Origin of the sequence: Acidovorax sp. SUPP1855, from assembly GCF_030158955.1 — a bacterium.
Lineage (GTDB): Bacteria > Pseudomonadota > Gammaproteobacteria > Burkholderiales > Burkholderiaceae_C > Paracidovorax.
This window is the reverse complement of record NZ_BQXI01000001.1, coordinates 57,672-281,210: the sequence shown is the minus strand read 5'-3', so window position 1 is coordinate 281,210 and position 223,539 is coordinate 57,672. Positions and strand designations below refer to the sequence as shown.

General features: G+C 66.7%; 212 protein-coding genes, 1 tRNA gene and 3 pseudogenes (2 of these 216 running past the window's edge). 112 read left to right on the top strand and 104 right to left on the bottom strand.

The window, feature by feature from the left end; all coding sequences use genetic code 11:
- Positions 1–2,061, top strand: the 3' portion of a protein-coding gene (locus tag AVMA1855_RS01315) for a DUF3300 domain-containing protein (RefSeq protein ID WP_284424294.1). 15 nt of this gene lie to the left of the window's left edge; 2,061 of the gene's 2,076 nt are visible here — the last part of the coding sequence; the start codon falls outside the window, past its left edge; its stop codon occupies positions 2,059–2,061.
- A 75-nt stretch (positions 2,062–2,136) separates the two neighbouring features.
- Here the strand turns inward: AVMA1855_RS01315 and AVMA1855_RS01310 are convergent, their stop codons facing one another.
- The 7 genes from AVMA1855_RS01310 to AVMA1855_RS01280 form a co-directional block, all read right to left on the bottom strand.
- On the bottom strand, positions 2,137–2,766 hold the full coding sequence (locus AVMA1855_RS01310; protein ID WP_284424293.1) for a mechanosensitive ion channel family protein: 630 nt from the start codon (positions 2,764–2,766) through the stop codon (positions 2,137–2,139).
- 32 nt (positions 2,767–2,798) lie between these two features.
- Positions 2,799–3,836, bottom strand: coding sequence for a GGDEF domain-containing response regulator (locus AVMA1855_RS01305; RefSeq protein WP_372588250.1), 1,038 nt, complete (start codon positions 3,834–3,836; stop codon positions 2,799–2,801).
- Positions 3,837–3,900: 64 nt separating this feature from the next.
- The gene (gene lysS / locus AVMA1855_RS01300) at positions 3,901–5,439 is read right to left on the bottom strand and encodes a lysine--tRNA ligase (protein ID WP_284424292.1); all 1,539 of its coding nucleotides are present in this window, start codon (positions 5,437–5,439) and stop codon (positions 3,901–3,903) included.
- Between the two features lie 75 nt (positions 5,440–5,514).
- The gene (locus AVMA1855_RS01295) at positions 5,515–6,306 is read right to left on the bottom strand and encodes a glycosyltransferase family 2 protein (protein WP_284424291.1); all 792 of its coding nucleotides are present in this window, start codon (positions 6,304–6,306) and stop codon (positions 5,515–5,517) included.
- Entirely contained in the window at positions 6,303–7,160 is an 858-nt protein-coding gene (locus AVMA1855_RS01290; RefSeq protein WP_284424290.1) for an O-fucosyltransferase family protein, read from the bottom strand. Before AVMA1855_RS01290 ends, AVMA1855_RS01295 begins: the two co-directional genes overlap by 4 nt.
- The gene (locus AVMA1855_RS01285) at positions 7,157–7,957 is read right to left on the bottom strand and encodes a DUF268 domain-containing protein (RefSeq protein ID WP_284424289.1); all 801 of its coding nucleotides are present in this window, start codon (positions 7,955–7,957) and stop codon (positions 7,157–7,159) included. Before AVMA1855_RS01285 ends, AVMA1855_RS01290 begins: the two co-directional genes overlap by 4 nt.
- Positions 7,947–9,224, bottom strand: a complete 1,278-nt coding sequence (locus tag AVMA1855_RS01280; RefSeq protein WP_284424288.1) for a lipopolysaccharide biosynthesis protein — start codon at positions 9,222–9,224, stop codon at positions 7,947–7,949. Before AVMA1855_RS01280 ends, AVMA1855_RS01285 begins: the two co-directional genes overlap by 11 nt.
- A 47-nt stretch (positions 9,225–9,271) precedes the next feature.
- Here AVMA1855_RS01280 and gmd point away from each other — a divergent pair, with 47 nt between their 5' ends.
- Entirely contained in the window at positions 9,272–10,357 is a 1,086-nt protein-coding gene (gmd, locus tag AVMA1855_RS01275) for a GDP-mannose 4,6-dehydratase (RefSeq protein ID WP_284424287.1), read from the top strand.
- Between the two features lie 23 nt (positions 10,358–10,380).
- On the top strand, positions 10,381–11,322 hold the full coding sequence (locus AVMA1855_RS01270; protein ID WP_284424286.1) for a GDP-L-fucose synthase family protein: 942 nt from the start codon (positions 10,381–10,383) through the stop codon (positions 11,320–11,322).
- A 76-nt stretch (positions 11,323–11,398) separates the two neighbouring features.
- On the opposite strand, the gene AVMA1855_RS01265 is transcribed toward AVMA1855_RS01270, so the two are convergent.
- From AVMA1855_RS01265 to AVMA1855_RS01255, 3 genes are read right to left on the bottom strand one after another with little or no spacing between them, the layout of a single operon-like run.
- Positions 11,399–12,724: a sugar transferase gene (locus tag AVMA1855_RS01265; RefSeq protein WP_284424285.1), complete on the bottom strand. Its 1,326-nt coding sequence runs from the start codon at positions 12,722–12,724 to the stop codon at positions 11,399–11,401.
- Between the two features lie 7 nt (positions 12,725–12,731).
- A complete protein-coding gene (locus AVMA1855_RS01260) occupies positions 12,732–13,850 on the bottom strand; it encodes a glycosyltransferase family 4 protein (RefSeq protein WP_284424284.1) in 1,119 nt (372 codons plus the stop codon).
- Between the two features lie 40 nt (positions 13,851–13,890).
- Positions 13,891–14,559 carry an LON peptidase substrate-binding domain-containing protein gene (locus AVMA1855_RS01255; RefSeq protein ID WP_284424283.1) on the bottom strand — a complete coding sequence of 223 codons (669 nt, stop codon included), beginning with the start codon at positions 14,557–14,559 and terminating at the stop codon, positions 13,891–13,893.
- Between the two features lie 81 nt (positions 14,560–14,640).
- On the opposite strand from AVMA1855_RS01255, the gene AVMA1855_RS01250 reads away from it, so the two are divergent.
- Positions 14,641–15,189 carry a YggT family protein gene (locus AVMA1855_RS01250; RefSeq protein ID WP_284411299.1) on the top strand — a complete coding sequence of 183 codons (549 nt, stop codon included), beginning with the start codon at positions 14,641–14,643 and terminating at the stop codon, positions 15,187–15,189.
- Positions 15,190–15,293: 104 nt separating this feature from the next.
- On the opposite strand, the gene accD is transcribed toward AVMA1855_RS01250, so the two are convergent.
- The 7 genes from accD to asd all read right to left on the bottom strand — a co-directional run bounded on the left by accD (position 15,294) and on the right by asd (position 24,044).
- Positions 15,294–16,166, bottom strand: coding sequence for an acetyl-CoA carboxylase, carboxyltransferase subunit beta (gene accD / locus AVMA1855_RS01245; RefSeq protein ID WP_272567902.1), 873 nt, complete (start codon positions 16,164–16,166; stop codon positions 15,294–15,296).
- A 63-nt stretch (positions 16,167–16,229) separates the two neighbouring features.
- Positions 16,230–17,051, bottom strand: a complete 822-nt coding sequence (gene trpA / locus AVMA1855_RS01240) for a tryptophan synthase subunit alpha (RefSeq protein ID WP_284424282.1) — start codon at positions 17,049–17,051, stop codon at positions 16,230–16,232.
- Complete coding sequence (trpB, locus tag AVMA1855_RS01235) at positions 17,048–18,316, bottom strand: tryptophan synthase subunit beta (protein ID WP_284424281.1); 1,269 nt, start codon at positions 18,314–18,316, stop codon at positions 17,048–17,050. Before trpB ends, trpA begins: the two co-directional genes overlap by 4 nt.
- The gene (locus AVMA1855_RS01230; protein WP_284424280.1) at positions 18,316–19,065 is read right to left on the bottom strand and encodes a phosphoribosylanthranilate isomerase; all 750 of its coding nucleotides are present in this window, start codon (positions 19,063–19,065) and stop codon (positions 18,316–18,318) included. Before AVMA1855_RS01230 ends, trpB begins: the two co-directional genes overlap by 1 nt.
- Entirely contained in the window at positions 19,062–19,901 is an 840-nt protein-coding gene (truA, locus tag AVMA1855_RS01225) for a tRNA pseudouridine(38-40) synthase TruA (RefSeq protein WP_284424279.1), read from the bottom strand. The genes AVMA1855_RS01230 and truA overlap by 4 nt, the downstream gene beginning before the upstream one ends.
- A gap of 49 nt (positions 19,902–19,950) precedes the next feature.
- A complete protein-coding gene (locus AVMA1855_RS01220) occupies positions 19,951–22,650 on the bottom strand; it encodes a motility hub landmark protein FimV (protein WP_284424278.1) in 2,700 nt (899 codons plus the stop codon).
- A gap of 263 nt (positions 22,651–22,913) precedes the next feature.
- Positions 22,914–24,044 (bottom strand): aspartate-semialdehyde dehydrogenase, encoded by a 1,131-nt coding sequence (gene asd / locus AVMA1855_RS01215; RefSeq protein WP_284395903.1) that lies wholly within the window; start codon positions 24,042–24,044, stop codon positions 22,914–22,916.
- A 313-nt stretch (positions 24,045–24,357) separates the two neighbouring features.
- Here asd and AVMA1855_RS01210 point away from each other — a divergent pair, with 313 nt between their 5' ends.
- Positions 24,358–25,155: a hypothetical protein gene (locus AVMA1855_RS01210; RefSeq protein ID WP_284424277.1), complete on the top strand. Its 798-nt coding sequence runs from the start codon at positions 24,358–24,360 to the stop codon at positions 25,153–25,155.
- Between the two features lie 101 nt (positions 25,156–25,256).
- On the opposite strand, the gene leuB is transcribed toward AVMA1855_RS01210, so the two are convergent.
- From leuB to grpE, 9 genes are all read right to left on the bottom strand, one after another.
- Positions 25,257–26,327 carry a 3-isopropylmalate dehydrogenase gene (leuB, locus tag AVMA1855_RS01205; protein WP_284424276.1) on the bottom strand — a complete coding sequence of 357 codons (1,071 nt, stop codon included), beginning with the start codon at positions 26,325–26,327 and terminating at the stop codon, positions 25,257–25,259.
- 91 nt (positions 26,328–26,418) lie between these two features.
- A complete protein-coding gene (gene leuD / locus AVMA1855_RS01200) occupies positions 26,419–27,084 on the bottom strand; it encodes a 3-isopropylmalate dehydratase small subunit (RefSeq protein ID WP_284407026.1) in 666 nt (221 codons plus the stop codon).
- 38 nt (positions 27,085–27,122) lie between these two features.
- Positions 27,123–27,530, bottom strand: coding sequence for a hypothetical protein (locus tag AVMA1855_RS01195; protein ID WP_284424275.1), 408 nt, complete (start codon positions 27,528–27,530; stop codon positions 27,123–27,125).
- 41 nt (positions 27,531–27,571) lie between these two features.
- Positions 27,572–27,670, bottom strand: a complete 99-nt coding sequence (locus AVMA1855_RS01190) for an entericidin A/B family lipoprotein (protein ID WP_372588273.1) — start codon at positions 27,668–27,670, stop codon at positions 27,572–27,574.
- Positions 27,671–27,737: 67 nt separating this feature from the next.
- Complete coding sequence (leuC, locus tag AVMA1855_RS01185) at positions 27,738–29,159, bottom strand: 3-isopropylmalate dehydratase large subunit (RefSeq protein ID WP_272567918.1); 1,422 nt, start codon at positions 29,157–29,159, stop codon at positions 27,738–27,740.
- A gap of 39 nt (positions 29,160–29,198) precedes the next feature.
- A complete protein-coding gene (locus tag AVMA1855_RS01180; RefSeq protein WP_284424274.1) occupies positions 29,199–30,134 on the bottom strand; it encodes a LysR family transcriptional regulator in 936 nt (311 codons plus the stop codon).
- 150 nt (positions 30,135–30,284) lie between these two features.
- Positions 30,285–31,430 (bottom strand): molecular chaperone DnaJ, encoded by a 1,146-nt coding sequence (gene dnaJ / locus AVMA1855_RS01175; RefSeq protein WP_272567922.1) that lies wholly within the window; start codon positions 31,428–31,430, stop codon positions 30,285–30,287.
- A gap of 88 nt (positions 31,431–31,518) precedes the next feature.
- Positions 31,519–33,474, bottom strand: coding sequence for a molecular chaperone DnaK (dnaK, locus tag AVMA1855_RS01170; protein ID WP_284407022.1), 1,956 nt, complete (start codon positions 33,472–33,474; stop codon positions 31,519–31,521).
- 104 nt (positions 33,475–33,578) lie between these two features.
- Positions 33,579–34,139, bottom strand: a complete 561-nt coding sequence (grpE, locus tag AVMA1855_RS01165) for a nucleotide exchange factor GrpE (RefSeq protein WP_272567926.1) — start codon at positions 34,137–34,139, stop codon at positions 33,579–33,581.
- Between the two features lie 218 nt (positions 34,140–34,357).
- Between grpE and rpsF the strand changes: the two genes are divergently transcribed.
- The 5 genes from rpsF to dnaB all read left to right on the top strand — a co-directional run bounded on the left by rpsF (position 34,358) and on the right by dnaB (position 37,405).
- Positions 34,358–34,735 carry a 30S ribosomal protein S6 gene (gene rpsF / locus AVMA1855_RS01160; RefSeq protein ID WP_272551597.1) on the top strand — a complete coding sequence of 126 codons (378 nt, stop codon included), beginning with the start codon at positions 34,358–34,360 and terminating at the stop codon, positions 34,733–34,735.
- A gap of 16 nt (positions 34,736–34,751) precedes the next feature.
- Positions 34,752–35,042, top strand: a complete 291-nt coding sequence (gene priB, locus AVMA1855_RS01155) for a primosomal replication protein N (protein ID WP_272551598.1) — start codon at positions 34,752–34,754, stop codon at positions 35,040–35,042.
- A gap of 18 nt (positions 35,043–35,060) precedes the next feature.
- Positions 35,061–35,342, top strand: coding sequence for a 30S ribosomal protein S18 (gene rpsR, locus AVMA1855_RS01150; protein WP_011794373.1), 282 nt, complete (start codon positions 35,061–35,063; stop codon positions 35,340–35,342).
- 12 nt (positions 35,343–35,354) lie between these two features.
- The gene (rplI, locus tag AVMA1855_RS01145; protein ID WP_272551600.1) at positions 35,355–35,807 is read left to right on the top strand and encodes a 50S ribosomal protein L9; all 453 of its coding nucleotides are present in this window, start codon (positions 35,355–35,357) and stop codon (positions 35,805–35,807) included.
- Between the two features lie 185 nt (positions 35,808–35,992).
- Positions 35,993–37,405 carry a replicative DNA helicase gene (gene dnaB, locus AVMA1855_RS01140; protein WP_284395760.1) on the top strand — a complete coding sequence of 471 codons (1,413 nt, stop codon included), beginning with the start codon at positions 35,993–35,995 and terminating at the stop codon, positions 37,403–37,405.
- A 94-nt stretch (positions 37,406–37,499) separates the two neighbouring features.
- Here dnaB and AVMA1855_RS01135 read toward each other — a convergent pair whose 3' ends face one another.
- The 4 genes from AVMA1855_RS01135 to AVMA1855_RS01120 form a co-directional block, all read right to left on the bottom strand.
- Complete coding sequence (locus AVMA1855_RS01135; RefSeq protein WP_284424273.1) at positions 37,500–37,868, bottom strand: hypothetical protein; 369 nt, start codon at positions 37,866–37,868, stop codon at positions 37,500–37,502.
- Between the two features lie 16 nt (positions 37,869–37,884).
- Positions 37,885–39,699 carry a PhoH family protein gene (locus AVMA1855_RS01130; protein WP_284424272.1) on the bottom strand — a complete coding sequence of 605 codons (1,815 nt, stop codon included), beginning with the start codon at positions 39,697–39,699 and terminating at the stop codon, positions 37,885–37,887.
- 154 nt (positions 39,700–39,853) lie between these two features.
- Positions 39,854–40,339 (bottom strand): peroxiredoxin, encoded by a 486-nt coding sequence (locus AVMA1855_RS01125; protein ID WP_272551605.1) that lies wholly within the window; start codon positions 40,337–40,339, stop codon positions 39,854–39,856.
- A 163-nt stretch (positions 40,340–40,502) separates the two neighbouring features.
- Entirely contained in the window at positions 40,503–40,874 is a 372-nt protein-coding gene (locus AVMA1855_RS01120; protein ID WP_284424271.1) for an Mth938-like domain-containing protein, read from the bottom strand.
- A 169-nt stretch (positions 40,875–41,043) separates the two neighbouring features.
- Here AVMA1855_RS01120 and AVMA1855_RS01115 point away from each other — a divergent pair, with 169 nt between their 5' ends.
- From AVMA1855_RS01115 to AVMA1855_RS01085, 7 genes are all read left to right on the top strand, one after another.
- A complete protein-coding gene (locus AVMA1855_RS01115; RefSeq protein WP_284424270.1) occupies positions 41,044–42,273 on the top strand; it encodes a pyridoxal phosphate-dependent aminotransferase in 1,230 nt (409 codons plus the stop codon).
- Positions 42,274–42,349: 76 nt separating this feature from the next.
- Complete coding sequence (locus tag AVMA1855_RS01110) at positions 42,350–43,711, top strand: homoserine dehydrogenase (RefSeq protein WP_272567932.1); 1,362 nt, start codon at positions 42,350–42,352, stop codon at positions 43,709–43,711.
- Positions 43,711–45,138, top strand: coding sequence for a threonine synthase (thrC, locus tag AVMA1855_RS01105; protein ID WP_284424269.1), 1,428 nt, complete (start codon positions 43,711–43,713; stop codon positions 45,136–45,138). The genes AVMA1855_RS01110 and thrC overlap by 1 nt, the downstream gene beginning before the upstream one ends.
- Before the next feature lie 96 nt (positions 45,139–45,234).
- Positions 45,235–45,792 (top strand): molybdopterin-guanine dinucleotide biosynthesis protein B, encoded by a 558-nt coding sequence (gene mobB, locus AVMA1855_RS01100; protein WP_284424268.1) that lies wholly within the window; start codon positions 45,235–45,237, stop codon positions 45,790–45,792.
- A complete protein-coding gene (locus tag AVMA1855_RS01095) occupies positions 45,793–47,025 on the top strand; it encodes a molybdopterin molybdotransferase MoeA (protein ID WP_284424267.1) in 1,233 nt (410 codons plus the stop codon).
- Positions 47,022–47,279, top strand: coding sequence for a molybdopterin converting factor subunit 1 (gene moaD, locus AVMA1855_RS01090; RefSeq protein ID WP_272551613.1), 258 nt, complete (start codon positions 47,022–47,024; stop codon positions 47,277–47,279). Before AVMA1855_RS01095 ends, moaD begins: the two co-directional genes overlap by 4 nt.
- 37 nt (positions 47,280–47,316) lie before the next feature.
- Positions 47,317–47,754, top strand: a complete 438-nt coding sequence (locus tag AVMA1855_RS01085) for a nuclear transport factor 2 family protein (RefSeq protein WP_284424266.1) — start codon at positions 47,317–47,319, stop codon at positions 47,752–47,754.
- A gap of 34 nt (positions 47,755–47,788) precedes the next feature.
- Here AVMA1855_RS01085 and AVMA1855_RS01080 read toward each other — a convergent pair whose 3' ends face one another.
- The 3 genes from AVMA1855_RS01080 to AVMA1855_RS01070 all read right to left on the bottom strand — a co-directional run bounded on the left by AVMA1855_RS01080 (position 47,789) and on the right by AVMA1855_RS01070 (position 49,677).
- Positions 47,789–48,745 carry a dihydrodipicolinate synthase family protein gene (locus AVMA1855_RS01080; protein ID WP_284424265.1) on the bottom strand — a complete coding sequence of 319 codons (957 nt, stop codon included), beginning with the start codon at positions 48,743–48,745 and terminating at the stop codon, positions 47,789–47,791.
- 314 nt (positions 48,746–49,059) lie between these two features.
- Positions 49,060–49,410 (bottom strand): hypothetical protein, encoded by a 351-nt coding sequence (locus AVMA1855_RS01075; RefSeq protein ID WP_284424264.1) that lies wholly within the window; start codon positions 49,408–49,410, stop codon positions 49,060–49,062.
- Positions 49,411–49,422: 12 nt separating this feature from the next.
- Complete coding sequence (locus AVMA1855_RS01070; RefSeq protein WP_272567945.1) at positions 49,423–49,677, bottom strand: hypothetical protein; 255 nt, start codon at positions 49,675–49,677, stop codon at positions 49,423–49,425.
- Positions 49,678–49,854: 177 nt separating this feature from the next.
- Here AVMA1855_RS01070 and AVMA1855_RS01065 point away from each other — a divergent pair, with 177 nt between their 5' ends.
- The 7 genes from AVMA1855_RS01065 to AVMA1855_RS01035 all read left to right on the top strand — a co-directional run bounded on the left by AVMA1855_RS01065 (position 49,855) and on the right by AVMA1855_RS01035 (position 57,309).
- Positions 49,855–50,094 carry a hypothetical protein gene (locus AVMA1855_RS01065; RefSeq protein ID WP_272567946.1) on the top strand — a complete coding sequence of 80 codons (240 nt, stop codon included), beginning with the start codon at positions 49,855–49,857 and terminating at the stop codon, positions 50,092–50,094.
- A 34-nt stretch (positions 50,095–50,128) separates the two neighbouring features.
- Positions 50,129–50,650, top strand: coding sequence for a molybdopterin synthase catalytic subunit MoaE (gene moaE / locus AVMA1855_RS01060; protein ID WP_284424263.1), 522 nt, complete (start codon positions 50,129–50,131; stop codon positions 50,648–50,650).
- A gap of 175 nt (positions 50,651–50,825) precedes the next feature.
- Positions 50,826–53,435, top strand: coding sequence for an ATP-dependent chaperone ClpB (clpB, locus tag AVMA1855_RS01055; RefSeq protein ID WP_284424262.1), 2,610 nt, complete (start codon positions 50,826–50,828; stop codon positions 53,433–53,435).
- 28 nt (positions 53,436–53,463) lie between these two features.
- The gene (locus AVMA1855_RS01050; protein WP_284424261.1) at positions 53,464–53,808 is read left to right on the top strand and encodes a hypothetical protein; all 345 of its coding nucleotides are present in this window, start codon (positions 53,464–53,466) and stop codon (positions 53,806–53,808) included.
- 211 nt (positions 53,809–54,019) lie between these two features.
- Complete coding sequence (locus AVMA1855_RS01045; RefSeq protein ID WP_284424260.1) at positions 54,020–55,456, top strand: coniferyl aldehyde dehydrogenase; 1,437 nt, start codon at positions 54,020–54,022, stop codon at positions 55,454–55,456.
- A gap of 119 nt (positions 55,457–55,575) precedes the next feature.
- On the top strand, positions 55,576–56,097 hold the full coding sequence (locus tag AVMA1855_RS01040; protein ID WP_092744242.1) for a GNAT family N-acetyltransferase: 522 nt from the start codon (positions 55,576–55,578) through the stop codon (positions 56,095–56,097).
- 39 nt (positions 56,098–56,136) lie between these two features.
- The gene (locus AVMA1855_RS01035) at positions 56,137–57,309 is read left to right on the top strand and encodes a methyltransferase (protein ID WP_284424259.1); all 1,173 of its coding nucleotides are present in this window, start codon (positions 56,137–56,139) and stop codon (positions 57,307–57,309) included.
- A 31-nt stretch (positions 57,310–57,340) separates the two neighbouring features.
- Here AVMA1855_RS01035 and AVMA1855_RS01030 read toward each other — a convergent pair whose 3' ends face one another.
- On the bottom strand, positions 57,341–57,826 hold the full coding sequence (locus AVMA1855_RS01030) for a hypothetical protein (RefSeq protein WP_284424258.1): 486 nt from the start codon (positions 57,824–57,826) through the stop codon (positions 57,341–57,343).
- 194 nt (positions 57,827–58,020) lie between these two features.
- Here AVMA1855_RS01030 and AVMA1855_RS01025 point away from each other — a divergent pair, with 194 nt between their 5' ends.
- Positions 58,021–59,460 carry a YdgA family protein gene (locus tag AVMA1855_RS01025; protein ID WP_284424257.1) on the top strand — a complete coding sequence of 480 codons (1,440 nt, stop codon included), beginning with the start codon at positions 58,021–58,023 and terminating at the stop codon, positions 59,458–59,460.
- Between the two features lie 196 nt (positions 59,461–59,656).
- Positions 59,657–60,622, top strand: a complete 966-nt coding sequence (locus tag AVMA1855_RS01020; RefSeq protein ID WP_284395702.1) for a tRNA dihydrouridine synthase — start codon at positions 59,657–59,659, stop codon at positions 60,620–60,622.
- Between the two features lie 114 nt (positions 60,623–60,736).
- Here the strand turns inward: AVMA1855_RS01020 and AVMA1855_RS01015 are convergent, their stop codons facing one another.
- The 7 genes from AVMA1855_RS01015 to pilV all read right to left on the bottom strand — a co-directional run bounded on the left by AVMA1855_RS01015 (position 60,737) and on the right by pilV (position 70,472).
- Positions 60,737–62,407, bottom strand: coding sequence for a phospholipase D family protein (locus tag AVMA1855_RS01015; protein ID WP_284424256.1), 1,671 nt, complete (start codon positions 62,405–62,407; stop codon positions 60,737–60,739).
- Between the two features lie 194 nt (positions 62,408–62,601).
- Positions 62,602–63,180, bottom strand: a complete 579-nt coding sequence (locus AVMA1855_RS01010; protein ID WP_284424255.1) for a GspH/FimT family pseudopilin — start codon at positions 63,178–63,180, stop codon at positions 62,602–62,604.
- Positions 63,177–63,686: a type IV pilin protein gene (locus AVMA1855_RS01005; RefSeq protein ID WP_284424254.1), complete on the bottom strand. Its 510-nt coding sequence runs from the start codon at positions 63,684–63,686 to the stop codon at positions 63,177–63,179. Before AVMA1855_RS01005 ends, AVMA1855_RS01010 begins: the two co-directional genes overlap by 4 nt.
- Positions 63,687–63,694: 8 nt before the next feature.
- The gene (locus AVMA1855_RS01000; protein ID WP_284424253.1) at positions 63,695–68,116 is read right to left on the bottom strand and encodes a pilus assembly protein; all 4,422 of its coding nucleotides are present in this window, start codon (positions 68,114–68,116) and stop codon (positions 63,695–63,697) included.
- A gap of 10 nt (positions 68,117–68,126) precedes the next feature.
- Positions 68,127–68,765, bottom strand: coding sequence for a pilus assembly PilX family protein (locus AVMA1855_RS00995; protein WP_284424252.1), 639 nt, complete (start codon positions 68,763–68,765; stop codon positions 68,127–68,129).
- Position 68,766: 1 nt separating this feature from the next.
- Positions 68,767–69,798 (bottom strand): PilW family protein, encoded by a 1,032-nt coding sequence (locus tag AVMA1855_RS00990; RefSeq protein ID WP_284424251.1) that lies wholly within the window; start codon positions 69,796–69,798, stop codon positions 68,767–68,769.
- On the bottom strand, positions 69,795–70,472 hold the full coding sequence (gene pilV, locus AVMA1855_RS00985; RefSeq protein ID WP_284424250.1) for a type IV pilus modification protein PilV: 678 nt from the start codon (positions 70,470–70,472) through the stop codon (positions 69,795–69,797). Before pilV ends, AVMA1855_RS00990 begins: the two co-directional genes overlap by 4 nt.
- Positions 70,473–70,610: 138 nt before the next feature.
- Between pilV and ribD the strand changes: the two genes are divergently transcribed.
- Positions 70,611–71,723: a bifunctional diaminohydroxyphosphoribosylaminopyrimidine deaminase/5-amino-6-(5-phosphoribosylamino)uracil reductase RibD gene (ribD, locus tag AVMA1855_RS00980; RefSeq protein ID WP_284424249.1), complete on the top strand. Its 1,113-nt coding sequence runs from the start codon at positions 70,611–70,613 to the stop codon at positions 71,721–71,723.
- 31 nt (positions 71,724–71,754) lie between these two features.
- Here ribD and AVMA1855_RS00975 read toward each other — a convergent pair whose 3' ends face one another.
- Complete coding sequence (locus AVMA1855_RS00975; RefSeq protein ID WP_284424248.1) at positions 71,755–72,030, bottom strand: hypothetical protein; 276 nt, start codon at positions 72,028–72,030, stop codon at positions 71,755–71,757.
- A gap of 97 nt (positions 72,031–72,127) precedes the next feature.
- On the opposite strand from AVMA1855_RS00975, the gene AVMA1855_RS00970 reads away from it, so the two are divergent.
- The 23 genes from AVMA1855_RS00970 to AVMA1855_RS00860 all read left to right on the top strand — a co-directional run bounded on the left by AVMA1855_RS00970 (position 72,128) and on the right by AVMA1855_RS00860 (position 94,036).
- Positions 72,128–73,288: a pyridoxal phosphate-dependent aminotransferase gene (locus AVMA1855_RS00970; RefSeq protein ID WP_284424247.1), complete on the top strand. Its 1,161-nt coding sequence runs from the start codon at positions 72,128–72,130 to the stop codon at positions 73,286–73,288.
- Between the two features lie 121 nt (positions 73,289–73,409).
- On the top strand, positions 73,410–73,676 hold the full coding sequence (gene rpsO / locus AVMA1855_RS00965; RefSeq protein WP_007849123.1) for a 30S ribosomal protein S15: 267 nt from the start codon (positions 73,410–73,412) through the stop codon (positions 73,674–73,676).
- A 206-nt stretch (positions 73,677–73,882) separates the two neighbouring features.
- Complete coding sequence (gene pnp, locus AVMA1855_RS00960; protein WP_284424246.1) at positions 73,883–76,126, top strand: polyribonucleotide nucleotidyltransferase; 2,244 nt, start codon at positions 73,883–73,885, stop codon at positions 76,124–76,126.
- Between the two features lie 91 nt (positions 76,127–76,217).
- On the top strand, positions 76,218–77,210 hold the full coding sequence (locus AVMA1855_RS00955) for an NAD(P)H-quinone oxidoreductase (protein WP_284424245.1): 993 nt from the start codon (positions 76,218–76,220) through the stop codon (positions 77,208–77,210).
- Positions 77,207–77,950, top strand: a complete 744-nt coding sequence (tpiA, locus tag AVMA1855_RS00950) for a triose-phosphate isomerase (protein ID WP_284424244.1) — start codon at positions 77,207–77,209, stop codon at positions 77,948–77,950. Before AVMA1855_RS00955 ends, tpiA begins: the two co-directional genes overlap by 4 nt.
- 41 nt (positions 77,951–77,991) lie before the next feature.
- Positions 77,992–78,366 carry a preprotein translocase subunit SecG gene (gene secG / locus AVMA1855_RS00945; protein ID WP_272567979.1) on the top strand — a complete coding sequence of 125 codons (375 nt, stop codon included), beginning with the start codon at positions 77,992–77,994 and terminating at the stop codon, positions 78,364–78,366.
- Positions 78,367–78,487: 121 nt separating this feature from the next.
- Positions 78,488–78,572: transfer RNA gene (locus AVMA1855_RS00940), tRNA-Leu, on the top strand.
- 72 nt (positions 78,573–78,644) lie between these two features.
- Entirely contained in the window at positions 78,645–79,004 is a 360-nt protein-coding gene (locus AVMA1855_RS00935) for an NADH-quinone oxidoreductase subunit A (protein ID WP_092744429.1), read from the top strand.
- A gap of 24 nt (positions 79,005–79,028) precedes the next feature.
- Positions 79,029–79,508 carry a NuoB/complex I 20 kDa subunit family protein gene (locus tag AVMA1855_RS00930; RefSeq protein ID WP_007849129.1) on the top strand — a complete coding sequence of 160 codons (480 nt, stop codon included), beginning with the start codon at positions 79,029–79,031 and terminating at the stop codon, positions 79,506–79,508.
- A gap of 10 nt (positions 79,509–79,518) precedes the next feature.
- Positions 79,519–80,127 (top strand): NADH-quinone oxidoreductase subunit C, encoded by a 609-nt coding sequence (locus AVMA1855_RS00925; RefSeq protein WP_284424243.1) that lies wholly within the window; start codon positions 79,519–79,521, stop codon positions 80,125–80,127.
- Between the two features lie 27 nt (positions 80,128–80,154).
- Positions 80,155–81,408: an NADH-quinone oxidoreductase subunit D gene (locus AVMA1855_RS00920; protein ID WP_272567984.1), complete on the top strand. Its 1,254-nt coding sequence runs from the start codon at positions 80,155–80,157 to the stop codon at positions 81,406–81,408.
- Positions 81,405–81,962, top strand: a complete 558-nt coding sequence (gene nuoE, locus AVMA1855_RS00915) for an NADH-quinone oxidoreductase subunit NuoE (RefSeq protein ID WP_284424242.1) — start codon at positions 81,405–81,407, stop codon at positions 81,960–81,962. The genes AVMA1855_RS00920 and nuoE overlap by 4 nt, the downstream gene beginning before the upstream one ends.
- Positions 81,959–83,317 (top strand): NADH-quinone oxidoreductase subunit NuoF, encoded by a 1,359-nt coding sequence (nuoF, locus tag AVMA1855_RS00910; protein WP_284411380.1) that lies wholly within the window; start codon positions 81,959–81,961, stop codon positions 83,315–83,317. Before nuoE ends, nuoF begins: the two co-directional genes overlap by 4 nt.
- Before the next feature lie 15 nt (positions 83,318–83,332).
- Positions 83,333–85,471 carry an NADH-quinone oxidoreductase subunit NuoG gene (nuoG, locus tag AVMA1855_RS00905; protein ID WP_284424241.1) on the top strand — a complete coding sequence of 713 codons (2,139 nt, stop codon included), beginning with the start codon at positions 83,333–83,335 and terminating at the stop codon, positions 85,469–85,471.
- Complete coding sequence (gene nuoH, locus AVMA1855_RS00900; protein ID WP_272567990.1) at positions 85,468–86,544, top strand: NADH-quinone oxidoreductase subunit NuoH; 1,077 nt, start codon at positions 85,468–85,470, stop codon at positions 86,542–86,544. The genes nuoG and nuoH overlap by 4 nt, the downstream gene beginning before the upstream one ends.
- A gap of 12 nt (positions 86,545–86,556) precedes the next feature.
- Positions 86,557–87,069: an NADH-quinone oxidoreductase subunit NuoI gene (nuoI, locus tag AVMA1855_RS00895; protein ID WP_284424240.1), complete on the top strand. Its 513-nt coding sequence runs from the start codon at positions 86,557–86,559 to the stop codon at positions 87,067–87,069.
- Positions 87,070–87,103: 34 nt separating this feature from the next.
- Entirely contained in the window at positions 87,104–87,772 is a 669-nt protein-coding gene (locus AVMA1855_RS00890; RefSeq protein ID WP_284424239.1) for an NADH-quinone oxidoreductase subunit J, read from the top strand.
- Positions 87,769–88,077 (top strand): NADH-quinone oxidoreductase subunit NuoK, encoded by a 309-nt coding sequence (gene nuoK / locus AVMA1855_RS00885; RefSeq protein WP_005793248.1) that lies wholly within the window; start codon positions 87,769–87,771, stop codon positions 88,075–88,077. Before AVMA1855_RS00890 ends, nuoK begins: the two co-directional genes overlap by 4 nt.
- Before the next feature lie 29 nt (positions 88,078–88,106).
- Positions 88,107–90,140, top strand: a complete 2,034-nt coding sequence (nuoL, locus tag AVMA1855_RS00880; protein WP_284411385.1) for an NADH-quinone oxidoreductase subunit L — start codon at positions 88,107–88,109, stop codon at positions 90,138–90,140.
- 13 nt (positions 90,141–90,153) lie between these two features.
- A complete protein-coding gene (locus tag AVMA1855_RS00875) occupies positions 90,154–91,629 on the top strand; it encodes an NADH-quinone oxidoreductase subunit M (protein ID WP_272567995.1) in 1,476 nt (491 codons plus the stop codon).
- A 24-nt stretch (positions 91,630–91,653) separates the two neighbouring features.
- A complete protein-coding gene (gene nuoN, locus AVMA1855_RS00870; protein ID WP_284424238.1) occupies positions 91,654–93,147 on the top strand; it encodes an NADH-quinone oxidoreductase subunit NuoN in 1,494 nt (497 codons plus the stop codon).
- A 40-nt stretch (positions 93,148–93,187) separates the two neighbouring features.
- Entirely contained in the window at positions 93,188–93,496 is a 309-nt protein-coding gene (locus AVMA1855_RS00865; RefSeq protein ID WP_272567997.1) for a DUF2818 family protein, read from the top strand.
- 54 nt (positions 93,497–93,550) lie between these two features.
- On the top strand, positions 93,551–94,036 hold the full coding sequence (locus tag AVMA1855_RS00860; RefSeq protein WP_284424237.1) for a DUF1178 family protein: 486 nt from the start codon (positions 93,551–93,553) through the stop codon (positions 94,034–94,036).
- A gap of 61 nt (positions 94,037–94,097) precedes the next feature.
- Here the strand turns inward: AVMA1855_RS00860 and AVMA1855_RS00855 are convergent.
- Positions 94,098–95,892, bottom strand: a pseudogene (locus AVMA1855_RS00855) (ABC transporter transmembrane domain-containing protein).
- Between the two features lie 356 nt (positions 95,893–96,248).
- On the opposite strand from AVMA1855_RS00855, the gene AVMA1855_RS00850 reads away from it, so the two are divergent.
- The 6 genes from AVMA1855_RS00850 to AVMA1855_RS00825 all read left to right on the top strand — a co-directional run bounded on the left by AVMA1855_RS00850 (position 96,249) and on the right by AVMA1855_RS00825 (position 102,225).
- Positions 96,249–97,022 carry an ABC transporter ATP-binding protein gene (locus tag AVMA1855_RS00850; RefSeq protein ID WP_272551665.1) on the top strand — a complete coding sequence of 258 codons (774 nt, stop codon included), beginning with the start codon at positions 96,249–96,251 and terminating at the stop codon, positions 97,020–97,022.
- Positions 97,019–97,729 (top strand): ABC transporter ATP-binding protein, encoded by a 711-nt coding sequence (locus AVMA1855_RS00845; RefSeq protein ID WP_272567999.1) that lies wholly within the window; start codon positions 97,019–97,021, stop codon positions 97,727–97,729. Before AVMA1855_RS00850 ends, AVMA1855_RS00845 begins: the two co-directional genes overlap by 4 nt.
- Before the next feature lie 84 nt (positions 97,730–97,813).
- Positions 97,814–99,013 carry an ABC transporter substrate-binding protein gene (locus tag AVMA1855_RS00840; protein WP_272568000.1) on the top strand — a complete coding sequence of 400 codons (1,200 nt, stop codon included), beginning with the start codon at positions 97,814–97,816 and terminating at the stop codon, positions 99,011–99,013.
- 50 nt (positions 99,014–99,063) lie between these two features.
- Entirely contained in the window at positions 99,064–100,263 is a 1,200-nt protein-coding gene (locus tag AVMA1855_RS00835; RefSeq protein ID WP_284424236.1) for an ABC transporter substrate-binding protein, read from the top strand.
- A 69-nt stretch (positions 100,264–100,332) separates the two neighbouring features.
- On the top strand, positions 100,333–101,217 hold the full coding sequence (locus AVMA1855_RS00830) for a branched-chain amino acid ABC transporter permease (RefSeq protein ID WP_272568004.1): 885 nt from the start codon (positions 100,333–100,335) through the stop codon (positions 101,215–101,217).
- Positions 101,218–101,232: 15 nt separating this feature from the next.
- The gene (locus AVMA1855_RS00825) at positions 101,233–102,225 is read left to right on the top strand and encodes a branched-chain amino acid ABC transporter permease (RefSeq protein WP_272568006.1); all 993 of its coding nucleotides are present in this window, start codon (positions 101,233–101,235) and stop codon (positions 102,223–102,225) included.
- A gap of 69 nt (positions 102,226–102,294) precedes the next feature.
- Here AVMA1855_RS00825 and AVMA1855_RS00820 read toward each other — a convergent pair whose 3' ends face one another.
- The 10 genes from AVMA1855_RS00820 to AVMA1855_RS00775 form a co-directional block, all read right to left on the bottom strand.
- Positions 102,295–103,422 carry a lipocalin-like domain-containing protein gene (locus tag AVMA1855_RS00820; protein WP_284424336.1) on the bottom strand — a complete coding sequence of 376 codons (1,128 nt, stop codon included), beginning with the start codon at positions 103,420–103,422 and terminating at the stop codon, positions 102,295–102,297.
- A gap of 237 nt (positions 103,423–103,659) precedes the next feature.
- Positions 103,660–104,736: a tetratricopeptide repeat-containing glycosyltransferase gene (locus AVMA1855_RS00815; protein ID WP_284424235.1), complete on the bottom strand. Its 1,077-nt coding sequence runs from the start codon at positions 104,734–104,736 to the stop codon at positions 103,660–103,662.
- Between the two features lie 56 nt (positions 104,737–104,792).
- Positions 104,793–106,004 carry a collagen-like protein gene (locus AVMA1855_RS00810; protein WP_284424234.1) on the bottom strand — a complete coding sequence of 404 codons (1,212 nt, stop codon included), beginning with the start codon at positions 106,002–106,004 and terminating at the stop codon, positions 104,793–104,795.
- 73 nt (positions 106,005–106,077) lie between these two features.
- Positions 106,078–106,302 (bottom strand): IPTL-CTERM sorting domain-containing protein, encoded by a 225-nt coding sequence (locus AVMA1855_RS00805; RefSeq protein WP_284424233.1) that lies wholly within the window; start codon positions 106,300–106,302, stop codon positions 106,078–106,080.
- 3 nt (positions 106,303–106,305) lie between these two features.
- Positions 106,306–106,785, bottom strand: coding sequence for a hypothetical protein (locus AVMA1855_RS00800; RefSeq protein WP_284424232.1), 480 nt, complete (start codon positions 106,783–106,785; stop codon positions 106,306–106,308).
- Between the two features lie 233 nt (positions 106,786–107,018).
- Positions 107,019–109,646 carry an ABC transporter permease gene (locus AVMA1855_RS00795; protein WP_284424231.1) on the bottom strand — a complete coding sequence of 876 codons (2,628 nt, stop codon included), beginning with the start codon at positions 109,644–109,646 and terminating at the stop codon, positions 107,019–107,021.
- Positions 109,647–109,667: 21 nt separating this feature from the next.
- Positions 109,668–110,393: an ABC transporter ATP-binding protein gene (locus AVMA1855_RS00790; RefSeq protein WP_284424230.1), complete on the bottom strand. Its 726-nt coding sequence runs from the start codon at positions 110,391–110,393 to the stop codon at positions 109,668–109,670.
- On the bottom strand, positions 110,390–111,382 hold the full coding sequence (gene miaA / locus AVMA1855_RS00785) for a tRNA (adenosine(37)-N6)-dimethylallyltransferase MiaA (protein ID WP_284424229.1): 993 nt from the start codon (positions 111,380–111,382) through the stop codon (positions 110,390–110,392). Before miaA ends, AVMA1855_RS00790 begins: the two co-directional genes overlap by 4 nt.
- A complete protein-coding gene (locus AVMA1855_RS00780) occupies positions 111,369–112,613 on the bottom strand; it encodes a multidrug effflux MFS transporter (protein WP_284424228.1) in 1,245 nt (414 codons plus the stop codon). Before AVMA1855_RS00780 ends, miaA begins: the two co-directional genes overlap by 14 nt.
- Before the next feature lie 73 nt (positions 112,614–112,686).
- The gene (locus tag AVMA1855_RS00775; RefSeq protein ID WP_284424227.1) at positions 112,687–113,520 is read right to left on the bottom strand and encodes an alpha/beta hydrolase; all 834 of its coding nucleotides are present in this window, start codon (positions 113,518–113,520) and stop codon (positions 112,687–112,689) included.
- Positions 113,521–113,965: 445 nt separating this feature from the next.
- Between AVMA1855_RS00775 and AVMA1855_RS00770 the strand changes: the two genes are divergently transcribed.
- Positions 113,966–115,132, top strand: a complete 1,167-nt coding sequence (locus AVMA1855_RS00770; protein WP_284424226.1) for a glycerophosphodiester phosphodiesterase — start codon at positions 113,966–113,968, stop codon at positions 115,130–115,132.
- Positions 115,133–115,192: 60 nt separating this feature from the next.
- Here the strand turns inward: AVMA1855_RS00770 and AVMA1855_RS00765 are convergent, their stop codons facing one another.
- Positions 115,193–115,882, bottom strand: coding sequence for a PA4824 family protein (locus AVMA1855_RS00765; RefSeq protein ID WP_284424225.1), 690 nt, complete (start codon positions 115,880–115,882; stop codon positions 115,193–115,195).
- A gap of 34 nt (positions 115,883–115,916) precedes the next feature.
- The gene (mutL, locus tag AVMA1855_RS00760; RefSeq protein ID WP_284424224.1) at positions 115,917–117,911 is read right to left on the bottom strand and encodes a DNA mismatch repair endonuclease MutL; all 1,995 of its coding nucleotides are present in this window, start codon (positions 117,909–117,911) and stop codon (positions 115,917–115,919) included.
- Positions 117,912–117,993: 82 nt separating this feature from the next.
- Here mutL and AVMA1855_RS00755 point away from each other — a divergent pair, with 82 nt between their 5' ends.
- Positions 117,994–118,638, top strand: a complete 645-nt coding sequence (locus AVMA1855_RS00755) for a DedA family protein (RefSeq protein WP_284424223.1) — start codon at positions 117,994–117,996, stop codon at positions 118,636–118,638.
- A gap of 51 nt (positions 118,639–118,689) precedes the next feature.
- Here the strand turns inward: AVMA1855_RS00755 and AVMA1855_RS00750 are convergent, their stop codons facing one another.
- The 5 genes from AVMA1855_RS00750 to tsaE all read right to left on the bottom strand — a co-directional run bounded on the left by AVMA1855_RS00750 (position 118,690) and on the right by tsaE (position 122,639).
- Positions 118,690–119,667, bottom strand: coding sequence for an alpha/beta fold hydrolase (locus AVMA1855_RS00750; protein ID WP_284424222.1), 978 nt, complete (start codon positions 119,665–119,667; stop codon positions 118,690–118,692).
- Between the two features lie 224 nt (positions 119,668–119,891).
- The gene (locus AVMA1855_RS00745; RefSeq protein WP_272551696.1) at positions 119,892–120,119 is read right to left on the bottom strand and encodes a YMGG-like glycine zipper-containing protein; all 228 of its coding nucleotides are present in this window, start codon (positions 120,117–120,119) and stop codon (positions 119,892–119,894) included.
- Positions 120,120–120,297: 178 nt separating this feature from the next.
- Positions 120,298–120,630: a cupin domain-containing protein gene (locus tag AVMA1855_RS00740; protein ID WP_284406007.1), complete on the bottom strand. Its 333-nt coding sequence runs from the start codon at positions 120,628–120,630 to the stop codon at positions 120,298–120,300.
- A 48-nt stretch (positions 120,631–120,678) separates the two neighbouring features.
- Entirely contained in the window at positions 120,679–122,127 is a 1,449-nt protein-coding gene (locus AVMA1855_RS00735) for an N-acetylmuramoyl-L-alanine amidase (protein WP_284411426.1), read from the bottom strand.
- A complete protein-coding gene (tsaE, locus tag AVMA1855_RS00730; protein ID WP_284424221.1) occupies positions 122,124–122,639 on the bottom strand; it encodes a tRNA (adenosine(37)-N6)-threonylcarbamoyltransferase complex ATPase subunit type 1 TsaE in 516 nt (171 codons plus the stop codon). Before tsaE ends, AVMA1855_RS00735 begins: the two co-directional genes overlap by 4 nt.
- A 12-nt stretch (positions 122,640–122,651) precedes the next feature.
- Between tsaE and queG the strand changes: the two genes are divergently transcribed.
- The 3 genes from queG to AVMA1855_RS00715 are packed head-to-tail and all read left to right on the top strand — an operon-like array spanning position 122,652 to position 124,948.
- Positions 122,652–123,737 (top strand): tRNA epoxyqueuosine(34) reductase QueG, encoded by a 1,086-nt coding sequence (queG, locus tag AVMA1855_RS00725; protein ID WP_284424220.1) that lies wholly within the window; start codon positions 122,652–122,654, stop codon positions 123,735–123,737.
- Positions 123,738–123,777: 40 nt separating this feature from the next.
- Entirely contained in the window at positions 123,778–124,194 is a 417-nt protein-coding gene (locus tag AVMA1855_RS00720) for a CidA/LrgA family protein (protein ID WP_349817081.1), read from the top strand.
- A gap of 10 nt (positions 124,195–124,204) precedes the next feature.
- On the top strand, positions 124,205–124,948 hold the full coding sequence (locus AVMA1855_RS00715) for an LrgB family protein (RefSeq protein ID WP_284424219.1): 744 nt from the start codon (positions 124,205–124,207) through the stop codon (positions 124,946–124,948).
- A 25-nt stretch (positions 124,949–124,973) separates the two neighbouring features.
- On the opposite strand, the gene AVMA1855_RS00710 is transcribed toward AVMA1855_RS00715, so the two are convergent.
- A complete protein-coding gene (locus AVMA1855_RS00710; protein WP_284424334.1) occupies positions 124,974–125,891 on the bottom strand; it encodes an AEC family transporter in 918 nt (305 codons plus the stop codon).
- Between the two features lie 49 nt (positions 125,892–125,940).
- The gene (locus tag AVMA1855_RS00705; protein ID WP_284411438.1) at positions 125,941–126,861 is read right to left on the bottom strand and encodes a LysR family transcriptional regulator; all 921 of its coding nucleotides are present in this window, start codon (positions 126,859–126,861) and stop codon (positions 125,941–125,943) included.
- A gap of 188 nt (positions 126,862–127,049) precedes the next feature.
- Between AVMA1855_RS00705 and pyrB the strand changes: the two genes are divergently transcribed.
- The 5 genes and pseudogenes from pyrB to AVMA1855_RS00680 all read left to right on the top strand — a co-directional run bounded on the left by pyrB (position 127,050) and on the right by AVMA1855_RS00680 (position 132,073).
- A complete protein-coding gene (gene pyrB, locus AVMA1855_RS00700) occupies positions 127,050–128,087 on the top strand; it encodes an aspartate carbamoyltransferase (protein ID WP_284424218.1) in 1,038 nt (345 codons plus the stop codon).
- A gap of 20 nt (positions 128,088–128,107) precedes the next feature.
- Positions 128,108–128,830 carry a sulfite exporter TauE/SafE family protein gene (locus AVMA1855_RS00695; protein ID WP_284424217.1) on the top strand — a complete coding sequence of 241 codons (723 nt, stop codon included), beginning with the start codon at positions 128,108–128,110 and terminating at the stop codon, positions 128,828–128,830.
- 232 nt (positions 128,831–129,062) lie between these two features.
- Positions 129,063–130,025, top strand: a complete 963-nt coding sequence (locus AVMA1855_RS00690; protein WP_272568039.1) for a tripartite tricarboxylate transporter substrate binding protein BugE — start codon at positions 129,063–129,065, stop codon at positions 130,023–130,025.
- 78 nt (positions 130,026–130,103) lie between these two features.
- Positions 130,104–131,003, top strand: a complete 900-nt coding sequence (gene xerD, locus AVMA1855_RS00685; protein ID WP_284406017.1) for a site-specific tyrosine recombinase XerD — start codon at positions 130,104–130,106, stop codon at positions 131,001–131,003.
- 77 nt (positions 131,004–131,080) lie between these two features.
- Positions 131,081–132,073 (top strand): annotated as a pseudogene (locus tag AVMA1855_RS00680) (Bug family tripartite tricarboxylate transporter substrate binding protein).
- 78 nt (positions 132,074–132,151) lie between these two features.
- On the opposite strand, the gene AVMA1855_RS00675 reads toward AVMA1855_RS00680, so the two are convergent.
- Together AVMA1855_RS00675 and AVMA1855_RS26580 are read right to left on the bottom strand one after the other, a co-directional pair.
- The gene (locus AVMA1855_RS00675) at positions 132,152–133,435 is read right to left on the bottom strand and encodes an EAL and HDOD domain-containing protein (RefSeq protein WP_284395463.1); all 1,284 of its coding nucleotides are present in this window, start codon (positions 133,433–133,435) and stop codon (positions 132,152–132,154) included.
- Between the two features lie 77 nt (positions 133,436–133,512).
- Entirely contained in the window at positions 133,513–134,085 is a 573-nt protein-coding gene (locus tag AVMA1855_RS26580; RefSeq protein WP_502870243.1) for an EAL and HDOD domain-containing protein, read from the bottom strand.
- Between AVMA1855_RS26580 and AVMA1855_RS26695 the strand changes: the two genes are divergently transcribed.
- A complete protein-coding gene (locus AVMA1855_RS26695; RefSeq protein WP_502870242.1) occupies positions 133,999–134,646 on the top strand; it encodes a hypothetical protein in 648 nt (215 codons plus the stop codon). The genes AVMA1855_RS26580 and AVMA1855_RS26695 overlap by 87 nt on opposite strands.
- Positions 134,647–134,883: 237 nt before the next feature.
- Here the strand turns inward: AVMA1855_RS26695 and AVMA1855_RS00665 are convergent, their stop codons facing one another.
- The gene (locus tag AVMA1855_RS00665) at positions 134,884–135,687 is read right to left on the bottom strand and encodes a ferritin-like domain-containing protein (RefSeq protein WP_284424215.1); all 804 of its coding nucleotides are present in this window, start codon (positions 135,685–135,687) and stop codon (positions 134,884–134,886) included.
- A 47-nt stretch (positions 135,688–135,734) separates the two neighbouring features.
- Between AVMA1855_RS00665 and AVMA1855_RS00660 the strand changes: the two genes are divergently transcribed.
- The gene (locus tag AVMA1855_RS00660; RefSeq protein ID WP_272568047.1) at positions 135,735–136,259 is read left to right on the top strand and encodes a gamma carbonic anhydrase family protein; all 525 of its coding nucleotides are present in this window, start codon (positions 135,735–135,737) and stop codon (positions 136,257–136,259) included.
- A 28-nt stretch (positions 136,260–136,287) separates the two neighbouring features.
- The gene (gene hslO, locus AVMA1855_RS00655) at positions 136,288–137,277 is read left to right on the top strand and encodes an Hsp33 family molecular chaperone HslO (protein WP_272568048.1); all 990 of its coding nucleotides are present in this window, start codon (positions 136,288–136,290) and stop codon (positions 137,275–137,277) included.
- A 30-nt stretch (positions 137,278–137,307) separates the two neighbouring features.
- On the opposite strand, the gene AVMA1855_RS00650 is transcribed toward hslO, so the two are convergent.
- From AVMA1855_RS00650 to pyrG, 8 genes are all read right to left on the bottom strand, one after another.
- Complete coding sequence (locus AVMA1855_RS00650) at positions 137,308–137,874, bottom strand: hypothetical protein (RefSeq protein WP_284424214.1); 567 nt, start codon at positions 137,872–137,874, stop codon at positions 137,308–137,310.
- A gap of 39 nt (positions 137,875–137,913) precedes the next feature.
- Entirely contained in the window at positions 137,914–138,192 is a 279-nt protein-coding gene (locus AVMA1855_RS00645; RefSeq protein WP_272551727.1) for a septum formation initiator family protein, read from the bottom strand.
- Between the two features lie 96 nt (positions 138,193–138,288).
- Complete coding sequence (eno, locus tag AVMA1855_RS00640; RefSeq protein WP_272568051.1) at positions 138,289–139,575, bottom strand: phosphopyruvate hydratase; 1,287 nt, start codon at positions 139,573–139,575, stop codon at positions 138,289–138,291.
- Between the two features lie 89 nt (positions 139,576–139,664).
- Positions 139,665–140,180, bottom strand: coding sequence for a hypothetical protein (locus AVMA1855_RS00635; protein ID WP_284424213.1), 516 nt, complete (start codon positions 140,178–140,180; stop codon positions 139,665–139,667).
- Complete coding sequence (locus AVMA1855_RS00630; protein ID WP_284424212.1) at positions 140,161–140,964, bottom strand: hypothetical protein; 804 nt, start codon at positions 140,962–140,964, stop codon at positions 140,161–140,163. The genes AVMA1855_RS00635 and AVMA1855_RS00630 overlap by 20 nt, the downstream gene beginning before the upstream one ends.
- 25 nt (positions 140,965–140,989) lie before the next feature.
- Entirely contained in the window at positions 140,990–141,280 is a 291-nt protein-coding gene (locus tag AVMA1855_RS00625) for a DUF1330 domain-containing protein (RefSeq protein WP_272568055.1), read from the bottom strand.
- Between the two features lie 3 nt (positions 141,281–141,283).
- Positions 141,284–142,141 carry a 3-deoxy-8-phosphooctulonate synthase gene (gene kdsA / locus AVMA1855_RS00620; RefSeq protein WP_284424211.1) on the bottom strand — a complete coding sequence of 286 codons (858 nt, stop codon included), beginning with the start codon at positions 142,139–142,141 and terminating at the stop codon, positions 141,284–141,286.
- 45 nt (positions 142,142–142,186) lie between these two features.
- A complete protein-coding gene (pyrG, locus tag AVMA1855_RS00615; RefSeq protein ID WP_272568057.1) occupies positions 142,187–143,857 on the bottom strand; it encodes a CTP synthase in 1,671 nt (556 codons plus the stop codon).
- A gap of 101 nt (positions 143,858–143,958) precedes the next feature.
- On the opposite strand from pyrG, the gene coaBC reads away from it, so the two are divergent.
- The 4 genes from coaBC to AVMA1855_RS00595 all read left to right on the top strand — a co-directional run bounded on the left by coaBC (position 143,959) and on the right by AVMA1855_RS00595 (position 146,854).
- Complete coding sequence (coaBC, locus tag AVMA1855_RS00610) at positions 143,959–145,179, top strand: bifunctional phosphopantothenoylcysteine decarboxylase/phosphopantothenate--cysteine ligase CoaBC (RefSeq protein WP_284424210.1); 1,221 nt, start codon at positions 143,959–143,961, stop codon at positions 145,177–145,179.
- A gap of 24 nt (positions 145,180–145,203) precedes the next feature.
- Complete coding sequence (locus tag AVMA1855_RS00605; protein WP_284424209.1) at positions 145,204–145,710, top strand: hypothetical protein; 507 nt, start codon at positions 145,204–145,206, stop codon at positions 145,708–145,710.
- Positions 145,711–145,719: 9 nt separating this feature from the next.
- The gene (gene dut / locus AVMA1855_RS00600; RefSeq protein ID WP_272568060.1) at positions 145,720–146,166 is read left to right on the top strand and encodes a dUTP diphosphatase; all 447 of its coding nucleotides are present in this window, start codon (positions 145,720–145,722) and stop codon (positions 146,164–146,166) included.
- A 178-nt stretch (positions 146,167–146,344) separates the two neighbouring features.
- Positions 146,345–146,854: an outer membrane lipoprotein gene (locus AVMA1855_RS00595; protein ID WP_272551741.1), complete on the top strand. Its 510-nt coding sequence runs from the start codon at positions 146,345–146,347 to the stop codon at positions 146,852–146,854.
- A 95-nt stretch (positions 146,855–146,949) separates the two neighbouring features.
- On the opposite strand, the gene AVMA1855_RS00590 is transcribed toward AVMA1855_RS00595, so the two are convergent.
- Positions 146,950–147,474, bottom strand: coding sequence for an FKBP-type peptidyl-prolyl cis-trans isomerase (locus AVMA1855_RS00590; RefSeq protein ID WP_272568063.1), 525 nt, complete (start codon positions 147,472–147,474; stop codon positions 146,950–146,952).
- A gap of 52 nt (positions 147,475–147,526) precedes the next feature.
- Between AVMA1855_RS00590 and AVMA1855_RS00585 the strand changes: the two genes are divergently transcribed.
- The 3 genes from AVMA1855_RS00585 to AVMA1855_RS00575 all read left to right on the top strand — a co-directional run bounded on the left by AVMA1855_RS00585 (position 147,527) and on the right by AVMA1855_RS00575 (position 149,715).
- Positions 147,527–148,660 carry a cupin domain-containing protein gene (locus AVMA1855_RS00585; RefSeq protein ID WP_284424208.1) on the top strand — a complete coding sequence of 378 codons (1,134 nt, stop codon included), beginning with the start codon at positions 147,527–147,529 and terminating at the stop codon, positions 148,658–148,660.
- Positions 148,661–148,706: 46 nt separating this feature from the next.
- Positions 148,707–149,228, top strand: a complete 522-nt coding sequence (locus tag AVMA1855_RS00580; protein WP_284424207.1) for a hypothetical protein — start codon at positions 148,707–148,709, stop codon at positions 149,226–149,228.
- A 205-nt stretch (positions 149,229–149,433) separates the two neighbouring features.
- Positions 149,434–149,715, top strand: a complete 282-nt coding sequence (locus tag AVMA1855_RS00575; protein WP_284395434.1) for a hypothetical protein — start codon at positions 149,434–149,436, stop codon at positions 149,713–149,715.
- Positions 149,716–149,890: 175 nt separating this feature from the next.
- On the opposite strand, the gene AVMA1855_RS00570 is transcribed toward AVMA1855_RS00575, so the two are convergent.
- From AVMA1855_RS00570 to AVMA1855_RS00545, 6 genes are all read right to left on the bottom strand, one after another.
- A complete protein-coding gene (locus tag AVMA1855_RS00570) occupies positions 149,891–150,670 on the bottom strand; it encodes an MBL fold metallo-hydrolase (RefSeq protein WP_284406033.1) in 780 nt (259 codons plus the stop codon).
- 17 nt (positions 150,671–150,687) lie between these two features.
- Positions 150,688–151,776 carry an NlpB/DapX family lipoprotein gene (gene bamC, locus AVMA1855_RS00565; protein WP_284424206.1) on the bottom strand — a complete coding sequence of 363 codons (1,089 nt, stop codon included), beginning with the start codon at positions 151,774–151,776 and terminating at the stop codon, positions 150,688–150,690.
- A 57-nt stretch (positions 151,777–151,833) separates the two neighbouring features.
- Positions 151,834–152,727 carry a 4-hydroxy-tetrahydrodipicolinate synthase gene (gene dapA, locus AVMA1855_RS00560; protein ID WP_284424205.1) on the bottom strand — a complete coding sequence of 298 codons (894 nt, stop codon included), beginning with the start codon at positions 152,725–152,727 and terminating at the stop codon, positions 151,834–151,836.
- 35 nt (positions 152,728–152,762) lie between these two features.
- Complete coding sequence (locus AVMA1855_RS00555) at positions 152,763–153,320, bottom strand: class I SAM-dependent methyltransferase (protein ID WP_284424204.1); 558 nt, start codon at positions 153,318–153,320, stop codon at positions 152,763–152,765.
- A 66-nt stretch (positions 153,321–153,386) separates the two neighbouring features.
- Entirely contained in the window at positions 153,387–153,557 is a 171-nt protein-coding gene (locus AVMA1855_RS00550) for a hypothetical protein (protein ID WP_284424339.1), read from the bottom strand.
- Positions 153,558–153,569: 12 nt separating this feature from the next.
- The gene (locus AVMA1855_RS00545; protein ID WP_284424203.1) at positions 153,570–154,790 is read right to left on the bottom strand and encodes an MFS transporter; all 1,221 of its coding nucleotides are present in this window, start codon (positions 154,788–154,790) and stop codon (positions 153,570–153,572) included.
- A 137-nt stretch (positions 154,791–154,927) separates the two neighbouring features.
- Here AVMA1855_RS00545 and AVMA1855_RS00540 point away from each other — a divergent pair, with 137 nt between their 5' ends.
- From AVMA1855_RS00540 to AVMA1855_RS00525, 4 genes are all read left to right on the top strand, one after another.
- The gene (locus AVMA1855_RS00540) at positions 154,928–156,910 is read left to right on the top strand and encodes a DNA topoisomerase IV subunit B (RefSeq protein ID WP_272568075.1); all 1,983 of its coding nucleotides are present in this window, start codon (positions 154,928–154,930) and stop codon (positions 156,908–156,910) included.
- A gap of 69 nt (positions 156,911–156,979) precedes the next feature.
- A complete protein-coding gene (locus AVMA1855_RS00535) occupies positions 156,980–157,762 on the top strand; it encodes a lytic transglycosylase domain-containing protein (protein WP_284406037.1) in 783 nt (260 codons plus the stop codon).
- A gap of 15 nt (positions 157,763–157,777) precedes the next feature.
- Complete coding sequence (gene parC, locus AVMA1855_RS00530; protein WP_284424202.1) at positions 157,778–160,129, top strand: DNA topoisomerase IV subunit A; 2,352 nt, start codon at positions 157,778–157,780, stop codon at positions 160,127–160,129.
- A 135-nt stretch (positions 160,130–160,264) separates the two neighbouring features.
- Positions 160,265–162,145, top strand: coding sequence for a methyl-accepting chemotaxis protein (locus tag AVMA1855_RS00525; RefSeq protein WP_284424201.1), 1,881 nt, complete (start codon positions 160,265–160,267; stop codon positions 162,143–162,145).
- 188 nt (positions 162,146–162,333) lie between these two features.
- On the opposite strand, the gene AVMA1855_RS00520 is transcribed toward AVMA1855_RS00525, so the two are convergent.
- Together AVMA1855_RS00520 and AVMA1855_RS00515 are read right to left on the bottom strand one after the other, a co-directional pair.
- On the bottom strand, positions 162,334–162,792 hold the full coding sequence (locus AVMA1855_RS00520) for a RidA family protein (protein ID WP_272568083.1): 459 nt from the start codon (positions 162,790–162,792) through the stop codon (positions 162,334–162,336).
- A 155-nt stretch (positions 162,793–162,947) separates the two neighbouring features.
- Positions 162,948–164,612: a methyl-accepting chemotaxis protein gene (locus AVMA1855_RS00515; RefSeq protein WP_284424200.1), complete on the bottom strand. Its 1,665-nt coding sequence runs from the start codon at positions 164,610–164,612 to the stop codon at positions 162,948–162,950.
- A gap of 177 nt (positions 164,613–164,789) precedes the next feature.
- Between AVMA1855_RS00515 and AVMA1855_RS00510 the strand changes: the two genes are divergently transcribed.
- From AVMA1855_RS00510 to AVMA1855_RS00500, 4 genes and pseudogenes are all read left to right on the top strand, one after another.
- Positions 164,790–167,351 carry a DNA internalization-related competence protein ComEC/Rec2 gene (locus AVMA1855_RS00510; protein ID WP_284424199.1) on the top strand — a complete coding sequence of 854 codons (2,562 nt, stop codon included), beginning with the start codon at positions 164,790–164,792 and terminating at the stop codon, positions 167,349–167,351.
- Positions 167,352–167,459: 108 nt separating this feature from the next.
- Complete coding sequence (locus AVMA1855_RS00505) at positions 167,460–168,920, top strand: circularly permuted type 2 ATP-grasp protein (protein ID WP_284424198.1); 1,461 nt, start codon at positions 167,460–167,462, stop codon at positions 168,918–168,920.
- A gap of 43 nt (positions 168,921–168,963) precedes the next feature.
- Positions 168,964–169,032, top strand: a pseudogene (locus AVMA1855_RS26690) (alpha-E domain-containing protein); the annotation flags it as partial.
- A gap of 71 nt (positions 169,033–169,103) precedes the next feature.
- Entirely contained in the window at positions 169,104–170,078 is a 975-nt protein-coding gene (locus AVMA1855_RS00500; protein ID WP_272568093.1) for an alpha-E domain-containing protein, read from the top strand.
- A gap of 18 nt (positions 170,079–170,096) precedes the next feature.
- Here AVMA1855_RS00500 and AVMA1855_RS00495 read toward each other — a convergent pair whose 3' ends face one another.
- From AVMA1855_RS00495 to AVMA1855_RS00485, 3 genes are all read right to left on the bottom strand, one after another.
- A complete protein-coding gene (locus AVMA1855_RS00495; protein WP_284411479.1) occupies positions 170,097–170,459 on the bottom strand; it encodes a DUF4148 domain-containing protein in 363 nt (120 codons plus the stop codon).
- 184 nt (positions 170,460–170,643) lie between these two features.
- Entirely contained in the window at positions 170,644–170,982 is a 339-nt protein-coding gene (locus AVMA1855_RS00490; protein ID WP_284406043.1) for a VF530 family protein, read from the bottom strand.
- A 119-nt stretch (positions 170,983–171,101) separates the two neighbouring features.
- Positions 171,102–172,013: a LysR family transcriptional regulator gene (locus AVMA1855_RS00485; RefSeq protein WP_284424197.1), complete on the bottom strand. Its 912-nt coding sequence runs from the start codon at positions 172,011–172,013 to the stop codon at positions 171,102–171,104.
- Positions 172,014–172,180: 167 nt separating this feature from the next.
- On the opposite strand from AVMA1855_RS00485, the gene AVMA1855_RS00480 reads away from it, so the two are divergent.
- The 6 genes from AVMA1855_RS00480 (at position 172,181) to AVMA1855_RS00455 (ending at position 181,633) form a co-directional block, all read left to right on the top strand.
- Complete coding sequence (locus AVMA1855_RS00480) at positions 172,181–173,020, top strand: alpha/beta hydrolase (protein WP_284424196.1); 840 nt, start codon at positions 172,181–172,183, stop codon at positions 173,018–173,020.
- Positions 173,021–173,251: 231 nt separating this feature from the next.
- Positions 173,252–174,499: an efflux RND transporter periplasmic adaptor subunit gene (locus AVMA1855_RS00475; RefSeq protein ID WP_284424195.1), complete on the top strand. Its 1,248-nt coding sequence runs from the start codon at positions 173,252–173,254 to the stop codon at positions 174,497–174,499.
- A gap of 25 nt (positions 174,500–174,524) precedes the next feature.
- The gene (locus tag AVMA1855_RS00470) at positions 174,525–177,764 is read left to right on the top strand and encodes an efflux RND transporter permease subunit (protein WP_284424194.1); all 3,240 of its coding nucleotides are present in this window, start codon (positions 174,525–174,527) and stop codon (positions 177,762–177,764) included.
- 20 nt (positions 177,765–177,784) lie between these two features.
- The gene (locus AVMA1855_RS00465; RefSeq protein ID WP_284424193.1) at positions 177,785–179,269 is read left to right on the top strand and encodes an efflux transporter outer membrane subunit; all 1,485 of its coding nucleotides are present in this window, start codon (positions 177,785–177,787) and stop codon (positions 179,267–179,269) included.
- Between the two features lie 186 nt (positions 179,270–179,455).
- Positions 179,456–180,892, top strand: coding sequence for an NAD-dependent succinate-semialdehyde dehydrogenase (locus tag AVMA1855_RS00460; RefSeq protein ID WP_284395382.1), 1,437 nt, complete (start codon positions 179,456–179,458; stop codon positions 180,890–180,892).
- Positions 180,893–181,006: 114 nt separating this feature from the next.
- A complete protein-coding gene (locus AVMA1855_RS00455) occupies positions 181,007–181,633 on the top strand; it encodes a LysE family translocator (RefSeq protein WP_284424192.1) in 627 nt (208 codons plus the stop codon).
- 66 nt (positions 181,634–181,699) lie between these two features.
- Here AVMA1855_RS00455 and AVMA1855_RS00450 read toward each other — a convergent pair whose 3' ends face one another.
- Positions 181,700–182,605 carry a LysR family transcriptional regulator gene (locus AVMA1855_RS00450; RefSeq protein WP_284424191.1) on the bottom strand — a complete coding sequence of 302 codons (906 nt, stop codon included), beginning with the start codon at positions 182,603–182,605 and terminating at the stop codon, positions 181,700–181,702.
- A 73-nt stretch (positions 182,606–182,678) separates the two neighbouring features.
- On the opposite strand from AVMA1855_RS00450, the gene AVMA1855_RS00445 reads away from it, so the two are divergent.
- Positions 182,679–183,692 (top strand): sodium-dependent bicarbonate transport family permease, encoded by a 1,014-nt coding sequence (locus AVMA1855_RS00445; RefSeq protein WP_284424190.1) that lies wholly within the window; start codon positions 182,679–182,681, stop codon positions 183,690–183,692.
- Between the two features lie 157 nt (positions 183,693–183,849).
- Here the strand turns inward: AVMA1855_RS00445 and AVMA1855_RS00440 are convergent, their stop codons facing one another.
- Complete coding sequence (locus AVMA1855_RS00440; RefSeq protein ID WP_284424189.1) at positions 183,850–183,981, bottom strand: hypothetical protein; 132 nt, start codon at positions 183,979–183,981, stop codon at positions 183,850–183,852.
- Positions 183,982–184,295: 314 nt separating this feature from the next.
- Between AVMA1855_RS00440 and AVMA1855_RS00435 the strand changes: the two genes are divergently transcribed.
- From AVMA1855_RS00435 to AVMA1855_RS00420, 4 genes are all read left to right on the top strand, one after another.
- Positions 184,296–184,817: a GNAT family N-acetyltransferase gene (locus AVMA1855_RS00435; RefSeq protein ID WP_284424188.1), complete on the top strand. Its 522-nt coding sequence runs from the start codon at positions 184,296–184,298 to the stop codon at positions 184,815–184,817.
- 139 nt (positions 184,818–184,956) lie between these two features.
- Positions 184,957–185,889: a hypothetical protein gene (locus tag AVMA1855_RS00430; protein WP_284424187.1), complete on the top strand. Its 933-nt coding sequence runs from the start codon at positions 184,957–184,959 to the stop codon at positions 185,887–185,889.
- A gap of 229 nt (positions 185,890–186,118) precedes the next feature.
- Entirely contained in the window at positions 186,119–187,054 is a 936-nt protein-coding gene (locus AVMA1855_RS00425) for a DUF6402 family protein (protein ID WP_349817079.1), read from the top strand.
- Positions 187,051–187,455, top strand: a complete 405-nt coding sequence (locus AVMA1855_RS00420) for a hypothetical protein (protein ID WP_284406052.1) — start codon at positions 187,051–187,053, stop codon at positions 187,453–187,455. Before AVMA1855_RS00425 ends, AVMA1855_RS00420 begins: the two co-directional genes overlap by 4 nt.
- A 376-nt stretch (positions 187,456–187,831) precedes the next feature.
- On the opposite strand, the gene AVMA1855_RS00415 is transcribed toward AVMA1855_RS00420, so the two are convergent.
- From AVMA1855_RS00415 to bfr, 7 genes are all read right to left on the bottom strand, one after another.
- Positions 187,832–190,036 (bottom strand): TonB-dependent siderophore receptor, encoded by a 2,205-nt coding sequence (locus AVMA1855_RS00415; protein WP_284424186.1) that lies wholly within the window; start codon positions 190,034–190,036, stop codon positions 187,832–187,834.
- A gap of 160 nt (positions 190,037–190,196) precedes the next feature.
- Entirely contained in the window at positions 190,197–190,913 is a 717-nt protein-coding gene (locus AVMA1855_RS00410) for a DUF4198 domain-containing protein (RefSeq protein ID WP_284424185.1), read from the bottom strand.
- A gap of 146 nt (positions 190,914–191,059) precedes the next feature.
- A complete protein-coding gene (locus tag AVMA1855_RS00405) occupies positions 191,060–193,186 on the bottom strand; it encodes a TonB-dependent siderophore receptor (protein WP_284424184.1) in 2,127 nt (708 codons plus the stop codon).
- A 123-nt stretch (positions 193,187–193,309) separates the two neighbouring features.
- A complete protein-coding gene (locus tag AVMA1855_RS00400) occupies positions 193,310–193,636 on the bottom strand; it encodes a DUF3325 domain-containing protein (protein ID WP_284395364.1) in 327 nt (108 codons plus the stop codon).
- A gap of 5 nt (positions 193,637–193,641) precedes the next feature.
- Positions 193,642–195,315, bottom strand: a complete 1,674-nt coding sequence (locus tag AVMA1855_RS00395; RefSeq protein ID WP_284424183.1) for a PepSY-associated TM helix domain-containing protein — start codon at positions 195,313–195,315, stop codon at positions 193,642–193,644.
- Positions 195,312–195,617, bottom strand: coding sequence for a DUF3649 domain-containing protein (locus AVMA1855_RS00390; protein WP_284424182.1), 306 nt, complete (start codon positions 195,615–195,617; stop codon positions 195,312–195,314). The genes AVMA1855_RS00395 and AVMA1855_RS00390 overlap by 4 nt, the downstream gene beginning before the upstream one ends.
- A gap of 388 nt (positions 195,618–196,005) precedes the next feature.
- The gene (gene bfr / locus AVMA1855_RS00385; protein WP_092744334.1) at positions 196,006–196,482 is read right to left on the bottom strand and encodes a bacterioferritin; all 477 of its coding nucleotides are present in this window, start codon (positions 196,480–196,482) and stop codon (positions 196,006–196,008) included.
- A gap of 280 nt (positions 196,483–196,762) precedes the next feature.
- On the opposite strand from bfr, the gene ahpC reads away from it, so the two are divergent.
- From ahpC to AVMA1855_RS00365, 4 genes are all read left to right on the top strand, one after another.
- Positions 196,763–197,338, top strand: coding sequence for an alkyl hydroperoxide reductase subunit C (gene ahpC / locus AVMA1855_RS00380; protein WP_272551795.1), 576 nt, complete (start codon positions 196,763–196,765; stop codon positions 197,336–197,338).
- A gap of 177 nt (positions 197,339–197,515) precedes the next feature.
- Entirely contained in the window at positions 197,516–199,084 is a 1,569-nt protein-coding gene (gene ahpF, locus AVMA1855_RS00375) for an alkyl hydroperoxide reductase subunit F (RefSeq protein ID WP_284424181.1), read from the top strand.
- 304 nt (positions 199,085–199,388) lie between these two features.
- Entirely contained in the window at positions 199,389–199,565 is a 177-nt protein-coding gene (locus tag AVMA1855_RS00370; RefSeq protein ID WP_284395346.1) for a hypothetical protein, read from the top strand.
- A gap of 40 nt (positions 199,566–199,605) precedes the next feature.
- Positions 199,606–201,816 (top strand): phosphocholine-specific phospholipase C, encoded by a 2,211-nt coding sequence (locus AVMA1855_RS00365; RefSeq protein WP_284424180.1) that lies wholly within the window; start codon positions 199,606–199,608, stop codon positions 201,814–201,816.
- 175 nt (positions 201,817–201,991) lie between these two features.
- Here the strand turns inward: AVMA1855_RS00365 and AVMA1855_RS00360 are convergent, their stop codons facing one another.
- Entirely contained in the window at positions 201,992–202,843 is an 852-nt protein-coding gene (locus AVMA1855_RS00360) for a substrate-binding domain-containing protein (protein ID WP_284424179.1), read from the bottom strand.
- Between the two features lie 49 nt (positions 202,844–202,892).
- The gene (locus AVMA1855_RS00355; protein WP_284424178.1) at positions 202,893–203,864 is read right to left on the bottom strand and encodes a Bug family tripartite tricarboxylate transporter substrate binding protein; all 972 of its coding nucleotides are present in this window, start codon (positions 203,862–203,864) and stop codon (positions 202,893–202,895) included.
- Between the two features lie 109 nt (positions 203,865–203,973).
- On the opposite strand from AVMA1855_RS00355, the gene AVMA1855_RS00350 reads away from it, so the two are divergent.
- The gene (locus AVMA1855_RS00350) at positions 203,974–204,873 is read left to right on the top strand and encodes a LysR family transcriptional regulator (protein WP_284424177.1); all 900 of its coding nucleotides are present in this window, start codon (positions 203,974–203,976) and stop codon (positions 204,871–204,873) included.
- 96 nt (positions 204,874–204,969) lie between these two features.
- On the opposite strand, the gene AVMA1855_RS00345 is transcribed toward AVMA1855_RS00350, so the two are convergent.
- Positions 204,970–205,482, bottom strand: a complete 513-nt coding sequence (locus tag AVMA1855_RS00345) for a GAF domain-containing protein (protein WP_284406063.1) — start codon at positions 205,480–205,482, stop codon at positions 204,970–204,972.
- 308 nt (positions 205,483–205,790) lie between these two features.
- On the opposite strand from AVMA1855_RS00345, the gene AVMA1855_RS00340 reads away from it, so the two are divergent.
- Positions 205,791–206,132 (top strand): hypothetical protein, encoded by a 342-nt coding sequence (locus tag AVMA1855_RS00340; protein WP_284424176.1) that lies wholly within the window; start codon positions 205,791–205,793, stop codon positions 206,130–206,132.
- 57 nt (positions 206,133–206,189) lie between these two features.
- Here AVMA1855_RS00340 and AVMA1855_RS00335 read toward each other — a convergent pair whose 3' ends face one another.
- The 3 genes from AVMA1855_RS00335 to ppsR form a co-directional block, all read right to left on the bottom strand.
- Complete coding sequence (locus tag AVMA1855_RS00335; RefSeq protein ID WP_284424175.1) at positions 206,190–206,474, bottom strand: hypothetical protein; 285 nt, start codon at positions 206,472–206,474, stop codon at positions 206,190–206,192.
- A gap of 24 nt (positions 206,475–206,498) precedes the next feature.
- Complete coding sequence (locus AVMA1855_RS00330; protein ID WP_284402542.1) at positions 206,499–207,155, bottom strand: hypothetical protein; 657 nt, start codon at positions 207,153–207,155, stop codon at positions 206,499–206,501.
- A 128-nt stretch (positions 207,156–207,283) separates the two neighbouring features.
- Positions 207,284–208,105, bottom strand: coding sequence for a posphoenolpyruvate synthetase regulatory kinase/phosphorylase PpsR (gene ppsR, locus AVMA1855_RS00325; RefSeq protein ID WP_272568151.1), 822 nt, complete (start codon positions 208,103–208,105; stop codon positions 207,284–207,286).
- Positions 208,106–208,323: 218 nt separating this feature from the next.
- On the opposite strand from ppsR, the gene ppsA reads away from it, so the two are divergent.
- The 4 genes from ppsA (at position 208,324) to AVMA1855_RS00305 (ending at position 213,842) form a co-directional block, all read left to right on the top strand.
- Positions 208,324–210,714: a phosphoenolpyruvate synthase gene (gene ppsA / locus AVMA1855_RS00320; RefSeq protein WP_284424174.1), complete on the top strand. Its 2,391-nt coding sequence runs from the start codon at positions 208,324–208,326 to the stop codon at positions 210,712–210,714.
- Positions 210,715–210,733: 19 nt separating this feature from the next.
- Positions 210,734–211,093 carry a DUF4212 domain-containing protein gene (locus AVMA1855_RS00315; protein WP_284424173.1) on the top strand — a complete coding sequence of 120 codons (360 nt, stop codon included), beginning with the start codon at positions 210,734–210,736 and terminating at the stop codon, positions 211,091–211,093.
- Complete coding sequence (locus tag AVMA1855_RS00310; RefSeq protein WP_284424172.1) at positions 211,086–213,179, top strand: VC_2705 family sodium/solute symporter; 2,094 nt, start codon at positions 211,086–211,088, stop codon at positions 213,177–213,179. Before AVMA1855_RS00315 ends, AVMA1855_RS00310 begins: the two co-directional genes overlap by 8 nt.
- Before the next feature lie 168 nt (positions 213,180–213,347).
- Positions 213,348–213,842 carry a hypothetical protein gene (locus AVMA1855_RS00305; RefSeq protein WP_284424171.1) on the top strand — a complete coding sequence of 165 codons (495 nt, stop codon included), beginning with the start codon at positions 213,348–213,350 and terminating at the stop codon, positions 213,840–213,842.
- A gap of 63 nt (positions 213,843–213,905) precedes the next feature.
- Here the strand turns inward: AVMA1855_RS00305 and AVMA1855_RS00300 are convergent, their stop codons facing one another.
- From AVMA1855_RS00300 to AVMA1855_RS00285, 4 genes are all read right to left on the bottom strand, one after another.
- Positions 213,906–214,985: a TIGR03118 family protein gene (locus AVMA1855_RS00300; RefSeq protein ID WP_284424170.1), complete on the bottom strand. Its 1,080-nt coding sequence runs from the start codon at positions 214,983–214,985 to the stop codon at positions 213,906–213,908.
- 220 nt (positions 214,986–215,205) lie between these two features.
- Positions 215,206–215,565 carry an FKBP-type peptidyl-prolyl cis-trans isomerase gene (locus AVMA1855_RS00295; protein WP_284402534.1) on the bottom strand — a complete coding sequence of 120 codons (360 nt, stop codon included), beginning with the start codon at positions 215,563–215,565 and terminating at the stop codon, positions 215,206–215,208.
- Between the two features lie 145 nt (positions 215,566–215,710).
- Entirely contained in the window at positions 215,711–216,016 is a 306-nt protein-coding gene (locus AVMA1855_RS00290; protein WP_092744314.1) for a winged helix-turn-helix transcriptional regulator, read from the bottom strand.
- 204 nt (positions 216,017–216,220) lie between these two features.
- Positions 216,221–217,129 (bottom strand): LysR family transcriptional regulator, encoded by a 909-nt coding sequence (locus tag AVMA1855_RS00285; RefSeq protein ID WP_284424169.1) that lies wholly within the window; start codon positions 217,127–217,129, stop codon positions 216,221–216,223.
- Between the two features lie 129 nt (positions 217,130–217,258).
- Here AVMA1855_RS00285 and AVMA1855_RS00280 point away from each other — a divergent pair, with 129 nt between their 5' ends.
- The 7 genes from AVMA1855_RS00280 to AVMA1855_RS00250 form a co-directional block, all read left to right on the top strand.
- On the top strand, positions 217,259–218,248 hold the full coding sequence (locus AVMA1855_RS00280; RefSeq protein WP_502870241.1) for a hydroxymethylglutaryl-CoA lyase: 990 nt from the start codon (positions 217,259–217,261) through the stop codon (positions 218,246–218,248).
- A gap of 22 nt (positions 218,249–218,270) precedes the next feature.
- Positions 218,271–219,500 (top strand): CaiB/BaiF CoA transferase family protein, encoded by a 1,230-nt coding sequence (locus AVMA1855_RS00275; protein WP_284424168.1) that lies wholly within the window; start codon positions 218,271–218,273, stop codon positions 219,498–219,500.
- 89 nt (positions 219,501–219,589) lie between these two features.
- Positions 219,590–220,600, top strand: coding sequence for a tripartite tricarboxylate transporter substrate binding protein (locus AVMA1855_RS00270; RefSeq protein ID WP_284424167.1), 1,011 nt, complete (start codon positions 219,590–219,592; stop codon positions 220,598–220,600).
- A gap of 486 nt (positions 220,601–221,086) precedes the next feature.
- Positions 221,087–221,713: a PepSY-associated TM helix domain-containing protein gene (locus tag AVMA1855_RS00265; protein WP_284424166.1), complete on the top strand. Its 627-nt coding sequence runs from the start codon at positions 221,087–221,089 to the stop codon at positions 221,711–221,713.
- Positions 221,714–221,734: 21 nt separating this feature from the next.
- Positions 221,735–222,259, top strand: coding sequence for a DUF2271 domain-containing protein (locus tag AVMA1855_RS00260; protein WP_284406075.1), 525 nt, complete (start codon positions 221,735–221,737; stop codon positions 222,257–222,259).
- Between the two features lie 47 nt (positions 222,260–222,306).
- Complete coding sequence (locus AVMA1855_RS00255) at positions 222,307–223,119, top strand: DUF4198 domain-containing protein (protein WP_284424165.1); 813 nt, start codon at positions 222,307–222,309, stop codon at positions 223,117–223,119.
- A gap of 14 nt (positions 223,120–223,133) precedes the next feature.
- Positions 223,134–223,539, top strand: partial view of an FAD:protein FMN transferase gene (locus AVMA1855_RS00250; protein WP_502870240.1) — the 5' portion only. 701 nt of this gene lie beyond the right edge of the window; only the first 406 of its 1,107 coding nucleotides appear in the window; the start codon lies at positions 223,134–223,136; its stop codon lies beyond the right edge, outside the window.

The window sequence follows — 223,539 nt, the reverse complement described above, 5'->3', positions numbered from 1 at the left end:
GACCCCCGTGCTTTCCAAACCCACGCCGCCTTGCCGCTCCAACCGGCGGCGACCGCACCCAGATCCCTCCGCACTGCAGGCCTGCGGCGCGCATCGCGCGGCATGGCGCTGTCGCTCATCGCCGTTTGCGCCCTGACCGCCTGCAATCGCCAGAACTCTTCTCCGCGGGTGCCGCCGCCCGCACCATCCGCCGCTGCAGCGCCCGCGGCTGCACCGGCTCCGGAGGCCACACCCGTCGCCGTCCGCTACACGCCGCCCAGCGCGGATGCGCTCTACCAGATGGTTGCTCCCATCGCGCTGTATCCGGACAAGCTGGTGGCGCAGGTGCTGGCCGGTGCGACCTACCCCGACCAGGTCACGGCCGCGGAAACCTGGCTGGGGCAAAACCCGTCGCTGAAGGCTGCCGCGCTGACGGATGCGGTGGACCAGCAACCGTGGGACCCGAGCATCAAGTCGCTGACCGCCTTCCCGAACGTGCTGGAGCAGATGGCCTCCAACCTGCCCTGGACGGTGGCGCTGGGCAAGGCCTACTACAACGACCCGACGGACGTGATGAACGCCATCCAGGTCATGCGCTCGCGCGCCAGCAAGGCGGGCACGCTCAAAAGCTCGCCGCACCTGCGCGTGGCCACCGTCACGGCCGCGCCGCCGAGCCCACCACCACCGGCGGACCTGCAGCAACCCGTGGCCGTCTATAGCGGGCCCACGGTGGTGGTGCCGCCGCCCACCTACATCTCCATCGAACCGGCCGACGTCCAGGCGGTGTACGTGCCGCGCTATGACCCGCAGGTGGTCTACGGCACGCCGGTGCCGCTGTACTCGAGCTATCGCTGGGCCGCGCCCGCACCCGTCTATTCGTCGGGGGTGGCGGTGGGGCCCGACCCCGTGGCCGTGGGCGCGCTGGCCTTCGGCGCCGGCGTGCTGGTGGGCGCGGTCGCATCGCACCACCACCATTGGGGCTGGGATGCCTGGGGCGTCAACTGGGGTCGGCCACCGGAGCGCACGGCCTGGGTCCAGGGCGCGCCCTTGCCACCGCCGCCGGTGGTGCGTCCCGCTGTGGTGTACCGGGGCAATACCTACATCTCGCAGTCCCGCACGGTGGTGGAGAACATCCACAACCGCGTCACCGTGAACAACATCTACGAGCGTGCGCCGGACGGTGGCCGTCCTGCGGCCGTGGCGGCCGCGATGCCGGCAGCGCCGGCCGCTCCGATGCCGGCCATGAATCCGATGGCATCGCGTGTCCCGCCAGACCGCGACCACCATGCCATGGCGCAGGCGGCCATGCTGCCGCACGCTCCGGGCCAGGACCGGCATCTTGTGCCGCCAGGCCAGTCTGCCGTGGTGCCATCGCCGCAGGTTCAGGCCATGGTGCCTCCGCAGCGACCCCAGGGGGCGCGTGAATTCCAGAACGACGGGCGCGCGGAGGAGCGGGTGCATGCCCCGCGGGCAGCGCTGCCCAGCGTTCCTGGCCAACCCCCAATGCAGGCCCATGCTGCTGCAGACCCGCGGGCAGTGCCCGGGGCAGCACAGCCGCACCGCGAGGTGGCGCTGCCGTCCAACAGGCCGGAAGGGATGGCGCCGCACGCGCTGACCGCACCAGGGGCGGTGCCGGGCGCTTCGAGCCGGGAGCCCCGCCGGGAGAATCCGCGCGTACAGATGGGGGCCGGCCCCGGCGCACAGGCACAGGCACAGGCACAGGCACAGGCACAGGCACAGGCACAGGCACAGGCACAGGCACAGGCACAGGCACAGGCACAGGCACAGGCACAGGCACAGGCACAGGCACAGGCACAGGCACAGGCACAGCGGGCCCTGCCGAGGCCCGAGCATGTTCAGCACATGGCGCCGCAAGGGCAGGCCCAGGGCGCGGCGGAACGTGCCCCGCACAACATGCCGCCACCCACCATGCAGCGGCCCATGCCTGCGATGCCGCACGGGCCGGCCGAACCCCGACCCGTCGCCGTGCAGCCGCCCCATGCCTCGCCGGCGCCAGCGCAGCATGGCCATGGGCCGGAAGCGGCCCACCGGCCCGAAGGGCGCCGGCACGGCGAAAGCTGAATGGCCGGCACGTGGTGCCTGCCACGCTGAAAAATCGCTGCGGCCTTGCGTGAGCCGGCAGCAGACCTCGCAGGGTCAGACCGTTTCCAGGCTGGAAGAGGCCTCGGCCGAGGCAGCGTCTTCCGGCGCGGCATCCGCCCTGCGCGGAGGCCCGCCCTTCCAACGCCGCACCACGCGCTGGAAGATCAGGGTATTGGGAATCTGCAGCATTGCGCCGTCCGGCCCCGTGTCGAAGTCTTCCAGGGTGGTGTAGAGCAGGTTGATGTCAATCACGCGCCCCTTGGCACCCGGTTTTTCCGCCGTGTCCAGCACCTCGATGTAGTCGCCCAGGCGGAACGGGCCCACGGTGAAGATGAGCAGCGCGCAGAACAGGTTGGACAGCACGCTCCACGCGGCGAAGAAGGCCACGGCACCCACGGTGGCGAATCCGGTGAAGGCGGTCCACAGCACGGTGGCGGAAACACCCAGGCGCTCCAGCACGAGCAGCAGCGCGCTGCCCATGATGATCCAGCGCAGCAGGCCGTTGATCGGCACCATCATCTCGATGGGCCACTGGTAATGGTGGCCGGCACGCCCTACCAGCCTTCGCAGCGTGCGCTGCAGCACCACGGCGACGATCAGGATCAGGAGGATCTGCAGGCCCGGCACGATGATGTCGAGCCAGTCCCGGATCCAGTCGGGCAGATAAGGTTGCAGGCGCAGCATGAAGGTCCAGTCGTTCGGCAAAAGGTCTCCTGTCAGCCACGCAACTGCTCGACGGTGTCCATCTGCATCTCGAAGCTGAAAAAGCGGGCGCGTCCCTGGGCCTTGGCGGCATACAGCGCCTGGTCCGCGCGCATCAGCATGGCCTCCGCGCTGGTGCCTTCGTCAGGAACGCAGGTGGTGATGCCGCCGGACAGCGTGAGCGTCGGGCCGAGCGGCGAATTGGGGTGGGGCAGGGCGCGCACGGACAGCAGCTTGCCCAGCGCCCGTGCAAAGGTCATCGCGCCGGAGCGGGGCGTGCCGGGCAGGATGAGGGCGAACTCCTCGCCGCCGTAGCGTGCCGCCACATCGCGCGGGCGCGTGCACACGTCGCGCAGCAGGCGGCTCACGTCCTTCAGGCAGGCATCGCCCTGCAAGTGGCCGGCGGAATCGTTGTAGCGCTTGAAGTGGTCCAGGTCGCACAGCATCAGGGTGAGCGGCTCGCCCTCCCGCCGCGCCGCGGCGATCTCGTTGTGCAGGATGCGGTCCAGGCCGCGGCGGTTCACCAGCCCGGTCAGGGCATCCACCTCGACCATCTCATTGAGCCGCTGGTTGGCCAAGTGCAGCTCCTGCGACAGCGACACCAGCCGGCGGCGCATGTCCAGCAGACGCCGCATGGCGCGAAGCTTGGCAACGAGGACGATCGGCTTGACCGGTTTGACCAGGTAGTCGTCGCCGCCCGACTCGATGCCGCGCCATACGTCCAGGTCGCCGTCCAGGCCGGAGAGAAAGATGATGGGCGTCCAGCCCCCGGGTTCGGCCTCGCGCATCTGCTGCGCGACCCAATAGCCGTCGTTGTGGTCAGACAGGCGGATGTCCAGGAGCACCAGGTCCGGCCGGTGCAACTGGAACAGGTCGAGCGCCTTGTCGCCCGACGCAGCCTCCAGCACATCCACCACGCCAGCATTGCGCAGTTCCGCCACCAGCACCGCACGCAGGGAGGCCTGATCCTCCACGACCAGCACGGTGAAGGGCATGGTGTCCTCGATGCGGCCCCCACCGGGGGGCAGTGGGGTGGGATGGGTGGTGGTCATCACGGTCCCTTTCCTGAAGGCAGGTGCAGGCCTTTCGGCCGCAAAGGCCGCAGTCCCCAGCCGATCAATGTTCGCGGCGCAGGGCGGGGAACAGGATCACGTCGCGGATGCTGGGGCTGTCGGTGAGCAACATCATCAACCGATCGATGCCGATACCGCAACCACCCGTGGGAGGCATGCCGTACTCGAGCGCCCGCACGAAGTCGTGGTCGAAGAACATGGCCTCGTCGTCGCCGCCATCCTTGGCCGCGACCTGCGCCTGAAAGCGCGCGGCCTGGTCCTCGGCGTCGTTCAACTCGGAAAAGCCGTTGCCGAACTCGCGACCGGTGATGTAGAGCTCGAAACGCTCGGTCACTTCAGGGCGCGTGTCGTTGGCCCGGGCCAGGGGGCTGATCTCGGTCGGGTGCTCCATGATGAAGGTGGGCTGCCAGAGCTTGTCTTCCACCGTTTCTTCGAAGTACAGCACCTGCAGGCTGGCCAGCGTGCGCTTGGACAGCTGGTTCTTCTCTTCGCTCAGCCCCAGCTTCTTGAGGGCGCTGACGAGCCAAGCGGCATCGTCCACATGGGCGCCGGCTTCGGTGTACTGGAAGATCGCCTCGCGGATGGTCAGCCGCTGGAAAGGCTGGGAAAGGTCCACCTCGCGGCCGCCGTAGGTCAGCTGCAGCGTGCCGGCCGCCTTCATGGCCGCATCGCGCACCAGCTGCTCGGTGAAGTCCATCAGGTCGCGGTAGTTCCAGTAGGCCGCGTAGAACTCCATCATGGTGAACTCGGGGTTGTGGCGCACCGAGATGCCTTCGTTGCGGAAGTTGCGGTTGATCTCGAACACCCGCTCGAAGCCGCCCACCACCAGGCGCTTCAGATACAGCTCGGGCGCGATGCGCAGGTACATCTCCTGCTCCAACGCGTTGTGGTGGGTGACGAACGGCTTGGCATTCGCGCCGCCGGGAATCGGGTGCAGCATGGGCGTTTCCACTTCCAGGAAGCCGTGCTGCACCATGAACTCGCGCAGGCCGCTCACGGCCTTGCTGCGGGCGATGAAACGGCTGCGCGCGGTTTCATCGGTCATCAGGTCCACGTAGCGCTGGCGGTATTTCACCTCCTGGTCGGCCACGCCGTGGAACTTGTCCGGCATGGGCCGCAGGCTCTTGGTGAGCAGGCGCAGCGTGGTGACCTTGATCGACAGCTCGCCGGTCTTGGTCTTCATGAGCGTGCCTTCCGCACCCACGATGTCGCCCAGGTCCCAGTGTTTGAAGGCGGCGTACAGCTCTTCACCCAGCGCATCGCGCGTGACGTACAGCTGCAGGCGACCCCCCGTCGTGCCCAGCGAGCCGTCCTGCACGGTGGCGAAGCTGGCCTTGCCCATCACGCGCTTGAGCATCATCCGGCCAGCGACGCTCACCGTGACAGGGCTCGCCTCGAGTGCATCGGCCGCGCTTTCGGCGTACTGCGCCTGCAGGTCCGCCACATGGTGCGCGGGCTTGAAATCGTTGGGAAACGCCACGCCCTTGCCTGCTGCCTGGGCCTCCCGCAGGGCCTTGAGTTTTTCGCGGCGCTCGGCGATGAGCTGGTTGTGGTCAATGGCAAGGGTGGGATTGTCGGACATAGATTGAAATGATGGCGAAGAGAGGCGTCGCGCGACGAAACCGGCCATTTTAAGAGCCAAGTCAAACCAGCGGCCCTAGCGCAGCCAAGTGCGTAACAGCCTGACGCCGAACTTCAAGCAAGAGACCGGCAGCGCCAGCGCCAGCGCGCCCCGATGCCCGCGTTGGCCGACGGCGCCGAGCGCAGCCAGCTCACCGCGCTGCATGCGCCACAGCTGTGCGCTCAGGCCGGAGCTGCCGAAGGCAGGCTTGTACATGAACGACAGCTGCTGGGAGTGGTGTGCACAGCGCCAGCCGGCCGCGATCAGCTGCAGCCACAGTGCGTAGTCTTCGCTGAGTTGGCCATTGTCGGGAAAGCGCACGCGCGCATCGCGCCGCACCAGCACGGAGGACGTGTGAAACGGATTCGACAGCATGGCAGGGACCAGGCCGACAACGCGGGTAGTCAGCGGTTGGGACGCACTCTCCAGCACGAAGGCCGGTATTTTCTGTGCGATCACCCCGGAGTGGCCCCCGATCAGGTCCAGGCCTTGGTGGTGCATGGCGTGCAGTTGGCGCCCGAGTTTGTCGGGCGACCAGATGTCGTCTGCGTCCAGAAAGGCGATGACCTCGCCGGCAGCCAGGTCCAGGCCGCGGTTGCGCGCGGCTGCAGCGCCTGCGTTGCACGGCTGCTTCACCACACGCAGCACGAAGGCGCCTGCGGTGTCATAGTGCTCCGCCAAGGAGACGGATCCGTCGAGCGAGCCGTCATCCACGCAGATCACCTCGAATGGTGGCAAGGTCTGGTTGCGGATCGAGTCCAGAGCGCGCCGCAAGGTCGCTTCGGCGTTGTAGACGGGGATGACAACGGAGACGCGCGGCAGGCTCATGGTTCCATGGCGAAGTCAGCGTCGAGCCGATGCCACAAGGGCAATGAAGGGTCGGTCGAGGTGAGCGCGAGGCCGCGGAACCACGGCGTGGGCGCGAACACGGTGTGAGCACGGCCCACATAGCCAGCCAGCGCACTGAACGAACTGTTGGCACAGGCCAGCACGTCGGCGTTGATCAAGGCCTGCAATGCCTGGTCGGCTGTTTCCCTGCCGCCGAGGTGGGTGTCGAGGAACAGGCAGCGGTCCGGTGCCACCAACGGCGAAAGCATGGCCCGCGCATGGACATAGTCGTCGGAAATGACGAGCCACTGCAGTTCAGGCCAACTGCGCTCCAGTGCCTGCAGCACGCCGCGGTAATAGCCTGCGCCGAGCGGTCCGATCTGTTCGCGGTTGTAACGCGAGGCAGCGTAATCGCCCCCTCGCACGTGCAGGGCTGCATAGCGTGACAGGCCCGGGGGTGCGGCGCGAAACGTCGGGCGCAGCAGTTCGCGTGCCTGTCGCAGCGCGCGCTCGCTGTGGTGGCGGGGATGCTGGTAGTAGCCGTAGTGATAGCGTGCACGCCAATCGCCGTGGGCAGGGGTTGCATCATTGTGGAGTTGGCCCAGCAACCGGGCTGCACGCACGACCACCCGCTCGACACGCCACAGCCCTTCCGTGCGGCGAGTCGGCAATCGCAGGTCAGTGAACACCTTGGCCAATTCCAGCGCGCCGATGGCCTGGTTGCCTGGTACTTTGCGCAGGAAGCTGGTGTCGAGTGCAACATCGGCTCCCGACTCGGCCAGCGTCAGCGCGTGCAGCCATTCGAAGAACTGATTGCCGAGCCCGCCGCGCAGAAAAACACGTGTGGTCGTCATATGGGATCGCCGGTGTGCGGGGGCATGCGCTCGAAGGTGAAGATGCCGAGGGCGTAGTCCTGCTGCTCAATTCGGTCCAGTTCGGCTTCCCAATGCGGATAGTCGATCACACGCCGTTCGGCACCAACCGCCGCGAACTGGCGCAGCGAAAGGCCTTCCGCTTCGGCCATTCGGACGATGCTGCGTGGCGAGAAAACGCGGTGGGCGTTGAACAGCACGCGTTCGATGCCGACGGGCACCGAAAGGTAGAGCCGACCACCCGGACGCACGATATGGGCCATGTTTCGCAGGCCTGTGGCGCTGCCTGCGGGATCAAGCACATCGCCATAGCGGCCAAGTCCAAAATGCTCCAGGGCATGCAGGCAGGACAGCGAATCGCAATAGTTCGCCAGTTCTGGGGCTGGGTTCATCAGATCGGCCTGCTTGAAGCGGATGCTCGGCAGCTCCGTGGTGATGGCGCGGATATCGAAGACTTCGATCTCACGAAAGCTGGCGATATGCGCCACGAAACCATCGACACGGGACCCGATATCGACATGGCGCTCCGGCCCGTGCCGGTGGATCTGCTGCGCCACGTGCAGATCCTGCAGGAAATACTCGCTTTTGGTCGTACCGCCCTCTTCGTACCAGTCATGGAGGCAGGGCATGAGCTCGAGCCGTCCTTGGTACTGGCGTCGGAAGCGCAAAAGGTCGCGCAGGTAGCGCGGCGTGCCGCGCAGCGAGCGCAGCAGTCGCCGCGGGTCGATGCCGAACTGCTCCGAGAGGATCCAGTAAAACTTCTTCAGCTTAGCGTTCATGGTCGATCTTGAGGAGCCCGGGCAGGCTGGCGATAAAGCCGATGAAATTGATGACGAGCCAACCCGATGTCGCGCCAACCATGCCGAAACGCGACACCATGGGAGGAATGACCAGCAGACACAGCACCCCGGCCAGCAGGTTGACTTGCAGGATGCGCTGGATTTTTCCACGCACCAGCCAGTGGGCGTAGCCCACGTTGTAGAACGCGTTGATGATGGCACCGAACAGCAGCCAGCCGAGCAGCGGGTAGACCACCGAAACGGCATGCCCGTCCTTCAGCCACCACCCCAATAGCCGTTCCCCTCCGACGGCATAGACGGCGATGCCGATGGCTGCGGCCAATGCGATCAGTCCGAAGAGCCGTCCGTACAGATGGCGAAGGGCGGCTGGGTCGTCCTTGAGGCGAAGTGCGCGGGGCAGGACTGCCTGCATCAGCGGGTACACCAACTGCAGCACGCCCGCCGCTGCGGAAGAGGCGATCACATAGTAGCCAAAGTCCGCGATCGGTATCAGGTTGCTGAGCAGCACCTTGTCCAGCTGCATCGTGAGCGCGCCCAGGCCCGAAGCGGCAGCGAGACCGGCGATCGCCGGCCAGGCTTGGCGGACCACGTCACCTTGCCACCGTGCGTCGCCACGATGCGTTCCGGTTGCAGACCAGGCAACGTGGGCACGTAGAGCGGTTTCGAACAGGCCTGCTGCGACGTGCCAGGCCAGATAGGTGGTCAGCGATGGCCAGGTGGTCACGGCGAGAACAGCGCCCCCATGGCGGAGCAGCGTGGCAGCGAACAGGATCTTGTTCAGTGCCACCTGATGTTCCGTGCCGACAAGAAGGCTACGGTAAAGCGATCCCGGGAACATCGTTGCGAAAATGGCGGCCGCTCCGATCACCGCGGCCTGGCCGCTGGCCTTCGCGGCCTCATCCAGATGGAGCCAGTGGCGTGCGATCGGGGCTGCGAGCAGGACCAGCCCGAGGCCGATCAGCAGTGCAAGCGCCCAGTAAATGCGCTCGAAGCCGTACAGCAGTGCGGCTGTGCGCGGCTTGGCCGCCCCTTCGCCGGCGGCACGCAACGAGATCTCGCGCACCAAGGCCTGGCTCATGCCTGCGTCGAGCAGGTTGAGTACGGCCTGCAGCGTCGTGACGAAGCCCACGAAGCCGAATTGCAGGGGGCCCAGCGCAGCGAGATACCAGGGCAGGGCGAGGATGGGCGCAAGCGCGACCGCGCCCGAGCCGACGTAGTTCGCCAGAATGTTGCGCTTAAGGGACATGAAAGAGCGCAGCGCCTATGATTGGGTCGTCTTCCTGACCTCTATACATGCAAAAAGTCGCGCTTATCACCGGCATCACGGGCCAGGACGGGGCCTATCTGGCCGAATTCCTGCTGGGCAAGGGTTACATCGTGCACGGCATAAAACGCCGGGCATCGTTGTTCAATACCGATCGCATCGACCATCTCTATCAAGATCCCCACATTACTGACCGCCATTTGATCCTGCATTATGGTGATCTGGCCGACAGCACGAACCTGATTCGCATCATCCAGCAATCACAGCCCGATGAAATCTACAACCTCGCGGCCATGAGCCACGTGGCTGTCAGCTTCGAGACGCCCGAATACACGGCCAATGTCGACGGTATTGGCACGCTGCGCATCCTGGAAGCGATCCGCATCCTGGGCATGGAGCGCAAGACGCGCTTCTACCAAGCTAGCACTTCCGAACTCTATGGGCTGGTGCAGGAAGTGCCGCAGAAGGAAAGCACGCCGTTCTACCCGCGCAGCCCCTACGCCGTGGCCAAGCTCTATGCCTACTGGATCACGGTCAACTATCGGGAGGCTTACGGCATGTATGCCTGCAACGGCATCCTGTTCAACCACGAAAGCCCCGTGCGAGGCGAGACCTTCGTGACGCGCAAGATCACGCGCGCCATGGCGCGCATCCACCTGGGCCTGCAGGATTGCCTGTACCTTGGCAATCTCGATGCACTGCGCGATTGGGGCCACGCGAAGGACTACGTGGAAATGCAGTGGCTCATGATGCAGCAGGAGGTGGCCGAAGACTTCGTCATCGCGACGGGCGTGCAGCACAGCGTGCGAGACTTTGTTTCGGCGGCGGCGCATGAGCTCGGCATGCAGATCGAATGGTCGGGCCATGGTGTGGACGAGGTTGGCCGGGACGCCCAGGGCCGTGCCATTGTCAAGGTGGACCCGAGATACTTCCGACCCACGGAGGTCGAGTCGTTGCTCGGCGATCCTACCAAGGCGCGCGAGAAGCTCGGCTGGACGCCGCGCATTGGATTTGGCGAACTCGTGGCCGAGATGGTGCGCGAGGATCTGAAAAGCGCCCAGCGCGACGAACTGGTCAAGAAGTACGGTTTTTCTGCCTACGACTACAACGAATGACGGCAACGTTGACGAGGGTGGACATGGACAGGAAAGCCAAGATCTACGTGGCAGGCCACCGTGGCATGGTGGGCTCGGCCCTGGTGCGCAAGTTGTCCGAGCGCGGTTACGAAAACCTGGTGACGCGCACGCATTCCGAGCTGGACCTGCTGGATCAGTCTGCGGTGCATGCCTTCATGGCGCATGAAAAGCCCGACTACGTGTTCCTTGCCGCTGCCAAGGTGGGTGGCATACAGGCCAACAACGTGTCGCGGGCAGACTTCATCTATCAGAACCTCATGATCGAGGCCAACGTGATCCATGCCGCGCATGCCGCCGATGTGCAGCGGATGCTGTTCCTGGGATCGAGTTGCATTTACCCGCGCGACTGCCCACAGCCGATCAAGGAGGAGTACTTGCTGACGGGGCCGCTCGAGCCCACGAACGAACCCTATGCCATTGCCAAGATCGCGGGCATCAAGCTCTGTGAGAGTTTCAACCGTCAGTACGGCCGGCATTACGTGAGCGCGATGCCGACGAACCTCTACGGCCCCAACGACAACTACGACCTCAACACCTCGCATGTGCTGCCTGCTTTGCTGCGCAAGGCCCATGAGGCGAAACGGCGTGGCGATCCTGTGATGAAGCTGTGGGGCTCGGGGCGCCCGCGCCGGGAGTTCATGCATGTGGACGACATGGCAGACGCCTGTGTTTTCCTGATGGAGCAACTCGACATCACGGACGGCCTGTTCAATGTCGGCACGGGAACTGACGTGACGATTGAAGAACTGGCCCGGCGGATCATGGGCGTGATCGGTTTCGAGGGCACGCTGGCTTTCGACCCGAGCAAGCCCGATGGCACGCTGCGCAAATTGCTGGACGTGGGCATGTTGCGGCGCCGTGGCTGGAGCGCGCGCATTCCGCTGGATACCGGGATTGCCCAGACCTATCGGTCTTTCCTCGAAACGCCCGAAGCGCGGGGATGAGCCGCGGGAGGTGCGGTGGATGGGGCAGGCCGGAAGTCTTCGCCGCGTTTTCTGGAACTGCCAGCGCCGAACGAAACTAACGCGAGCCAAATCCCCCCGCCACGATGCGCAGCGTCTTGTACGCAATCAGCAAGTCCAGGGCCACGGAGTAGTGCGCCACGTAATAGAGGTCATAGCTGAGCTTGATGGCGGTCTGCTCCTCGCTGTCGGCGTAACCCTGCTGGACCTGGGCCCAGCCCGTCAGTCCGGGGCGCACGAGGTGGCGGTAGGGATACGCGGGAATCCGGTCGGCGAACACGCGCACGAACTCCGTTTGCTCTGGCCTCGGACCGATCAGGCTCATCTCGCCCTTCAGCACGTTCCATAGCTGGGGCAGTTCGTCCAGACGGGTGCGGCGGATGAACCGGCCCACGGAGGTCACCCGGTCATCGTTGGGCAGGGCAAAGCGCGCTGTGCAGTCGTCGCCGGCATGGCGCATGCTGCGCAGCTTCCAGATGCGGAACGCACGGCCATTGCGGCCGACGCGGATCTGGGAAAAAAGCATGGGCCCTGGCGAATCCAGCTTCACCGCCAGGCCGGCGGCCAGGCACAGCGGCAGCCACACCGGCAGCCCTGCCAGCGTGAGGAGCAGGTCGGTCAGCCGCTTGAAGGTGTCGTAGGCCGGGTTGCCGTCCAGGGTCCACAGGTCCTGGGTCTGCTGGTGGGGCAATATTTTTCGGCCGCTCAGCAGTTCGGCCACGGCCTCCACGCTGTAGAGCCGCACATGCTGCAGACGCAAATCGCTGATCCATCGCTCGCGTGCGGCGCTCGAGGGGGCATGGCGATCCAGCACCACGCCGGCCCATTGGGGGGCGGCGTGGGTTGTGCCGGTTTCCGTGCCGAACTCTTCCAGGGGCGTCCAGGGCAGCAGCGCGATGTGGTGCTGGCTGGCCTGGGCCGTGTCGCCCAGCAGCTCCCGAAGGCGCAGGGGCACGGTATCGTCCAGATAGGCCAGGGACAGCACCTGGTGCCTCCGGTTGCGCCAATGGCCGACCAGGAACCATGCCGACGAGAGCAGGTACACGAGAAGAACGGCGCCGCGGGAATAGGGCTGCTGCAGCAAGGCGAAACCCAGCGGGGCGGCAAGGTAGGGGGCTGCGGTCGCCACGAAGAGAAAGCGGCGTCCCTCGAACTGGGGCAGATAGGCGCCGTTGTAGAGCCAGTGGGCGGTCATGGCATACGGAATGGCGCACCACAGCACCGTCTGCGGAAACTGGTAGGTCACCCAGTCGTACCGCTCCAGGCCGAGCCCCGCCAGATAGCTCACCAGCAGAATCAAGGTGCCACCCAGCGCCCAGCGCAGCACGGCACCCTGTCGGTGCGCCGTGGAGGAGCCGAGTTCGCGGCGTGGAATGCTGTTCATGGAATCGTCAGTGGGTGCGCGAAGTCGCCGCGGCGTAGACCGAGCGCACGGCCAGAGCCATGCGCTGTGCGGTGTAGTGCTGCTCGTAGCGTTGCCGTGCCGCCGCGCCCATGCGGGCGCGCAGTGCTGGCGACTCTATCAGTTGCCGCAACGCCGTGGCCCATGCTGCGGGATCGGGCGCCACCAGGCGCGCATGAGCCGACTCCGGCAGCAATTCGCGAATGCCCGGCAAATCGCTGGCCACGATGGCCATGCCCGCACGCATCGCCTCGATCAGCGAAATGGGCAGGCCTTCGTGATCCGATGCCAGCACGAAGATGGCGTGCTGGGCCAGTTGGGCCGCAACATCATCCACATCGCCGGTGAAACGCACCGCTTGCAGGCCCAATCGATGGGCCAGTGCGCGGTGGGCTGCCAACTCGGGGCCGCCACCGAAAAAGGTGGCGGGGACTTCGTACCCCAGGGCACCACGCAACTGGGCGAGTGCGTGCAGCAGGATGTCCGGGCGCTTGGGCGGGGCCATGCGGGCAACCATCGCGATCGCCGGCGCCGCCTCGGCGGTCGATGCTGCGCTGTTGCCAGGGGCCGCCACATCCTCGACGCCGTTGTGGATGACGGACACCCGGCGCGAAGGCAGCGGCAACACGAGTGCCAGCCGGCGCTCATAGTCCGAGACACAAATCATGCGCCGGGTCAGCGGGGCCAGCAGCCACTCCATGACAAAGGCCACTGTGCGGCGCTTCCAGGGATGTCCCGCCTTGAAGGCGAAGCCGTGCACGGTGTAGATCACGGGGGTACGGGTCAGCGCGCTGGCCAACCGGGCCACGACGCCGGCCATCGCACTGTGGGCATGGAGCAGATCCGGAGATTGTTTGCGCACCAGGCCACGCAGGGCCCAGGCGGCGCGCACCACCTGCACCGGGTTGAGCGCGTTGCCCAGCGCGGGGAGGCGATGCACCGCGAGGTGCGAAGCCTCCAGGGCGTTGGCCAGTGGCGGATGCGGTTCGGCGCCGCCGATGGCCACCTGGACCGCGACGCCCTGGCGGGTGAGTTCCCGGCAGAGGGTGAGCACATGGCTTTGCGCGCCCCCCACCTCGCCCTTGGTGATGATCTGCAGGACCTTCACGGCAGGGGCGCGCTAGGCCGGGCCGCTGCGCCCTTCGTGTTCACGGCGCGATGCCCGTGCGCTCCAGCACGTCTCCCACGAGTTCCAGGCGCAGCAGCGGGCTGTCGAGTTGCATGAGCTGCTGCTTTAGGTCCAGCGGCACGGGGAGAAGTTCGCACCAGCGATTGGCGACCCAGCCGCAATCGTCCAGTTGCTCGGGGGTGGGGTCGGGGAGGCTGGAGGGGTCGTCCGTGCCCCGGTGGCGCAGGCGTGCGAGCACTTGCTCCAGCGCAGCGGCCGTGTTGCGCAGGTCCTCCGGGACGGGGAGGGGCACGTCCGGGGGCATCTGCTCGATGTCGGCCACCCACAGCCCGTGCGGCAGCAGGTGGCGGCGCACGATGCGAAAGCGGGCCGTGCCTTCGGCTCGCAGGACGATGAGGCCGGGGTGCGATGTGTCGATCTCCGCAATGTTCGCCAGCGTCCCGGCATCGTGGAACTGCTCGGGCGCTGCTCCCGCCTGGCGCACTTCCTGGCCGCTCGTCAGCGCGACGACACCGAACGGTGCGCCCGCCTGCTGGCATTTGCGCACCATGTCGAGATAGCGCACCTCGAAGACGCGAAGCGAGAGCATCCCGCCCGGGTACAGCACGGTCCCCAGCGGAAAGAGCGGCAGGGAGGTCAGCGTGAGCGGCGGCAATGGCGGCTCGGAAGGTGGGGGCACGAAGGTCATGGGCAGGCGGGTTGGCCCGCTATCATCCCACGGCGGAACCCTTCGCACCATCGCCCCAGATTCTCCACATCACGAGGTTTCATGCTTTACCAGATCGCTTCTTTCCTGCTGGACGTGGTGGGCGGCCTGCTTGCCGGGGCTTGCCTGCTGCGGCTTTACATGCAGCTGCAGCGCGTGCCTTTTGGCAACCCTATCGGGCAACTGGTTTTCGCGCTGAGCGACTGGCTGGTCCTGCCCCTGCGCAGGATCGTGCCTGCCACGGGGCGCTGGGATTGGGCCAGCCTGGTAGCGGCGATTGTGATCCAGTTGGTGCAGTACCTGTTGCTGTGGCTGCTGCTGGGCGCCGGCCCGGGCCTGGTGCTGCTGCTCTGGCTGGCCGTGTTCGGTCTGGTGCGCGCGGCGATCTACGGGCTGATCGGCCTGCTGATCGTCTATGCCGTGCTCTCGTGGGTGCAGACGCGCTCACCCCTTGCCGACGTGATTGCCCGCTTGTGCGAGCCGTTGCTGCGCCCCGTGCGGCGCGTGGTGCCGCTCCTCGGCGGGGTGGATCTGTCGCCGCTGGTGGTGCTGGTGTTGCTGCAGGTGTGCCTGATCGTGGTGGGCAACGTACAGGGATGGGTGCTGCGGTAGGGGCCGGCAGCGGAATTCGCCCCGCCCATAAAAAATAGCCGCCACCGCTGATCCAGTCAGCAGTGGCGGCTATTGTTTTGGTATCGGCCGAAGCGTGTGAGCGATCAGGCCACCGAGTCTGCCGGCAGGCGCTGCAGCATCGCCAGGCTCTTGGCCACGGTGCCGCGCAGTTCGCGGCGGTCGCAGATGAAGTCCACGGCGCCCTTGGTCTGCAGGAATTCAGCGCGCTGGAAGCCTTCTGGCAGCGTCACGCGCACGGTCGATTCGATCACGCGCGGTCCGGCAAAGCCGATCAGTGCCTTGGGCTCGGCGATCACGATGTCGCCCACGAAGGCAAAGCCGGCCGAGACGCCGCCCATGGTCGGGTCGGTCAGCACGCTGATGTAGGGCAGGCCCTTCTTGGCCAGCCGGGTGAGGGCCGCGTTGGTCTTGGCCATCTGCATCAGCGAGAGCAGGCCTTCCTGCATGCGCGCGCCGCCTGTGGCGGTGAAGCACAGGAAGGGTACCTTCTGCTCGATGGCGGTTTCCACGCCCCGCACGAAGCGCTCGCCCACCACGCTGCCCATGCTGCCGCCCATGAAGTCGAACTCGAAGCACGCCACCACGATGTTGATGCTGCGCACAGAGCCGCCCATCACGATGAGCGCATCGGTTTCCCCGGTGTTTTCCAGGGCTTCCTTCAGGCGGTCGGGGTACTTGCGGCTGTCCTTGAACTTCAGCGCATCGACCGGCAGCACTTCCTGGCCGATTTCATAGCGGCCTTCGGCGTCCAGGAACGCGTTCAGGCGGGGGCGGGCATTGATGCGGTGGTGGTGGCTGCAGTGTGGGCAGACGTTCTGGTTTTGCTCCAGATCGGTCTTGTACAGCACCGTCTCGCAGCTCGGGCACTTGATCCACAGGCCTTCCGGCACCTGGCGGCGCTCGGTCGGATCGGTCTGCTGGATTTTGGAGGGCAGGAGTTTTTCGAGCCAGGACATATCGGTTTCCTCTTCGCTTCAAGTCTCAGCCGGTGCGCCACGGACCGGGCGCGCGGGCTGCAATTATGCGTCCAGCGCCTTGCGCACCCCCCGCAGGAAGTCGATGGTGACGGGCACCACCTTCTCGTGCGGCTGGTCTTCCAGCAACTGGATGATGCGGCTGCCGATGACCACGGCATCGGCCACGCGCCCGATCGCCTGGGCCGTGGCCGCGTCGCGGATGCCGAAGCCCACGCCCACGGGAATGTGCACATGCCGGCGGATGACGGGCAGCATGGCCTCGACGGCGGTCGTATCGAGAGCGCCCGAGCCGGTCACGCCCTTGAGGGACACGTAGTACACGTAGCCGCTGGCCACGCGCGCGACCTGCTGCATGCGCTGTTCCGTGCTGGTGGGCGCCAGCAGGAAGATCAGGTCCATGCCGTGTTCGCGCAGGCTGGCCGCGAACGCTTCGCTTTCCTCGGGCGGGTAGTCGACGATGAGCACGCCGTCCACGCCCGCCTCGGCGGAATCGCGCACGAAGGCGCCTGCGCCATGGATCTGGTCGTAGCGCTCCACCGGGTTGGCGTAGCCCATCAGCACGACGGGCGTCTTGTCGTTGCGCTGGCGGAAATCGCGCACATGGCCCAGGACCTGCACCATGCCCACGCCCAGCGAGAGCGCCTTTTCCCCGGCCTTCTGGATCACCGGGCCGTCGGCCATGGGGTCGGAGAAGGGCACGCCCAGTTCGATCACGTCGGCCCCGGCTTCGACCATGCCATGCATGAGTGCCGGCGTGATGTCGGCGAACGGAAAGCCGGCGGTCACATAGGGAATGAGCGCCTTGCGCCCCTTGGCCTGCAGTTCTGCGAAGGTGTTCGCGATGCGGTTGCGCGGCGAGCTCATGCGGCAGGCCCTCCCTTGACCCCGAGGCCACGCATGGAGGGCCGGTCGTACACATCGGCCCCCGACAGGTCGGCGACCGTGCCGATGTCCTTGTCCCCACGGCCCGACAGGTTCACCAGGATGGACTGGTCGGCTGGCATGGTCTTGGCGAGTTTCATGGCGTAGGCCACGGCATGGCTGGATTCCAGCGCCGGAATGATGCCTTCGGTGCGGCACAGGTAATGGAAGGCGGCCAGCGCCTCGGCATCGGTGATCCCGACGTATTCGGCACGGCCGATTTCCTGCAGCCACGCGTGCTCGGGCCCGACGCCCGGGTAGTCCAGTCCCGCGCTGATGCTGTGCGTTTCGGTGATCTGGCCGTTCTCGTCCTGCAGGATGAACGTGCGGTTGCCGTGCAAGACGCCCGAGCTGCCGCGCTGCAGCGAGGCGGAGTGCTTGCCGCTGTCCAGTCCCTCACCGGCGGCTTCCACGCCGATCAGGCGTGTCTTCTCATAGGGAATGTAGGGGTGGAAGATGCCCATGGCATTGCTGCCGCCGCCCACGCAGGCGATCACCGCGTCGGGCTGCTGGGTGCTGGCCTTCTGCTCGGCCAGCATGGCCGGCATCTGTTCCAGGCACTCGGTGCCGATCACGCTCTGGAAATCGCGCACCATCATGGGATAGGGGTGCGGGCCCGCCACCGTACCGATGATGTAGAAGGTGTCGTCCACATGGGCCACCCAGTCGCGCATGGCTTCGTTCAGCGCGTCCTTGAGCGTCCTGCTGCCCGAATCGACGGGCACGACGGTCGCGCCCAGCAGCTTCATGCGGTACACGTTGGGGCTCTGGCGCTTGACGTCCTCCGAGCCCATGTACACCACACATTCGAGGCCATATCGCGCGCAGATGGTGGCCGTGGCGACGCCGTGCTGGCCTGCGCCCGTCTCGGCGATGATGCGCGGCTTGCCCATGCGCCGGGCGAGCATCGCTTGGCCGATCACGTTGTTGATCTTGTGGGCGCCGGTGTGGTTGAGGTCTTCGCGCTTGAGGTAGATCTGCGCGCCGCCCATCTCGCGGCTCATGCGTGCCGCGTGGTAGACGGGGGAGGGGCGCCCCACGAAGTGCTTCAGCTCCGAATGGAATTCGGCCAGGAACTCCGGATCGTTCTGGTAGCGGGCATAGGCCTCGCGCAGTTCGGTCAGGGCGTGGGTGAGAGTTTCGCTCGCGAAACTACCGCCATAGGGGCCGAAATGGCCGGCGGCGTCGGGTTGCTGGTAGGAAAGCATCAATGAATCTTTGCAAATTGCGCATCGGCCGCCTGCACGGCGGCGATGAAGCGTTGGATCTTGCCGGCGTCCTTGATGCCCCGCAACGGCTTGCCGTCGGGGCCATCGGCTTCCACGCCGGAACTGACGTCAACCGCGAGCGACAGGCCGCGCGGCCGCACCTGCAAGATGCCATCGGTCACGTTTGCAGGCGTGAGTCCACCAGACAAAACGAGGTGAGAGCCGACGCTTGGAGGTAGAAGTGACCAATTGAATGCCTTGCCGCCACCGCCATAACCTTCGACATGGGCGTCGAGCAGGATGGCCTGGGCGCGGGAGTGGGTTGCCGCGAATTGTACGAGGTCGAACCGCGCCGCACCGTCGCCAAGGGGAATGCGTGCCGCTCGCAGGAACGGCCTGGCTCCATCCGCCGTGGCCGCCCAGCAGTCTTGGGGTGATTCATCCCCATGAAATTGGACCGTTGCCGGCGGAATCATTGTGCAGGCTGCTATTACTTCTGTAGCGGTGGCATTCACGAACAACAGCACCGGCGTCACGAACGGAGGCAGCCTGCGGGCCAGGGCCGCGGCGCGTTGCGGCGTGATGCCGCGCGGGCTGGCGGCGTAGAGCACGAACCCCACCGCATCGGCGCCGGCCGCCACGGCCGCATCCACATCGTCCTCGCGGGTGAGGCCACAGATCTTGACGCGGGTGCGGTGGTGGGGAGGGATAGGGGCGGGTGGAGGGCTGGCGGGCTGGGGGCGGCTCATGGAAGCCAATCATACGCAGCGGTGCGCAGGGGCAGGCCCCATGCGGCATCGTAGAGCGGTCCCTGAAAGTACAGTCCGTCGGGCGAAAACGTGGGCGCTGCCGCATCGCGCGAGCGGGCCAGCAACACCTCCTGCATCCAGCCGGCGGGCTGATTTCCCTGCCCGATCGCGACCAGGCAGCCCATGATGTTGCGGATCATGTGGTGCAGGAACGCGTTTCCCTCGAACTCGAATCGCCAGTAGCAGGGCTGCCAGTCGTGCGGCGGTGCGTTGGCCGGCGGGCCGGCATCGCTTTCGGCGGGGCCCCGTCGCGTGATCGTGATGCGCTGCAAGGTCTTGATGGGCGATTTGGCCTGGCAGGCCGATGCCCGGAACGAGGTGAAGTCGTGCTCTCCGAGCAGGTGGGCGGCAGCCTCGCGCATGGCGTTGCCGTCCATTGGATGGAACACCCAGCCCACGCGCGCGCTGTCCACGCTGGGGCGCACGGGCGACTGCAGCAGCACATAGGCGTAGCGGCGGGACGTGGCGCAAAAACGCGCATGGAAGGTCTCCGGCACCGGGTGCGCCCATTGCACGGCGATGTCGGCAGGCAGGAAGGTGTTGGTGCCGCGCACCCAGGAGAACGGCGTGCGGTCGAGCGGCGTATCGAAATGGACCACCTGCATGAGCCCGTGCACACCCGCATCGGTGCGGCCGGCGCAGATGGTGGAGACGGGTTGCGTGGCAAAGCGGCCGAGGGCCGCTTCCAGATGGTCTTGGATGGTTCTGCCGGAAGACTGGCTTTGCCAACCGTTGTAGCCCTGCCCGTTGTAGCTGACGCCGAGCGCCATCCTCATGGATGGCGTCCCGGTGCGGCAGGGAGCGTGGCTGCGCTGGTGCCGTGCATCAGCCCAGTTCGGACAGCAGGCGTTGCGCCCGTGTCTTGAGCGCGCCGGACGATTCGGCGATGACTTCCTCGATCAGGGTGCGTGCGCCTTCGCTGTCGCCGATGGCGTTGAATTCTTCCGCCAGGGCGAGCTTGGTCGCCAGCGGATCGTCGGGCAGGGGCGGAGTCGCTTGCGGCAGATCCTGCACGGCTGGGCTGGCGGATGGGCTGGTATTGCCGGCAGGCGTGTCCAGGTCCAGCGACAGCGCTCCGAGGTCGAATTCGAGCGGCGCCGGGCCCGACGGAGGGGCCTCGGCGGATGACAGCGGTGCCGGAGCGGAATCCATCAGACGCAGGTCGGTCGGGAATTCCAGGTCGGCGGTGTCCGGAGGCGGCGACAGCGGGGCGGCCGCGGTGGCCACCGGCTTGTCCCACGACGGTTCGGGCAGGTCCAGGGCACCCGTGTCCAGTGCGGGAGGCTCCGAAACAGCGGGAGCGGGCGTCGGTGCGGGAGCCCAGGCCGGCGCGGCGGCCATGGCACCGGCAGCGGCGGCCGCAGCGGCGAAGGCACCCGGTGCGGCAGGTGGCGCGGGCGGCGCCTCGGTCAGGGCGTCGTCCGCCAGATCGAGGTCGAGGTCCAGATCGGGCGGCAGGGCCGCACTGGTGGCGCCGGCCATCTGCGGACGGCCGTCCGTGAAGGTGCTGGCAAAGCCGTTGCCGGTGTTGGGGCCGTCGTCGTCCAGGACCACGCCAGGGCGGCCACCGGGTTGGTACAGCGGGTTCTCAGGATCGAGTTCGCGGCCCAGTTCGGACACGCGGGCCCAGTCGGGGCCTTGGCCATCGGTCAGCCGGAAGACGTCCTGCGCCACGGCTTCCAGCGCCTTGCGGTCCTGGCGCTTGGCATAGATCTCGCCGAGCTTGACGTGGACCGAGGTGCGGTCCGGGTTGTGGCGCACGGCCTCCTTAAGGATCTCTTCGGCCTGCAGGTCGCGGCCATAGGCCAGATACACGTCGGCTTCGGCCACGGGATCGACATCGCCGCCGGCATCGAGCTGGCTGGGCGAATAGGCCATCGAAGAACCGGTGCTCAGCTGGCTGCTGGCCGTGTCCACGCGCTGGCCGCCGCTGGCGCCGAAGAACGAATCCGGCTGCAGCTTGCTTTCCATGAACGAGCTGTCCACCGCGTGCTGGTTGCGGCGGTTCTGGACCGTGCGGTAGACGCCGTAGCCCAGCAGCAACGCCAGCAAGGCACCGCCGGCCAGCGGCAGCATGGGGTCGTCGAACAGGTTGGAGAAGAAGCCTGGCTCCTCCGTGTCGGGGGCTGGGGCGGGCACGGCAACGGGCGCTGGCGCCGGTGCGGGCGCAGGGGCTGCCACCACGGGCGGGGTCGGCTCGGCACTCGCCACGCTGGATGCCGGGGTTGCCGCCGTGCTGGCGGGCGTCACGGCAGCAGCGGGGGCCGCAGGGGCGCTGGCCACGCTGGCGGGGGCTTGCGGCGCGGGCGCTGCAGCGGGCGGTACCACGGCGCCTGTGGCCACGGCTGCGCCCGTGGCGGCGCTGGCGGTGGCTGCGGGCGCGCTGCCGGAGCCCGTGGACACCGGCGCGGAGGCGGTTCCGAGCTTGTTCAGGTCGGAGATGTTCTTCGACAGCTCGGCCATGCGCGCCGATGCGGCGCTGGCCTGCTTGTCCTTGGCCACCTGGTCTTCTGCGGCCTTCTGGCCTTGCACGGCGCCCTTGGACAGGGTGAGCTTGTCTGGCGCGGCCGTGGCGGGCTTGCGGTCCTCGACCTGGGTCTGGACCTTGCCGCTGGCCGAACGCTCGGCGGCGGCCACCTCAGCGGAGGGTGCGGCACCGGCCAGGCGGCGGCGGAATTCGTTGAAGTCGCGGCTTTGCGCGGCAATGATCTGGCGTGCCTCGCCGGGGGGAGTGGCCCGTGCCTGCGTTTCATCGGGCAGTTGCAGCACCGCGCCCGATTTCAGGCGGTTCACGTTGCCGCGGATGAAGGCGTCGGGGTTGGAACGCATCATCGCCACGAGCATCTGGTCGAGCGACACGCCAGCGGGACGGTTGGCGGCGGCCAGGCGGCCCGCAGTGTCGCCGGCTTGCACGGTGACCGATCCGGCGGCACCCGCCGGGGCCGGTGCTGCGGCAGGGCGGGGCGTGGGGGCCGGCGCCGGGCGTGGCGTGGCGGTAGCCGCCGTTTGGGACGGAGCGGACTCAGCAGCCCGGGGCGTGCGAGGGGCCGGCGCTGCGGCCGGGGCGGACGGCGCCGTCACCTGGGGCGATGCGGTCACGGTGGCCGGCGCGCGGCGCAGGGCCGGCGGGTCGAACAGCATGGTGTAGCTGCGCACGATCTGGCCGGAGTTCCAGGTGGCATCCAGCACCAGATCGACGAAGGGGTCGTTGATGGGGCGATCGCTGGTGAGTTGCAGCACCATCGAGCCATCGCTGCGGCGCTGCAGTTGCACGCGCAGGCTGTTCAGCGCGGGAGACACTTCCATCCCCTGGGCGCGGAACACCTGGGGGGACGCGGGGGCCGCTCGCAGCGAATCCGCTTCGGCGGCAGTGATCTGGGGCAGCTCGATCTCGGCGCGCAGGGGCTCGCCGAGGGCGGACTGCACGGTGAGGCGGCCCAGGGCGAGAGCATTCGCATCGGTGGCATACAGGCCGGCCGACATGACGGCCGCGGCGGCCAGGATTGAGAGTTTCCAACGATGCATGTGTGCCATCAACAAAAGAGGATTGTGCGGTCTGGCAAGGTGCCAGATTCAGGCAGTTTTGGTTCCGCGCGTAAGCGTGAAAATGTGTAAAAAGCACAATAGCATCAATGTTTTGCACTGACAAGCTGAGCCATGGCGCAACCTTTGGGCGCCTTTCAGAAGGGCAATGTGCACTGCAGCAATGTTGTCAAAGGACAACGAGCAGTAACAAAACGTTGGTGCCTAAAGGCGCTGGCACCGGTTCGGTGTCAGCGCCCGCCGCGTCATTCGGCCAGCAGGATGCGCAACATGCGGCGCAGCGGTTCGGCGGCACCCCACAGCAGTTGGTCGCCGATGGTGAAAGCGCCGATGTATTCCGGTCCCATCGCCATCTGGCGGATGCGGCCCACGGGAATCGTCATGGTGCCGGTGACAGCCACGGGGGTCAGGTCCTTCAAGGTGGCTTCGCGCGTGTTGGGCACGACCTTCACCCACTCGTTGTCGGCAGCGATCATGGCCTCGATGTCGGCCACGGGCACATGCTTCTTCAGTTTGAAGGTCAGGGCCTGGCTGTGGCAGCGCATGGCGCCCACCCGCACGCAAAAACCGTCCACAGGCACCGCGGGCGTGTCGAAGCCTTCGCCCTGGCCCATGATCTTGTTCGTCTCGGCCATGCCCTTCCACTCTTCCTTGGACATGCCGTTGCCCAGGTCCTTGTCGATCCAGGGGATCAGGCTGCCGCCCAGGGGCACGCCGAAGTTGGCGGTTTCCGCGTCCGACAGGCTGCGTTGCTTGGCGATGACCTTGCGGTCGATTTCCAGGATGGCGCTCTTGGGATCGTCCAGGAGCGAGCGCACTTCCGCGTTCAGCGTGCCGTATTGCGTGAGCAGTTCGCGCATGTGCTGGGCACCGCCGCCGCTGGCTGCCTGGTAGGTCTGCGTGCTCATCCACTCGACCAGGCCGGCCTTGTACAGCGCACCCACGCCCATCAGCATGCAGCTCACGGTGCAGTTGCCGCCGATCCAGTTCTTGCCGCCTTTGGCCAGGGCATCCTGAATCACGGGCAGGTTGACCGGGTCCAGCACGATGACCGCGTCTTCCTTCATGCGCAGAGTGGAAGCGGCGTCGATCCAGTGGCCGTTCCAGCCGGCATCGCGCAGCTTGGGAAACACTTCGGTGGTGTAGTCACCGCCCTGGGCGGTCAGGATGATGTCGCAGCGCTTGAGGGCGTTGATGTCGAAGGCGTCCTGGAGCGTGGTTTCGTTCTTGGCCTGCGCCGGGGCCTTGCCGCCCGCGTTCGACGTGGAGAAGAACACGGGCTCGATGAGACCGAAATCGCCTTCGGCCTGCATGCGGTCCATCAATACGGAGCCGACCATGCCGCGCCAGCCGACCAAACCTACCAACTTGCTCATTTCAACGCCCCTATTCAGTTTAAGAAACAGTACCCGACCGGGACTTTTCGCCTGGCTCGTCTGGCCAGGAAGGGCGCACGACGAACCAGGCTGGATCAGCCCTTAATGGTCGTGGTTTTGGTGGTGGTTGCGCGCGCGGCCCCACCGGCCAGGGCGGCGGGGGCAGTGTTCAGCAGGGTGAACGGGCGGGCGGCAAACATAGGCGGCGATTGTAGCGGAAGGCCTTTTGCCGACGGTGCTGTTTTTTTTGAGGGGCGGCGGGAGGTGTTGTTTAACATCCGGCCTTTTTTCCACGCCGAAGGTCCCTCACCGCATGCGCATCGTCGCCACCGCCTTTCTTGCCCTGGCCGCTCTGTTGAGCGGCTGCAATGCGTCTCAGGACAGCCCGGCATCGATCGCGCCGCAGGAGACGCAGAGGGTTCGCGACGCCGTCGATGAGCTGGCCCGCCAGGATTTCCCAGCCGTCGAGGCCCGGCTGGCGCCCCGGCTGCGCACCGCCGATCTGCGGCAGAACCTGGGCCGGATGGCGGCATTGATCCCCCCGGGACCGCCCCAATCCGCCGAGGCGGTGGGCGTTCAGGTTCTGAAGACCGATTCCGCCACCTTCCACCACCTCACGCTCGAGTACGAGTATCCGCAGTCCTGGCTGGTCGTCTCTGCCATGCTGGAGCAGCGCGACGGCGCGGTCGTCTTCAATGCACTGCAGGTGACGCCGGCGTCGCAGTCCCTGGCCGCCACCCACCGCTTTTCGCTGGAAGGCAAATCGACGGGCCACTACCTGTTCCTGGCGCTCGCGATCGGCATTCCGCTCGGGATCGTCTATACGCTGTGGGTCTGCGTTCGCACGCCGATCCCGAAGCGCAAGTGGCTGTGGTGTACCGGGGTTGCGTTGGGCGTGGTGCAGTGCCATCTGGACTGGACCACGGGCGCATGGTCCGCGCAGTGGCTGAGCCTGCAGCTGCTGGGGGCGGGCTTTGCGAAGGCCGGGCCCCAGGCTCCGCTCATCCTCACCATCTCCGCACCGGTGGGGGCGCTGGCCTTCTGGGTGCGTCGCCGGTCCTTCGTTCGCGCGGCATCGGCCGCGCCGCAGGCCGCACCCGACGCGCGCTGATACCAGCGATCGCCAACGCCTGGACCGATAAAAAAGGGTGGCCGGCGGGCCACCCTTTTGGGCAGGAACGGCCCGCTTCAGCGCGTGCCGGGCTGCAGCGGTCAGCCCAGGGCCTTCACCACGGCGTCGCCCATCTGCGCCGTGCCCACCTTCGTGGTGCCTTCGCTCCAGATGTCCGGCGTGCGCAGGCCTTGGGCCAGCACCTTCTGCACGGCCGCTTCGATGCGCTGGGCGGCCGCTTCCTGGTTCAGGCTGAAGCGCAGCATCATCGCGGCGCTCAGGATGGTCGCCAGCGGATTGGCCACGCCCTTGCCGGCGATGTCGGGCGCGCTGCCATGGCTGGGCTCGTACAGGCCCTGGTTCTTGCTGTTGAGGCTGGCCGAGGGCAGCATGCCGATGGAGCCGGTGAGCATGGAAGCCTCGTCCGACAGAATGTCGCCGAACATGTTGCCGGTGACCACCACGTCGAAGGCCTTGGGCGCCTTCAGCAGTTGCATGGCCGCGTTGTCCACGTACATGTGCTGCAGTTCCACGTCGGGGTACTGCTGGCCCACTTCGGTGACCACGTCCTTCCAGAACTGGAAGGTTTCCAGCACGTTGGCCTTGTCCACGCTGGTGACCTTCTTGCTGCGCTTGCGCGCGGCCTGGAACGCCACGTGGGCGATGCGCTCGATCTCCGGCTTGGAGTAGCGCATGGTGTCGAAGGCCTCTTCGGCGCCGGGGAAATGGCCGTCCACGGCCGTGCGCCGGCCGCGCGGCTGGCCGAAGTAGATGTCGCCCGTCAGCTCGCGGATGATGAGGATGTCGAGGCCCGAGATCAGCTCGGGCTTGAGGCTCGAAGCGCCCACCAGTTGCTCGTAGCAGATGGCCGGGCGGAAGTTGGCGAACAGCCCCAGGTGCTTGCGCAGGCCCAGGATGGCCTGCTCGGGGCGCAGGGGGCGGTCGAGCTTGTCGTACTTCCAGTCGCCAACGGCGCCGAACAGCACGGCGTCGGCGTCCTGCGCCAGCTTCAGCGTGGCTTCGGGCAGCGGGTGGCCATGGGCCTCGTAGGCGGCGCCGCCGACCAGGGCGGACTCCATCTCGAACGGAAGGCCCAGCACATCCAGCACCTTGACGGCCTCTGCCACGATTTCCGTGCCGATGCCGTCACCCGGCAAAACTGCGATTTTCATGTAATTGCTTCTCTTTTGATAGCGATATGCCCTAGTGCTTATTGCGCTGCGGGCCGATTGGATGCTTGATGTTTGGCTGCCGGCAGGCAGATCAACCCGCCATGGTGTGGGCCAGCCAGGGCTTGGTGGCCAGGCGCTGGGCCTCGAACACCTTGATCTTGTCGGACTGCCGCAGGGTCAGGCCGATGTCGTCGAACCCGTTGAGCAGGCAGTACTTGCGAAAGGCGTTCACTTCGAACGGAATCTCTTCGCCCACGACCTCGCCGCGGTTCTGGCGCACGATCACCTGGCGCTCCAGATCGATGGTGAGCTGGTAGCCGGGAAAGGCGTGCACCTCATCGAACAGCTGCGCCACGGTGGCCTCGGGCAGCACGATGGGCAGCAGGCCGTTCTTGAAGCAGTTGTTGAAGAAGATGTCCGCGAAGCTCGGCGCGATCACGGCGCGAAAGCCGTATTGGTCCAGCGCCCAGGGCGCGTGCTCTCGGCTCGATCCGCAGCCGAAATTCTTGCGCGCCAGCAGGATGGACGCGCCGGCGTAGCGGGGCTGGTTGAGCACGAAGTCCGGGTTGGGCTTGCGGCTGGCCGGGTCCTGGCCCGGCTCGCCGTGGTCCAGGTAGCGCCATTCGTCGAACAGGTTCACGCCGAAGCCGGTCTTCTTGATCGACTTGAGGAACTGCTTCGGAATGATGGCGTCGGTATCGACGTTCTCGCGGTCCATGGGGGCCACGAGGCCTTGGTGGAGGGTGAATTTCTGCATGGTGTGTGTCCGGAAGAGGGCTCGAAGGCAGTGGTGCGTTACTGCCCGTTGCTCCAGGTGCCGCCCTTGATGGCGGCGGTGGATGTTTCGCAGGCCTTGCGTTTTTCCTGCACGGCTTCGGGCGACAGGTTGTAGTAGTAGGCGTCCAGCGGCTGGCCCATCAGCCCCTTGCACGCGCCACTGGCGGGCCGGGGGCACTGCGCGAGGAAGGTCACCTTGCCTGCCTTGCCCCCGAGTTGGGCCGAGGTCTGCGCCAGGCCGTTGCAGCTCGCCTTGAGCTGCTCGGCCGGAATGCCGGCGGTGAACTCCATGCAGTCCTTCACCGCCACGGTTTTCCCGGCGACGGGCACGTTGCCTTCGATCACGCAGGCACGGTCGGCCGCCAGGGCCATGGCGGAACCGCCCAGGAGCCAGGCGGCGAAGAGGGGCCATACGACGGCTTTCATGCGGCGGTCCTTTCTGAAGGTCTGGGGCGTGGCGCGGCCGGTCATTTGGCGGCCCGTTCGATGGCGCTGCCCGCGCGTTGCACGTCCTGGCCCATGCCCTTGACGGTGTTGCAGCCGGCCAGCAGGCAAGCCAGGGCCAGGGTGAGAAGGGTGGCGGTCTTGTTCACGGCAAGTGTCCTTGGGGTGAATGGAATGCAGCCGTGGCGCTCAGGCGAACTGGCGCACGTCCACGAAGTGGCCGTGCACGGCGGCCGCGGCGGCCATGGCCGGCGAGACCAGGTGGGTGCGTCCGCCCGCGCCCTGGCGGCCTTCGAAGTTGCGGTTGCTGGTGGAGGCGCAGCGCTCGCCGGGCTCCAGACGGTCGGCGTTCATGGCCAGGCACATCGAGCAGCCGGGCTCGCGCCATTCGAAGCCCGCGGCCTTGAAGATCTCGTGCAGGCCTTCGCGCTCGGCCTGCTCCTTCACCAGGCCTGAGCCGGGCACCACCATGGCCAGCTTGATGTTCTTGGCGACCTTCTGGCCCAGCTTCTTGACCACGGCAGCGGCTTCGCGCATGTCTTCGATGCGGCTGTTGGTGCACGAGCCGATGAACACCTTGTCCACGAAGATGTCGTTCAGCGCCTTGCCGGGCTCCAGGTTCATGTAGGTGAGCGCGCGCTCCATGGCGCCGCGCTTGTTGGCGTCCTTTTCCTTGTCGGGATCGGGCACGCGGGCATCCACGCCCAGCACCATCTCGGGCGAGGTGCCCCAGGTGATCTGCGGCACGATGTCCGCGGCGTTCAGCGTGACCACCGTGTCGAAGTGCGCGTCGGCATCCGACTGCAGCGTCTTCCAGTAGGCGACCGCCTGGTCCCATTCCACCCCCGAGGGCGACAGCGGCCGGCCCTTCACGTAGTCGATGGTCTTGTCGTCCACCGCCACCAGGCCGGCGCGCGCGCCCGCCTCGATGGCCATGTTGCAGACCGTCATGCGGCCTTCGATGCTGAGGGCGCGGATCGCCGGGCCGCCGAACTCGATGGTGTAGCCGGTGCCGCCCGCCGTGCCGATCTTGCCGATTATGGCCAGCACGATGTCCTTGGCCGTCACGCCGGGCGCGACCTGGCCGTCCACGCGGATGAGCATGTTCTTGGCCTTCTTGGCCAGCAGGGTCTGCGTGGCCATGACGTGCTCCACCTCGCTGGTGCCGATGCCGTGCGCCAGCGCGCCGAAGGCGCCGTGCGTGCTGGTGTGGCTGTCGCCGCACACCACCGTCATGCCGGGCAGCGTGGCGCCGTTCTCGGGGCCGATCACGTGGACGATGCCCTGGCGCTTGCTCATGAACGGGAAGAACGCCGCCGCGCCGACCTCGGCGATGTTCTTGTCGAGCGTGGTGATCTGCTCCTTGCTGATCGGGTCGGTGATGCCGTCGTAGCCCCGCTCCCAGCCGGTGGTGGGCGTGTTGTGGTCCGCCGTGGCGACGATGGAGCTGACGCGCCAGACCTTGCGGCCGGCCTGGCGCAGGCCCTCGAACGCCTGCGGGCTGGTCACTTCGTGCACCAGGTGGCGGTCGATGTAGAGGATGGCGGTGCCGTCCTCCTCGGTGTGGACGACGTGCTCGTCCCAGATCTTGTCGTACAGGGTGCGTCCCATGGCGGTCTCTTTGGTGGGTTTCAGGTGGGGTGGATGATTTTAGGAAGGCTCGGGCGGGGCAGGTGGCACCAAGTGTTCGACCAGCAGCCGGGCCGTGACTGGCAGGGTGTCGAAGTCGCGGGCCACCAGGCGCAACTCGCGCTGGCCCCAGGGCTCGTCGAGCGCGACGGACTGCAGCCGGCCCACGCCGCGCATCAAAGCGAAGGCCCGGTCTGGCAGCAGGCCCACGCCCAGGCCGTTGTCGATCATGCGGCACATGGCGTCCAGCCCGGTGACCTGGATGCGCTGGCGCAGCGGGCGCCCGGCCTGCGCGGCCGCCTGTTGCATGGCCAGACTGATGCTGCTGTTGGCCTGCAGGCCCACGATGTCGCAGTCGAGGATTGCTTCAAATTTGATAGCAGCATGCCGGGACAATGCATGACCTTGCGGCACGACGAGCACCAGACGATCGCTGCGGTAGGGGCTGCTTTGCAGGCCCTCGGGTTCGGCGGCGGTGCCGGTGTGGAACAGCCCCAGGTCGGCCGCGCCCTCGCGCACGGCCTGCAGCACGTCGGGGCTCAGGTGTTCCTGCAGGTCGATCTTGACCTGGCTGTGCGCGCGGGCGAAGGCCCCCAGGTCCTCGGGCAGGAACTGCACGATGGCCGAGATGTTGGCGTGCATGCGCACATGGCCGCGCACCCCGTCGGCGTATTCGCTCAGTTCGCCCTGCATGCGCTCCAGGCCGAACAGCACGGTGCGGGCGTGGTGCAGCAGGCTTTCACCGGCGGGCGTGAGGGTGACGCCGCGGCTGTGCCGGTAGAGCAGGGCGGTGTCCACCGCGGTTTCCAGATCGGACAGGCGCTTGCTGACGGCGGAGGCGGCGATGAACTCCCGCTCCGCCGCGCGGCCGATGCTTCCCAGCTCGCAGACGGCCACGAAGAGCTGCAGCGAGGTGAGGTCGATTCGGCGCGCAAAACTGCGCTCGGAGCTTTTCATCGTGGTTGGAGAATTCTCTGAATCAGAGAGTTGCCGTATTTTCTCCCATGAAAATGCCGAGAGCCATCGTGGTATGCGATGGCTTTGCTGCCCATTCACGCAAAAAAACGGCGCCCGAAGACGCCGTTGGCGTTCAAGGCCTGGCTGCGATCAGCTGAACAGGTTCTTCAGCCGGTCGGTCCAGCTTTCGCCGCTGGGCGAGTGCTTGGCGCCGCCTTTCTTGAGCGACTCCTCCAGTTCGCGCAGCAGCTTGCGCTGGTGCTCGGTCAGCTTGACCGGTGTTTCCACCGCGATGTGGCAGTACAGGTCGCCGGGGTAGCTGGCCCGCACGCCCTTGATGCCCTTGCCGCGCAGGCGGAACTGCTTGCCGGCCTGGGTGCCTTCGGGAATGTCGATGGCTGCCTTGCCCTGCAGCGTGGGCACTTCGATCTCGCCGCCCAGCGCGGCCGTGATGAAGCTCACCGGCACCTGGCAATGCAGGTCGTCGCCGTCGCGCTCGAAGATGTCGTGCTTCTTCAGGCGGATCTCGATGTACAGGTCCCCCGGCGGGCCGCCGTTGGTGCCCGGCTCGCCGTTGCCGGTGCTGCGGATGCGCATGCCGTCGTCGATGCCGGCGGGGATCTTCACTTCCAGCGTCTTCTGCTTCTTGACCTTGCCCTGGCCGTGGCACGTGGTGCAGGGCTCGGGAATGATCTTGCCCGTGCCGCGGCAGTGCGGGCAGGTCTGCTGCACGCTGAAGAAGCCCTGGCGCATCTGCACCGTGCCGGCACCGGCACAGGTGGTGCAGGTCTTGGCGCTGGTGCCCGGCTTGGCGCCGCTGCCGTGGCAGGTCTCGCACGATTCCCACGAGGGAATGCGGATCTGCGCGTCCTTGCCCTTGGCCGCCTCTTCGAGGGTGACCTCCATCGCGTAGCTCAGGTCGTTGCCGCGATAGACCTGGCGCCCGCCCTGGCCGCGCCCGCGCGCGCCGCCCTGGCCGAACATGTCGCCGAAGATGTCGCCGAAGGCCTCGGCAAAACCACCGAAGCCTTCCGCACCCGCGCCGCCGGGGCCGCGCATGTTCGGGTCCACGCCCGCGTGGCCGTACTGGTCGTAGGCGGCCCGCTTCTGCGGATCGGAGAGCATTTCATAAGCCTCTTTGGCTTCCTTGAACCGCTCTTCGGCAGGCTTGGCCGCGTCACCCTGGTTGCGGTCAGGGTGGTGCTTCATCGCGAGCTTGCGATAAGCCTTCTTGATCTCTTCGTCCGAGGCGTTCTTTGGAACGCCCAGAACTTCGTAAAAGTCTCTCTTGGACATGGTCTTTCCGAGCTCGGTTGGAACAGGAACGCCGCGCTGGCCCCTGTACAGGGCCCGGCGCGGCGGCTAGTCGGGCACGCGAGCGCGCTCAGCCTTTCTTCACTTCCTTTACTTCAGCGTCCACCACGTTGTCGTCGTGCGGTGCTGCGCCGGCGGAGGACGAGGCACCGCCCTGGGGCGCTGCACCTTCCGTGCCACCTGCTGCCGCGGCCTGGGCGGCCTGCGCTTCGGCGTACATCTTCTCGCCCAGCTTCTGGCTGGCGGTCATCAGCGCGGTCGTCTTCTCGTCGATGGCGGCCTTGTCCTCGCCCTTGAGCGCGTCTTCCAGGGCCTTCACGGCCGACTCGATCTGCTCCTTCTCGGCGGCATCGAGCTTGTCGCCGTGCTCGCCCAGGCTCTTGGTCACGCTGTGCACGGCGGCTTCGCCCTGGTTGCGCGCCTGGACCAGTTCCAGCTTCTTCTTGTCGTCGGCCGCGTTCAGTTCGGCGTCCTTCACCATCTTCTGGATCTCTTCCTCGGACAGGCCGGAGTTCGCCTTGATGGTGATCTTGTTTTCCTTGCCCGTGCCCTTGTCCTTGGCGCCCACGTGCAGGATGCCGTTGGCATCGATGTCGAAGCTCACCTCGATCTGCGGCACGCCGCGGCCTGCCGGCGGAATGCCTTCCAGGTTGAACTCGCCCAGCAGCTTGTTGGCGCTGGCCAGTTCACGTTCGCCCTGGAACACCTTGATCGTCACGGCCGGCTGGTTGTCGTCGGCGGTGGAGAAGGTCTGCGCGAACTTCGTCGGGATCGTGGTGTTCTTGCTGATCATCTTGGTCATCACGCCGCCCAGCGTCTCGATGCCCAGCGACAGCGGCGTCACGTCCAGCAGCAGCACGTCCTTGCGGTCGCCCGACAGCACCTGGCCCTGGATGGCGGCGCCCACGGCCACGGCCTCGTCCGGGTTCACGTCCTTGCGCGGATCCTTGCCGAAGAACTCCTTGACCTTGTCCTGCACCTTGGGCATGCGGGTCATGCCTCCGACCAGGATCACGTCATGGATGTCCGACACGCTGATGCCGGCGTCCTTGATGGCCGTGCGGCAGGGGGCGATCGTGCGTTCGATCAGCTCTTCCACCAGCGCTTCGAGCTTGGCGCGCGTGAGCTTGATGTTCAGGTGCTTCGGGCCCGAGGCGTCCGCCGTGATGTAGGGCAGGTTGATGTCGGTCTGCGCGCTGTTGGACAGCTCGATCTTGGCCTTCTCTGCCGCTTCCTTCAGGCGCTGCAGGGCCAGCACGTCCTTGGACAGATCGACGCCCTGGTCTTTCTTGAACTCGGAAATGATGTAGTCGATGATGCGCTGGTCGAAGTCTTCGCCGCCCAGGAACGTGTCGCCGTTGGTGGACAGCACTTCGAACTGCTTTTCGCCGTCGACGTCGGCGATCTCGATGATGGACACGTCGAACGTGCCGCCACCCAGGTCATACACGGCGATCTTGCGGTCGCCCTTTTCCTGCTTGTCCAGGCCGAAGGCCAGGGCCGCGGCCGTGGGCTCGTTGATGATGCGCTTGACGTCCAGGCCTGCGATGCGGCCGGCGTCCTTGGTGGCCTGGCGCTGGGCGTCGTTGAAGTACGCGGGCACCGTGATGACGGCTTCCGTCACCGCCTCGCCCAGGTAGTCCTCGGCGGTCTTCTTCATCTTGCGCAGGATGTCGGCGCTGACCTGCTGGGCCGAGATCTTGTTGCCGCGCACTTCGACCCAGGCGTCGCCGTTGTCGGCCGCCGTGATCTTGTAGGGCATCAGGTCGATGTCCTTTTGCACTTCCTTTTCTGTGAACTTGCGGCCGATCAGGCGCTTGATCGCATACAGCGTGTTCTGCGGGTTGGTGACGGCCTGGCGCTTGGCCGAGGCGCCGACCAGCACTTCGCCGTCTTCCTGGTACGCCACGATGGAGGGCGTGGTGCGCGCGCCTTCCGAGTTCTCAATCACCCGCGTGGTGTTGCCTTCCATGATGGACACGCAGCTGTTGGTGGTGCCCAGGTCGATACCGATGATTTTTCCCATGTTGTTCTCCGAGATTTTGAAAAAGATTTGGATGCCGATAACTTGTGGATAACTTGGCCGGCTTCAAGCCGTCGCCGTCAGTTTTTCTTTAGGTCGGCGGGTGCTTACTTGGGCGCGGACACCGTGACCAGGGCCGGGCGCAGCACGCGCTCGGCGATCACGTAGCCTTTTTGCAACACGGACACCACCGTGTTGGGCTCCTGGTCGGCCGGCACCATGCTGATGGCCTGGTGCTGGTGCGGATCGAACTTGTCGCCCGCATTGGGGTTGATGGCCAGCACCTTGTTGCGCTCCAGGGCGGAGGTGAGCTGGCGCAGCGTGGCGTCCGATCCTTCGCGCAGCTGTTCGATCGTGGCGTCCTTGATGGCCAGGGCCGCGGCCAGGCTGTCTGCCACGGGGAGCATGCTTTCCGCGAAGCTCTCGATGCCGAACTTGCGGGCCTTGGAGATTTCCTCCTCGGCGCGGCGGCGGGCGTTCTCGGCCTCGGCCTTGGCGCGCAGGAATTGGTCGGCGAGATCGGCGCTCTTGGCCTTCAGCTCGGCCAGTTCGCCCTGCAGGCGGCCCAGTTCATCGGAGGCATGTGCCGCCATCGCGGCTTCGACTTCTTCAGGAGAGGGGGAGGCGTCCCCATGAGAGGCGGTGGCTGGATTGTTTTGATCGGACATGTCGATTTCTTCTGAAAGTGAACGGTACGCGCGGCAAATGGGTGCCATGCGGCGGATTTCAAGCGAAAAGGCGACGTTTGCACGCAGATGCGTCGGGCTGGCGTCGGTCTCGGCCGGCGTGAGTGTACAAGCGACCGGCCTTGGGGCTATAATCGCCGGCTTTGCCTTGCCACACCGCTTCTAGACGCAGCGGGTGGTTTCATCCACAAGGAGTTTGCATGCGTCACTACGAAATCATTTTGTTGATCCATCCGGATCAAAGCGAACAAGTTCCAGCCATGCTGGAGCGCTACAAGGGCATGATCGTCGCCGGCGGCGGCAAGGTGCACCGCGTGGAAGACTGGGGCCGCCGTCAACTGGCGTACCTGATCAACAAGCTGGCCAAGGCCCACTACCTGTGCGTGAACATCGAAGCCGACCAGGCCGTGATGGCTGAGCTGGAGCATGCCTTCAAGTTCAACGACGCCGTGCTGCGCCACCTGACGGTTCAAAAGAAGAAGGCCGACACGGGTCCTTCCTCGATGATGAAGACCGTCGAGCGCGAAGAAGCCCGCAAGGCCAGCCAGGCTGAGTTCGCCGCTTCGGGCGAGCGCTGATCCATCGACTGGAGGAGTGGAAAACCACGTTGTCCTCACCGCCTGTATCGCCGAGGCTCAGGCCCTGCGCTACACGCCCGCTGGCCTGCCGGCCCTGGATCTGAAGCTCGAACATGGGTCTCAGCAGCAGGAAGCCGGTGCACAGCGCGAGGTCAAGGCGGTCGTGAAGGCCATTGCCTTCGGCACGCTCGCAGAGCGGCTGGCAAGACAGGCGCTCGGCAGCCTCTGGATCTTCCGGGGGTTTCTGGCGACGTCGCGCAACGGCAAGGGGCTGGTGTTCCACATCCAGGATATTCAACAAGATTAATTTTCAAGAGGTCCGAAAATGGCCACGTTCAAGAAGTTCAACAAAGACAAGCGCCCGAAGCGCAACACCCAGTCGCTGCTGTTCAAGCGCAAGCGCTTTTGCCGCTTCACCGTCGCCGGCGTCGAAGAGATTGACTACAAGGATGTCGACACGCTGCGTGACTTCATCGCCGAAAACGGCAAGATCATCCCCGCACGCCTGACCGGCACGCGCGCCATCTACCAGCGTCAGCTGAACACCGCCATCAAGCGCGCGCGCTTCCTGGCCCTGGTGCCTTACAGCGACCAGCACAAGATCTAAGGAGCAACAGTCATGCAAATCATCCTGCTCGACAAGGTTGTGAACCTCGGCAACCTCGGCGAAATCGTCAAGGTCAAAGACGGCTACGCCCGCAACTTCCTGATTCCTTCGGGCCGCGCACGCCGCGCCACCGAATCCGCCAAGGCCGAGTTCGAAGCCAAGCGCGCCGAACTCGAAAAGGCCGCCGCTGCAAAGCTGGCCGAGTCCCAGGCCCAAGGCGAAAAGCTCGGTGGCACGACCATCAAGCTGACGCAAAAGGCTGGCGTGGACGGCCGCCTGTTCGGTTCCGTGACCAACCACGACATCGCTGAAGAGCTGAACAAGCAAGGCTACAAGGTCGTGAAGTCGCAGATCCGCCTGCCCAACGGCCCGATCAAGGTCGTCGGCGACAACACGGTGAGCGTGGCCCTGCACACCGACGTGGTGGTGGACGTGACCGTGTCGGTCTACGGCGAAACCGCTTAACGAAAAAGCGCTGCCTCTGGCATCGATCGCGAAGCCGCCCTCGGGCGGCTTTCGCGTTTCTGGCCTGCTGTTCCATGCACCGGTCACCCACCGCCTGTGAACAGCTTGTCCACAGACTTGTCATCTCAGTCTTCCCATCTGCCTGACGGTAACCCACCGCGCCCGCCGCGAGAGGACCTTTTGCCATGACCCTCGAGTCCCTTTCCATCGACGAGGATTTCGCTCCGGCGCCGGACCGCGAAGTCGCTCAGCTGCGCGTGCCGCCGCATTCCCTGGAGGCCGAGTCCAGCGTGCTGGGCGGCCTGCTGCTCGACAACATGGCCTGGGACCGGGTGGGCGACCTGCTGGTGGACGGCGATTTCTACCGGCACGAGCACCAGCTCATTTATTCGGCCATCGGCGCCATGGTGAACGCCAGCAAGCCCGCCGACGTGATCACGGTGTACGAGCGGCTGCAGGGGCTGGGCAAGGCGGAGGAGATCGGCGGGCTGGCCTACCTCAACAGCCTGGCGCAGTACGTGCCGAGCGCGAGCAATATTCGGCGCTACGCGGAGATCGTGCGGGAGCGGTCGATCCTGCGCAAGCTGGTCACGGCCAGCGACGAGATCGCCACCAACGCCTTCAACCCCAAGGGCAAGCCGGTCGAGCGCATCCTGGACGAGGCCGAGCAGAAGATCTTCGCCATCGGCGAAGAAGGCTCGCGCATGAAGCAGGGCTTCCAGTCGCTGGACACGCTGGTGGTGGACCTGCTGGACCGCGTCCAGGAAATGGCGGACAACCCCGTGGACGTAACCGGCGTGCCCACGGGTTTCGCCGACCTGGACCGCATGACGTCGGGCTTGCAGGCGGGCGACATGGTGGTGCTGGCGGCGCGGCCGTCCATGGGCAAGACCTCGTTCGCCGTGAACATCGCCGAACACGTGGCGCTCAACGAAGGCCTGCCCGTGGCCATCTTCTCGATGGAAATGGGCGCGGCGCAACTGGCGGTGCGGATCGTGGGCTCCATCGGCCGCGTGAACCAGGGCAACCTGCGCACCGGCAAGCTGACCGACGAAGAATGGCCGCGGCTGACCGAGGCCATCGAGCGCCTGCGCACGGTGTCGCTGCACATCGACGAGACGCCGGGCCTCACACCCAGCGAGCTGCGCGCCAACGCGCGCCGGCTGGCGCGCCAGTGCGGCAAGCTGGGGCTGATCGTGGTCGACTACCTGCAGCTCATGAGCGGCTCGGGTTCGTCCAGCTCGGACAACCGCGCCACCGAACTGGGCGAGATCTCCCGGGGCCTGAAGATGCTGGCCAAGGAACTGCAGTGCCCGGTGATCGCGCTGTCGCAGCTCAACCGCTCGGTGGAGCAGCGCACCGACAAGCGGCCGATGATGTCCGACTTGCGCGAATCCGGCGCCATCGAGCAGGATGCCGACATCATCATGTTCATCTACCGCGACGATTACTACAACAAGGACAGCAAGGAGCCGAACGTGGCCGAGGTCATCATCGGCAAGCAACGGAACGGCCCCACCGGCACGGTGAAGCTGTTCTTCCAGAAGAACCAGACGCGCTTCGAAAACCTCGCCATGGGCTCCGGCGACGACTTCTAGGCGCCTGGGGTCAAAAAGGCCTCCAGCGCATATCCTTCTAGGGCATATTGCTATCAATTAAATAGCAAACGTCCGGAATGCGGTGCGGCCCCGGTCAGTTGCCGCCCAGCGCCCAGGCCAGCAGCCCCACGGTGGCGACGCCGGTCAGTGCCACGGCGATCGTCAGGCGCTGGCTGCGCACCCGCAGCGCATCCACCGCGCGCACGAGCTGGGCGTTCTGCTCGGCGAGCGAACCGATCAGCACGGCCGACGCCTGCTGCTCGGCCTCCAGCGCCTGCACCCGCTGGCGCAGTGCGGCCAGGCCGTCCTCCGTGCCATTGGGCAGGGGCGCGGCGGCGGTGGCTGCCGGCCCTTTCTGCGTCTGGCCCAGCAGCCGCCGGGCGGCCTGCAGGATCTGGGGCGTCGCCTCGATCACGTCGCCCCAGGGAACCAGCTTCAGCGCGGTCATCCATCCCACGGCCATTACCGGGTGCTCCCGCTCACAGCACTTCGCTGGCGAAGTCCGCCAGGCGTGAGCGCTCGCCGCGCGCCAGGGTGATGTGGCCGCTGTGCGGCCAGCCCTTGAAGCGGTCCACCGCGTAGGTCAGGCCGGAGGAGCCTTCGGTCAGGTACGGCGTGTCGATCTGCGCCAGGTTGCCCATGCAGATGATCTTGGTGCCCGGGCCCGCCCGCGTGATGAGCGTTTTCATCTGCTTGGGCGTGAGGTTCTGCGCCTCGTCGATGATCACGTACTTGTTGAGGAACGTGCGCCCGCGCATGAAGTTCATGCTCTTGATCTTGATGCGGCTGCGGATCAGCTCGTTGGTGGCCGCGCGGCCCCATTCGCCGGCGTTACCGCCGTCGCCCTTGGCCAAAAATTCCAGGTTGTCGTCCAGCGCGCCCATCCACGGGCCCATCTTTTCTTCTTCGGTGCCGGGCAGGAAACCGATGTCCTCGCCCACGCTCACCGTGGCGCGGGTCATGATGATCTCGGTGTAGCGGCGCTCGTCCAGCACCTGCGTGAGTCCCGCGGCCAGCGCCATCAGCGTCTTGCCGGTGCCGGCCGTGCCGGTGAGGGTGACGAAGTCCACCTCGGGGTCCATGAGCAGGTTCATGGCGAAGTTCTGCTCGCGGTTGCGGGTGTTCACGCCCCAGATGGCGTTCTTGGCCGAGCCGTAGTCCTTGAGCGTCTGCAGCACCGCCGTGCGGTCGCGGATCTCGGTCACGCGGGCGAACAGGCTGGGCTCGCCGGGGGCCTCGAAGTACACGAACTGGTTGATCATCAACTGCGGCACGATCGGTCCGCCGATGCGGTAGTACGTGTGCACGCCGCTCTGCCAGCTTTCCACGTTCTTGCCGGTCTTGATCCAGAAGTCGGCCGGCAGCGCGAGCAGGCCAGAGTACAGCAGGTCGCCGTCTTCGAGCGTCTTGTCGTTCTGGTAGTCCTCGGCGTTCAGGCCGAGCGCGCGCGCCTTGACGCGCATGTTGATGTCCTTGGACACCAGCACGACTTCGCGCGGGGCATGCAGCTTGCGCAGCGCCTCGACGACGCCCAGGATCTGGTTGTCGGCCTTGCCCTGAGGCAGGCTGGTGGGCAGGCTGTAGTCGAGCGGCGCCGTCTGGAAATACAGGCAGCCGCCGGCCGCGCGCTGGCCGGTGGAGTCGAGCTTGAGCCCGCGCGCGATGTCGGCGCCCTGCGCGGCGGCCAGGGCGTCGAGCGTGCGGCTGGCCTGGCGTCCGTTGCGGGCGACCTCGGTCATGCCTTTCTTGTGGCCGTCGAGCTCTTCGAGCACGATCATCGGCAGGAAGATGTCGTGCTCCTCGAATCGGAAGAGGCTGGTCGGGTCGTGCAGCAGCACGTTGGTGTCCAGCACGAACATCTTCTTGGGGCCGTTGCTGCGCACCTTTCGGCTGCGCGCGCTGGGTGACGCAGCGGGGGCTGGTGCGGGTTCGGGCGCGGCGGTGCGTGCCTGCACAGGTTCAGCCAGGGCGGGCTCACGGGCCTGCACCGGCGCAGGGGCCGGTGCGGCTCGGCGGCGCGACGGCGCGCGCTGCCCGGGTTGCGGCGGTGCCTCGCTGGCCACTGGCGCGGGTGCACGCGCGGCAGTGCTTTCAGCGCGGGGTGCTGCATCGCGGGCGGATGGGGCGGTCGTACGCGCGGGCTTGCGGGTGGAACGGGTGGCGGGAGGGTTGGCGGATTCGAAGGCTTCGACCGGTTCGTCAACGGCGGTCAGGTCCGCACGGGCCGCGGTCTGGTGGTAAGCATCCGGAGAAAGCAGCGCGGCGCGCCGGGTGGGGGCGGGGGGCAGGGGCATGGTGCAATGGCCTCGATGGGATGTTCAGAAAGCAAAAAGCCGCCTGGAGGCCAAGGCGGCTTTTGGGTGAGGGGAGGGCGTTGCGTTTCTCAGCAGCATCGACCCATTATGCATGCTCCCCATGACGGGCCGCGGCAGCCTGCCGCAGCCGGCTTCAGGCAGCTTTCTTGAGGGCCTTGATGGACTTCACGGCCTTGAGCACTTCGTCCACATGGCCCGGCACCTTGAGGCCGCGCCATTCGTGGGCGAGGATGCCGTCGGGCCCGACCAGGAACGTGCTGCGTTCGATGCCCTTGACCTTCTTGCCGTACATGATCTTGTTCTTGACCACGCCGAACATGTGGCACATTTTTTCTTCGGTGTCGGCGATCAGTTCGAACGGGAGTTCGAGCTTTTCCTTGAAGTCGTCGTGCGACTTCATGTTGTCGCGCGACACGCCGAAGACGGCTGCGCCGGCCTTGACGAAGTCTTTGTACTTGTCGCGGAACTGCATGGCTTCGGTGGTGCAGCCAGGGGTGTTGTCCTTGGGATAGAAGTACAGAATCAGAACCTGGCCAAGATGCGAGGTATTGGAGACCTTGATCCCCCCGGTCGCGTTGGCTTCAAATTCAGGTAGGGGTTTGTTGACAACGATCGCCATGGCACTCAATCTCTCAGGATGAAAGTCGTTGAAAAGCCGGGGGAGCGGTGTGTGTTATTGCTCTTGGAGGGCCCCCGACCGCAACCGGAGATTTTACCTTGAAACGGACTCTTTCGCACTCTTTCAGGCCCTGCAGTCTGTAACCAAAGTACACAACTGGCGGTCAAGGCTCCAGCAGCAGGGCGGCGACCACGTTGCGCCCCTCGCCCGCCAGGATGTTGTAGGTGCGGCAGGCCGCCGGGGTGTCCATGGTCTCCAGCCCCATGCGCTTGGCCATCAGCGGCTGCAGCCAGGCGGGCGGCGGAAAGCGGTTGCGCGTGCCGCTGCCGAAAAGGATGAGTTCCGCATCGAGCCCGGCCAGTTGTGCGAAGTGCGCCCGCGTCAGGTCTTCGAAGCGCGTGCAGTCCCACGCCTGGCGCAGCCCGCGCGAGCCGAGGATCACGCTCGTCGTGAGCTTTTCGCCGTCCACGCCGATCCAGCCGGGGCCGTAGGCGCTGATGGTCTGCGTTTCGGAGCGGTCGGGCTGGAATTTCATGCGTTGGGGGCGGGAGCCCGTTCGGGAAAAGGGGGCGCTGCAAGGGGCCAAAGGCCCCGGCGCGCTGCGGGAACTGTGGTCAAATTATAGGTTTCGCCACAGAGGCAATGCCTCCTGGCGGGTCTCTGAGTCCCCCCGTGTCCGGCTCCCGTCCTTTTTTCGCCAGCGCATGAAGACCATCCACAAATCCGCGAAGCTCAATAACGTTCTCTACGATGTCCGGGGCCCGATCGTGGACGCGGCCAAGCAGATGGAGGACGAGGGGCAGAAGATCATCAAGCTGAACATCGGCAACCTCGCGCCGTTCGGCTTTGACGCCCCCGAGGAAATCCAGCAGGACATGATCCGCAACCTGCCCAACTCGGCGGGTTATTCGGACAGCAAGGGCATCTTCGGCGCGCGCAAGGCGGTGATGCACTACAGCCAGCAGCAGGGCGTGGCGGGCGTGACGCTCGACGACATCTACCTGGGCAACGGCGCGAGCGACCTGATCGGCATGGCCACCAACGCGCTGCTCGACGACGGCGACGAACTGCTGGTGCCCGCGCCCGACTACCCCCTGTGGACCGCCGTCGCCAGCCTGTCGGGCGGCAAGCCCGTGCACTACCTGTGCGACGAGGCCAATGGCTGGATGCCTAACCTGGACGACATCCGCGCCAAGATCACGCCGCGGACCAAGGGGCTGGTGGTCATCAACCCCAACAACCCCACGGGCGCGATGTACTCCGACGAGCTGCTCAAGGCCCTGGTGCAGATCGCCCGCGAGCACGGCCTGGTGCTGCTGGCCGACGAGGTGTACGACAAGGTGCTGTACGACGGCGTCACGCACACGGCGCTGGCCAGCCTGTCCACCGACGTGCTCACGCTGACCTTCAACTCGCTCTCCAAGGCCTACCGCTCGTGCGGCTACCGCGCGGGCTGGATGGTGATCTCGGGCAACAAGGAGGTGGCCCGCGATTACATCGAGGGCATCAACATGCTCGCCAACATCAAGCTGGGCTCCAACGTGCCCGGCCAGTGGGCCATCCAGACGGCGCTGGGCGGCTACCAGAGCATCAACGACCTGGTCCGGGAAGGCGGGCGCCTGCGGCGCCAGCGCGACCTGGCCTATGAACTCATCTCGGCGATCCCGGGCGTGAGCTGCGTGAAACCCAAGGCGGCGCTCTACATGTTCCCCCGCCTAGACCCCGCGATGTACCCCATCGCCGACGACCGCCAATTCTTCATGGAGGTGTTGCGCGCCACGCGCGTGATGCTGGTGCAGGGCTCGGGCTTCAATTACCCCGACCAACAGCACTTCCGCATCGTGTTCCTGCCGCACGAGGACGACCTGCGCGTGGCCATCGGCCGCCTGGCGGATTTCCTCGCCCGGTACCGGCAGCAGCATGGCACCGCCTGATTTTTTACTCCTATTTTCATAGCTGTCAGCGCATATTCAACTAGCGCTGCAGTGCAATTTGACTGGTAATTCGATCATGAAACCGATCCAAGTGGGCCTGCTGGGCATTGGCACCGTCGGCAGCGGCGTCTTCAACGTGCTGCAACGCAACCAGGAGGAAATCCGCCGCCGCGCCGGCCGTGGCATCGAGATCGCCATGGTGGCCGACCTCGACGCGGCCCGCGCCAGGACCGTCGTGGGCGACACCGCCCAGGTGGTGAGCGATGCGCGCGCCGTCATCGCCAACCCCGACATCGACATCGTGGTCGAGCTGATCGGCGGCTACGGCATCGCCAAGGCCCTGGTGCTGGAGGCGATTGCCGCCGGCAAGCACGTGGTCACCGCCAACAAGGCGTTGCTGGCCGTGCACGGCACCGAGATCTTCGCGGCCGCATCGGCCAAGGGCGTGATGGTGGCCTTCGAGGCCGCCGTGGCCGGGGGCATCCCGATCATCAAGGCGCTGCGCGAGGGGCTCACCGCCAACCGCATTCAGTGGATCGCCGGCATCATCAACGGCACCACCAACTTCATCCTGTCCGAGATGCGCGACAAGGGCCTGGATTTCGACGTGGTGCTGAAAGAGGCGCAGCGACTGGGCTATGCCGAGGCCGATCCGACCTTCGACATCGAAGGCGTGGACGCCGCGCACAAGGCCACCATCATGTCGGCCATCGCCTTCGGCATCCCGGTGCAGTTCGACAAGGCCTACGTGGAAGGCATCACCAAGCTCGGCGCGGCCGACATCCGCTACGCCGAGCAACTGGGCTACCGCATCAAGCTGCTGGGCATCGCCAAGCGCCGCTCCGGCGCGGGCGCGGCCTCCGGCCAGACCGACGGCGTGGAGCTGCGCGTGCACCCCACGCTGGTGCCCGCCAAGCGCCTGATCGCCAACGTGGAAGGCGCCATGAACGCCGTGGTGGTGCAGGGCGATGCCGTGGGCACCACGCTCTACTACGGCAAGGGCGCCGGCAGCGAGCCCACGGCCAGCGCCGTGATCGCCGACCTGGTGGACATCGCCCGCCTGGCCTCGGCCGACCCCGAGCACCGCGTGCCGCACCTGGCCTTCCAGTCGCACACGCTCGACCAGGCCATGGGCACGCTGCCCGTGCTGCCCATGAGCGAGGTCGTCACCAGCTATTACCTGCGCCTGCGCGTGGCCGACGAGGCCGGCGTGCTGGCCAAGGTCACGGGCCTGCTCGCCACGGCCGGCATCAGCATCGACGCGGTGCTGCAGCGCGAAGCCGACGAGGTGGGCGGCGAGGGTTCCACGCAGACCGACCTCATCATCCTCACGCACGACACGCGCGAGGGCACGATGAACGACGCCATCGCGCAGATGCAGGCGCTGCCCACGGTGCTGGGCCCCATTACGCGCATCCGCAAGGAGGAGCTGAACTGATGCTGTACGTCTCGACCCGCGGCCACGCCGACCGCAAGCATTTCTGCGACATCCTGCTGGAGGGCCTGGCGCCCGATGGCGGCCTGTACCTGCCCGAGCGCTACCCGCAGATCGACGACGCGGCGCTCACCCGCCTGCGCAAGGCGTACCACGAGCAGGGCTACGCGGAACTGGCCTTCCAGATCCTGTCGCTCTACATCGACGACATTCCCGCGGCGGATCTCAAGCGCCTGTGCGAGAAGACGTACACGGCCGAAGTGTTCGGCACCGGCGAGATCGTGCCGCTGCGCCACCTGGAAAACAGCCTGTGGCTCGAAGCCCTGTCCAACGGCCCCACGCTGGCCTTCAAGGACATGGCGATGCAGCTGCTGGGCAACCTGTTCGAATACGAACTGGCGCGCCGCGGCGAGACGATCAACATCCTGGGCGCGACCAGCGGCGACACCGGCAGCGCCGCCGAATACGCCATGAAGGGCAAGCAGGGCGTGCGCGTGTTCATGACCAGCCCGCACGGCCGCATGAGCGCGTTCCAGCAGGCGCAGATGTTCAGCCTGCAGGACGAGAACATCCACAACCTCGCCATCGAGGGCGTGTTCGACGATTGCCAGGACATCGTCAAGGCCGTGAGCAACGACCTGGCCTTCAAGCGCCAGTACAAGATCGGCACGGTCAATTCGATCAACTGGGCGCGCCTGCTGGCGCAGGTGGTGTATTACTTCGCCGGCTACGTGCAGGCCACCGACACCAACGACCAGAAGGTGAGCTTCACCGTGCCGTCGGGCAACTTCGGCAACGTCTGCGCGGGCCACGTGGCGCGCATGATGGGCCTGCCGATCGACCAGCTGGTGGTGGCGACGAACGAGAACGACGTGCTGGACGAGTTCTTCCGCACGGGCGTGTACCGCGTGCGCGGCAGCGCCGACACGCACGAGACCTCCAGCCCGTCCATGGACATCAGCAAGGCGAGCAACTTCGAGCGCTTCGTGTTCGACCTGCTCGGCCGCGACGGCGCCCGCACACAGGCGCTGTTCGGTGAGGCCCTGGCCCGGGACGGCGCGTTCGACCTGAGCGGCGATCCCGCGTTTGCCGAGGCGGCGGGGCGCTACGGCTTCGTGAGCGGCAAGAGCACGCACGCAGACCGCATCGCGACCATCCGCGACACGTTCCAGCGTTTCGGCGTGACGATCGACACCCACACCGCCGACGGCGTGAAGGTGGCGCGCGAGCACATCCGTCCCGGCGTGCCGATGCTGGTACTGGAAACCGCGCTGCCGATCAAGTTCGCCGAGACCATCTTCGAGGCGCTGGGCCAACCGCCCGAGCGGCCGGCCAAGTTCGAGGGCATCGAGGCGCTGCCCAAGCGTGTGCAGGTCATGCCGGCCGACGTGGTGCTGGTCAAGGCCTACATCAGCCGCCACTGCGCCTGAGTTCTTCCAGGCGGGTTTTGTGCCGAATCGGGCCGATGCCCTAGTGCTTATTGTCCCTTTTGCTATTGAATTAATAGCAAATCCCAGGAGGTCGCAATGAAGGTGGTGGGCTTTGCCGGGTTCTCGGGCAGCGGCAAGACCACGCTGATCGAGCGGCTCATTCCGGCGCTGGGCCAGCGCGGGCAGCGCGTGTCGGTGGTCAAGCACGCGCACCACCGGTTCGACGTCGATCACCCCGGCAAGGACACCTGGCGCCACCGCGAGGCCGGGGCGTTCGAGGTGGTGGCGGCTTCGGACCGACGGATGGTGCTGATGCGCGAGTTCGCCCAGCCCACCGAGCCCGACGTGCACGGCCTGCTGGCCGAGCTGGACAACCGGGTGGACTGGGCCCTGGTGGAGGGCTTCAAGGAGGGCGATCTGCCCAAGGTGGAGGTGTGGCGCTCGCCGTCGCCCGATGACACCGAGCGCAGCGTGCGCTATCCGCAGGACCCGTTCGTCGTCGCCGTGGTGACCGATGCCCCCGCCCGCCTGCCCGTGCCCACCGGGCTGCCTGTCTTCGATGGCTGGGCCGGCCCGGTCGATGCCCTGGCCGACTGGCTGATCGCCCAGGGTCCACGCTTTCACTATGTTCCGCCACCGCCTGGAGTCCGCTGAATGCCCGCTGCCGCCCGCCCCCCGATGAAGCCCCTGGACGAGGCGCTGGCCGACCTGCTGGCCCATGCCGTGCCGCTGGCCGGCACCGACACGGTGGACACGTTCGAGGCCGATGGCCGCGTGCTGGCCGTGGCGGCCGCCTCGCCGCTGCAGGTGCCGCCCCATGACAACAGCGCCATGGACGGCTATGCCGTGCGCCGGGCCGACCTGGCCGCTGCCGGGGCGCAGCTGCCCGTGTCGCAGCGCATCGCGGCCGGCAGCGCGGGCCTGCCGCTGGCCGCGGGCACGGCGGCGCGCATCTTCACGGGCGCGCCGGTGCCGCCCGGGGCCGATGCGATCGTGATGCAGGAAGACTGCCAGGCGCTGGAGGGCGACCGCGTGCAGATCGATGCCGTGCCCGCCGCCGACCACTGGATTCGCCGCGCGGGCGAGGACATCGCGCTCGGGGCCGAGGTGCTGGCCGCGGGCACGCGGCTCACGCCGGCCGCGCTGGGGCTGGCCGCGAGCATCGGCCTAGCGCGGCTCACCGTGGCGCGGCGCCCGCGCGTGGCGCTGTTTTCGACCGGCGACGAACTCGTCATGCCCGGCGAGGTGGACCCGGCCCGCATGCCGCCCGGCGCCATCTACAACAGCAACCGGTTCTTCCTTCGGGGGCTGCTGCGCCGCCTGGGCTGCGCGGTGACCGACCTGGGCATCGTGCCGGACCGGCGCGAGGCCACGCTGGAGGCGCTGCGTGGCGCCAGCCTGGAGCACGACCTGATCCTGACCAGCGGCGGCGTGTCGGTGGGCGAGGAAGACCACGTCAAGCCCGCCGTCGAGGCCCTGGGCCGGCTGGACCTGTGGCAGATCGCCATGAAGCCCGGCAAGCCCTTCGCCCATGGCCGCATCGGCGCGGCGCACTTCATGGGGCTGCCGGGCAACCCGGTATCGAGCTTCATGACCTTCGCGCTGCTGGTGCGCCCGTTCCTGCTGCGGCTGCAGGGCGTGCAGGCCGTCGCCCCGCAGAGCGTGGCGGCCACGGCCGACTTCGACTGGCCGCGCGCGGACCGGCGCCGCGAGTTCCTGCGCGTGCGGCGCAATGCGGCGGGCGGGCTGGACCTGTTTCCCCACCAGGGATCGGGCGTGCTCACGTCGGTCGCCTGGGGCGACGGCGTGGTGGACACCCCGGCCGGCCAGACCATCGCGCGGGGCGATACCGTGCGCTTCATTCCCTGGGCGGAGCTGCAGTCATGAGCCGCACCGTCACCGTGCGCTACTTCGCCGCGATCCGCGAGGCCGTGGGGCAGGGCAGCGAACGCCTGGCGACGCAGGCGGCCACGCTGGGCGCGCTGCGCGACGAGCTGATCGCGCGCGGCGGGCCCTGGGCGCACAGCCTGGGCCGCGGCCGCGCGGTGCGCATGGCGCTCGACCAGACGCTGAGCGACGAATCCGCGGCGCTGGCCGATGGGGCGGAAGTGGCGTTCTTTCCACCCGTCACGGGCGGCTGAAGGCCGGCGCGCCCGTGGCCTGACGCGCCCTTTTTCGATGCCTGCTTCCGACGCGCCCCTTTTGCCGTTGCTGCAGGCCCTGGAGGTGGAGTTGCACCGGCCGGCCGCGCGCCAGGACGCCGCCCGGCTGGACGCGCTGCTGCACGACGACTTCCGCGAGTTCGGCCGCTCCGGCACGGTCTACACCAAGGCGGACCTCCTGTCGCAACTGCCTGCCCAGGCGCAGCATGCCGTGGTGGTCGCGGACCGCTTCGAGGTCCGGCGTCTCGGTGAATTCGCCGCGCTGCTCACGTACCGATCGGCGCAGCGGTTGGACGACGGAACCCTGGAGCGGTGGACGCTGCGCACCTCGGTGTGGGAGCGGTCTGCGCGCGGGTGGCAGATGCGCTTCCACCAGGGCACGCCTGCCGCGCCCGGCGGCCCCGGCGAATCCGAACCCCCGACGGCACGGGCCGAAGGGGTGCCGCCGCCTTGATGGCGGCGGCCTGGGGGCCGTCTCTCGCAGGTTCTTAGGCGCCCTGGGGTGCGATGACGGCCGGCTCGCCGCGCGGCAGGGCCGCCAGGGCCTGTTGCAGCCGCTGTACCAGTGCCGGCGAGGCCGACGTCATCGGCGCGCGCAGCTCGTCCGCCATCTCGCCCTGCGCGGCCAGCAGGGCCTTGATGGGGGCGGGGTTGGGCTCGGCGAAGAAACGCTCCACCCACGGAAGAATCCGCTGCCAGAGCCCGCGCGCCTGCACCAGGTCCCCGGCCGCGACGGCATTCAGGCAGGCCACCCATTCGGCCGTCTGCCAGTGCGCGCTCGCGGCGATGGCCCCGGCGCCCCCGAGCGCGACGGTGGTGAATGCCTGGGCGTCCTCGCCCGCCAGCATTTGCAGCGTGCCGTCTGCGATGAGCGCCTGCGTCTTCGCCGGGCTGCCGCCGCAATCCTTCACGGCGCGGAGGTTCGGGTGCGCCGCCAGGCCGCGCAAGGTGGCCAGGTCGAGCGTGGCGCCGGTGCGGTAGGGAATGTCGTAGACGATGAGCGGGACCGCGCTGGCGTCGGCGATCGCCTCGAACCACTGCTGCAGCCCGGCCTGCGACGGCCGGATGGAATGCGGCGCTGACACCAACAGCCCCGCGAGCGGCTGCGGGGCCAGGCTGCGCACCCGCGCCAGCACCTGGCCCATGTGGCAGCCCGACACGCCCATCACCACCGGCAGGCCGCCCGCGTGCGCGAGCACCGTGGCCAGCACGGCGTCCTGCTCCGGCGTGTCCAGCGCCCCGGCTTCGGCGGTGGAGCCGCAGGCCATGAACCCCGCGATGCCCGTGCCGCGCAGCCGCTGCACGAGGGCCTTCAGGGCGGCATGGTCCACGGCGCCTTGGCGAAACGGGGTGACGAGGGGAATCCAGAGGCCGGAGAAATCGCCACGGGCCCGCGGGGTGGCAGGGCGGGTGGTGGCATGGGAAGGGGTGGAATGTGAACGCACGGGAACATCCTTTCAGGCAACGACCGAGGGAGCCGTCCAGGGATGCGTGCGCCGACCGGCAAAGCGGCAGGCGTTCAAAAGAGAAAAAAGGGGAGAGGGTGCCTGCCGCGCGGTTCCGTCGCTCATCCGGACGGAACCGCAGCTCCGGTCAGATGAGCTGGGGTTTTTTGGCTTTGCCTGCGCACGCCGCCACGGACCGGAGGGTCCGCGAAGGCGAGGGGGTGTGCGAAGGCATGGGGGGCAGTATAGCCAGGATGCGCCGGTACAGGCCCTTCGTCGCGCCGCTGCCGGTGCCCTCGCGCTGGGTGGCGGGGCTAGGGCGCAGGGGCGTCGCCCTGCGGAACCTCGTCCGAAGGGGGCGGCAGTTCCGGGCAGCGCCAGTTCAGCAGTTCGGCCAGGCGCAGCGTGATCCAGCGCGCCTCGGACGGCGCCACGCCGGAGCCGGGCGTGGCCAGCCCGGCATGGATGCGCAGCAGGATCTCGGCCTCCGACGGGGCCTGCACGTGGTAGAGCGTCTGCGCCTGCTCCACCAGATGGCTGGCCAGGTCTTCGCACAGTTCGTAGCGCTCGCGCACCACGGCGACCGGCTCGGACAGGCGCTGGCGGGCGTCGCTGTACACCGCCAGGAACGAGGGCGGGACGTGGATCTGGTTCTCGTAGTGCATGGCGGATGCGGCTCAGTCGGGTGTGAACAGGCGCGCGAACCGCTCGGCATCCTCGGCCAGCTCGAACGTGGCGAGCTGGCCCATCTTGCCGTCCGCCAGGCGGTGGGCCGCGAACAGGCTGTAGCGGCCCCGCAGGTCGTAGCTGGGCAGGTCGATCAGCGCGTAGGGGTGGGGCTGGAAGACCTCGTGCTCGAACACCACGCGGTGCTGGTTGCGCGGTGACGGAAAGAGCTTGTAGCGGTCGGTGGTGACGGTCTGGGTGGCCATGCGGAAAGGAGAGCGAAGGGGGAGTGGCAGCGGTGCGAGGCGCAAGAGGCGGGCGCGGCGGCATGCCTGGCAAGCCGGCCACTTTAGCAAAGGCGCTCTTTTCCCGGCCGGCTCCAGCGGCCCGGCGGTTTCCGTGACAATCGCGGTTTGCGAACGCACGCACAAGGACACCGCCGCATGGCACGCAATTCGAGAGACAAAGACGAGTGGGCCGGCAAGGTCTTCGCCCTCATCCAGGGCGGCAACACCCAGGCCGCCATCGCCCAGGTGAAGGTCGCGCCGTCGGTGAACGACGTGGTGCGGCTGCAGGCCATGCTGGCGCGCGTGCCGGCTTCCCCCGCGCGGCGCCAGCTCGACCAGATCATCGAGGAAGAGCGCGGGTTGCTCTCCGCCCCGCGCCTGCACCGCTCGCCATGAGCCGCACCGGCGCCAGATCCCTTTCGCAGCGGCCATGAACCCCGTTCCCGCTCCACGCCCCACCGCCCCGGCCCGCGTGGCCGTCCAGGCGGCCGACTTCGACGTGTCCGCCGAACTGGCGGCCCTGCGCGCGGGCGATGCGCGGGTGGGCGCGGTGTGCTGCTTCGTGGGCACCGTGCGCGACCACAATGCCGGCGACGCCGTCGCATCGATGGAACTGGAGCATTACCCCGGCATGACCGAGAAGTCCATCGAGGCCATGGTGGACGAGGCGCTGCGCCGCTTCGAGCTGTTCGGCGCCCGCGTGGTGCACCGCGTGGGGCTGCTGCAGCCGCAGGACCAGATCGTGCTGGTGGCGGTGACCTCGGCCCACCGGGGCCAGGGCTTTCAGGCCTGCGAGTTCCTGATGGACTACCTCAAGACCCAGGCGCCGTTCTGGAAGAAGGAGGTCACGCCCCAGGGCGCGCGCTGGGTCGATGCCCGGGTGAGCGACGACGCCGCGCTGGCGCGCTGGGGCATCGCGGCCCTTCCCAATGCGGATCAGGGTTTGGGGTAAAAAAGGCCTTCGCCGCATATTCAACTAGGGCGTTTTGCTATCGATAAGTGAGCATTTGGCATTTTTTGAGATGCCTGCCTGAATTTGATCTGGCGCATGGCCTGCTGTGGGGCGCGCGCTTGAAATGTGCCTCCACCTCCCCCAACTGCGTTGCAATTCGGAGGACATTTCAACCATGCGTCTCGACAAATTCACCACCAAGTTCCAGGAAGCCCTGAGCGACGCGCAGTCGCTGGCGCTGGGCAACGACAACGCCTACATCGAACCCGTGCACATGCTGGTCGCCATGCTGCGCCAGGAAGACGGTCCGCGGGCACTGCTGCAGCGCGCCGGCGCCAACGTGCCGGGGCTGCTGTCCGCGGCCGAGGCCGCGGTCAAGCGCCTTCCCCAGGTGCACGGGCAGGACCAGGTGCAGGGCGGCCCCGAGCTGGGCCGCGTGCTGCAGGCGACCGAGAAGGAGGCCATCAAGCGCGGCGACCAGTTCATCGCCAGCGAGCTGTTCCTGCTCGCGCTGGTGGACAGCAAGGGTGACGCCGCCCAGATCGCCAAGGACAACGGCCTGACCCGCAAGAGCCTGGAGGCCGCCATCGACGCCGTGCGCGGCGGCCAGAAGGTGGACAGCGCCGAGGCCGAAGGCCAGCGCGGCGCCCTCGCCAAGTACTGCCTGGACCTGACCGAGCGCGCCCGCATCGGCAAGCTCGACCCCGTGATCGGCCGCGACGACGAGATCCGCCGCGCCATCCAGGTGCTGCAGCGCCGCACCAAGAACAACCCCGTGCTGATCGGCGAGCCCGGCGTGGGCAAGACCGCCATCGTGGAGGGCCTGGCCCAGCGCATCGTGGCCGGCGAGGTGCCGGAATCGCTCAAGGGCAAGCGCGTGCTGTCGCTGGACATGGCGGCCCTGCTGGCCGGCGCCAAGTACCGCGGCGAGTTCGAGGAGCGCCTGAAGAGCGTGCTGAACGAGCTGGCCAAGGACGAGGGCCAGACCATCGTCTTCATCGATGAGCTGCATACCATGGTCGGCGCCGGCAAGGGCGAAGGCGCCATGGATGCGGGCAACATGCTCAAGCCGGCGCTGGCGCGTGGCGAGCTGCACTGCGTGGGCGCGACCACGCTCGACGAATACCGCAAGTACATCGAAAAGGATGCGGCCCTGGAGCGGCGCTTCCAGAAGATCCTCGTGGGCGAGCCCACGGTCGAGGCCACCATCGCCATCCTGCGCGGCCTGCAGGAAAAGTACGAGGTGCACCATGGCGTGGACATCACCGACCCGGCCATCGTGGCCGCGGCCGAGCTGTCGCACCGCTACATCACCGACCGCTTCCTGCCCGACAAGGCCATCGATCTCATTGACGAGGCCGCGTCCAAGATCAAGATCGAGATGGACTCCAAGCCCGAGGTCATGGACAGGCTCGACCGGCGGCTGATCCAGCTGCAGATCGAGCGCGAGGCCGTGCGCCGCGAGAAGGACGAATCCTCGCAAAAGCGCTTCGCGCTGATCGAGGAAGAGATCGCCAGGCTGCAAAAGGAAATCGCCGACTACGACGAGATCTGGCAGTCCGAAAAGGCCCAGGCCCAAGGCAGCGCGCACGTGCGCGAGGCCATCGACAAGCTCAAGTTCCAGATCGAGGAGTTCACCCGCAAGGGCGACTTCAACAAGGTGGCCGAGCTGCAGTACGGCAAGCTGCCCGACCTGGAAAAGCAGCTCAAGGAAGCGCAGGCGAAGGAAGCCGGCAAGGACGGCGCAGGCAGCGCGCCGCGCCTGCTGCGCACCCAGGTGGGCGCCGAGGAGATCGCGGAGGTGGTGAGCCGCGCCACCGGCATCCCCGTGGCCAAGATGATGCAGGGCGAGAAGGACAAGCTCCTTCAGATGGAAGACAAGCTGCACGAGCGCGTGGTGGGCCAGGACGAGGCCATTGCCGCGGTCGCCAATGCCATCCGCCGCTCGCGCTCGGGCCTGTCCGACCCCAACCGGCCCACGGGCTCGTTCCTGTTCCTGGGCCCCACGGGCGTGGGCAAGACCGAGCTGTGCAAGGCGCTGGCGGGCTTTTTGTTCGACAGCGAAGACCACCTGATCCGCATCGACATGAGCGAGTTCATGGAAAAGCACTCGGTGGCCCGCCTGATCGGCGCGCCGCCCGGCTACGTGGGCTATGAAGAAGGCGGCTACCTCACCGAGGCCGTGCGCCGCAAGCCCTACAGCGTGCTGCTGCTGGACGAGGTGGAAAAAGCCCACCCCGACGTGTTCAACGTGCTGCTGCAGGTGCTGGACGATGGCCGCCTGACCGATGGCCAGGGCCGCACCGTGGACTTCAAGAACACGGTGATCGTGATGACGAGCAACATCGGCTCGCACCTCATCCAGGCGATGGTGGGCCAGGACTCGGACGACATCAAGGAAGCGGTGTGGGGGGAACTCAAGAACCATTTCCGACCCGAATTCCTGAACCGCATCGATGAGACGGTGGTGTTCCACGCGCTGGATGCGAAGAACATCGAAGCGATTGCACGCATCCAGTTGCAGTTGCTCGAAGCGCGTTTGGCGAAAATGGACCTGCACCTGCAGGTGTCCGACACGGCCCTGGCCGAGCTGGCCAAGGTGGGATTCGATCCCGTGTTCGGTGCGCGGCCGCTCAAGCGGGCGATCCAGCAGCGGCTGGAGAATCCGCTGTCCAAGCTGCTGCTGGAAGGCCGGTTTGCGCCCAAGAGCGTGATTCCGGTCGATGTGGACCCGGTGCTCGATCCGGGCGTGTTCCGCTTCGGCGAGGCCCTGATACAGGGTTGAGCCGGGCCTTCTCAGGAAAGGACGTGGTTTGAACGATTTTGCAGCCGGGGTGATCCGGTGGATAGTGCGCCTGGCCGTGGTGGCCGTCGGCGTGGTCTTTTTCCTGAGCCTGCTGACCGTGGCCGCTTTGCTGGCGGTGGTCTGGGGCGCCCGTGCTCTTTGGGCGCGAGTGACCGGCCGCCCCGTGACGCCCTGGGCCATGCGCATGGACCCGCGCACCGGCTGGAGCACGGTGTACCGCAGCACGGCGCGCTGGTCCGCTGCCCCGGGCGGCCGCCCGGTGGCGGACGGCCCCGCCGAGCCGGCGGTGCGCTCGCGCGAACTGCCCGGCGCGCGTGAGGTGACCGACGTGCAGGCGCGCGACGTGTCCTGATCCGACGGCGCGGCAGGGCGGCCTTGGTGGCCCGCTCGCCTGCCTTTGTGCTGGGACATCGGTGCCGGGCCGCGCCCCGGGGGCGCACCGCGCCCGGTCCGGCTTGAGGCGGTGGCCACCGGGTATGCGTTTCCTGGTTATTTCCCCGAATGAGGCACTTGGAGACCTGGATTTACAGGCGGTTGCAAGGGCGCTGCCTATGATGCGTGGAATGACCCCTGCCGATATCCGCCACCAGTTCGAAATCCAGCGGCGTGCCAGCCGGGACCATGCCGACGTGCCCCTGCTGGTGCGCCGAGAGCGCCTGCTGCGGGTGCGCAAGATGCTGGACGAACACGGTCCGGTGCTCGCGGCGGCGGTGCAGGCCGATTTCGGCATGCGGTCGCCGCGCCTGACCGAGGTGGCCGATCTGTTCGTGCTGCGTGCGCAGCTGTCGCACACGCTGCGGCACCTGGCCCGCTGGGCCAAGCCCCGCAAGGTCTTCACCCCGATGTTCCTGCAGCCGGCGCATGCCTGGGTGCAGCGGCAGCCGCTTGGCGTGGTGGGCGTTATCGCGCCTTGGAACTATCCCGTGCAGCTGGCGCTGGCGCCGGCCATCGGCGCCCTCGCGGCGGGCAACCGGGTGATGATCAAGCCCAGCGAACTCACGCCCCACACCTCTGCGCAACTGGCCTCGCTGGTCTCGCAGTTCTTTTCGCCCGACGAGTTCTGCGTGGTGCTGGGCGATGCCGCCGTGGCGGCGCTGGTCGCCTCGCTGCCGTTCGACCACCTCGTGTTCACCGGCTCCACGGCCGTGGGGCGCAAAGTGGCCCAGGCCGCCGCCGTGCACCTGACGCCCACCACGCTGGAGCTCGGCGGCAAGTCCCCGTGCATCCTCGATGCGGACTGCGACCTGCAGGACGCCGCGCTCAAGATCGCGCACGGCAAGCTGCTGAACGCGGGCCAGACCTGCATCGCGCCGGACTATGTGCTGCTGCCGCGCGGGCGCGAAGCCGCGTTCGGCGAGGCCTACCGCGCCGCCGTGGCACGGCTCTTTCCGTACTTCGAGGGCAACCCCGACTATGCCTCCGTCATCAACCCCCGGCAGCTGGCGCGCCTGCGCACCATGCTGCAGCAGGCGCAGACGCAAGGCGCTGACGTGCAGGTGCTCGAACCCGTGCCCGGCTCCCCGCCACCGCCCGCGCAAGGCATCGGCGACGGGGTGGGGCGGCAGATGCCGCCGGTGCTGGTCTTCAACGCCAGCCTGAACATGCAGGTGATGCAGGAAGAGATCTTCGGCCCCGTGCTGCCCGTGCTGGGCTACGAGCGGCTGGACGACGCCATCGCGCACATCAACGCCGGGCCGCGGCCGCTCGCGTTGTATTGGTTCGGCCGCAACGAAGCCGTGCGCGACGATGTGCTGCGCCGCACGGTCAGCGGCGGCGTCACGGTGAACGACACGCTCATGCACATCACGCACGACAACCTGCCGTTCGGCGGGGTCGGCGACAGCGGCTGGGGCGCCTACCACGGCGAGGCGGGCTTTCTGCGCTTTTGCCACCAGAAGTCGGTGCTGGTGCAATCGCGCTGGTCCATGGGCTCGGCGCTCTACCCGCCGTATGGCGCGCGTTTCGACCGCGTCATGGGCCTGCTGCGCCGCTGGCTTTAGACGCCACGGGGCCTTCGCACAGGGCCCGGGACAGCCGGGGGCTGGAGTGGAAAAACCATTTGCGGCGACAATGCCGCTCCTTTCGTTTTTTCATCCCCTGTTTTCGTCCCGTTTTTTCCATGTCCAGTATCCAGGTCCGTCCCGCCACGCTTCGCGATGCCAAAGCCATTGCACAGATCCATACCGTCTCCGCAGCCGAGGTATACCGTGGCTTGTTGCCTGACGACCAATTGAAATCCCTGTCTTCGGTCGAGAAGCGCCAAGCCTACTGGCGCGAGGCCATCGAGTATTGCGAGCCCCAGGTCCAGGTGGCCGTGGACGGCGACAAGATCGTCGGCTTCGTCGGCTTCGACCGTTCGCGCGATGAAAAATCCCGTCCCACCACCGGCGAAATCTGGGCCATCTACGCCGCCCCGACCCACTGGAGCCAGGGCGTGGGCGTTGCTCTTTGGGACGCCGCACGCGACGGCCTGCAGGAAGAGGGCTGCACCAACGTCACTGCCTGGGTGCCGCTGCGCAATGAGCGCGCGCTGCGCTTTCATGAACTGGCCGGCTTCAAGCGCGAAATGTCCACGGCCAAGACCGCTGTCGTCGGCGGTGTGAAGATCGAGGAAGTGCGCCTCAAGCGCCCCTTGAACTGATCCGCCGCCTCCCCTGACTTTCCTTTTCGCACACCCTTCATGATCCACTGGACCGAGCACGGCGAGGAGCGCTCAGCGCCCTGGCGCAGCGAGAGCAACGCTGCGGCGCCCCGGCGCGTGGTGCTGGCCGACGACACGCTCGCGGCCGACACCGCCTACCGGCTGGCGTGCGAGGGCACGGGCCTGTTGTGGCGCGGCGATTTCCAGAACGCGCGGCACCTGCTGCAGGCGCTCATGCGCCGCGCGGACAAGAAGCCCAAGGCCAAAGGGGCCAAGGCCGGCCGCAAGGCGCAGGCCGCAAGCCCTGCCGCCGAGAGCACGATCCCTGCCCAGGCCTTCCATCTGCACCGGCAGGCCCAGGCGCAACGTGCGCGCACGCTGGGCATGCTGCTCGTGCCCGTGGAGGGGGACCGCACCATCGCGTTGCGCCGTGCGCCCGATTGGCGAGAGGCATTCGCCGAGGCCTGGGGCCCGGCCGACGGCACCGCCTGCGTGGTGTCGCTGCGCGAAATGCTGGGGCTGGTGGGTGCGCACGAGTGGCGCAAGAAGGGCGTGGAGATTCCTGCCCTGGGCACGCCCCAGGCACCGCGCCGCATCCATCCGCATTACGGCGTGTTCTCGCCAGTGCGCGGGGAGTATGTGGACCTGGTGGCCCAGGCGCCGCTGCCGGCCAAGGAGCTGGCCTTCGACATCGGCACCGGAACTGGCGTGCTCGCGGCGGTGCTGGCCCGGCGCGGCGTGCACCGCGTCGTGGCCACCGACCAGGACCCCCGCGCTTTGGCCTGCGCCCGCGACAACGTCCATCGGCTGGGCCTGTCGGCCCAGGTCGAGGTGGTGCAGGCCGATCTCTTTCCCGCGGGCCAGGCGCCGCTCGTGGTGTGCAACCCGCCCTGGCTGCCGGGGCGTGCCAGCTCGTCCATCGAGCATGCGGTGTATGACGAAGATAGCCGCATGCTGCGCGGCTTTCTGTCGGGCCTCAAGGCGCACCTGACGCCGGCCGGCGAAGGGTGGCTGATCCTGTCCGATCTGGCGGAGCACCTGGGCTTGCGCTCGCGTGACCAACTGCTCGAATGGGTGGCCGGCGCAGGCCTGCGGGTGGTCGACCGGCACGAGGTGCAGCCCCGCCATGCCAAAGCCGCGGACGCTACCGATCCGCTGCATGCCGCGCGCTCGGCCGAGCGCACCTCGCTCTGGCGGCTGGCTGCGCTGTAGGCACTGCGCCAAGCGCCACCCGTTTTCCAGGTCACGCCGGCAGCAACTGCTCCATGCGCTCGCGCACGGCGGCAGCGCGTTCGGGGCCGGCCAGCAAGGTGATTTCGTCCAGCAATGCCTCGCTCACGTCCAGCATGCTGTCGCGGTCGCGCGCACCGCGCAGCGCTTCATGGAAATTACGGGCCAGGTCGGCATTGCGCCGTGCGAACATGCGCTCGCAAATGTCGAACAGGTACATGCGCGCACCGGCCAGCGAACGCAGGGCGTTCGAGGGTGCCGGGGCTTCGTTCGTGGCGGCCGGCGCAGTGGAAGGCGCGGGCGCTGTGCTGGGGCTGGCCAGGTAACCCTGGCGCATCAGTTGCTCGACGATCTGGGCGCCGATGCCGTTGTACATGGCCTGCAGGTCCTTCATCGGCCTGCCATCGGCCAGCAGCAGCAGGGAGCGTTCTCGCAGGCTCAGTGTTCGCACGCCGGGGGACAGTTCCAGGCGGGCCTTGTCGGTTCTCAGGAGCAGCATGGAAAGGGCAAAGATCAGGCGGGAGCCTGATTGCAGCGCATTCCCGTGACGTGGCGATGACGCCAGCAGGGCCGCGCGGCTGCGTGCGGCCAATGCACCACGGTTCGTGCGCCGGATGCAGACCTTGAGGCGAAGGCCGGTGGTATTCTCGCGGGCTTCGCCCAGGGGGGAGAAGCATGCTGACGGAACACCCAATGAACAAGAAAACAATGGCAGGCGCCGCCGTGGCGCTGGTTGTCGTGGCCTATGGTGGCGCGACCTGGTATCTGGGCCAACGGGCCCAGTCGAGCTACGAGGAGGCGCTGGTCGATCTGCGCCAGGCCCTGGGCCCGGAGGCCATCGTTTCCGAAAAATACCACAAGGGCTTCTTTTCATCGCAGGCCAAGCTGGTGCTGCAGTGGACCCCGCCCCGCACGGCCGAGCAGGTGGAGGCCAATGTGCCGCCATCCCCGCCGTTGCGCCTGGCCGTGAACAGCACCGTGCACCATGGCCCGCTGGCGGGCCGCCGCCTGGCGGCCGCCGTGGTGGATTCGCGCTTTGCGCTGGAGGGGCTGGACGCGCAGGCCACCAAGGACCTGGCCAAGGTGACCGCTCCCACCCTGACCACCGTGCACCACCTGACGGGCCGGCACGACCTCCATTTCCAGTTGCCCGCGGGTGAAGTCGGCAACGAGGAGATGACGTTGCGTTGGCAAGCCATGGTCACTGACATGACCCTCAGCGGGGACCGCAAACGCGTCAAAGGCAGCTTCCAGTGGCCCGAATTCGCGATGGTCGGAGTGCCCGGCGGTACCCCGGACGAGGACGACGAAGAGGCCAAGCCGGCGGCCCGCATCACCATGGCCATGAAGGGCATGGACGGCACGTTCGAGAACGAAGTGATCGAAGGCATGTGGCTCTTCGGGCCCGGCACCGGCACGGTGCGGCTCGCGGAGATGGACGCCAGCAGCACCCCGGCCGCAGGCGGTGCGGCGACGTCCCTGTTCTCTCTGAAAGAAGTGGCCGGGTCGTCCACGATCGAAAGCAATGGCGCCACGATCAGCATCGCCACTGCGCTCAACGGCAAGGGCAGCATGGGCCCGCTGAATTTCGAATCGGTAGGCTTTGAAGAAAAGTTCCAGCGCATCGATCTGGAAACGATCAAGCGCTTTCAGCAGGCACTGATCGAGACCTACCGCACACAGGGCCTGGCGAGCGCGGCCTCCCAAACGGAAGAGCGCATTCTGGCTTTGCTGGAAGAGAGCGCTCCCCGCCTGGTGGCAGCCCTTCCGGCTTACTCGATGAAACTCATGGCCACCTACCAAGGCCAGCAGGGACAGATCGAATACGGTGGCGAAGTGCAGCGCGCTCCCTCGGCCGAAGAGGTTGCGCAGACGGGCTGGAAGGCCGCGTTGATCAAGGGCTCGATGCTGAATGCCAGCGCGCGTTTGCCCAAGGCGTGGATTGCGCCCATTGCCGAGGCCGCGGGCAAGAAAGACATGAAGAGCGAAGACATGGACGCCATGATCGGCATGGCCCAGGCCGCCGGGTTCCTGCGGCAGGAGGGCGACAATCTCACCAGCGTGGTGAAAATGGAAGCCGGCCAGGTCAAGCTCAACGGCAAGAGCATCGACCTGCCAAAGGGGACTTTCTAAAATAGCGTGCTTCGGTGGCTTCGGCCATCGGTCTGCTGCTCGCCAGGGCCCTTCGGGCCCTTTTTGTTTTTCCGGGCGCCGGGCCGTTCGTGGGGCTGCAGGCAGTCCTTTTCCTTGTCGTTACCTTCATCGGAAATTCCGGATTCACGGCCATGGGCGCTCTGCGCCGGTGGCGCAAAGGCCCATTCACGCTGTCATGACCTTGTTGCTCGCGCCCATGGAAGGGCTACTCGACTTCGTGCTGCGCGACGTGCTCACCCGCGTGGGTGGGGTGGACCGCTGCGTGTCGGAGTTCATTCGCATCACCGGCACCTTGCTGCCCGACAAGGTGTTTCTTCGCTACCTCCCGGAACTGCGCCATGGCGGCAGGACGCTGGCGGGCGTGCCGGTGCGGGCGCAGTTGCTGGGCTCCGATCCCGTCAGCATGGCCGAGAACGCGGCGCGCCTGGCGGCACTGGGACCCGAGGGGATCGATCTGAACTTCGGCTGCCCGGCCAACGTGGTCAACCGCCATGGGGGCGGTGCGGCGCTGCTCAAGGAGCCGGAGCGCATCGCTGCCGTGGTCGAGGCGGTGCGCCGCGCCGTGCCGCCGCACCTGCCGGTGTCCGCCAAGATGCGGCTGGGCTACCACGATGCCTCCCTGGCCCGCGAATGCGCACAGGCCATGCAGGCCGGCGGCGCGTGCGAATTGGTGGTGCATGCGCGAACCAAAGCCGACGGCTACCGGCCACCGGCCTATTGGGAGCAGATCCCCGCTGTGCGCGATGCCGTCTCCATCCCGGTGGTAGCCAATGGCGAGATCTGGACCGTGGCCGATGCGCAGCGCTGCCGTGAGGTTTCGGGATGCAGCGCCCTGATGCTTGGACGGGGCATGGTGGCCGATCCCGGCCTGGCCCTTGCGATCCGCTCGGCGGACGCTGGTGACGCCGACGCGCCTGCATTGCCTTGGTCGGCGCTGCAGCCGCATCTGTCCGATTTCTGGCGTCTGGTCTGCGAAGACCTGGAGCCCCGGCAGCGCGCGGGCCGGCTCAAGCAATGGCTCAACTTGCTGCGCCGGCGGTTTCCGGAAGGCGAGGTGGCGTACCAACAGGTGCGCACCATGACGGATCAACAAGACATCACGCAATGGCTGCAACGGCAGCCGATGCCCGATCCGGCTTGAAACCGAAATGCCCCGGAGGATAGGGCGGACCTGCCTCGGCTGAGTGCGGACAAGACGGTTCCGTCAGGTCGCACCCGGATAAACGGGCCTGCGAAGCAGGCCGCCTGTTTCGCGCTACAACAGGTGATCCGGTGCCAATGGACCCAGGAGCTTCAGCAGCAAACGCAGTCCCAGACCGGTATCGGGGTCCGTCGTGGCGTCTTCGAGGCCGCTGCCCTGGGGGGCTCGCCAAACCAATCCCTGTTCGGTCTTCTCCAGTCGCCAGGCGCCTTCGCGCATGGCGGTTTCGATCTGCTCTGACGCCATGCGGGAGAGGGCCCGGCTTTGGATCAGCAGGGCAATCTCGGTGTTCTGCAACTGGGAGCGCAGATCCAGGTTCATCGAACCCACCACCAGCAGCCGGCCGTCCAGCACCAGCACCTTGGAATGCAGCATCGAACGGGACTCGCCCGTGGCGGCGGCCCCCGATGAACCGAACGTCGCCTTGAGGCCTGCCTGCTCGCTGCGCAGTTCATACAGCTGCACGCCCATGGCCAGCAATTCATCGCGGTGCCGTGCGTAGCCCACATGGGCAACCGGCGCATCGTTGGAGGCCAGCGAATTGGTGAGCACCCGCACTCGGACTCCCCGTGCCACGGCATCGGCAAACGCCTTCTTCATGTCCTCGCCGGGCACGAAGTAAGGCGAAATGATGAGCAGGTCCTGCCGTGCCTGGGCCAGCAACTGCAGAAGGCCGTCCACCACGGTTTCTCCTTGCGCTGCATGTTCTGCAGAGGCCTGGAGCGCCTGCGTCCGCGGTGTCGTGGAAGAGGGCGCGTTGTTGTCGGAATGGGAACCGGATGCGCTCACCTCGACGGCTGCTCCTGGCTTCATGTCGCCCACGGGAATGCCGCGCTCGCCTTCGGCGGGAATCTTCGCGGGTTGGTCCGCCAGCATGGCGGCCGGCGCCCAGACGAAGGCTGCTGAACCGAGGTCCATGGCTTGTTCGTTCCAGACGCGCTCACGTTGCGCCTGCGTGGGTCCATCGCTGGATGGGCGGGGCTCGCCGTCCGGCGGCTTTGGCCCATCCCGCCGGTCGGAGGCCGCAGTGCGCGTCCCTGAAGGGGGGGCGTTGCTGTTGTCACCATCACCCTGTCGCTGCTGTTCGGACGCTGGCGCCTTCGAGGTCTGTTCGCGCAACCTTGCCAGTTCCTGCTGGGTGATGAGCGACTGCACGGGGTAGGCGCGCTGGTTGTTCCAGTAGCTGTCGAAGCTGCGAGACAGATCCTGGACGATGGGGCCCACGGCGAGCACGTCCAGATCCACGAAATTACCCGAATCGGCATTGCCGAAATAGGCATCGCCCAGATTGCGCCCGCCCGTTACGCCCATCACGTTGTCCGCGATGAACAGCTTGTTGTGCATGCGTTGCTGCACCCGGGAAAAATCGGTGACAGAGCCCCACAAGCGCCCCAGCATCGAACCACGCGGCCCAGCGACTGGGTTGAACATTCGCATCTCTACATTGGGCTGGAACGCCATCCCCATGACCAAGGCATTGCGCCCTGTGCTGTGAAAGTCATCCAGGAGAATGCGCACACGCACCCCCCGCCGCGCTGCCGCCGCAATGCGGCGCAGCAACCGCTCGCTGCTGGCATCCGCATGGATGGCGTAGTACTGCAGGTCCAGTGTTTTCTGTGCGTTCTCTACCAGGGCGAGGCGGCTGCCATAGGCTTCCTGGGGGCCGCTGAGCAGGAGAAAGCCGGAGTCGTGTTTTGCATGGGCGGCTTGGCGACGGTCGTCCATGATCCTGGACAAAGACGTGTTGCTGGAAGGTTGCTCCGCTTGCGAGACAGAGCGTTCAACTCTTTCAGGCAGGCCGACACAACCTGAAATGAAGAGCAAAGTGACGAATGCTGAAATACCGCGATGTTTGTACAAACTGGGATGTCTCACTCATTAATATCTTGTGAATGACTCAGATCGATGGCAATTATTATTTAATTTGAAGCCGTGGCGGTACAGTTCAAGTCGCTGGATGGTTTGCAGGATCGTGCTCTTCCAGTCTTTCCAATAATTATTCTACGCATTTCTTCATTTTGCGTGGCGCTGGATACATCATTTCTTTTGATGGTAAGGGTGAGATTGAGGGGAGGCGACCCATCTTTTTTTCTGGAAAATCCAGAGCTATCAAATGCAAGATAAGGGGCAGTGCCGGAAGAAGTACCATTTCCAGAAACGCTGAAATAGCTCGCCAAGGCATCTTGCTTCATCACGGTCACATCTCCGCTTTCGCTATAGAGTTGGTCGCGATCCTTGTCTACAAATACGATCCACCCACTGCCCCAATCGGCACCGCTGGCGGGAATGACATATGCACTGGCATTTTGCTTCATGGCTTCTGCTTTTGCGGTATTGATGGCCACCAACAGAGAATTGGTCAGTGAAGAAAGCTGAGAATTTCGTTGGAAGGACTGGAAACCTGGCACAGCCACCAAAAGCAATATGGCAGCAATCGCCATCGTTATCACCAGTTCAATCAGCGTAAAACCGGACTGTAGTTTTAGTTTTTCACTCATGGCCAGCACAGTCTAGGGTTGCTTGTGTTGCCCGTGCACCTCTTCGTGCCATTGCTCATCAACTCTAAATTACCCACGACTGGGTCTGATTTCACAGGAGTTGCGATCACTCTGACACACTGAGAAATCGGCAAGGTCCCACTGCCTGTAGCGGGGCACGTATTGGCTGACAGCAGATAAGCCGCAGCAGATAGTCCCCCATCGCCAGAAAAGGTTTTAAAGGGAACCGTTGAAGCCGTGACCCCCCCGCACGCTGTAGATGGCGAGGGTGCGAGGGCAGTGACAGTGCCACTGCTATTGCTGAATGCCAAGTAGCAGTTATTTTGGGTCATGTATCGCTCCTGTTGCTGCAGAAGCTCTGCCAAGGCGGCTCGCCCCTGCGCTCGCCGCCCTTTCAGAATGGAGTCGTTGTAAGCAGGATAAGCAACTGCTGCCAGAATGCCTATCACCGCCACCACAATCATGAGTTCTATCAGAGTGAAACCCCGGTTTGCTTGAGCTTTCATGGCGTGACTCAATTGTTTTTCATGTCTTGGTAGTTATTGATCTGGCGCCAGCTTAGTCGGCCGACGGCCTCCGTGATACTGACGACTTGCGTGCTTGTACTGACACCGGATTGCCCGATGGTCGTGCTCCTCAAGGTGGTTGTTCTCCAGCCCCGACCGGTGCTGTCGAGTGGAGCTGGCGGGGTTTCGGATTCATTCACAAAGAACATGCTCGGTCCCAGCAGACCTACGGTCGATAGGTTGTATTTTCCTGACCCATCGCCAATATTGACCACATAGGCATTGCTAGTTCCAAGCGTGGGGGAACAACTTCCAGTAACTCCAGCGGAGCCAGGAATGATTGTATTGAAAGTTGCAAAAAGATTGCCTTGGTCACCAATCGCGCTGATCAATTTTTCTCCAGTAACCGGCATATCAAAATACCAACCGGAACGTTGTGTCGCATCGGTATCCGACATGGCCCGGCCCCATTTGAATGCACCAACCGTGATGACCCTCGTGCCGGTATTGATGGCGCCTTGTTTCAGCCGCGCCCGCCCACTGATGACACTTGCTGCGGCAGGAGAGTTGTCTGCAGTCGTAGTCCCGTTGTCGTAAACGGCATAGAAGCTGTTGGTTGCGGTCGATGTATTGTCCGCGGTTTCTATATATTTCCCTGTGCCGAAGGTCACATAGAAGGTTTCCAGGCCGGATACCGCCGGTCCCGAGAATATGGCCGGTGCTGCAGTAATGGGTTGGATGGTATTGCTCGAATCTTTGGCAATATACAAGGGGTAGGGTACAGGCGACCCTGCAGTGCCCTTGTTGAATGCCGTCAATTTATTTATATTCCAATCACTGGTAGGCTGGTTTTTCGAAAAATCCAGTTTCCAGAGGTTGCCGTGAAAGTCGCCCATGTAGATTTGCGTGACTTCTCCAGCACTGCCCCAGAGCGGTTGAAAATTGGCAAGTCCGGTTGCTTTCCCTGCACTCAGCGTACTATCAATGGGCAAAGAGATCTTGAAATAGTTGGTTCCCAAGGTCCAGGAGGTCCCAGGCTGCTTGTCCAGTGCCAGCAAAAACAGGGCAGGCTGTCCAGTCGCGCTGAACACCCCATTGACGTCTGGCACATAGTTGTTAGCTCCGCTCGCCACCACTGCAAACCACCGATAGGTGCTGGTGCTGGAGCTTCCACTGGTTTTCAGTTTTAGTATCTGCGGCTTTCCAATCACCTGGCCCATGTCGGCGTCATCGGAACGCTTGAATTCCCACATGACGTTGGAGGCGGCAAAGGTGGAGGGGTCAGACACGTCCAATGCAAAAACCCCGGATCCTCCACCCCCTGTTCCCGAAACCAGAACGGTTTTCCAGTCGGATGCTGTGCCATTGAACGCCACTTGCGCCTCTCCCACGACTGGGGGGGCATCGACATAGCTTTGATGGTTGGTCACATAGCTGGTGTTTGTCAATGCCGAGAGCTTGGGACCCATCCAGCTGGGAATATAGGCAAACAATTCGTCGCCAGTGCCCGCATTGAATGAATGTAGCATGCCGTCATTTGCCCCCGCAAAAACGGCCGGCGTGCGATTGATATAGTTATTACGGAAGGCGACATACCCAGCGCCGGAATAGGCTGCAGTAGGCGCACCTGAGTAAACGACGCTGGAATTGACGATGTCTCCAAGCAATGAGCTGCGCACCCGGAAAGGGTTTCCTTCCTTGGTTCGATCCCCTCTTAAAAAGCTGACACGTGCCGAACCTTGCCCATCTGAAGATGCGGTAGGTTCTGCTTTATTGAGATAGCCTTGTAAGGCGCTTTCAATCGTTGCCCAAGTAAATGACGTCGCCACTGGATTGGCGTTTCCAGCAGTATTGCCTACAAAAATCTTGCGATTAGCAGCAGGTGAAGCCATCACCGACAGGCGATCCGAAGCGCTCCAGTTTCGGGAGCTCAAGTTGAGGCTCGTTCCAGAAGCAGTTAGAGGTTCGGCAACCACATCCCCGCTCCAGTTGCTGGTATCAAACTTGGCAGAGTACACCACGCTTCCCGATGAACTGCTGATGGTTGTGGAAGAGGCCGAACTGCCTGCAATGCTTCTGGCCTCGCTTGCAGCCCTGCTGAAAATATCGTCAAAGGCTGAAAGCACACCACGTGCACTACTTTGAAGATAGTAAGTGCCAGCCTCGCCAGGATCATTTTGCTTTTGCCAAACATTGTTGTCGTTGGTACCGTCTTGGCGTTTGAAAGGATTGCCATAGGTGTTGTACGGCCTGGCTGCAGCGTTGCTGGGATCCGATTCGAAGCCGCCATACTTGGAGGCCATGAAAAACTGATTGGCAAAACGGCGTGTCGAGACGTTATTTTGGTCCCCGTACTCGTTGACGTCGAAAAGGAACGTTTTGACTCGGAGTCCTGGGCGCTGTTTTGCGGGTTTTGCGGTCCAATCGGATCCACGGATGTCGTGTGTGTGAGACCAATATGCCGACCCCATGATCTGGCTGGTTTGGGTGCCACCCGGCACGCTACCGTTGGCTCCATTGGGGTTGCCAGTGGTTCGGTTCACATTTTGACCATCTTGATATGTAGTCGCTTGATTTCGCTCAAAAGCTTGAACCGTGCTACGCCATGCATTGATGTTCGGAATATTGTTTGCCAAATCAGGCGTTGGCAGTCTATTTCCATCATGGGTATTCACATCTCCAATGACGACCACATTGCTTTTCAAGCAAGAATAATTCGATGCATTGCTTCTGTTGTCATATGGGTCGGTCCAGGTTGCGTAAACCGGATAGCCGTCGTACATATCATTTGAAATATTGCTCGTTGCAGCGTCGCTTGGCTGCAAGCCTTGCAGGTATCTGATCGTCTCGTAATGGAGTTCACCGACGGGGTCATATATTTTGTAGCGACCCGGCACAGGTCCGGTTCTGCCAAATTTGTTCAGATAATTAATGACACCGCTGATGTTCGGAGTTTGACTGGTATCATTGTCTGGGTTGGAGAGGAATACTCCATTGTTGGCATTCCATTCTGCATTCGGGTTCCCGCCGCTTGGAGTATTGTCCTGTCCCGTGGTGCTGAAGGTTTTGCTGCCGACATATTTCATCGGTGCACGAAGTACCCCACCATAGCGGCCGTTGTTGTAGCTTGCTGTCTGGTCCATAAGATAACCAAAGGCAGCCAATCGCATCTGGTCACTGTACTTCTGAATAACACCGGTTGGTTTGTAATTGCCGTTAGGATACTGCCTACACAAATTGTATGCAGCACGCACATCCTGCAAAACGCCAGAGGTGGTATTGCAGACTTGGACGCGGGCATAGAAAAAGCCATCGCTGTTCAAGTTTGCATTCACAGGCGGTGTCCACGATCCGCTATAGTTTCTGTAGTAACACTGCTTAGCAGTGCCGCTCTTCGGGTCGCCAAAGATGTCATTGGTACAAGCGACGCCATTCGATGCGGGCGCCACCTTCCAGTAATTCACACCATTCACCTTGACTCCGTACCAAACTTCTTTGGTGCCCGTAAAACTGCATGTGTTGTTTTCAGTAGCGCACTGCGTGGTACCGCTGGGTAGAGCGGCCGATGAGTCGCTAACTGGTCCCACGGATGAGTTGGCTGTTGGTGCTCCCAATTTATATGACGCAGGCCCATTAGAGCAATTACCGGTATTGGAGGTGCCAAAGTAGACCCGATTTAAAGTATTCGCGACCCAGATATCGTTGCCGTTAGCCGCCGAGATCATTGCCGCAGGAACGGCTCCCCAATATGAACCCGCTCCCCCGCCATCTTTTTGCAGTTGTTTGGCAGGAAAATTACTGGTATTCCACATGCAGACCGGATCCCCATTGGGTATAACGGCACGCTGGAGTATGGTGAGTGAAGAGTTTGTAGTAGCCGTATCAATGTATCTGTCGCCGCCCGATAATGCCAAACGGAGCATATCAATGGCTGAACTGCTGGCCCAGTTCAAAAAGTTGCCGCTGAATGCGTTAGTACATTTTCTTGCAGTTGCCGCACCACTGCGATCGAAGCGCTTGTAGTCTGCCGTTGTCAAGCCGCTTGCAGGTGTTTCCGATGGAGAATCATTGTATACATAGCAACTTTCCGCGTCATAATATCCCAAATACTCATTTAAATTAGAATAAGTATTGTCTGTGGTGCCCCCTGATGGGTATTGTGAGCCCACCGTTGGGTATTCAACGGATAAAGCCAGAGCCAAAGTGGGCTTATCCACTGCCGCCGCTGCGTACAAAGGATCTGCGGAAATATTGATTGCGGGTATGGAAGGCGGAGTGCCTGCGCTGAATGCAACGAATGAAATGGTTGCCATAATAGGTACGGCTGCTAATGCAATCCATTTTGCAGAAGACGAGTTTTTAATGATTTCTTTGAATTCTGTAATTATTTTCACTGCCGTTGCAGGTCTGGTGGAAACAGAGTTATTCATATAGGCCTCATCAATTTCTGAAAATAACTTGTGATACGGTCTGGGTGTCCGCATTCGGGCCAAATCCCATTGCAGTTATTCTGTATATATATTTGACGTCTTTTGGGTCTTTGGTGCGGGACATGGAGGGATCTGGGATGGGCTCTATGACATAGCGGGGAGGCTGTGCGGGTTGAATTCCTGCATTGCCTGAGGGAAATGTCCGTCCTGTATAAGTCCCGAATACAGTCGTCGGGGCGTTGTTTGCTGTAATCGTGAAGTCCACGGATAACCAAGCAGGCTTGCCTGTGGCGTTGAGAGCGCACAGACCGATTGTGTTTCCAGATGTTCCGCAGTCCTGCGTAAATTGCGAGATATTTGTGCTGCCCCGTTTGAATATGCTGTTTCTTTTGGTGGAAGAACTGGCTGGCTGTCCCAGAATGTCGAATTCTGCGTCCATCAAGGCAGCTTCGGTGGATTGCCAGGCGATTTGAGTATCCCGATCATTTCGAGTGCCACGCTCCGCCATCATCGATATCTGCACTCCTGATATTCCCAATATGGAGACAATCACCAACAACAGCATCACTACAATTAATGACGCTCCTCGTTCTTTTGAAGATCGAGGTAACACTGTTAATTTCACAGATAAATCTTGGAATTTCAGCATGCTAATTGTCCTGTTGATAGTTGCGCAGGTGTACCGTGAAGGTAACGGTTTGCCGCAATCTTCCATCGGATGACGTGAAAACGGTGCCTGGATCATTGCTTGCGTCTGCCAGGCCGCTGCCTATTGCGCCAGAACTGGAGCCTTTGGCGATACCCAGCGGATAGAGGGTTTGAGAGCTCTTGTCAATAGCCGAGCCGCTAGGGCCTCTGATTACCATGCCGATGCGCAGGCTCCTGACGCGCCTCCAGTTGGAATAGCTGACGGCCGCATTTGACGTGTTGGTGATCTGGTCGGCCCTTAAATAACGCTCAGGCCCATTTTCTGGCGAACTTGCTGCACTGGCCGGCAAAGTGGCATTGTTTGGACCGATGCCATCAACCCCGTAAAGCACTTGAAAGTTTTCCACGCCCCTGATCAAAGGCTCCGCTTCCAGAGAACCGGTTGAACCGATATGGGTGCACATGAGAGACGGTTCACCGTCTTGTCCAACACCAACGTGCAAAATGCTCAATATGCGGTCGTATCTGTCAATGGGTACCGCTGACGGTGCCACACCCATGCAATCAATCATGGTTTGATCAGAAGTGGTCGCTGTTGGCACGAGCTGACTGGTTTGATTTCTCAGCACCAAAATGTCGCTGCCGGCCCCCACCGCAGAACCCCAGTTGGAGCTTTCATCCCACGCGTTGGTTTCGCTGCGTTTTTGATTATTAATCCCGTAAACATTCGGTGGTGGATTTGATTCGATTCCGGCCGTACTGTTGGGTACAGGGGTCGCAGCATCTCTCACGTCCTTGTATCCCGCCTGTACCCCTAAGCGCTGAATAAGATCGACGGCAAATCTACCGTTATCCCGGAGTTGTGAGGCTGCATCGACGCTGCTGAAGCCCTGCCTGGATACCACCAATGCGGCCACCGCCGCCAGTACAATCAGCAGGCTGATGACCATTGCTACCATCAGTTCGATAAGGGTCAAGCCCTTTTGTCGATGTTTGGCAGCTAAATAATTCTGCATGAAATCATTCTTTTTCATATCGAACTGGCGTTGCCACTGGTCACTGGAAAAATAATATAGGGAACGCTTGTTGAACTGCTCGCCTGCTCAAGCAAGTCGCTCCCAGTTTTGCTTCTATCAGTAGAGTTACGGGTCCATCCAATCTTTATGACGGCAATCTCATTTGCATTTGTTCCAGCAGTAGGACATGTCCATCGAGGAATACCGTTGCTGTCGTATGGAGCACTGTCAAAACAGATAACCACACGGGCTCCAGGCAGGGTGTTGTCTACCCTGGCGAGCCAATCCGTCATTTCTGCGTTGGCAATATCAGTTGCGGACGAGCAACCTGTGGCCGCATTGCCCACGCTCAGGCAATACGATGGAGTGGCTGGGACCATGGAGCCGCTAGAGAGAGATACCAGATACGGGTTGTCAGCAGTTGCCGTCTTGACGCCGACTTCTTTGTTGCCCCGCATCATTTCGGCCAGTTCCCTCGCCAACATCGCAGCTTGTGCTTGCAATCGAGCCTCTCTGTTCGACTGCAGTGCAAAAGCCTGCATGCCAACCAAGCCCAGCATGCCGAAAGACAGCACCATGATCGCGACCAGGACTTCAACCAAGGTAAAGCCTAGAGATTGCCTGATGGGTCGTGGACGGAAAGGGGTTTTGGCGGCCAGCCTGGGCGTCGGTAACAGGGCAGGGAATGTCATGTGCGAATGTTACGGAGGTCTCCTCCAGTTCACCCACCCATCCTGTGCCGTTGGCGCCATAAGGCTGACCGTTTGGCGGCAGAATGGGCGGCTGCCCGCCAAACCGTGGCATCCAAGACTGGAGTTTCCTCAAGCCGTATGAACAAGTTAGCAGAGCCAAACTTCATGGGGAGGGCATTGGAGTTGGCGCAGCAAGGCCTCTTTCGTACCTCGCCCAATCCACGCGTCGGCTGCGTGATCGTGGATGCTTCTGGCACGGTGCTAGGCGAAGGATCTACGCAGCCGGCAGGGCAGGCGCACGCGGAAATCACGGCGCTGCGCGATGCCCGTGAGCGTGGCTTGTCGGTAGAAGGGGCCACTGCCTATGTCACTTTGGAGCCCTGTTCGCATCATGGGAGAACCGGCCCATGCTGCGATGCTTTGGCTGACGCGGGATTGAGCAAGGTGTTTGCCTCCATCACCGATCCCAATCCCATGGTGGCGGGGCGGGGGGTGAGCAAATTGCGCGAGCGTGGCGTGGAAGTAGACGTGGGCCTTGAAGCGAAAGCATCCCGCGAGTTAAACCTTGGCTTTTTCAGCCGCATGATCCGCCGACGCCCCTGGGTTCGCATGAAGGCGGCTGCCTCTCTGGATGGCTTGACGGCCTTGCATGGAGGTGAAAGCCAATGGATCACGTCGCCCTTGGCGCGCTCCGATGGCCATGCCTGGCGTGCGCGGGCGTGTGCGGTGTTGACTGGCATCGGCACCGTTCTGGCGGATGATCCACGGCTGGATGTCCGGGAGGTCGAGACTCCTCGCCAACCTGACCTGATTTTGTTGGACAGTCAGTTGAGGGTGCCACTGCACGCGGCCATTTTCAAAGCCGAGCGCCGAGTTTTTATTTACACGGCCATTCAGAACCCTGAAAAAGAAGCGCTGCTGGCCTCACTCGGGGTCACCGTGTTGCATTTGCCCAATGCCGAGGGTCACATCGACCTTGCTGCCCTGATGTTGGATCTGGGTCGCCTGCAAATGAATGAAGTGCATGTAGAAGCGGGCAGCCAGTTGAATGGCGCGTTGCTGCAATCGGGGTTGGTGGACGAGGTGCTGCTTTATCTGGCACCCAAATTGTTGGGCCCTGGATTGGGCATTGCCCAGCGGACTGCACTGTCCAGGCTATCCGATGGAACCGATATGACATTTCAATCGGTCGATATGGTTGGCCCGGACCTGCGCGTGGTCGCGCGGCTGTCCGGCCACGCTGATTTTTAAGATCCGATTTTCGCCTCGGCTTCTTGAAAGCTCATGGCTTGGCATATCCAAGACACGCCCCGGCGTTCGGTCGCCCTTTGCATTCTCTGTACAGCCTGCGATCGCGTTCGGCAGTCGACTCTTCGGAGGCGCTGCGCGGGGTGGACGTTTTCAGCTTGACCGTGTTCTTTCTTTTGTTGCCCTGCGCTGAATTCGAAGCATGGGTTGTTGTCGCTGCATGGGCCTCAAGCGTATTCATGCCGAGTGAGACTCCGGCGCAAAGCAGGAAGGCAAATCCTGCAAGGTGTTTGGCGGTTCGAGTGGGCATGGGTTCCTCCCTGGGATTTTGATTTCAGGATATTGTGGCGCAAGAGCATGGTGGAAGCCGCTACGATGCCCGCTGATCTTTTGCTCTGGAAGTTTCGATGCGCGCTACCGTCATCCACCTTGAAGAATCCAAAATCCGTGAAGTGGCCAACGCGGGAATGGGCCGCAGCGATGTGCTTGCTTTCTGGTTCGGCGAAAGCGATGAGGTCACCCCCGAGCCTGTGCGGCGGGCGGCCATGGAATCTCTTGGGCGGGGAGAAACCTTCTACTCACATAACCTGGGGCTACCCGAGCTGCGCAGTGCGATCGCCTCGTACACGAGTGCATTGCATGGGCCGATCGCTGCAGAGCGGGTGGCCGTGACCTCGGGCGGGGTGAACGGGCTGATGCTGTCCATGCAGGCGTTGCTCGACCCTGGCGACGAGGTGGTGGCGGTGACGCCGGTGTGGCCCAACCTGACGGCGCAGCCACAAATCATGGGCGCGCGGCTGCGATGCATTCCGTTGCGGCCTCAGCCGGGGGGCGCATGGGTGTTGGGCATGGATGCGCTGCTGGCTGCCATCACCCCCTCCACGCGTTTGCTGATCGTGAATGCACCCAACAATCCCACGGGCTGGACGCTCACGCGCGACGAGCAGCGTCAAATCGTTCAGCACTGCCGTACGACGGGCACGTGGATACTGGCCGACGAGGTGTACGAGCGGCTTTATTACGACGATCCATCCAACTCGGTGTGTGCGCCCAGCTTTCTGGATCTGGCAGAGGCTGAGGACCGATTGGTCGTGGTGCAGAGCTTTTCCAAAAGCTTCCTCATGACGGGCTGGCGTCTGGGTTGGCTGGTCATGCCGGCGGAAATGACCCATCACATGGGCAAGCTCATCGAATTCAATACCTCGTGCACCAGTGTCTTCACCCAGCGGGCGGGAATTGCGGCTTTGCAGCATGCGTCAGAAATCACGCCCCGTGTCGTCTCTCATCTTCAGGTGTGCAGGGATGCGTTGGTTCCCTTGCTGCAGGCGCTGCCGGGCATTGAGGTCGCCAGTCCGCGTGGCGGCATGTATGCGTTCTTTCGGCTCACCGGCCAGGGCGACTCTCTGGATTTGGCCAAGCGGTTGGTGCGGGAAGCCGGTTTGGGGTTGGCACCGGGCAACGCGTTCGGTCTGGAGGCGCAAGGATTGTTGCGTTGGTGCTTTGCCTCCCGCGATCCTGAGCGGTTGGTGCAAGGGGTGCAACGGCTCAAAACATGGCTCGGGGTATAATCGCTAGGTTTTGCATGGTGCAAGACGCACGCTTGTGGCCATTCCAGCCGCTTGCGCAAGTAAGACAGGGGCAGGGCAGCCATGCGCTGCAATCACCGGCCCCGCAATTCAAGGAAAACCAATGATCGCATCCTCTATCAAGGCCGAAGTCGTCAAGGCCAACGCCCGTGCTGCCAACGATACCGGTAGCCCGGAAGTTCAAGTGGCCCTTCTGACGGCCCGTATCAACGAACTGACCCCTCACTTCAAGACCCATGCCAAGGATCACCACGGTCGCCGTGGCCTGCTGCGCATGGTGAGCCGCCGCCGCAAGCTGCTGGACTACCTGAAGGCGAAGGACGCTGAGCGTTATACGGCATTGATCGCCAAGCTGGGTCTGCGCAAGTAAGCGCATTCGCATGCCGAAACGCCTGGGTTAGCACGCTAGCTCAGGCGTTTTTTACTTCGGAGCCGCAAAACAGAGCGAAGCTGTGTCATTCCAATGGCCTTGTTCCATCGAGTAAAAGGGCAGGGCCACTGGAATGGCATCGTGTTCTGAATTGCACTCCTTTGCAGGCTGGTTCTGTGTAGCCAGCGATTAAAAATGGAGCAAACATGAGCATTTTCAATAAAGTTACCAAGTCCTTCCAATGGGGCGACAAGACCGTCGTCATGGAAACGGGCGAAATCGCCCGCCAGGCGTCCGGCGCCGTGCTGGTCAACATCGATGACACCGTCGTTCTGGCCACGGTGGTGGGCTCCAAGACCGCCAAGCCCGGGCAGGACTTTTTCCCCTTGACGGTGGATTACATCGAGAAGACGTACGCTGCCGGCAAGATCCCTGGCAGCTTCTTCAAGCGCGAAGCCAAGCCCAGCGAGCATGAAACGCTCACGAGCCGCCTGATCGACCGCCCGATCCGCCCTCTGTTCCCCGAAGGCTTCTTCAACGAAGTGCACGTGGTCATCCATACGGTGTCGCTGAATCCTGAAGTGGATGCGGACATCGCCGCCATGATCGCCGTGAGCGCTGCGCTCTCCATCTCCGGCATCCCGTTCAACGGCCCGATCGGTGCGGCTCGCGTGGGCTACATCAATGGCGAATATGTGCTGAACCCCGGCCAGGCGGCCCGCAAGAATTCCCAGATGGACCTCGTGGTGGCGGGCACCGAAGCTGCCGTGCTGATGGTCGAGTCGGAAGCGCAACAGCTGTCCGAAGAGATCATGCTGGGCGCCGTGGTGTTCGGCCATGAGCAGGGCAACATCGCGATCAACGCAATCCACGAATTGGTGCGCGACGCTGGCAAGGCCGTCTGGGACTGGCAGCCGCCAGCCAAGGACGAGCCCTTCATCGGCAAGGTCAACGCCCTGGCGGAAGAAAAGCTGCGCGCGGCTTATCAGATCCGCAGCAAACAGGCCCGCACGCAGGCCTTGCGCGAAGCCACGGCTTCGGTGCTGTCGGCTTTGAAGGCAGAAGGCGCCGAGTTTGACGCCGTCAAGGTCGAAGGCCTGTTGTTCGACATCGAAGCCAAGATCGTTCGCAGCCAGATCCTGGCGGGCGAGCCCCGCATCGACGGCCGCGATACCCGCACGGTCCGTCCCATCGAAATCCGCAATGGTGTGCTTCCCCGCACCCACGGTTCCGCCCTGTTCACGCGCGGCGAAACCCAGGCACTGGTGGTTTCCACGCTGGGTACCGAGCGGGACGCCCAGCGCATCGATGCGCTGGCCGGCGAGTACGAAGACCGCTTCATGATGCACTACAACATGCCTCCCTTCGCCACGGGTGAAGTGGGTCGCATGGGGTCGACCAAGCGCCGCGAAATCGGCCACGGCCGTCTGGCCAAGCGCGCGCTGGTGGCGGTGCTGCCGACCAAGGAAGAGTTTCCTTACACGATGCGCGTCGTGTCTGAGATCACCGAGTCGAACGGCTCTTCCTCGATGGCTTCGGTGTGCGGCGGCTGCCTGTCGCTGATGGATGCCGGCGTGCCGATGAAGGCGCACGTGGCGGGTATCGCCATGGGTCTGATCAAGGAAGACAATCGTTTTGCCGTGCTGACCGACATCCTGGGCGACGAGGATCATCTGGGCGACATGGACTTCAAGGTGGCCGGCACCACGGGTGGCATCACCGCGCTGCAGATGGACATCAAGATCCAGGGCATCACCAAGGAAATCATGCAGGTCGCACTGGCGCAAGCCAAGGAAGCGCGCCTGCACATCCTGGGCAAGATGCAGGAAGCCATGGGCGAGGCCAAGACCGAGGTCAGCAACTTCGCACCGAAGCTGTTCACGATGAAGATCAACCCCGAGAAGATCCGTGACGTGATCGGCAAGGGCGGTGCGGTGATCCGTGCCCTGACGGAAGAAACCGGCACGCAGATCAACATCGACGAAGACGGCACCATCACGATCGCATCCACCGACAGTGCCAAGGCAGACGAGGCCAAGCGCCGCATCGAGCAGATCACGGCGGAAGTCGAGATCGGCAAGATCTACGAAGGCCCCATCGTCAAGATCCTGGACTTCGGAGCATTGATCAACCTGCTGCCCGGCAAGGACGGCCTGTTGCACATCAGCCAGATCGCTCATGAGCGTGTCGAGAAGGTGACCGACTATCTGACCGAGGGTCAGATCGTCAAGGTCAAGGTGCTGGAGACGGACGAGAAGGGTCGCGTCAAGCTGTCGATGAAGGCTTTGGCCGATCGCCCCATGGGCGACAGCGGCGGCCGTCCTGCACCTGCCGAGCGAGGTGAGCGCTCGGACCGTGGCGAGCGCCGTGAGCGCCGCGACGGTGCCGATCAGCAGCAACAGCAACAGTCCCTGGCTTCCGGCGAGTCGTCGGGTCAGATGGACGCCTGAGCCCCAACGCGATTGAAATGAGCGCTGCCGGCGCGGGCTTTGTCTGCGCCGGCGCGGTATTCATCTCGACTTTTGTAGCAAGGTGATGGCTATGCGTGTGGTGGAAATCGAAAGCCCGGGCGGTCCCGAGGTTCTGCGTCTGGCAGAGCGCCCGGTGCCCGAGCCGACCCAGGGTGAGTTGCTCATTCGGGTCGCTGCCAGTGGCATCAACCGGCCCGACGTTCTGCAGCGCAAGGGGCACTATGCCCCGCCGCCGGGCGCGTCGGATTTGGCGGGGCTCGAGGTGGCAGGGGTGATCGAGCGGGGCGATCAGGCTGCGATGGACAAGGCGGGCCTCAAGGTGGGCGACCGCGTCTGTGCGCTGGTCGCTGGCGGCGGTTACGCCGAGTACTGCGTGGCCCCCGTCGAGCAATGTTTGCCCGTGCCCGACGGGTTCAGCGACGTCGAGGCGGCCTCGCTGCCGGAAACGCTTTTCACGGTGTGGAGCAACGTGTTCGATCGCGGCCGCCTGCAATCCGGTGAAACGCTGTTGGTGCAGGGCGGAAGCAGTGGCATCGGCGTGACGGCCATTCAATTGGGGCGTGCATTCGGCGCCACGGTCATCGTCACGGCCGGCAGCGATGAAAAATGCGCGGCCTGCCTGGAAATCGGTGCCCATCACGCCATCAACTACAAGACCCAGGACTTCGTCGCGGAGGTGCAGCGCATCACCGGTGGCAAGGGCGCGGATGTGGTGCTGGACATGGTGGCAGGCGATTACGTTGCCCGCGAGATCGAGTGTCTGGCGGAGGACGGGCGCCTGGTGATCATTGCCGTTCAGGGAGGCATCAAGGCAGAGTTGAATGCGGGCCTCGTGCTTCGCCGCCGTCTTACCGTCACCGGCTCCACGCTGCGGCCCCGGTCCGTGGCGTTCAAAGGCGCGATTGCCCGTGCCCTGCGCGAGCAGGTGTGGCCGCTGCTGGCATCCCGGAAGGTTCGACCGATCGTGCACAGCACGTTTGCCGCGGCGGAGGCTTCCAAGGCGCATGCGCTGATGGAGTCCAGCCAGCATGCAGGGAAAATTGTTTTGACGTGGACCGCATGAAAAAGAAATTGATTGCCGGCAACTGGAAGATGAATGGCAGCCTGGCTTCCAATCAGGTATTGGTGAACGCGTTGCGCCAAGGCATGGGGCAACCCGGCTGCGACGTGGTGGTGGCAGTGCCTGCGCCTTACCTGGCGCAAGTGCAGGCCCTGGCCGAGGGTTCCGCTGTCGCAGTCGCCGCGCAGGATGTATCGGCGCACGAGTCCGGTGCCTACACTGGCGAGGCCTCTGCCGCCATGCTGCTGGAGTTCGGAGTGCGCTACGTACTGGTGGGGCATTCCGAGCGGCGCCAGTACCACGGAGAAACCGACGAGGTGGTCGCGGCCAAGGCGCAGCGTGCGCTGGTGGCGGGCATCACGCCCATCGTCTGCGTCGGAGAAACGCTGGCAGAGCGCGAAGCGGGGCAGACGCAGGCCGTCGTCAAGCGCCAGTTAGCGGCCGTGGTGCACGCGAACGGGCACTGCATCAGCGAGATCGTGGTGGCCTATGAGCCCGTTTGGGCGATCGGTACGGGCCGCACCGCCACGCCCGAGCAGGCGCAGGAGGTTCATGCGGTGCTGCGCGCCCAATTGGCGGCGGCAAGCCCTCAGGCGGATCGCATCCGTTTGCTGTACGGCGGAAGCATGAACGCGGCAAATGCCGCCCAGTTGCTGGCCCAGCCCGATATTGACGGCGGTCTGGTGGGTGGGGCGTCGCTCAAGGCCCAGGACTTTTTGCAAATCATCGCTTCGGCGCAATAAAGACGCCGGCATACAGCTATCAAATTAGGAGTAAATAGAGAATGAACGCGCTTGTGAATGTGATTTTGGCAGTGCAGATTCTGGCTGCACTGGGCATGATCGGTTTGATCCTGATCCAGCATGGCAAGGGTGCCGACATGGGGGCGGCCTTCGGCAGCGGAAGCTCCGGCAGCCTGTTCGGTGCCAGCGGCAGTGCCAATTTCCTGTCGCGCAGCACCGCGGTGCTGGCGGGGGTGTTTTTCGTGGCGACGCTGGCGCTGGCATATTTTGGCAACGTCCGTCCTGCGGGTGTTGGCAGCGTGCTGGAAGTGCCAGGGGTCGTGGCGCCCGCTCAGCCGGCTTCCGGTGCGGCGTCCGAGGTGCCTGCGGCACCCGTGGTGCCGGCCTCCGGTGCTGGGCAGATTCCCACCAAGTAAGAAGAAAAGCGCAAAATTTGATCCTGCTCCTCGGAGCAGGGTTTTTCCGGAGTAGAATCCCGGATTGTCTGGAAAGCCAAAAACCCAACGGGTTCCTCATGCCATCCAGATGCATAAATCAGCCGTCGTGGTGAAATTGGTAGACACGCTATCTTGAGGGGGTAGTGGCGAAAGCTGTGCGAGTTCGAGTCTCGCCGACGGCACCAAAACAAAAGCCCATCCAACACGCCCATCCTGGGGCGTCTGGGTGCAGCTTCAGCGGTGAGCACATCCTCCAGATGAACCTCGATCAGTACCTCCCCGTTCTTTTGTTCATCTTGGTCGGCATCGGTGTCGGCGTCGTGCCGCTGGTGCTGGGCTATGTCCTCGGCCCCAATCGCCCGGATGCGGCCAAAAACTCCCCCTACGAATGCGGTTTCGAGGCCTTCGAAGACGCGCGCATGAAGTTCGATGTGCGCTACTACCTCGTCGCCATCCTCTTCATTCTTTTTGATCTGGAAATCGCTTTCCTGTTTCCGTGGGCGGTTTCGCTCCACGAAGTGGGGCTGACGGGTTTCATTGCCGTTGTCATCTTCCTGGCCATCCTAGTCGTGGGCTTCGCCTACGAGTGGAAAAAGGGTGCCCTGGATTGGGAATGACCGGTCTTCATAAGGAATGACACGATGATTGAAGGCGTGATGAAGGAAGGCTTCATCACCACCAGTTACGACTCGGTGGTGAATTGGGCCAAGACCGGCTCGCTGTGGCCCATGACCTTTGGTCTGGCCTGCTGCGCGGTGGAGATGATGCACGCCGCGGCGGCGCGTTACGACATCGGCCGTTTCGGTGCCGAGGTGTTCCGCGCCAGTCCGCGCCAGTCCGATCTGATGATCGTGGCCGGAACGCTGTGCAACAAGATGGCGCCGGCCCTGCGCAAGGTGTACGACCAGATGTCCGAGCCGCGCTGGGTGCTGTCCATGGGTTCGTGCGCCAACGGTGGCGGCTACTACCACTACAGCTATTCGGTGGTTCGCGGCTGCGATCGCATCGTTCCGGTGGATGTGTACGTGCCGGGTTGCCCGCCCACGGCCGAGGCGCTGATCTACGGGATCATCCAGCTGCAGCAGAAGATCCGCCGCACCAACACCATCGCTCGCGTCTGAAGGGTTGACGATGACTGCCTTTGCTATTCGACCCGAAGCACTTCGGGACGCGATTGCCGCTGCGCTCGGCGACAAGGTGCGCCAGCTTTCGGTGGCGCTGGATGAGGTGACCCTGGTGGTCTCTGCCGCGGACTATCTGGTGGCCATGCAGTTGCTGCGCGATGCGCCGGGCTGCCGCTTCGAGCAGCTGGTCGACCTGTGCGGCGTGGACTACTCCTCATATGGCGACGTCGGCGTGGAGGGGCCGCGCTACTGCGTGGTCTCGCACCTGCTGTCGGTCAGCATGAACCAGCGCGTGCGGGTGAAGGTGTTCTGCCCGGATGACGATTTTCCGGTCGTGCCGTCGGTCTCGGACCTCTGGAACTCTGCCAACTGGTACGAGCGCGAGGCGTTCGACCTGTACGGCATCGTGTTCGACGGGCACAGCGACCTGCGCCGCATCCTGACCGACTACGGCTTCATCGGCCACCCCTTTCGCAAGGATTTCCCGTTGTCCGGACACGTGGAAATGCGCTACGACGCCGAGCAGCGCCGCGTCGTCTACGAACCGGTCACGATCGAGCCTCGCGAGATCACGCCCCGCATCATCCGCGAAGAAAAGTACGGAGGCCTGCACTGAGGCGATCGCGCCGAAAAGTGATCCACCATGGCTGAAATCAAGAACTATTCCCTGAACTTCGGGCCGCAGCATCCGGCCGCACACGGTGTGCTGCGCCTCGTGCTTGAGCTGGACGGCGAAGTCGTGCAGCGTGCCGACCCGCACATCGGCCTGCTGCATCGCGCCACCGAAAAGCTGGCCGAGCACAAGACCTTCATCCAGTCGCTGCCCTACATGGACCGCCTGGACTACGTCTCGATGATGTGCAACGAGCACGCCTACTGCCTGGCCATCGAGAAGCTGCTGGGCCTGGATGTGCCCGTGCGTGCGCAGTACATCCGCGTGATGTTCTCCGAGATCACGCGCCTGCTGAACCACCTGATGTGGCTGGGTTCGCACGGCAACGACTGCGGTAGCTCCACGATCCTGATCTATACCTTCCGCGAGCGCGAAGACCTGTTCGACATGTACGAAGCGGTCTCCGGCGCGCGCATGCACGCGGCGTACTTCCGTCCGGGTGGTGTGTACCGCGACCTGCCCGATTCGATGCCGCAGTACAAGGTCAACAAGATCCGCAATGCCAAGGCCATCGAGGCGCTGAACCAGAACCGCAGCGGCTCCCTGCTGGACTTCATCGACGACTTCACGCAACGGTTTCCGAAGTGCGTGGATGAATACGAAACACTGCTCACCGACAACCGCATCTGGAAGCAGCGCACGGTCGGCATCGGTGTCGTGACGCCGGAGCGCGCCCTCAATCTGGGCATGACCGGCCCGATGATCCGCGGCTCGGGCATCGCATGGGATCTGCGCAAGACTCAGCCCTATGACGTCTATGACCGCATGGACTTCGACGTGCCGGTGGGCAAGACGGGCGACTGCTACGACCGCTATCTGGTGCGCGTGCAGGAGATGCGCCAATCCAACCGCATCATCAAGCAGTGCGTGGACTGGCTGCGTGCCAACCCCGGCCCGGTGATCACGGACAACCACAAGGTGGCCCCCCCTTCGCGTGAATCCATGAAGTCGAACATGGAGGAGTTGATCCACCATTTCAAGCTCTTCACCGAAGGTTTCCGCGTGCCCGAAGGCGAAGCGTATGCAGCCGTGGAGCACCCCAAGGGCGAGTTCGGCATCTACTTGGTGAGCGATGGCGCCAACAAGCCCTACCGCCTGAAGATCCGCGCGCCCGGCTTTGCCCACCTGGCCACCTTGGACGAAATGGCCCGTGGCCACATGATTGCCGATGCCGTGGCCATCATTGGCACGATGGATATCGTGTTCGGGGAGATTGACCGATGAATACCGAAACGAAGGCGGTGGTGCCCGCCGCGTCCCAGATCACCGACGCGACGCTGGCGCGCTTTGCGCGCGAAGTGGCGAAGTACCCCGCAGAACAGAAGCAGTCGGCCGTCATGGCCTGCCTGGCCATCGTCCAGCAGGAACTGGGCTGGGTCAGCACCGAGAACGAGGCCGTGATCGCGAGCTACCTGGGCATGCCCCAGATCGCCGTGCACGAAGTCACCACGTTCTACAACATGTACAACCAGCAGCCGATGGGCAAGTACAAGCTCAACGTCTGTACCAACCTGCCGTGCCAGCTGCGCGATGGCCAGAAGGCGCTGCACCACTTGGAAAAGAAACTGGGCGTGGCGATGGGCGAGACCACGGCCGATGGCCTGTTCACGCTGCAGCAGTGCGAATGCCTCGGCGCCTGCGCCGATGCGCCCGTGATGCTGGTCAACGACCGCACCATGTGCAGTTTTATGGACAACGACAAGCTCGATCAGCTCGTGGATGGCCTGCGCCAAGCCGAAGGCGTGGCATCCCCGGCCCGGGCGGAAGGGCAAGCATGACGACCGCTGCGCAGAAGATCCTGTCGCAATTCCAGGCGACGGGCGTTCAAACCTGCTTCCACGACCGCCACATCGATCCGCAGATCTATGCAGGTCTGGATGGCACCAACTGGAGCCTCAAGGACTACGAAGCGCGCGGTGGCTATGCCGCCTTGCGCAAGATCCTGGAGCAGGGCGAAGGCGTGGGCCTCACCCAGGATCAGGTCATTGCGACCGTCAAGGAGTCGGGCCTGCGTGGCCGTGGCGGTGCGGGCTTTCCCACCGGCCTCAAGTGGAGCTTCATGCCCCGCTCGTTCCCTGGCCAGAAGTACCTTGTCTGCAATTCCGACGAAGGCGAACCGGGCACCTGCAAGGACCGCGACATCCTGCAGTTCAACCCGCACATCGTCATCGAAGGCATGATCATCGCGGCTTACGCGATGGGTATTTCCGTGGGCTACAACTACATTCACGGCGAAATCTTCCAGACCTACGACCGCTTCGAAGAGGCGCTTGAAGAAGCACGCGCTGCGGGCTACCTGGGCGACAAGATCCTGGGTAGCGCCTTCAGCTTCCAGCTGCATGCCGCCCATGGTTTCGGCGCCTACATCTGCGGCGAGGAAACCGCACTGCTGGAGTCGCTCGAAGGCAAGAAGGGCCAGCCGCGCTTCAAGCCGCCATTCCCTGCGAGCTTCGGCCTCTACGGCAAGCCCACCACGATCAACAACACCGAGACGTTTGCCGCGGTGCCCTGGATCATCCGCAACGGTGGCGCAGCCTACCTGGCCTGCGGCAAACCCAACAACGGCGGCACCAAGATCTTCTCGGTCTCCGGCGACGTCGAAAAGCCCGGTAACTACGAGGTGCCCATGGGCACTCCGTTCGCCAAGCTGCTGGAACTGGCGGGTGGCGTGCGCAAGGGCCGCCAACTCAAGGCCGTGATTCCCGGTGGGTCGTCCGCTCCGGTGCTGCCGGCGTCCGTCATCATGGAATGCACGATGGACTACGACTCCATCGCCAAGGCCGGCTCCATGCTGGGTTCGGGCGCCGTGATCGTGATGGACGATTCGCGCAGCATGGTGGAGAGCCTGTTGCGCCTGTCGTATTTCTATTCGCATGAATCGTGCGGACAGTGCACGCCGTGTCGCGAAGGCACCGGCTGGATGTGGCGCGTGATCGATCGCATCCAGCACGGTGAAGGCCGCGACGGCGATCTGGAGCTGCTCAATTCGGTGGCCGACAACATCCAGGGTCGCACCATTTGCGCCCTGGGCGATGCCGCCGCCATGCCGGTGCGCGCCATGATCAAGCACTTCCGCCCGGAATTCGAAGCGCTGATCCGCAACAAGACCCCTCAGGCGTCTGCCTCTGCCTGATCGCGAGAAAAGCATATGGTTGAAATCGAACTGGACGGGCAGAAGGTAGAAGTCGCCGAGGGCTGCATGGTGATGCATGCGGCCGAGAAGGCGGGCACTTACATTCCCCATTTCTGCTATCACAAGAAGCTTTCCATCGCCGCCAATTGCCGCATGTGCCTGGTGGACGTGGAGAAGGCGCCCAAGCCGATGCCGGCCTGCGCTACGCCCGTGACGCAAGGCATGATCGTGCGCACCAAGAGCGACAAGGCCATCAAGGCCCAGCAGTCGGTCATGGAGTTCCTGCTGATCAATCACCCGCTGGACTGCCCGATCTGCGATCAGGGCGGCGAGTGCCAGCTGCAGGATCTGGCGGTGGGCTACGGCGGCTCTTCTTCGCGTTACGAAGAGGAAAAGCGCGTGGTGTTCCACAAGGACGTGGGCCCCCTGATCTCCATGGAGGAGATGACCCGCTGCATCCATTGCACCCGCTGCGTGCGCTTCGGCCAGGAAGTGGCCGGCGTGATGGAGTTGGGCATGATCCATCGCGGCGAGCACTCCGAGATCACCACGGTGCTGGGCGATACGGTCGATTCCGAGCTGTCGGGCAACATGATCGACATCTGCCCCGTGGGCGCGCTGACCAGCAAGCCTTTCCGCTACAGCGCCCGGACCTGGGAGCTGTCGCGCCGCAAGTCGGTGAGCCCGCACGATTCCACCGGTGCCAATCTCATCGTCCAGGTGAAGAACCACAAGGTGATGCGCGTCGTTCCCTTCGAGAACGAAGACGTCAACGAGTGCTGGATCGCCGACCGTGACCGCTTCTCCTACGAAGCCCTCAACGGAGACGAGCGCCTGACGCGCCCGATGCTCAAGCAGGGCGGCCAGTGGAAGGAAGTCGACTGGCAGACCGCGCTGGAATACGTGGCCAATGGCCTGCAGGGCATCCGCACCGACCATGGTGCCCAGAGCATCGGCGCGCTGGTGAGCCCGCACAGCACGCTGGAAGAGCTGTTCCTGGCTGGCGCGCTCGTGCGCGGCATCGGCAGCGACAACATCGACCACCGCCTGCGCCACGCTGAGTTCACCCAGGCCGATGGCATCCATTGGCTGGGCACGAGCATCGCCTCGCTGTCCTCGCTGCAGTCGGTGCTGGTCGTGGGCTCGAACCTGCGCAAGGACCACCCGCTGTTCGCCCAGCGCATCCGCCAGGCTGCGCGCAAGGGCTGTACCGTCAGCGCCCTCGACGCCGCGGCCTACGACTGGGCCATGCCCGTGGCGCAGTCCATTGTGGCGCCGGCCCAGGACTGGGCTGCCGTCCTGGCCGACGTGGCCGCCGCCGTGGCGCAGGAACGCGGTGTGGCTGCCCCCGTGGCCACCGGCCGTGTGACCGACGCCTCTGCCGGCATGGCCCGTGCATTGGCTTCGGGCGAAGGCCGGGCCATCCTGCTGGGCAACGCCGCTGCGCACCATGCCCAGGCCTCGAGCCTGCTGGCGCTGGCCCAGTGGATCGGTGCCCAGACGGGCGCGGTGGTGGGCTACCTCACCGAAGCCGCCAATACGGTGGGCGCGCAGTTCGTCGGCGCACAGCCGCAGAAGGGTGGCCTGAACGCCGGCCAGATGCTGGCGGGTGGCCTCAAGGCGGCGCTGCTGCTGAACACGGAACCCGTCCACGACTCCGCCGCAGGTACACAGGCAGCGGCTGCGCTGTCAGGTGCCGAGATGGTCGTCACGCTGAGCCCTTTCAAGGCCAACATGGAATTCAGCGATGTGCTGCTGCCCATCGCGCCGTTCACCGAAACCTCGGGCACCTTCGTCAATGCCGAAGGCCGCCTGCAAAGCTTCCATGCCGTGGTCAAGCCGCTGGGCGATGCCCGTCCCGCGTGGAAGGTGCTGCGGGTGCTGGGCAACCTGCTGGGTGTGCAGGGCCTCGACTTCGAGACCTCGCAGGACGTGCTGGCGAAAGCCACGGGTGCGACGGTGGCCGCTCCGCTGGCCCAACTGCCTGCCGACCGCCTGAGCAACAGCACGCGCGCTGCCATCGCCGAGCCCGCCGGTGCGGCTGCCGCTCCGGTCGTGGCCAGCATCTACCAGCTCGACGGGCTGGTTCGCCGTGCGCCGTCGCTGCAGTTGACGGCCGATGCACGCCGCGCCGCTGAAGGAGTTGCCGCATGATCGACGCGCTGTACAACGGCGGCCTGCACCTGTTCGCCCAGTCCTGGTGGACAGCGGCGGTGTGGCCGGTGATCTGGAACCTGATCAAGATCGTGGCCATCGTGGCCCCCCTGATGGGCGCCGTGGCCTACCTCACGCTGTGGGAGCGCAAGCTGCTCGGCTTCATGCAGGTGCGCCATGGTCCCAACCGGGTCGGCCCGTTCGGGCTGCTGCAGCCGCTGGCCGACGGCCTCAAGCTGCTGACCAAGGAAATCATTCAGCCAACGGCGGCCAGTAAGGGTCTGTTCGTGCTCGGCCCCGTCATGGCCATCATGCCTGCGCTGGCGGCCTGGGTGGCGATTCCGTTCGGTCCGGATGTGGCCCTGGCCAACGTGAATGCCGGCCTGCTGCTGGTGATGGCCATCACCTCCATCGAGGTGTACGGCGTGATCATCGCTGGCTGGGCTTCCAACTCCAAGTACGCCTTCCTGGGGGCGCTGCGCGCTTCCGCGCAGATGGTGAGCTATGAAATCGCAATGGGCTTCTGTTTCCTCGTCGTCATCATGGTGTCGGGCAGCATGAACCTGACCGAAGTCGTGATGGGGCAGGGCGCCGGCATGGCCGCCGCGAAGGGTTTTGGATTCCTGTCGTGGAACTGGCTGCCGCTGCTGCCGATCTTCATCGTTTACCTCATCTCGGGCGTGGCCGAAACCAACCGCCACCCTTTCGACGTGGTCGAAGGCGAGGCCGAGATCGTGGCCGGCCACATGGTCGAGTACTCGGGCATGGGCTTCGCCATCTTCTTCCTGGCCGAATACGCCAGCATGTGGCTCGTGTCCATCCTGGCCGTGCTCATGTTCCTGGGCGGCTGGCTGTCGCCGGTGGCGGCGCTGGACTTCATCCCCGGATGGATCTGGCTGGGCCTCAAGACCTTCCTCGTGGTGTCCATGTTCATCTGGATCCGCGCGACCTTCCCGCGCTTTCGCTATGACCAGATCATGCGGCTGGGCTGGAAGATCTTCATTCCGGTCACGCTGGTGTGGCTGCTTATCGTTGGCGCGTGGCTGCACTCGCCATGGAACATCTGGAATTGAGCGGGGACACCGATGACTGCTGTTGCTGCTACTGCATCCTTTTCGATCAAGGATTTTTTCAAGAGCTTCATGCTGGTGGAGCTGGTCAAGGGCATGGCCCTGACGGGTCGCTACGCGTTTCGGCGCAAGGTGACCGTTCAGTTCCCTGAAGAGAAGACGCCCCTGTCGCCCCGGTTCCGCGGCCTGCACGCGCTGCGCCGCTACGACAACGGCGAAGAGCGCTGCATCGCCTGCAAGCTGTGCGAAGCCGTGTGCCCGGCACTGGCGATCACCATCGAGTCCGATGTGCGTGCTGACGGTTCGCGCCGCACCACGCGCTATGACATCGACCTGACCAAGTGCATCTTCTGCGGCTTTTGCGAAGAGAGCTGCCCGGTCGACTCCATCGTCGAGACGCAGATCCTGGAATACCACGGCGAAAAGCGCGGTGACCTGTACTTCACCAAGGACATGCTCCTGGCCGTGGGGGACCTCTACGAGGCCGAGATCGCTGCAGCCAAGGCGGCCGACGCCAAGTACCGCTGAGCGCGGCTCCTGAACCCCTACAAAGACCCGATTCATGGACGCCAAGACTGGTTTCTTCTATCTGTTCTCGGTCGTGCTGCTCTTTGCAGCCTTCCGGGTCATCACCGCGCGCAACCCTGTGCATGCGGTGCTGTATCTCATCCTCGCGTTTTCGCAGGCGGCCGCCATCTGGCTGCTGCTGAAGGCGGAGTTCCTGGCCATCGCCCTGGTGCTGGTGTACCTTGGCGCGGTGATGGTGCTCTTCCTCTTCGTGGTGATGATGCTGGACATCCACATCGACACCATCCGAGAGGGCTTCTGGCGGCACTTTCCTCTGGCGGCCATCATCGGGGCGTTGTTTGCTTTGGAGATGGCGGCTGTGGCGATTGGTGGCTTCCGCGGCATGGACGAGCCCAAGGCAGTAACTACTGTGATCGACGCAGCAGGGCAGGGGCTGCCGTACTCGAACACCAAGGCGCTGGGCAAGCTGCTCTACACCGAGTACCTGTACCCCGTCGAGATCGCAGCGGTCATCCTGCTGGTGGCGATGATCGCGGCCATCGCGCTCACCCTGCGCCAGCGCAAGGACAGCAAGGCAATCAACCCATCGCAGCAGATCCGTGTGCGCGCCAGCGACCGCGTGGAACTGGTGAAAGTCGCCGCGACGCAAAAGCCTGCAGAGGAAGCAGCGGCAACGCCCGCTGCCGAGGAGAAGAAGGCATGACATTGACCCTGGGCCATTTCCTGTCGCTGGGCGCGATGCTGTTCGCGCTCGCCGTCATCGGCATCTTCCTGAACCGCAAGAACCTGATCGTGCTGCTGATGGCGATCGAGTTGATGCTGTTGGCCGTGAACATGAACTTCGTCGCGTTCTCGCACTACCTGGGCGACATGCACGGCCAGGTGTTCGTGTTCTTCATCCTGACGGTCGCCGCGGCAGAGTCGGCCATCGGCCTCGCGATCCTGGTGCTGCTGTTCCGCAACAAATCCAGCATCAACGCGGAAGACCTCAACACCCTCAAGGGTTGAGTCGCCGGTACTAGCCAAGGTCTTCAAGAATGAGCCAAACCCTTTCTGCTTCGACACTGCTGGCGGTGCCCATGGCACCGCTGGTGGGATCCGCCCTGGCGGGTATCTTCGGCACCGCCTTCGGCGGCAACCGGATCGGCCGGCGGCTGAGCCACACGCTGACCATTCTCGGCGTGCTGGCGGCCTTCGTCCTGTCCGCCATGACGCTCAAGAGCGTGGCCATGGACGGCGCGCGCTTCAACGAAACGCTCTACACCTGGATGGTGGTCGGCGGCCTCAAGATGGAGGTCGGCTTCCTCGTGGACAGCCTCACGGCCATGATGATGTGCGTGGTGACCTTCGTGTCGCTGATGGTGCACATCTACACGATCGGCTACATGGAAGAAGACGACGGCTACAACCGTTTCTTCGCCTACATCTCGCTGTTCACCTTCTCGATGCTGATGCTCGTCATGAGCAACAACCTGCTGCAGCTGTTCTTCGGCTGGGAAGCGGTGGGCCTGGTGTCGTACCTGCTGATCGGCTTCTGGTTCAACAAGCCGACCGCCATCTTCGCCAACATGAAGGCGTTCCTGGTGAACCGCGTGGGTGACTTCGGCTTCATCCTGGGCATCGGCCTGATCGCGGCGTACACCAACACGCTGAACTACAGCGAGATCTTCGGCAAGGCGGGCGAGCTGGGCGCACTGTCGTTCCCGGGTACCAGTTGGATGCTGATCACGGTCATCTGCATCTGCCTGTTCATCGGTGCGATGGGCAAGAGCGCGCAGTTTCCGCTGCACGTCTGGCTGCCGGACTCGATGGAAGGCCCGACGCCCATCTCCGCGCTGATCCACGCCGCCACCATGGTGACGGCCGGCATCTTCATGGTGTCGCGGATGTCGCCGCTGTTCGAGCTGTCGGACACCGCGCTCAACTTCATCCTCGTGATCGGTGCGATCACGGCGCTGTTCATGGGCTTTCTGGGCATCATCCAGAACGACATCAAGCGCGTGGTGGCCTATTCCACGCTGTCGCAGCTGGGCTACATGACGGTGGCGCTCGGTGCCTCCGCCTATTCGGTGGCGGTGTTCCACCTGATGACGCACGCGTTCTTCAAGGCGCTGCTGTTCCTCGGAGCGGGCTCGGTCATCATGGGCATGCACCACAACCAGGACATCCGCTGGATGGGCGCCGTGCGCAAGTACATGCCCATCACCTGGATCACGTCGCTGCTGGGTTCGCTGGCACTGATCGGCACGCCGCTGTTCTCGGGCTTCTATTCCAAGGACAGCATCATCGAAGCCGTGCATGCCAGCACGCTGCCGGCCGCGGGCTTCGCCCACTTCGCCGTGCTGGCGGGCGTGTTCGTCACCGCGTTCTATTCGTTTCGCATGTACTTCCTGGTCTTCCACGGCAAGGAACGCTACGACCAGAACCCGGATGCGCACCACGACGACCACCATGCCCATGACGACCACCACGGCCATGGCCACGATGCCAAGCCGCACGAGTCGCCCTGGGTCGTCACCGTGCCGCTGATCCTGCTGGCCATTCCTTCGGTGGTCATCGGCTTCCTGTTCATCCAGCCCATGCTGTTCGGCGACTTCTTCAAGGACGTGATCTTCGTTGACGCCGCCAAGCACCCCGCGATGGCGGAACTGGCGGAAATCTTCCACGGCCCCGTGGGCATGGCGCTGCACGGCCTGCAGACCGCACCGTTCTGGCTGGCCCTGGCGGGCGTGGCGGCGTCCTACTACATGTACATGGTCAACCCGGCCCTGCCGGCCGCGATCAAGCGCATCTTCCATCCGATCTACGTGCTGTTCGAGAACAAGTACTACCTCGACTGGATCAACGAAAACATCATCGCCCGGGGTGCCCGCGCGCTGGGCACCGGCCTGTGGAAGGGCGGCGACCAGGCCGTGATCGACGGCGCGCTGGTCAACGGCTCGTGGAAGCTGGTGGGCCGCGTGGCGGGGGTGGTGCGCTGGTTCCAGACGGGCTACATCTACCACTACGCGCTGGTCATGATCCTGGGCATCTTCGCGCTCATGACGTACTTCGTGTGGCTCAACAAGTAGAGGGAAAACAAAAATGGGTTTGTTGAGTCTTGCCATCTGGGTGCCGATCGCGTTTGGCGCCCTGCTGCTGGCCTTTGGCCGCGATGAGCACGCACGCGCCGTGCGCTGGCTGGCCCTGATCGGGTCGCTGGTGGGTCTGGCCGTCACGCTGCCGCTGTACGGCGGCTTCGAGGCCACGTCCGCCGCAGCGCAGTTCGTCGAGAAAGCGCAGTGGATCGAGCGCTTCAACGTCCACTACCACCTGGGTGTGGACGGCATCTCGTTCTGGTTCGTGCCGCTCACGGCGTTCATCACGGTGATCGTGGTGATCGCGTCGTGGGAGTCAATCACCGAGCGCGTGAACCAGTACATGGGCGCGTTCCTGATCCTCTCGGGCCTGATGATCGGCGTGTTCAGCGCGCTCGACGGCCTGCTGTTCTACGTGTTCTTCGAGGCCACGCTGATCCCGATGTACCTGATCATCGGCATCTGGGGTGGCCCCAACAAGATCTACGCGGCGTTCAAGTTCTTCCTGTACACGCTGCTCGGCTCGCTGCTGATGCTGATCGCGCTGATCTACCTGTACAACCAGTCCGGTGGCAGCTTCGACATCGCCACGTGGCACCAGCTGCCGCTGTCCGCCCGTGCGCAGACCCTGCTGTTCTTCGCCTTCTTCGCCGCGTTCGCGGTGAAGGTGCCGATGTGGCCGGTGCACACCTGGCTGCCCGACGTGCACGTGGAGGCCCCCACCGGCGGCTCCGCCGTGCTGGCCGCCATCATGCTGAAGCTGGGTGCCTATGGTTTCCTGCGCTTTTCCATGCCCATCGCCCCCGACGCCGCGCGCGAATGGGCCTGGCTGATGATCGCGCTGTCGCTGGTGGCCGTGATCTACGTGGGCCTCGTGGCGATGGTGCAAAAGGACATGAAGAAGCTGGTGGCGTATTCGTCGGTGGCGCACATGGGCTTCGTGACGCTGGGCTTCTTCATCTTCAACGACCTCGGCGTGTCGGGCGGGCTGGTGCAAATGATCGCCCACGGCTTCGTGTCGGGCGCCATGTTCCTGTCGATCGGCGTGCTGTACGACCGGGTGCATTCCCGTGAGATCGCGGCCTATGGCGGCGTGGTCAACACCATGCCCAAGTTCGCGGCCTTCGCCCTGCTGTTCGCCATGGCCAACTGCGGCCTGCCGGGCACGGCCGGTTTCGTGGGCGAGTGGATGGTGATCCTGGGCGCCGTCAAGGCCAACTTCTGGATTGGCCTGGCCGCGGCCACGGCGCTGATCTTCGGCGCGGCCTACACGCTGTGGATGTACAAGCGCGTCTACCTCGGCCCCGTGGCCAACGACCACGTGAGGGACCTCAAGGACATCGGCGCCCGCGAGTTCCTGGTGATGGCCGTGCTCGCGATTGCCGTGCTGTACATGGGGCTGTACCCCCGTCCCTTCACCGACGTGATGGATGCTTCGGTGGCGCAGCTGCTCAAGCACGTGGCACTGTCCAAGCTCAACTGACCAGACTGAAACGAGAGACTCGAGATGATTGACAACATCAGCTGGCTGGCGGTGTATCCGGAGATCGTGCTCCTGGTCATGGCCTGCGTGATCGCGCTCGTGGACCTGGGCGTGACCAGCCCACGGCGCACGGGCACCTATGTGCTCACCATGCTCACCTTGACCGTGGTGGCCGTGCTGCAGGCCCTGTATGCCAACACCGGCAACACGTTCTACGGCTTCGGCAACATGGTGGTGAGCGATGCCATGGGCAACTGGCTCAAGTGCTTCGCCACTGTGGCCATGATGGTCACGCTCGTTTATGGCCGCCCCTATGCCGGCGACCGCGACATGCTGCGCGGCGGCGAGTTCTTCACGCTGTCGATGTTCGCGCTGCTGGGCATGTTCATCATGATCTCGGGCAACAACTTCCTGGTGATCTACCTGGGCCTGGAATTGCTCACGCTGTCCAGCTATGCGCTGGTGGCCCTGCGCCGCGACCATGCAACCTCGACCGAGGCCGCGATGAAGTATTTCGTGCTGGGCGCGATGGCGAGTGGCTTCCTGCTGTACGGCCTGTCGATGATCTACGGCGCGACCGGTTCGCTCGACATCGGCCAGGTGTTCAAGGCGGTCAACTCCGGCCAGATTCGCCACCAGGTGCTGGTGTTCGGCCTGGTGTTCGTGGTGGCAGGCCTGGCCTTCAAGCTGGGCGTGGTGCCGTTCCACATGTGGATTCCCGATGTGTACCATGGCGCTCCCACGGCCGTGACGCTGATCATCGGCGGCGCGCCCAAGCTGGCGGCCTTCGCCATCACCATCCGCCTGCTGGTGGACGGGCTGCTGCCGCTGGCCATCGACTGGCAGCAGATGCTCGCGGTGCTGGCCATCGGCTCGTTGCTGGTCGGCAATCTGGCGGCCATCGCCCAGACCAACCTCAAGCGCATGCTGGCGTACTCCACGATCTCGCAGATGGGCTTCGTGCTGCTGGGCCTGCTGTCGGGCGTGGTCAACGGCAACGTGGATGCCAACGCGGTCGAGAACGCCTACAGCTCTTCCATGTTCTACGTGGTGAGCTATGTGCTGACCACGCTGGCGAGCTTCGGCGTGATCCTGCTGCTGGCCCGCGAAGGCTTCGAGAGCGAAGAGATTTCCGACCTGGCGGGCCTGAACCAGCGCAGCCCGCTGTATGCCGGCGTGATGGCGGTGTGCCTGTTCTCGCTGGCCGGTCTGCCGCCGCTGGTGGGCTTCTACGCCAAGCTGTCGGTGCTGCAGGCCCTGGTGGCTTCGGGCCAGACGCTGTACATCGCCCTGGCCGTCTTCGCGGTGGTGATGTCGCTGATCGGCGCTTTCTACTACCTGCGCGTCGTGAAGGTGATGTACTTCGATGCGCCGCTCACCGCCGCGAACGTGTCGGCCCCGCTGGACGTGCGCATGGTGCTCACGCTCAATGGCGCGCTGGTGCTGGTGCTGGGCCTCCTGCCCGGCGGCCTGATGGCGCTGTGCGCCGACGCCGTCGTGCGCGCGCTGGCGACCTGAGCGCTCCCGGGTTTCTCTCTTCAAGACCGTTGCCCCTCCTGTGTCCGCCACCGCGTCCATCTGGCTGGTGATCGTGCTGGCGGCCATCGGGGCCAACCTGCCGTTCTTCAGCCAGCGCTGGCTGCTGGTGGGCCCGAAGGCGGCGCCCACCAAGCCCATGGCGATGCGCCTGGGCGAGATGGCACTGCTGTACTTTCTGGTCGGTGGCGTCGCGCTGCTGCTGGAGCGCCGCGTGGGGCAGATCGCACCCCAGCAGTGGGAGTTCTACGCGATCACCGCCACGCTGTTCATCACGCTGGCGTTTCCCGGGTTCATCTACCGCTACCTGCTGCGGCGCAACAAGGGCTGAGGCCTTGCGCATCGCCGGCTGGCTGCCTTCGTTGCCTGCTCCATTCCCATTGCCATGAAAGTGCTCGATCTCCATTGCGCACAGGGCCATGCCTTCGAGGGCTGGTTCGGGTCCGAGGCCGATTTCCAGAGCCAGCTGGCGCGCGATCTCGTTCAATGCCCCCTGTGCGGCAGCATCGAGATCCGCAAGGGCCTGAGCGCCCCGCGCCTCAACCTGGGCGCAACGCCCAACCCGGCTGCCCCGCGCGCCCCCGAGGACGGTGCTGGCAGCACTGCGGTGGCCCACCCATCCCCTTCCATGCCCCCGGGCGATTCCGCCCTGCAGGCCGCGTGGCTGCGGGTGGCCCGGCACATCGTGGCCCACACCGAGGACGTGGGGCCGCGCTTCGCGCAGGAAGCGCGCCGCATGCACCACGGCGAAACCGAAGAGCGCGGTATCCGCGGCCAGGCCAGCGCCCAGGAAGCGGCCGAACTGCTGGAAGAGGGGATCGCCGTGCTGCCCCTGGTGCTTCCGGACGCGGCCAAAGAAACCTTGCAGTAGCCGCCTGCCGGTGCGTCCGTCGGCATCGCCGACCGGATGGCAGGCCTCGGCCCGCCGGCCTTCACTGCGTGAACTGCAGGGCCGCCAGCCGTGCGTACACGCCGCCCTGCCGGACCAGGTCCGCATGGCGCCCTTCCTCCACGATCTGCCCCTGGTCCATCACTACGATGCGGTCGGCGTTCTGCACCGTAGCCAGCCGGTGCGCGATGACCAGCGTGGTGCGCTGGCCGCTGTGGCGATGCATGGCGGCGTCCAGCGCGGCCTGCACCATGCGCTCGCTTTCCGCATCGAGCGCGCTCGTGGCCTCGTCCAGCAACAGCAGCGGTGGGTTCTTGAGCAAGGCGCGGGCGATGGCGATGCGCTGGCGCTGCCCGCCGGACAGGCGCACGCCGCGCTCGCCCAGGAAGGTGCCGTAGCCTTCGGGCAAGGCCGCGATGAATTCGTGTGCGAAGGCGGCCGCGCGCGGCCTCCTGCACTTCCTGCTCGGTGGCACCGGGGCGGCCGTAGCGGATGTTGTCCAGGGCCGAGGCGGAGAAGATCACAGCGTCCTGCGGCACGATGCCCACGTGGGCGCGCAGGTCGCCGAGCGCCAGGCGGCGGATGTCCACGCCGTTCAGCGCGATGCCGCCGCCTGCGGCATCCACGTCGTAGAAGCGCTGCAGCAACTGGAACACCGTGGTCTTGCCCGCGCCGCTGGCGCCCACCAGCGCGACGGTTTCGCCGGCCGACAGGTGCAGGTCGAAGCCGCGCAGCGCGGGTGACTGCGGTCGCGAGGGGTAGTGGAAAGCCACCCGGTCGAAGTCCACGCGCAGCCCGCCGCCCGTGTCCGGCAGCGCCGCGGGCTGCGCGGGGCTGGCGATGGGCGATCGGCTGGCGAGCAGTTCCATGAGCCGTTCGGTGGCCCCGGCGGCGCGCAGCAGGTCGCCGTACACCTCGCCGAGCACGGCCACGGCGCCCGCAAGGAACATGACGTAGATGACCGTCTGCCCCAGGTGGCCGGCCGACATCTCGCCCGCCAGCACCGCCTGCGTGCCCCGGTACAGGCCCCACAGCAGCAGCGCCGCGTTGGCGATCACGATGAAGGCCACCAGCGCCGCGCGGGCCCGGCTGCGGCGCACGGCGGTCTGGAAGGCGTTCTCGGTGGAGGCTTCGAACCGGCGGGCTTCGCGCGATTCCGCCGTGTAGCTTTGCACGGCGGGCACGGCATTGAGCACCTCGGCCGCGATGGCGCTGGAATCGGCCACCCGGTCCTGGCTGGCCCGGGAAAGGCGGCGCACCCAGCGGCCGATCCACAGCGTGGGCAGCACCACGACCACGATGGCGGCGAACACCACCGACATGATGTACGGGTTGGTCCACACGAGCATCCCCAGCGCCCCCACGCCCATCACCGCGTTGCGCAGGCCCATCGACAGCGACGAGCCCACCACGGTCTGCACCAGCGTGGTGTCCACGGTCAGGCGCGACAGCACTTCGCCGGTCTGCGTGGTTTCGTAGAACTGCGGGCTTTGTTCCAGCACGTGCGCATAGACGGCGTTGCGCAGGTCGGCCGTCACCCGCTCGCCCAGCCAGCTCACGGTGTAGAAACGCGCGGCGGAGAACAGCCCCAGGGCCACGGCCACGGCGAACAGCAGCCCGAAATGCTCGCGCAGCGCCATGGCCTGCTCGCCGCGCGTGGCGCCCACCAGCCCGCCGTCGATGAGTTCGCGCAGTGCCAGGGGAAACGCAAGCGTGGCCAGCGCCGCCAGCACCAGGAAGACCAGCGCGAGCGCAATGCGACCGGCATAGGGCCGGAGGAAGGGCAGCAGGCCGCCGAGCGAGCGCGGGGCGCCGGGGGTGGGGGAGGAGGAGGGCATGGTCGCAGTGTAGGAGTCCGCGCCCGGATCGGCATGCGCCTTGCCATGAAGCCTGCCGCCAAACAGGTTTGCTATTAATTTGATAGCTTTCGGGGCAATTGGATCTAAGGCATGGAGCGGCTTTTATCCAAAGCCATGCCTAGGGCGGAAGGCGTGCGCCGGACCGCGCCCGGGCGTCCCCGAGGGGGCGGTGCCGGCCGGCCGGCCGGGTAGGCGTTTATACATAGGCATTTGTCCCAGTATCTGCGCAGCGGGCGCGCGCCTTAGGATGCGGTGCAACCTAACGCAGGCCAGGGTGCCTCGCTCCCCCGGGCGAAGCGCCCCGCCCAGCACCACCACGGAGCGGCCAAGGCGCAATGAGCGACGTCATTCTCGAAACCCACAGCCTGACCAAAGAGTTCAGAGGCTTTACCGCGGTCAGCGATGTCAATCTCGCGGTCCGCCGGGGCTCCATCCATGCGCTGATCGGTCCCAACGGCGCTGGCAAGACCACCTGCTTCAACCTGCTGACCAAGTTCCTGGAGCCCACCTCCGGCGTGATCCGCTTCAACGGCGAGGACATCACGCGCGAGCGGCCCGCGCTGATCGCGCGGCGCGGCGTGATCCGCTCGTTCCAGATCTCCGCCGTGTTCCCGCACCTCACGCTGCTGGAGAACGTGCGCATCGGCCTGCAGCGCAAGCTGGGCACGGCGTTCCACTTCTGGCGCAGCGAACGCAGCCTGCAGCAGCTCGACGGCCGCGCGATGGAGCTGCTGGCCGAAGTGGGCCTGCAGGACCTGGCCGACGAGACCACCGTGAACCTGCCCTACGGCCGCAAGCGCGCGCTGGAGATCGCCACCACGCTGGCCATGGAGCCCGAGCTGATGCTGCTGGACGAGCCCACGCAGGGCATGGGCCACGAGGACGTGGACCGCGTCACGCAGCTCATCAAGAAGGTCTCGGCCGGCCGCACCATCCTCATGGTGGAACACAACATGAAGGTGATCTCCACGATCGCCGACCGCATCACCGTGCTGCAGCGCGGCGCCGTGCTGGCCGAGGGGCCGTACGAAGAGGTCTCGCGCAACCCGCAGGTGATGGAGGCCTACATGGGCACCACTGATGGCCAGCTGCAAGGGGCCCACGCATGAGCGCGCCGGCCCTCGAAATCAGTGGCCTGCAGGCCTGGTACGGCGAGTCGCACGTGCTGCACGGTGTGGACATCACGGTGCAGCCCGGCGAGGTGGTGACCCTGCTGGGCCGCAACGGCGCGGGCCGCACGTCCACCATGCGTGCCGTGATGGGGCTGACGGGCGCCCGCAAGGGCTCCGTGCGCATCCATGGTCAGGAAACGATCCAGATGCCCACTCACCGCATCGCCCACCTGGGCGTGGGCTATTGCCCGGAAGAGCGCGGCATTTTCGCGAGCCTGTCGTGCGAAGAGAACCTGCTGCTGCCCCCGGTGCTCAAGACCGGCACGCAGGGCATGTCGGTCGACGAGATCTACGCCATGTTCCCCAACCTGGCCGAGCGCCGCCACAGCCAGGGCACGCGCCTGTCGGGCGGCGAGCAGCAGATGCTGGCGGTGGCGCGCATCCTGCGCACCGGTGCCAAGCTGCTGCTGCTCGACGAAATCTCCGAAGGCCTGGCGCCGGTGATCGTGCAGGCCCTGGCCCGCATGATCACCACGCTGCGCCAGAAGGGCTACACCGTGGTGATGGTGGAACAGAACTTCCACTTCGCCGCGCCGCTGGCCGACCGCTTCTACGTGATGGAGCACGGCCGCATCGTGGAGCAGTTCGGCGCCGCCGAGCTGCAGGCCAAGATGCCCGTGCTCAACGAACTGCTGGGCGTCTGACCCGGCGCGGGACGGCTTCGACCACCGCCTTTGCCCAGAGCACCCCGATCCCCCTTTCCATCGAAGACCCAAGGAGACAACGACATGAAAAAGATGAACCTCAAGGCGCTCGCCGTGCTGCTCGGGGCCGCGGGCCTCGCGACGTTCTCCGCGCAGGCGCAGGACAAGGTGAAGATCGGCTTCATCACCGACATGTCGAGCCTGTACGCCGACGTGGAAGGCAAGAACGGCGCGGTGGCGATCCAGATGGCCATCGACGACTTCGGCGGCAAGGTGCTGGGCCAGCCCATCGAGCTGCTGAGCGCGGACCACCAGAACAAGGCCGACATCGCCGCATCGAAGGCGCGCGAGTGGATCGACACGCAGGGCCTGACCATGCTGTTCGGCGGCACCAATTCGGGCACGGGCCTGGCGATGGCGAAGGTGGCGCAGGAGAAGAAGCGCGTGTTCATCGTCAACGGCGCGGGCTCCTCCGCGCTCACCAACGAGCAGTGCAGCCCCTACACCGTGCACTACGCCTACGACACCGTGGCGCTGGCCAAGGGCACGGGCGGCGCGATCGTGGGGCAGGGCGGCAAGGACTGGTTCTTCCTCACGGCCGACTATGCGTTCGGCGCCGCGCTGGAGGCCGATACGGCCAAGGTGGTCAAGGAAAAGGGCGGCAAGGTGGTGGGCAGCGTGAAGCACCCGATCAACGCGTCGGACTTCTCGTCCTTCCTGCTGCAGGCGCAGAACTCCAAGGCGCAGATCCTGGGCCTGGCCAATGCCGGCGGCGACACCATCAACGCCATCAAGGCCGCGCGCGAGTTCGGCATCAACAAGACCATGAAGATGGCGGGCCTGCTGGTCTTCGTGACCGACATCCACAGCCTGGGCCTGAAGAACACCGAAGGCCTGCTGCTCACCACCAGCTGGGACTGGAACCTGGACGACAAGACCCGCGCCTTCGGCCGCAAGTTCTTCGCCAAGACCAAGCGCATGCCGACCGACATCCAGGCCGCCGACTACTCGGCCACCATGAACTACCTGAAGGCCGTGGAAGCCGCCAAGACGCTCGATGCCGACAAGGTGATGGAAAAGCTCAAGTCCACGCCCATCGACGACTTCTACGGCAAGGGCGTGATCCGCCCGGACGGCCGCTTCGCGCACGACATGTACCTGGTGCAGGTGAAGGCCCCCGCCGAATCCAAGGAGCCCTGGGACTACTACAAGGTCGTGAGCAAGCTGCCCGCCGACCAGGTGTGGACCACCAAGGCCGAGAGCAAATGCGCGCTGTGGAAATGAGCTGACGCGCACGATCGAAAAAAACACATCCGAGATCAGGAGACAAAGCCATGAAAAACAGACAACTCACCCGACTGGCCCTGGTGCTGGGCGCCCTGGGCCTGGCCGCATCGGCCGTGCACGCCCAGGACAAGGTCAAGATCGGCTTCATCACCGACATGTCCAGCCTGTACGCCGACGTGGAAGGCAAGAACGGCGCGGTGGCGATCCAGATGGCCATCGACGACTTCGGCGGCAAGGTGCTGGGCATGCCCATCGAACTGATGAGCGCGGACCACCAGAACAAGGCCGACATCGCCGCATCGAAGGCGCGCGAATGGATCGACACGCAGGGCCTGACCCTGGTGTTCGGCGGCACCAACTCGGGCACGGCCCTGGCCATGGCCAAGGTGGCGCAGGAGAAAAAGCGCGTGTTCATCAACAACGGCGCGGCCACCTCGGCACTCACCAACGAGCAGTGCAGCCCCTACACCGTGCACTACGCCTACGACACCGTGGCGCTGGCCAAGGGCACGGGCGCCACCATCGTCGATGGCGGGGGCAAGAGCTGGTTCTTCCTCACGGCGGACTACGCGTTCGGCCACGCGCTGGAGGCCGATGCGAGCACGGTGGTCAAGGCCAAGGGCGGCACGGTGGTGGGCAGCGTCAAGCACCCGCTCAACGCCTCGGACTTCTCGTCCTTCCTGCTGCAGGCGCAGAACTCCAAGGCCCAGGTGCTGGGCCTGGCGAACGCGGGCGGCGACACCATCAACTCCATCAAGGCCGCCAAGGAGTTCGGCATCGGCAAGAGCATGAAGCTCGCCGGCCTGCTGATCTTCTTCAGCGACATCCACAGCCTGGGCCTCAAGACCACCGAGGGCCTGCAGTTCACGACGAGCTGGTATTGGGACCTGAACGACGACACGCGCAAGTTCGCCGACAAGTTCATGGAAAAGACCAAGCGCCGTCCGACGGAGATCCAGGCGGCCGACTACTCGGCCACCATGAACTACCTGAAGGCCGTCGAAGCCGCCAAGAGCACCGATGCCGACAAGGTGATGCAGGCCTGGCGCGGCATGAAGATGAACGACTTCTTCGGCTCCGGCACGCTGCGCCCCGATGGCCGCTACGTGCACGACATGTACCTGATGCAGGTGAAGTCGCCGGCCGAATCCAAGGGCGCATGGGACTACTACAAGCTCGTCAAGAAGCTGCCCGGCGAGGAAGTGTTCGCCACCCAGGCCGAGAGCAAGTGCGCGGCCTGGAAATGACACCCATGACGCGCAGCCCGTTCCGCTGACCCTCTTTTTTCACCGCTTCACCGCCACTCGCGCCCTCCCATGCAAATCTTCGGTGTCTCACTGCCGGGCCTGTTGAGCCAGCTTCTGCTGGGGCTGGTCAACGGGTCGTTCTACGCCATCCTCAGCCTGGGGCTGGCGGTGATCTTCGGCCTGCTCAACGTGATCAACTTCGCGCACGGCGCGCTGTTCATGCTGGGCGCGATGCTCACCTGGATGGGCATGACCTACCTGGGCATCAACTACTGGGTGATGCTGCTGGCCGCGCCAGTGGTGGTGGGCATCCTGGGGGTGCTGATCGAGCGGCTGCTGCTGCGCTGGATCTACAAGCTCGACCACCTCTACGGCCTGCTGCTGACCCTCGGGCTCACGCTGCTGATCGAGGGGGTGTTCCGCTCCATCTACGGCGTCTCGGGGCTGGGGTACGACACGCCGGAACTGCTGGAAGGCGCGACCAACCTCGGCTTCATGATCCTGCCCAACTACCGCGCCTGGGTGGTGGTGGCCTCGCTCGTGGTGTGCGTGGGCACCTGGTACGTGATCGAAAAGACCAAGCTCGGCGCCTACCTGCGCGCCGGCACCGAGAACCCGCGCCTGGTGGAGGCCTTCGGCGTGAACGTGCCGGTGATGATCACGCTCACCTACGCGTTCGGTGCGGCGCTGGCCGCGTTCGCCGGCGTGCTGGCCGCACCGGTCTATCAGGTCACGCCGCTCATGGGGCAGAACCTCATCATCGTGGTGTTCGCCGTGGTGGTGATCGGCGGCATGGGCTCGATCATGGGCTCGATCCTGACCGGGCTGGGCCTGGGCGTGATCGAAGGGTTCACCAAGGTGTTCTATCCCGAGGCCTCTTCCACCGTGGTGTTCGTCATCATGGTGATCGTTCTCCTCATCCGCCCCGCCGGCCTGTTCGGCAAAGAGAGATAAGCAGGGGCCGCACGCATGAACTCCCAAAAACTCGCCCCCATCGGCTACGGCCTGCTGCTCGCCGCCCTGCTGGCGGCGCCCTTCCTGGGCGCCTACCCTGTCTTCGTGATGAAGCTCATGTGCTTCGCGCTTTTCGCCTCGGCATTCAACCTGCTGCTGGGCTACACCGGTTTGCTGTCGTTCGGCCATGCGGCCTTTTTGGGCGGCGCGGCCTACGTGGCCGGCCACGCCATCAAGGTCTGGGGCCTCACGCCCGAGCTGGGCCTGCTGGCCGGCACCGCCGGCGGCGCGCTGCTGGGGCTGCTGTTCGGCTGGCTGGCCATCCGGCGCCAGGGCATCTATTTCTCGATGATCACGCTGGCGCTGGCGCAGATGCTGTTCTTCGCCTGCCTGCAGGCGCCGTTCACGGGCGGGGAGGACGGCCTGCAGGGCGTGCCGCGCGGCAAGCTGTTCGGGCTCATCGACCTGTCCAGCGACCTCACCATGTACTACGTGGCACTGGTGGTGGTGGTGCTGGCCTTCCTGCTGATCGTGCGCACCATCCACTCGCCGTTCGGCCAGGTGCTCAAGAGCATCAAGGAAAACGAGCCGCGCGCCATTTCACTGGGCTACGACACGCACCGCTTCAAGTTGCTGGCCTTCGTGATCTCGGCCGCGCTCGCCGGGCTGGCGGGCTCGCTCAAGACCCTGGTGCTGGGCTTCGCCACGCTGTCCGACGTGCATTGGACGGCCTCGGGCCAGGTCATCTTGATGACGCTGGTGGGTGGCCTGGGCACGCTGTCGGGCCCGCTGGTCGGGTCGGCCGTGGTCGTGCTGCTGGAAAACAAGATCGGCGAGTTCGGGCACCTGGTCGCTTCGATCACGGGCGTGGACTGGTTCAACACCCTGGGCGAGTCGGTCACCATGGTCACCGGCCTCATCTTCGTGGTGTGCGTGCTGGCCTTCCGCCGCGGGATCATGGGCGAGATCATCGCGCGCCTGCCGCGGCGCGCCGGGCGCAAGGCCTGAGCCGAAGGGGGCGTAAAGCGCGCGGGCTGCGCGGCTGACTCCGAGGTGGTGCGCATCGGCCTGTTGCGGCTACAGCCGCAACGGCCGGGCGTAGCCGGTCATCTCCAGGTAGCCGCGCCCCACCGCGCGGCCGGCCCCGTCCCGCAGTTCGCTCAGGCCCTCCCAGTAGATGGCGCCCGTCGAGGCCTGGCTGTCCAGCTCCTGCGCGTCCAGCAGCGCATGCACTTCGAACGATCCGGCCGGCGTGTCCACGCGCCACTGCACCGGGTAGCGTGCCTGGCTGGCGGGGCTGGTCCAGTGGCGCTGCGGGGTGAACGCCACGGCCTGCGGCCCGAACACCTGCGTGGTGCCCCCGGCCGCGCGCAGCGAGCCGCCGGCCCAGAGCGCCGAACCGTCGCCGCGCCGCAGGCGAAACGCCGTGAGCGCGCTGCCGTCCTGCAGGTTCATGCCGATCCAGTCCCAGCCCACGGCATCGGGGTGCACCAGCGCGTCGCTCCATTCGTGGTCCAGCCAGGCGCGGTTGTCGAGGCTGCCCGGTGCCGCGGCCTCCAAGGCCATGCGCCGGCCCGCGAGTTGCAAGTCCCCGGTCACTGACATTTGGGGCTGGCTGTAGTAGTAGCTGGCCTGGGTGGCGTCCGGCCCCTTGCGCGACAGGCCCTGTGCGCCCTGAAGAAGCACGGGCTGCGTGGTGTCGAACTGCAGTTCCAGCGCGAAGTCGGCCGCGCGAACCTGGGCCGCATAGCGGCTCCCCGCACCGCGGAGCGTGCGAGCCAGCGTCCAGTCGCCCAGGCGGATGTCGGTGTCGGCTTCGCTGGCTCCGGCGATGCCGAAGCCGGCGCGCGCGATGCGCTGGTCATGGTGCAGCGCGGCGCCGCCCAGGTCGGTCAGCGCGGCATGCGCGAACACCAGTTGTTTGGCGGCGAAGGCCGACTGCAGCGACTGGGCGGCCTCGACCCGCGAGCGAAAGAACGTCACCTGAAACCCCCACAGCCGCCCCGCCGCGCGCGCCTGGCCGGTGATGTACCACCACTCGGTGCGCAGCGCCGGATGGCTGCCGTGGTCCTGCGGGAACACCAGCGTGCGGGGCGCGAGGGCGTGGGCGGGCAGCCAGGGCGCGCCGCCGGCCAGGGCCGTGGCCGCGAACCAGGCGCGGCGTGTCCAGCCGGCGGGCGGGGCGGGGGGCGCTGGCGGTTTCATGGGGTGCATGGCGGGTGGCCTTGCGCGCGCAGGGTGCGGCGGGCGGTGAGGCGGACGACGAAAGCAGGCAGGCGCATCCAGCCATTGTCACCGCGCGAAAAAAAGCGCTTGGCGCAGACCGATCGGGGCCTGCACAGGGCCGGCCCCATGGCGCAGTGGCTGAGGTCGGCAGACCGTCTCGTGGTGGGTGGCCGGCGGGGTGCGCCGCAATGCCTGTGACCGTCCCTCAGCGGCTCATCACAGCCCGTAGAACGTGCGATTGGCTTGCATGCGCGCGGACTCCGATGCCGGAAAGCGCTGGTCGCGCAGCAGTTGGCGCAAGGCGTCCCGGCCCTGGTCCTGCGCGCCGGGGGCGTAGAAGGAACTGACGGCCAGTTCATCCAGCGCGCGCCAGGCGTACACCGCGCCGTCCACGAACAGGATGTCCGCCGGCCTCGGGATGCGCGCGGCCTGCTGGGCATACAGGTGCGCCAGCGCGAACTCCGACCGCAGGCGGTGGTAGCGCGCCAGTTCGCACAAGGGTTCGGCGCGCTGGGGCCGCTGTGCGTAGGCGGCGAGGTAGGCGTCGCGCACCGCGCTGTCGGGCATCTGCAGGCGCTCGGTCAGTACCGCCACCTGGAACAGCGCGTACCAGGATTCCTCTTCCCAGCCGCCCATGCCAGCGCGGCGGCGGTACCACTCCAGGCTGTCCTGCAGGCGGCCCGCGTCGCGGTAGCTTTGCGCCAGATAGAACACATTGCGGGTGTTGTCCGGGTGCTCGCGCAGGTCCTGCTCCAGCACCGCGATGTCGCGCAGGTAGGTGTCGGGATCGCGCCCGCGCGCGCCGTCATGGGCCACCTCTATGACCGGGCCCGCCAGCGTCTGCCAGGGCCCGTGCGCGGGCGCGGCCAGGTATTCGTGCAGCACGCCTTCCCAGCGCCAGTCCACGCGCGTGGCCACCATGCTGTTGCGCTGGTATTCCCAGCCGTTCATGTCGCACAGGAAGAGGTAGCCGTCCGCGTCGAGCGCAGGCCACCGGTACTGCGCCGGCATGCGCAGCTGCTCATCGGCGTCGATGAACAGCAGGTAGTCGGCGTGCGGCCGGGCCAGTTCCAGTGCCTCGTTGCGGTTGTGCGCGAAGTTCTTCCACGGGCGCTCGTGCAGGGTGCCGGGAAGGTCCTGCATGAAGCGGCGAACGATGTCCTGCGTACCATCCGTGGAGCCCGTGTCCACGATGACCCAATGGTCGATGAACGGCCGCACCGAAGCGAGGCACCGGGTGATCACCGGTGCCTCGTTCTTCACGATCATGTTGAGGCAGATGCGAGGGCGCATGTTGCAGCGCAAGTCAGTGGCTGCGCCGCTGCAGTCCAGCAGACCGGGTCAATGGCTCATTCGCAGTAGACTGTGGCAGACAACACGCCTTCGATAGCGGCCGGGGCCGAGGTCTGAAATCCACCACTATTGGTCGTGCTGACCTGCAATGCTACGGTGTCCGCGCTGCTGTCCAGCACAACGGCCGAGCTGCTGGTGCAGGTTGCGGCCCGAGTCGCCGCGACGGTGCAAGCAAGCGCCGTGGCCGTGCCGCTGCGGAACAGAGTCACTGTCATTGCCAACGGCGTGCCTGACTGATTGGTGTAGTTGCGCACATACAGCGACTTGGTCGTGCAGGTCTTGTACACCGGCGATGAGGCATTGGCGTAGACCGTCGGATTGATTGGGCATCCACTGGCCGGCCCGCCGGTACAGGCAGAAAAGTCATAACCACCTCCCGCGAGTCCGCTCACGCCCATGGGCAGGAAGATCGTCGCGTCCGACGTGGAGGGCAAGGCGGCTGCGGTATTCCACATCAGGCCTCCTCCAGAGCCCGTGGCACCGGTCGCGCCCGTGGCACCAGTGGCGCCCGTGGTTCCAGTCGCGCCGGTGGCACCCGTCGGCCCCGTAACGCCCTGGATGCCCTGAACCCCTTGATTGCCTTGAGTACCCTGAGGCCCGGTCGGCCCCGTCGGCCCCGTCGGCCCCGTCGGCCCCGTCGTGCCGGTGGGGCCCGTCGCACCGGTCACGCCCGTGGCGCCCGTGACACCGGTCGGACCTGTCGCCCCCGTCACGCCCGTGGCGCCGGTCGTGCCCGTGGCCCCGGTCGTCCCTGTCGCGCCGGTGGCTCCCGTCACGCCGGTCGCACCCGTGACGCCAGTGGCACCGGTGACCCCCGTGGCGCCTGTCGCACCCGCGCCGGTGGCACCCGTCACCCCGGTAGCTCCCACCGGGCCCGTCGCGCCGGTGGGGCCGGTGGCCCCCGTGGCTCCGGTGGCGCCCGTCGCGCCGGTGCCCACACCTGGGGCGCATTGCGTCAGCTGGCCCGTGGCGGCGTTGTAGCAAGTCAGGCTGGCGTTGGTGGGCGAGGCGGACAGGCCGGGCACATAGACCTCACCCGTGCCTTGCACGCGCAGGCGTTCCTGGCCGCCCTGGCCTTTGACGACGAACCCTCCGCCGGCAGGGGGCGTGACGGTGATGTCCGCGGCCAGCACACCGGCGGCATGCAGGGCCAGGACGGAACTCAGTGCGGGAACGGCCCAGTAGCGGTGCGGGCGACTCTTGGACATGGTGAAACCCTCTCTTGTCTAGCAGTGTGTTGAATGTCTTTTTTCCAGCGGTTGGATCCGCTGGCGATGCCCGTCAGCTGATCCGGCGAGCATGCGCCTCAATGTCGCGCCGCTTCCAGAACATGGCCATGCCGATCAGCAGCGAAAGCAGCATCAGACCGTACTCGCTGAGGGTGGGAATGGCGGCCAGATTGGGCAATGCACCCAACTGAACGGTGCCGGTCACCGTGGCGAAGTTGCGCACCACGGTGGCGTTGGGGCCCAGGTTGACCACGGCCGTCGTGCCGTTGGACGACACGAGCTACACGTTCTGTCCCGGAGCGCCCTGCACGGTGAGCGTGCCCAGCACGGTGATGTTGGTGCCGGCGGGCAGCACGAAGGTGCGGCCGGTGGTGCTGGACAGCGTCAGATTCTGGAACACGAAGTTGCCGCTGATCTGGCTGGTGTTGCCGGGATCGCAGCCGTCGCGCAGCACCACGGTGTTGTTGCCGGTATTGATGTTGCCGCCGGAGATGAGGTTGCCGCCCACCGAGATCACACCATTGCTGCCCGTGACGTTGGAGCCCGAGCTGAAGGTGGCGTCGGTGTCCACGGTCACCGTGCCGCCATTGAGGTTCAGCGTGCCTTGCATGTCGAGCGCGGAGCAGCCCAGATCCGTCTGGCCTCCCGCGGGAACGTCGAGCGACGAGCCGGGTGGAAAGACCCATTGCGCGGCAGCGGGGCTGCACAGGACCAAAGCGGTCGTCAACCCAACCAGGAGCCGCCCGAATGCTTGTTTCATACCGAATTCCTTGATTTGACCGGACAGGCTCGACGACCGGGTCACTCCTGCCCGGTCAACCATGTCCGTGAGAGTCCGCATTGCGGTTTTCTAATTGACTATCGACACCGAATCATCGCTAAATAAATACTGTCTTGCAAACAAAATTTAACGCCTGTGACGATGGTGCATCACTCGGGAAAACGCCCATGGTGAAGGCAGATCACGCTTTCGTTGATGCAGGTCAGTCCCGCCTACCAGTCTTCCTTCACCGCCAGCACCGCCTGCCGTCCCCCGGCCGCGCGCCCTGCCAGCCAGGCGGTCACCGTGCCGGTGGCCAGCACGGCGGCGCAAAGGGCCAGCAACCGCAGCCAGGGCACCCGCAGGTCCATGGTCCAGTGAAAGCTCTGGGGGTTGACGACGTGCACCAGCACCACCGACACGGCCAGGCCCAGCACCGTGCCCGCCACGGCGCCGATGGCGGTCCACGCGGCGCCTTCCCCGGCCACCACGGCCAGCACCTGCCGGCGCGTCAGGCCCAGGTGCGCGAGCAGCCCGAATTCCTTGCGCCGCGCCAGCACCTGGGCGCTGAAGCTGGCGGCCACGCCGAACAGGCCGATGCCGATCGCCACCGCCTGCAGCCAGTAGGTGACGGCAAAGCTGCGGTCGAAGATGCGCAGCGAGCGCTCGCGGATGCCCGCCGCCGAGGCGAATTCCAGCGCCCCCCCCGTCGGGATCGCCGTGCCGCCCGCTGCCGCTGCGTCCGATGAGGCACTGGCCAGCCGCTCGATCGACTGGCGCAGCGCCACCTCGTCCGCACCCGGTCGTGGCCACAGCGCCAGGTCGTTCGTGAGCGTGTCGCCGGTCAGGCGCACGAAGTCCGCACGGTCCAGCGTCACCGCGCCGAACTGGCGCACATAGTCGCGCCAGACACCTGCTATGAAAAACGGAGCAACCTGCCGGGAACTTTCTTGTGCCAGCGGCCGAAAAGACTGCGAAAGCGCCGGCCAGTCCATGCCGGGCTGCACGCCGTACAGGTCGAGCACTGCCTCGCTCACGTACACGCCGATGCGCCCCGGCGGCACGGGCAGCGGCGTGCCCACCAGCGGCAGCGCCTGGGCCGGGTCGCCGTCCAGCGGACGGGCCAGCAGTGCGATGGCGGGGCGGGCGGGGTCCAGCAAGAGGCTGCTGGTGCGCAGGGCCTGCACGCGCGCCACGCCCGGCAGCCGGGCCACCGCGGTGTCGAAGCCGGGGGGAAAGGCCGCGGCATCGTCCACCCCGGCGGTGGCTCCCGCCGTGCTGGCCAGGCGCAGGTAGAGCGGCGCGGGCAGCACCGCATCCAGCCACTGGCCGACCGATCCGCGAAAGCTGCTCACCATCACCGTGAGCGCCACGGCCAGGCTCAGGCTGGCCACCACGCCGCCCACCGCCACGGCGGCGGTGCCACGCGTGCGGCGCGCGCGCTCCAGCGCCAGCAAGGGCAGCAGGTGCCGCCCGGCCAGGGGGGCCAGCCCGCGCAGCAGCCCGCCCACGATCCACGGCAGCAGGGCAATGCCGCCCACCAGCAAAAGGCCCACCGAGGCATAGGCGGCCAGCGGAATGCCGAAGACGGGCGGCGCGCCGGCCAACAGTGCGCCGCCCGCCATCAGCAGCAACGCCAGCCCACCGCGCTGCGGTCCGCCCAGTGCTGCGCCCAGGCCCTTGAGCGTCTGCGCGGGCGGCAACTGCTGGGCCGCGCGGGCAGGCCACCAGCCGCCCACGAGCGCTGCGGCCAGGCCCAGCAGGCCATACAGCAGCGCGGCCGGCGCGCTCCATTGCAGGGCCGGCTGCACGCCGGCGAAGTAGCCGCCGCCCAGATCGCCGCCGAGCCAGCGCAGCGCCAGGGCCGCCAGCGCGGTGCCCAGCGCGATGCCCGCGGCGCTGCCTGCCGCGCCCAGCGCCGCCGACTCGGCCAGCACCAGGGCCAGTCGCTGTCGGGGCGTGGCGCCCAGCACGGCCAGCAGGGCGAACTGCGGCGCGCGTTGCGCCACGCTCAGGGCCAGCACCGAGAACACGAGGAAGGCCCCGGTGAACAGCGCCACCAGCGCCAGCACGGTCAGGTTGACGCGGTAGGCGCGCGACAGATTGCTGGTGCGCGCGGTGGCATCCCCGGGCTGCAGCACGGCCACGCCGGCTGATGCGCCGGGCAGGGCCTGCAGCGCCTGGCGGAAGGCGTCGGCACTGGCGCCGGGGCGCAGCTGCACGTCGATGCGGCTCAGTTGCCCGCCGCGCTGGAACAGGTCCTGCGCCGCGCCGATGTCCATCACGGCCAGCGGCGCGCCGCCCGCAGCCACCGTGCCCGCCACGCGAACCGTGTGCACCTGCAGGCCCGTGCGCAGCTGCAGTGCCGGCACCACGGCATCGCCGCGCAGCCCGAGTGCCTGCAGGGCCGCGCCGTTCAGAAACACCGTGGCCGGCGCCAGCAGCGCCAGCCGGTCGGCGCCTTCGAAGGCCCTGGGCACCAGGGCGGGGGCCATCGCCGGCAGCAGCAACGCGTCGGCGCCCAGCACGCGCAAGGCCACCGCCGCGGACCCCGCCGTTCCGGGCAGGCTGGCCTGGGCGGACGTTTCCAGCACCGGCCCGGCGCGTGCCACCAGCGGATGCTTGGCGACCGGGCCATACAGCGCGTCGGGCAGGTTGCCCTGCGTGGCGCGCAGTTCCAGGTCGGGCTGGCCGTTGATGCTGCGCACGGCCTGCGCGAACTCGGACAGGGCCGATGCATTGATCACATGCACCGCGAAGGCCAACGCCACGCCCAGCATGACGGCGGCCACGGCGGCTGCGGCGCGCCAGGGGTGGTGGCGCAGTTCCTGCCAGGAGAAGGTGCGCAGCAGGCGGAGCATGGGAATGGGGGGCAGTGCCGGTCAGGTCGTGGGCGGCACAACCGGACCGGGTTGGCCGGCGGAAGGTGCCATGCCGCTGGCGGTGAGGCGCAGCCGCCGGTCCGCCCGGGCCGCGGCGGCGTCCGAATGGGTGACCAGGACCAGCGCCGTGCCGTGTTCGCGCGTCTGGGCCAGCAGCAGGTCCATCACGCGGGCGGCCGTGGCGGGATCGAGGTTGCCCGTGGGCTCGTCGGCCAGCAGCAGGGCGGGGCGGTGCACCAGCGCGCGGGCGATGGCCACGCGCTGCAGTTGTCCGCCGCTCAGTTGCTGGGGCAGGCGATCGCCCAGGCCCTCCAGGCCCACGGCGGCCAGCATGTGTGCCACCCGTGCCGGATCGGCACGGCCCAGCAGCATGAGCGGCAGCGCCACGTTCTGCGCCACGTCCAGGTGCGGCAGCACGTGGAAGGCCTGGAACACGAAGCCCACGTGCGCGCGCCGCCAAAGGGCGCGCTGCGTGTCGTCCAGCGTGGACAGGTCGATGCCGCCGTGCACGATGCGGCCCGTGTCCCAGGTATCGAGGCCCGCGAGGCAGTTGAGCAGCGTGGACTTGCCTACGCCCGATTCGCCCACGATGGCCACGAACTCGCCCGGGTGCACGGCCAGGTCCACCTGCGCGAACACATCGGCCTCGCCGTAGCGCTTGCCCAGCTGTTCGACGCGCAGCACGGCGGTCGCCGGGCCTGCGGTGCCGTGCGGTGCGGCGCTCATGCCGCGGCCTGGTCGGCCAGCCGACGGTGCACGGCCTGCACCAGCCGCTCGGTGGCGCCGGGGGCATCGCAGGGGATGGCGTGGCGTGCCGGCATGCTGCGCAGCCAGGTCACCTGGCGCTTGGCCAGTTGGCGGGTGGCGGCCATGCCGCGTTCGCGCAGGCCTGCCACATCGAGCGTGCCGGTGGCCGCCTCGGCATCCAGCACCTCCCAGGCCTGGCGGTAGCCCACGCAGCGCATGGAGGGCAGGTCGGGGTGCAGGTCGCCGCGCGCCCGAAGCCGGCGCACCTCATCGACGAAGCCCGAGTCCAGCATGGCGTCGAAGCGCTGGGCGATGCGCCCGTGCAGCCAGGCGCGGTCTTCGGGTTCCAGAGAGAAAAGGGCATCCACCGCCGTATTGGCGCTGTCTTCTGCTCCTTTTTTAATCGTATGAAAGCTCGACAGCGGCTGCCCTGCGATGCGCCACACCTCCAGCGCGCGCTGGATGCGCTGGCTGTCCGCCGGTGCCAGGCGCGCGGCGGTGATCGGGTCCACGCGGGCCAGTTCGGCGTGCATGCCGGGCCAGCCGATGGCGGCGGCCTGGGCCTCCAGTTCGGCGCGCACGGCGGGGTCGGCGGGCGGCATGTCGTCGATGCCGTCCAGCAGGGCCTTGAAGTACAGCATGGTGCCGCCCACCAGCAGCGGCAGCGCGCCGCGGGCGCGGATCTGCACGATGAGGCGGGTCGCATCGGCCACGAACTCGGCCGCGCTGTACGCGTGCAACGGGTCGCGGATGTCGATCAGGTGGTGCGGCACCGCGGCCAGTTCGGCGGGCGTCGGCTTGGCCGTGCCGATGTCCATGCCGCGGTACACCAGCGCCGAATCGACGCTCACGATCTCCACCGGGCAATGCGGCGCCAGCGATGCGGCCAGCGCCAGGGCGCCCGCCGTCTTGCCCGAGGCGGTGGGGCCGGCCAGCGCGATGCAGGGCAGCGTTTCAGGCAGGCGCATGGGGCTCTCCGTGTCGTTGCACCAGCGTCCAGGCGGTCAGCGCCAGCGCGGCCGAGCAGGCCCACACGCCGTGCACCAGCGGCCACACGGTGCCGTCCAGCCGCGCGCCGACCCATCGGCCCACGGCAAAGGCCACCAGCATCATCATGAAGCCGTTCAGGGCCGAGGCCACGCCGGCCGCCTGTGGAAACGGGCCCACCGCACCGCTTTGCCCGCAGGGCTGGTGGATGCCATGCGCCACCATGAACACGCACATCGGCAGCAGCAGTGCCAGCGGCGCATGCCAGCCGGCGAAGGCCGCCGCGGCCATCAGCGTGCCGCCGAGCAGGCTGACGGCGCCGGCCACCGCCACGGTGCGCCGCACGCCCAGGCGCGCGAGCAGCTGCCGGCAGAGCACCGTGCCCACCAGGTACGCCAGCGCGGTCGACAGCAGCACGGCGCCGTATTGCGGGCGCGACAGTCCCAGGGCCTCGATGAAGACGAACGACGATGCCGCCAGGAACGTGAACAGCCCGCCGTAGCTGGCCGTGGTCAGCAGCGAATAGGCCCAGAACGTGCGGTGCCGCAGCACCGTGGCCCAGGTGCGTGCCAGCGTGGCCGGTCGCAGGGCGTGTGGGTTGCGCTGCGCCAGCGTCTCGGGCAGGCCCAGGGCGACCACGGCCAGCGTGGCCACACCGTAGGCGGTGAGTGCCGAGAGCGCCGCGCGCCAGCCCAGCCACTCCGTCAGCAGCCCGCCCACCGGTGCGCACAGGCTGGCCGCGACGCCCAGCCCGGTGAGGGCCCGCGACATCGCCCGCGCGCCCAGCGCCGGCGTGTAGAGGTCGCGCACGATGGCGCGGGCGCACATCACCACCGCGCCCATGGCCGCGCCCTGCGCCACGCGCCAGCCGATCAGCCATTGCATCGACGGGGCGAGCACGCTCAGGATGGATGCCAGGGTGTAGATGGAAAGACCTGCCAGCAGCACCGGCCGTCGGCCGAAGCGGTCCGACAGCGGCCCCCAGACGAGCTGCGAGCACCCGAAGGCCAGCAGCAGCGCGCTGAGCGTGAGCTGGGCGGACGCCACGGGCGCGTCCAGGCTGCGCGTGAGGGAGGGCAGCGCAGGCAGGTAGAGATCGGTGGTGACGGGCTGCAGGCTCAGCAGCAGCGCGAGCACGGTGATGGCCAGACCCGGCGCGACGGCGACGGCCGGCGGCTCCTGGCCCGCCGCGGCGAAGGGGGGAACGGACATGCGGGCGAGCCTACCAGATGGGCATCGCCCAACCCGGTGCGCAGGCGGCCTTTGCCTGCGCACGCCGGCCGGATCAGTACACCTGGAACAGGTCCGCCAGGGCTGCGCGGTACTGCGGCTCGCCCACCGTGTTCGTGCTGTGGTGCGTGCCGCCTTCCACCAGCACGAAGCGCTTGGGTTCCTGCGCGGCGTCGTACAGCTTGCGGCCGAGGGTGGGCGGGATCAAGCTGTCGTCGCTGCCGTGCACCACCAGCAGGGGCGAGCCGATGTGGGCCACCTTGCGCGCCGACTCGAAGCGCTGCGTGATGAGGCCCGACACCGGCAGCCAACCCCATTTGAACGTGGCCACGACCTCGGGGATGTTGGTGAAGGTGCCTTCCACGATGGTGCCCTTCTCGTCGTTCACCATCGTCGCCAGGTCGATGGCGATGGCGCCGCCGAGCGAGTGGCCGAAGATGTAGCGCGGCTGGTCGGGTGCGCGCTGCGCGAGCCAGTCCCACGCGGCGCGGGCGTCCTCCAGGGCCGTGGTTTCCGACGGCAGGGCCGCGCTGCTGCGCCCGAAGCCGCGGTAGTCGACTGCCAGCACCGAGAACCCCATGCTCTGCATGCGCCGCATGCGGCCCGCAGATCCCGACACGTTCCAGCGCGCGCCGTGCAGGTATAGCAGCACGGGCGCATCGGCCTTGGCGGCCGGCAGCCACAGGCCGTGCAGCTTCTCGGCCTTGCCGGTGGCTTGCGAGTCGAATGCGATCCAGACGTCTTCCATGTCGTCGGTGGACTGGGCACCGCCCCAGGCGCGGTCGCTGGGCTGGAAGATCCACTCGCGCTGCTTGGCGTCGAGGGTGGCGCAACCTGCCGTGACGGCCATGGCGAGGGCGATGGATGAAAGGAGGGGCCAGCGTTTCATGGGTAGGACTGAGTGCCGCGGTGTCGGGAAAGTTCTATGGCAGTGTTTCAGCGGGTATGCCGGCGTTTTGATTGCCTTGGTTGCTCACTTTTCAATAGCAAATCGGGAAATCCCCGGCTTTTCCGGCTTTTGCAAGAAACGCGCCCGTCGATGCGCTTTGTTACATCCGGATTGTGCTGTAGATATGGCCTGATTTCGGCACTGCTGCCCAGGGCCGTAGCCCGGAAAAGCGCCGATTGACGCTGCAGCGCAGCATCGATAGGCCGTGACGGCCGGACGGGGTGGCCCGTAGGATGCGCACTCCGGGGGCAAAGGAGGGCAACAACGCACAACAACGGTGCGTTCGGCGCCGAGATACCACTGCGGCGACAAAGTTCCCCGAGTCACCGTCCTGTCATGTGACGCCTCCACAGTGGCGCACTTCAACGATCAACGAGGTAGAGCAATGCACCTGTCTGGTTTCAAAGGGGCCGCGCTGGCCCTGGCCGCCGCTGCCGCCCTGGCCGCCTGTGGCGGCAACGACGATGATTTCCCCACGCTGAACGGCGCCAAGCCCCTGGTGATCGGCCACCGCGGTGCCGCCGGCTACCTGCCGGACCACACGCTGGAAGGCTACAAGAAGGGCATCGAACTGGGCGCGGACTTCATCGAACCGGACCTCGTGGCCACCAAGGACGGCGTGCTGATCGCACGGCACGAACCCAACATCACCGGCACCACCGACGTGTCGCAGCGCCCGGAATTCGCCAGCCGCAAGACCAAGAAGATGGTCGATGGCGTTCAGGAAGAAGGCTGGTTCGCCTCCGACTTCACCCTGGCCGAGATCAAGACCCTGCGCGCCATCCAGCCCCTGGCCGAGCGCGACCAGTCGTTCAACGGCAAGTACCAGATCCCGACGCTGGCCGAGGTGCTGGACCTTGCCCGGTCCGAAGGCACGCGCGTGGGCCGCACCGTGGGCGTGTACATCGAAACCAAGCACCCCACCTACCACGCCAACCTGAACCTCAAGCTCGAGGATCGGCTGCTCACCACGCTCTCGCAGTACGGCTACACCACCGCGGCGTCCCCGGTCATCCTGCAGTCGTTCGAAGTGTCCAACCTCAAGTACCTGCGCACCAAGACCCAGGTGCGCCTGGTGCAACTGGTGGACGCCAACGACATCAAGGCCGACGGCAGCATGGACCTGACCGCGCCCTACGACAAGCCCTACGACTTCGCCGTGGCCGGCGACCAGCGCACCTTCGCCAGCCTGCTGACCCCTGCGGGCTTGAAGGAGGTCAAGACCTATGCGGATGGCATCGGCCCCTGGAAGCCGTACCTGATCCCCTCCAAGCTGTTGGATGACAACAAGGACGGCCAGCCCGACGACCTGAACGGCGACGGCAAGATCGACGAGCGCGACCGCGTGATGATGCCCGCGACCTCCGTCGTGTCCGACGCGCATGCGGCCGGCCTCTTCGTGCATCCGTACACCTTCCGCAGCGAGGCGCGCCGCCTGGCTTCCGACTTCAAGGGCGACCCGAAGGCGGAATACCGCATGTTCTACCGCCTGGGCGTGGACGGCGTGTTCGCGGACTTCCCCGACCACGCCAAGGCGGCGCGGGACGACTGATCCCTCGGTCGACGGCCTGCCGGCGGCAGCGCCGCCGGCGGGCCATCGTTTCGGAGTGCGTCAGAAGCTGTGCTTGACGCCGATGCTCAGCAGGGTCCTGCCCTGCCGGCGCCCGAGGACCCCGTCCAGTTGCCAGCCCGGTGTCCATTCCCACAGCGCGCCGGTCTGGAACGTGGGCGGACCGCCGCGCTGGCCGAACGCCTCGATGTGCGCCGTGACCGCACCCCAGGTGGATTCGACCGCGGCACCCCAGGTGGGCAGCCAGCGGTGGTCGGGTGTGTGCAGCGTGCCGGCATTGGCGTGCACGGCCCCCCAGCTGGCGATGCAGGTGCCCAGCAGGTTGAAGGCCCGCGTGCTGCGCGGCTCCCGGTGGGTGTGCCACAGGCCCACGCTGCTGGCCGCGTGGCAGCCTTGCTCGGGCGGCGGCGTCCATTGCCATTTGGCCACCACGCTTTGCACCGTGGCGCGGCCGTCCAGATCGCGCGCCAGCAGGGCGCCCAACTCCAGGCCCGGCAGCGCCGCCGGGGCATAGGCCGGCGCCACGTAGAAGGCGCCGCGGTCGCGGTGCACGCCTTCCCACCACACTTCCACGTGCCCTTCGCCGGGGGCATTCACTCCCGCGTCGTCGACCGTGAGGGGCCGCCCCGCGTGGGCCGGCAGCGTGAGGGCGGCGATGGTCGCCAGGGCTGCCACGCCATAGCCCTGGCACGCGGAGCGAAGGTGATGGGGCTGGTGGCGGCGCAGTGGCATGGGTGGAATCCGTATGGCCTGCGGCGCCGGGGGGTCAGCGTCCGCGCAGGAAGAGGGCGTCCAGCTCGCGCATGGACAGTTGCCGCCAGGTGGGGCGGCCGTGATTGCACTGGTCGGACCGGTCGGTGACTTCCATCTGGCGCAGCAGGGCGTTCATTTCGTCGAGGGTGAGCCGGCGGTTGGCGCGGACGGCGCCGTGGCAGGCCATCGTACCCAGAATTTCATTGCGGGCGCGCTGCACCACGGTGCTGGCGTCGTGTGCTGACAACTCCGCGAGCACGCTGCGTGCCAGTTCCACCGCATTGCACTGGGCCAGCGAGGTGGGTACGGCGCGCACGGCCAGCGTCTTCGGGGAGAAGGGGGCGATCTCCAGCCCCAGCATCGACAGCGTGTCGGCCTGGGCCTCGGCCGTGGCCACTTCCTGCGGCGTGGCGGCGAAGGTCGCCGGGATCAGCAGCGGCTGGCTGGCGATGCGTTCGCTGCCGTCCACCTGCGCCTTGAGCCGCTCGTACACGATGCGTTCGTGCGCAGCATGCATGTCCACGATCACCAGACCGTGGGCGTTCTCCGCCAGGATGTAGACGCCCTGGATCTGCGCCACGGCGCGGCCCAGGGGCCAGGCCGGCGCGTCGTCGTCCGGCGCGGGCGGCGCAGGCGTCACGTCGGCCGCTGAAGAAGGGATGGTTTGCAGGGAGGGGGGCGGAGTCCAGGCAACGGTGCTGGCCGCTGCGGCGCCGGCTGCGCCGGCATGGCCCCATTCGGCGCGCGGCTCCTGCACGCTGGCCGGGAAGGCGCCGTCTTGTGCGCCGGCGCCGGGACCCTTCGGCGATCCCCACAGCGCCTGCAGGTCGGTCACCCGGTGGCCGACCACAGGCTCATCGAACCGGATCGCCGCCTGCGCCTTCCAGCTGGGCGCCATCCCGGGAGCGGGGGCCGGGGCGGCCGCCTCTGGCGCCGTCTCGGTGGCGCCGCTCGCGGCGAGTGCCTGGGCACGGGGCACGGCCAGGGCGTTCTCCACCGCATGGCGCACGGCCTGGTGGACCTCACGGCTGTCTCGAAAGCGCACCTCGATCTTGGTGGGGTGCACGTTCACATCCACCCGCAGCGGGTCGATGGCCACGTACAGCGCATACACGGGCTGCTTCTGCCCGTGCAGCACGTCCTCGTAGGCGGCGCGCGCGGCGTGCGTGAGCACCTTGTCGCGCACGAAGCGGCCGTTCACGTAGCAGAACTGCTGGTCGGCGCGCGAGCGGGCCGCATCCGGCAGGCCGGCGCGGCCGGTCACCGTGATGGCGCCGTGGCGGTGGCGCACGGCGACCGATTCCGCGAGGAAGTCCTCTCCCAGCACGTCGGCCAGCCGCCGGTCGAGTGCCTGCTGCAGCGCGCCATCGGACTCGTCGCCAGCGGCCAGGGTGGCGCGCCACTGCTCGACCAGCTTGCCTTCGTGCCAGATGGCGAAGCCCACATCGGGCCGGGCGAGCGCATGGCGGCGCACGGCCTCGATGCAGTGGGCCAGCTCGGTCGCGTCGGTCTTGAGGAATTTGCGCCGCGCCGGCGTGGCGAAGAACAGTTCCTTCACTTCCACCGTCGTGCCCTGGCTGCGTGCGGCAGGCCGCAGTTCGCCGCTGCGCGCATCCAGCAGGAAAGCGCTGGCCTGCTCCGCGGTGCGCGACAGCAGGGCCATTTCCGACACCGAAGCGATGGCGGCGAGCGCCTCGCCGCGAAAGCCCATGGTGGCCACGGATTCGAGGTCGTGCAGGTTGGTGATCTTGCTGGTGGCGTGCCGCCGCAGGGCGATCGGCAGTTCTTCCTGAGGGATGCCGCTGCCGTCGTCTTCCACCGAAATCAGCCGCACGCCGCCGGCCAGCAGGCGCACGGCGATCTGGGTCGCGCCGGAGTCGAGCGCGTTGTCCACCAGCTCGCGCACGGCGGAGGCGGGCCGTTCGACCACCTCGCCGGCCGCGATCTGGCTGATGAGTTCGTCGGGCAGGTCGCGGATCGGTCGGCGCAGGGTGGGCTCTGTGGTCATTGCCCGGCATTCTAGGCAGTGCGGTTAGAGTACGCGCCGCATTGGCAATCCCGCCATCCCACTTTCCTCAGAAGGTCCGCCCTTGGAAATCATCCAGTTCCTGATCGACTTCATCCTGCACGTGGACAAGCACCTGGCGGCTTTCGTCAGCGCCTACGGCGCGTGGGTGTATGCGTTGCTGTTCCTCATCGTCTTCGTCGAGACGGGGGTGGTGGTGATGCCGTTCCTGCCCGGCGATTCGCTGCTGTTCATCGTCGGTGCGCTGTGCGGTGCGGGGCTCATGAACTTTCCGCTGGCCTGCGCCGTGCTGATCGCGGCGGCCATCCTCGGAGACCAGTGCAACTACACCATCGGGCGCTATTTCGGGCCCAAGGTGTTCCAGTGGCCCGATTCGCGCTGGTTCAACCGGCGCGCGTTCCAGCAGGCGCACGACTTCTACGAACGCTACGGCGGCGTCACTATCGTGCTGGCGCGCTTCATGCCCTTCATCCGCACCTTCGCGCCCTTCGTGGCCGGCGTGGCCGAGATGGGCCGGGCGAAGTTCACGGCGTTCAACGTGGGCGGCGCGCTGCTGTGGGTGCTGGGCATCTGCACGGCGGGCTACTTCTTCGGCAACTTCCCGTGGGTGCAGGCCAATCTGGACAAGATCATCTGGGCGCTGATCCTGGTGCCGGGCCTGATCGCGCTCTACGGCGGCTGGCGCGCCGGCCGCCAGAAAACGGCCTGAGCGGGAGCCGGGGGCACCGCGCCCCCCGTCCCCGGCTGCCCGAATGCGCTGTCAGCGCATCGTGCGGTCCAGCCACTGCAGCAGCTGGCGGGTGACGAACTCCGGGTTGTCCAGGTTCGAGATGTGGCCGGCCTCGGGGATCACCACGGCATCGCAGCCGATCACCTCGGCCATGGCGTGCATCTCGTGCGGCGGGCGGGGAATGTCCTCGTCGCCGCACATGAGCAGCGTGGTCTGGGGGCGGAGCGCCGCCAGCCGGTCCATCGCATCGGCGCGGCCGAAGATGATGCGGCCCAGCGGCACCACCGATTGGCGCAATCGATCGGGCGCCATCGCCGCCAGGCTGCGGCCGAACGCGGCGGGGCGGGGGCTCGAGGGATCGGTGCCGGGCCGAAAAAAGATCGGCACGATGGCATCCACCAGCGGCTGGGTGATCTGCCCGCCGGCCTCGATCGCATCGAGCAGGCCGAAGTAGCGCAGGCGCGTGGCCTCGGGCTCGGCCCCGAGGTAGGTGTCCATCATCACGAGGCTGCGAACCCGCTCCGGCGCCTTCAGCGCCAACTCCGCCCCCCACATGCCGCCGACCGAGAGGCCGACCACGGCACATTCGCGGACATGCAGGGCGTCGAGCAGTTCCAGCATCTGCGCAGCCAGGCCTTTCAGGTCCTGCGTGTCGGCGGGCAGCGGCCCCGAGGCGCCGTGGCCCCAAAGGTCGGGGGCAATGACCCGGAAGTGGCGCGACAACGCCTGGATCTGGGGCGCCCACATCGAAGAATCCCACAGGTAGCTGTGCCCGAGCAGCACGACCGGGCCCCGGCCACGATCCTGGTAGTGCAGGTGGCAGCCTTGCGATGTGGTGAATCGCTTCTTGGCTGCAGCGCTCGCCACATCCGCTGTGCCGTTCGCCAGGGCACTGCCCGACGCGATGGCGGCGGGTATGGCCATCAGTTGCAGCGCGGCACGGCGGCGGCTCAGCGCAGGCTCGGGCGAAAGAAATTCGTTGGCGGGGGCCAGGGACGACGGGCGCATGGAGTGCATTCTGCAGAGTGGAACAAGCCAAGAATGTTAGCCGCACCCACGCGCTTTAAATGTACTAAACCGTATCGGTTAGTGGGGAGACGCTTTTTTATCGCTTTGCATCCGTGCTTTGAGAGGCGCTCCGCCTGGCATCCACGCAAAAACGCCCGCAGGGCACTGGGGCCCTGCAGGCGTTTTGTGATCGGAAGGATGGGAGTTAAACCATCCCCGTGCGATCAGCGGCGGCGTTGATCGCGGTCTTCGCCGAGTTCGTGGCCGACCAGCGCGCCGGCGCCGGCACCGATCACGGTTGCGGTGGTACCACCGACGGCACTGCCCAACACGCCACCGGCCACGGCGCCTACGCCGGTACCGATCTGTGCATTGGTGGGGTTGGAAGAGCAGCCGACGAGGCCGAGTGCGGCTGCGACAGCGGCGGCGGAAACGAGATGGCGGTAGTTCATGACTTGGCTCCTGGTATCTGTGAGGGCATGGGATCCGGACAGGGCGGCGATCCATTCAAACCGCTGCATTTGCCTGTCCCAACCCATGCCTGCACTATCGCCCCGGTGCCCCGCCTGCGGTGTAGGCAGGCGAGGCCGCGTGCTGTAGGAGGTGCCCCACCTGACCGCGGCTTGCGAGTCAGCCCGGGGCCAGGCAGATGGTCACGAGAAGCGAGGCATCGCTCACCGCGCGCAGCGAGTGCGCGGCGCGGGGCTGCAGGTGCACGAAGTCGCCCGGGCGCAGCAGGCGCGCCCCGCCGGCGGTGTGGAACTCCGCCTCGCCCTCCAGGCACTGCACGGTGATCTCGCCGGGCGTGTCGTGCTGGCGCAAATCCTTGCCGGCCGCCAGCACGACGCGGATCACTTCCAGCTGGGCGGCCTTGATGATGGCGGTGGTGGCGGCGCCCGCCAGCCGGTCGCCCAGCGGGCTCAGGCTGACGACTTCTCCGGAACGTGCGTGGTGCAGGGCCATGGGGTTCTCCTCGTGGTTTCAGGTCACGCGCTCAGGCCCGCCGAGCCGTCAGACGGACCGGCTGCGTGCCAGCGGCGGGTTCTTGGCAAAGTATCGCGTGATCCCTCGCATCAGCGCGTCGGCCAACTGCTGCTGGTAGGCGGCGGTGCGCAGCTTGGCCTCTTCTTCGGGGTTGCTGATGAAGGCGGTTTCCACGAGCACGCTGGGAATGTCCGGCGCCTTGAGCACGGCAAAGCCGGCCTGCTCCACGCGCGGCTTGTGCAGTTTGGCCATGCTGCCGATCTCGCCCAGCAGCACGCTGCCGAGCTTCAGGCTGTCGTTGATCTGCGCCGTGGTGCTCATGTCCAGCAGAGCGCTTTGCACGTGCCGGTCCTGCACACGGACATTCAGGCCGCCGATGAGGTCGGACTGGTTTTCCTTGTTGGCCAGCCAGCGCGCGGCCGAGCTGGAGGCGCCGCCCTGGCTCAGTGCGAACACGCTGGCGCCGCGCGCCGCGGGCGTGGTGAAGGCGTCGGCGTGGATGCTCACGAACAGGTCGGCCTGCACACGCCGGGCCTTGTCCACCCGCACGCCCAGCGGCACGAAATAGTCGGCGTCGCGGGTCAGGAAGGCCCGCATCGGATTGCCGCCGACCGTGGTGGCGTTGATGCGGTCGCGCAGCAGGTGCGCCACCTTGAGCACGATGTCCTTCTCGCGCGTGCCGCCGGGGCCGGTGGCGCCGGGGTCTTCGCCGCCATGGCCGGGGTCCAGCGCCACGATGATGAGCCGGTCGGTCGCCTTCGCGATGGCGGGCGCGGCCGGTGGTGGCGACGGCGCGTGCGGCGGGGTGGGGGCTGCAGCGGCCGCTGCCACGGCCGGTGGCGGCGCGGCGGGCGCGGCCGGGGCGGGCAGGCCCACCGGCGGGGGCGGCGCGCCGGGGCGCTGGATCTGCTGGGCGATCAGCTCACCCAGCGGATCGCCCGCGGTGCCGGGCTTGGCGGCGGCGATGTTGGGCAGGGGCGCGGTCGGCGGCGCTTCACGCAGGCGCTCGGCGATGAGGGCCTCCAGCGGGTCTTCGGGCTCGGCCGGGTACAGGTCGAACACCAGCCGGTGCTGGTAGGCTGCGATCGGCGGCAGCGTGAACACCTGGGGCAGGGCGGGCCGCTTGAGGTCCAGCACCAGCCGCACCACGTTGGGCGCGTTCTGGCCCACGCGGATGCCGGCGATGTTGGGGTCGTCCGCCTTCACCTTGGCGACCAGTTCGCGCAGCTCGGGGTTCAGGTCGATGCCTTCGATGTCCACTGCCAAACGGGGCGGCGTGGTCACGAAAAATTGCTTGGCCACCAGTTGGCGGTCGGATTCGATGGTGACGCGGGAGTAGTCCTGCGCCGGCCAGACGCGCACGGCCAGGATGCTGGCACCGCGCGCAATCTGCTGCGTGCCCAGCAGCAGCACCAGCGTGCCGGCCTGGAGCAGCGACCGCCGGCTGGGTGGATGGGGGGGGGGCGCTTCGCTCATGCCTTCGATCCTTGTGCAAGGGTGCGGCCCGATGCGGTGCGGGCCTGCAGGGTGACGTGCCGCTCGCCATCATCCCCTGCTTCAATGTGTATAGCAAGGTCTTCAACGGGGATGAGCGCGGCAGCCTTTTCGGGCCATTCCGCGATCTTGAGTCCCGGCCCCGCGAAGATGTCGCGAAAGCCCGCGTCCTCCCACTCGCGCGGGTCGTTGAAGCGGTAGAAGTCGAAGTGCCAGATGGCCAGCCCCGGTGCCTCGTGCGGCTCCACCACGGCATAGGTCGGGCTCTTGATGCGGCCCTGCACACCGAGCGCACGCAGCAGGTGGCGCACCAGCGTGGTCTTGCCGGCACCCAGGTCGCCGTGCAAGGTGATGAAGGCATTGGCGATCGGCGCTTGGGCGGCCAGCCGGGCGGCGAAGGCGGCGGTGTCTTCCTCGCTCTCCCAGTGCAGCGCGACGGGCGTGTCCGAGGGGGGGCTTTCTACAATCCGGGGGTGATGTTCAGCAGCAGTCAACTCGTTCCTCAAATGCAAGGCTGGGCCCGCGAATTGGGATTCTCCCAAATCGGCGTGGCCGGTGTGGATTTGTCGTCCGCAGAACCGGGGTTGATGCAGTGGCTGGCACAAGGGTTCCATGGCGAGATGCATTACATGCAAACCCACGGCCTGCGCCGCGCCCGGCCCGCCGAACTGGTGCCCGGCACCGTGAGCGTGATCACCGCGCGCATGGACTACCTGCCGCGCGACACGCCAGTCGGGCCCATGCACGGCACGCCGGGCGCCGGTCCCGGCTGGCAGGCCGTTGAGTTCGCCCGGCTGGAGCGCCCCTCCGAAGGCATCGTGTCGGTGTACGCCCGGGGGCGCGACTACCACAAGGTGCTGCGCCAGCGGCTGCAGAAGCTGGCCGACCGCATCGGCGAGGCCGTGGGGCCGGTCGGGCACCGGGTGTTCACCGATTCGGCGCCCGTGCTGGAGGCAGAACTGGCCAGCCGCAGCGGGCAGGGCTGGCGCGGCAAGCACACGCTGGTGCTCAACCGCGAGGCGGGCTCCATGTTCTTTCTGGGTGAGATCTATGTGGACATGCCGCTCGAGCCCAGCGCGCCCGTGACCGCGCATTGCGGCAGTTGCCAAGCGTGCATCGACGTGTGCCCCACGCAGGCCATCGTCGCGCCGCACCGCGTGGACGCCCGGCGTTGCATCTCTTACCTCACCATCGAACATGCGGGGCCGATTCCCGTCGAGCTGCGCCGCCTCATGGGCAACCGCATCTACGGCTGCGACGATTGCCAGCTCATCTGCCCCTGGAACAAGTTCGCGCAGGCCAGCGGGCTGCCCGATTTCGACGCGCGGCCCGGCCTGGGCGGGCAGCAGCTCGCGCACCTGTTTGCCTGGGACGAGCCCACCTTCCTGCGCATGACGGAAGGCGGCCCCATCCGCCGCATCGGCCACGAACGGTGGCTGCGCAACGTGGCCGTGGCGCTGGGCAATGCGCTGCATGCCACCGGCGATGCCGGTATCGAGGCCGCGCTGCGGTCCCGTGCCGCCGACGCCAGCGCCCTGGTGCGGGAGCACGTCGCCTGGGGGTTGGAGCAAAAACAGCCTCCAGCGCAATAAGTACTAGGGCATTGTGCTATCAAATAAATAGCATTCGCCTGTGGCAAAACGCCCGGGTGCGGGCGGGCTGCGGCTGGCCGACAATACCGGCCTGCCCATGATCCAAGCCCTGTGCCTTCTCATCGCCTTCCAGTTGCTCGGAGAGGCCACGGTGCGCCTGACGGGCTGGCCGTTGCCGGGCGCCCTGGTCGGCATGCTCTGGCTGCTGGCCTGGCTGGCCTGGCGGCGGCGCGTGCCCGAGGCGCTGGCCACCACCGCGTCCACCCTGCTGCAGCACATGATGCTGCTGTTCATCCCCACCGTCACCGGCGTGATGGTGCACTTCGGCCGGGTGGCGGACGAGTGGAAGCCCTTCCTCATCGCCTGCATCGTCGGTGCGGCGGTGACGATGGCCGTGACGGCGCTCACCCTGCATTGGCTGCTGGCGCGCAGCCGGCGCGCGGGTCCGCCGGCATGAAGGCGCCTGCATGACGGATCCCGCCACCGGCCTGGCCGCGCTGGGGGCGCTGGAGCGCTCCCCGCTGACCTGGCTCACGCTCACGCTGCTGGCCTACCTCGCGGCGCTGTGGCTGTACCGGCGCAGCGGCCACAACCCGTTCCTGCTGCCTGTGCTCACGGCCGTGGTGGGCATCGTGTGCGTGCTGCTGGCGCTCGGCGTGCCGTATCCGGTGTACTTCGAGGGCGTGCAGCTGATCCATTTCTTCATCGGCCCGGCCACGGTGGCGCTGGCGGTGCCGCTGTACGGGCAACTCGGCCGGATCCGGCAGATCTGGCGGCCGGTGGCGATCGCGCTGCTCGCCGGATCGGTGGCGGCCATCGGGTCGGCCGTGCTCGTGGCGTGGACGCTGGGCGGGTCGATGCAGACGCTGATGTCGCTTGCGCCCAAGTCGGCCACCATTCCCATCGCGACCGCCGTGGCCGAGCGGCTGGGCGGCATCGCATCGCTGGCGGCGGTGGCCGTGGCGGTCACCGGGATTGCCGGCGCGGTGATGGCCGGCCCGCTGCTGCGCGCGCTGCGGCTCGATGGCGACCCGGTGGTGCGCGGCTTCGCCGTGGGACTGACGGCGCATGCCATCGGCACGGCGCGCGAGTTGCAGACCCACGCCACCGCCGGCTCGTTCGCCGCGCTGGCCATGGCGCTCAACGGCATCGCCACGGCGCTGCTCATGCCAGCGATGGCGGCGCTCCTGCACTGGGCCGGCGTGTGGTGAGCGGCCCGTGGGCCGCATGGGTTTGTCAGCGCAGCACGGCGAGCGCGAAGGGCAGGCTGACCACCCCCAGCACGGTGGACAGCGTCACCAGCCCGGCCACGTAGGGCCCGTTGTAGCCCATGCGGGCCGCCAGCACGTAGCAGGTGGACGCGGTGGGCAGGGCGGAGAAGGCCATCAGCACCGTGGTCTGCACCCCGTCCAGCCGCAGCAGCCGCGCCATGCCGAACGCGATCACCGGCTGCACCAGGTGGCGGATCGCCAACACCGATGCCGACAGCAGCTTGCCGCGCGTGAGCAGGCCGAACTGCATGCCCGCGCCGGCCGCCATGAGCCCGAGCGCGAGCGACGCCGCGCTGATGCGGCTCACCGTGGGCTCCATCCACACGGGAATGTGAAAGCCCAGCAGGTTGGCGGCCAGCCCCGATCCGGTGGCCACGATCAATGGATTGCGCAGCAGCTCCTTGAAAAAACCGTGCTGGCCCGCGCGCGCCATGGGCCACACCGCGGCCACGTTGAACAGCGGCACGCACACGCCGATCAGCACGGCGATGAGCAGCAGGCCCTGCGGGCCCGCCAGCCGTTCCGCCAGCGCCAGGCCCATGAAGGAATTGAAGCGGAACGCCACCTGCGCGCTCGCCGCGTGGTCGCGCGGGTCGATGCGGCCACGCAGGCCGGGCAGCCGCGGCAGGCTGTAGGCCAGCGCGATGCCGACCAGGCCCGTCGCCACGCCGGCACCGATCAGCCCCGAGGCCTCGCCGATCTGGATCGGGCTTTTGACGATGGACTGGAACAGCAGGATGGGAAAGAGCAGGTAGTACACCAGGCTTTCCACCGGCTGCCACACGGCGCGGTTGAGGGCCGTGTAGCGGCAGACCAGGTAACCGCACAGGATGAGGGCAAAGTCGGGAAGGAGGAGCTGCGCGTAATTCACGGCCCGCAGGATACCGCGCGCCCCGCCCCGATGGCCGCCGGGGCCGGGCGCGGGTGACGCCTCAGGGACCGGGTCGCGCCGCGGACCTGCCGCCCTCGACGATGGCCTCGATCACCTTTTGCAGCCCCCGGTTCATGGGCTTGTCATGGCGGGTGATGAGGGCCTGGGTGCGGTACAGGGGCGGGTCCAGCGGCCGCAGTTCGAGGTCTTCATGGCGGCGGCTGTGGCCCGACAGCGCCATGCGCGGCAGGATGCCGCAGCCCAGGCCCGCTGCCACCATCGCCTTGATGGCCTCCACGCTGTCGAACTCCATGACGGGCGCGGGCGTGGGCAAGGTGCCGCCGGCGCTCAGCCAGTCGTCCACGATCCCGCGCGTGCTGCTGCCCGTCTCGAACTTCACCAGCGGGTGCTCGTTCATCATCTGCGCGGTGACCGCCCGCGGCCAGTGGCAGGTGCCGCGGCGGCAGATGGCCATGAGTTCGTCCTCCAGGATGGGGACCACGGCAACCGCGCGCGAGACGATGGGCAGCGTCACGATGGCGGCATCGATCGAGTTGTCCTCGATGCGGCGCACGTAATCCTCCGTGTTGCCCGTGCTCACGAGGATGCTCAGCGACGGAAAGCGCTTGCGCAGGTCCTGCAGGATGGGCGGCAGCAGGTACAGGCACGAGGTCAGGCCCGTGCCCAGCCGCACGCGCCCCGTCACCCCGGCCGAGTGGAAGGTGGCGGCGCTCACGGCATTGGCCACGGCGGCCGTTACATGCGGCACATGGGCCAGCAGATCCGCGCCGGCGGAGGTCGGGCCCACGCGGCGGCCCACCCGCTCGATGAGGCGCACCGACAGGCGGCGCTCCAGATTTCTCACCTGCAGGCTCACCGCGGGCTGGGTCACCCCCAGCCGTTGCGCCGCAGCAGAAAAACTCCCCAATTCCAGCACCAGCGCGAAGGTCCGTAATTGATCGAGATCCAAGGTACGTTCCATAGGCTTAGCTTATGTTTTGTATAAGACGGCAAATCTTCACTTATGGATTGAATGCCGTCAATATTCATTCTGTGCAAAAACTCCAGAGACTTGAATAAAAAGCCGGGAGGGGAGGAGCAAGCTGCTATCGGTGCGCATTGGCGCACCGATAGCGCCTTGTATTTTTCGGCTGCAATGATTGATGGCGCATGGCCTCAAAAAACCTGATATCCATCGAAGACCTTTCGCGCAGCGAAATCGAGTCGCTGTTTTCCGATACCGACGACATTCGGCGGTTTCCCGGAGAGTTCGGAAATGCGCTGGCCGGAAAGATCGTCTTCACCCTGTTTTGCCAGCCCAGCACGCGCACGCGGCTGAGTTTCGAATCCGCGGCCTACCGCCTCGGCGCACGCGTGCTGAGCGTTTGCGACATGCACAGCACTCGCCAACCCCTGGGCGAAAGCCTGCTCGATACCACCCGCATGGCGGGCTACTACTCCGACGCGCTGGTCGCGCGGCACGCCGACCATGGTGTGATGGAGCAGATCAAGGCCACCCTCGACGTGCCTTTGATCAATGCCGGCGAAGGGCTCGCGCGGCACCCTACCCAGACCCTGATCGACCTGTACACCGCCCGCGAGCATTTCGACACCCTCGATGGGCTGCGCGTGGGGCTGGTGGGCGGCCTGCGCTACTCGCGTGCGGTGAAGTCGCTGCTGGTGGGCCTCGGGCAGTTTCGCGACGTCGAACTCCATGCCGTCGATGCCGCCAGCGAAGCCGACGACGGCAGCCCTTTGCCGGCCGACCTCGCCGCTGCGGCGCGGCGCCCCATCCATCTGCACGATTCGGTGCAGGCCATGCTGGGCCATGTCGATCTGCTGTACGTCGTGCGCGTGCAGCGCGAGATGTTCAGCGACGCCGCGCTGTACCAGCGCCAGCTGGACAAATGCCGCGTGCACCGCGCGCTGCTGGCCAAGGCGCCACCGTGGCTGGCGGTCATGCATTGCCTGCCCCGCACGGACGAACTCGACACCGACGTGGATCCGACCCCGCAAAACAAATATTTCCTGCAGGCCGCGTACGGCGTGCCGCTGCGCATGGCCGTGCTGCGGCGCTACATGACGCAGCCCCATGGGGGCGGAAGCGGCGGCAGTGGCAGTGGTGGCGCCAGGGGACTGGCGGCGGATGCGCTGTCGCGCCGCGCGATCGACGTGCTCAGCAACGACGAGTTGTCCCTCGCATGGTGATGCTCTGCGCAATGGCCCTGATGGGGCTCGTTGTGGGTGGCGTGGCCGTGACGGTCGGAGGCGGCGTCACCATCGGTGTGCCGTTGCTGCTGCTGATGGGGCATTCCGCCGCCGCGGCCATCGCCACCGTGAAGTTCGCGCTCGTGGGCTCGTTCTTCACCGGTACGCTGGCCCACCGCCGGGCCGTGGCGGCCCCGGTGCGCATTCCCTGGGTGCTTTGGCCCCTGGCAGTGGCGGGGTCCGTGATGGGCTCGCTGATCGTCACCGGGGTCGATGACCGGGTGCTGCGCATCATCGTCGCCGCCATGATGGCCGTGGTGCTGTGGATCACCTACCGGACGGATTTTTCCGCACGCACCGCCACCTCGGCGCCGGCCGCACGTCTGCCGCTGGCCGGCATCGCCACGGTGTTCGCGCTGTGCGTGTATTCGGGCTTTTTCGGCGCGGGCTTCGGCACCTTTCTCATCTTTGCGCTGATGCATTTTTTCGGCCTGTCGTTTTCCGACAGCGCTTCGGTGATGACGCGCCTCAACCTGCTCGTGGTGGGCTCGTCCGTGACGACGTTCATCACCCACGGCGCGGTCGATTTCCAGTGGGGCATTCCGCTCTTCATCGGCTGCGCCCTGGGCGGTGTGATGGGCGCCTGGGTGGCCCGGGTGCTGTCGCCCGAGCGCATGAAAACCGTCTTCCTGGCAGGCACGATGCTGGTCGGCGTCAAGCTGATCTGGGACGCGATGGTGTGATGCCGGACCGTCTTCCATCCGCGGTCCGTCCGGTCCTTCCCCTTCACTTGCAAGGAGCAACGCCACTCCCTCAACGACGGCACTGAACCCTTCTCCTGCCAACGGGAACCGCCCTTGCGCGTGCGGGAAATCCCTCACTGTGGACTGCCATGCGGACCACGATCGGCGTGCGTCAGCGATTAGGATGCACACCATCGTTTTCATCGTGTTCAAGCAGTACAAGGAGACTTCTATGCAGCGCCGAAATTGGCTGGGTCTGGCCGTCCTCGTGGCCACGGGCAGTGCCATGGCCCAGAGCTATCCCACCAAACCGATCCGGCTGGTGGTGCCCTTTGCTCCGGGGGGAACGACCGACATCATCGCCCGCGTGATCTCGGATCCGCTGTCGCGCGCTCTGGGCCAGCCCGTGATCGTGGACAACCGCGCGGGTGGTGGTGGCGTGGTCGGCGCGGCCGAGACGGCCAAGGCGACGCCGGACGGCTATGCGCTGGGCATCGCCACCGTGTCCACCACGGCGGCCAATCCGGCGATCAACCCCAAGACGCCCTACAACCCGCTGACGGACTTCACGCCGATCATCAACATCGCCGCGACGCCCAACATCATCGCGGTGAACCCCAGCTTTCCAGCCAAGGACTACAAGAGCTTCGCCGCCGAGATCAAGAAGGTGCCGGGCAAGTATTCGTACTCGTCGTCCGGCACGGGCGGCATCGGCCATCTGCAGATGGAGCTGTACAAGAGCCTGACCGACACCTTCGTCACGCACATTCCCTACCGCGGCGCGGGCCCGGCCTTGAACGACACGGTGGCCGGCCAGGTGCCGATGATCTTCGACAACCTGCCTTCGGCGCTGGCCTTCATCAAGGATGGCCGCCTTGTGCCCATCGTGGTCGCCGCGCCCCAACGCGTGGCGGCACTGCCCAATGTGCCCACCTTCAAGGAAGTGGGCCTGGAGCCGGTGAACCGCATGGCGTACTACGGCATCCTGGGCCCCAAGAACCTGCCCAAGGACGTGGTGGACAAGATCAACGCCGGCGTGCGCAAGGCGCTGGAAGATCCGGCCGTGCGCAAGCGCATCGAGGACACCGGCTCGATCATCATCGGCAACACGCCCGAGCAGTTCGCCGAGCAGATCAAGGCCGAGTTCGAGGTCTACAAGACCGTGGTGCAAAAGCAGAAGCTGTCGCTCGACTGAGCCAGCGCTCCGCAGCGTTCTCTGACCAGGCCCGCCGGCACCGCCCGCGGGCCTTTTTTATCGTGCTATGGTTTTGCGATGCTGCCCGAAAGCCAGACCTCCATCGACACCTTCATCGACGCGCTGTGGCTGGAGGACGGCCTCTCACGCAACACCCTGGCGGCCTACCGGCGCGACATGACGCTGTATGCCCAGTGGCTGGCGGAGCAGCCGTCCGCGCTGGCCATCGACGGCACGCAGGAACACCACCTGCAGGGCTACTTCGCCGCGCGCCATGCGCAGACCCGGGCCACCTCGGCCAATCGGCGCCTGACCGTGCTGCGCCGCTATTTCCACTGGGCCCTGCGCGAGCGGCGCATCGTGGCCGACCCCACGGTCCGGCTGCAGGCCGCGCGCCAGCCGCTGCGCGTGCCGAAGACACTCTCGCAAGCCCATGTGGAGGCCCTGCTGCGCGCCCCGGACACCGGCCACCCGTTGGGGCTGCGGGACCGCGCCATGCTGGAGCTGATGTACGCCAGCGGGTTGCGCGTGACCGAGCTGGTCACGCTCAAGACCTTCCAGCTGGGCCTGCGCGAAGGCGTGCTGCGGGTGATGGGCAAGGGCGGCAAGGAGCGGCTGGTGCCCTTCGGCGACGAGGCGGCGGCATGGCTGGAGCGCTACCTGGGCGAGGCGCGCGCGGCCATCCTGGGCGGGCAGCAGACCGACGATCTTTTCGTGACGCAGCGCGGCGCGGGCATGACCCGGGCGATGTTCTGGGTCATCGTGAAAAAGCAGGCGCATGCGGCGGGCATCACCGTGCCGCTGTCGCCGCACACGCTGCGCCATGCCTTCGCCACGCACCTGCTCAACCACGGGGCCGACCTGCGCGTGGTGCAACTGCTGCTGGGGCATGCGGACATCTCCACCACCACCATCTACACCCACGTGGCGCGGGAGCGGCTCAAGGCCCTGCACGCGCAGCACCACCCCCGCGGATAGGCCGGCACCGGGAGCCGGTGGAGGCCCCGCGGGGCGCGGACAATCGCGGTTTCCTTTTGCGCACCCGGAGTCTTTGCATGACCGATCTTTCCCGCCGGCAATGGATGCTGGCTGCCAGCTGTTCCTGGCTCTCGACGCTGCCGTTCGCTGCCCACGCCCAGCAGGCAGCCGCCTGGCCGTCCCGCCCCATCCGCATCGTCGTGGCCTATCCCGCCGGCGGGGTGAGCGACGTGGTCGCCCGGGCCCTGGGCGACAAGCTGTCGGCCCAACTGGGCACTTCGGTGGTGGTGGACAACAAGGCAGGAGCGGGCGGCTCCATCGGCATGGATGCCGTGGCCAAGGCAGCGCCGGACGGCTACACGCTGGGCTTTTCGTCCATCAGCCCGCTGGTGCTGAATCCGCACCTGGGCAAATCGCCGTTCGATCCGGCCAAGGACATCGCGCCGGTGGCCAGCGTGATGGTCTCTCCCGTGCTGCTGCTGGGCACGCCCGCCAGCCAGGCCAAGGATTTTCGCCAGTTGCTTGCCACCGCGAAGGCGCAGCCAGGGGCGGTGCGCTGGGCCACCTCGGGGCTGGCGTCGCTCGGGCACATCATGCTGGAGCAGATCATGCAGTCCACCCAGGCGAAGATCACGCATGTGCCTTACAAGGGCGGCGGCCAGTAGCTCAACGATGCGCTCAGCGGGCAGTTCGAAGTGCTGTCCACCAATGCCGGGCCCGCGGTGATGCAGCACATCCAGGCCGGCAAGCTGCGCGCGCTGGCCGTGGGTTCACCCGCCCGGCTCGACACTTTGCCCGACGTGCCCACCCTGGCCGAACTGGGCATTCCGGCCGCCAACGTGAGTTCGCTGTTTGGCGTGTTCGCGCCGGCGCGCACGCCGGCGCCAATCCTGGAGCGTTTGAATGCCGAGATCAATCGCGCCCTGGCCCTGCCGGATTTGCGCGCCCGGCTCGAAGCCACCGACAACGTGCCCCAAGGGGGCAAGGCGGCTGACTTTGTGCGGCAGATTGCTGAGGAGTCGCAGAACAACGCCCGCATCATCCGCGCGGCGGGCATTCAGATGAACTGACCGAAGAGGGGGCGCGGCGCGCCTGGAAAAACGCCATGGCCCTGGCCGCGCCGGGGCGCTGCGCAGCCGGCCGGGCCGTTACTCGCCCAGGCTTTCCGCCCAGGTCAGCGCCTGCAAGTGGGCCCAGTTCACCTGCCGGTTGGACAGGTGCAGCGCATCGGCCGAGCGGGCGAACGCCACCTCGTCGCCGCTTTCGCAGGCCTTGGTGAGTTCGAGGAACGGCGCGAACACTCCGGTGTTGTGCAGCAGCGCATCGATCACGGGCTGGGGCAGGGCAACGGAGTCGAGCGCCTTTTCCAGCGGAACGCCCAGCATGGTGTCCAGCAGCGAGAACACGCCGACCACGAAGGCGTTGTCGCATTCCTCGGGCGGCAGCAGTTCGGCGGCGAGCAGCTCCATGAGGCGGCCGCGCACCACGGCGGTCTGGCCCACGGCGGGCGGAGAGCCGCCGGCACGCGAGGTGGTCATGAGCAGCGCCGCCCAACGGAACAGCTTCTTGAGCCCCAGGATCATGACGGCGTGCCGGAACGAGGTGACCTCGCACGACAGCCCGAAGCCCGACGAGTTGATGAAGCGCAGCAGGTTGAAGGACAGCGTGGGGTCCTTCTTGAGCAGTTCCTCGATCTCCGCCGTGCTGGCCTGCTTTCGCACCAGGTTGATGAGCTGGATGATCGTCGCCTGCGAAGGCCGGATGGTCTGGGCCTTCACCAGCGCGGGCTGGGCGAACCAGTAGCCCTGGAACAGCTTCACGCCCAGCGCGGACATGCGCTCGTGCTGCTCGGCAGTCTCCACCTTTTCGGCCACCAGCGTGGCCTTGGAATTGGCGCGCGCGAACTTCACCAGGGGCTCGGCCAGTTCGGCCCGGAACGCCTGCATGTCCAGCTTGACGAAGGCCGCCAGCGGCAGCCAGCTGGCATAGGTGCGGCGCAGCACGTTCTGGTTGAAGGCGAGGCGAAAGCCCCGCGTGCGCAGGCCTTCGAGCGTGGACACGCGCCCTTCGATCTCTTCGGCCGTGGCGCCGTCGGCCAAAGGCGGCACTTCCAGCACCACCTTTTCGGGGTGGATCAGTTCGAGGTGGCCGCCGGCCAGGCTTTCGTGCGTGCAGTTGATGAACACCGTCTTCTTGCCCACCAGGGCCTCGGTGCCCGCATACGACAGGGCATTGAAGAGCAGGGCGGCATCGCTGGCCGCAGTGTGGGCATCGGAGGCGGTGGAGCGGTCGAACAGCTCGTAGCCGAAAACGGCGCGCTGCTCATCCACGATCGCCTGGCGCGCAATGATCGCCAGGTTGCTCGAGTCCTCGTCTTCCCCTTGCGGGGCGGTGTTCTCGAAAGCCGGTACGTTGTCTGAGTTGCTCGACATGGAGGGTCTGCGTCAGTGAGTGGGATGAATTCGGTGACCTTACCACCAGAGCCGCACGCTGTCGCCCACTCTGGGGCTCATTCCGTCAACTGGTCTGCCCAGGCCAGGGCCTGCAAATGGGCCATGTTGATCTGCTGGCTGGACAGCTGCAGCGAACTGGCGGCCTGGTCGAAGGCGGCGTCGTCGCTGGATTCGCAGGCTTCGGCCAGCCGCAGCAGTTCGCCCAGCGTTCCGGCGCGGTGCAGCAGGGCCTCCGACACGGTGCCGGGCACGTGCAGCAGCCCTACGGCGGATTCCATCGGCATGCTCAGCATGCGGTCCAGCATCGAGAAGATGCCCACCACGAAGGCTTGGTCGGCGTCTTCCTGCGACATGGTCTCCAGGGCCAGCAGCTCCATCAGCCGCCCGCGCACCACGGCCGTGTGGCCGACGGCGGCGGAGATGCCGCCCGCGCGCGAGGCGGTGAGCAGCAGCGCGGCCCAGCGGAACAGCTTCTTGAGTCCCATGAGCATCACGGCCTGCCGGAACGAGGTGATCTCGCGGGAGAGCCCGAAGCCCGACGAATTGATGAGCCGCATCAGGTTGAAGGCCAGGCCCGCGTCCTTCTTCAGCACCTCCTCGATCTCGTCCGTGCTGGCCTGCTGGCGCACGAGGTTGATGAGCTGGATGATGCTGCTTTGCGCCGGGGTGAGCAGCTTGGCCTCCACCAGCGAGGGGCGGGAGAACCAATACCCCTGGAACAGCTGCACGCCCTTGCTGGAGGCCATGTCGTACTGCTTGGCTGTCTCCACCTTCTCGGCGATCAACTCGGCCTTGGAGTGCCGCCCGGCGTATTTGATGAGCACGGCCAATTGGTCGGGCGCCAGCACGGACAGGTCGAGCTTGATGTAGTCGGCCAGCGGCAGCCACGGCGCATAGGCCGATTCCAGCACCGTGTGGTTGAAGGCCAGGTGGAAGCCCCGATCGCGCAGGCCCGACAGGATCGGCAGCCGCGTGCTCACCTCTTCGGCCGCCGCGTGGCCCAGGGGCGGGATCTCCAGGACGACCTTGTCGGGATCGACCAGCTCGAGGTGGCCGCCGGACAGGCTCTCGTGCGTGCAGTTGACGAAGATGAGCTTCTTGCCCACCAGCTCCTCGCTACCGGCGTGCGACAGCGCGGTGAACACCAGGAACACGTCCGTCGCGGCCGTGTGGCCATGGCCGGAGCGTGAGCGGTTGAAGAGTTCATAGCCCACCACGGCCTGCTGCCCGTTCATGATCGCCTGGCGGGCGATCATGGCGCCGGCAGGGCTGCTCTCGGGGGCAATGGACGGAGAATTGCCGGCGACAGGCGTGTGGGGCATGGATGGCGAACTGAAAGCGATCGGTGGAGGGGCCGCGTCCCTTCGGCAAAGGGGCTGCGGGGCTTGGGCGCATTGTAGGAAAGAACGGCTGCCCACGCGGCCGGGTCAGCCATGCTGCAGCCACTCCATTTCGGCGTCGCTGAACCCCGCTGCGCGGCGCGCATCGGCGTTGAAGGGCGGTTTCAGGCGTGGCGCCTCGTAGCGCCGGACCAGCAGGGCGTAGTGCGCCAGCGGGTCCAACCCTTCCTGATCGCACAGGAAGCGATACCAATGGTTACCAATCGCCACATGCCCGACCTCCTCGCGCAGGATGATGTCCAGGATGTCCACGGCCGCCAGCGCGTCGGCGGTGCCCACCTGCCGCAGCTTGCGCTGGATGAGCGGAGTGGCGTCCAGGCCGCGGGCCTCGAGCGTGCGCGGCACCAGGGCCATGCGCGCGACGATGTCGCCCGCGGTCTTCTCGCACATGGTCCACAGGCCCTGGTGGGCGGGAAAATCGCCGTAGTCGTGCCCCATGCTTCGCAGGTGGTCGCGCAGCAATCCGAAGTGCTTGGCCTCTTCGGCCGCCACCCGCAGCCAGTCGAGGTAGAAGTCCGGCGGCATGCCGTCGAAACGCCACACCGCGTCGAGGGCGAGGTTGATGGCGTTGAATTCGATGTGCGCGATGGCGTGCATCAGCACCGCGCGGCCTTCGTGCGTGGCCGGCGAGCGGCGCGCCACCTCCGTGTGGCGCAGCAGGGTGGGCCGCTCCGGGCGGCCGGGCAGGGTGGCGGGGTCGGCGGGGCCCTGCGGGCTGGTCGCGGCCACGCCATGGTCGGCCGCACGCGCGTGCAGGTCCAGGGTGGCGGCGGCTTTGGCCTGGGGGTCTGTCAGGCACAGGGCCTCGAGGGCAAGTTGGCGAAGGTCCATCCCTACAATTCTAGGATTCGGCCCCGCTGACAAAAAAGGAGACCTGGATGGCGCTTTACGAACTCGATGGCATTTCTCCCCGTACCGCGCCGTCGGCGTGGGTGGCGGACAGTGCCGAAGTCATCGGCCACGTCGTGCTGGGCGAGTCGTCCAGCATCTGGTTCGGGGCCGTGCTGCGCGGCGACAACGAGCCGATCACCATCGGCGCCGGCACCAATGTGCAGGATGGCAGCGTGCTGCACTCCGACCCCGGCCAGCCGTTGGTGCTGGGCGAGCGCGTGACGATCGGCCACAAGGTCATGCTGCATGGCTGCACGGTGGGCGACGAGTCGCTCATCGGCATCGGCGCGGTGGTACTCAACGGTGCGAAGATCGGCAGGCATTGCCTCGTCGGCGCCGGCGCGCTGGTGACGGAGGGCAAGGAGTTTCCCGATGGCTCCATGATCATCGGCAGTCCCGCGAAGGCGGTGCGCCAGCTCTCGCCCGAGCAGATCGAGGGCCTGCGCCGGAATGCGCAGACCTACATCGACAACGCCCAGCGCTTTCGCGCCGGGTTGCGCAAGCTGGCTTGAGCGGCGCCAACATTTCAGGAAAACCAGGGTGTCTGAACTCCACAAGTTTCTTTTCGATGGCCTGCCCGTGCGCGGCATGATCGTGCGCCTCACCGACGCCTGGACCGAAATCCTCGCGCGGCGCGCCGGCAACACCACCTCCGGCGCCTACCCGCCGCCCGTGCGCGAGCTATTGGGCGAGATGGCCGCGGCCGGCGTGCTGATGCAGTCCAACATCAAGTTCAACGGGGCGCTGGTGCTGCAGGTCTTTGGCGACGGCCCCGTCAAGCTGGCGGTGGCCGAGGTGCAGTCGGACCTCAGCCTGCGCGCCACGGCCTCGGTGAACGGCGAAGTGCCGGACGGTGCCCGCCTGAGCGACATGGTGAACGTGGGCGGCGGCGGGCGCTGCGCCATCACGCTCGACCCGAAGGACCGCCTGCCGGGCCGGCAGCCCTACCAGGGCGTGGTGCCGCTGCACGGCGACCACCACGAGAAGATCGAAAAGCTCAGCGACGTGCTGCAGCACTACATGCTGCAGTCCGAACAGCTGGACACCACGCTGGTGCTGGCCGCCGACGACCAGGTGGCCGCCGGCCTGCTCATCCAGCGCATGCCGATCAAGGGCGAGGGCAACCTGGCCGGCGAGCTGACCCACCGCGAGAACGAGGACCAGATCGGCCACAACGAGGACTACAACCGCATCGCCACCCTGGCCGCCAGCCTGACGCGCGACGAACTGCTGGGCCTGGACGTGGACACCATCCTGCGCCGCCTGTTCTGGGAAGAAAAACTGCTGCGCTTCGTGCCCCAGCAGGGCGTGGACGGCCCGCGGTTCGCCTGCACCTGCAGCCGCGAGCGCGTCAGCAACATGCTGCGCAGCCTGGGAGTGGAAGAGGCCGAGAGCATCCTCGCCGAGCGCGGCGACATCGAGGTGGCCTGCGAGTTCTGCGGCCAGCAGTACCGCTACGACGCGGTGGATGCGGCGCAGATCTTCACCGAGCCCGGCAAGCAATTGCCGGGGCCGTCCAGCGTTCAGTAACCGCCGGCGGCAAGGCCCGCTGGCCCCGCATCAGCCGCGCAGCGCCGTGAACAGCTTGTGCTCGCACTCGGGGTCGCTGCACTTCTCGCACGACCATGCGCGAAGGCGGGCAGGCCGTACCGGCGCTTCTTGATCAAAAACTGTTGGTGCCGGCGGATCATATGCCTTGGGCGCTACTTTTTTAATAGCATCCAGGACCACCCGCAGCCGCTCGTTCTCGCTGCCGTACAGCACGCGATAAGCCACGCCGGCCTCGGAAAGCGCCCCGCGCAGGCAGGCATCGAACCGCTCCTGCCCGGAGGGCTGCGGTGTCTGGCCCGAGGCTTTCGAAGGCGCCCCTCCATCCAGTCCGCCGAGCAGCGTCGCACGGCACGTCGCCGCGTGGGTCGCCGCCAGCGCTGCCAGCGCCTGCTGCGCCGCATCTTGCAAGGGGCCCACCGGCGCCTGCAGGCAGCGCGACACGGCTGCATGCAGCGCCGGGCAGGGATCGACCAAGGCATGCCCCGGCTGCAGGTGCCGTGCCACCGCGTGCGCCAAAGCCTCCAGCCCGGTGCCGGGGGCGCCCAGCAGGGCGATGCGGACCGGATCGGCGGCCAAGGGACTCGGGGGGAATGAACGCTGCAGGGACCTGTCCGCTCAGCGGTGGGTCACCTGCACGTAGATCTCGTTGGGCTTGACCATGCCCAGTTCGTTGCGCGCCTTCTCCTCGACCATGTCCAGGCCTTCGCGCAGGTCGTGCACTTCGGAGGTGAGGCGTTCGTTGGCCTGGCGCGCCTCGGCATTGGCCTGCTTTTGCGCGGCGATCTTTTCCTTCATTTCCTGCACGTGGTGGACGCTGCCGCGGCCGGACCACAGCTGCGCTTGCACCCCCACGAGGAGGAGGAGCAGCACCAGCGGAACGATGCGGGGACTCATGGCGGGCAGGTCGGACGGTAGGAAAGGGATCGGTTACCGCCCGTGGCACGGCCCTCACAGAAGGAGGGAGGACCGTGCCACGGCGGTGGGTTCAGGTCAGCGCAGGTTGTAGAACGCAGCGCGGCCGGGGTAGTGGGCGATGTCGCCCAGGTCTTCCTCGATGCGCAGCAGCTGGTTGTACTTGGCGATGCGGTCCGAGCGCGACAGCGAGCCCGTCTTGATCTGGCCCGCGTTGGTGCCCACGGCGATGTCGGCGATGGTGCTGTCCTCGGTCTCGCCCGAACGGTGCGAGATCACGGCCGTGTAGCCGGCGCGCTTGGCCATCTCGATGGCGGCGAAGGTTTCGGTCAGCGTGCCGATCTGGTTGATCTTGATGAGGATCGAGTTGGCGATGCGCTTGTCGATGCCTTCCTTCAGGATCTTGGTGTTGGTGACGAACAGGTCGTCACCCACCAGCTGCACCTTCTCGCCCAGGCGTTCGGTCAGGTGCTTCCAGCCGTCCCAGTCGCCTTCGGCCATGCCGTCTTCGATGGAGATGATGGGGTACTTGTCCACCCACGCGGCGAGCATGTCGGTCCATTGCTGGGCCGTCAGGCGGATGCCGCCTTCGCCTTCCAGCACGTAGTGGCCGTCCTTGTAGAACTCGCTGGCCGCGCAGTCCAGGGCCAGGGCGATCTGTTCGCCGGCGGTGTAGCCGGCGGCGTCGATGGCCTGCAGGATGAGCTGGATCGCGGCTTCGTGGTTCTCGACGCTGGGGGCGAAACCGCCCTCGTCGCCCACGGCGGTGCTCATGCCGCGGTCGTTGATGATCTTCTTGAGGGCATGGAATACCTCGGCGCCCCAGCGCACGGCTTCGCGGAAGCTCGGCGCACCCACGGGGACGATCATGAATTCCTGCAGATCCAGGCTGTTGTTGGCATGCGCGCCGCCGTTGATGACGTTCATCATCGGCACGGGCAACTGGATGCCGCCCATGCCGCCCAGGTAGCGGTACAGGGGCAGGCCGGACTCTTCAGCAGCGGCGCGGGCCACGGCCATGGAGACCGCCAGCATGGCGTTCGCGCCCAGGCGGCTCTTGTTGTCGGTGCCGTCCAGGTCGATCAGGGTCTTGTCCAGGAAGGCCTGCTCGGAGGCGTCCAGGCCCAGCACGGCCTCGGAGATCTCGGTGTTGATGTGCTCCACGGCCTTGAGCACGCCCTTGCCCAGGTACCGGCCCTTGTCGCCGTCGCGCAGCTCGATGGCCTCGCGGCTGCCGGTGGAGGCGCCCGAGGGTACGGCCGCGCGGCCCATCACGCCCGATTCCAGCAGCACGTCGCATTCGACGGTGGGGTTGCCGCGACTGTCCAGCACTTCGCGACCTACGATATCAACGATGGCACTCATTCAGGATTCTCCGGTTGATGATTAATTCTGGTTCAAAGCGCTGCCCCAACAGCATTGGAGGCGTGCTTCTCATATGGATGGCGTTATCTTCAAAGCGATGCAACGGAGCTTAGCAGGTAGGCAGCCGTCAGAATGACCGCGGGCAGACCCAATACCAAACCTACAGTGATAACCAAAGCCTGGGGCCAAGCATTCACTCTTTGAATCAATGCAGAAGGGCGAATGGCCAGCAACGGAATTGAAACAATGGTGCAGACTAGAAAAAGCGTGGAAAACAATCCAACGCGCTCTGAAGTGGTCAGCAATGTGAAGTTGGAGACAAAGAATAAAAACAAAAATACCAGCAGCCAGCAAGTCAATTCGATCGCATGGCGGATATTGATTGATTCGGCGGCGGTATTTTTTTTAAAAAAGCGAAAAAGCAAAAAAGAAAGGCTCAGCGCCAGTAGTGGCAGTGCAATCAAAGAAAATGCTGCGGAAAAACCGCTGAGACTCCCAATGGCGATGTAAGCCACCGGAGTCAGCAGAAGACCGAGAATAAGGCAGGCACAAGCAAAAGCCGGTGCCTTATTGTTTTTGAATAACTTATTCGGCAGCGATTTCATATTCTTTGACGGTGGCAGCGCGAGTCACCAACGGGAAATAGCCGAACTGATGCTGAAGCTGCCACCAAGCCGTAATGCCGACTGACGCTGTCGAAGCGATGATCGAATCTGAAGCCGCTCCATATTCCCTGAGATCATCGTCGTCCAGGCCGAAGATGTCGTAGAAAACGAAATTCAGGGTCAGCCAGTATTTCTTGGCATTGCTGTCGTAATGGTAGTGGGTCGCGATGACATAAACGTACTGCACCCCGTTGATCATCAATCCCAGTCCGTTATTGAAATCCCGGGTCGAAAAGACCTTGCTTCCCAAGTTCAAGGCGGGAACGCCCAGGTTGGTCGGCATGTGGAGCTTCTTGATGTCCCACTGCGCGTTCTTCAGCGATTGATGAAGGCGTACTTGGCCGGTGGTCCGGTTGGGTGAGTTGGGTGCGGAAACGACCGCATTGCAGAACGAATTGATATTGGGGTGGTTGCCCACTGCCGTATTGAGTCGCTCGTCATCAAAGTACTCCACAGCGGTCCTGCGGGTGTTCAGGAAATCATCAAACAGACGCCTGGCCATGCCCGTCTTGTCGCCGGCCGCAAAGATACCGAGCAATTTCAGCATCTTGGGGGCCAGTTCGCTGGGACTTTCTCCCACGCTCTGGCCTCTGGGGGCGCGGAAGCGGCAGCCAGAGGTGATGTCCTGGCCATACCGTGGCGGGCTCATCGCCGGAATGTAGGTGTTGTCAGCAAAAGCGTGCTGAGGCGTCAGGTAATTGTCTTTCGCGATAGCGACCACCATGGGTGGATGAAGCGCGACCTTCAATTCACACGCCTTCCACGCACACCATGCGCATGACGGCCGCGCCTTCGCGGGCCGCCTTGGCCTTCTGGTACTCGGGCGTGTCGTAGAACGCGCGGGCCGCCTCGAAGCTCGGGAACTTCAGCAGCACGGTGCGGCCGGGGTTCCAGTCGCCTTCGAGCACCTCGACCTTGCCGCCGCGGATGCAGACCTCGGCGCCATGCACCTGCATGGCGTGGGTGCTCCACTTCTTGTACTCCTCGTACTGCGTCGGGTTGGTGACGGTGACGGATGCGATGACGTAACCACTGCTCATGGCTCAGGCTCCAAAGTTGTTTTCGAGGAATCCGTTGCGCTTGGTGATGGTGTCCAGCGCCACCAGCGTTTCCAGCAGCGCCTTCATGTGCCTGAGCGGCACGGCGTTGGGGCCGTCCGACAGGGCCTTGGCCGGGTCGGGGTGCGTTTCCATGAAGAGGCCCGCCACGCCCACGGCGACGGCGGCGCGGGCCAGCACCGGGACCATCTCGCGCTGGCCGCCGCTGCTCGTGCCCTGGCCACCCGGCAGCTGCACCGAGTGGGTGGCGTCGAACACGACCGGCGCCCCGGTCTCGCGCATGATGGCCAGGCCGCGCATGTCGGACACGAGGTTGTTGTAGCCGAAGCTCGCACCCCGCTCGCAGGCCATGAAGCTGTCCTCGGGCAGGCCGGCTTCCAGCGCGGCGGCGCGGGCCTTGTCGATCACGTTCTTCATGTCGTGCGGCGCGAGGAACTGGCCCTTCTTGATGTTCACCGGCTTGCCCGACTGCGCCACCGCGCGGATGAAATCGGTCTGGCGGCACAGGAAGGCGGGCGTCTGCAGCACATCGACCACCTTGGCGGCCTCGGTGATGTCGTCCTCGGTGTGTACGTCGGTCAGCACGGGCACGTCCAGGTCGCGCCGGATCTTGGCCAGGATCTCCAGGCCCTTCTCGCGGCCGGGGCCGCGAAAGCTGGTGCCCGAAGAGCGGTTGGCCTTGTCGAAACTGCTCTTGAAGATGAACGGAATGCCCAGTGCCGCCGCTGTCTCCTTGAGCTGGCCGGCCACGTCCATCTGCAGTTGCTCGGACTCGATCACGCAGGGGCCCGCGATGAGGAAGAAGCGGTGTTCCAGGCCGACGTCGAAGCCGCAGAGTTTCATGGCAGGGGTTCTTTCTTTTCTCGTCGTTGCTTCGGAAGAAGGCTTTCAGGCCGCCGCGAGGGCTGGCTGCTGGCTCTTTTGGCGCTCCACGGCCGCCTTGATGAAGGCGTTGAAGAGCGGGTGGCCGTTCCACGGCGTCGATTTGAATTCGGGGTGGAACTGCACGCCGATGTACCAGGGGTGCACGCTCTTGGGCAACTCGACGATCTCGGTGAGCTGCTCGCGCTGCGTGAGCGCCGAGATCACCAGGCCCGCCTTGCGCAGCTGGTCGAGGTAGTTCACGTTGGCTTCGTAGCGGTGGCGGTGGCGCTCGGTGACGATGTTGCCGTAGATCTCGTGCGCCAGCGTGCCGGACGCCACGTCCGAGCTCTGCGCGCCCAGGCGCATGGTGCCGCCCAGGTCGGAGTTCTCGTTGCGCGTCTTGATCGTGCCGTCGGCGTCCTTCCACTCGGTGATCAGGGCGATCACGGGGTGGGGCGTGGCAGGCTCGAACTCGGTGCTGTTGGCGTCCTTGAGGCCGGCCACGTGGCGTGCGTATTCGATGGTGGCGACCTGCATGCCCAGGCAGATGCCCAGGTAGGGCACCTGGTGCTCGCGGGCGTAGCGGGCCGTGCTGATCTTGCCTTCCACGCCGCGCGCGCCGAAACCGCCGGGCACCAGGATGGCGTCGTACTTGGCGAGCTTCTCGGCCGCGTCGGCCGCGCCGATGGTCTCGGAATCGATGTGCTCGATCTTCACGCGCACATGGTTCTTCATGCCGGCATGGCGCAGCGCCTCGTTCACCGACTTGTAGCTGTCGGACAGGTCCACGTACTTGCCCACCATGGCGATGGTGACCTCGCCCTGTGGATGCTCGGTCTCGTAGACGAGCTGGTCCCAGCGCTTGAGGGTGGTGGGCGGCGTGTTCAGGCGCAGCTTGTCGCAGATCAGGCCGTCCAGGCCCTGCTCGTGCAGCATGCGCGGCACCTTGTAGATGGTGTCCACGTCCCACATGCTGATCACGCCCCACTCGGGCACGTTGGTGAACAGCGAGATCTTGCCGCGCTCTTCCTCGGGAATGCGGCGGTCGGCGCGGCACAGCAGCGCGTCGGGCTGGATGCCGATCTTGCGCAGTTCCTGCACCGTGTGCTGGGTCGGCTTGGTCTTGAGTTCGCCCGCTGCGGCGATCCACGGCAGGTAGGTCAGGTGCACGAAGGCGGCGTTGTTGGGGCCGAGCTTGAGGCTCAGCTGACGCACCGCTTCGAGGAAGGGCAGAGACTCGATGTCGCCCACCGTACCGCCGATCTCGACGATGGCCACGTCCACCGCGTCGCCCGTGCCCACGCCGGCGCCGCGCTTGATGTATTCCTGGATTTCGTTGGTGACGTGCGGAATGACCTGCACGGTCTTGCCGAGGTAGTCGCCGCGCCGTTCCTTCTCCAGCACGCTCTGGTAGATGCGGCCCGTGGTGAAGTTGTTGGTCTTTTTCATGCGCGTTTCGATGAAACGCTCATAGTGGCCGAGATCGAGGTCGGTTTCGGCGCCGTCGTCGGTGACGAAGACCTCGCCGTGCTGGAACGGGGACATGGTGCCCGGGTCCACGTTGATGTACGGGTCGAGCTTGATGAGGGTGACTTTGAGGCCCCGCGATTCGAGGATCGCGGCAAGGGAGGCTGAGGCGATTCCCTTGCCCAGGGAAGACACCACACCGCCGGTGACGAAGACAAATTTGGTCATGTCTTTTTTGGTGGTGGGAAATCGGGATTATAGAGGGCGGCCATCGGCCGCCCGGCCGGCGCCCGCTCCGACCCCGCGCCCCGTCTGCTAAATTGCGCGCCATGAACGAGCTCGCCGGCAAACACATTCTCCTGGGACTCTCCGGCGGCATCGCCTGCTACAAATCGGCCGAATTCGCCCGACTGCTGATCAAGGCCGGGGCATCCGTGCAGGTCGTGATGACCGAGGCGGCCGCGCAGTTCATGACCCCCGTCACGATGCAGGCGCTGACCGGGCGCGCGGTGTACCACTCGCAGTGGGACGCGCGCGAGCCCAACAACATGCCGCACATCAACCTGGGCCGCGAGGCCGACGTGATCGTCATCGCGCCGTGCAGCGCGGACTTCATCGCGCGTCTGGCGCAGGGGCGCTCCGACGAACTGCTGAGCCTGACCTGCCTGGCCCGGCCCATCGACCGCGTGCCGCTGCTGCTCGCACCCGCCATGAACCGCGAGATGTGGGCGCACCCGGCCACGCAGCGCAACCTGGCGCAGGTCGCGCGCGACGGCGCCGTGGTGCTGGCCGTAGGCAACGGCGACCAGGCCTGTGGCGAGACCGGTGACGGCCGCATGCTGGAGCCGGCCGAACTGCTGGAGGAACTGACGGCGTTCTTCGCGCCCAAGGTACTGGCCGGCCAGCACGTGCTAGTGACGGCGGGCCCCACGTTCGAGGCCATCGACCCGGTGCGCGGCATCACCAACCGCTCCAGCGGCAAGATGGGCTTTTCCATCGCCCGCGCCGCGCGCGAGGCCGGCGCGCAGGTCACGCTGGTGGCGGGGCCGGTGCACCTGCCCACGCCGCGCGGCGTGCGCCGCGTGGACGTGCAATCGGCACAAAACATGCTCGATGCGGTAGTGGAATATGCCTCGGATGCTACTGTTTTTGTAGCAACTGCTGCCGTGGCCGACTGGCGCCCCGCTCAGGCGGCCCGCCACAAGATCAAGAAGGACGGTTCCGGCGAGGTGCCTGCGCTGGCGTTCGTGGAGAACACGGACATCCTGGCCCAGGTGGCGAAATCCGAGCGCGCGCGCGCGGGGCAACTGTTCTGCGTCGGCTTTGCGGCGGAGAGCGAGGACCTGCTGCGCCACGCCAGCGCCAAGCGCGAGCGCAAGGGTGTACCGCTGCTGGTGGGCAACATCGGCCCGGCCACCTTCGGGCAGGACGACAACGCGCTGCTGCTGATCGATGCCCAGGGGCACCGCGAGCTGCCGCGCGCCTCCAAGCGCGAGCTCGCCCGCCAGTTGGTGGCCGAGATCGCCCGGCGCATCGCGGGCGCCGCCTGACATCCCGTCCGAGACACACTCCCCGTGCAGCATCCCTTGCGCCCCGAATGGGACACGCCGCCCGACGGCGATTTCGCGAGCTACGTCGAGCGGCTCAGCCGCATGCAGCACCCGGCCCATTCGCTGGCGCCCGGTGAGGAGCCTGGCCACTACGGTGCCCGCCCGACTGTCGTCGGTACGGCTGCGAAAGGCGCAGCCGTGAAGGCGCCCGTTCGCGATGCGGTGACGCGTCCGGCCTCTCTGGCGATGCCGGGCGCCCAAGGGCTCCGGCTGTTGCGCCTGGCACGGGCGGTGCTGCTCCTGCTGGTGCTGGCGAAAGCGGTGGCGTGGCTGGCTTTCGCCTGGGGTTCGCTGTTCGGCGTCGTCTCGCTCGGCCTGCTGTGGTGGGGCCTGGGCGCGGCAGGGCGCCTGCTGTCCAGCGGCCTCCCATCATCGCCCGGCACCGACCGCGCCGCGGCATTGCAAACCGTGCTGGAGGCGCTGCGCCACGCGGCGCGCCAGCCCCCGAATTCCCGTTTTCCCAAGAAGTGAATTGAACCTGTGAAGATCGACGTCAAGATTCTCGACCCCCGCATGGCAGCGCAACTGCCTTCCTACGCCACGCCGGGCAGCGCCGGCCTCGACCTGCGCGCCTGCCTGGACGAGCCGCTCACGCTGCAGCCCAACGCCTGGCAACTGGTGCCCACCGGGATCGCCATCTATCTGAAAGATCCCGGGTATGCCGCGCTGATCCTTCCGCGCTCGGGCCTGGGGCACAAGCATGGCATCGTGCTGGGCAATCTGGTGGGGCTGATCGACAGCGACTACCAGGGCCAGCTCATGGTCAGTGCCTGGAACCGCAGCGACACGGCGTTCACCCTGGAGCCCATGGAGCGGCTGGCCCAACTGGTCATCGTGCCTGTGGTGCAGGCGCAGTTCAACGTGGTCAGCGACTTTCCCGCCACGCAGCGCGGCGAAGGCGGCTACGGCTCGACGGGCCAGGCCTGATCGGTCTGAAAGGCCCTCCATTTCGGTCGTTTGTAGGCCGGCGCCGACATGGCTGCCGGTATCTGTCTTGCCTGCCGGGCCGCGATTGCCCGTCGGGATCCGGGGTGGGCTGCATGGTGCAATCCGCTTCACGTCAAAGGCTTTGAAGGCCTGCGCATCGCTCTGAAGGAGAACTCTCATGTCCCGTTTCATCCGCTCCGCCACCCTGGCAGGTTCCGTCGCCCTGGTGACCCTGCTCTCGGCTTGCGCCCAGCAACCGCGCTATTCCAACAACTACCCCGCCCAGCCCCAGCCGGGCTATTCCTCCTATCCCGCTGCGCAGAACCAGAACCAGAACGGCACCGAGTTCGGCGTGGTCTCCAACATCGAAACCCTGCACGCGCGCAACCGCGGCACCAGCGGCGCGGGTGCCGTGCTGGGCGCGGTGGCCGGCGGCGTTCTGGGCAATCAGGTGGGCAAGGGCAGCGGCCGTGCCGCAGCCACCGTGCTGGGTGCCGTGGGCGGCGGTGTGGTGGGTAACCAGATCGAAGGCCGCACCGGCAACAACAACGACGGCCAGGCCGAGGGCTACCGCCTGACGATCCAGCTGGATCAGGGCGGCCAGCGCGTCTATGACGTGACCACGCCAGGCGACCTGCGTACCGGCGACCGCGTGCGCCTGTATGGCGGCCAGATCTCGCGCATCTGACCTCCCATGGTCTCGTCGCCTGCCGCGCACGCGCGGCAGGCACCCCATGCAAAACGGGCCCCTCGGGGCCCGTTTTGCATGGGTCGATGAATCGGTCAGTGAAGGGTGGGTGCGTCCGCCGCGGGCGGCTGGATGCGGAAGAAGCCGGTGCCGGCCGAGCCGCGGCCGATCTCTTCCTCGGTGGCCTCGCGCACGCTTTGCACGGTGAGGTGCAGGCGCAGCGCGATGCCGGCCAGCGGGTGGTTGCCGTCGAGCACGATGTGCTCCGGGTAGATCTGGGCCACGGTGTACAGCACGTCGCGCGGGGCCGCCGGGTTGGTGCCCTGCGGCAGCGCGCTGCCTTCGACCGTCATGCCTTCTTCCAGGTCGGCGGGAAAGAGGTTGCGCGGTTCGAGGAACAGCAGCTGGTCCTGATAGTCGCCGAAGGCTTCCTCAGGCTCCAGGTGCAGCGACAGCGACGTGCCCGCGGCATGGCCTTGCAGGGCCTCTTCGATGCGCGCGAGCAGATCGTCGCCGCCGACGAGAAACTCCACCGGCTCATCGAGCACGTCCAGCTCCTCGCCCAGGGTGTCTTTCAGGATCCAGGTCAAAGCGACCACACATTGTTGGTTGATTTCCATAGGAGAATTGTCGCAGTTCGACCCTCGTCCGCGCACGCGGCATCAATTCTCCATGGATGTTCAACAACCTCTGGCGCTGCTGGGCGGGCTCACGCCGGCGCAGTTCATGCGCCGCCACTGGCAGAAAAAGCCCTTGCTGGTTCGCCAGGCCATCGCCGCGTTCGACCCGCCGGTGCAACGTGCCGAATTGTTCGCGCTCGCCGCGCAAGAGGGCGTCGAATCGCGCCTCGTGCAGCACAAGGCCGGCGCGTGGAAGCTGCGCCACGGCCCTTTCGCGCGCCGTTCTCTGCCCCCGCTCACCACGCGCGAGTGGACGCTGCTGGTGCAGGGCGTCGATCTGCATGACGACGCGGTGCATGCGCTGATGGAGCAGTTTTGCTTCGTGCCGCGCGCGCGGCTCGACGACCTGATGATCAGCTATGCCTCCGATGGCGGCGGCGTCGGGCCGCATTTCGACAGCTACGACGTCTTCCTGCTCCAGGCCCAGGGGCGTCGGCGCTGGCGCATCGGCCGGCAGAAGGACCTCACGCTGCGCGAGGGCATTCCGCTCAAGGTGCTGGCGCAGTTCGAGCCCGAGCAGGAGTTCGTGCTCGAGCCCGGGGACATGCTGTACCTGCCGCCGCGCTATGCGCACGATGGCATCGCCGAAGGCGAATGCATGACCTACTCCATCGGGTTCCGCTCCCCCGCACGCAACGGGATCGCGCAGGAGCTGCTGTCGCGCCTGGCCGACGATGCCGCCGATGACGATGCGCCGCCCCAGCTGTATCGCGATCCCTCGCAGCCCGCGGTGGCGCAGCCCGGCGAGATTCCCCCGGCGCTGCAGGCCTTTGCCCGCCAGGCGCTGGAGCGCGCCCTGTCCGAGCCGCTGGCCCTGGAGCGCGCCCTGGGCGAGAGCCTGACCGAGCCCAAGCCCAACGTGTGGTTCGAGCCCGGGGCGGTGGGCGGCCTGCTGGAAGGCGTTCAACTGGACCGCCGCACCCGCATGGTCTATGACGCGCGCCATGTGTTCATCAATGGCGACAGCTACCTGGCCGCAGGCCGCGACGCCACCCTCATGCGCCGGCTGGCCGATGAGCGCGTGCTGCGCCCCCGCGATCTCGCGCGTGCCAGCGACGATGCGCTGGAGCTGCTGTCGTCCTGGTGCGAAACGGGCTGGGCGCACGCCTGGTCGCCGCCCGATTGATGGACCTTTGAACACGCAAAGGCGCAGTCACCGTAAGGAGCCACCGATGTCCGATGCATTCCCCCACCCTTCCGAGTCGGCCGCTGCACTGCCCGCCGGGCGTTTCAATGGCCGGGAAGAATTTCGCCAGTGGGTGCGCGACGGGCTGGCCTGCGCGGCCCGGGAGGGCTGGAACGAGATCGTGCTGAGCGACTTCGACTTTCACGACTGGCCGCTTGGCGAGCGCGAGGTGATCGATTCGCTGCAGTCCTGGGCGCGCCGCGGGCGCCGCCTCACGGTGCTGGCCGGAACGTACGACGAAATGGTGCGGCGCCATGCGCGCTTCGTGCAGTGGCGCGGCGTGTGGGACCATGTGATCGAATGCCGTCGCGCACCCACGGCGGACCGCCTGGAACTGCCCAGCGTGCTCTGGTCCGATGCCTGGGTGCTGCAACGGCTGGACCCCGAGCGCTGTGCCGGCGTGGCCGGCCGCGAGCCCGAGCGCCGCCTGCTGGCGCGCGAGGCCCTCAACGAATGGCTGCTGCGCAAGAGTTCGCCGGGGTTTCCGGCGACCACGCTGGGGCTGTGAATAATGCGCTGCCCATTTTGGCGATTTACCGAAGAGAAACAAAACGTCCCGTCGGTGTTAGTCTGTATTGACGGAATCTCCCTATAATTTGCGGTTGAAGTAAAAAAAGGCGCCCCTGAGCGCCAAGCACCGCCAAAGAGCACGCTGCAAGAGGGCGCCAATGGCGGCAATTCCAATATCCGTCTGTCCAATAGGAAAAACTGAAATGAAGAACTCTCTCGTTCTGGCTGCCCTGGTCGCCTCCGTCGCTCTCGCCGCTTGCGGCAAGAAGGAAGAAGCCGCTGCGCCTGCACCGGCTCCCGCTCCTGTGGAAGCACCCGCACCAGCACCGGCTCCCGCTCCCGTGGTGACGCCTGCTGCTTCCGACGCAGCCCCTGCCATGACCGCTCCCGCATCCGACGCGGCGTCCGCTCCCGCGGGCGACGCTGCCAAGGCCGCTGCCGACGCCGCTGCTGCAGCCGCTGCCGGCGCTTCCACCGCCAAGTAAGCGATCGCTCCAACCGGCTTCGGCACACCGTGCCGGAGTCTGGCAAAAAGCCCCGTACCACCAGGTCGGGGCTTTTTTTATTGGGCGGGCCGTTTTGACTGGTTTCGAAGGGGTACGAAATGCGAGATGCCTTGCGGACCTCAAGGCATTACCAAGTCCGCGGCCTGCCGAAAGATCAGCCGCAGGCGATCCAGTCGGAGCCGGTGACCGGGCTGGCCACGTCCACGCGCGAGGTGTCCCACCCCAAGGCCGAGGCCAGCGCGGCCTGGGCCAGCTCGGGGCGGTTGTTCTGCGCGCTGAGGTGGGCCGCCACCACGCGGCTCAGCCCCGTGTGCTGCATGGCCCGAAGGATGTCGGCGGCCACGGTGTTGGCCAGGTGGCCGTAGAGGCCGCTGATGCGGCGCTTCAGGAACGCCGGGTAGCTGGAGACGGCGAGCAGATCGGGGTCGTGGTTGGATTCCAGCAGCAACGCATGGCAGCCCTGGAGGTGGGCCAGCACATGGTCGGTGGCATGGCCCAGGTCGGTCAGCAGGCCGATGTGCGTCGCGCCGTCGCTGCAGCGCAGCTGCAGCGGCTCGCGGGCGTCGTGGGGCACGGTGAAGGGCAGGGCCTCGAACGCGCCCAGATCGATGGGCACGCCGTCCTGCGCGATGTTCAGCAGCCCATCCAGGCCCGGCGCGCCGATGGCCGTGTAGGTGCCGTGGCTCATCCAGACCGGAATGCGGTGCCTGAGCACCAGTTTCTCCATGCAGCCCACGTGGTCCGAATGCTCGTGGGTGATGAACAGGGCGTCGAGGTCATCGATCGACAGCCCGGCGGCGGCGAGGCGCGATGCCAGTTGCCGTGGCCCCAGTCCGCAGTCGATGAGCAGCCGCCGCACCTGCGTGCCGCAGCGCCCCTCCACCACTGTGGCGTTGCCCGAACTGCCGCTGCCCAGGTTCTTGAAACGCAGCACGCAGTCCTGGGCCCGGATTACTTCAGGTCGTCCGTCAGCACGCGCACGATGCGCTCGGCATTGGCCGAAGTCTCGGGCGCACCGGCAGCATTCAGGACGGACACCGTGCTCTTGTTCTCGACGCTGCGCACCACGACGCGGTACTTGACCGGTGCCGCGGCATCCGACGAGCGGCCCAGCAGCTTGCCGAAGAAGCCGGGGTCCTTCTTTTCGGTGGGCTCGACGTAGCGCACGAAATAGATGCCCTGGGCACGGTCGCGGTCTTCCACGGTGAAGCCGGTGCGGTCGAGCGCCAGGCCCACGCGGCGCCATGCACGGTCGAAGTTCTCGTCCAGTTCCACCACGGGCACATTGCCCTGGCGTGCCATGCGGGCCGTGGGCACCTGCTGTGCGGGCGCGGCCGCGATGGCGCGGGACTGCTCCTGGCTCACGCCCAGCTTGACCATCAGGCGGCGCAGGAATTCGGTTTCCAGCTCAGGATCGACCGGGCGGGGCTGCCAGACGGTGCTTTCCTTCTGGGCGGAGGTGTAGACCTCGACCATGCCGCGGTGGCTGATGAAGATTTCGGTGCTGCCATTGGGGCCGCGCTCCAGGCGGGTGCGGAACTTGTCGCGCTCGCCGGTGGAGTAGACCGAGTCGAACACCTTGCCGATGGTGGAGCGGATGATGTCCTGCGGCAGCTTGGCGCGGTTTTCGGCCCAGTCGGTTTCCATGATGCCGAGGTTGGCCTGGTCCTGCACCAGCACGAAGCCGTTCTCGGTCCAGAAGTCGCGCACCGGATCCCACAGCACGTCGGCGGGGCGGCTCACGACCAGCCAGCGCTGGTTGCCGTCGCGTTCGATGCGCACGTCGCCGATGGTGCGCGTGGCCGCGTTCACGGCGCCCACGGGCTTTTGCGACTGGCCGGCCTCGAAGGCGGCCGCCGACACCACGCCACCCGGCACGGCGTAGCGCGAGTCGCGCGAGATCTGGTTCAGGTCCGGCGGCACCTCGAGCGTCGCGCCCTTGGTGGCGCTCTTGTAGTCGATCTTGTCGTTCTCCAGGACGGAGCAGGCGGACAGGGCCATGGCAAGGCCCAGCAGGCCCAGGCGGTTGATAGCGTTCACGCGGAAATCCTCTTTGGTGTCTGGGGAGAGCGGGGCAGGCAAGGCGGCGGGCCTGAATTACAGCAGGCCGCTGGCGCGAAGGGCGGCTTCCACCACGGCTTCGTTGCCTTGGCTCAGCGGGGTCATGGGCAGGCGCATCGCGCCGCCGCACCGGCCCAGGCGGTGCATTGCCCACTTCACCGGAATCGGGTTGGCTTCGACGAACAGCTGCTTGTGGGTGGGCATGAGCTGGAACTGGATTTCCATGGCGCGGCGCACATCGCCGGCCAGCGCGGCCACGCACAGTTCGTGCATGAGGCGCGGCGCCACGTTGGCGGTCACGCTGATGTTGCCCTGGCCGCCGCACAGCATGAACGCCACGGCCGTCGGATCGTCGCCGGAGTACACGGCGAAGCCCTTGGGCACGTCGCGGATCAGCCACTGCGCGCGTTCGATGTTGCCGGTGGCTTCCTTGATGCCGATGATGCCGGGCACCTGTGCCAGGCGCAGCACGGTGTCGTGCAGCATATCGGCCACGGAGCGGCCGGGCACGTTGTACAGCACGATGGGCAGGTCGCCCACCGCTTCGGCGATGGCCTTGAAGTGCTGGTACTGGCCCTCTTGCGTGGGCTTGTTGTAGTAGGGCACGACCTGCAGTTGCGAGTCGGCGCCGACCTTCTTGGCGAAGCGGGCCAGCTCGATGGCCTCGGCCGTGGAGTTGGCGCCGCAGCCGGCCATGATGGGCACGCGCTTGGCGGCCTGCTCGACGGCCACGCGGATGATTTCGCAGTGTTCTTCGACGTTCACCGTGGGCGACTCGCCGGTGGTGCCCACCACGCCGATGCAGTCGGTGCCTTCGGCGACGTGCCAGTCGATCAGTTGGCGCAGAGTGGGGTAGTCCACGCTGCCGTCCTCGTGCATGGGGGTGACGAGGGCGACGATGCTGCCGGTGAGAGAGCTGGGAGGGGTCATGTCCGCGGTGGAAAACGGGTAAAGGAGCATTCTAACTAGAGCGGCGGTGCGAGCCGGTGGCGTGCCGGTGCGGCCCCCTCTTGCAGCCGGACCGCGGCGATGCGCTGGACGAATCGCTCGGGTGCATCGAGGAAGCCATCTTCATAGGCCACCGTGCACAGACCCGCGCAGGCCTGCAGCAGTTCCCCGGGCCGCAAGAGAAAGTCCGGCCGGGCCGGGCGGCCGACGGTTTCGTTGCCTGCGGCGAAGGTTTCGTACAGCAGCACGCCGCCGGGCGCGACGCTGGCCACCAGCGTGGGCAGGAGCGGCCGCCACAGGTACCGGGTGACGACCACGGCGCCGAAGGTGCGGCCGGCCAACGGCCAGGGCCCGGCTTCGATGTCCGCGCAGAGGATTTCGCCCGGCCCCCGCAAAGGGGCCAGCGCGTCGGGGTCGCGGTCCACGCCGGTCACGGGATGCCCGCGCCCCTGGAGCCAGCGCAGGTGCCGGCCGCTGCCGCAGGCCACGTCCAGCACGCTGGCGCCGGGCGGCACGAGGTGGGCCCAGCGCTGGATCCACTCCGAAGGTGGTTCAAGACCCTGTGGCGTCGGCATTTGCTATAAAAATGATAGCTGCCATGGCAATGAAATCCACGGCATGAGGGCGATTGGGCACCATTTTCAGAAGCAGGCCCACAGCTGGTCGGCCATCATCACCACGAAGTCCGGCTCCGCATACAGGAGGAACACGGCGGCCAGCAGCACCGCGCTGGCGGCGCCCCAGGCCCACGCCCGGCGGACGCGGGCAGGGCCCGGCAGCGGGCGATGCGACGGGTGCGAGGTCGATGGCATGGTCGGCGCCTTTCAGGCAGAGGCCGGTTGCGGCGCTCGGTGGATCGGGCTTTCCTTGACCGGCAGGTTCACCAGCCCGGCCAGCACGCCCAAGCCGATGGCCAGATACCAGACTAGGTCGTAGCTGCCGGTGGTGTCGTACAGGTAGCCCCCCAGCCAGACGCCCAGGAAGCTGCCGATCTGGTGGCTGAAGAACACGAACCCGCCCAGCATGGACAGGTGCTGCACGCCGAAGATCTGCGCCACCGTGGCGTTGGTGGGCGGGATGGTGGACAGCCACAGCACGCCCATCACCGCCGAGAACACGTACACCGACACGGGCGACAGCGGCACCAGCAGGAACACGCTGATCGCCACGGCCCGGGCGAAGTAGATGAAGGCGAGGATGTAGCGCTTGGGATTGCGCTGGCCCAGCGTGCCGGCGATGTAAGTGCCGAACACGTTGAACAGCCCGATCAGCGCCAGCGCGTAGCTGGCCACCTGCGGCGACATGCCGTGGTCCTTGAGGTAGCTGGGCATGTGCACGCCGATGAACACCACCTGGAAGCCGCAGACGAAGTAGCCCGCCGTCAGCATCAGGAAGCTCGGGTAGCGCAGCGCCTCGCCCATGGCCTGGCCCACCGTCTGCGAGCGCGAGGTGGCGGTGCGGCTTCGAAAGCCCGGCTCGCGCAGGCCGAAGGCCAGCGGCACGATCAGCAGCACCATGGCTGAGAGCACCAGCAGCGCCTCCTGCCAACCCAGGCGCACGATGAGCTGGCCCTCCACCGGCACCATCAGGAACTGCCCGAACGAGCCGGCCGCCGCTGCCACGCCCATGGCCCAGGAACGCCTCTCCGGGGCGATCTGCCGGCCCAGCACGCCGTAGATGACCGCATAGGTGGTGCCGGCCTGCGCTGCGCCGATCAGCACGCCCGCGGTCAGGGCGAAGAGCGCCGGCGTGGGCGATAGGGCCATGCCGACCAGGCCCAGGCCGTACAGCACGGCCCCGCCGATCAGCACGCGGAAGGCGCCGAACCGGTCGGCCGCCATGCCCGCGAAGATGCCGAAGCAGCCCCAGGCGAGGTTCTGCACCGCGATGGCCAGCGCGAACGACTGGCGGGTCCAGCCCATGTCCTGGGTGATGGGCTGCAGCCACAGCCCGAAGCCGTGGCGGATGCCCATGGACAGCGTGACGATGGCGGCGCCGCACACCAATACCTGGGCCATGGACAATTTCTGGGGGTCTTGAGGCATCCGGCAAATGTAGCCAAAGCGGCGCATTCGCGTGCACGCCTTCGCGACCCATTCCACCGCGGGCATCGGCGGCGGGTGAAAAGAAGGCTGGGTTTATATCCAGCCCATCCGGACCTGCGGCACTACAATCCGCCCCCATGGCAGCCAAACCCTCCTCCACCCCGCCAAGCGAATACTCCGAAGGCTCGATCCGCGTCCTCAAGGGACTGGAACCCGTCAAGCAGCGTCCGGGCATGTACACCCGCACCGACAACCCGCTGCACATCATCCAGGAAGTGCTGGACAACGCGGCCGACGAGGCGCTCGCCGGCCATGGCAAGAAGATCAAGGTCACGCTGCACGCCGACGGCTCGGTCAGCGTGGAAGACGACGGCCGCGGCATCCCTTTCGGCCTGCACCCCGAAGAGAAGGCGCCGGTGATCGAGCTGGTCTTCACCCGTCTGCACGCGGGCGGCAAGTTCGACAAGGGCTCGGGCGGCGCCTACAGCTTCTCGGGCGGCCTGCACGGCGTGGGCGTCTCGGTGACCAATGCGCTGGCCCTGCGTCTGGAGGCCAGCACCCACCGCGAGGGCAAGGTGGCCCGCCTGGTGTTCGAAGGCGGCGACGTGACCGAGCCGCTCGTGGCACGCCCGCTGGCCGCCGGTGAGCGCAAGCAGGGCACCACGGTGCGCGTGTGGCCCGACGGCAAGTACTTCGAGGCGACCGCGCTGCCCATGGGCGAGCTCACTCACCTGCTGCGCAGCAAGGCGGTGCTGATGCCCGGCGTGTCGGTCTCCCTCGTGAACGAGAAGACGCGCGAGACGCAGACCTGGCAGTACAAGGGCGGCCTGCGCGACTACCTCGGCCAGACGCTGAACGCCGACCCGGTGATCCCGCTGTTCGAAGGCGAAGGCTTTGCCGACCGGCACCACGAGAGCTTCGCCGAAGGCGAGGGCGCCGCCTGGTGCGTGGCCTTCACCGAGGACGGCCACCCGGTGCGCGAGAGCTACGTCAACCTGATCCCCACCAGCGCGGGCGGCACGCACGAAAGCGGCCTGCGCGACGGCCTGTTCAATGCCGTCAAAAGCTTCATCGAACTGCATTCGCTGCTGCCCAAGGGCGTCAAGCTGCTGCCCGAGGACGTTTTCGCCCGCGCCAGCTACGTGCTGTCGGCCAAGGTGCTGGACCCGCAGTTCCAGGGCCAGATCAAGGAGCGGCTGAATTCCCGCGACGCGGTGCGGCTGGTGAGCGGCTTCGTGCGCCCGGCGCTCGAGCTGTGGCTGAACCAGCACGTCGACTATGGCAAGAAGCTGGCCGAGCTGGCCATCAAGGCCGCGCAGACGCGCCAGAAGGCCGGGCAGAAGGTCGAAAAGCGCAAGGGCTCCGGCGTGGCCGTGCTGCCCGGCAAGCTCACCGACTGCGAGAGCCGTGACTTGGCACACAACGAGGTCTTCCTGGTCGAGGGCGACTCGGCCGGCGGCAGCGCCAAGATGGGCCGCGACAAGGAAAGCCAGGCCATCCTGCCGCTGCGCGGCAAGGTGCTCAACACCTGGGAGGTGGACCGCGACCGGCTCTTCGGCAACACCGAGATCCACGACATTTCCGTGGCCATCGGCGTGGACCCGCATGGCCCCAACGACTCGCCCGACCTCTCGGGCCTGCGCTACGGCAAGGTCTGCATCCTGTCCGATGCCGACGTGGACGGCTCGCACATTCAGGTGCTGCTGCTCACCCTGTTCTTCCGCCATTTCCCGAAGCTCATTGAGACCGGCCACATCTACGTGGCGCGCCCGCCGCTGTTTCGCGTGGACGTGCCGGCGCGCGGCAAGAAGCCGGCCTCCAAGATGTATGCGCTGGACGAGGGCGAGCTGGTGGCCATTCTCGACAAATGCGCCAAGGACGGCGTGGCGCGCGAGAAGTGCCAGATCAGCCGCTTCAAGGGCCTGGGCGAGATGAACGCCGAGCAGCTGTGGGAAACCACGCTCAACCCCGACACGCGCCGCCTGCTGCCCGTGCAGCTGGGCGACATGGACTTCGCCGCCACCGAGGGCCTCATCACCAAGCTGATGGGCAAGGGCGAGGCCGCCGCGCGCCGCGAACTGATGGAACTGCACGGCGACGCCGTGGAAGTGGACATCTGAGCCATGGCCTGGCGCGACCGGTTCGGACGTTCGGGCCTTTCTGGCCTCTGGCGCATGGTTTGCGCCGGCATGCTGCTATTGTTTTTGCAGCAAACGGCGCGCGCCGACCTGTGGGCCTATGTGGACGAGCGCGGCGTGACCCACTTCGCGGCCGAGCAGGTGGACGGGCGCTACGGGCTGTTCTTTCGCGGCAACGATTTCGACTCCACCCGCGACGGCCCGGCGGCGGCATCCGCGGGCGCCACCGCGGCCACGCCGTCCGGCGCCCGGCTGCTGGCGTTCTTCGACATCTCCCCCGACTACAAGCGCGTCAAGCACCACCTGCGCGCATCGGCCAGCCAGAACGGCGTGGACTATGAACTGTTGCAGGCATTGATCGCCACCGAATCGGGCTTCGATGCGCGCGCCGTATCGCCCAAGGGCGCGGTGGGGCTGATGCAGCTCATGCCGGCCACGGCGTCCCGCTTCGGCGTGGCGGGCGAGGCGCGCCGCTCGGTGGAGCAAAAGCTCACCGAGCCGGCGATCAACGTGTCGGCCGGCACGCGCTACCTGCGGCACCTGCTGGACCTCTTCGATGGCCGCACCGATCTGGCGCTGGCCGCCTACAACGCGGGCGAGGGCGCCGTGCAGCGCGCCGGCAACCGCATTCCGGCCTACCGCGAAACGCAGAACTACGTGAAAAGCGTGCTGGGCCTGTATGCCCAGCTCAAGCCCCCGGCACCGCTGCTGGCCCACCGGGCCGCGCCGGGCCGGGTGCGGATGGAGCTGGGCGCCGGTTCCGACGACACCCCTTCCCAAAGCGCTGCGGCCGGCCTGCCGGCCCGCACCGTCGGCGCCCCGCGCGCCCCTTGACCTTCGATTTCCCGAATGAGCGACCAAACCCCTCTCGATCTTTCCCCGCCCGAATCGGACGACAGCCTGGGCCTGGCCGGCTATGCCCAGCGCGCCTACCTGGAATACGCCCTGTCCGTGGTCAAGGGCCGCGCGCTGCCCGACGTGTGCGACGGCCTCAAGCCCGTGCAACGCCGCATCCTCTATTCCATGGACCGCATGGGCCTGGGGTATTCGGGCCCGACCCGCAACGTGGCGGCCAAGCCGGTCAAGAGCGCCCGCGTGGTGGGCGACGTGCTGGGCCGCTTCCACCCCCATGGCGACCAGTCGGCCTACGACGCGCTGGTGCGCCTGGCGCAGGACTTCAACCAGCGCTACCCGCTGATCGACGGGCAGGGCAACTTCGGCAGCCGCGATGGCGATGGCGCCGCGGCCATGCGCTACACCGAGGCGCGGCTGTCGCGCATCACCAGCCTGCTGCTCGACGAGATCGACGAGGGCACGGTCGATTTCATGCCCAACTACGACGGCAGCACGCAGGAGCCGCGCCAGCTGCCCGCGCGCCTGCCGTTCGCGCTGCTCAACGGCGCCAGCGGCATCGCGGTGGGCCTGGCGACCGAAATCCCGAGCCACAACCTGCGCGAGATCGCCGATGCCTGCGTGGCGCTCATCAAGGCGCCGCAGCTGTCCGAGGCGGAGCTGATGGCCATCGTGCCCGGGCCGGATTACCCCGGCGGCGGCCAGATCATCAGCACGGCGGGCGACATCGCCGACGCCTACCGCACGGGGCGCGGCAGCCTCAAGGTGCGCGCGCGCTGGAAGATCGAAGACCTCGCGCGCGGCCAGTGGCAGCTCATCGTGACCGAGCTGCCGCCCGGCGTCAGCACGCAGAAGGTGCTGGAGGAGATCGAGGAGATCACCAACCCCAAGGTCAAGGCCGGCAAGAAGGCCCTGTCGCAGGACCAGGTGCAGCTCAAGGGGAGCGTGCTGGCCGTGCTCGATGCCGTGCGCGACGAGTCCAGCAAGGACGCGCCGGTGCGCCTGGTGTTCGAGCCCAAGACCGGCAAGGTGCCGCAGCAGGAGCTGATCACCACCTTGCTGGCGCACACCAGCCTGGAAACCTCCTCGCCCATCAACCTGACCATGGTGGGGCTGGACGGCAAGCCGGTGCAGAAGTCGCTGCGCAAGATGCTGGAGGAATGGATCGCCTTCCGCCAGGGCACCATCGTGCGGCGCTCGCAGCACCGCCTGGGCAAGGTGCTGGACCGCATCCACATCCTCGAGGGGCGGCAGATCGTGCTGCTCAACATCGACGAGGTGATCGCCATCATCCGCGCGAGCGACGAGCCCAAGGCGGCGCTGATCGCGCGCTTCGCGCTGTCGGACCGACAGGCCGAGGACATCCTGGAAATCCGCCTGCGCCAGCTGGCGCGGCTGGAAGCCATCAAGATCGAGCAGGAGCTGAAGGAGCTGCGCGCCGAGCAGGGCAAGCTGGAGGACATCCTGGGCAACCCCGGTTCGCTGCGGCGCCTGATGATCCGGGAGATCGAGGCCGACGCCAAGACCTTCGCCGATGCGCGCCGCACGCTCATCCAGGCCGAGAAGAAGGCCATCGCGGAGGTGCGCGTGGTGGACGAGCCCGTGACCGTGGTCGTCTCGCAAAAGGGCTGGGTGCGCGCGCGCAGCGGCCATGGGCACGAGCCGGGCAGCTTCGCCTTCAAGGCGGGCGACGGCCTGTATGCCACCTTCGAATGCCGCACGGTCGATACGCTGCTGGCCTTAGGCAGCAACGGCCGGGTGTATTCGGTGGCGGTGTCGCTGCTGCCCGGCGCGCGCGGCGACGGCCAGCCGGTCACCACGCTCATCGAGCTGGAGTCGGGCACGCAACTGCTGCATTACTTCGCCGGGCCGGCGGTCGCCACGCTGCTGCTGGCGGGGTCGGGCGGCTACGGCTTCCTCGCCTCGGTCGAGAACATGACGGCGCGCCAGCGGGGCGGCAAGGCGTTCCTCTCGCTGGGCGAGGGCGAGACCGTGTGCCGCCCGTCCCACGCCTGGGGCACCAGTGGCGCGCAACTGCTGGCGCCGGCCACGCACGTGGCCTGCGCATCGGCGGGCGGACGCATCCTGACCTTCGAGATCGGCGAACTCAAGACCATGGCCAACGGCGGCCGGGGCCTGATGCTGATCGACCTGGAGCCGAAGGACACGCTGGCGGGCGCAGTGGCGTACACGCGCAGCATCCGCCTGGAAGGCCTGGGGCGCGGCGGCAAGGAGCGCGAGGAGACGCTGGAGATCCGTTCGCTGAATAACGCCCGCTCGCCGCGCGGGCGCAAGGGCAAGGCCGCCGATCTGGGCTTCAAGCCGTCGGCGGTGTTCCGGGTCGAATAACCTGTTGCGGCGGGCCCCTGGCGCCCGCCTGCCGCCTTGTGCAGCGCACAAGGGTTTTCGCGCTGCACAAGGCGGCTCAACCGTTGGCACCATGGAGCTCTCTTTGGTGGTTGCTGGAGCGAACGGAGATCGGCCATGAAAAATCTGCGCATTTCCCACAAGCTGTGGGGGGCCGTCGTCGCGATCGTGATCGCACTGGCCGCCGTGGTCGGTACCTCGGCCTATCGCTCGGCCGCGACGCAGGCGCGCTCCGCGCAGGTCACGGCCGACATGACCATGCGGGTCGAGGCGGCCCTGCGCTGGGCCGGGCTCACCGAGACCAACGCCGCGCGCACGCAGGCCATCATCGTGAGCAGCGACCCGGCCATGGAGGCGGAGTTCAAGGACCTGATCGCCGCCACCTCCGCGCAGATCACCGAGGTGCAGAAATCGCTGGAGGCCTTGCCGCTCTCGGAGGCCGACAAGGCGCAGATGGCCGCCATCGCCACCGCCCGCAAGACGATGACCGAGCTGCGTGCGCGGGCGCGGCAATTGAAGGCCGATGGCCAGCAGGCCGAAGCGACGGCGCTGGTCAAGCAAAGCTACAGCCCGGCGGTGGCCGCCTACCTGCAGACCCTGCGCGACTTCGTGCAGCTGCAGCAGCGCAACGCCCAGGCCGGGCAGCAGGCCGTGGCGGCCGAGCGGCTGGTGACCGTGCGCGTGGGTGCCCTGGCCGTGGCGCTGCTGGTGGCGTGCATGGTGGCGGGTGCGTATGTGCTGATCCGCAGCATCCAGCAGCCGCTGGCCGAGGCCAACGCGCTGGCCGCGCGCATCGCGGGCGGCGACCTGAGTGCCACCCAGACCTCGGTGCGCGGTGACGAGCTGGGCGATCTGCTGCGTTCGCTGCAGACCATGGGCGACTCGCTGGGCCGCATGGTGCAGCAGGTGCGCCGCAGCACCGACAGCATCGCCATCGCCAGCGCGGAGATCGCTGCGGGCAACCAGGACCTGTCCGCGCGCACCGAGCAGACCTCCAGCAACCTGCAGCAGACCGCCGCGACCATGGAGCAGTTCTCCAGCACCCTGCAGCAAAGCGCCGGCAGCGCCCGCGAGGCCAGCGGCCTGGCCGAGGGCGCCTCGGGCGTGGCGCGGCGCGGCGGCGATGTGGTGGCGCAGGTGGTGGCCACGATGGAGGAGATCCAGCAAAGAAGCCGCAAGATCGAGGACATCATCGGCGTGATCGACGGCATCGCCTTCCAGACCAACATCCTGGCGCTCAACGCCGCGGTGGAGGCGGCGCGTGCGGGCGAGCAGGGCCGGGGCTTCGCCGTCGTGGCGGGCGAGGTGCGCCTGCTGGCCGGGCGCAGCGCCGAGGCCGCGCGCGAGATCAAGGGCCTGATCGGCGCCTCGGTGGAGCGGGTGCATGCGGGCTCGCGCCTGGTGCAGGATGCGGGCGCCACCATGGCGGACATCGTGCAGTCCGTGCAGCGTGTGGCCGACATGATCGGCGAGGTCACGGCCGCGACGTCGCAGCAAAGCGCCGGCATCTCGCAGGTGAACCAGGCCGTGGGCCACCTGGATCAGATGACCCAGCAGAACGCGGCGCTGGTGGAAGAAAGCGCCGCGGCGGCCCAGAGCCTGCGCGAGCAGGCGGATCAGTTGACCCGCACCGTGTCGGTGTTCCGGGTGGATCACGGGGCGGGTTTTGCGACGGGCGCCGCGGCGGCGCAGGCCCCGGTGGCCGCGCCGACAGCGCGCCTGGCACCGCGTCCGGCACCGAGCACGCCACCGCGTCCGGCACCGCGTGCCGTTGCCGCACCGGCGAAGGCGCCGGCCAAGGTGCCGACCCAGGGGCCCAGGCCAACGCCCGCGCCCGCGCTCCAGGTTGCAGGCGCACCGGTCAGCGCAGCGGCCGCAGGAGGCCGCCCCGCGCCTGCCAGCCCGTCCCCATCGAAGGGCAGCGCGCCTGCCCCGAAGCCTGCAGCCGCCGCGCGCGCGACGGCGGGCGGTGGGGACGATGACTGGACGTCGTTCTAGGGAATCATTGACACGCACCGGCTGCGAAGCCCCGATGCATCAGGGGGCTGCCGGCCGTGGGGCCATCGCGAGGGGGGCCGTCGAAAGCAGGGGTGACCCGCAGCGCGAGCGGGTCCCGGTCTCGACGGGGTGGGCGCCCCAGGCCCAGGCCTGCGCCAGCCACCCCTTGCGCGAACGAGGGCGCGCGATCAGCCCAGTTCGGCGATCAATTCGATTTCCACGCAGGCGCCCATGGGGATCTGCGCCACGCCGAAGGCGCTTCGGGCGTGCACGCCCTTGTCGCCGAACACCTGGCCGAACAGTTCGCTCGCGCCGTTGGTCACCAGATGCTGTTCGGTGAACTCGCCCGTCGAATTGACCAGGCTCATCACCTTGACGATGCGCTTGACCCGGTTCAGGTCACCGCCGGTGGCCGCATGCAGCGTGCCCAGCAGGTCGATGGCCACGGCCCGCGCGGCCGCCTTGCCTTCTTCGGTGGTGATGCTGCGGCCGAACTGCGCAGCCCAGGGCTTGCCGTCCTTGCGCGCGATGTGCCCGCTCAGGAACACCAGGTTGCCGGTCTGCACGTAGGGCACGTAGGCCGCGGCGGGGACCGAGACGGGGGGCAGGGTGATGTCGAGTTCTTTCAGCTTGTCGTAAACGCTCATGGTGTTCCTTGGCAACGGGAGGAGTGAGAAGGCAGAAAAAGGCCGCAAGCCCCGGGGGCCTGCGGCGCAGCGCGCAAGTGTTGCACAACCGGCTGGCGGTTCTCTGCGTTCGTCGTTCCTCGCGGCCGCCCTGGAGGGCGGCGGCGTCCGTTCGCTCAGGCCAGGGCGGGGCGGCGAGGCTGGAAGGCCGGGGGCAGGGCGGCCTTGGCGGGGCTGCGCAGGGCCGGCTGGCCGGAGGCGGACAGCATGGCCTGGGCATCGAGCTTGAAGATGGCGACCGCGTCCACCAGCCGGCGCGTCTGCTGCTCCAGGCTCTGCGCGGCGGCGGCGCTTTCTTCCACCAGCGCGGCGTTCTGCTGCGTGGTCTGGTCGATCTGGCTGATGGCCTGGCTGATCTGCCCGACGCCGGCGCTCTGCTCGGCGCTGGCACCGCGGATCTGCGCCACCATTTCGGTCACGCGCTGGATCGCGCCGACCACTTCCTGCATCGTGCGGCCGGCCTCGTCCACCAGTTCGGACCCTTGCGACACCCGCTCCACGCTGGTGCCGATCAGGCCCTTGATCTGCTTGGCGGCGTCGGCCGAACGGCCGGCCAGGCTGCGCACCTCGGAGGCCACCACGGCGAAGCCCCGGCCCTGCTCGCCGGCCCGGGCGGCTTCCACGGCGGCGTTCAAGGCGAGGATGTTGGTCTGGAAGGCGATGCCGTCGATCACGCCGATGATGTCGGAGATCTGCCGCGAACTGTCGTTGATGTCCTTCATGGTCTTGACCACCTGGGTCACCACGCCGCCGCCCTGGGTGGCCACCGTGGTCGCATCCTGGGCCAGTTGATCGGCCTGCTTGGCGTTGTCCGCGTTGTTGCGCACCGTGGTGCTGAACTGTTCCATGGTCGATGCCACCTGCTCCAGCGCGCTGGCCTGCTCTTCGGTGCGCTGGCTCAGGTCGGTGTTGCCGGTGGAGATTTCCATCGAGCCGGTGGCGATGGAGTCGCTGGCGTTGCGCACCTCCGCCACGATGGACACCAAGCTCTGCTGCATGGTGCCCAGCGAGGCCAGCACGCTGCCGGGCAGGGCGTTGGCCAGGCCGGCCATGTCGGACAGGTCGCCCTGCGCCACGCGCTGGGCTGCGGAGCTGAGCTCGGAAGGCTCGGCACCCAGCGAGCGGGTGAGGCTGCGCGTGATCAGCACGCCGGCGATGGCCGCCGCGGCGAAGGCCAGCAGGCAGGCGCCCAGCAGCAGGGACCGCTGCCACCGGAATTCGGCCTCCGCCTCCTTGACCAGGGCGATCGCCCGCTGGTCCGTGGCGAGCGAGTATTCGTTCGTCTTGGCGATCAGCGCCGCCAGCAGGGGGCGGCATTCCGCGTTCATCTTGGTGGTGGCCTGTTCGCGCTGGCCCGACACGGCCAGGTTGATGATGTCCAGGGCCACGGTGCCGTAGGCCTGCTCCACCTTGTCGATCTCGCCCACGAGGCTCCGGACGGCCGGCGGGACCTCGCCGTGGCTGACCATGTCTTTCAGCTTGGCCATGTTGGCCTGCACGTCCTTGTGCGCCTCGATCGCCGCCGCCTTTTCCACCGCCACGTCGGCATCGCTCTTCACCAGCACCAGATTGCGGGCCGCGATGGCCCGGCGATCCACCGCCATGCGGATCTGTTCGGACAGCTTGGCGCGTGCGGCCACGCCATTCACGTAGTCGCTGAAGTTCTCATTGGCCCCATTGAGCCCCCAAACCGCCACGCTGGAGGCCATCAGCACCAGCAAGGCCAGCACCCCGAAAGAAAGCGTCAACTGGGCTTTGACGGTGAGATTTCGCAGCGACATATGGCACTCCTAAACGCGGTATTTGATAAATATGATTCAAATGATAAGCAACATTCTGTAAAAGTAAAGGTGAATCGACCCTAGGTTGGCCATGAAGATGGGCTATGCCAGTAGGCGGAAAGCGCCAGGCTGTCGCTAAAAGGAAACGCTGCCGCCGACCGCCATTAGCATCCGCGCATGCTGCAGCCGTCTCCCGCCCCTGCCGTCCTCGCCACGCCTGCCATGGCGCGCCCCTGGCGCTGGCCCTGGTGGCTGGCCGGGGTGCTCGCGGGTGCGGCGCTGCAGCTGACGCAGGCGGCGTTGTGGCCGCTGGCCGCCTATGCGACGGCGGCGCTGGGCGGGCTGCTGGGGGCCGCCGCGGCGGTGGTGCCGTCGGGCCGCGTGCGGCGGCCGGCCTGGTGTGGCTCGCGCGGGTGGATGCTGGCCTGCGGCCTGGTCTTCATGGGCGGCGCGACCGGGCTGCGGGCGCTGCTGTTCCTGCAGGGTGCCTTGCCGCCGGCGCTGGAAGGCCGCGACATCGCCATCGTGGGCGTGGTGGCCGCCATGCCGCAGACCGGCGACTCCGGCGTGCGCCTGCGCATGGCGGTGGAATCGGCAGTGCTGGACGGCCAGGCGGTCGCGGTGCCGCCGGTGATCGATGTGGCCTGGTACGTGGGCACCTTCGGCGAAGCCGCTGGCGCGGCGGACGTGCGGCGGCTGTCCACCCAGGTGCAGGCCGGCGAGCGCTGGCGCATGACCGTGCGCCTGAAGGCACCCCACGGCCTGCGCAACCCGCACGGTTTCGATGCCGAGCTGGCGTGGTGGGAGCAGGGCGTGCAGGCCACCGGCTACGTGCGCACCGGCGCGCGGGACGAACCGCCCCGGCGGCTGGAGGCGACCTGGCGCTACCCGGTGCAGCGGGCGCGCCAGGCAGTGCGCGATGCCATCCTGGCCCATCTCGCGCCGGTCGATGCCGGCACGGGCCTGGACGATGGCGGCAACGCCGCCCGCACCCGCGCCGCGGGCGTGGTGGCCGCGCTGGTCACCGGCGACCAGCGCGCGATCGACCGGGCCGATTGGGACGTATTCCGGGCCACGGGCGTGGCGCACCTCGTCAGCATCTCGGGCCTGCACATCACGCTGTTCGCCTGGCTGGCCGCAGCGGGGGTCGGCGCGCTGTGGCGCCGCGTGCCGCGCTGGTGCCTGGCCCTGCCGGCGCCGACGGCGGCGCTGGCCGGGGGCGTGCTGCTGGCCTGGGCCTATGCCGTGTTCAGCGGCTGGGGCGTGCCGGCGCAGCGCACGGTGTGCATGCTCGCCACCGTGGCGCTGCTGCGGCTTTCCGGGCGGCGCTGGCCCTGGCCCCAGGTCTGGCTGCTGGCCTGTGCCGTGGTCGTGCTGGCCGATCCCTGGGCGCTGCTGCAGGCGGGTTTCTGGCTGAGCTTCGTCGCGGTGGCAGTGCTTTTTGCTACTGATTCAATAGCAAAAGAGGCAAATGAATCTAGGGCATCGGGCCGGTTGGCATCCATGCTGCGCGAGCAATGGGTGGTCACGCTCGCCCTCACGCCGCTCACGCTGCTGCTGTTCGGGCAGGTGTCCGTCGTCGGCCTGCTGGCCAACCTGGTGGCGATTCCCTGGATCACGCTGGTGGTCACGCCGCTGGCTTTGGCGGGCACCCTGTGGGCGCCGCTGTGGACCGCCGCCGCGTGGTGCGTGCTGCCGTTTGCCGGCCTGCTGCAGTGGCTGGCCGCATTGCCGTGGGCCGCGGTGTCGCTGCCCGCCGCCCCGGTGTGGGCGGGCGTGGCCGGGGTGGCGGGGGGCACGCTGCTGGCCTTGCGCTGGCCCTGGCCGTTGCGGGCCCTGGGCGTGCCGCTGCTGATCCCCGTGCTGTGGTGGCAGCCGCACCGCCCGCCGCCGGGCCAGTTCGACCTGCTGGCCGCCGACGTGGGGCAGGGCCAGGCCGTGCTGGTGCGCACCGCGCGCCACGCCATGCTGTACGACGCGGGGCCCCGCTATGGGCTGGACAGCGATGCGGGCGACCGCGTGCTGGTGCCGCTGCTGCGCAGCATGGGCGAGCGCATCGACCTGCTGATGCTGAGCCACCGCGACACCGACCACACCGGCGGGGCCGCCGCCGTGCTGGCGCAGCAGCCGCAGGCGGGGCTCATGGGTTCGATCGAGAATGAGCACGCCCTGCAGCAACTGCGCCCCGCGGCGCCGTGCCTGGCGGGCCAGCGGTGGGCCTGGGACGGCGTGCTGTTCGAGGTGCTGCACCCGCTGGAGGCGCAGGCATCGCTGCCATCCGACGGGCCCCGGCCTGCCGTGCGGCCCAACACCCTGAGCTGCGTGCTGCGGATCACGGCCGCCCCAGCGCCGCAAGGCACCTCGGGGCAGGGCGCCGCGCCGTCCGCGCTGCTGGTGGGCGACATCGAGCAGGCGCAGGAGGCCGCGCTGGTGGCGCGTGGCGCCATCGCGCCGGTCGATGTGCTGCTGGTGCCGCACCACGGCAGCAAGACGTCTTCCACGCCCGCGCTGCTGGATGCGGCCCGGCCCCGCACCGCGCTGGTGCAGGCCGGCTACCGCAACCGATTCGGCCACCCCGCGCCGGAGGTGGTGGCGCGGTACCGCGAGCGGGGCGCCGTGCTGCTCGATTCGCCGCGCTGCGGCGCCGCCACCTGGGCGTCCGAGGCGCCCGGACAATGGCGGTGCGAACGCGACGCGGGCCGGCGCTACTGGCACCACGCGCCTGCCCCGTTGCCGTGAGGACGGCGCGCCATCACCCCGGCGTGCGAGCGGTAAAACGCGCCCGTGCCCGCCAGTCGCCAAAACCCGGCTCACAACTTGCTATGCTGGTTGCAGGAGGCACCAGTTATGCAGAAGTTCGATGAGATGTACACGATGCTGCCGTCCGACGGCAGCGACGTGCGCCCCCACTACAAGCGCTACGGCCAATGGTTGTCGGGCCAGCCAGACGAGGCCATGCAGGCGCGCCGCGCCGAGGCCGAGATGATCTTTCGCCGGGTAGGCATCACCTTCGCGGTGTACGGCGCCAAGGACGAGGACGGCGCCGGCACCGAGCGGCTCATTCCCTTCGACCTCATCCCCCGCATCATTCCCGCGCACGAATGGGCGCGCATGCAGCAGGGGCTGGTGCAGCGCGTCACGGCGCTCAACCGCTTCATCCACGACGTCTACCACGGCCAGGACATCCTGCACGCCGGCATCATCCCCTCGGACCTGATCCTCAAGAACGCCCAGTACCGGCCCGAGATGGCCGGCGTGGACGTGCCGCGCGACCTGTACGCGCACATCGCCGGCATCGACATCGTGCGCGCCCCGGACGCGAGCGGCAACGGCATCTACTACGTGCTGGAAGACAACCTGCGCGTGCCCTCGGGCGTGTCGTACATGCTGGAAAACCGCAAGATGATGATGCGGCTTTTCCCGGAGCTGTTCCGCACGCACCGCGTGGCGCCGGTCGCCCACTATCCCGACCTGCTGCTGGACACCCTGCGCGCCAGCGCTCCCGCCGCCACGGCGCAGCCGACGGTGGTGGTGCTCACGCCCGGCATGTACAACAGCGCGTACTTCGAGCACGCCTTCCTCGCTCAGCAGATGGGCGTGGAACTGGTCGAGGGCCAGGACCTCGTGGTCAAGGACAACTTCGTGTACATGCGCACCACGCGCGGCCTCAAGCAGGTGGACGTGATCTACCGCCGCGTGGACGACGACTTTCTCGATCCCCAGGTCTTCCGACCCACCTCCACCCTGGGCTGCGCGGGCCTCATGAACGCCTACCGCGCGGGCAACGTGGCGATCTGCAACGCCGTGGGCACGGGCATCGCCGATGACAAGTCGGTGTACCCCTACGTGCCCGACATGATCCGCTTCTACCTGGGCGAGGAGCCCATCCTCGCCAACGTGCCCACCTGGGTGTGCCGCAAGCCCGACGACCTGGCCTACGTGCTGGACCACCTGCACGAACTGGTCGTGAAGGAAGTGCACGGCGCCGGCGGCTACGGCATGCTGATCGGCCCGGCCGCGACGAAAGCCGAGATCGAGGAGTTCCGCGCCGCGGTGCTGGCCAACCCCTCGGGCTACATCGCCCAGCCCACGCTGTCGCTCTCCAGCTGCCCGACCTACGTGGAATCGGGCATCGCTCCGCGCCACATCGATCTGCGCCCCTTCGTGCTGAGCGGCCAGAAGGTGCAGATGGCCGCCGGCGGCCTCACGCGCGTCGCGCTCAAGGAGGGCTCGCTCGTGGTGAATTCATCGCAGGGCGGGGGCACCAAGGACACCTGGGTGCTGGGAGAAGAGGGGAGCGTTGCATGACGCATCAGACCCTTCGTTTCGAAATTTCTGCCGGGGAGACCGCATGCTGAGCCGCACTGCCGATCATCTGTTCTGGATGTCCTGCTACACCGAGCGGGCAGAAAAGGCCGCTGCAGGCGGGCTTTCGTCAACACACCGCGTGCGCGCGCAGCGCGTGCGGGGTTTTCTGCCCGGGGAGGCCGCATGCTGAGCCGCACTGCCGATCACTTGTTCTGGATGTCCCGCTATACCGAGCGGGCGGAAAACACCGCCCGCATGCTCAACGTGAGCTATGAGACCTCGCTGCTCCCGCAGTCGGCCGACGTGGCGCAGGAGAGCTGGCTGGGCCTGCTGTCGATCAGCGAACTGATCCCCGCCTACACCGCGCGGCACGGCGAGGTCACGCGCGAAGGGGTGCTGGAGTTCATGGTGCGCGACGGCAACAACCCGTCGTCCATCCTGTCGTGCCTGCGCGCCGCGCGCGAGAACGCCCGGGCCGTGCGCGGGGCGCTCACCACCGAGGTTTGGGAAACGCAGAACCAGACCTGGCTGGAGCTGCACCGCCAGCTGGAAGGCAGCCTGTTCGAGCGCGATCCGGGCCAGTTCTTCGAATGGGTCAAGTACCGCTCGCACCTGTCGCGCGGGGTGACGCTGGGCACCATGCTGCAAGACGAGGCCTTTCATTTCCTGCGGCTGGGCACGTTCCTCGAACGCTCGGACAACACCGCACGGCTGCTGGACGTGAAGTTCCACGCGGTGCAGAGCGACTTCCACGGATCGGGCACGCGCGACCGCAGCCGGGCCGCGCCGCAGGAATTCGATTTCTACCACTGGAGCGCCATCCTGCGCAGCGTGTCGGCGTTCGAGGTGTACCGCCGCGTGTACCGCGACGTCATCACGCCCGAGCGCGTGGCCGACCTGCTCATCCTGCGCCGCGACATGCCGCGCTCGCTGCACGCCAGCCTGCACGAGGTGGGCGAGAACCTCGCGGTAGTGGCCAACGACCAGTCGTCGGAAACCCAGCGCAAGGCGGGCCGGCTGCTGGCCGACCTGCGCTACGGCCGCATCGACGAGATCCTGTCCACCGGGCTGCATGCGTACCTCACGCAGTTCCTGGACCGGGTGAACGAGCTGGGCGCGGGCATCAGCCGCGACTTCCTGGTGCCCGTGCCGGCCTGAAGCACGGCCCGCCGCGGCTCATGGGGCCGGGCGGGAGGCGGCGCTGCCGGCCACGGCCGTGCCGCCCGCTGCGGCGCATTCGGGCACGGCCCGGTTCACGGGCGGGGTGGGCATGCCATAGGACTGCATCGCCATGGCCTCCAGTTCGCCCGAGGCCCGCGCGCATTGCAGCTCGGCGATCACCTCGGCGCGCGTGCGGCCTGCGGGGGCATCCATCGCAACCACTCGGGGCGCAGTCGCGGCTGCGGTGGCCGCATCCGGCGGCGCGCTGGTCTGTGCCATGGTCAGGGAGCCCGTGAGCAGGGCGCAGGCGGCGAGGGCCGTGCGCGCCAGGGTGTGGGGCGAGGCGGTGGTGTTGCGGCGGTCGAAAACGGTGGGCATGGAAGGCTCCTGGGGCGGGTTGGGGGATCAGGACAGGCGTGTGCCTCTCCGTGCCTCCAATGTGCCCACCGGGGCCTGCGGCCGCGAGCCGATTGCGACGAATGCACGGCCCGAGCGCCTGAGCTGCGCTGGCGCAGCGCGAATGGGCCGTCGGGGATGGGTTGGTTGTCAGGGCCGGCCGCGTTCAGCCCGGCCCACCGCCCTGGCGCTTTTGCTCGCGCAGCATGAACAGGTACAGGCTCTCGACCTTCTCGCGCGCCCAGGGCGTCTTGCGCAGGAACTTCAGGCTGGACGCCACGCTGGGATCGCTTTCGAAGCAGCGCAGGGCCACGCGCTGCGCCAGGCCTTCCCAGCCGTAGTAGTCGTGCAGCGCGACCACGATGGCTTCGAGCGTGATGCCGTGCAGGGGGTTGCGCGGCTGCCTGGCCGGTGGCGCGGGTGGCGTGGCGTTCGGGGTGGAGGGCGCGTTGGTGGCGCTGGGGGCGGGGGTTTCGCCAGGTTCGGGGACTTCGGGTTCGGTCATGCCGGGGAGCATACGGCCCCGCGCGGCCGGTGGGGGGCGGCCTCGCGCGGGTATGCATCGAAAAGGGCCCCAGTGCAATCGATACTAAGGCGTGTAGCTATGAAAAATATAGCAAACGTTCAGGTCTGCAGATACCGCTCGCTGGCGAACAGCTCGGCCGCCCAGTCCACGAAGGCCTGCACCTTGGCGCTCAGGTGCCGGTTGGGCGGGTACACCACGTAGATCGGGATGGGCGGAATGGACCACTCGGGCAGCAGCCGCACGAGGTCGCCGCGCTCCAGTTGCCGGGCCGCCTGGAACAGCGTGATCTGCCCCACGCCGCGCCCCGCGACCAGCGCCGCCGAGTAGGCGTTGGACTCGTTCACCGCCAGTTGCGAGGGCCCGGTGACCTCGATCATCTCGCCGTCGCGCACGAACTCCAGCGGGTAGCGGCGGGTGGACAGCGGCGAGAAATAGATCACGCTCTTGTGGTCGCCCTCCAGATCGAGGGGGTGGGTGGGCGTGCCGTAGCGCTCCAGGTAGGAGGGCGCGGCCACGGTGACAAAGGCCAGGTTGCCGATGCGCCGCGCCACCAGCGACTGGTCGGTCAGCTCGCCGCCGCGGATCACGCAATCGACGTTGTCGCCGATCAAATCCACCGGCCGGTCACTCACGCCCAGGTCGATCTGGATGTCGGGAAACCGCGCATGGAACTCCTCCAGCCGCGGAATGATGAGCAGCCGCGCCACCGAAGTGCCCACGTCCACGCGCAGCCGGCCGCTGGGCGTGGCGCGCGCGTGCGTCATGCTCGCCTCGATGTCGTCGAAATCGGCGAGCAGGCGCACCGTGCGGTCGTAGTAGGCCGCGCCATCGGCCGTGACGGTCACGCGCCGCGTGGTGCGGTTGAGCAGCTTCACGCGCAGCCGCGCCTCGAGCGCCTGCACGTACTTGGTGATGGTTGCCTTGGGCAATTGCAGCGAATCGGCCGCCCGCGTGAACGTGCCTGCCTCCACCACCCTTGCAAAAACCCGCATGGCCTGGATCTGGTCCATGGGCCCTCCTTGTTCTCTCTGGCCCCGAATGGGGCCAAGGAATTCTCACACGGGCCCGTGCCGCCGATTGTTCGGCAATCGGAAACAGAGCTGTGGCATTTGGCTGGTTTATCGTCGGCGGCTGCGTCGCTACATTTCACATCACCCGGTCTTGTCCGGTCACCGCCATGTCCAGCACCTTCACCCCATCGCCATCGCCTTCCACCTGCACCGACACCACCATTGAGGTGGCCAAGGGGCAGGAAGTGTCCGTGCGCATGTACGGCCGCAAGAAGCCCAAGGAAACGCTGCCGCTGGTGGTGCACTTCCATGGCGGCGCCTTCGTGGCGGGCGATCTGGACAACGGCTGCACGGTGGCCCAGCTGCTGGAGCGCGCCGGCGCGCTGGTGGTGTCGGTGGCGTACCCGCTCTCGCCCGACCATCCCTTCCCGCAGCCGGTGGACGCCGGCTACCTGGTGCTCAAGTGGGCGCACAAGCACCGCACCCGCCTGGCCGGTCCCGGCGCCGGAGTGTACGTGGCGGGGGAGGAGGCCGGCGGCAACCTGGCCGCGGGCGTGGCGCTGATGGCGCGCGACCAGTCCCATCCGCCGCTGGCCGGGCAGATCCTGCTGTCGCCCATGCTCGACCCCTGCGGCGCCACGCCTTCGGTGCGAGCCGCCATGGGCGAATCGACCGCCTGCAAGTGGGCCGATGGCTGGCTGCAGTTCCTGCGCTGCACCCGCGATGCCGAACACCCCTATGCCGTGCCGGCGATGGCGCAGCGGCTGGCCGGCCTGCCGCACACGCTGGTGCTGGTGGGCGACGACGATCCCATGCGCGACGAAGCCCTCGCCTACGCCAACCGGCTGCAGGCGGCGGGACTGGAAGTCACGCAGCACGTGTTCGCCAAGGCGAACCAGTGGCCCGATGCCCTGCTGCAGCCCGGTTCGGGCGAATGCCCCTGTGCGCCCGAGGTTCAGGCGCAGTTCAGCCGTTTCTTCGAGGCCACCCGATGTCCTGCACCCTGACCCTCACCACCACCGACCTGCCCGCGCGCTGACCAGCGGGGTGCATTGACCTCAACCCCGGTTGAGGTTTGATACTGCGATCCGCTTCGGCGACCCGCAATACCCGCCTTTCGCCGCCTTTCCGCTGCTTGCTGCGTCCCTTTTGTTTTCTGGCCCCCGTGGGCCGGAAGGGGCAACCCTTGCCCGATCGATTTCGACTTTTGCTTTGAAAAAACCCGGAGGACTTCCACCATGAACCCGCAACACACTTCCCCTTCCCGTCGCCGCTGGTGGGCTGCCGCCGGCGCCGCGGCCGCCATCGCCGCCGCGGGCGGCACGCTCTTCGGGCTGCCCAGCTCGCATGCCGAATCCCCGGCCCCGGAAGCCGCGCTGCCCGCGGTGCCCGTCTCGGTGGCCGCCGTGCTGCAGCAGGAGATCGCGCTGTGGGACGAGTTCTCCGGCCGGCTCGAAGCCGTGCAGCGCGTGGACATCCGCCCGCGCGTGGGCGGCGCCGTGCAGGCCGTGCATTTCCGCGAAGGCTCGCTGGTCAAGCAGGGCGACCTGCTGGTCACCGTGGACCCCGCGCCCTACGCCGCCGAGGTGGACCGCGCCGAGGCCCAGGTGGTCGCCGCGCAGGCCCGCGTGTCCTACACCCGCAGCGAAATGGAGCGCGCGACGCGCCTGTGGGAAGAGCGTGCCATCGCCCAGCGCGAGCACGACGAACGCATGAATGCCCAGCGCGAGGCCGACGCCAACCTGCGCGCCGCGCAGGCCGCACTGCAGACGGCGCGCCTGAACCTGGGCTACACCCAGGTGCGCGCCCCGGTCGCGGGCCGCGTGGGCCGCATCGAGGTCACCGTGGGCAACCTGGTGGCCGCGGGCGCCGGCGCGCCGGTGCTGACCACGCTGGTGTCGGTGAGCCCGATCTACGCGAGCTTCGACACCGACGAGCAGATCGTGGCGAAGGCGCTGGAGGGCCTGCGTTCGGGCAAGAGCGCGCGCACCCTGATCGAGAGCATTCCGGTGCAGATGGGCACGGGCACGGCCGGCGGCACGCCGCACACCGGGCACCTGCAGCTCATCGACAACCAGGTGGATGCCCGCAGCGGAACGGTGCGCGTGCGCGCCGTGTTCGACAACGCCGACGGGGTGCTCATGCCCGGCCAGTTCGCGCGCATCCGCATGGGCCAGGTCAAGAACACCCAGGCCGTGCTCATCAACGAGCGCGCCGTGGGCACGGACCAGAACAAGAAGTACGTGATGGTGGTGGGCGAGGGCAACAAGGCCGAGTACCGCGAGGTGCAGCTGGGCGCGCCGGTGAACGGCCTGCGCGTCGTCACCTCGGGCCTGAAGGCCGGAGAGCGCATCGTCGTCAACGGCCTGCAGCGCGTGCGCCCCGGCGCCCAGGTCTCCCCCCAGGACGTACCCATGACCGCCAAGGCCGGCATGGCCGGCGATGGCGCCGAGGCCCGCGCCGCCGCCAAGCAGCCCGCGGCGTGATCGCGGAGCGCCCCGAAAGAACACCATGAATCTCTCCCGCTTCTTCATCGACCGCCCCATCTTCGCCGGGGTGCTGTCGGTGCTCATCTTCCTGTCCGGGCTGATCGCGCTGCGCGCGCTGCCCATCTCCGAGTACCCCGAGGTGGCGCCGCCCTCCGTGGTGGTGCGCGCCCAGTACCCGGGCGCCAACCCCAAAGTGATCGCCGAGACCGTGGCCACGCCGCTGGAGGAATCCATCAACGGCGTGGAGGGCATGCTCTACATGGGCAGCCAGGCCACGACCGACGGCGTGATGACGCTGACCGTCACCTTCGCGCTGGGCACGGACCCCGACAAGGCGCAGCAGCTGGTGCAAAACCGCGTCTCGCAGGCCGAGCCGCGCCTGCCCGAGGAAGTGCGCCGGCTGGGCGTCACCACGGTCAAGAGCGCACCCGACCTGACCATGGTCGTGCACATGGTCTCGCCCAATGGCCGCTACGGCATCGACTACCTGCGCAACTACGCCGTGCTCAGCGTGAAGGACCGGCTCGCCCGCATCCAGGGCGTGGGCCAGGTGCAGATCTTCGGCGGCGGCGACTATTCGATGCGCGCCTGGCTCGACCCGCAGAAGGTCGCGCAGCGCGGCCTGTCGGCAGCCGACGTGGTGGCCGCCATCCGCGGCCAGAACGTGCAGGCCGCGGCCGGCGTGGTGGGCCAGTCGCCCGGCCTGCCCGGCGTGGACATGCAGCTGTCGATCAATGCGCAGGGCCGCCTGCAGACCGAAGAGGAGTTCGGCGACATCATCGTCAAGACCGGCAGCGACGGCGCAGTGACGCGCCTGCGCGACGTGGCCCGGCTGGAGCTGGGCGCGGCCGACTACTCGCTGCGCTCGCTGCTCAACAACGACCCGGCCGTGGGCATGGGCGTGTTCCAGGCGCCGGGCTCCAACGCGCTCGACATCTCGTCGAACGTGCGCAAGACCATGGCCGAGCTGCAAAAGAACATGCCCGAGGGCGTGGAGTTCCGCATCGCCTACGACCCGACGCAGTTCGTGCGCGCCTCCATCAAATCCGTCATCCAGACCCTGCTGGAAGCCGTGGCGCTGGTGGTGATCGTGGTGATCCTGTTCCTGCAGACCTGGCGCGCCTCCATCATTCCGCTGCTGGCCGTACCGGTGTCGGTGGTGGGCACGTTCGCGGTGCTGCACCTGCTGGGCTTTTCGATCAACGCGCTGTCCCTGTTCGGGCTGGTGCTGGCCATCGGCATCGTGGTGGACGACGCCATCGTGGTGGTGGAGAACGTGGAGCGCAACATCGAGGCGGGCCTGACCCCGCGCGAGGCCACCTACCGCGCCATGCGCGAAGTGTCCGGCCCCATCATCGCCATCGCGCTGGTGCTGGTGGCGGTGTTCGTGCCGCTGGCCTTCATCAGCGGGCTCACGGGGCAGTTCTACCGCCAGTTCGCGGTGACCATCGCGATCTCCACGGTGATCTCGGCGATCAATTCGCTCACGCTGTCGCCCGCCCTGAGCGCGCTCTTGCTCAAGGGCCACCATGAGCCCAAGGATGCGCTGACGCGCGGCATGGACAAGGTGCTGGGCGGGTTCTTTCGCGGGTTCAACCGCGTGTTCCACCGCGGCTCCGAGGCCTACAGCGGCGGCGTCAAGCGCGTCATCGGCCGCAAGGCGCTGATGCTGGTGATCTACGCCGCGCTGGTGGCCGCGACCTGGGGCCTGTTCAAGGTCGTGCCCGGCGGCTTCGTGCCGGCGCAGGACAAGCAGTACCTGGTGGGCTTCGCGCAGCTGCCCGACGGCGCCACGCTGGACCGCACCGAGGACGTGATCCGCCGCATGGGCGAGATCGTCAAGAAGAACCCGAACGTGGAAGACGCCATCGCCTTCCCGGGGCTGTCGATCAACGGCTTCACCAACAGCTCCAATTCGGGCATCGTGTTCGTCACGCTCAAGCCCTTCGCCGAGCGCGGCCGCGCGGACCAGAGCGGCGGTGCCGTCGCGGGCCAGTTGAACCAGGCCTTCGGCAGCATCCAGGATGCGTTCATCGCCATGTTCCCGCCGCCCCCGGTGGCCGGCCTGGGCACGACGGGCGGCTTCAAGCTGCAGATCGAAGACCGCGCCTCGCTGGGCTACGAGGCCATGGACGCCGCCGTGAAGGCCTTCATGGGCAAGGCGTACCAGACGCTGGAACTCGCCGGCCTGTTCACGAGCTGGCAGGTCAACGTGCCGCAGCTGTACGCCAACATCGACCGCACCAAGGCGCGGCAGCTGGGCGTGCCGGTGACGGACATCTTCGAGACGCTGCAGATCTACCTGGGCAGCCTGTACGCCAACGACTTCAACCAGTTCGGCCGCACCTACAGCGTGCGCGTGCAGGCCGATGCGGCCTTCCGGGCGCGTGCCGAGGACGTGGGCCTGCTCAAGGTGCGCTCCACCACCGGCGAGATGGTGCCGCTGTCGGCGCTGATGAAGCTCGAACCCAGCTTCGGCCCCGAGCGCGCCATGCGCTACAACGGCTTCCTGTCGGCCGACGTGAACGGCGGGCCTGCGCCCGGCTTCTCGTCGGGCCAGGCGCAGGCCGCCATCGAGCGCATCGCCGCCGAGACGCTGCCGCAGGGCATCGGCTTCGAATGGACCGAGCTGACCTATCAGGAAATCCTGGCCGGCAATTCCGCCGTGCTGGTGTTCCCCATCGCCATCCTGCTGGTGTTCCTGGTGCTGGCCGCGCAGTACGAAAGCCTCACGCTGCCCATCGCCATCATCCTGATCGTTCCCATGGGCCTGCTGGCTGCGATGACGGGCGTGTGGCTGTCAGGCGGCGACAACAACGTGTTCACGCAGATCGGGCTCATCGTGCTGGTGGGGCTGTCGGCCAAGAACGCCATCCTGATCGTGGAGTTCGCCCGCGAACTGGAGTTTGCCGGCCGCACGCCGGTGCAGGCCGCCATCGAGGCCAGCCGCCTGCGGCTGCGCCCCATCCTGATGACGTCGCTGGCGTTCGTGATGGGCGTGCTGCCGCTGGTGCTGTCCACCGGTGCCGGCGCCGAGATGCGCAGCGCCATGGGCGTGGCGGTGTTCGCCGGAATGATCGGGGTGACGGCCTTCGGCCTTTTCCTCACGCCGGTGTTCTACGTGGCGCTGCGCCGCCTGGCCGGCAACCGGCCGCTGCAGCAGCACGGCAGCCACACCGCGCCCCTGACCGATACCCCCGGGACCGGCGCTGGCGCCGTGGCCCACCCCGTGCTGGCGTCGCCGCGCGGGCATGACGAATGAGCGAGCGAAGGAGTTTTGCGATGACTGCCCCCTTGATGTCGATTTCCCTGCCGTCCTGGTCCCGCCTGGCGCCCCTGGCGGCCGCCCTGGTGCTGGCTGGCTGCATGGGCACCCCGCTCGCCCCGCCGCCCGAGCATGCCGGCGTGGCCGTGCCGGCCACGTTCAGCGAGGCTGACGGCGCGCGGTCGTGGACCACCGCGCCTCCCGCCGAGGCACAGCCGCGCGGCGAGTGGTGGCTGGGCTTTCAGGACCCGGTGCTGAACAGCCTGGTGGAGCGCGCCGGCCGCGGCAACACCACCGTGCAGGAGGCCGCCGCGCGGCTGGCCGAAGCGCGGGCGCTGCTGCGCTCGGCCGATGCCAACCGCGCCCCGCAGGTCGGCGTGTCCACCGGCGTATCGCGGCAGGCGGGCGCCAACACCGCCACGGGCGGCCCGGTGCCGGCCACGCTGGCCACGGCGGGCCTGAACGTGTCGTACGAGCTCGACCTGTTCGGCCGCCTGTCGCAGGCCAGCGATGCCGCGCGGCTCGACGCCCAGGCACGCGATGCGCTGCTGCAGAGCACGCGGCTCATGGTGCAGGCCGACGTGGCGCAGACCTATCTGCAATGGCGCGCGGTGCAGGCCGAGCGCGTGCTGGTGGAGGAAAGCCTGGCCGCGTACCGCGACACGCTGCGCCTCACGCAGCGCCGCTACCAAGCCGGTGATGTGGCCGAGCTGGACCTGGCGCGCGTGCAGACGGAAGTGGCCGCCACCGAATCGGAGGCGCTCGCGCTGGAGCGCCAGCAGGTGCTGCTGAACAACGCCCTGGCCGTGCTGGTGGGTGACGTGGCGAGCGGCTTCGCCGTGGCGCCTGCGGGCACTGCAGGCGCTGCCGGCGAAGCGGTGCTGCCCGTGATCCCGGCCGGCGTGCCCGGCACGGTGCTGGCGCGCCGGCCCGACGTGTCGGCGGCGCAGGCCTCGGTGCTGGCGGCGCAGGCCCGCGTGGGCGTGGCGCAGGCGGCGTGGTTTCCGGCCGTCACGCTCACGGGCAACGGCGGCTACGCCTCGCCCGAGCTGGGCGACCTGTTCAAGTGGTCGGCCCGGTCGTGGGGCATCGGTGCGCTGCTGTCGCTGCCGATCTTCGACGGCGGCCAGCGCGCCGCGCAGGAAGAGGGCGCCCGTGCCCGCCTGGAAGGGGCGCTCGCCGCGCACCGGGGGCAGGTGCTCACCGCGTTCCGCGAGGTCGAGGACCAACTGGGCGCCCTGCGCCTGCTGGCGGGCCAGGCCGAGGCCCAGGGCCGCGCCGTGCAGGCCGCCGCGCGCGCCACGCAGCTGTCGGACTCGCGCTACCGCAACGGCCTGGTGAGCCAGCTCGAACTGCTGGACGCGCGCCGCAGCGAGCTGCGCAACCGCCGCCAGGCGCTGCAGGTGCGCACCGCGCAGTACACGGCGACGGTGGGGTTGATCCGCGCGCTGGGCGGTGGCTGGGGCGACGCGCCCGCGCAGGTGGCGGCAGCGCGGCCTTGATCCGCCGGGTACCCGTGTGTGCACGGCCCGGCCCCGCACGGGCTTTGGGGATGTAACCGCGCGGACTGCACGGCCCGGCGAACGGGCCTATAGTTGCCCGTTGGCGCCGCGCGGCAGGGTCCGCCGCGGCAGGGGCTCGCCCCCTTCTTCCTTCCACCCACCCCCGACAGCAGGAGCATTCGCACAATGAGTTACCCCAGCACCCGCCTTTTCATCGCCGGCCAATGGCAGGACGCCGCCGACGGCAAATCCATCGCCGTGCACAACCCCGCCACCGGCAAGGAGATCGGGCGCGTGGCGCATGCGGGCAAGGCCGACCTGGACCGTGCCCTGGAGGCCGCGCAAAAGGGCTTCGAGGCCTGGCGCGACATTCCCGCGGTGGACCGCGCCAAGACCATGCGCCGCGCCGCCGCCCTGATGCGCGAGCGCGCCGACGCCATCGCCGCGATCATGGTGCAGGAGCAGGGCAAGCCCCTGGCCGAGGCCCGCATGGAAACCATGGCCTCCGCCGACATCATCGAGTGGTTCGCCGACGAATCGCAGCGCGTGTATGGCCGCATCGTGCCGTCCCGCAACCTGGCCGCGCGCCAGATGGTCGTGAAGGACCCCGTGGGCCCCGTGGCGGCGTTCACGCCCTGGAACTTCCCGATCAACCAGGTGGTGCGCAAGCTGGCCGCGGCCCTGTCGGCCGGCTGCTCCATCCTCGTGAAGGCACCCGAAGAAACCCCGGCCAGCCCGGCCGAGCTGATCCGCGCGTTCGCCGATGCCGGCGTGCCCGCAGGCGCCGTGGGCCTGGTCTATGGCGACCCGGCGGAAATCTCCAACTACCTCATCCCGCACCCGATCATCCGCAAGGTGACCTTCACCGGCTCCACGCCCGTGGGCAAGCAACTGGCCGCCCTGGCCGGCAAGCACATGAAGCGCGTGACCATGGAGCTGGGCGGCCACGCCCCGGTGATCGTGGCGGAAGACGCCGATGTCGAGCTGGCCATCAAGGCCGCCGGCGGCGCCAAGTTCCGCAACGCGGGCCAGGTGTGCATCTCGCCCACGCGGTTCCTGGTGCATGAAAGCATTCGCGCCGAGTTCGTGGCTGCGCTGTCGCGCCACGCGCAGGGCCTCAAGGTGGGCAACGGCCTGGCCGACGGCACGCAGATGGGCCCGCTGGCCAACCCGCGCCGCATCACCGCCATGGCCGACCTGATGGCCGACGCGGTGCAACAGGGCGCGCAACTGGCCACCGGCGGCGAACGCATCGGCAGCGAAGGCAACTTCTTCCAGCCCACGGTGCTCAACGACGTGCCGCTGTCGGCCCGCATCTTCAACGAAGAGCCCTTCGGCCCCGTGGCCGCCGTGCGCGGTTTCGAGAAGATCGAGGACGCCATCGCCGAGGCCAACCGCCTGCCGTTCGGCCTGGCGGGCTATGCCTTCACGCGCTCGCTCAAGAACGCGCACCTGCTGGCCCAGCGCCTGGAAGTGGGCATGCTCTGGATCAATCAGGCCGCCGCTCCTGCAGCCGAGCTGCCCTTCGGCGGCCTGAAGGATTCGGGCTACGGCTCCGAAGGTGGCTCCGAGGCCGTGGAAGCCCATCTGAACACGCGCCTCGTGTCGATCATGAACGTGTGATCCCCACCGTGTCGTCGAAAGGCCGCGCTGCACAGCGCGGCCTTTTTTTTGGGGTCGAGGCATGCTGCACTCCAGGCGGGTCGAGAGGGAGCCGCGCGCGAATATCATCGTCCGATGTTCACCTTCGCCCAACTGCTCGCGTTCTTGCTCACCGCCGTGCTCATCACGGCCACCCCCGGTCCCGACAACCTGCTGGTGCTGGGCATGGGAATGTCCAGGGGGCGCTGGCAGGGCATCGTGTTCGGCCTGGGCTGCGCGCTGGGGTGCCTGAGCCACACGCTGCTGGCGGTGGTGGGCGTGAGCGCGCTGATCGCCACGTCGCCCGTCGCCTTCACGGCGTTGCGGTGGCTGGGCGGGGCTTACCTGATCTGGCTGGGCATTCAGGCGCTGCGCAGCCAGGGCGCCGGCCGCGTCGATGCCACGGGCGCACCGGCGCAGTCGCTGCGGAGCCTGTTCTTCAAGGGCATGCTCGCCAATGCGATCAACCCGAAGGTGGTGCTTTTCTTCCTGTCGTTCCTGCCGCAGTTCGTGGTGCCGGCGCAAGGCAACGTCGCCCTGCAACTGGGCCTGCTGGGGCTTTTGTTCACGCTGCAGGCGGCAGTGCTGTTCGGGCTGCTGGGCTATTTTGCGGGGGCCATCGGTGCCTGGCTCCAGCGCAGGCCGCGCGCCGGCCTGTGGCTGGACCGCATGGCCGGTACCGTGTTCGTGGGCCTGGGCGTGAAAATGATCGCGGGCCGCTGAAGGCCGCCGCGTCGCGCGGCTCGCTGTGGATGCCATAGCGATGGCACCGCGCGCCGCCCGGTGGCTTCAGGAGTGCACTTCCCACCCGCGCGCCTGTTGCAGCAGTTGCCGCAGAAAGGTCTCGGCAATGGGCGACAGCCGCTTGCCCTGCGGCCACAGCACGTACCACGACGAGGGCACGGGCATGCGCTCCGCTGCCAGGATGGCCACGCCTTCGCTGGCAGGGTCTGCGGCCAGTGCATGCCGCGACACCAGCCCGAGGCCCATGCGGGCCGCCACGGACTGCTTGATGGCCTCGTTGCTGCCCAGTTCCAGACGCACCCGCGGCGCGAAGCTCAGGGCTTTGAAATGCTCCTCCGTCGCCAGCCGTGTGCCCGAACCCGTCTCGCGCAGGATGAAGGGCTCCTTGAGCAATTGCTCCAGCCGCACGCGCCGGCGCGCGGCCAGCGGATGGTCGTGCGCGGCGATGACCACCAGCGGGTTGCTCAGCAGCACCTGCCGGTCGTGCGGCACGCCGCGCGGCGGGATGGACAGGATGTAGAGATCGTCCTCGTTGGCCAGCAGGCGCTGCACCACGCCATCGCGGTTGAGCACCTGCATTGCCACGTCCACGCCCGGATGCTCTTCGCAGAAGCGGCCCAGCATGCGCGGAATGAAGTACTTGGCGGTGCTGGCCAGCGCGATGCGCAGCCGGCCCTGGCTCACGCCCTTGAGCGCGGCCACGCGCTGCTCCAATGCCTCCCAGTCGGCCGCGATGGCGCGTGCCGTCTGCGCCGCCGCCTCGCCCGCCTGGGTGAGGTGCAGCCGCTGGCCAACACGCTCGTACAGCGGCAGTCCGATGGCGTCCGACAGCTCCTTGAGCTGCATCGATGCCGTGGGCTGGGTCACATGGCAGTGGCGCGCGGCCCCGGTGATGGAGCCGGTTTCGGCCAGGGCCAGCATGATCTGCAATTGGCGGAAAGTGGCATGCATAGAGAAATCCCGATGGGTCGGATCGACAGTATCGATTTTCCTTCATCGCCGTTGCCGCCTAGCATCGCGCCCCATGAAACACCTGCTCGATCCCGCGATTCTGTTCTTCGTGCTCGGCCTGGCGGCCGGGCTGCTGCGCTCCAACCTGGAGATTCCCGCGCCGCTGTCGCGCTTTCTGTCGCTGTACCTGCTCATGGCGCTGGGTCTCAAGGGCGGATTCGCCCTGGCCCAATCCGGCTGGACGGTGCAGGTCTCCGCCGCCCTGGTCAGTGCCCTGGTGCTCGCCGTCGCCGTGCCGGCCATCGCATGGTGCGTGCTGCGCCGCCTGCTGCCGCCCTTCGATGCGGCGGCCGTGGCGGCCACCTACGGCAGCGTCAGTGCCGTGACCTTCGTGACCGCCAGCCACCTGCTGGAGCAGCAAGGCACCCCCGCCGGCGGCTACATGGCCGCGGCCATGGCGCTGATGGAGTCGCCTGCCATCGTGCTGGCGGTGGTGATGGCGCATTGGCTGCGCGCCCCGGCCGCGGTGGCCCCCATTGCCGTGGGATCGCAGGCCGTGATGGCCGGCGGCCCGGGCATCGGGTCGGCGCGGGTGGGCTCGCCACTGGGCCCGGTGCTGCGCGAGGCATTGACCGATGGCGGCGCCGTGCTGCTGCTGGTGGGGCTGTTGACGGGTGCGCAGGGCGAACAGGCCATGCATCCGTTCACCGTGGACCTGTTCAAGGGCCTGCTGGCGTTCTTCCTGTTGGACATGGGCCTGATGACGGCGCGCAGCCTCCCGGGCCTGGCCGGGCTCGGCGCGCAGCGCCTGCCGCTGGCCCTGTTCGCCGTGGTGGGCCCGGTGGCGCACGGGTTGCTGGCCCTGGGGCTGGCCAAGCTGGCGGGCCTGGCGGTGCCCGAGGCCACGCTGCTGGCCGTGCTGGGCGCCAGCGCCTCCTACATCGCCGTGCCCGCCGTGCTGCGCCACGCGATGCCGGAGGCCCGGCCGGCGCTCTACGTGGGCCTGTCGCTGGGCATCACCTTTCCCTTCAACCTCGTGCTGGGCATTCCGCTGTACGGCGCCCTGGCACGGTGGTGGCTGGGGTGAGGCCCCGGTGCGGCGCCGTCGTCAGAACCGGTAGGTACCCGTCATCGTGTACGTGCGGCGTTGGCCGTAGAAACAGTCGCCGCGCGCCAGGCAACGGTGGTGTGCACCACGCGGTGTCTGGCGCATGAGAGACCGGGCTACGTCTTCACGCGCTTGCTCAAGAACGCACCTGCTGTCGCGGCGCCTGCACGGGGCTGTCGGTTCTCCGACGTTCGCTGTGCCGGCACAGGGCCAGGCACGCCGCCAGTTCGGCGTGCTCGGGGCTGGTGTGCACAGCGCGAGCAGCCATGCTGTTTGGGGTACCGCCAGGGACTTCGTCGGCAACATCGGCGCTTGGTTGCTCCGCCGTCCCCAGGTCTGGAAACCCCTCGACTCAACTATGAATGCTTGCAGAACGCGCTGTGTGCCGTGATTTCCTTGGCGCCGGCCATTGCTCTCGCGCGATCAATATGTCCAGCAAAACGGTTTGCAACAAATTGCTTTGGGCGATCAAATCTTAAACCGTTAGAGTTCGACACGCTAATGGCTTTGGCGTTATTTAAAATGCTTATAGGGTGCTGGCGAAAAACACCCAGTGATTAGCATGCCTGGCTCTGCCTGAGCATGGTCTTCGAAGACTTGCTTCGTATTTGTATAAATTATGGGGAGAATAAGATGATCAGCATTTTGTCCAGATGGCGCGTGCAACGTAGGCTGGCTCACGTTCCAAAAATCACCATGGATGTGACCAGAACTTACGACATGACTTTTACGGCTCCCAATCCAGACGTGAAAGCCGTCATCAAGAACCAACAAGGAACGACTGTGGGAGAGGCTTGTTATGCGGTATTACCCTTGAATGATCGTGTTTACGTATATAACGTCGAAATTTTTAGCGCGTATCGGAGGCAGGGGTACGGCACTGCTTTGCTGAATTACCTTGCCCAAAACTACAAAATTCCGATCACCGTGGTGAGAGAACTTTCCAGTTCCTGTGGCTTTTGGAAATTTGCCAGAAGTCTGAGTTGCATTGGTGTTCATTTCACTCCGCAACTTTCTGTGTCGGAGATGGCGCTTGAGTCAGAGCGTTGGGCACACCTTCAGCCACATTCACACCCATTCCACGAAGCAACGCCCCATTCCTGAGCGATGAATCAGCCGCCTTGAAGCGATGCTACTGCCCGCAAAATCGAAGCCTGAAAGCCGTTAATATTGATATGGGCAAATATTTTGATAATGAGAGGGTGAAAAATCGTCGAGATGAAAATGCAAAAAAGGTTTTCTAATGAAAAGTCGTAAGGTCTTCATTGTTGGTGGATTATTAATTGCCGCAGGTGCAGTAACGGTGGCCCACTGGGAAGGCGACGCCCTGCCAGTCAATAGATCTACAAAAATCGCTCCTGTTGCGAACTTAAATCTCCAGCCTTTGAGTGCCAGTGCCTCCGGCGCATTGAGTAGGGATGATAAAAATACTTCCCAGCCTGCCAGTGCCAAGGTGCTTGTCAACGGTTTGAAAATGCCGATACGCCCCGTTTGGCAAGGTGTGGTGGATTATCGTCAAGGTAAAAAGGGTCGGTCAATTCAGGAGGAAGTCATCGCAGGACTCTCTTTTTGTGCTTCTACGGAGCTAAACAGGGAAGCAGCGGTGGCAGAAAAGAGCCGTACAGGTGTAACGGCCCAAACTGCTGTCCTTGACTCTATGGTGAAGGCGCAAAGCGAGATGTGCGCCCGCCTTTCGGATGCTGACTACGAATTGCGCTCGGAGATTCTCGGTAATTGGGCCAGAGACGGTGATTTGGACGCGATGGTGGCTTTCTATACGGCGGGACCTTTAGGCAGATGGGGCGCAACCACTGGGCCCCAGACCCTTGAAAACCCAGTAGTTAAAGAGTGGCAGACACAGGCGGTTTCATGGTTGAACGTGGCTGCGCAGCAAGGGCAGATAGGGGCTTTGCTGCTTCTTTCGGATGTGTACGACAACAAGCCCGTAACTGAACGTCCCGGTGCGGTTTTCAGTGATCTTTACGATCCCGTGCGCTCATATGCTTATGCGCACGCTTGGCATTATTTGGTCGGTCGTGATGAATCGAAACGCCAAGCTCTGCTTAAAAGCGATTTTCTCAATAGAGCTGAATCCGGAATTTCTAAAGAGCAACGGGATCTGGGACGCGTCGAATCACAAAAAATCATCGAATCTTTGGGGGAAATTAAACCATGAAGAAAATCAAAAATAATTTCCTTTAGCATTGCTTCCGTGGTGCCTATTGGGAACCTCTCAAAACCTTTGAATTTGCAGGTTTGAGCGCCGTAACTCTTTGATTTATAAAGGTGTTGAGTGGCTGGCATCGGGGTTTTGGGAGGTTCCCAAAAATCAAGACTGCTAATTATTTGATGAATGGGCCGAGTCACTACAAATTGCCTTGAGCCACGCCGATATGTAGCGGACGGTGGACGCGCTCGAAATGATGGAAAGAAATATTAAAAAGAGAAATTTTATGACCGATATATTGCAAGATGCGCTGGCTGCAATCAGCGGAAATTCTAAAAAGAAAGAACCAACTTACCAAACCAAAGTTTTCCAACTGCGCGACATCCCCAATGTGATGCGTTCACGATTGGGCTGGCCCGTAGCTGCCAGTTTGATGGACCGGTGGTTCAATGGTGCGTCATTTGCGCTTTCTCCAGAAGCCAAACGCAGTGCTGAGGGAAATCGGCTTAGCCAGTTGCCCACGACGCAGCTTGACGAGACGACTGTCACTATGGCGTGGGCGCTGAAATTCGCTCGCGTCCAGACGGCATTGGCTCAACTACAGGCTAAGTGGCCCAGCACTGCGGGATTGACTCTTTTGAAGCGCCGGGTTGTCCGAGAATCTCGTCAGCGAACGCAGCAATGCTGGCGTTTCGGTAACCTGGACCAACCAGCCAAGATTATTGATGATCTCTTTCAAGTCAATTATTTGGGCGTTGGCAAATCGGGTGACCCCATGGATGACTTCTATGGTGCCATGGGAGAGTCCCAGCTCAACATTGCTGTTTCTGGAATTGTCACCCCTCAATCGGGTGGAAAAATCCTCATTGAAATTGATGAGCTAGGTTTTTATTTGCGAGATTCTTACGATTTCAATGATGCTTCGTTGATATCGCAACCTCTTGGCTGCTGGGGTTTCAGTGGCGTTGAATGTGGGCTCTCCACCATATTAACTATCCAAATTGAAGACTCAACCGTTGACGAAAAGCCTTCGGATGTGGAGAGGCGGAAATATTACGTAAACAATGGTGATTTTCAGAAGTGGCGTAGTAAAAACAATAAAGGGGGAGATTTCATGGTGCTGTCTGACGTATACCGCGTGCACCTTCCATTTTCTCAAAAATTCACTTTATGAACACCCCAAAAAAGAACAAACGCCACCTTCACCGGGTTGTCATCACGCTTCTTTGCATGCTTGCTTTCGTCGGTCTATGGTATGCATCCAAACCGAAACTTTCTCATACGTCGCTCAGCCCGCGCCACGTTTATCGGGTGGAATACTATGACGCTTCTTTCATTCAGCGGATTATTCATTACAAAATGAAAATTCCTACATTCGTTCGCTTGTATCGAAACGATCCGGAAGTTCTTCTGGGTGAAAGCAAGGTGGTCGATATGTGGATGAATGGGCAGCTGTACTGGTGGTTTGAGTCGCCGCTGAATGTTGTTCAAATAGGCAATGATGTTGTTTTTGAAAACATCCCACCTGAATGCATGAACTGCGAAAGACTCACACCTTCTCAGGTTATGCCGTAGGCACGTTGTGGCGCATCTATGGGGCCTTGTTGAATAAAAAATTTCTTCCAGATCAGCGTTCTTTACGAAAGATTCTTGCTTCGTGTATGGCACAAGAATCTTTCTCTTTAATCTCTCCAAAGGCCAGTGCTGCATTTTCTCAACCGTCGGGGAACCTCTCAAAATCTCCGGATTTGCAAGTTTGAGCGTCGTAACTCGTTGATTTAAAGGTGCTTGGTGGCTGGGATTGGGGTTTTGAGAGGTTCCTTATTGTGTTGTCGGCTGACTATGGCTGTTGTCTTTGCAGCAACTGCTGGATGATCAAGCGGTGGCTACTATCGGCTGGGCTCCGGCAGGCGAGCAGTGCTGGCTCTGCCTGCCGGGATAACTCTTAGGTTCAGAACCGGTAGGTGCCCGTCATCGTGTAGGTGCGGCGCTGGCCGTAGAAGCAGTCGCCGCGCGCCAGGCACTGCGTGATTTGCACCTTGTCGGCGAGATTGACCACGTTGAAGGCCAAGCGCCAGCTGCCGGCGTCGTAGGCCGCCATAGCATCGGCGATGAGTGCCGACGGCGTGGTGATGGCCGTGGTGCCGGTCCACTGCGAGCCGGTGTAGCGCACGCCCGCACCCACCGTCCAGCCGCCGCGCCCTTCGGCCGCGAAGCGGTGCATGAGCCAGCTCGATGCCGTGTGCTTGGGCACGCTGGCCACGGGCAGGCCCTGGTCGCCGGCATTGCTGCGCGAGATGACGGCGTCGGTGTAGGCGTAACCCACTGTCCAGTCCCAGTTGCGGGCCAGGCTGGCGGTCATCTCGGCCTCGAAGCCCTTGGTTTTCACCTCGCCAAGCTGCAGGCTGTTGAGCGGGTTGGAGGGGTCGTTGGTCTTGCGGTTCTTCTCGCGCAGCTGGTACACGGCGGCATAGGCGCTGATGCCCCGGTCCTGCGGCTGCCACTTCACGCCGGCTTCCCACTGCTCGCCCCGCTGGGGCTTGAACGGGGTGCCGAAGAAGTCCACGCCGCCCAGCGGCTGGAACGATTCGGAGTAGCCCACGTACGGTGCCCAGCCGCCATCGGCCTGGTAGGTGGCGCCGACGCGCTTGGTCCAGGCGGTGTCGTCCACGGCGGCGGCGGGGCGGCCGGCCGTCTCGGTCTTGGCGCTGTCGTGGCGCAGGCCGAGCGTGGCCGTCCAGCGGCCCCAGCGGATCTGGTCCTGGGCGTAAAAGCCCAGCTGGCGCTGGGTGACGTTGGGCTGGCGCACCAGCGCGGAGGCCGAGGGCGCAGTGAAGTTGCCGTACACCGGCGCATAGGCATCGATGCCCGAGATGGTCTGGAACCACGAGGACTGGCTGGTTTCGTTGCGCTGCGCGTCCATGCCGAAGAGCAGCGTGTGCTCGGTGGCGCCGGCCTGCACCTTGCCTTCGATCTGCGTGTCCGCCAGCAGCAGGCGGCTGGAGTTGATCTGCCAGGAGGCGTCGCGCAGCAAGGTGCGGTTGTCCGCATTGAACACCGGGCGCGCCGGCCGGCCGGTGGCGCGGTTGGCGCTGAAGCTGGTGTAGATGCTGCGGTAGTCCACCTCGCTCACCGTGCGGCGCAGGTTCTGGCGCACCGTCCATTGGTCGTTCAGGCGGTGGCTGAACAGATAGCCCCAGGAGTTGTTCTCGGTGTCGAAGGCGTCCCAGCCCGGTTCGCTGATGAAGGTCGAGGTCGGGATCTGGCCGTAGGGGCTGGACAGCCGCGTGCCCTGCCAGGGAAAGAAACCGATCAGCGAGCCGCTTTGGTCTTTCTGGTGCGTGAACTGCAGCGTGAGCGAGGTGGCGGCGTTGGGCTTCCAGGTGAGCGACGGGGCGAGGATGAGGCGGTCGTCGCTCACGTGGTCGACCTGCGAGTCGCTGTCGCGGCCCACGGCCACCAGCCGGTAGAGCCACTCGCCGTCCTGGGTGAGCGGGCCGGTCATGTCGGCGGCGATCTGCTTGCGCGCGTAGTTGCCCAACTGCACCTGCACTTCGCGCAGCGGCTCGGCCTGCGGGCGCTTGCTGGTGAGGTTGAGCACGCCGCCCACGCTGCCCTGGCCGTACAGCACGGACGAAGGGCCGCGCAGGAATTCGACGCGCTCCAGCAGGTAGGGCTCGGCCTTGGTGTTGTTGTAGGTGCCGTAGGTGCGCAGCAGGCCGTCCTGGTACTGCGTCACGCTGCCGCCGCGTGCCGTGAAGTTGTCCACCCGGCTGTCGAAGTAGTTGGAGACCATGCCGGCGGTGTAGGCCGTGGTCTGGCGCAGGGTCAGCGCGCCTTGCGCCTCCATCTGGTCGCGCGTGACCACGCTGATGGCCTGCGGGGTTTCGATGAGCGGCGTATCGGTCTTGGTGGCCGAAAGGGCGCGCTTGGCGACGAAGCCGCTGACGGGCGCGGTGGGGCTTTCCTGGTCCGCGCCGGCCTTGACGGTCACGGGGGCGAGCGTGGTTTCCGCCACGGGCGCGGCGGACTGGGCCTGGACGGCGCTGGCGCCCAGGCCGCACAGCAGCGCGATCGCGGTGTGCAGGGCGGCGGCCAGGGGCAGGGGGCGGCAGGGCGCGCCGTGGGCACGCGGGTGAAGAAGGTGCGAGGTCATGTTGCTACTTTTTCAATAGCACTCCTGGCAATGAATCCGCTGGCAGGAGGGCTGTTCGGTTCAAAAATGCGGCGCGCAGGGCGCCGCCGCCGTCACGGCGCGGTGGCCGTGAAAGGTCTTCGGGGAGGGTGGGCCGGTCAGCGCCGGCCCGGCGCGGCGGTCAGTGCGCGGCCGGGGCGGGCAGCGGGGGCGATTCCATGCCGGCCGCCTGCACGAAGGTGAGCGTCGTGAGGTAGCTGGCCTCGCCGTACTTCTCGCCCGCGTGTTCGCCGGGTTGCTTGTCGCTGTGCTTGACCTCGGCCACGTACTGGCCCTTCCAGGGCAGCTCGAAGTGCACCGTGCCTTCGGCATTCGTGGCGGCCTCGCGGGCCCAGCCCGAGGGCGATACCAGGGTCACCTGGGCCTTGGGCAGCGGCTTGCCGTTGAACACCACGCGCAGCTCGCCCGCCTTGCCGGTGGGCACCACGTCCAGCGGCGCGGTGGCGGCCACGGGCTGCGCCAGGCTGGCCACCCAGCGCGCGGCGGGGCGCCACAGCAGCGGTGGCTGGCCGGCCTTGGTGCGGTCGATCAGCGGATACGGCGCCTCGGCGAACAGCGTGTCGGCCGGCGCCGGCAGGGCGTAGGTGAACGCGGTGGCGGTGCGCTGGCCTTCGATGCGCCGGGCCTCGCCGCCGCGTGGCTGCTGCTCGAGCACCGGCACGCCCTTGAACTTGTCGAGCGCACCGGGCGACTTTTCCAGCAGGCCGTCGGCATATTCGCCGAACTGCACGCGGGCCTGGGCGCCGCTGGCCTCGATCCAGACCTGGTGGGCCTGGACGGCCGTGGCCGCCAGCGCGGACAGCACGGCGGCGGTGATGGGCTTGAGCAAGGTGGACATCGGAAAGCTCCTGTGAAACAGAGGTTGAAAAAACGTTAGCTATCAAATAAATAGCGGTATGCCCTAGAAGAACATGCGCTGGAGGCCGTTTCGATGCAAAAAGGCCATGGCGGCCGGCAGCATCGGGGCCCCGCTCGGCCGTGCGCCTAGTAGCGCGCCTTGAGCGCCACCGTCACGCGGCGCGGCTCGCCGTAGAAGTTCTGGCGGCCCAGGCTGGAGACCTTCTCGTAGTAGGTCTTGTCGAACAGGTTGTCCACGTTCAGGCTCACCGAAAGCTTGTCGTTGATCTGGTAGGCCACCTGGGCGTTGAACAGCGCGTAGTCGCCCGAGGTCAGGCGCACCGTGCCGCTTTGCGCGAAGAACTCGCTGCGGTAGCTCACGCCGCCGCCCACGCTCAGCCCCTGCAGCACCGGGCCCTTGAAGGCATAGCGGGTGGACAGGTTCACGCTGTGGCGCGGCGTGATGGGGCTGAACACCTGGCCCTGCTGCGACACGGGGGCCTGCAGGTACTTGGTGGCGGTGAAGGCGTAGCCGGCGAGCACGTCCCAGCCGGGCGCGACCTGGCCGCTCACCTCGGTCTCGAAGCCCTGCGCGCGCACCTTGCCGCCGGCCAGGGAGGCGGTGGGAACGTCCGGGTCGGCGATGGCGCGGTCCTTGTCCAGGATGCGGAAGAGGGCGAAGTGCGTCTGCAGGCGCTTGTTCAAAAACTCGCCCTTCACGCCCGCCTCGATCTGGGAGCCCGAACGCGGCGTGAGCAGGCGGCCCGCGCGGTCCAGGCTGGACTGCACCACGAAGGTCTCTGCGTAACTCGTGTAGGCCGAGAGGTTTTCGTTCAGCTCGTAGATCGCGGCCACCGAGGGGATGAACTGCCGTCCGGGGTCGGCGGTGGCCGTGGTCTGGCCCGTGCCCAGCGTGCGCGTCTCGGCCTTGGCCCAGGACAGGCGCCCGCCGGCCAGCACCTTCAGGCGCTCGGCCACGCTGACCTGCGCCTGGCCGTACAGCGCGTTCTCGGTGCGCCGGGTGGCGCTCTGAAAGCCGGGCAGCGTGATGCTGGGGTAGGGCAGGTCGTACTGCGGATTGAAGATGTTGGCGGTGCGGGGCGCGCCGAAGGCGGAGTTGCCGTCCAGGCTTTCACTGGTCGTGTGGCTCACGCCCAGCAGCACGCGGTGCGTGCGGCCGGCCAGCGACAGCGGCGAGGCGATGTACAGGTCGTAGTTGCGGTCCTTCAGGTCCTGCTGGAAGTCCACCGACTGCAACTGGTAGTTGCCGTTGGCGGCCACGGCCGAGTTGGCCCGCACCGAGCGGTACAGCGATTCGCGGTGCACGTCGCGCGCCACGAACTTGACCTGCCCGCCATTGGACAGGCGGTGCTCCAGTTCGGCGAAGGTGTCGGTGTTGTCCAGGTCCTGGCGGTTGGCGGCGATGCCCGCGAACGTGGAGCGCGGCACGTCCAGCAGCCGGCCGTCGGCATACGCGGGCAGGCCCTGGTCCACCGTGGCGCGCACCTTCTGGCGCGTGTGGCCGACCGACAGCGTGGTGGACGGGGTGATGTCCAGCTCCAGCGTGCCGTAGCCCAGGGTCTTGTCGTTCTTCAGCGTGGCGACGTGGCTGTCGCGGTCGTCTTTCACCGCCACCACGCGGCCGCGCAGCGTGCCCGCGGCGTTGAGCGCGCCGGTCAGGTCCACGTCGGCGCGGCGCATGTTCCACGAACCCGCGGACACGTTGGCGTTCAGCCCCAGGGCGGACTGCGCACGCTTGCGCACCAGGTTGATGGTGCCGCCGGGTTCGCTCGCGCCCTGCAGCAGGCCGGACGGACCGCGCAGCACCTCGATGCGGTCGTAGATGGCGGTGTCCATCGCGGTGGCGTAGTTGGGGCCCTGCGGGATCGGCACGCCGTCCAGCAGCAGCGCGCCGATGTCGAAGCCGCGTGACTGGATGGTGTTGTAGTTGCCGGCGCCATCCAGGCGCGTCACGTTCACGCCGGTGGTCTGCTTGACGGCGTCTTCCAGCTTGGTGAGGTTCATGTCATCGAGCCGCTGGCGCGTGATCACGCTCACCGACTGCGGCGTCTCGCGCGGCGACTGCACCAGCTTGCCCACGCTGATCTCGCGGGCGATGTACTGGCCCGAGCCCTCGGTGGCCTCGCCCTGCGGGGCATCGGTCACCTTCACCTCGGGCAGGGCCACGGTGGGCGCCGCCGTCTGGGCGTGGGCGGTGGCGGCTGCGGCGAGCCATGCGGCCGCGGTGATGGCGTTCAGGGGAGGCAATCGCATGAAAGGCTTTCCGTCGATGAAAGAAACGACACGGCGTGGAGACATGGCTTCCCGCGCGCCCGGGGGGCTGCGGGTGGCTGGAAAAAATGGAACCGGGCGCGAACCCGGTCGGCGGGCCCTGGGCTAGAGCGCCAGCGCCAGCAGGGCCGCGGCACCGGCCACCAGGCCCAGCACGGGCAGGCGGCGCGGCTGCCAGGTGGCCACGGCCGTGGCGCACACGGCGGCCAGCGACAGGGCCATGGTCCACCACGTCACGCTGAGCGCGGCGGTGCTGTCGCCCGGCCACGCGGCGGCATGCACGAGCGACAGCGCCAGCAGTGCCCAGCCCACGCGGCGCAGCGTGCGCAGCTGGCGCTCGCCGCCTTCGCGGTTCCAGGCGTCCTGGTGGTGGCGGTCCATGCCCAGCGCCAGGCCCGACCAGCCGGCAAAGCAGAGGAAGAATTCGAACATGGCGGTCAGGCTCCTGCGGCAGGGGTGGAGGGGGTGCTCGGGGGCGTGGCGGAGCCGGTCTCGGCGGACCGGCCCCGGGTGGCGACCACTTTCGCGCCGCGCGCGGGGCGCAGCCGCCAGGCCATCCAGCCGAGCAGGGCGCCGGTGGCCAGGAACGACAGGTCCATGCCGGCCCACACCCATTCGCCGGCTGGCAGCGTCACGCCCAGGTGGGTGTGCGTGGTGAAGGCGTTCAGCACCGGCAGCGCGGCGAACACCGCGCCCGCCAGGCCCAGCAGCACGCTCCAGCCCCAGCGGTCCGGCCGCACGATGCCGATCAGCAGGGCCAGGCCCCAGGCGCCGAAGAAGCACGACAGCTCGGCATCGGCGCGGCCTTCCAGGTCCAGCGGCAGCAGCCGGTTGGAGGCCAGGAACACGCCCGTGGCCAGCGGCAGGCCGCCCAGCAGGGCCACGTTGAGGCTGGCCACCAGGCGCTCGCCGCGCCGCAGCGGCGGCGCGGCGGCACCCTTGCGCTGCGCCTGCTGGCGGCGCTTGACGCTCCACAGCACCATGCCGGTGGCGATCATCAGGCTGCCCAGCACGCCGAAGCCGAACAGGCCCCAGCGCATACCCGGCCCGGCGAAGCGCGCCAGGTGCAGGCCGTAGAGCACGCGGTAGGTGCGCAGGGCGGGCGAATCGGGGTCGATCAGCGCGAGCGTCTCGCCGGTGACGGCATCGAAGCGCATGCGGGCGGGGCCGTACTGCAGGCGGTCGCCGTCGTGGCGGGTGACCTCGATCACCGCCCGGTCGCCGTCGCGGCGGGCGCTGAGCCCGCCGATGCGCGCATCGCCCCAGGTGCGGTGCGCGCTGGCCAGCACGGGCGCCAGATCGGTCAGGGGCAGCGCCGGCACGGCCTCGCCCGGCGCGCGGCGCGCGCTGCGCCCCGAGGCCGTGTCGCCCTGCATCTCGGCGAAGTAGGTCTGCGAATCCGTGCCCTTGGGGTCGGGGTAGGCCGCGGCAATGCCCGAGGGCATGTACATCGAGTGGAAGATCATCAGCCCGCTGAAGGTGATCATCAGATAGAACGGCAGCACCAGCACGCCCGAGACGTTGTGCGCGTCCAGCCACGCCCGCTGCCCACCCTTGGTGGGCCGGAAGGTGAAGAAGTCCTTGAAGATGCGCCGGTGCGTGACCACGCCGGTCAGCAGCGCGATGAACATCAGCATCGTCGCCACGCCCACCACCCAGCGGCCCTCCAGCGTCCAGCGGCCTTTTTGCGCGGTGCGCAGCTCGAAGTGGAAGCGGTAGAAGAACTCGCCGCCCATGGTGTCGCGCGTCTCGATGGCCTCGCCGGTCTGCGGGTTCATCAGCAAGGTCTTGAAGCGCCCGCCCTCCTTGCCGCGCCACAGGATGGTCACGCCGGGCTGGCGCTCGTCGGGCAGGCGCATGAACCACTGCGTCACGTCGGGCACCTTGCGGTGCAGCGCCTGCTGCGCGCGCTCGGCCACGTCGGCGCTGGCGGGCGGCAGGGCATGCAGCTCGGGCCGCATCCACAGGTTGAATTCGGTCTTGAAAAAGCTCAGCGTGCCGGTGAAGAAGATGGCGAACAGCAGCCAGCCCAGGATCAGGCCGGACCAGGTGTGCAGCCAGGCCATGGCCTGGCGGAAACCTTCGCGCTCGGGTGCGGTCTTCGGCTTCATGCGCCCCCCAGCCAGCGGGGCGTCATCGCCAGCGCGCCCAGGGCAAGCGCCGGCAGCCCGAGGGCGCCCCAGGCGCCCCAGGCCGTGCGTGCATAGAAGGCCCAGGCCACGGCGCAGGCATAGACCAGCCACGACAGCAGCGTGGCGGTGAGCACCGCCTCCACGCGCGGCATGAACGGCATGAGGCCGAGGGTGAGGGCGGCGGTGACTGCCGCCGCCAGCGCGTAGCCACCCAGCCCCCCCGCCAGGGCGCGGGAGGTGATCGCCAGGCGGTAGCGCCAGTCGACGCGGGCCGCCTTCATGGCCGGGCGGCGCCCACCGGAGCGATGGCAGCCGCGTGGGAATGGGTGACGGAAAAAGGGTGATCGGCCGGGGTGGCGAAACAGGCGCGCGCAGGACAGTGCAGCATCGAAAGGCTCCATGCAGGTTGGGGCGCTGGCTGCAGGCGGGGCACAGGGCCCGGGGCGAACTGGCTGGCTGGCTAGGCCGGTATTCTAGGTTTCATGAGAATCGTTCGCATTCCGTTGTGTGCAATCGCAACAAACAGTGGGAACTTGGGCGCGATGGGCACGCCACCTGATGCGTGCGCGCCACACTTTCAGGGGCGATACCGGGGCGGAAACGAAAAACCGGCCCGAAGGCCGGCTGGAGCACGGGTTACCCGGGGGCGGGTGCCGGGCAGGTGGTGCGTTATTCGATCTCGCCCATCTGCGACTGCAGGTAGTTCTGCAGCCCGACCTTGGCCAGCAGGTCGATCTGCGTTTCGAGGAAGTCGATGTGCTCTTCGGTGTCGTCCAGGATGCCCTGGAGCAGATCGCGCGAGACATAGTCGCGCACCGTTTCGCAGTGGGCGATGCCGTCCTTGATGGTGGCCTGGGCACCGCGCTCGGAGCGCAGGTCGCATTCGAGGATCTCGGGCACGTCCTCGCCGACTTGCAGCTTGGCCAGGTCCTGCAGGTTGGGCAGGCCGTCCAGCATGAAGATGCGGTCCATGAGCTTGTCGGCATGCTTCATCTCGCCGATCGACTCTTCGTATTCCTTCTTCGCCAGCTTGTCGAAGCCCCAGTGCTTGAGCATCCGGTAGTGCAGGAAGTACTGGTTGATGGCCGTCAGTTCGTTCTTGAGCTGTGCCTGCAGATGCGAAATGACCTGTGCGTCGCCTTGCATGGAGATTCTCCTTGTGTGGGTTTGGGGTGCGATTGTCATGACGCGGGCCATGTGGCGCAAGGCAATCCCCCTGCCCGGGCGGTATGGCTGTGTTTGATGCTGAGTTGTGTTCGCGTTGGGCGTCCTCAGATACAGTCGTTCGCTCCTGCCCACGCCACCGAGCCCCTTGCTTTTTATAGCCTGCGGCAATCGACTTGATGAAGTCAATTAATTGGATTGATGGGTTGGGAGCGCCTAAACTTCAGGTTTTCGTGTTCAGCCATCAACCTAGGAAACAGCAATGTCCCTGATCAATACGCAAGTCCAGCCCTTCAAGACCACCGCTTTCGTGAACCGCGACGGCAAGGGCGACTTCATTGAAGTGACCGAAGCCAACCTCAAGGGCAAGTGGTCCGTCCTGATTTTCATGCCGGCGGCCTTCACCTTCAACTGCCCCACCGAAATCGAAGACGCGGCCGACAACTATGCCGAGTTCCAGAAGGCCGGCGCTGAGGTCTACATCGTGACGACCGACACGCACTTCTCGCACAAGGTGTGGCACGAAACTTCCGACGCCGTCGGCAAGGCCAAGTTCCCCCTGGTGGGCGACCCCACGCACCAGCTGACCAACGCGTTCGGCGTGCACATTCCTGAAGAAGGCTTGGCACTGCGTGGCACGTTCGTGATCAACCCCGATGGCGTGATCAAGACCCAGGAAATCCATTCCAACGAAATCGCCCGCGACGTGTCGGAAACCCTGCGCAAGCTGAAGGCGGCCCAGTTCACCGCCGCCAACCCAGGCCAGGTCTGCCCCGCCAAGTGGAAGGAAGGCGCCAAGACGCTGACGCCTTCCCTGGATCTGGTCGGCAAGATCTAAGCCCCTCGGCCTCCCGCAGGAGCGGGGCGCCCCGGGCGCCCCTGGCCGGACAGCAGCATGGCGTGCGCGCCATGCCGTCCGGCTTTTTTTCGCCCGCTCACCCCCGATTTCTCCGCTCCGTGCCCGGCACTGGCCGCACCGCCCAACGACATAACTCGAATCGCAAAGGACACCACCATGCTCGACGACCAACTCAAAACCCAACTTTCGGCTTACCTGGAGCGCGTGACGCAACCGTTCGAGATCGTGGCGTCCCTGGACGGCAGCGAGGTTTCCACCCAGACCCGCGAACTGCTGGAAACCATCCAGGGCCTGCGCAGCGACAAGATCACCCTGCGCACCGACGGCAACGACGCGCGCAAGCCCTCGTTCACCCTGCAGCGCGCCGGCACGCAGACCCACCTGCGCTTCGCCGGCCTGCCGCTGGGCCATGAATTCACCTCGCTGGTGCTGGCCCTGCTGTGGACCGGCGGCCATCCCCCGAAGGTGGAGCAGGACGTGATCGAGCAGATCCAGGCCCTCGATGGCGACTTCGAGTTCGACGTCTACATGAGCCTGACCTGCCACAACTGCCCGGACGTGGTGCAGGCGCTGTCGCTGATGGCCATCCTCAACCCGCGCATCAAGACCACGGTGATCGAAGGCGGCGCCTTCCAGCAGGAAGTGACCGACCGCGAAATCATGGCCGTGCCCATGGTGTTCATGAACGGCCAGGTTTTCGGCTCGGGCCGCATGACCGTGGAAGAGATCGTGGGCAAGCTGGACACCGGCGCGGCGGCGCGCGATGCGGCCAAGCTCTCGGCCAAGGAAGCCTTCGACGTGCTGGTGGTCGGCGGTGGCCCGGCCGGCGCTGCGGCCGCCGTGTATGCCGCCCGCAAGGGCATCCGCACCGGCGTGGCCGCGGAGCGCTTCGGCGGCCAGGTCAACGACACGCTGGACATCGAGAACTACATCTCGATCAGCAAGACGGACGGCCCCAAGTTCGCCGCGGCGCTGGAGCAGCACGTGCACGACTACGAGGTGGACCTGATGAACCTGCAGCGCGCCAAGGCCTTGAAGCCCGCCGCAGCGGAAGGCGGCCTGATCGAGGTCGAGCTGGAAAACGGCGGCACCTTGCGCTCGCGCACCGTCATCCTCTCGACCGGCGCGCGGTGGCGCAACATGAACGTGCCCGGCGAAGACCAGTACCGCACCAAGGGCGTGACCTACTGCCCGCACTGCGACGGACCGCTGTTCAAGGGCAAGCGCGTGGCGGTGATCGGCGGCGGCAACTCCGGCGTGGAGGCGGCCATCGACCTGTCCGGCGTGGTGGCGCACGTCACGCTGCTGGAGTTCGCGGCCGAGCTGAAGGCCGACGCCGTGCTGCAGCGCAAGCTGCGCAGCCTGCCCAACGTGACCGTCATCACCCAGGCGCAGACGACCGAGGTGCTGGGCGACGGCAACCGCGTGACGGGCCTGGCCTACCAGGACCGCGCGAGCGGCGAAGCGAAGCAACTGGCGCTGGAAGGCATCTTCGTGCAGATCGGCCTGTTGCCCAACACCCAGTGGCTGCAGGGCACGGTGGAGCTGTCGAAGTTCGGCGAAATCGTGGTGGACTCGCATGGCCGCACCAACGTGCCGGGCGTGTTCGCCGCGGGCGACGTGACCACGGTGCCGTACAAGCAGATCATCATCGCGGCGGGCGAGGGCGCCAAGGCGGCCCTGGGCGCATTCGACCACCTGATCCGCACCACCGCACCGGCGTGATCGAAGGCGCCCTGGCGCCTGGATGACGGGGCGCCACGCGCTCCGCTCCTTTTTTCTGTCTTTTCAAAGCACAAGGCGGCTTCCGGGGCCGCCTTGTGCTTTTTGTCGTTCTGCCGTGCGCGGGGAGGGGCGCCCCTGCTCCAGGAAGGCCGCTGCCGTCATGGCGCTGACATGGTGCGGGCGGATCATTCGGGTTGCAGATTCCTGCGTTTAAGCACTTTTCTGCAACTGCAAGGCGGTCCCCCCGAAGTTCGGTCTTTGGCCCAGTCCGCCGCTTGATCCACTCGACCCGCGAGACCCTTCCATGACCTTGATCCCTGCAGCCCTTCGATCGCGCCCCCGCTGGGCGCGACCGCTCTTCATGTTTCTGGCCGGTTCGGCGATGGCGTTGGCCCTGGCGGGCTGCGGCGGCAGTGGCGGAGGCGGCACCTCCGCCGATGCCCCCGGCGCCGAAAAGACCCAGCTGCGCTGCGCCCCTTGATCGCGCACGCCTTCCCCGTCGAACCCACGCAGAGCACACCATGACCATCGATTCCCGGAAACGCAAGTTCCTCCAGGCCGCGGCCGGCACCACCGCGTCCGCCGCGGCGCTGAGCCTGTTCCCGCCCAGCATCCGCCGGGCCCTGGCCATTCCGGCCAACCACCGCACCGGCACGATCCAGGACGTGGAGCACGTCGTGATCGTCATGCAGGAAAACCGCTCCTTCGACCACTACTTCGGCACCTTGCCCGGCGTGCGCGGCTTCGGCGACCGGTTCACCATCCCCGTGGCCGGCGGCCGCAGCGTGTGGCAGCAGCTGGACAAGAGCGGCGCGCCCGTGCTGCCCTACCACCTGGACCAGAAGGCCGGCAATGCCCAGCGCGTGAGCGGCACGCCCCACAGCTGGGTCGACGCGCGCAACGCCTGGGACCGCGGCCGCATGCAGGAGTGGGCGCGCTACAAGCAGCCCCAGTCCATGGGCTACTACACGCAGCAGGAGGCCCCGTTCCAGCTCGCCCTGGCCGAAGCCTTCACGGTGTGCGATGCGTACTTCTGCTCGCTGCACGGCGGCACCAATTCCAACCGGCTGTTCCACTGGACCGGCACCAACGGCGCCACGGGCCCCTCCGGCCGGGTGGTGGTGAACAACGCCCTGGACGAGCTCGATTCGGACACCGACATCCGCACCGGCGGCTACGACTGGACCACCTACCCCGAGCGGCTGCAAAAGGCCGGCGTCTCGTGGATGGTCTACCAGAACATGCCCGACAACTTCACCGACAACCCGCTCTTCGGCTTTCCGCAGTACCGCCAGGCCAACCTCGCTTCCGGCAAGCCGGTCTACCACGACCGCGACGTCAACCCCGCCTACGACCCCGCGAGCGACAACGCCGGCAACCCGCTCTACAAGGGCATTGCCAACACCATGCCGGACGGCGGCTTTCTCGGCACCTTCCGCAAGGCGGTGCTCGACGGCTCGCTGCCGCAGGTGTCGTGGGTCGTGCCGCCCGCCACGTACTCCGAACACCCGGGCCCTTCCAGCCCGGTGCAGGGCGGCTGGTACGTGCAGGAGGTGCTCGATGCCCTCACGGCCAATCCCGATGTGTGGAGCAAGACCGTGCTGCTCATCAACTTCGATGAGAACGACGGCTACTTCGACCACCTGCCGCCGCCGTGCGCGCCGTCGCTGGATGCCAGCGGCGGCAAGATCGGCAAGTCCACGCTGAGCGACCGGGACATGGCCTACGAGTACTACACGCACACCCCGGTCCCCGGCACCGGCATGCCGCCGCCCGATGGCGACTGCTACGGCCCCGGGCCGCGCGTGCCGATGTGGGTGATCTCCCCGTGGAGCCGCGGCGGCTGGGTGAATTCGCAGAACTTCGACCACACCTCCGTGCTGCGCTTTCTCGAAGCCCGCTTCGGCGTGCAGGAGCCGCAGATCAGCCCCTACCGCCGCGCGGTGTTCGGCGACCTCACCACGGCCTTCAACTTCGCCACGCCCAACGACGGGCCGCTCGCCACGCTGGCCGGCCGCCGCACGCGGGACGATGCCGACGCCCTGCGCGCCGCGCAAGGGGCGCTGCCGCAGATTGCCGTGCCCACGCCGCAGGCCCTGCCGCAGCAGGCCGTGCAGGCCCGGCCCTCGCGCGCGCTGCCGTACGAGCTGCACACCAGCGCCCGGGCGGAGCCGGCCGCGGGCACGGTGCAACTGCTGTTCTCGAACACCGGCACCAGCGCGGCCGTCTTCCACGTCTACGACCGGCTGCACCTGGACCGCGCCCCGCGCCGCTACGTGGTGGAGGCGGGCAAGCAACTCGACGACCGCTGGAATGCCGGCACGGACGATGCGGGCGCCTACGACCTGTGGGTGCTGGGGCCGAACGGGTTCCACCGCAGCTTCGCGGGCCAGCTCGGCGCGCTGCGCGCCCCCGGCGTGCCCCAGCCCGAAGTGCGGGTGTGCTACGACATCGCCAACGGCAACGTGCACCTGACCTTGATGAACGCGGGCGCTGCGGAAGCCGTGCTGCGCGTGCAGGCCCTGGCCTACCGCCAGGACGGCCCCTGGACCGCCACGGTGGCGCCGGGCCAGGCGCAGGACCTGCAGTGGGACCTGGGCGGCAGCGCCCGCTGGTACGACTTCCAGGTCACGTGCAGCGCGCTGCCGGGGTTCGTTCGCCGCTTTGCTGGGCGGGTGGAGACGGGCCGCGACGGCTTCAGCGATCCCGCCATGGGGCAGGGCGGTCGTTGATCGCTGAGGGGGGGGCTGCGCTGCCCGGGTGGGGGCGCAGCAGCCTCACCGAGGGCGCCGCCGTGGTGGGTTTGCTATATTTTGTATAGCGTAATGCCGTAGTGTTTATTTTGCTGGAGGCCATTTTGGCCTCAGGCCTCTCCAGGGCGATTACCGGTGCGGACCGCCCGCCCGCTCAGCGCGTGGCCGCGGGCTCCATGCCCGTGCTGCGCACGATCGGGGCGGCCGCTGGCGACGCCAGGAAGCGGATCAGATGGCGGGCGGCATCCGCGTTCTGCGCGCCCTCGGCCACGCCGGCCGAGAAGAACACGCGCTGCTGCACGGCGTCCGGCAGGGGCCCGACGAATTCCAGCTCCTTGAACGGCAGCAATTCGCTCACTTGCTGGAAGCCCAGCTCCGCATCGCCCCGTAGCACCACCGCGCCGACGCGTTCGCTGTAGATCCTGGTGGCCTTGGTCTTCATCGCCTCGGCCACGCCCAGGCGCGGGAACAGTTCGTTGACCAGGTAGGTGCCGCTGGCGCTGGCGGAATAGGCGACCGATTTGGCCTGGAGCAGGGTCTGCTTGAGGGCCTCGGGGCTGCTGATGTCCGGCTTGGGCGTGCCTTTGCGCACGCTCATGCCGATCATGGAGCGGGCCAGGTCGACGCGGCTGCCCGCTTGCACCTTGCCCTGCGCCGTCAATTCGTCCAGCCCCGAATCGGCCAGGATCACGATGTCGAACTGCTCGCCCCGCGCCATGCGGCTGGGGATGGAGTCGGGTGCGTTGCCGAGCGATGCGCCGCGCGCCGTGACGACCGTGTGGCCGGTGGCCTGCTCGTACAGCGGCACCAGCTGGTCGTAGGCGGCCGAGAAGCCGCCGGAGGTGACCACGCGGATCTCCGCGGCCTGGGCAGCGGGCGGCGCGGCGCCTCCCAGGGCCAGCCCCAGGCCCAGGGCGGTGCCCAGCAGGGTGCGCAGCACGCGGCGCCGGGCGTTGCTGGGCGTGGCCGTGGTGGGGGACGGTGTGAGCGGGAGGTTGAGCGGCATGTCCTTTGTCTCCTGATTTTTCTGGGGGGAATGCGTCCGGCCTGCCGTCTCAGTCGGCGGTGATCTTGCGTTCGCGGATGATGCGGCCCCACTTGGCATGCTCCGCCGCGATGAATTGGCCGAGTTCTTCGCGGCCCGTGGGGCTGGCGGTCTGCCCGTGCTTGAGCAGGCTGTCGCGCACCTCCGGCGTGTTGAGCACCTTGACGATTTCGGTGTTCCAGCGGTCCAGCAGGGGCTTGGGCGTCTTGGCCGAGGCCACGAAGGCGTACCAGTTGGTGGCGTTGAAGCCCGGGTAGGTCTCCGCCACGGTGGGCACGTTGGGCAGGTAGGCCGGGCGCGTCAGGCCGGTGGTCGCCAGGGGAATGAGCTTGCCCGATTCGATGTGGGGCAGGGCCGAGGGCGGTGCGGCGTAGAACGCGGTGACCCGCCCGCCCAGCACGTCCTGCAGCGCCGGGGCGCCCCCTTTGTAGGGAACGTGCAGCGTGTCGATCTTCGCCACGTCGTTGAGCAGTTCTCCCGCCAGGTGCGCGGCCGAGCCCGGGCCGGTGGAGGCGTAGTCCAGCTTGCCGGGCTCGCGCTTGGCTTTGGCCACGAAATCGCCGAGCGTCTTGATGCCGGTGCTCGCGGGCACCACCAGCACATTCGGGAAGGCCACGCCCATCGAGATGGGCGCCAGGTCCTTGAGCGGGTCGTACGCCACCTTCATGAAATGGGGTGCGATGCTCAGTGGCCCGATGGAGCCGAACAGCAGCATCGACCCGTCCGACGGGCCGTTGGCCACCTGGGCATGGGCCAGGTTGCCCCCGGCCCCCGGCTTGTTGTCCACCACCACGCTCTGGCCGATGTTCTCGCCCAGCTTCTTGGCGATGATGCGGGCGGCGATGTCGGCCGAGCCACCCGCGGCGAAGCCGACCACGAGGGTCACCGGCTTCTTGGGCGGAAAGTCCTGCGCCTGGGCGGTGCTGGCGAGGGGGAAGCTGGCGGCCAGGAAGGCTGCCGCGATGAGGGGGCGTCGTTGCATGGGGTGTGTCTCCGGGAAAGCGCCGCCGGGTCGTTGGCCCGGCGATCAAGGGCGCATCGTAGGAGGGGCACAATGATCCGTAAATTGCAATTTACGAAACGACTGTTGCATGCGAAGCATCAAATTCGACCTCAAGGAACTGCAGGCCTTCGTGGTCACCGCGGACCAGTCCAGCTTCCGCGTGGCGGCCGAGATCCTGTGCCTGTCCGCCCCGGCCTTGAGCCGGCGGGTGGAGCGGCTGGAATCCGCGCTCGGTGCCCGGCTGCTGGAGCGGACCACCCGCACGGTGGAGCTGACCGCCATGGGCCAGGAGTTCCTGCACGAGGCGCGCATGGCATTGACCGGGCTGGACGAGGCGGTCCAGCGCTTCGGCGACCAGGTGCAGTTGCGCCGGGGCCGCGTGACCATCGCCTGCGTGCCGTCCGTGGCCAACCACCTGCTTCCGCGGGCGCTGCAGGCCTTCGCACAGGCGCTGCCCGACGTGCAGGTGCACGTGATCGACGAGAACGCCCAGCAGGTGATGGAGGCCGTGGCCCGCGGCGAGGCGGACTTCGGCCTGAGCTTCACCGGCACCCAGGAGTCGGCGCTGCTGTTCCAGCCGCTGCTGCGCGAACGCTACGTGCTGGCCATGCCGCGCAGCCACGCCTGGGCCCAGCGCCCCGAGGTGCGTTGGGAGGAACTGGCCGGCCAGCGGCTGGTGTCGGTCTCCAGCCGCAGCAGCAACCGCCTGCTGCTGGATCAGGCCATGGCGGAACTGCCGAATCCTCCCGTCGCCTGTTACGAATGCAACCATGTGACCGGCGCGCTGGCCCTGGTCGAGGCCGGGTTGGGGCTGGCGGCCTTGCCGCAGCTGGCGCTGTCACCCGCGCATTCCCAGGTGTGCGGCGTGCCGCTGACCGGGCCCGACCTGTGGCGCACCCTTGGGCTGCTGCAGCGGCGCTCGCGCGAACTCAGCCCGGTGGCCGAGGCCCTGCGGCAGCGCCTGCTGCAGATGCATGCCGCGGTCTGACGCGGCCGATTGCACTCGAAGGGCAGGGCATTTGGCGGCCGGCATGCATCCGCTGCCCCGATGGCCCGGCGGTGCCGCATTCGGCGCCAGGCTTGCTCAAGCCCGCGCCGAACCCGGCGCCAGCCGCGCGGCCAGCAGGTTGGCCGTGTAACGCAGCCGGTCGATGTCCGCATCGGCACGAACGCCGCGGCTGAAGCAGCACAACGTGCCGTACACCGCCCCGCCGGACAGGCGCACCGGCGTGCTCAGATGGGTGCCGATGGGGAACCCCGGGTCCGGCGCCTTGCCGGACGCGATGTAGGGCGCGGCATCTTCCATCCGCTCCGGCAACCGGCCTTCGACCACCCGTTGGCACCAGCTTTCTTCGACCGGGTCGGACCGGCCCACTTCCACCGGCGAGAAATCCGGCGCGCTGTCCACGGCCATGATGGTGCGGTGGTCGGCCGTGAGCTGGGACACGAAGGCGACGTCCATGCCCAGCCGCGTGCGCAGCAGTTTCAGCACCTCCGGAACGGCGGCGGGAAGCTCAGGGTCGGCGGAATCGCTGGTCGCGACCAGCAGCTCGCAAATCTTGACGTCGAGGTCGTCGGGGTTGTAGTCCAAAAGCATGCCTGTCAGTCTAAAGGCAGAGCCTGCGTGCGGCGGAGCACCGGGCCGAATGACATCATCGGCTTGAGAATTATTCTCATATACTGTGCTGCAGCCAGCCAGGCGCCAACCCGTGGGGTGCGGCGCTCCGAGCCAGCGCTTTCGTTTCCCAAATGATCCAGGTCTGCGCCCGTTCGCATGGCGCATCCGCTGTCCGGTCCGTGGATGGTGGATTCCGCGTGCGGTGTCGTTGGCCCTCCGGGCCGCAAGCTGCCCGCGGTGTGGCGATGGCTGGCCTGGTCTGTTGCAATTCCGAAGGAGGCTTGACCATGGCTGCCGATGCACCGTGCCCGGACACTGAAAATCCCACCGACGAGGAATACCGCCTGCCCTGCACCGAGGCGCTGCTGGCCAGCACGATGGCGCTCATGACGGGCCACGCGCACACCGCCGAAGCCCCGTATCGCGATGCCATGGCCCGCAAGATCATTGTGAACCTACAGGCCCTGTCGCAGATGCCGGGGCTGACCTCGCACTTTCGCACCATGCTGCGCAGTCTGCAGACCCACTGGACCCCGGGTCCGGAGCGCCGCGCGGCAGCGCAAGAAAACCGCGACCCCGAGCCCCGACCCCAGGCACTGTGGCACGCGGCGCCGGAGGCGGTGCAGTAGGCCGGCGGTGCTATCGCGCCTTTGGTAGAACTGGTCCTGACCCCGGGCCTCTTCGACTCAGCCGGCCACCTTGATCGCCAGGATCGCCAGGCCAAGCAGAACGAGCACCGCGGGCAGAACGCGGGCCCGTGGCCGCGAGGCCTTCGCCGCGATGGCGATCTGGACCACTGCGACAAGGGCAAAGATCGCACCCGCTGCCACGATGGCATTGCCCGACCCGTTTTCGATGGCGTTGACGGGAATGGACGGGTCCATCCCGTGCATGAAGTCGTATTGATTTTGTGGCAGAAGCGCCATGATCAGCAGGCCCAGGATGGACGCTGCATGCAGGGTGATCCGCAATAACTTATTCATGGTGCAGGTTAATCATTCAATGAGGCTGCTGAATCGTGGCCAGAAATTGACGATGAAGTTTCCATAGCTCGTGTTCTGTTTGATCTGTTCCAGAGACAGTCCCATGCCTCTGTTGTAGCGCGCGCCGATGATGCGGACTTGCTCCATGCTTAGTGGGAATGTGTATTTGTCATGATCTGCCAGTTGCCTCAGATGCTGCGCCACGACGTCGATATTGAAAACATCCCTTTGCAGGCAGTTGGCGAGTCCCCTGGATTGGGTGACTGACATGTCGGAAGCGGGAATGCCCATTGTCTCGCCCGCCGTGCGGATTTGAATGCTGACGGAGCCGAACGATGTTTTATTCGGATGCCGGGTGATCGCCATTTTGTCGATGGCAGGAGGGCCGCTCCAATCAAATGAACGAACTTCGAATGCGACGCGATCAATGAAATTGGGGTCGCCCCCCACCTCGATCCAGCAAACACCAGCCAGCAATGGTGGTGGAAGTCGATATTTGGTGGCGGCTTCAAGGATGTACTGCTTGTTATGACGAACCCACGCGTCCTTGAAGTTCTGGATGTATTGCCGGCCGCCGCCCATACGGTCCGGAATCAGCTTCCACGCAAATAGATCGATCAAACCCCATGTAGGTGAATCGTTCGATGTACGGCACTCAATCTCAGCCATCGTTTCTCCCTTTTTAAATCAATAGACCGATGGCCATGCTGTGCACAGCCATCTTGATCCATCTGCAAATAATAAGGGAGCGCGGTCTGCCCAGGCTCTGACTATTCGTTTGGCTGAGTCATTGCATATCAATACACCAGCCGCTCGGGACGCACTTCCTGCAGGATGGTCGTGGCGATTTCCTCGATGCTTTTGGTGGTCGTGGACAGCCAGCGGATGCCCGCGCGCCGCATCATCGCCTCGGCCTCGGACACCTCGTTGCGGCAGTTGTCCAGTGCCGCGTACCGGGAGTTGGGGCGCCGTTCGTTGCGGATCTGCGAAAGCCGCTCGGGCTGGATCGTCAGCCCGAAGATCTTCTTGCGGTGCGGCTCCAGCGCCGGGGGCAGCTGGCGCCGCTCGAAGTCCTCGGGAATCAGCGGGTAGTTGGCCACTTTAAGCCCGCACTGCATGGCCAGGTACAGACTGGTGGGGGTCTTGCCGCTGCGCGACACGCCCACCAGGATCACGTCGGCGCCGGCCAGGTCGCGGTGGCTCTGGCCGTCGTCGTGGTCCAGGCTGAAGTTGATCGCCTCGATGCGGTCGGTGTATTCCTTGCTCAGGCTCACGTCCGAAAATCGGCCCACGCGGTGGTGCGACTTGGTGCCCAGCTCGGTCTCCAGCGGCCGGATGAAGGTGCCGAACATGTCCAGCAGCATGCCCTTGCACCCTTCCTGGATGACGCGCAGCACGCCCATGTTGACCAAGGTGGTGAAGACGATCGGCTTCTTGCCTTCCACATCCGCCGTGTGGTTGATCTGCCGCACGGCCTGGTGCGCCTTGTCCTCGGTGTCGATGAAGGGCAGGCGCACGTGGCGCGGCTTCATGTCGAACTGGGCCAGGATGGCGTTGCCGAAGGTTTCGGCCGTGATGCCGGTGCCGTCGGAAATGAAGAAAACGGTGCGCGTGTGCATGGGCAGGGGTTCCGAAGAAGGGGGACGATCCGTCAGCCCGCCGCCAGCGCGGCCGCGCAGGGCAAGCCTACAATGGCGCCCATTATCCAAATTCTCACCATGCACCCCGGCGGCCCACAACCACAACACCAAAGCCGAACGCCGTGCATGGGCGCTCGCCCGCGATTGCTCCCCCGGAGCGCAGGCGCAGACCCAGTTTCAACTTCTGGAGCTATCCCATGTCTGCACTCTTCAACGCGACCGCCCTGGTCGTTCCGTTTGAAAACCTGAGAATGACCGACGTCGAGTCGGTGGGCGGCAAAAACGCCTCCCTCGGCGAGATGATCTCCCAGCTGCCCCAGGGCGTTCGCGTTCCCACGGGCTTTGCCACCACCGCCCACGCGTTCCGCCAGTTCCTCGCCCACGACGGCCTGGCCGACAAGATCAGCAAGCGCCTCGCCGCGCTGGACACCGAAGACGTGCGCGCGCTGGCCGCTGCCGGCGCGGAGATCCGTGCCATGGTCGAGGCCCAGCCTTTCCCGACCGACCTGCAGCAGGCAATCGCCGAAGCCTTCGCAAAACTGTCCGAAGGCAACCTCCAGGCGAGCTTCGCCGTGCGTTCGTCCGCCACGGCGGAAGACCTGCCCGACGCCTCGTTCGCGGGCCAGCAGGAAACCTTTCTCAACGTGGTCGGCATCGACGACGTGCTGCACAAGATGAAGGAGGTGTTCGCCTCCCTGTACAACGACCGCGCCATCAGCTACCGCGTGCACAAGGGCTTCGCGCACGACGTGGTCGCCCTGTCGGCCGGCGTGCAGCGCATGGTGCGCTCCGACCTGGGTGCGGCGGGCGTGATGTTCACCATCGACACCGAGTCCGGCTTCGAAGAAGTGGTCTTCATCACCAGCAGCTACGGCCTGGGCGAGACGGTCGTGCAGGGCGCCGTGAATCCCGACGAGTTCTATGTGCACAAGCCCATGCTCCAGGCGGGCAACAAGGCCGTGATCCGCCGCAACCTGGGCTCCAAGCTGGTGCAGATGGTCTTCGCCTCGGCCGAGGAGAAGGCGGCCACCGGCAAGCTGGTCAAGACGGTGGACGTGGCGACCGAGCAGCGCAACCGCTTCTCGCTGTCCGATGCCGACGTGGAGCAACTGGCGCACTACGCCCTGGTGATCGAGCAGCACTACGGCCGCCCGATGGACATCGAATGGGGCAAGGACGGCACCGACGGCCTGCTCTATATCCTGCAGGCGCGCCCCGAGACGGTGAAGAGCCAGTCCAAGGGCCAGGCCGAGCAGCGCTTCAAGCTGAAAGGCACCGGCACCGTGCTGGCCGAAGGCCGTGCCATCGGCCAGAAGATCGGCACCGGCCCCGTGCGCCTGGTGAGCGACATCGCCGAAATGGACAAGGTGCAACCCGGCGACGTGCTGGTCACCGACATGACCGATCCCAACTGGGAGCCCGTGATGAAGCGCGCCAGCGCCATCGTCACCAACCGCGGCGGGCGCACCTGCCACGCGGCCATCATCGCGCGTGAACTGGGCATCCCCGCCGTGGTGGGCTGCGGCGACGCCACCAGCCTGCTCAAGGACGGCACGCTGGTGACGGTGAGCTGCGCCGAGGGCGACACCGGCAAGATCTACGACGGCCTGCTCGAAACCGAAGTGACCGAAGTGCAGCGCGGCGAAATGCCCAAGATCGGCACCAAGATCATGATGAACGTGGGCAACCCGCAACTGGCCTTCGACTTCTGCCAGCTGCCCAACGACGGCGTGGGCCTGGCCCGGCTGGAGTTCATCATCAACAACAACATCGGCGTGCACCCCAAGGCCATCCTGGACTACCCCGCCGTCGATGCCGACCTGAAAAAGGCCGTGGAATCGGTGGCGCGCGGCCATGCCTCGCCCCGTGCGTTCTACGTGGACAAGGTGGCCGAGGGCGTGGCCACCATCGCCGCGGCCTTCTGGCCCAAGCCGGTGATCGTGCGCCTGTCGGACTTCAAGAGCAACGAGTACCGCAAGCTCATCGGCGGCAGCCGCTACGAGCCCGAGGAAGAGAACCCGATGCTGGGCTTTCGTGGCGCGGCGCGCTACATCAGCGCCGATTTCGGCGAGGCGTTCGCGATGGAGTGCGACGCCATCAAGCGCGTGCGCGGCGAGATGGGCCTGACCAACGTGCAGGTGATGGTGCCCTTCGTGCGCACGCTGGGCCAGGCCGACAAGGTCACCCAGTTGCTGGCCAAGCATGGCCTGAAGCGCGGCGAGGCCGATCTCAAGGTCATCATGATGTGCGAGGTGCCCAGCAACGCCGTGCTGGCGGACGAGTTCCTGCAGTACTTCGACGGCTTCTCGATCGGCTCCAACGACCTGACCCAGCTCACGCTGGGCCTAGACCGCGACTCGGGGCTCGAACTGCTCGCGCAGGACTTCGACGAACGCGACCCCGCCGTGCTGGCCCTGCTGTCCCGCGCCATCGCCGCCTGCAAGGCCCAGGGCAAGTACGTGGGCATCTGCGGACAGGGCCCCAGCGACCACCCGGACTTCGCCGAGTGGCTGGACAAGGAAGGCATCTCGTCGATCTCGCTCAACCCCGACAGCGTGATCGCCACCTGGCAGCAACTGGCCCGCTGACGGGCCCGGTCCGGCCACCATGCCCACGCGCCCATCGGTGATCGAGGAGCCCGGGGCCGGACATCCCTTTCCGCCCGACCTGCACGATGCCCGCCACCTCTGGCTGAAGGCGGGCCTGCTGCTGGCCTGGGCCGCGGTGTCCTTCGGAGCCTGCTACTTCGCCCGCGACCTGCAGTTCATGGTGGTGGGCGGCTGGCCGCTGGGGTACTGGATCGCGTCGCAGGGCGCGGTGCTGGTGTTCATCGGCATCGTGGCGATCTACTGCGCGGCGATGAACCATTTCGAACGGCAGGACGCGAACGCGGCGGCCGGTGTGGACACGCCGCCGTCCACCCCCGACGCGCCGGGCCCGGGCGCTCCCGGCAAGCCGCATGTATGACGCGCCGCCGCAAGCCGCCTACGGCCGGCGGCTGCGCCGCATCCTCGCGCTTTATGTGGCCGGGGTGATCGCCTTCCTGGCCGTCATGGCCTGGGCCGAGCAGCGCGGCCTGTCGCGCCACTGGATCGGCCCCATCTTCCTGTTCCTGTCCGTCATGGTCTATGCGGCCATCGGCGTGTACGGGCGCACGACCGATGCCGACGAGTACTACGTCGCCGGGCGCCGCATTCCGCCCGTGTACAACGGTATGGCGGCGGCGGCCGACTGGATGAGCGCGGCCTCGTTCATCAGCCTGTCGGGCGCGCTGTACCTGCAGGGCTTCTCGGGCGTGCCGGGGCAGGCCGGCGGCCTGGCCTATCTGCTGGGCTGGACGGGCGGGTTTTGCCTGGTGGCGCTGCTGATCGCGCCGCACCTGCGGGCCATGAACCTCTACACCATCCCGGAATTCTTTCAGGTGCGTTTCGGCGGGCGCTGGCCGCGCGTGATCGCAGCGCTCGCGGCCGTGCTGTGCTCGTTCACCTACGTGGTGGCGCAAATCTACGGTGTGGGCTTGATCGCCTCGCGGCTCACGGGCGTGCAGTTCGAGATCGGCATCATGCTGGGCCTGGGCGGGGTGCTGCTGTGCTCCTTCCTGGGCGGCATGCGCGCCATCACCTGGACGCAGGTGGCGCAGTACGTGATGCTGCTGCTCGCGTTCCTCATTCCCGTCTCCTGGCTGGCCTACAAGCAACTGGGCAATCCCCTGGCGCCGCTGGTGTACGGCACCCAGATCGGCAAGATCGCCGACATGGAGGCCCGGTTGCTCGCCGACCCCGCGGAGCGGCAGGTGGTGGCGGCCTACCAGGCGCGGGCGCAGGAGCTGCAGGCCCGTCTGAAGGACGTGGGCGCGGCGCTGGAGCGCGAGCGCGAAGCGGCCCGCCAGCGCATCCGCCAGCTGCGCGACCAGAACGCGGACGTCGGCCTCATCGTGGCGGCCAGCCGGGAGCTGGCCACGATGCCGCGCGATGAAGACACGGCCCGCGAGCGCTGGAGCCGCGAAATGCGCGAGAGCGAAGAGCGCGCCCGCCCGCTGGGCGGCCTGCCCGCGCACAGCCAGCCCTACGTGGGCGACCCGGACGGATCGCCCGAAGCGCAGCGGGCGTATGAGGACACCCGGCGCAATTTCCTCGCGCTGATGTTTTGCCTCATGGTGGGCACGGCCGGGCTGCCGCACCTGCTCACGCGCTACTACACCGTGCCCTCGGTGGCGGCTGCGCGCTCTTCGGTGGCCTGGTCGCTGTTCTTCATCGCGCTGCTGTACCTCAGCGCGCCGGCGCTGGCGGTGCTGGTGAAGTTCGAGGTCATGAGCAACCTGGTCGGCAGCCCGTTCGACGCACTGCCCAACTGGATCGGGCAGTGGGCACGGGTGGATGCGGCGCTGCTGTCGGTGGAGGACGTGAACGGCGACGGCATCGTGCAGTTTGGCGAGATCCGCTTCGGCGCCGACCTCATCATGCTGGCCACGCCCGAACTGGGCGGGTTGCCCTATGTGATCTCGGGGCTGGTCGCCGCGGGCGGGTTGGCGGCGGCGCTCTCCACGGCCGATGGCCTGCTGCTTACCATCAGCAATGCGCTGGTGCGCGATCTGTATTTTCACGAGACGGGCCGCAGGGCATCGCCCGAGCAGCGCGTGATCCTGACCAAGTTCACCCTGCTGGCAGTGGCGCTGTCCGCCGCGTTCGTGGCGGCGCTCAAGCGCTCGGAGATCCTGCCCATGGTGTCGGCCTCGTTCTCGCTCGCCGCCTCGGCCTTCGTGCCGGCGATGGTGCTGGGCATCTTCTGGCGCGGCGCCACGCGGCAGGGCGCGGTGGCGGGCATGTTGTGCGGGCTGGGTGTGACCGTGTACTACCTGCTGTCGCATGTGGAGGCCGTGCGCGCCGTGGTGCCTGCCGTGCTGCTGGCGGACAGCCTGTGGTTCGGCATCCAGCCGATCTCGGCCGGCGTGTTCGGCGTGCCCATGGGCCTTGCGACCGCGTGGCTGGTGAGCCTGCTCACGCGGGCGCCGGGGGCCGGGCCGTCGGTCCATTCGCGCCTGCCGGGGATGTGAGCGGCGGGTGTGCGCGCCACGGCGCACGGTGGGGCTCGCGGCGATGCGGGAGGGGATGGAGGTTATGGATAAACCCGGATTCACAAAGCCCCGACCACGTGCGACGCTGCGCCCAACCATCGGACGGGCGCGTGCCCCCGACGCCGCCGAAAACGATCAGGGGGAACCGTGCTACTCGTCAAGACATCTGCAGGCCATCTGGCCCTCAAGGACCGCCACGGCGCGCTGACCTCGCGGCAGCGTTCGGCCTTCATCCTGTTCGATGGCAAGCGCACGTTGGCGCAGGTGCTGGCGGCCACCGCGACCATGGGCATCGGCATGGACGACGTGCTGGCGATGGTCGGGCAGGGCCTGCTGTCGTTGCCGGACGGTAGTGCGCCGGACCTGCAGAACGCGTCGCCCGAGGGCATGCCGTCCCCGGCGGGCGCGCCGGGTGCGGCCCCGGCAACCGGCGAGGCATCCTCGTCGCCCATGGAGCGCTACCAGGCGGCCTATCCGATCGCCACGGAAATCACGTCCAGCCTGGGGCTGCGCGGCTTTCGGCTGAACCTGGCGGTCGAGGGCGCACGCAGTTTCGACGACCTCGCCGCACTGGCGCCGAAGATCCGCGAACTGGTGGGGGATGAAAAATACCGGCGCCTGGAGCGGGCACTGTTCGGCTGACCGGCCCTGCGCAGCGGGCCGGTCCTGCCGCAGCGCCGTGGCGATGCGGCAGGAAGGCGTGGATCAGGGCTGCACATCCACGCGGCCGTAGGCGCCGTTCACGCCCTTGTTCGGCCCCGCCACATAGAACAGCGTGTTCAGCGGCTGCTGGTTCAGGCCGTTGCCGAACGCGATGCCGCGCACGCCGTCCAGCTGCAGGGGCGTTCCGTCCTTTTGCGCCAGGGCGCCGTTCCATTCGCCCGTTGCGGGGTCGAACGCCTGCAGCGTGCCGTCGCCTTCATTGGCGACGATCAGGCGGCTGCTGGCCCCGGCGAAGTTGCCAGGCGCCTGGGCGATGCCCCAGGGCGCGTTGAGCGTGGCGCCGGGCGTGACGATGCGCTGCGCCAGCGTGCCGTCCGTGTTGAAGGCATTCAGCGCGCCCAGGCCGGCGCCGGCCACGGCATTGCGCCGGTTGGCGTCCTGCTGCGCATAGGTCACGTAGATGCGCGTGCCGATGGTCTGGATGCCGTAGGGCGCGTAGTTGGCCGGCAGCTGCGGATCGGCGAAGCTGCCCGCCAGCTGCACCTTCTGGAAGCTGGTGTTGAACACGTCGACCTTGTTGTTGCGGAAGTCGGTGGCGTACAGGAAGTCCGCGCCGTTGCGGGTGGCCACGGCCAGGCCCTTGTAGACCGCGCCGCCGCCGTCCCGGTAGGTCACGATGGCATTGGCCAGATCGGCTGCGGGGCTCCAGCCGGAGAGGCTGCCGTCCTCGCTGGAAAACACGAAGCGGCTGGGGCCGGTCACGCCGTTCTTGGTGACCGGGAAGCTGCTGGTGCCGCTGAAGATGATGCCGGTGGGGTTGGCCGGAGCGCTGCCGGCCGGGGGCACGGTCACCACCAGGGTCTGCGGCACGCCGTTGCCGTCATAGAGCGTGGACTTCTGCGTGGCCGTGGCGGTCACCCAGACGAAGCCGTTCGGATTGAAGGCGATGCCCCAGCCGTTCTTCAGGTTGGCATCGGTCTGCGTGCCTGCAATGCTACCGTCGGACACCACGGCCTTGGCCGTGAAGGAGGTGACCGTCGGCGGGGCGTCGCTCCCGCCGCAGCCGGCCAGCACCAACGCCGTCGCCGGCACCGCACCCCACAAGATTCTGGATATTTTCAAGATTGCTCCGTTGGAAGATCGCAGTCATTTTTCTGCCGTCGTGAGTGCGGGCTGCGTTGCCAAAGGTTGTGGGGGGCGGTGAAAAGAAAATGGAAGCGCGAGCGGGCAGGCAAGGGCGCCCCAGATGGAAAAAGGGCTGTGCCTTCTTGCGAAGGCACAGCCCTTTGGGGGAGGCGGCGCGCACCGGGCGCCGGTCTCGGTGCGGACCGCGCCGCGCCGATCAGCTGCCGACGCCGAGCAACTCGACGTCGAACTTCAGCGTGGCGTTCGGCGGGATCACGCCACCGGCGCCGCGGGCACCGTAGCCCAGGGCGGCGGGAATGATCAGCGTGCGCTGGCCGCCCACCTTCATGCCCTGCACGCCTTCGTCCCAGCCCTTGATCACCATGCCGGCGCCCAGGCCGAACTCGAACGGATCGTTGCGGTCGCGGCTGGAGTCGAACTTGGCGCCCTGCTCGCCGTTGTTGTAGAGCCAGCCGGTGTAGTGCACGCTGACGTGGTTGCCGCGCGTGGCCTCGGCGCCTTCGCCCACGACGGTGTCTTCGTATTGCAGGCCGGAGGGGGTGGTGGTGAATGCCATGGGTGTTCCTTTCGAAGTGCTACTGAAATGATAGCGATATGCCCTAGTGCTTATTGCGCTGGAGCCCTAAAAGACCAAACCCGCGCAGCGCGCGGGTCGGGCAGGGTGGCGGACGCTGGAGGGGCCTCGCGCCGGCTTGGTCGACTTACTTCTTGACCCGCGCTGCGACCCAGCGGGTGGCGAAGGCCTGCACGTCGGACAGCCGCTTGAGCAGGTCCACGCCCGAGGGGGTGACCGTGTAGCCGTCGTTGCCGTGGTCCAGCAGGCCGGCTTCGCGCAGTTCCTTGATGCGGGTGTTCAGCGTGTTGGGCGTGATGCCGCCCACGCTGTCCTGCAGCAGTCGGAAGGTTTGGGGGTGGCCGTCGCGCAGGGCCCAGAGCACGCGCAACGCATAGCGGCATTCGAGCTTTTCGAACAGCTGGTTGATGGCGGCGTTTTCCTTGGAGCTCATGAAAGCTTCTCCTTGCGCGATAGAGAGATAGAAATCCGGCAGCGGGCAAAACCCGGGCGGCCGGAACGCTGTGAATATAGCGTGGAAACCATTTTGCTACAAGTTTAATAGCTCCAGAGCAGCACCCCACTTGCGCTGCGGGGTAAAAATACTCAGGTGTTACAGGATTGTTGCACTCCTGCCACGGCCCCGGTGGACGCTCCCTCAGCGCGCCGCGGCACCCGCCGACACCAGGTGCTCGACCAGCAATTGGGCGGCCGGCGCCAGGCCCGGCGCCGGCCGGAAACACAGCGCGAACCGCCGCCGGGCCCACGGGTCGGCCAGCGGCACGATGCGCACCCCCGTCGCCGCGGCGAACGGCACCGCCACCTCGGCAGGCACCACGCTGATGGCGAGGTTGGCGCGCACCACGCGCAGGGCCGCGTCGAAGTTGGAGACCAGCACGCGGTGGACCAGCGTGCGGCCCTCCACCGCCGCGGCGCGCGCCAGCAGCACGTGCACGGCGCTCAGGGCCGGCATGCTCACGAACTCGTAGCCCAGCACGTCGGCGAACCGCACGCTGTCCTGGCGCGCCACCGGGTGCGAGGGGTGGGCGACGATGGCCAGGTGGTCGTGCCGGTAGCTGCGCGTTTCCAGGCCCTGCAGATCGGCCGCGTCCCAGCAGATGCCGATGGAGGCGCTGCCTTCGCGGATGCCGCGGACCACCTCGGGGCTCACCCGTTCCTCCATGCTCACCTGGATGTCGCGGTGCGCGGGGTTCTGCAGGAAGGCCGCCACGTCGTCCGCCAGCGATTCGGCCATGACGGAGGCCGTGACCAGCATGCGCACGTGCCCGCGGATGCCGGTGGCGAAGGCCGCCATGTCGCGCTCGATGCGGTCCACGCTCGCCAGCATGGTGCGGGCGTGTTCCAGCAAGGTTTCGCCTGCGGCGGTGGGCACCACGCCGTGGCGCTTGCGCACCAGGAGCGGCGTGCCCAGCGTGTCCTCCAGTTGCGCCAGCCGCTTGCTCACCGCCGAGCCGACGATGGATTCCTGCTCCGCCTCGCGGGCGATGTTGCGGTGCTCGCACACCGCCACGAAGAGCTTGAGGGTCTGGAGGTCGGGCAGGCGCATGAAAGGAATGTGAAAAGGGGAAGGGATTCAAGATTTTCCTTTCTGGAATCTTAGGCCTTCCAGAATTGGCATGAATTGATGGAAGGGAATTTCTAGAATGCCTGCACAAGACCCCAGACAGGAGACTCCGTGACCCCCCGCACGCCCGCAGGCCCGCCCGCCCATCCGCTCCCCCCTTCGTCCGCCCAGGCCATCGTGAGAGAGGTGGGCCTGCGCGATGGCCTGCAAAGCATCGCCACCGTGGTGCCCACCGCCCGCAAGATCGCATGGGTCGATGCCGCCTATGCGGCCGGCCAGCGGGAGATTGAGGTCGGCTCGTTCGTGCCGGCGCGCCTGCTGCCGCAACTGGCCGACACCGCCGAGGTGCTCGCGCACGCCAAATCCCTGCCGGGTTTGGTCGCCTCGGTGCTGGTGCCCAACCTGCGCGGGGCGGAGCGGGCCATCGAATGCCAGGCCGACCTGATGGTCGTACCGCTGTCCGCCAGCCACGCGCACAGCCTGGCCAACCTGCGCAAGACGCCGGACGAGGTGGTGGCCGAGGTGGCGCGCATCCGCGCGGCGCGCGATGCGGCGGGCAGCCGCACCCTGATCGAAGGCGGGGTGGGCACGGCCTTCGGCTGCACGCTCCAGGGCGAGGTGGCCGAAAGCGAAGTGCTGCGCCTGATGCAGGCCCTGCTCGACGCCGGGGCCGACCGCGTGAGCCTGGCCGACACCGTGGGCCATGCCGATCCGGCGGGTGTGCAGCGCCTGTTCGAGAAAGCCCGCGGACTTGTCGGCGAGCGGCTGGCCTGCGCGCATTTCCACGACACGCGCGGCATGGGGCTGGCCAACGCCTACGCCGCCTGGCAGACCGGCATCACCCGATTCGACGCCTGCCTGGCCGGCATCGGCGGCTGCCCCCATGCCCCCGGCGCAAGCGGCAACGTCACCACCGAAGACCTCGCCTTCATGCTGGAGCGCATGGGTGTTTCCACCGGCCTGGACGTGGCCGCGTTGCTGGCGCTGCGCGAGCGCGCGGCCGGCTGGCTGGAGGGGGAGACCCTGCACGGCGCGCTCTGGCAGGCCGGACTGCCCCGCACGGCCGCGTCCCTCCCCGCAGCGGTTGCGTCCGCTGCCTGACCGAACCCTTATCGTTGCGCCCATGAACGCTCCCTTGAATCCTTCTTCCGCCCCCACTGCCGAACGCCCGCGCCTGCCCCTGGAGGGCCTGCGCGTGGTGGAGTTCACCCACATGGTCATGGGCCCCACGTGCGGCATGGTGCTGGCCGACCTCGGCGCCGAGGTCATCAAGGTCGAGCCGGTGGACGGCGACCGCACGCGGCATCTGCTGGGCGCGGGCGCCGGGTTCTTTCCCATGTTCAACCGCAACAAGAAGAGCATCGCCCTGGACCTGCGCAAGCCCGAGGGGCTGGAGGTGGCGATCCGCCTGGCCTCGTCGGCCGACGTGGTGGCGCAGAATTTCAAGCCGGGAGTGATGGCCAAGTACGGCCTCGACTACGCCGCGCTGTCCCGCCTGAACGAGCGGCTGGTCTACGTGAACCACACGGGCTTCCTGCCCGGCCCCTACGAGCACCGCACCGCGCTCGACGAGGTCGTGCAGATGATGGGCGGGCTGGCCTACATGACCGGGCGCCCGGGCGATCCGCTGCGCGCGGGCACCAGCGTGAACGACATCATGGGTGGCATGTTCGGCGCCATCGGCGCCATGGCGGCGCTGATGCAGCGCGCCCAGACGGGCCGGGGGCAGGAGGTGGATTCCGCCCTGTTCGAGAACAACGTGTTCCTCGTCGGCCAGCACATGATGCAGTACGCCGTCACCGGCCAGCCCGCCGCGCCCATGCCCGACCGCATCTCGTCGTGGGCGGTGTACGACGTGTTCAGCGTGAAGGACGGTGGGCAGATCTTTCTGGCCGCCGTGAGCGACGCGCAGTGGGTCACCTTCTGCGATGCCATGGGCTATGCCGACCTGAAGGCCGACCCGGGCCTGGCCTTGAACAACGACCGCGTGCGCGCCCGCGCCACACTGCTGCCCGAACTGCGCCGCCGCCTGGCCGAGCACACGGCCGAGGCGCTGTCGGCCATCTTCGAGCAGCACGGCCTGCCGTTCGCGCCCATCCTGCGCCCGGAGCAGTTGTTCGACGATCCGCACCTGAATGCCACGGGCGGCCTGGCCGATGTCACCTTGCCCGACGGCGAGCGCGCCGGCAGCACCGCGCGGGTGACCCTGCTGCCGCTGCGGCTGGACGGCCAGCGCATGGGCGTGCGGCTGGACCCGCCGCAGCTGGGCCAGCACACGCGCGAACTGCTCGCTGGCCTGGGCTACGCGCCGGAGGCGATCGCCGCGCTGCACGGGGCCGCCGCCGTGGCCTGACGAGAACGGGCTCGGCCCCACCACCGGCATGCGAGCGCGGCACAGACCGCGCCGCCGCTTCATTCCCCCAACGATCACGGAGACAAACCATGACATCGCTGCCCACCCCCTGCGCACTGGCGCTGCGCCCCGCCGTTCTCACCCGCCGCCGCGCACTGGCCTGGGGCGCCGCCGCGCTCGCGGCGCCGGGCCTGGCCAACGCGCAGCCGGGCGACAAGCCGCTGCGCGTGATCCTGCCGCTGTCGGCCGGCTCGGGCGCGGACGGCGCCATCCGCGCCATCAGCAACAGCCTGGCCAAGGCCCTGGGCCATCCGGTCGTGATCGAGAACCTGCCCGGCGCGGGCGGCATCACCGGCACGGCGCAGATCGTGCGGGCGCCGCGGGACGGGTCGGTGATCGGCGTCGTCTCGAACAACCATGTGGTGAACCCGGCCGTCTACAAGAACATTCCGTTCGATTCGCTGGCCGACATCACGCCCATCACCGTGCTGGGTGCCACGCCCTTCGTGCTGGTCGCCCATCCGTCGGTGCCGGCCAAGACCGTGCAGGAGCTGATCGCGTATGCCAGGGCCAAACCCGGCGTGCTGAACTACGGCTCGTCCGGCAACGGCACCATCCTGCACCTGGGAGCGGCGATGTTCGTGGACCAGGCGCAGGTGGACATCAAGCACATCCCGTACAGGGGCATGGGGCCGCTGATGAACGACATCCTGGGCGGACAGGTGCAGTTGGGCGTCGTGGCCGTGGCGCCGGCCGCGGCGCACATCAAGGCGGGCGCGCTGCGCGCGCTGGGCGTCACCACCGCCGTGCGCGTGCCCACGCTGCCCAGCGTGCCCACCATCGCCGAGCAGGGCCTGTCGGGCTTCGAGCTGGAAGGGTGGATCGCCCCCATCGGCCCCGCGGGCCTGCCCAAGGCCGAGGTGGCGCGGCTCTACAACGGCTTCAAGGCCGCCATGGAGATGCCCGAGGCGCGCGAGGCCCTGCTGGCCCAGGGCTACGACATCAAGCTCACGCCGCCCGAGCAGGCGGCGGCGTTCTTTCGCAGCGAGGCCGCACGCATGGCGCAGGTGGTGAAAAGCGCGAACGTGAAGATGGACTGAGCGCAGCCGCCACGCACCGGCCTTCGCGCGGGCCGGCGTGGCGCTCAGAAGGGGCCGCGCAGGCCCCGGTTCACGCAGGTGCGGCGCGCTCCAGGCGCTGGAGCACCTTCGCGATGCGAAACGGGCCGTGCCGCCAGATCCATGCCGGTCGGATGCCTTCGGCGCTCGAGCCCGCGCTCGGCGGGCGGCAGAGCCGGTCAACCGCTATCGCGTCATCGCCGCCGTGTGACGGCGAACCTGGCGGAGGGGCGGCGCCCCCGTGGGTGACGGGCGTTTCATGCCGACGCCGAAGCGGGCATCCACCGGTGCCAGGCGCGCGGCACGCGACCCCTGGCTTGCAAATCGCTGCGCCGGCGACCCTCGGGTAAAGATTTTGCAAATGCGATTCATTTTCAATTGGACGCCCTAGAATTGCGGGTTTTCCCGGGCGCCACCCTGTGCGGTGGCTCGCTCCCTGTCCCCCCATCCGGCCCCTTCCGTTCCCGCATGACCCGCCCTCCGGACCCTCGCCGCCGCGCCCGGTGGCTCAAGACCCTGCATGAATGGCACTGGGTGAGTTCCGCCATCTGCCTCGTCGGCATGCTGCTGTTCGCGGTGACCGGGGTCACGCTCAACCGCGCCGGCCAGATCGAGGCCAAGCCCCGGGTCACCAGCCTGCGGGCGACCGTGCCCGCGCTGGTACTCCAGGCTGTGGCGCCCCCCGCCGGGCAGGCCCGCGCGCCCTGGCCGCCGGCCCTGCAGGATTGGGCGCGGGCGCAGTGGTCCGTCGACACGGCAGGGCGCGAGGCCGAGTGGTCTGCCGACGAGGTCTATGTCTCGCTGCCGCGCCCCGGCGGCGACGCCTGGATCCGTGTGGGCCTCGCGGATGGCGAGGCTGAGTACGAGCGCACCGACCGGGGCTGGATCTCCTACTTCAACGACCTGCACAAGGGACGCAACACGGGCGCGGCATGGAGCTGGTTCATTGACGCTTTCGCCGCCGCCTGCCTGGTGTTCTGCATCACGGGTCTGTTCATCCTGAAGATGCACGCCGGCAACCGGCCCTTCACGTGGCCGATGGTCGGCCTGGGCCTGGTGCTGCCGGCCCTGCTGGCGTTCCTGTTTATCCACTGAACCGAAAGAGGAAAAATGCCCATGAAAAAGCATTTGCAGCTGCGCTACACCGTGGCGATGGGGGCCTGCCTGGGCGCGCCCGCCTTCGCGGCCGGGCTCGGCGTGGGGATCGAGATCCCGCGCCTGGACGTGGCCGAATACCACCGCCCGTACGTGGCCGTGTGGGTCGAGCGCGCCGATGCCACCGTGGCCTCCACCCTGGCCGTCTGGTACGACGTGAAGATGAAGGACGCCGAGGGCAGCAAGTGGCTCAAGGACATGCGCCAGTGGTGGCGCCGCACGGGCCGCGACCTGTCGGTGCCGATCGACGGCGTGACCAGTCCCACGCGCCCCGCCGGCAAGCACCTGCTGCAGTTCACCGAAGGCGCCAACCCGCTCGCCCGGCTGCCCGCCGGCAACTACAAGCTGGTGGTGGAGGCCGCGCGCGAGGTCGGCGGCCGCGAGGTGGTGACCGTGCCTTTCGCCTGGCCCGCCGCCAAGGGCGAGCCCCTGCGGGCCAAGGGCACCACGGAGCTGGGCGAGATCACGCTCGAACTCAAGCCCTGACCCGGCAAGCCCTTCACCCCCCATTCCCATCCGTCCGGAGTTTCCGCATGCATTTCAAGACCCCATCGCGCCTCGCCGCTGCCTGCCTCGTCGCCCTCTGCGGCGCGTTCACCTCCGCGCAAGCCCACAACGTGTGGCTGCTGCCGTCCACCACCGTGCTGTCCAAGGCCGAATGGATCACGGTGGACGCCGCGGTGTCCAACGACCTGTTCTTCTTCAACCACTTCCCGCTGGGCCTGGAAAACCTCACCGTCACCGCCCCCGACGGCAGTGCCGTGGCGCCCGAGAACGCGCACAAGGGCAAGCTGCGCAGCGTGTTCGACCTGAACCTCACGCAGACCGGCACCTACCGCCTGGCTGTTTTGAACAACGGCCTGTTCGCCACCTACAAGGACAAGGCAGGCCAACCCAGGCGCTGGCGCGGCACGGCGGAAAAATTCGCGGCCGAGGTGCCCGCCGACGCCCAGGACCTCAAGGTCACGCAGTCGGCCGGGCGCATCGAAACCTACGTGACGGTGGGCAAGCCCAGCGCCGTGAAGGCCAGCGGCAAAGGGCTGGAGCTGGTGCCCGTGACGCACCCCAACGACCTGGTGAAGGGCGACAAGGCCACCTTCGCCTTCTACATCGACGGCAAGCCCGCCGCCGGGCTGGAGGTGGTGCTGGTGGCGGGTGCCACGCGCTACCGCGACAAGCAGGACGAGATCAAGGCCACCACCGATGCCAAGGGCGAGTTCAGCGTGACCTGGCCGCAGGCCGGCATGTACTGGGTCGATGCCGATGCCAAGGACGACAAGGTGTCGCTGCCCCAGGCCAAGGAACGCCGCCTGTCGTACGTGGGCACGTTGGAGGTACTGCCCTGACCCCGTCCGCCCCCGTGCGGGTGCGCTATGCGGGCGTGCCGCTGCAGGGCGGTGGCCGCAGCGGCACCACCGCCGAAGTGCTGCCGCCGCGGCCAGCGGGCGGCGCTGCCCTGCCTTCGTTCGTGCCGGCCGGGTATGCCACGGCGCCGTCGCCGCGCCGCGCCGATCCGGCCGCGCTGCACACGCTGTCGGGCGAGTCCATGGGCACGACCTGGCGCGTGCGCCTGGGCAATCCGCGCTTCGCGCCGCTCGCGCCGGTGCGTGTCGCCATCGACGCCGCGCTGGGCCGGGTCGTGCAGCAGATGAGCCATTGGGAGCCGGACTCCGACCTCTCGCGCTTCAACCGCGCCGCGGCCGGCACCTGGCACACGCTGCCGGACGAATTCTTCACCGTGCTGCAATGCGCCTTCGACTGGTCGC

Excerpts from the sequence above, each read along its gene's own strand:
- AVMA1855_RS01310 (WP_284424293.1), bottom strand. The coding sequence starts at position 2,766 with ATGCTGCGCCTGCAACCTTATCTGCCCGACTGGATCCGGGACTGGCTC.
- AVMA1855_RS01305 (WP_372588250.1), bottom strand. The coding sequence starts at position 3,836 with ATGACCACCACCCATCCCACCCCACTGCCCCCCGGTGGGGGCCGCATC.
- lysS (WP_284424292.1), bottom strand. The coding sequence starts at position 5,439 with ATGTCCGACAATCCCACCCTTGCCATTGACCACAACCAGCTCATCGCC.
- AVMA1855_RS01295 (WP_284424291.1), bottom strand. The coding sequence starts at position 6,306 with ATGAGCCTGCCGCGCGTCTCCGTTGTCATCCCCGTCTACAACGCCGAA.
- AVMA1855_RS01290 (WP_284424290.1), bottom strand. The coding sequence starts at position 7,160 with ATGACGACCACACGTGTTTTTCTGCGCGGCGGGCTCGGCAATCAGTTC.
- AVMA1855_RS01285 (WP_284424289.1), bottom strand. The coding sequence starts at position 7,957 with ATGAACGCTAAGCTGAAGAAGTTTTACTGGATCCTCTCGGAGCAGTTC.
- AVMA1855_RS01280 (WP_284424288.1), bottom strand. The coding sequence starts at position 9,224 with ATGTCCCTTAAGCGCAACATTCTGGCGAACTACGTCGGCTCGGGCGCG.
- gmd (WP_284424287.1), top strand. The coding sequence starts at position 9,272 with ATGCAAAAAGTCGCGCTTATCACCGGCATCACGGGCCAGGACGGGGCC.
- AVMA1855_RS01270 (WP_284424286.1), top strand. The coding sequence starts at position 10,381 with ATGGACAGGAAAGCCAAGATCTACGTGGCAGGCCACCGTGGCATGGTG.
- AVMA1855_RS01265 (WP_284424285.1), bottom strand. The coding sequence starts at position 12,724 with ATGAACAGCATTCCACGCCGCGAACTCGGCTCCTCCACGGCGCACCGA.
- AVMA1855_RS01255 (WP_284424283.1), bottom strand. The coding sequence starts at position 14,559 with ATGACCTTCGTGCCCCCACCTTCCGAGCCGCCATTGCCGCCGCTCACG.
- AVMA1855_RS01250 (WP_284411299.1), top strand. The coding sequence starts at position 14,641 with ATGCTTTACCAGATCGCTTCTTTCCTGCTGGACGTGGTGGGCGGCCTG.
- accD (WP_272567902.1), bottom strand. The coding sequence starts at position 16,166 with ATGTCCTGGCTCGAAAAACTCCTGCCCTCCAAAATCCAGCAGACCGAT.
- trpA (WP_284424282.1), bottom strand. The coding sequence starts at position 17,051 with ATGAGCTCGCCGCGCAACCGCATCGCGAACACCTTCGCAGAACTGCAG.
- trpB (WP_284424281.1), bottom strand. The coding sequence starts at position 18,316 with ATGCTTTCCTACCAGCAACCCGACGCCGCCGGCCATTTCGGCCCCTAT.
- AVMA1855_RS01230 (WP_284424280.1), bottom strand. The coding sequence starts at position 19,065 with ATGAGCCGCCCCCAGCCCGCCAGCCCTCCACCCGCCCCTATCCCTCCC.
- truA (WP_284424279.1), bottom strand. The coding sequence starts at position 19,901 with ATGAGGATGGCGCTCGGCGTCAGCTACAACGGGCAGGGCTACAACGGT.
- AVMA1855_RS01220 (WP_284424278.1), bottom strand. The coding sequence starts at position 22,650 with ATGCATCGTTGGAAACTCTCAATCCTGGCCGCCGCGGCCGTCATGTCG.
- asd (WP_284395903.1), bottom strand. The coding sequence starts at position 24,044 with ATGAGCAAGTTGGTAGGTTTGGTCGGCTGGCGCGGCATGGTCGGCTCC.
- AVMA1855_RS01210 (WP_284424277.1), top strand. The coding sequence starts at position 24,358 with ATGCGCATCGTCGCCACCGCCTTTCTTGCCCTGGCCGCTCTGTTGAGC.
- leuB (WP_284424276.1), bottom strand. The coding sequence starts at position 26,327 with ATGAAAATCGCAGTTTTGCCGGGTGACGGCATCGGCACGGAAATCGTG.
- leuD (WP_284407026.1), bottom strand. The coding sequence starts at position 27,084 with ATGCAGAAATTCACCCTCCACCAAGGCCTCGTGGCCCCCATGGACCGC.
- AVMA1855_RS01195 (WP_284424275.1), bottom strand. The coding sequence starts at position 27,530 with ATGAAAGCCGTCGTATGGCCCCTCTTCGCCGCCTGGCTCCTGGGCGGT.
- leuC (WP_272567918.1), bottom strand. The coding sequence starts at position 29,159 with ATGGGACGCACCCTGTACGACAAGATCTGGGACGAGCACGTCGTCCAC.
- AVMA1855_RS01180 (WP_284424274.1), bottom strand. The coding sequence starts at position 30,134 with ATGAAAAGCTCCGAGCGCAGTTTTGCGCGCCGAATCGACCTCACCTCG.
- dnaJ (WP_272567922.1), bottom strand. The coding sequence starts at position 31,430 with ATGTCCAAGAGAGACTTTTACGAAGTTCTGGGCGTTCCAAAGAACGCC.
- dnaK (WP_284407022.1), bottom strand. The coding sequence starts at position 33,474 with ATGGGAAAAATCATCGGTATCGACCTGGGCACCACCAACAGCTGCGTG.
- grpE (WP_272567926.1), bottom strand. The coding sequence starts at position 34,139 with ATGTCCGATCAAAACAATCCAGCCACCGCCTCTCATGGGGACGCCTCC.
- rpsF (WP_272551597.1), top strand. The coding sequence starts at position 34,358 with ATGCGTCACTACGAAATCATTTTGTTGATCCATCCGGATCAAAGCGAA.
- rpsR (WP_011794373.1), top strand. The coding sequence starts at position 35,061 with ATGGCCACGTTCAAGAAGTTCAACAAAGACAAGCGCCCGAAGCGCAAC.
- rplI (WP_272551600.1), top strand. The coding sequence starts at position 35,355 with ATGCAAATCATCCTGCTCGACAAGGTTGTGAACCTCGGCAACCTCGGC.
- dnaB (WP_284395760.1), top strand. The coding sequence starts at position 35,993 with ATGACCCTCGAGTCCCTTTCCATCGACGAGGATTTCGCTCCGGCGCCG.
- AVMA1855_RS01135 (WP_284424273.1), bottom strand. The coding sequence starts at position 37,868 with ATGGCCGTGGGATGGATGACCGCGCTGAAGCTGGTTCCCTGGGGCGAC.
- AVMA1855_RS01130 (WP_284424272.1), bottom strand. The coding sequence starts at position 39,699 with ATGCCCCTGCCCCCCGCCCCCACCCGGCGCGCCGCGCTGCTTTCTCCG.
- AVMA1855_RS01125 (WP_272551605.1), bottom strand. The coding sequence starts at position 40,339 with ATGGCGATCGTTGTCAACAAACCCCTACCTGAATTTGAAGCCAACGCG.
- AVMA1855_RS01120 (WP_284424271.1), bottom strand. The coding sequence starts at position 40,874 with ATGAAATTCCAGCCCGACCGCTCCGAAACGCAGACCATCAGCGCCTAC.
- AVMA1855_RS01115 (WP_284424270.1), top strand. The coding sequence starts at position 41,044 with ATGAAGACCATCCACAAATCCGCGAAGCTCAATAACGTTCTCTACGAT.
- AVMA1855_RS01110 (WP_272567932.1), top strand. The coding sequence starts at position 42,350 with ATGAAACCGATCCAAGTGGGCCTGCTGGGCATTGGCACCGTCGGCAGC.
- thrC (WP_284424269.1), top strand. The coding sequence starts at position 43,711 with ATGCTGTACGTCTCGACCCGCGGCCACGCCGACCGCAAGCATTTCTGC.
- mobB (WP_284424268.1), top strand. The coding sequence starts at position 45,235 with ATGAAGGTGGTGGGCTTTGCCGGGTTCTCGGGCAGCGGCAAGACCACG.
- AVMA1855_RS01095 (WP_284424267.1), top strand. The coding sequence starts at position 45,793 with ATGCCCGCTGCCGCCCGCCCCCCGATGAAGCCCCTGGACGAGGCGCTG.
- moaD (WP_272551613.1), top strand. The coding sequence starts at position 47,022 with ATGAGCCGCACCGTCACCGTGCGCTACTTCGCCGCGATCCGCGAGGCC.
- AVMA1855_RS01085 (WP_284424266.1), top strand. The coding sequence starts at position 47,317 with ATGCCTGCTTCCGACGCGCCCCTTTTGCCGTTGCTGCAGGCCCTGGAG.
- AVMA1855_RS01075 (WP_284424264.1), bottom strand. The coding sequence starts at position 49,410 with ATGCACTACGAGAACCAGATCCACGTCCCGCCCTCGTTCCTGGCGGTG.
- AVMA1855_RS01070 (WP_272567945.1), bottom strand. The coding sequence starts at position 49,677 with ATGGCCACCCAGACCGTCACCACCGACCGCTACAAGCTCTTTCCGTCA.
- AVMA1855_RS01065 (WP_272567946.1), top strand. The coding sequence starts at position 49,855 with ATGGCACGCAATTCGAGAGACAAAGACGAGTGGGCCGGCAAGGTCTTC.
- moaE (WP_284424263.1), top strand. The coding sequence starts at position 50,129 with ATGAACCCCGTTCCCGCTCCACGCCCCACCGCCCCGGCCCGCGTGGCC.
- clpB (WP_284424262.1), top strand. The coding sequence starts at position 50,826 with ATGCGTCTCGACAAATTCACCACCAAGTTCCAGGAAGCCCTGAGCGAC.
- AVMA1855_RS01045 (WP_284424260.1), top strand. The coding sequence starts at position 54,020 with ATGACCCCTGCCGATATCCGCCACCAGTTCGAAATCCAGCGGCGTGCC.
- AVMA1855_RS01040 (WP_092744242.1), top strand. The coding sequence starts at position 55,576 with ATGTCCAGTATCCAGGTCCGTCCCGCCACGCTTCGCGATGCCAAAGCC.
- AVMA1855_RS01035 (WP_284424259.1), top strand. The coding sequence starts at position 56,137 with ATGATCCACTGGACCGAGCACGGCGAGGAGCGCTCAGCGCCCTGGCGC.
- AVMA1855_RS01030 (WP_284424258.1), bottom strand. The coding sequence starts at position 57,826 with ATGCTGCTCCTGAGAACCGACAAGGCCCGCCTGGAACTGTCCCCCGGC.
- AVMA1855_RS01025 (WP_284424257.1), top strand. The coding sequence starts at position 58,021 with ATGAACAAGAAAACAATGGCAGGCGCCGCCGTGGCGCTGGTTGTCGTG.
- AVMA1855_RS01020 (WP_284395702.1), top strand. The coding sequence starts at position 59,657 with ATGACCTTGTTGCTCGCGCCCATGGAAGGGCTACTCGACTTCGTGCTG.
- AVMA1855_RS01015 (WP_284424256.1), bottom strand. The coding sequence starts at position 62,407 with ATGGACGACCGTCGCCAAGCCGCCCATGCAAAACACGACTCCGGCTTT.
- AVMA1855_RS01010 (WP_284424255.1), bottom strand. The coding sequence starts at position 63,180 with ATGAGTGAAAAACTAAAACTACAGTCCGGTTTTACGCTGATTGAACTG.
- AVMA1855_RS01005 (WP_284424254.1), bottom strand. The coding sequence starts at position 63,686 with ATGAAAGCTCAAGCAAACCGGGGTTTCACTCTGATAGAACTCATGATT.
- AVMA1855_RS01000 (WP_284424253.1), bottom strand. The coding sequence starts at position 68,116 with ATGAATAACTCTGTTTCCACCAGACCTGCAACGGCAGTGAAAATAATT.
- AVMA1855_RS00995 (WP_284424252.1), bottom strand. The coding sequence starts at position 68,765 with ATGCTGAAATTCCAAGATTTATCTGTGAAATTAACAGTGTTACCTCGA.
- AVMA1855_RS00990 (WP_284424251.1), bottom strand. The coding sequence starts at position 69,798 with ATGAAAAAGAATGATTTCATGCAGAATTATTTAGCTGCCAAACATCGA.
- pilV (WP_284424250.1), bottom strand. The coding sequence starts at position 70,472 with ATGACATTCCCTGCCCTGTTACCGACGCCCAGGCTGGCCGCCAAAACC.
- ribD (WP_284424249.1), top strand. The coding sequence starts at position 70,611 with ATGAACAAGTTAGCAGAGCCAAACTTCATGGGGAGGGCATTGGAGTTG.
- AVMA1855_RS00975 (WP_284424248.1), bottom strand. The coding sequence starts at position 72,030 with ATGCCCACTCGAACCGCCAAACACCTTGCAGGATTTGCCTTCCTGCTT.
- AVMA1855_RS00970 (WP_284424247.1), top strand. The coding sequence starts at position 72,128 with ATGCGCGCTACCGTCATCCACCTTGAAGAATCCAAAATCCGTGAAGTG.
- rpsO (WP_007849123.1), top strand. The coding sequence starts at position 73,410 with ATGATCGCATCCTCTATCAAGGCCGAAGTCGTCAAGGCCAACGCCCGT.
- pnp (WP_284424246.1), top strand. The coding sequence starts at position 73,883 with ATGAGCATTTTCAATAAAGTTACCAAGTCCTTCCAATGGGGCGACAAG.
- AVMA1855_RS00955 (WP_284424245.1), top strand. The coding sequence starts at position 76,218 with ATGCGTGTGGTGGAAATCGAAAGCCCGGGCGGTCCCGAGGTTCTGCGT.
- tpiA (WP_284424244.1), top strand. The coding sequence starts at position 77,207 with ATGAAAAAGAAATTGATTGCCGGCAACTGGAAGATGAATGGCAGCCTG.
- secG (WP_272567979.1), top strand. The coding sequence starts at position 77,992 with ATGAACGCGCTTGTGAATGTGATTTTGGCAGTGCAGATTCTGGCTGCA.
- AVMA1855_RS00935 (WP_092744429.1), top strand. The coding sequence starts at position 78,645 with ATGAACCTCGATCAGTACCTCCCCGTTCTTTTGTTCATCTTGGTCGGC.
- AVMA1855_RS00930 (WP_007849129.1), top strand. The coding sequence starts at position 79,029 with ATGATTGAAGGCGTGATGAAGGAAGGCTTCATCACCACCAGTTACGAC.
- AVMA1855_RS00925 (WP_284424243.1), top strand. The coding sequence starts at position 79,519 with ATGACTGCCTTTGCTATTCGACCCGAAGCACTTCGGGACGCGATTGCC.
- AVMA1855_RS00920 (WP_272567984.1), top strand. The coding sequence starts at position 80,155 with ATGGCTGAAATCAAGAACTATTCCCTGAACTTCGGGCCGCAGCATCCG.
- nuoE (WP_284424242.1), top strand. The coding sequence starts at position 81,405 with ATGAATACCGAAACGAAGGCGGTGGTGCCCGCCGCGTCCCAGATCACC.
- nuoF (WP_284411380.1), top strand. The coding sequence starts at position 81,959 with ATGACGACCGCTGCGCAGAAGATCCTGTCGCAATTCCAGGCGACGGGC.
- nuoG (WP_284424241.1), top strand. The coding sequence starts at position 83,333 with ATGGTTGAAATCGAACTGGACGGGCAGAAGGTAGAAGTCGCCGAGGGC.
- nuoH (WP_272567990.1), top strand. The coding sequence starts at position 85,468 with ATGATCGACGCGCTGTACAACGGCGGCCTGCACCTGTTCGCCCAGTCC.
- nuoI (WP_284424240.1), top strand. The coding sequence starts at position 86,557 with ATGACTGCTGTTGCTGCTACTGCATCCTTTTCGATCAAGGATTTTTTC.
- AVMA1855_RS00890 (WP_284424239.1), top strand. The coding sequence starts at position 87,104 with ATGGACGCCAAGACTGGTTTCTTCTATCTGTTCTCGGTCGTGCTGCTC.
- nuoK (WP_005793248.1), top strand. The coding sequence starts at position 87,769 with ATGACATTGACCCTGGGCCATTTCCTGTCGCTGGGCGCGATGCTGTTC.
- nuoL (WP_284411385.1), top strand. The coding sequence starts at position 88,107 with ATGAGCCAAACCCTTTCTGCTTCGACACTGCTGGCGGTGCCCATGGCA.
- AVMA1855_RS00875 (WP_272567995.1), top strand. The coding sequence starts at position 90,154 with ATGGGTTTGTTGAGTCTTGCCATCTGGGTGCCGATCGCGTTTGGCGCC.
- nuoN (WP_284424238.1), top strand. The coding sequence starts at position 91,654 with ATGATTGACAACATCAGCTGGCTGGCGGTGTATCCGGAGATCGTGCTC.
- AVMA1855_RS00860 (WP_284424237.1), top strand. The coding sequence starts at position 93,551 with ATGAAAGTGCTCGATCTCCATTGCGCACAGGGCCATGCCTTCGAGGGC.
- AVMA1855_RS00850 (WP_272551665.1), top strand. The coding sequence starts at position 96,249 with ATGAGCGACGTCATTCTCGAAACCCACAGCCTGACCAAAGAGTTCAGA.
- AVMA1855_RS00845 (WP_272567999.1), top strand. The coding sequence starts at position 97,019 with ATGAGCGCGCCGGCCCTCGAAATCAGTGGCCTGCAGGCCTGGTACGGC.
- AVMA1855_RS00840 (WP_272568000.1), top strand. The coding sequence starts at position 97,814 with ATGAAAAAGATGAACCTCAAGGCGCTCGCCGTGCTGCTCGGGGCCGCG.
- AVMA1855_RS00835 (WP_284424236.1), top strand. The coding sequence starts at position 99,064 with ATGAAAAACAGACAACTCACCCGACTGGCCCTGGTGCTGGGCGCCCTG.
- AVMA1855_RS00830 (WP_272568004.1), top strand. The coding sequence starts at position 100,333 with ATGCAAATCTTCGGTGTCTCACTGCCGGGCCTGTTGAGCCAGCTTCTG.
- AVMA1855_RS00825 (WP_272568006.1), top strand. The coding sequence starts at position 101,233 with ATGAACTCCCAAAAACTCGCCCCCATCGGCTACGGCCTGCTGCTCGCC.
- AVMA1855_RS00820 (WP_284424336.1), bottom strand. The coding sequence starts at position 103,422 with ATGAAACCGCCAGCGCCCCCCGCCCCGCCCGCCGGCTGGACACGCCGC.
- AVMA1855_RS00815 (WP_284424235.1), bottom strand. The coding sequence starts at position 104,736 with ATGCGCCCTCGCATCTGCCTCAACATGATCGTGAAGAACGAGGCACCG.
- AVMA1855_RS00810 (WP_284424234.1), bottom strand. The coding sequence starts at position 106,004 with ATGTCCAAGAGTCGCCCGCACCGCTACTGGGCCGTTCCCGCACTGAGT.
- AVMA1855_RS00800 (WP_284424232.1), bottom strand. The coding sequence starts at position 106,785 with ATGAAACAAGCATTCGGGCGGCTCCTGGTTGGGTTGACGACCGCTTTG.
- AVMA1855_RS00795 (WP_284424231.1), bottom strand. The coding sequence starts at position 109,646 with ATGCTCCGCCTGCTGCGCACCTTCTCCTGGCAGGAACTGCGCCACCAC.
- AVMA1855_RS00790 (WP_284424230.1), bottom strand. The coding sequence starts at position 110,393 with ATGAGCGCCGCACCGCACGGCACCGCAGGCCCGGCGACCGCCGTGCTG.
- miaA (WP_284424229.1), bottom strand. The coding sequence starts at position 111,382 with ATGCGCCTGCCTGAAACGCTGCCCTGCATCGCGCTGGCCGGCCCCACC.
- AVMA1855_RS00780 (WP_284424228.1), bottom strand. The coding sequence starts at position 112,613 with ATGTCCGTTCCCCCCTTCGCCGCGGCGGGCCAGGAGCCGCCGGCCGTC.
- AVMA1855_RS00775 (WP_284424227.1), bottom strand. The coding sequence starts at position 113,520 with ATGAAACGCTGGCCCCTCCTTTCATCCATCGCCCTCGCCATGGCCGTC.
- AVMA1855_RS00770 (WP_284424226.1), top strand. The coding sequence starts at position 113,966 with ATGCACCTGTCTGGTTTCAAAGGGGCCGCGCTGGCCCTGGCCGCCGCT.
- AVMA1855_RS00765 (WP_284424225.1), bottom strand. The coding sequence starts at position 115,882 with ATGCCACTGCGCCGCCACCAGCCCCATCACCTTCGCTCCGCGTGCCAG.
- mutL (WP_284424224.1), bottom strand. The coding sequence starts at position 117,911 with ATGACCACAGAGCCCACCCTGCGCCGACCGATCCGCGACCTGCCCGAC.
- AVMA1855_RS00750 (WP_284424222.1), bottom strand. The coding sequence starts at position 119,667 with ATGCGCCCGTCGTCCCTGGCCCCCGCCAACGAATTTCTTTCGCCCGAG.
- AVMA1855_RS00745 (WP_272551696.1), bottom strand. The coding sequence starts at position 120,119 with ATGAACTACCGCCATCTCGTTTCCGCCGCCGCTGTCGCAGCCGCACTC.
- AVMA1855_RS00740 (WP_284406007.1), bottom strand. The coding sequence starts at position 120,630 with ATGGCCCTGCACCACGCACGTTCCGGAGAAGTCGTCAGCCTGAGCCCG.
- AVMA1855_RS00735 (WP_284411426.1), bottom strand. The coding sequence starts at position 122,127 with ATGAGCGAAGCGCCCCCCCCCCATCCACCCAGCCGGCGGTCGCTGCTC.
- queG (WP_284424220.1), top strand. The coding sequence starts at position 122,652 with ATGCAAGGCTGGGCCCGCGAATTGGGATTCTCCCAAATCGGCGTGGCC.
- AVMA1855_RS00715 (WP_284424219.1), top strand. The coding sequence starts at position 124,205 with ATGACGGATCCCGCCACCGGCCTGGCCGCGCTGGGGGCGCTGGAGCGC.
- AVMA1855_RS00705 (WP_284411438.1), bottom strand. The coding sequence starts at position 126,861 with ATGGAACGTACCTTGGATCTCGATCAATTACGGACCTTCGCGCTGGTG.
- pyrB (WP_284424218.1), top strand. The coding sequence starts at position 127,050 with ATGGCCTCAAAAAACCTGATATCCATCGAAGACCTTTCGCGCAGCGAA.
- AVMA1855_RS00695 (WP_284424217.1), top strand. The coding sequence starts at position 128,108 with ATGGGGCTCGTTGTGGGTGGCGTGGCCGTGACGGTCGGAGGCGGCGTC.
- AVMA1855_RS00690 (WP_272568039.1), top strand. The coding sequence starts at position 129,063 with ATGCAGCGCCGAAATTGGCTGGGTCTGGCCGTCCTCGTGGCCACGGGC.
- xerD (WP_284406017.1), top strand. The coding sequence starts at position 130,104 with ATGCTGCCCGAAAGCCAGACCTCCATCGACACCTTCATCGACGCGCTG.
- AVMA1855_RS00675 (WP_284395463.1), bottom strand. The coding sequence starts at position 133,435 with ATGTCGAGCAACTCAGACAACGTACCGGCTTTCGAGAACACCGCCCCG.
- AVMA1855_RS00665 (WP_284424215.1), bottom strand. The coding sequence starts at position 135,687 with ATGGACCTTCGCCAACTTGCCCTCGAGGCCCTGTGCCTGACAGACCCC.
- AVMA1855_RS00660 (WP_272568047.1), top strand. The coding sequence starts at position 135,735 with ATGGCGCTTTACGAACTCGATGGCATTTCTCCCCGTACCGCGCCGTCG.
- AVMA1855_RS00645 (WP_272551727.1), bottom strand. The coding sequence starts at position 138,192 with ATGAGTCCCCGCATCGTTCCGCTGGTGCTGCTCCTCCTCCTCGTGGGG.
- eno (WP_272568051.1), bottom strand. The coding sequence starts at position 139,575 with ATGAGTGCCATCGTTGATATCGTAGGTCGCGAAGTGCTGGACAGTCGC.
- AVMA1855_RS00635 (WP_284424213.1), bottom strand. The coding sequence starts at position 140,180 with ATGAAATCGCTGCCGAATAAGTTATTCAAAAACAATAAGGCACCGGCT.
- AVMA1855_RS00630 (WP_284424212.1), bottom strand. The coding sequence starts at position 140,964 with ATGGTGGTCGCTATCGCGAAAGACAATTACCTGACGCCTCAGCACGCT.
- AVMA1855_RS00625 (WP_272568055.1), bottom strand. The coding sequence starts at position 141,280 with ATGAGCAGTGGTTACGTCATCGCATCCGTCACCGTCACCAACCCGACG.
- kdsA (WP_284424211.1), bottom strand. The coding sequence starts at position 142,141 with ATGAAACTCTGCGGCTTCGACGTCGGCCTGGAACACCGCTTCTTCCTC.
- pyrG (WP_272568057.1), bottom strand. The coding sequence starts at position 143,857 with ATGACCAAATTTGTCTTCGTCACCGGCGGTGTGGTGTCTTCCCTGGGC.
- coaBC (WP_284424210.1), top strand. The coding sequence starts at position 143,959 with ATGAACGAGCTCGCCGGCAAACACATTCTCCTGGGACTCTCCGGCGGC.
- AVMA1855_RS00595 (WP_272551741.1), top strand. The coding sequence starts at position 146,345 with ATGTCCCGTTTCATCCGCTCCGCCACCCTGGCAGGTTCCGTCGCCCTG.
- AVMA1855_RS00590 (WP_272568063.1), bottom strand. The coding sequence starts at position 147,474 with ATGGAAATCAACCAACAATGTGTGGTCGCTTTGACCTGGATCCTGAAA.
- AVMA1855_RS00585 (WP_284424208.1), top strand. The coding sequence starts at position 147,527 with ATGGATGTTCAACAACCTCTGGCGCTGCTGGGCGGGCTCACGCCGGCG.
- AVMA1855_RS00580 (WP_284424207.1), top strand. The coding sequence starts at position 148,707 with ATGTCCGATGCATTCCCCCACCCTTCCGAGTCGGCCGCTGCACTGCCC.
- AVMA1855_RS00575 (WP_284395434.1), top strand. The coding sequence starts at position 149,434 with ATGAAGAACTCTCTCGTTCTGGCTGCCCTGGTCGCCTCCGTCGCTCTC.
- dapA (WP_284424205.1), bottom strand. The coding sequence starts at position 152,727 with ATGACCCCTCCCAGCTCTCTCACCGGCAGCATCGTCGCCCTCGTCACC.
- AVMA1855_RS00555 (WP_284424204.1), bottom strand. The coding sequence starts at position 153,320 with ATGCCGACGCCACAGGGTCTTGAACCACCTTCGGAGTGGATCCAGCGC.
- AVMA1855_RS00550 (WP_284424339.1), bottom strand. The coding sequence starts at position 153,557 with ATGCCATCGACCTCGCACCCGTCGCATCGCCCGCTGCCGGGCCCTGCC.
- AVMA1855_RS00545 (WP_284424203.1), bottom strand. The coding sequence starts at position 154,790 with ATGCCTCAAGACCCCCAGAAATTGTCCATGGCCCAGGTATTGGTGTGC.
- AVMA1855_RS00540 (WP_272568075.1), top strand. The coding sequence starts at position 154,928 with ATGGCAGCCAAACCCTCCTCCACCCCGCCAAGCGAATACTCCGAAGGC.
- AVMA1855_RS00535 (WP_284406037.1), top strand. The coding sequence starts at position 156,980 with ATGCTGCTATTGTTTTTGCAGCAAACGGCGCGCGCCGACCTGTGGGCC.
- parC (WP_284424202.1), top strand. The coding sequence starts at position 157,778 with ATGAGCGACCAAACCCCTCTCGATCTTTCCCCGCCCGAATCGGACGAC.
- AVMA1855_RS00525 (WP_284424201.1), top strand. The coding sequence starts at position 160,265 with ATGAAAAATCTGCGCATTTCCCACAAGCTGTGGGGGGCCGTCGTCGCG.
- AVMA1855_RS00520 (WP_272568083.1), bottom strand. The coding sequence starts at position 162,792 with ATGAGCGTTTACGACAAGCTGAAAGAACTCGACATCACCCTGCCCCCC.
- AVMA1855_RS00515 (WP_284424200.1), bottom strand. The coding sequence starts at position 164,612 with ATGTCGCTGCGAAATCTCACCGTCAAAGCCCAGTTGACGCTTTCTTTC.
- AVMA1855_RS00510 (WP_284424199.1), top strand. The coding sequence starts at position 164,790 with ATGCTGCAGCCGTCTCCCGCCCCTGCCGTCCTCGCCACGCCTGCCATG.
- AVMA1855_RS00505 (WP_284424198.1), top strand. The coding sequence starts at position 167,460 with ATGCAGAAGTTCGATGAGATGTACACGATGCTGCCGTCCGACGGCAGC.
- AVMA1855_RS00500 (WP_272568093.1), top strand. The coding sequence starts at position 169,104 with ATGCTGAGCCGCACTGCCGATCACTTGTTCTGGATGTCCCGCTATACC.
- AVMA1855_RS00495 (WP_284411479.1), bottom strand. The coding sequence starts at position 170,459 with ATGCCCACCGTTTTCGACCGCCGCAACACCACCGCCTCGCCCCACACC.
- AVMA1855_RS00490 (WP_284406043.1), bottom strand. The coding sequence starts at position 170,982 with ATGACCGAACCCGAAGTCCCCGAACCTGGCGAAACCCCCGCCCCCAGC.
- AVMA1855_RS00485 (WP_284424197.1), bottom strand. The coding sequence starts at position 172,013 with ATGGACCAGATCCAGGCCATGCGGGTTTTTGCAAGGGTGGTGGAGGCA.
- AVMA1855_RS00480 (WP_284424196.1), top strand. The coding sequence starts at position 172,181 with ATGTCCAGCACCTTCACCCCATCGCCATCGCCTTCCACCTGCACCGAC.
- AVMA1855_RS00475 (WP_284424195.1), top strand. The coding sequence starts at position 173,252 with ATGAACCCGCAACACACTTCCCCTTCCCGTCGCCGCTGGTGGGCTGCC.
- AVMA1855_RS00470 (WP_284424194.1), top strand. The coding sequence starts at position 174,525 with ATGAATCTCTCCCGCTTCTTCATCGACCGCCCCATCTTCGCCGGGGTG.
- AVMA1855_RS00465 (WP_284424193.1), top strand. The coding sequence starts at position 177,785 with ATGACTGCCCCCTTGATGTCGATTTCCCTGCCGTCCTGGTCCCGCCTG.
- AVMA1855_RS00460 (WP_284395382.1), top strand. The coding sequence starts at position 179,456 with ATGAGTTACCCCAGCACCCGCCTTTTCATCGCCGGCCAATGGCAGGAC.
- AVMA1855_RS00455 (WP_284424192.1), top strand. The coding sequence starts at position 181,007 with ATGTTCACCTTCGCCCAACTGCTCGCGTTCTTGCTCACCGCCGTGCTC.
- AVMA1855_RS00450 (WP_284424191.1), bottom strand. The coding sequence starts at position 182,605 with ATGCATGCCACTTTCCGCCAATTGCAGATCATGCTGGCCCTGGCCGAA.
- AVMA1855_RS00445 (WP_284424190.1), top strand. The coding sequence starts at position 182,679 with ATGAAACACCTGCTCGATCCCGCGATTCTGTTCTTCGTGCTCGGCCTG.
- AVMA1855_RS00440 (WP_284424189.1), bottom strand. The coding sequence starts at position 183,981 with ATGGCTGCTCGCGCTGTGCACACCAGCCCCGAGCACGCCGAACTGGCG.
- AVMA1855_RS00435 (WP_284424188.1), top strand. The coding sequence starts at position 184,296 with ATGGTCTTCGAAGACTTGCTTCGTATTTGTATAAATTATGGGGAGAAT.
- AVMA1855_RS00430 (WP_284424187.1), top strand. The coding sequence starts at position 184,957 with ATGAAAAGTCGTAAGGTCTTCATTGTTGGTGGATTATTAATTGCCGCA.
- AVMA1855_RS00420 (WP_284406052.1), top strand. The coding sequence starts at position 187,051 with ATGAACACCCCAAAAAAGAACAAACGCCACCTTCACCGGGTTGTCATC.
- AVMA1855_RS00415 (WP_284424186.1), bottom strand. The coding sequence starts at position 190,036 with ATGACCTCGCACCTTCTTCACCCGCGTGCCCACGGCGCGCCCTGCCGC.
- AVMA1855_RS00410 (WP_284424185.1), bottom strand. The coding sequence starts at position 190,913 with ATGTCCACCTTGCTCAAGCCCATCACCGCCGCCGTGCTGTCCGCGCTG.
- AVMA1855_RS00405 (WP_284424184.1), bottom strand. The coding sequence starts at position 193,186 with ATGCGATTGCCTCCCCTGAACGCCATCACCGCGGCCGCATGGCTCGCC.
- AVMA1855_RS00400 (WP_284395364.1), bottom strand. The coding sequence starts at position 193,636 with ATGTTCGAATTCTTCCTCTGCTTTGCCGGCTGGTCGGGCCTGGCGCTG.
- AVMA1855_RS00395 (WP_284424183.1), bottom strand. The coding sequence starts at position 195,315 with ATGAAGCCGAAGACCGCACCCGAGCGCGAAGGTTTCCGCCAGGCCATG.
- AVMA1855_RS00390 (WP_284424182.1), bottom strand. The coding sequence starts at position 195,617 with ATGAAGGCGGCCCGCGTCGACTGGCGCTACCGCCTGGCGATCACCTCC.
- bfr (WP_092744334.1), bottom strand. The coding sequence starts at position 196,482 with ATGCAAGGCGACGCACAGGTCATTTCGCATCTGCAGGCACAGCTCAAG.
- ahpC (WP_272551795.1), top strand. The coding sequence starts at position 196,763 with ATGTCCCTGATCAATACGCAAGTCCAGCCCTTCAAGACCACCGCTTTC.
- ahpF (WP_284424181.1), top strand. The coding sequence starts at position 197,516 with ATGCTCGACGACCAACTCAAAACCCAACTTTCGGCTTACCTGGAGCGC.
- AVMA1855_RS00370 (WP_284395346.1), top strand. The coding sequence starts at position 199,389 with ATGACCTTGATCCCTGCAGCCCTTCGATCGCGCCCCCGCTGGGCGCGA.
- AVMA1855_RS00365 (WP_284424180.1), top strand. The coding sequence starts at position 199,606 with ATGACCATCGATTCCCGGAAACGCAAGTTCCTCCAGGCCGCGGCCGGC.
- AVMA1855_RS00360 (WP_284424179.1), bottom strand. The coding sequence starts at position 202,843 with ATGCCGCTCAACCTCCCGCTCACACCGTCCCCCACCACGGCCACGCCC.
- AVMA1855_RS00355 (WP_284424178.1), bottom strand. The coding sequence starts at position 203,864 with ATGCAACGACGCCCCCTCATCGCGGCAGCCTTCCTGGCCGCCAGCTTC.
- AVMA1855_RS00350 (WP_284424177.1), top strand. The coding sequence starts at position 203,974 with ATGCGAAGCATCAAATTCGACCTCAAGGAACTGCAGGCCTTCGTGGTC.
- AVMA1855_RS00345 (WP_284406063.1), bottom strand. The coding sequence starts at position 205,482 with ATGCTTTTGGACTACAACCCCGACGACCTCGACGTCAAGATTTGCGAG.
- AVMA1855_RS00340 (WP_284424176.1), top strand. The coding sequence starts at position 205,791 with ATGGCTGCCGATGCACCGTGCCCGGACACTGAAAATCCCACCGACGAG.
- AVMA1855_RS00330 (WP_284402542.1), bottom strand. The coding sequence starts at position 207,155 with ATGGCTGAGATTGAGTGCCGTACATCGAACGATTCACCTACATGGGGT.
- ppsR (WP_272568151.1), bottom strand. The coding sequence starts at position 208,105 with ATGCACACGCGCACCGTTTTCTTCATTTCCGACGGCACCGGCATCACG.
- ppsA (WP_284424174.1), top strand. The coding sequence starts at position 208,324 with ATGTCTGCACTCTTCAACGCGACCGCCCTGGTCGTTCCGTTTGAAAAC.
- AVMA1855_RS00315 (WP_284424173.1), top strand. The coding sequence starts at position 210,734 with ATGCCCACGCGCCCATCGGTGATCGAGGAGCCCGGGGCCGGACATCCC.
- AVMA1855_RS00310 (WP_284424172.1), top strand. The coding sequence starts at position 211,086 with ATGTATGACGCGCCGCCGCAAGCCGCCTACGGCCGGCGGCTGCGCCGC.
- AVMA1855_RS00295 (WP_284402534.1), bottom strand. The coding sequence starts at position 215,565 with ATGGCATTCACCACCACCCCCTCCGGCCTGCAATACGAAGACACCGTC.
- AVMA1855_RS00290 (WP_092744314.1), bottom strand. The coding sequence starts at position 216,016 with ATGAGCTCCAAGGAAAACGCCGCCATCAACCAGCTGTTCGAAAAGCTC.
- AVMA1855_RS00285 (WP_284424169.1), bottom strand. The coding sequence starts at position 217,129 with ATGCGCCTGCCCGACCTCCAGACCCTCAAGCTCTTCGTGGCGGTGTGC.
- AVMA1855_RS00275 (WP_284424168.1), top strand. The coding sequence starts at position 218,271 with ATGAACGCTCCCTTGAATCCTTCTTCCGCCCCCACTGCCGAACGCCCG.
- AVMA1855_RS00270 (WP_284424167.1), top strand. The coding sequence starts at position 219,590 with ATGACATCGCTGCCCACCCCCTGCGCACTGGCGCTGCGCCCCGCCGTT.
- AVMA1855_RS00265 (WP_284424166.1), top strand. The coding sequence starts at position 221,087 with ATGACCCGCCCTCCGGACCCTCGCCGCCGCGCCCGGTGGCTCAAGACC.
- AVMA1855_RS00260 (WP_284406075.1), top strand. The coding sequence starts at position 221,735 with ATGAAAAAGCATTTGCAGCTGCGCTACACCGTGGCGATGGGGGCCTGC.
- AVMA1855_RS00255 (WP_284424165.1), top strand. The coding sequence starts at position 222,307 with ATGCATTTCAAGACCCCATCGCGCCTCGCCGCTGCCTGCCTCGTCGCC.